The sequence below is a fragment of the Algoriphagus halophilus genome (assembly GCF_041729275.1).
GTDB classification, from domain to species: Bacteria; Bacteroidota; Bacteroidia; order Cytophagales; family Cyclobacteriaceae; genus Algoriphagus; species Algoriphagus halophilus_A.
In genome coordinates, this window is the sequence record NZ_CP146486.1 from 1,600,344 (window position 1) to 1,831,029 (window position 230,686).

Here is a 230,686-nt window from a genome sequence, read left to right on the forward strand (position 1 = left end):
CTGTCGCTGTCCAAAACAAAAAGCATCAGGAAGTTGCCATCGATCTCAAAGAGGATGTCCCGGAATATCGAGGCGAGGTAAAAACAAACACCCACGATGCCATTAGGACCGTAGACATCCCGAACCAGCCTCATCCATTCCTCAGCCTTCACGGGCTTTTTGGCAGGGATGAATCGGAATTTCTTCTCGTTTACATACTCCTCGTCATCGTCCCGGTAGATTTTAGAATCAAATGGCAGGAAATAGTTCTTGTCTCCGCAGCTTACGATTCCGTATTCATCCGCAGGGATCCAAGATGATCCTGAGTAGATGCCGTTGGCAAAGCTGTAAAAGTTACCCCGCTTGAAGTACCCAAGTGAGTAGATCTCGATGGATTCTTTCTCCTCTCGGAATAGCTTTTTCTTTAATCGGGTGAGGTCTGTGTCATTCCCTTCGAATACATAGGGTCCCACAGATTCCACCGCTTTCTTAAACGTCCCCAAACTGGAGAAGCTGTCCGTCGGCATATCTAGAATTTCGGTATAGCCACCTTTTCCTTTGAGCTCTACGATCCGCTTGGGATTGGATTTCGATTTGATCAGGTAGAGCACGTGGATGGTAAACTCAGCCACACAGCGCGGTCCATCCTTACCTATGGAATAGTAGGCTCCATCCTTTTCATAAAACCCGTATCGATAATAGTCTTCCCCATCTACTCCTTCAGGTAGTTCCACTTTGGCCTTGACCTCGTTCTTCTTGATGGCTGCTGCCGTGATCTCGTAAAACTTGCACATCGAGAAGAATGCGCTCGGGCTTTTGGCAGGTTTCCCTCCTTCTCTAAATCATCCCAAAGTTTGGATGGATTGAATTTCGACTGGGAAGTACTCAGATCACAAATCCTGAGGAAGAGCTGCTTTCCTTTCTCCCCGAACTTCAAAAATGAAGTGATGATATCCTCTCTATCTTTTTGGGTTTTGGTGAGATCTAGTTTTCTGGATTCTATCTCGATGACAAAAGACTCACACTTGCTGAACTGATCCTGATCCCGTGTAGACCAAGAACTATCTGGCTGAACCGGTTCGATGATTTCACCCGATTCCAGGTCCAGTGTTTGATCTAGTATCGAGGTTTGTTTTCGGGTGAGTTTCATGGAGCTTTTTTAAAATTACGGTGTTGGGTTGTTTGATCAATTCCAGTCGCTGGGTGTCGCTCAGCTGCTGGTAGAGGATGGCGTTTTCTAGTCGTAGCCGGATGAGTTCATTTCGATAGAGCGTGATGATCTCATCGGCAGTGTTCACGATATCCAAGAGCTTATCTACTCTGGAGGATTTCTCTTGGATAAAGTCCGGGCTTACCTTCTTAGTCTGTAGTCGCTCGAGCTCTGCCTCCATGGTCTGGACTAGGTTGGCCATCTTTGCCTGTTTCCGAGACCAGGCAGTGGTGAGCTGCTTTTGTATTTCAGGAGTCATACGGATGAGGGGTTAGTATTATTTGAATCCCGCAAAGCCGCAGAGTCGCAAAGGAGCTTATCAATCACTAATCCTTGTTCAAAGTATTCCTCTCCAAAAGGCCAGAAGTGCCATTCGATTAAAGAAGAAAAAATTATAAAAGGCCAATTTTCGATTGGATCAATCATCACTAAGTTTGCCCAAATCGATGCACTTAAATCATCATCAAAAGATTCAGGATTTTGGTTAAACAATATTTCACCTAACCTTTCTCTTGGAACTAACCCCAATTCAGGGATGAGTTTATCAAGGTCTGATAGTCGGTAGCAGTGAGGTTTTACATTTCCTATTCGGCAGTAGTACCCCTTTGATTGATCAGAATTTTTATGGAAATAAACTGCATAGTCTTTGTCTTCAATTTCCTCTATTCCAATTATAGAGCATAAATCATCTTTAGGTGTTTCAAATTTCAATCCAGTTCCTAAATAGTTCTTTAATTGATCAATCGTGATTTTAGGTTCTTGCTTACTGATCACTGATTTCTGATTACTGTTCACTCCCCACCTCCTTCACTTCTACTATAACCTCATGGAATTCATCTGCGAGGGTGAGCGTTTCGTCCTCTCCTGGTCCTTCTTCATCGATCTCGAGAAGTTTGTAAAACAGGTTTTCTTCGAACACTACCCTGATCTTATTGAGCAGGTTGGTTTTCCCGGATCCCTGCGGACCCGAGATTGTCAGTTTGATGGTAGGCTTACTCATTTTCTGCCTCCCTTCTGCTATTGTACTGCCAGTTGACCCAAGCCCATCGAGCCAGCATCAAGACAGACAGTACCCAAATCGAAAGAATGATAATTCCTAGACTAGACATGATTCACCTCCTTTGATAATTCTAAAAGTTTTGAAGTGATCAGGCAATGAGCTGTCCCTAGTTCGGATTTAATCTGCCCTCCTATCCCTAAATCAAAATTTATCTTTGGGGGCAAGTTGAAGTGATTGCATAAAATATGGTAGGCAGAACCATAGCTCGCGATCCTAGATCTTCCTGCCACTTTTCTTAACCTTGGAAACTTCTTATCCTCAGTAATAATCAAATAAAAATCATTTGGCTTCTCCTCATCCTGAACGATGATAATGTGTGCGTTTTCTGGAAGTTTCAGCTTATGTACTCCAGCTCCATTGATTGAAACGAAACCTTGATGGGTGAATCTCAATTTTGGGTTTCCTATTAATTTCCTTACGGAATTTTGTTCTATCACTTTAAATTTCATTACTCACCTCCTCTCCTTCTTTCACCTGCTCGGATTTTCTGAGTTCGTTGATCTTTGCCTCTTTTTGCTTAAGTGCCTCGGTGAGTTGCTGCATACTGACAGCATCTAAGTGACTACCGTTGATGATTCTATTGAGGAGATCTCTTCTTTCTTCCTTCAATTGATAAATGCTTTTCTTTTCTGGTTTGTAGCTCATGGCGTTTGGGATAAAAGTGAATGATATTTTTTCTCGAGGTTTTCGAGCTGCTCGGTAAGGGATTTCCTCTCCGATGGTTTCAAGGTGTGGATGCAGGTCAGTTTGTTGTAGGTCATCTGTATCTGATCCTTGAGGGTCATCGGATGAACTTTCTCCTCCTGATTTTCTGAGTCGTTCGATTTCTGCTGCAAGGGCTCTATGGAGTTGATTGTATGCTTTTGTGATTTCATAGTGTCTTTTTTCTAGGATTCGGATTCTTCTACCTTGGCGGGTATGGTTTGACCGATATGCCTCTCTTAACTGAATTACCGCCGTTCCCAATCCCTGTATTTTTCGTTGAATTGGATTTGCTTATTCATTGGTATCCTTTCCTTTTCGAGATGCTTTATATTCCTTGATCGAATACCAGGTAAAAGTCCCCAACCCACAAAGAATCGCCATTCCAGTAAGGGCTTGCATGATACAATGGATTGCGTATAGAAAATTGGTCATGTTGATGTCGTATTAAAACGTCTCGATCGGTCAGGTTTGCGAGAATCAAAACAGGTCGGAAAGCCATTGACCAGGTTAGAATTCCCTGCCGGTACGAGACGCTTTAGGTTAGTTTTTCTTTTTGCGGGCTTTCTTGGCACGTTTCATCGCAGCATCGTAGTTGTAATACTTCTGCTCTTTCTGGATGTACTGCTTGCCAGTGAGTTTATGACTGGACTTGCAGGAGGTCGGCGCAATAACCAATACCGCTCCGATAGCGAGGTACGTGATCAGTTTTCTCATTCTTGTGGGTTTTCGTCGTCTTCAATAAATAATTCTCCGAATCTTCTACCGGCTCGCCGGGCTCTAACCCGTACTTGTCTGTACAGGTATTTGGCAGGAATCCACCCAAGGCTCTGAGCGATGGGGTTGCCTCCGAGTAACAATCCCCAAAAGAGGGCATTGACCAAAAGGACTTTTTTGTGTTTTCTGAGGGTTAGCATGATTTCTCAGCCATGATGCGGGTGATGCATACTTTATTGACATAGTCAATCCCGTTCATAAATCCTGTGAACAGGTACCTCGACCCCACCTCGATCTCTACCGGATCGCTGTCCTTATTGCAGAACTGGGTAAGGTTGAATTTTTGAGGTCGCTTGGTCTGAGCGAGTACTCCTATTTCTCTGATCTGGTCACCTTTGGCGGTAGGTATCCATGGGCCGACTGTCTGTACAGTGCCCTCGATGTTGACTTTGGTCTGTGTCATGATGTGGGGGTTCTAAGTAGTTCGTGAAAAGTGATTTCTAAATGAATGGGGAAATGCGTATCTGCGAGTTCTTCAATCTCCCGTCGGTAGCTTCTCACCTCTCGCATGGCTTTGAGGTGATCGTAGTAGTTTTTGTTTCTGTAAAAAAGTGACAAGGTCATATCCTTGCTTCGCTCCAGCTTGACTGCGGCCAGTTTGGTAAACTCGCGCTCCGCATTCATTAATTGATTCAGGTAGCTCATAGATGTGTATTTAAAAGTGAAAGGATTTTTCTCGGTGTTTTTTGAACCGTCCGTAAGGGGAGGGAAGGATCTCTCTGATCTGTTGCTCAGCCTGTCGAAGGGCTTCGACTTCGTTTCTGCCCTTCCAGTAGTTGGCTTTCTGCTGTATCACGGTGACCGCCTTGGCACGTGCTCCGTTGAGTGTGCCTGTAAAACTGAAGGCTTTCTCTCGCTGCTTGGCAAAGGATATCAGCGTGTCGCAGATCATATCTGATTGAGGACTTCTTGGTGTGACTTGGCTATAGATTCCAATACTTTCCATCCGTCGTGATCGGTGCGGCATCCTTTGAGGATGTTGTAGGCGTGCTGTCTGGAGTAGGTCTTATCAAATACCTCCTCAAACTTTTTAATGAAAAGCTCCACCCAGTTTTTAGGCAGCTTCTCGGTCATGTCTTGGACTAGTTTCTCCTGGGCGGGAGTGAGCTCCATGGCTTTGGCTCTGGCTGTTTGCATAACTTTTTTACGATTATTGACGTTTCTTTACTTGAATGTAAACAAATGTAAAATAACGTAAAATAATAAACAACAATTTTAGTAAAATAATGTAAACTATTTTTTAGACGATTTTACCAATTTTTGCTTATATGAAAAGAAACCAGGTTCATCGTGGGGAGATCGTCAATAAGATCCTCCGGCAGAAAGGGGTAAATCTTACAAATCTTGCCAAGTCAATAGGAGTCAGTAAACCCACCTTGTATATCCAGTTGGATCGATCGGATATGTTCACCTCTTATATTCTGAAAATTGGCGAGGAGCTAGACATTGACTTCACCCAGTACATCCCGGATCTCAATGAGGATTTAGCGGATAATATTGTCTCCGAACCTGTAGAAAAAATCGAGTTTAAGAAATCTCCAGAGCCTTTGGAAATGATGGTGAAACTGGACGGAACGGAGGGAACCCTTCACCGGGTAATTGATCGATTAATGCGCATCAATGAAGCCATAGCCGGCTAAAAAATAGAAAAATGTTTTCCAATAATTTATAACAAACTGATAGTCAGTAGTCATGTATTGGGCTAGTAGACCAACAAAAAAAGCCTTATGCATTTTGCATAAGGCTTTTTTTTGTTGGAATTATCTTGATTTAGGGCACCTGTATTTTCAGAGTTAAGGCTGCTTAGAAATGCCAATTTCTGCTATTGAAGCAAATTTTTTATTCCCTGCAATCCTGGTAGCTTTCAATTTAATATATCGTGCCTTCACTGGAGCGGGGAACTGAAACTTCCTTAGAGTAGGATCATTAATCAAATTCCCGAATTGAAATGAACTTACAAGTTCCCAGTCCTTTCCATTTTTACTTACAAATATCTCACCTTCTTCAATCATTCCCTCTGAATCCTTAAGGGGAGGCGTATAGGTAAATCCAACAATCTCTTGCTCTTGAGCCAAATCAAATGAGATAAATTGTCCTACCCCAAGTCCTGAAGACTTCCAATAGGTTTTATTATTCGAATCAAAAGCCATCTCCGCTTCATTCCCCTCCATTTGACTACTTACTTCAAGTAACTTCCATTCCTTTTTTATAACACCAAACTCTTTAACTAGAACAGGCCCTTTTTCACCTTTAGTGAATGCTGCTGCTTTTACTACACCAAATTGGAGAGGAAATGGTTTTTCATAAACTGTAGACGTCTCTATTGGATCGCTACCATCCAGAGTATAGCGAAAAATTAAATCTTTGTTGAGGTCTCCAGCAATATCTTGTTCATAAGTCTTCCAACCAAAATCTTCAAGTTTAGCCCCTATTTTCACATCACCTGATAGATTTCTTTCAATTTCCAATTGAGGAGGATGATTTTCCGAATAATATGCCCCAACTTTTGCCAAAGCCACTGGAAACAAACGAGCTTCAGTAATTCGTATTTTAATTTTACTAGTAATAACTTCTCCAAACCGCAAAATCCGCTTATACCCAATATTTGGACCTTTTGAAACCAATTGCCATCCCTTATTATTCCAAAAAGAAACCTCTATTCCTGAAGCCCGTTCTCCATGGGTACGAATTGCTTCTTGTAGCATAATTCGATTAATTTTCACAGGCTCATCCCATTCAAAAATCAACTCGTCTTCTCCTTTTTCCATCAATACATAGTTGGAGTCATTCTGATCTAGTACTTCAATAGGACCACGGCTATTTTCCAAAAAGTTTTCCCCATAAGTTGAGGCGATTCGCTCACCAACCTCTTTCAAGGCCTGGACATCTCGATCACCAAATACACCTTCCCTCGTAGGAGGAATATTTAACAGGAAAATGGAATTCCCGCCCACAGACCTTTCATATATATCAAATACATCATCTGCACTTCTTACGCCTTGTTCATCATCATTTCTATAAAACCAGCCCTCCCTGATGGAAGTATTCGTTTCTGCTGGTTGATAATGAAGGTAATTTGCTTGATATATTTTCTCCAAACTCGCAACTTCCTCTCCAGTAATATCTGAAAACCTATTCATCTTATTTGGATCTTCTTCATATGGGATCACATTCCACTCGACTTTTCTGGTTCGACCTGATTCATTCCCACACCAACGAATATCTTGTCTTCCAAAAATGACCGCTTTGGGCGCAAGGGTTCTAATCAACTCTTTCCATGCCAAATAATCATAAGTCTGCCCTCCTTTTGTTTTTGGATGTGCTCCATCGAACCAAACCTCATGAATTGGCCCATACTCCGTAAGTAGTTCAAAAAGTTGGTTTAAGAAATACTCGTTGTAATCATCCACTTTAAAATTAAAAGTCCTCTTGTTTTCAAAAGGCCTATTTTTCACTTCCCTAGGGATAGTTCTTTCTGTCCTTTCACTTAAATTTCCATACAAACCCTCTGGATTTTCAATCTGATATAAATCTGCCGGAGAAAGGTATACTCCCAATTTCAACCCAAATTTTCTACAAGATTCAGAAAGATCTTTAAGGATATCACCTTTTCCCTCTTGGAAGCCTGTAGACATAATCCCATGGTTGGTATACCTAGATTGCCACAAAACAAACCCATCATGATGTTTGACGGTTAGAATTACTTTTTTCATGCCGGCAGACTTCATTGCTTCACACCATTGATCGGTATCCAAATTTTTCAATTCAAAAATTGAAGGATCCTCCATCCCTGTCCCCCATTCTTTTTGAGTAAATGTATTAGGACCGAAATGGACAAATGCAATAAACTCATCTTTTAAGGCACGGTATTGATTCTCTGTCGGACCAACATGCGAAGCTTTTATTCGGACACTATCTTTTGTATCGTCATTATCTATGGCAATAGTAGAGGAAAGGATATTGGGCTCTAGTTCTATTTCTTGGGCAAAAGAAAAACAACCAATCACCCAAAGAAAGAAGGCAATTCTATATTTCATTTCAAATGTTTAAAATTTAATCTTTCAAATATATTTTCCTTTTAAGAAAATATAACCCCCAACCAAAATTAATTTTGTTAACATAACATTCAAAAAATAGATAATTACTCAAAAATTATTAAAATATTTTTTCCTAATAAGAAAATCTCATTTATCATTAAGAAGTATTCTTAATCTAAATGCATTCATCGCATTCTTTCCGAGCAACTCCGTCATCTTATAATTAGCAATTGCTCCAACGCCTGCTCCCACCAATGGGATTAACTGAGCCAACTTTGCCAAGTCTATATAATCCCGATAATCCAATTGAAAGGTTTTCCAGTCAAACTCATTTAAATCCTTTGGTAGAGTGTTCTTGTAATTATCCCAGTCCTCAATCAACCCTATCAAATCATTCCTTCTTTGTTGGGAAGAAAAGCTCAATTGGAACACATATAGCAAAAAAAGTCGTTCTTGATAATCCTTGGTATCAAACCCATAAATAGAAGCTATATCGAAGAGCATTTTCATTTTGATAGTAAGAAATGCCGGGAAATCCGCAAATCCGAGTAAAATTCCTCCAGCTCCTGTGATTGCACCCTCCACTGAGGCCGTATTTCTATACCATTTTATTCTACTCCTGACCTTAGACTCCCTTTCTTTCAAGCTTATTTCATTTTTGATTTTTGGCCGAATTAAAGAAGAACCAGAAATAACGAGCTTTACCATATTTTCAATCGCTGTGGTAATCACTCGATGAACTTTATCAGGAATCCAGTTATTTACTTTTTTGCACCCCATGTGTGATTTTACCAAACAAACCCGACTTCTTTTTCATTTTAAAAAGCCAAAGCCCTAATTCGGCATTCACATATTCCATGTAAATATCCATTCAGTTGTATTTTTTTATACTAAAAGGAAGACTCAGGATCATCTGTCAACTCCTCCTACTCCCTTTACTAAAAATCGCTCCGCTAAGTTTAATAAAAAAAGCTGCCCCAAAAGGACAGCTTTTAAAACTTAACGCCTGATTATATTGCTATTTATATAATCCATTAAATAAAAGTTTGAAGGTTCCATGAGATTGAGCTCTAAAGGTAATCTCAGGACCAAAAGCAAACAGTTTCCCTTTACCTATCTGTGCCTCAAATGCAGTTACGCCATTTTTCAGATAGGATTGTCCCCAAGCCCATCCACTTCTCAATGGCTCCTCTTCTCCAAACCAAGCTATAGGCTTCACTCCCATTTTTGCAGCATTTGGAGCCAATTTGAACACGGGACTTCTATTGAACATAATATAAGCGGTTTCTCCCATTCCATAATTCGCTGGAGAATTTGTGTCTATATTCATCTCCAATACAGAACCAGGAATGTAATATTTCTCACCACTCAGAGAAATAGCTTTTCCATTTGGCCCAATTTCCGTTAACGCATCCTCCACAGGAAGGTCTAAGTGATAAGCCAAATCCGTCGCGCTGCCTACCGTAATTACTTTTCCTCCATTGGAAATAAACTCCTTTAGCTGAGGAATAGACTTGCTAGTAGAAATCCCCCTAGCATATGACGATACTCCTCAGGAACATCTTCTGCATCAGGTTGTCTTCTATTGTACCCTCTGGAATTCTGACTAGGGATTCCTGGACCTATGAATAATAGAACGTCATATTTATCATTTAAATTGCCTTCATCAATTTCTTGAGGGAAAACTAATTCAAATGGGAAATGAAATTGTTCCATCATCCATCTTACCCAACCGGAAGGCATAGAGCCTCCGTAATAATCAAAAAGACCAATTCTTGCGGGCTTGATCTCAGTTGCTCCTGACGGTTGTTTCGCGGCAATAGGATACACACCATATTCACTTGCGGCTTTTTCAAGGACTTTTTTACCAGCTCCCCCTACGTAAAATGAGCCCGCAGGCAGCCCATTTACTGGAGAAGTGGTTCTGTATACTTTGACTTTCGCTTGAAGCAAGTCATTTACAGCCATAAAGCTATTATTTCCTCTTGCATCGAGCAGGTATCCTGAGCCATTGACCAAATCTTTTGATTCTGGAGTCAATAATTCACCATATGGCATTCGCTCAAAAGGCCCATCAAAATCATCCATGATTCGATCTACCTCAGAACCCATTTGGTAAGCTAAAGTCCAACCTGCAGCATCATAAGGCCTAATAGGAGGTCCTCCTGGGTACAAGAAATCATTCGGATGGTCCTGAGGCTCGAACATGTCAATTACATGAGGTCTAAAAGCCTGATCCGTCTTTACGATGTAGGATCCCGCTGGATAAGACTTCCCGTTTACTGTGAAATCTGCCGTCGCTTTATGAACTAAAATCCCTGACTTTATCAATGCATTCAAGAATTTAATCGCAGTCGGGAAATCTGGCTGATCTGCAGACAAAATATAACCTCTTGGGTCTCTTCTGGCTGGGTCTTGGTAAACGGAGTCATAAAACTGTTTTGGGATTCCAGACCTAAAGCCAAAATAAACAGCATCCTCATCTTCCTCAGATTTTTCTTTTGGGAAGCCTCAAATGCATCCTGTACGGCTTTGGCATATTTTGGATACATGGTCCAGTTGTCCTTGCTCCCCTTTTCAATTGAATTCCTACCCATCAAATAGATATTGTAAAGCAATTCGTCTCCATGTCTAACTGCATGGTTTAGAATGGCATAATTGAGAGATACAGAATAGTCGATGGATCTTCTAAAGTGCCAATCTTGTGGAGCCACTGGGTATGGAGTACCATTGTTAGGAATTAATCTATCCGGAACCAATGGAACGGTAGAAGGGGTAGGACTACCAATAATTTCAGTCAAAATCCCGATAATGTTATGGTAGTAAGGAGTAGTTCTTAGTCCTCCATTCCACCAAGTAGAAAAAACTGAACCATCTAATCTGGTATAACCTGGTTTATCTTCTTGATGTAATCTATTGATCATGGCAGCCCCTACACCATCTAGGCTAGTAATAATTAGAGGATCGAAAACATGGTTGAAGGGATCTCTATAAGGAGGTCCTGCCACTACTGTCCCTGCTGGCCCAGATTGGTGGTGATTGTAAATGATCTGAGGGATCCATTCTACATATTGCTGAAGTGACATATTTGCCGCCTCACTCATATTATTCATGTAAAAATCCCTGTTGTTATCATGCCCAACGTATTTCTGATAAAGAATTGGGATATTCTGATTTCTTTTTCAGGATCTTCCTCACTCATATACCAATCAGAAACAATCTCCATCCCGTCAGGATTGGCATGAACCAAAAGGATAATTACATTATCCAAAATCTTCATGGTCTCCTCATCAGTTCTGGAAGCCAATTGATACAACGTTTCGATTAATTGATGGGGACCTACCACTTCCGTAGAATGAAGACCTCCATCAATCCAAACTACTGGTTTTCCTTCAATCACCAGGCTCTCTGCCTCTTCTTTGGTGATTTCAGCCCTAGCAAGGGTTTGGGAAATTTCCTTATATCGGTCTAATTTATCGAAATTGGCAGGAGCAGTTATGATCATCATAGGATGAGATCTTCCATACTCCGTTTTTCCTATCTCAACCAATTTTACTCGGTCACTGGCATCAGCAACTTTTTTAAAATATTCTTCTGATTGAGAGAAGGTAGCTAGCTTATAATCATCACCAATATCAAACCCAAAATGGGATTTAGGTGTTGGGATGGATTGAGCAAAAAGTCCAAATGACCAAATGCTCAATAGTAATGTAAAGAGCGTAAAACGTTTTTTCATGTGATAATTTTTGGTTGATGGTAGATTAAACCATTTCTAAAATACTATGAAAAAAAGGTTTGCATTCCACTTACATACTTTCTGTCTTTTTTTACAGGATCGGAACTATACGTCAATGAAGTTTAATTGAAATAGAAAAAATTGAAATTTTTAAAATAAATCATCGATTTTCAGATCGAAACTAGACCAAAAATTAAGTTTTATTTGGAATGATCACCATTGGTAAATGGAAGCTTTTACTAGAGTCCCTTCAGAAATTAGGTTCTTAAAGTCTATTTCAACTTGATAAAAGAATGAAAATTTCAATCAAATAAATTCTTTGCAAACATATATTTTGAATGAATTCCATTTGATTTAGCCTTACCATCAATTTTTACTATTTTTGCCTCAGAAACCTTTCTTTCTTCTCCGAATAAACCACCGAATATGTCCGAAGTCAAAATCTTCTCAGGCGGAAACAGCCTTGTTTTAGCAGAAAAAATCGCAAAAAACTACGGTAAAAAACTTGGCGACCTAACCATGTCAAAATTCAGCGATGGGGAAATGTCTCCAAGCTTTGACGAGTCAATTCGTGGATGCACTGTGTTCTTAATCCAGAGCACGAATCCACCGAGTGACAATATATTGGAACTTTGCTTGATGATAGATGCTGCAAAGCGTGCGAGTGCTTATAAGGTATGTGCTGTCATTCCATACTTTGGATATGCCAGACAAGATAGAAAAGACCGTCCAAGGGTTTCCATTGCAGCGAAAGCAATTGCTAATATGATTACCTCAGCAGGAGCAGATAGAATCATGACTTGTGACCTACATGCTGGACAAATTCAAGGTTTTTTTGACCTACCTTTGGATCACTTAAATGGATCAGCTATCTTTGTGCCCTATTTGAGCGGGCTCAGCTTAAACAACATGATTTTCGCGGCACCAGATGTCGGGGGAGTTGCAAGAGCAAGAGCCTATGCAAAGCACTTTGAAGTGGAAATGGTAGTCTGTGATAAGCACAGAAAAAGAGCCAATGAGATTGCTTCGATGCAGGTAATCGGAGATGTTGAAGGGAAAGACGTGATCTTAGTGGATGATTTGGTGGATACTGCCGGAACCTTATGCAAAGCAGCTCAAATCATCATGGAAAAAGGAGCTACTTCCGTAAGAGCCATAGTAACTCATGGCGTTCTTTCAGGAAAAGCTTATGAAAATATTGAAAATTCAGTTTTGGAAGAGTTGGTGATCACAGACACCATTCCTTTAAAACAAAAATCTTCAAAAATTAAAGTATTGACAGTTGCAGACTTATTCGCCAAAGCTATCCATGCGGTAACAGGTCACACTTCTATCAGTTCTTTATTTATTTAAGAACCAATTTTATTAAATATATATCTTATGAAAACACTTGAGATTATAGGGTTTAAAAGAGCAAATCTCGACAGTGCCTCTCTAAATGAAATCAGAGAAAGCGGCAATGTTCCCTGCGTAGTTTATGGACCAGGTATTCCTGAGCAAATCCACTTCTCTTCTCCAATCATTTTGTTTAGAGATTTGATTTACACTCCAGAAGTACATTTAGTAGAATTGAACATTGAAGGAACAATCGTAAAGGCTGTTTTGAAAGATGCGCAATTCCACCCAGTTAGTGAAACTTTGCTTCATGCAGATTTCATGGCTTATACTGAAGACAAGCCAATCAAATTTGAAATTCCTGTAAAAGTTGTTGGTAACTCTCCAGGTATCGCAAAAGGTGGTAAGCTTGAATTCAAAACAAGAAAGCTTAAAGTTAAAGGATTGGCATCTCAACTTCCTGATTTTATCGAAGCAGATATTTCAAACCTTGATTTGGGTAAATCTTTTAAAGTAGCTGAATTATCAGCTGATGGATTCGAAATCTTAACTAGCCCTAATGTTTCTCTTGTTACTATCGGTATTCCAAGAGCACTTAGAGGAAAGAAAACTGAAGAAGCTTAATCTTCATAGCATCAACACAGAAATCCTGCCCTTTAAAACGGGCAGGATTTTTTATTTTTACGCATTGATCAACTCCTCTTATGAAATACCTCATTGTAGGCTTGGGAAATATCGGGCCTGAATACGAATTGACTCGACATAATATTGGTTTTCTTACTGTAGATCGGCTTGCAGACAAAGAATCCATTTCTTGGGAAAGTAGTCGACTTGCTTTTAAATCAGAATTTAAATACAAAGGAAGGTCCATCCACTTGATCAAGCCTACTACCTATATGAACCTCAGTGGGAAAGCCATGAACTACTGGATGAAGGAATTGAATATCCCCAAAGAAAATGTCTTGGTTCTGGTTGATGATGTAGCCATTCCTTTTGGAAGTCTTCGAATGAAACCAAAGGGTAGTGCTGCCGGGCATAATGGCCTGAAAAATATTGAAGCACTGACTGGGGGACAAAACTACCCTCGATTGAGAATGGGTATTGGGGATGATTATCCAAAAGGAAGGCAGGTCGATTATGTGTTAGGCAAGTTTACGCAAGATGAATTTATAGAACTTCCTCTCATCATGGATAAAGCCATCGAGATGATATTGTCATTTTGTACGATAGGAATAGAACGAACGATGAATCAATACAATAATTAAATCAATAGATTTGGAAATACCCGAAACACGGGTTTACTTTGTAACACTTCAGGCAACTGATTTATAAAGAAGAGGCGAGAGAATAGGCTCATTGACCCTCTGGCAACCATCCCCTTCGGCGGAAAGGTGCCAAGTCCTACCCTTAGCGGGAACTATAAATTGGCTTTAATAATCAAAAACCCCCTTTTTAGTTCGATTTGACCGCTTTTGGTTTGACTTTCTCAAACTAACTAGAGCCTATCTATGTCATACCAATAAATAAGGCATTCAGTGATGAGCAAGCATTTTGAAACTAATTCCATCCGAATCACCCCGTCGAAATCGAATCAAAAGGAGCATTCAGCTCCAATTTACCTTACTTCAAGCTTCACATTTGAATCTGCCGAAGAAGCAAGAGCTACCTTTTCTGAAGAGATTCAGGGCAATATTTATTCAAGATATGCCAACCCCAATTCCAGCGATCTAATTGAGAAAATCTGCGCTGCAGAAGGTACCGAAATGGGTATTGCTACAGCATCTGGAATGGCAGCCATGTTTGGAAGTATTGCTTCTTTATTACAACAGGGAGATCATGTCCTAGCATCAAGATCTTTGTTCGGGTCTACGCACCAATTGTTAACTCGAGTATTTCCTAAATGGGGCATCACCTCAACTTATGGGGATATTTCTGATATTGACAACTGGGAAAAGTTAGTGCAGCCTAACACCAAAATGCTTTTTATTGAGACTCCGTCCAACCCTGGACTGGAAATTATTGATTTGGAATGGGCGGGCAACTTCGCGAAGGCACATAATCTGATATTAGTAGTGGACAATTGTTTTGCTACTCCTTATTTACAACAACCCGCTAAATGGGGCGCACATATTGTCACCCATAGTGCCACGAAATATATTGATGGTCAGGGAAGAGTGCTTGGAGGCTTGATTCTTGGAACCGCAGAATTAATGAAGGAAGTGCAGTTTTTCACCAGACATACTGGGCCTGCTATTTCCCCATTTAATGCTTGGATCCTTTCCAAAAGTATGGAAACCCTGGGTGTGAGAATGGACAGACATTGCGAAAATGCATTAAAAACCGCCCAGTATTTTGAAGGGAATTCAGAATTAGAAAACGTCAAATATCCTTTCTTAAAATCACATCCCCAACATCATTTGGCCCTTAAACAAATGAAACATGGTGGAGGCATTATTACTTTGACCGTAAAAGGTGGAGAAGAGCGTGCAAGGAAATTTATTGATCATCTTCAAATGATTTCAATTACTGCCAATCTAGGGGATAGTAGAAGTATTATTACCCACCCGGCTTCTACTACCCATAGCAAATTATCGGTAGAAGAACGGGCAAGAGTCGGGATTTCTGATGGACTCGTAAGACTATCCGTAGGACTAGAACATGTGGATGATATTATTGAAGATGTAGAGAGAGCCTTGCACTTATCCAAATAAAAAATCAAAATGAAAACGCCCCCATAAGTATTATATGGGGGCGTTTTCTATTTCTACCAGGTTGTTTGTTTGAGTTTAGGAAAAGCCCTTATGACATCACTTAAACTTATTTGACCAATTAACACTCCATCTTTCAATACTGGAAATCTCCTGATTTTTAGTTCTAAAAACTTTTGTGCAGCATCAAAAAGCGATAATTCCTGACCTAAGGTAATCACATCAGTACTCATATGCTCTTTCACTTTTCCAGGGAATTTTGGAGTATTGGTGTACTTTCCTTTTATTATTTCTTTTAAACAATCCACCTCTGAAATTATACCAATCAAAGCACCTGATTCGTCCACAACAGGGGCACCAGAGATTTTTCTTTTAGTCAAAACATCCAATACTTTGTCAATAGTATCATCCGGATGAAAAGTGACCAAATTGGTACTCATATGATCTTTTACTAAAATTTGGGTTGCAGGAGATTTTTGGGCTCCACCATTCTTACTCCTTGGAAACTCTTTACCATAGATGAAATAATTTTAAGGTGAAAAATAATTTACTGAAAAATTAGCATTTATCAAAACAGAAATCACTGATTCTCATATATTCAATAAATTGAGAACATATTTACACTTAATACAAAATATTATTTCTTTTGATTTTTAAAAACCACAATAGGAGACCATGCCTCATTAGGCTGTTTATATAAATCATCAAATTCAAAAGCTCCTACCACCAAATCAAGGTCTCCATCGGCATCTAAATCTCCTTTAGTCATTGTAAGCCAATGTGAACCCTCTTCAATTACAGGTGAATAAGCTTGAAAATCCATCTTCCCATTCTGTTCAAAATAAAGTAGGTTTTGTTTAGGGCTTTGATTTTGATCTGGAAAAAATGAAAGCACAAAAATATCTTGATCCCCATCTTGATCAAAATCATCTACTTCAAGTCCACTAGCCCCATGCATGGGATAAAACCAAGAAGGTTCAAAATCTAAATCACCTTGGTTTAAAAAGATTCTCACGCCATGAAAGCTTTTTAAAACTTGAGATAAATCTGCGTTATCCCCATTGACCAAGATAAGATCCTTTTGGCCGTCTAGGTTAACATCCAGAAATTGAAAATCACTTGATCCGAATGCTGGATGAAATCTTAACAAGATCTTTTCTCTAAATTCTCCTTTCCCTTGATTTAAAAACGCAAAAAAACCTTCATTTGCCTGTGTCATTAAAGCAAGAATATCCAAGTCTCCATCACCATCCAAATCCTCAATGACTACCCTTCTAGCTCCTGGAAAATTTTTCAATACCTGTTTCTCCCAATGATCGCCTTTCGACAGATATAAACTTAGTTCCCCAACATGGTTTCCAAATTCGCTGACTATTTTATCCAATACCCCATCTCCATTAAAATCTGCATATTCCAGATTGACTGGTCTTTTGAGATTTTCCAAAACTGGCCTACTTTTCCAATCTTGTCCTGATTTATAAAATTCATTTACAACCCCAGAGGAATCATTAGAGGGATCCATTACCCCCATTGTCAACAATTCAAATGAATTGGAACGCTTATCCCAATGAATATCTATTGGAGCTGTATCTGTTCCTATAGAGTCCAAAATTTGAAAATTACGACTCGGATCTAGCACAAAAATCGATTTGAATCGATGTCCCAACCAAAGATTACCAGAACTAGGTTCTACCCTAAGAAGTGTAACCAAATCAGGATAAAAACCAGTGAATTTAGGTCGGACTATTTCGAAACCTGGAACTCCTAATTTGATTGAAGCCTTATCTGCTTGTGGGGATGGAGTATCTGGTGCATTGTCTAGATAATAAGTCTTGAGTTTTTTCCAATTATCCTTATTTATAAAAGGAATATCAGAATAAATCCCATCTGGCACATCCATATCAATGGGCATGATAGTACCAAAATCCTCTTCTAAATAAAGTCCCATCCTTTTCCTCATATCTGGCAGAACTTTTTCTTTCCAAGTAGATTTATCTAAAATCTGAGGTTCTGGCTTTAGATGACAAGTTGCACAATACGCATTAGCTAATTGCTCTCCATTCAAATTTAAATCTTCGGAAGCTAGCTGCTCAAGCGTAGGTGGAGGTTGTTTCCGCTCAGAAATCGGCTTGCAGAAAACCGCTCCTAGTAGAATAAGTGTATAAATGGCTATTAAACGGAAAGAATTCATAAAGATTCGATCGCATCTAAAAATTGGGATACAGTTTCTTGATCTACCCTTAAATCTTTTAGGAAAGCTGCTGGGTCATCAGAAAAAGAAACATCTGGATTGACATAGTTGTTTGGACTTTTTTCCAGATTTTACATGAAGCATGGATATCTGTTAAATGGCCTGTTTTAGATAAAACAGAGACATGTTCAGGCTTTGTTCCTCCTCCAGGCATGATGGAAATTTCTCCGTTTGCCTTATTAATTAACTCAAGAATCACATCCAACCCCTCAGTTACTGAGTTTTTACCACCTGAAGTAAGTATTCTTTGAAACCCCAAGCTCTTAATTACTTCAAGTGCTTCAAATTGATCTGACAATGCATCAAATGCCCTGTGGAAAGTACAAGGCTTACCTGAGGCAGTCCGGATTAAGGTTTCACAAGCAGCAACATTCACTCTCCCTTCATTGGTTAGAACCCCAAACACAAACCCATCAGCTCCCAACTCCCCAAGCAATTCAATATCCCTTTTCATAACCATTAGCTCCTTTTGAGTATAGGCAAAATTGCCTCCACTAGGCCTTATCATCACAAATACCGGGATATCCACTTCAGATTTTAGAAACTTAAGCATGCCCGCACTTGGTGTTTCTCCACCTTCTGGAAAATTAGAACATAATTCAAGCCTATTTACTCCATAAGTTGCTGCCTCCAAAGCTGCTTCTACACTAAATACGGGAGCTTCAAGTGTTATTTTCGCCATCTTAAAAATAGCTTTTTGAATCTATCAATGCATTGGAGCTTAAAGTACCTTGAGCGAAATTAAATCCTGGGTGAATTGCATAAGCTCCTACTTGTCCTTCTTTATTGATCGCTAAGAATCCGGCCTGAACATCTTTGATGTTTTTGCTTTTAGAAACAAGTCTTCTGACAGCCTCCTCACAAGCTTCTTGTGGAGTTCTACCTTGTCTCATCAACTCAACGATTAAGAAACTACCACATACTCTGATAATAGTTTCTCCAAGTCCGGTAGCCGTGGCAGCTCCAACCTCATTATCCACGTATAATCCGGCTCCGATAATTGGGCTATCACCCACTCTTCCGTGCATTTTATAGGCAAGACCACTTGTGGTACAGCTTCCAGCCATTTGACCATTTTTATCAATTCCAATCATCCCAATAGTATCATGGTTTTCAATATTGATCACCGGCTTGTATTTACTGGTTACCTTCCATTTTTCGTAGGCCTCTTTCGCTTTTGGACTAAGCTCCTCTTTTTCTATTGGAAATCCTTCTGAAATTGCTAGCTGTCTAGCCCCTTCACCTACGATCATGACATGTGGAGTCTTCTCCATAACCACCCTGGCTAATGAAATCGGGTGTTTCACCTGACGGACAAATGCCACTGACCCACAAGAACCATCTCCAGTCATGATAGAGGCATCCAAGGTAGTAATACCCTCTCTATCTGGTAATCCTTGCAGACCGACAGAAAGGTTATCCATATCTAATTCGGTATCCATTACCCCGGCTTCCACTGCATCTAGGATACTTCCTGTTTCTTTTAATTTTGAAATAGCAGCAGCATTGGCAGGTAAGCCATGATTCCAAGTTGATAATATCAATGGTTTTTCACCTATTAATTCCTTTTTGGAGGAATTGGCAAACGCACCAGAAATCCCTGGAACTAAAATAGCAGAACCCAAAATGGACTTCTTAATAAACTTTCTTCTTTCAGACATAAAACTTAATTTCGAATGAGGCTTCAAATTATCAAAATTGCCTTTAAAAATGTGAACCTTCTGTCAATTCATTGCTAAACCCCCTCAAAATGAGACCATATATTTTAAAAGAAGCAAGTTGGAAAAATTTAAAATCCGAACGATTTGAACTAGCTGTACTTCCATGGGGAGCTACCGAAGCTCATAATTATCACTTGCCTTATGGTACAGACATTTACGAGGCCGATGGAGTCGCTGAGGAAAGCGGAAGAAAAGCATGGGAAAAAGGAGCCAAGGTAATGGTTTTACCTACCATCCCTTTCGGAGTGAATACTGGTCAGTCTGACATCTATTTAGACATGAATCTTAATCCCAGTACTCAACTTGCCATTTTAAGAGATTTGATCACGGTTCTAGACAGGCAGGGAGTGAAAAAGCTCTTGATCGTAAATAGTCATGGGGGCAATGATTTTAAAACAATGCTTAGAGAATTAGGACTTAGTTTTCCCGAAATGCTATTATTCACTTGCAATTGGTTTCAAGCATTGGATAAAACCAAATATTTTGAAGAAAAGGGAGATCACGCTGATGAAATGGAAACTTCCTTGATCATGCACCTTCAACCTCATTTAGTTTCTCCTCTAAATGAGGCAGGTAATGGAGCGGAAAAAAATCAGTAATTTCCGGATTGAGAGAAAAATGGGCTTGGGCCGAACGGAAATGGTCTGAAGTTACAGAGGATACTGGAATTGGAAATCCAAAAAAAGCCTCCCCAGAAAAAGGAAGGCTTTATTTCGAGGATGTCACCAATAAAGTAGCTGAATTAATCGTGGAAATCTGCGAGGTTGAACCTGGTAAACTTTACAAATAATCTTTAATTCAGGGAGTTAAGATCAATTATTTCCATTTCCCCTTTGTAATCAATCGTCTTAATTCCCTTTGTTCCATTTGGAATTGCTATTTCACGAGTAGATTGAGAAAGAAAACCGGAACCAAAAGTCGTTTCTATTCTTTGAGTCTTTCCATTTTCTAGTTCTAATAATACTGCCATGACCCCTAATCCAGGACTAAAACTTTTCCCTTTTGGACTTTGGGTTTGAAATACTTTTAAATCACTTCTATTCTGTGAAGCAACAAGTAGAGGCAAACCTTGGGCGGAAGATATTTTCACTAAAGCTTTTCCATCTCCAGGTACCAAAAACCCGCTTTCCAATACTTTCATTGGCTCAAAATCACCCTGTCCATTTCCCTTAAGAATTAAGCCTATATGGGCATCAAGTTTTCCGATAAAAATTTCATTTCCATAATCACTACCAATTAATGCAACATCCAAATTTCCATCTTGATCAAAGTCTTCAGAAACAACTCCGTTTATAGGGCCTACCTGAGCAATCCTAGGCAATGCTTTTAACTTAAACTGTCCGTTTCCTAAGTTTTCAACATAGGCCGAGTTATCATAATTACCAGTTAAGATCAACGCTCCTTCTTTCTCTTCGGGAGTAAATAGATCTTCTTCTGTACTTAAAGCATAGGTTTTGTAACGCTCGTATTTCTTTCTAAACAGGGTGCTTTGACCATATAAATCTCCCCAGAAATGACTTGGATAAGATTTATAATTGCCTTCTCTATCTTTATAGTAAGCAAAAGTTACGGGGTCAACACTTCCATTTTTATCAAAGTCTTTTGCATAGACTTTAACAGGCATCTCTGCACTCGGGTGATGAGGGTTATTTGCACCCAAATTGCCCACAATAAAATCTGTATCTCCATCTTGATCAAAATCTCCGGTAGATATGGAGTTCCACCAACCTAAATAGTTCTCTAATCCCGAACTTTCCAATTTGGTAAACCCTCCATTAGTATTTTTAAATATGGTGATCGCCATTAATTCTCCAACTACCACCAAGTCTACTTGACCATCTGAATCAATATCGGACCAAACTGCATCCGTCACCATACCGATTTCTTTTAGACCAGGCGCTAAATTTTCGGTCACATCTTCCAAGCTTCCATTGATATTTTTTAGAAGAAAACTCTTTTCCGGCATGGGATATTGGGAAACTGGAGCTCTTCCACCTACAAACAAATCCAAGAATCCATCTCCATCGAAATCAGCAGCCCTGACAGTGGATCCACTGGCTTTTACAGAAGAAAAATTCTTATCAAGAGTAAATCTACCACGCCCATCATTTAGATATAATCGATCCGTATATTCCGCGGATTCAGGCAAAAACTCATTACTTCCACTTACTAAATACAAATCCAAATCTGAATCGTTGTCGATGTCAACCAGCAACATTCCCATTTCTTCAAAGACTGGATTTTCTCCCTTCAAAATATCCACTTCTTCAAACTCACCACTTTGATTTTGGAAATAAGCCTTTGGAAAATAACCGCTTGAAGATCCAACCAACAAATCTTCCATTCCATCTCCATTGATATCTCCCACTGCCAAGCTAGGACCATATTGTGTCAGTTTATGAGGAATGGTCCGCTGAATATAAAAATCTACTTTATCCTCCTCTTGGTGCCTATAGTTTATCCCTAATGACGCTGAAACCTCAGAAAATAAAGTTGGTCCAGCATGATAGTCCAGAATTGCCCTATTTGCTTTCCCATTGGAAGCATTCTTATAATCCAACGTCATAACCTGATTTCCGGATACATTGGAATGAGATTCAACTTTACCGTCAGGCCAAATGATAGTTAACTTTTCTACCTCAGGATTAGCCCCAAGACCAAAATGCAAAATTGGATCAATGGAGGACATATATCCTCTTACAACTTGTTGTTCTTGGTATAAGGTAGTCCCGTCTTTCAGTTTTAGCGTTAATTTAGCCCCTAATCCTTGAGGATTCGCAACAGCTCCATTTAATTGAATCCGTAGGTAATTCCCTTTTTCCTTTTCTTCTGAAAGTCTATTTTCAAAAACAAAGGCTGGATCATTGATATTATTAACCACATAATCCAGATCCCCGTCCAAATCAAAATCAACTAAGGCAGCACCGTTTGAAAATGAAGGTTTACTCAAACCCCATTCAGCTCCTGTGTCTTCAAATTCCAAATCGCCCACATTTCTAAAAGCATAATTGGGAATTTTGACAATGGGAATGGAATCCAATAATTGCCTCGTTGTAGCAATACTTCCTACATCTGCACGATAATTTGCAAAATCCTTATCAGTAATATCTCTTGGAAATCCATTGGTGACGAGCAGATCTCTCATCCCATCGTTATCCACATCACCGAACAAAGGCGCCCAACTCCAGTCTGTCTGATATACTCCAGCCATCATTCCAATTTCACTAAAAGGCATGTCGGGTCCATTATTCATATGTAACATATTTCTTACATACTGGTATTCGTAACCCCATTGCTCGTTGTTGATGTAAGTCTGATATACATTATTTCCGATGGTAGTTTTCTTTCTATAATTCCCCTCCCCCAACATGTCTAAAGTGAAAATATCAGGCAATCCATCATTATTAAAATCAGCGATATCTGAACCCATGGAGAATTGACTTTGATGTCTTAAAGCCTGGCTGATTTTATTTGAAAATGTACCATCTTGGTTATTGATATAGAGAATGTCATTAGTGACGTAGTCATTACTAACATGTATATCGGGCCATCCATCATTGTTGATATCAGCAATCAACAACCCTAAACCAAAGCCTTCAATAGTGATCCCTACTTCTAGCGTTACATTGGTAAACGTCCCATCGCCATTATTCCTATAGAATGCATCATTATTAATAGCACTTCCATCTACAATTTTCTCTTTATAATTACTTGGGGTAACTCTGCTTTGCTCATTGTTGAGAACATACAAATCCAAATCACCATCTAGATCATAATCAATAAAAGCTGCCCCCATTCCATTACCACTATCAGCAATCCCATATTGGGAAGCCATTTCCTTGAAGACTACATTTCCGTTCGCATCAACTCCTTGATTTACATAAAGTAAATTATTGCGTTCTCCTTCACCTTTCATCATGGCAGCGGCCACATAAAGATCCATTAAGCCATCTTGATTGATATCTACAGCAGTAGTACCGGTACACCACCTGTTAGCAGCTTCAATGCCTGCCTCAGAAGAAACGTCTTTAAATTTAAACCCTCCTTGATTTAAAAAAAGCTTATTAGTCACTTGATTTCCAGTAAAAAAAACATCTGGATATCCATTATTATCAAAATCTGCAATGGCTAATCCTCCACCATTAAATATGTATTCATCGGTAAGAATGTTAAAGGAGTCTGTTTCTACAATATTGTTTGCAAAGTCTATTCCAGTAGATTCCGGAGACTTTAATTCAAATAAACTTGACTCTTTTTGACAGGAGCTTACCAAGATTAGTAAGGCTCCCAAAAAGAGAAAATACTGGGATTTCATAATGGATAAAATTGGGTGTGATTGGCCTCAAATTAGCATTTTTGGTAGATATGAGAAAAAATAAAAGTGATTATGTAGTTAAAAAAACAAAAAGAGAAGGCCAAAGACCTTCTCTTTTTAATTATTTCCAAATCTAGGTTTAGAAACCTGGATTTTGTATCAAAATATCAGATCCAACCAAATCTATTTGATCTTGTGGAATTGGAACATACTTGAATTTTTCAGAATAGGATGCACCACCCAAAGCAGCAGCTAATAGCTTCCCATCCAAAGCGAAGTAGAAATCAAGTTCTTCTTTCGCAATATTCCATCTTACAAGATCATAGAATCTATGACCTTCCATTCCAAGTTCAAGCATTCTTTCCATTCTAACCGCTCTTCTAGCTAGATCAGCATCAGACCATGGAGAATCATAAGTGCTAATCTGATAGTTAGCTGCCATATCTCCATTTTCTCTCATAAGCTTAGAATTAATTGCTCTAGTTCTTACTCTATTTACATATTCACGAGCTTTCTCTAATCCACCAGTTTCTATCTCAGCTTCAGCAGCCATCAATAGAACATCAGCAAATCGAATGATCATGAAGTTGATACCAGTATAACCTGGAGTCCAAGAACTATTATCTTGATAAGATCCTTCTTCAGCTTTTTGGTAAACATACTTCTTAGGAGAATATGGTCCACCGTTTGGTTGATTTCTGATCCAAGCAGCACCTGGATGATCTTGCCAATCAAGATAAGGAATACCTCTTCTACCTACTGTATGATCCAATCTTGGATCAAGAGGACCTGCATCTGGAGTGAATGGGTCAGCTGATACCAATCCCATATCGTTTTTAACCTGATTAGCAGGATCATTGTATGTTTTATTTAGCAAAGGCAAACCATTGCTTGTTCTAAATGCATTTACGAAAGTAAAGCTTGGCTGGAAGAATCCACAACAGTTACCTGGACCAGAAGGACCAGTATTGTAAGGGAAGTTCAAGTCAAACTCAGGGTTTGCATTCAATACAGAACCAGTACCAGCAGCTGCTTGATAAGCCCAAACAGACTCTTGGTGGTTATCATTTGCACCTCTGAACATATCGTCATAATAATCTACTAGACCATACTTCAAACCATTACTTGTAACACCATTCGCGATAACATCATCAAACATAGTCTTAGCAGCACCGAACTTACCTTGGTAAAGAAGAATCTTACCCATGTATGCTTTTGCTGCCCAAGAGTTTACTCTACCTACTTGAGATTGAGTTGCAGGAAGGTTATCTATTGCATACTGCATATCAGCTTCAATAAATGGCCATAAATCCTGATTATTACTAATTTCTTCAAGACCACTACCATAATCTACTGTCTCGTCAACATAAGGAGTATTGTTATAATCCCTTTTCAACTCAAAGTAAAAATGTGCTCTTAAGAAACGAGCCTGAGAAGATATTCTAATTTTATCTGCATCAGTCACATCTTCTTGCGCACTTTCAAGAAGTCTCAAAACGTTATTTGCTCGGGCAATACCCTCGTAACAAACGTTCCATTTAGAACCCATATCACCACCAGCAGCATTATTTTCGAATCGCTGGATAGGGTTGATTGTGGTAAAGTCACCAGGGTCAGTACCCTTATTAGCTTCACCACCTCTAATACTTCCCCAAACCCAATTGGATGGAGAACCTAATCTATTACCCCGACCATTGACTTGAGAATAAGCAGCTATCAAAGAGGCATCAATACCTCCAAGTGATGTCAACTGCGCTTCTGCAAGTAAACCTGTCGGCGGCACATCTAGAAAATCATCGCTACAGCTAACTGCCACCATCATGACTGCTGAGGACAAAAGTGCTCCGATTTTTAATTTATAATTCTTCATTTTTTTTAATCAATTATATTGTCTATAACTCGATTCTGATTCTTTTGTTCTCTTAGAAGCTAAGATTGATACCAAAAGTATAACCACGTGTAACTGGGTAGTTACCAACGTCAATACCGAAGCTCAAATCCGCATCTCCACCTACAGCTGGATCAATCCTGAATATCCAGAGATAGTAAATAAGTTGTTTGCAGATGCAAAAACTCTAACTCTTTCCATTCTCCATCTTTCCAATAAAGAAGCTGGAAGCGTATAACCTAAGCTTACGTTTTGTAATCTCAAGTAAGAACCGTCTTCCACATAGAATGAATTCTCAACATTCGATGTAGAGAAGTTTGAAGTCTTTTCTACAACAGGAATTTCAGCATCCAAATTCTCAGGAGTCCAAGCATCTTTCAAACGCTCAGAAATTGCAGCTCCTCAAATGTTTGGAAGAAATCTGTAAACCACTTAGACTGGTTCCAAATCTCATTACCAATAGAAGTATAGAAATATGCAGAAAGGTCAAGCCCTTTATAACCTACAGTGAAGTTTAAACCGCCTGTAAAATCAGGCACAGGATTACCTAATACAACACGATCCTCAGGAGTAATTGTACCATCTCCATTTGCATCTCTAAACTTGAATCGACCTGGTGCAGCTCCATCTTGAGTAGCATGATTTGCTACATCTTCTGCATTTCTAAATAAACCTTCCACATCATATCCAAAGAATGTAGACAATGGCTCACCCACCTGGTTTCGAATAGGACGAATACCTCTATAGGCTGGGTTTACGGAAGTAATGATTTCCAATCCTGGAGCTAGAGAAACAATCTCGTTTTTCAACGTACTTCCTGTTACTGTCAACTCATATGTAAACTCACTAGAGAGGTTACCTCTGGTAGACACAAATAAATCCAAACCTCTGTTCAACATCTGACCGATGTTTACAGCTGGAGGAGCAGCATTAGATCCTGCAGTCAATGGGATAGGAACAGTAAAGAGCAAGTCTTTGGTATCCTTTTTCCACCAATCAAAAATCACGTCTAAACGACCATTGAAGAATGTACCGTCAAAACCAATGTTTTGAGTTACAGCAGTCTCCCACTGTGCATTAGGGTTACCAATTCTAGTTCTTCTAAAGCCAATCAGAGCAGAACTGTTAGAACCTGTGATATCATATGAAGATGCACCAACAGTACCTCCGAATAGAGAGTATTGGTTATTAGGGTCTACGTTATTGGAGTTACCCATTTGACCCCAACCACCTCTGATCTTCAAGTCATCAATCCAAGTAGCACTCTGAAGGAATGGTTCGGAAGATAATCTCCATGCAGCAGAGAATGCTGGGAACACACCATATCTTGAGTTAGAACCAAATCTTGAAGAACCATCTCGTCTAACTACCGCACTTACTAAGTACTTGTCATTGAAGGTATAATTCACTCTACCGAAGTAAGAGTTAAAGTTTACACCTTTAAATAAATTCGAGTTAACCTGTCTTGAAGAAACTGGAAGGTTTGAAATATTAATGAAGTCAGGATCTCTTGAGAAAGGATTCTGTCCACTTGCACTCATGTTTCTACCAGCACCGGTATTTAACGCTTCTTGACCAGCAATCACATCAAATGCATGCTTTCCAAATGTATGTTTCCAAGATAGCGTGTTTGTGAAAGTCCATCCGAATACGAAACCTGCACCTTCATTGTATCCAAAAGCAGAGTTGTTTTCAGAGTTTTCATATTGTAGTCTTGAATAACCCCAGAAATAATAGTTGTTATACTGACCACCCATAGATGTTCTGAAAGTCAAATCATCAAGAATATCATATTCTGCATAAACGTTACCGAAGATATTGGCATTGAAGTTTCTATTGTCTTTCTGACCATCTCTGTTAGCTACAGGGTTTCTTGGGTTATTAAAACCTCTTGCTGCAGTACCACCATATCCACCAAATTCATCATAAACTGGGATAATGGAAGGCATTCTGAAGGCCTGAAGAATATCATTTTCATCATCAGAAACACCTCTACCGCCTGTTCCACCTTGCTGGCCTAACACCTGACGATAAGTAGCCTGGAAGTTCTCACCAATTCTGAATTTTTTGGTCACATCAAATTCAGAGTTAGCTCTTAGGGAATATCTCTTGAAACTATTACCGATCATGATACCAGCTTGATCTTGGTAACCGAAACCGATGTAGAATCTTGAAGTCTCAGAACCACCATTCAAACCAATGGAATGCCTGTTCAATGGAGCATTTCTAGTCAAAGCATCATACCAATCAGTACCCTCACCAGTAGCAGCTCTCACCACTTGGTAAACTGGGCCTTTAGTAGGATCAATGTTATACTTCGCTCTTTCTTCTTCTAATTGAGCATCAGTAAAAGGTCCAGGAACACCTGAAGCTCCTCCTACATTAATATAGTATGGCAATACTGGAGAAGTACCAGATCCAAATTGAGGATGCCCATAAGCTGGATCTCTTCCATCAATGATTGCTTGGTTCGTTTCAGCCAACCAAGTGTATTCTGCGAAATCTTGAGGATTCATCATATCCAATCCTTTGCCTGGTGTAGTAACACCGAACATACCGTTGTAATCAACTCGGATTTTCTGATTTCCTCTTCTTCCTCTTTTAGTAGTATAAATAATTACACCGTTTGCAGCACGCGCACCATAAATGGAAGCAGCAGCAGCATCTTTCAATACAGTAGTTGAAGCAATGTCATCTGGATTCAAGAAGTCGGTAGAACCTACAGGAACTCCATCCACTACATAAAGTGGCTCATTACCACCAAATGCTCCAAAACCTCTAACACGAATAATGGAAGAAGTACCTGGCTGACCATTTGTAATTACTGTAACACCAGAAACACGACCCTGAAGAGTCTGTTCTACGTTACCTGTTGGAATTATTGTCAAATCTTTAGGATCCACTGTGGCAATCGCACCAGTGGTTTCTCTTCTGCTGTCAATTGTATAACCAGTTACTACAAGTTCAGAAAGTGTAGTTTCATCTGGATTTAATTTGACATCAATAATACTTCTATTGCCTACTACCTGCTCTACTGAAGCGTAACCAATAAAAGAAAAGACCAATACAGCTTGATCATTAGGGACATTGAGGGAGAATTTCCCGTCAATATCAGTGGCAGTACCTGTAGTGGTTCCCTTCACAAGAACTGAAACTCCTGGAAGTCCTACATCATACTCGTCCAACACTGTTCCAGTCACGGTTTTTTGTGCAAATGTTGCCGCACTGGAAAGAACTAAGAGCAAAAATAAGGCGCTTAGACTTTTGTAAACATTTTTCATAAACATAGATAGATTGGGTAACAAGATTAATTGTAAATACTTGTTTTCAATTGTTAATGCAATCGATTGCGAAAGCTCGCAAATTAACAGCAACTGGCACTGAATTAAGTCAGCATTTTTAAATGGTTGCTATACCGTGGTAAGAATACCTGCAAAAGGGTTTTACCCTATTAGGTTTGAGGGCATCGGTTGATGCTGGGATGAGATACTAGTTGTAGGAAAGATATATCATTGGCAATTGTTTTGGGTTTTACTGTTTCACTTGATCGTCAATGTTAAAGATTCTAAAACAAAATTCAAATCCAAAAGCGAAAAATAAAATTTGGCTTAGACATTATTAATCAAAAAAAAGAGTCGAAAATGATGATAAAATTAATATTATCTCAAAAATTTAGATATAACTATTTTTTCTAATTGAAAAATTAGCGATTTTTCAAAAATCCTATCTTCCATTAGGAAAATGTAATTTCAATTAATTTTAAAAACGCTACTTAAATATTTCAAAAAAGGCCTGAGTTTGTCTTAATTCTTCGAATTCTGGATCTATTAAAGCTTTTTGATAAAGCACCTCACTTTTGTCTATAGCTTGCTTTAAATGGATTAAAGCTACTTCATCCTGCCCACTGACCACTGCTAATAATGCAAGCCCATAATACCCATATCCAAATGACCGTCCTGCTGTGACCGACTCCTCAAAAGATATACTAGCATTTGCATAATCCCCACTCAAGAAAAAGCCAATCCTTTATTAAAAAAATCCTGCGGAGAGGAATATTGATATTGAAAACGCAAAGTAGCCAACTTATAATCCCCTCGGATAATATCTATGGATCCCCTAAGACTTTCATTTAATCTAATAAAGTCTTCGTTTTTGGTAAGCACTGACGCATCTGACAGTTTTTTATAGGCTTCTTCCACCCTACCTTGAAGAACCAAAATCTGACCTTGATTATGTAAAACGTAAGGATTATTTTCAATTCGGATAGCTTGATCGAGGAGACGGTTAGCCTCTTCCCATAAATAGCTCTTTTTCTTTGGATCCAAGGTACGCTGTGCCTGCCTCATTTTTACCACTGCCAAATTGTTATAAGGCAAAGCAGAGCGAAACAATTCCGTCATTTTACTATAAATCTCTTCCTTATCTTCCAACCTAGGAGAAGACTCTCCTGCTATGGCCCAATCTGCTGGACTTAATCCTGAATTTAACCCTGAGCTTTCCAATGCAGCTCTCAGTTGTGCAGCCTGCTGTTGATCAAGCCCGGCAAGCGGTTTGGCCTGGATTTCCACTTTAGTAGCTCGAAGCTTTGGAAAAAGATCGTTAGAAACTTCTCTAAACCCATTAATTTTTCTCAAATCACTAGCTTGAGTTTGATAATCTTGCCCATTCAAAAGAACCGAATAAAACTGATCCTTACGTTGAGTGGACAATTTCTCATAATCACGCAGCAATAGCCTAAAATCAAACCAGTCATTCCACCGAGAACTGATATCTAGTAGGCTATCCGATATTCGAATATTAGATTTTTTTAAATAATCCAAGGTAGCTTCTGCACGATCCATCCCCAGTTTACTGCTTTTCCCTTCGCTATTTTCGGGACATTGAGTACCCGTAATCTTTATCCCTGAAATAGATGGGTATAGTAATATGAAATTCTTGAGACTATCTAAAGTAGCCTTGTTTTGATTCGTTTCTATTACTTTGGAAGATCCTGCAGAAAAATAAAAAGAAAAATCTGAGTACCGTGATAAGTCTTTATCCAAACTTCCTGTAGGGATATACAATCCAACTTGTGGAATCGGTTCATCAGGTCTTACTTCCCCAACTTTTACTAAAAGAGGAGTTGTAATCACTCCTTTTGCCAAAATTTTCTTTTCGCTGGGACTAGTTAGATCTTTCCCTTGATAAAATAAAGCCTCCAACACCGCACCTTCCATCCAAGGTTGGTATTGAATGGTGAAATTGTGTTCATAGGTATATTTCCCTAATTCCTTTTGAAGCTCAAGCTCACCCAAATTAATTCGTTGATTGATCCCCTAAACTCAATTTCAACTCTCGGATTCTTTGGACTTAAGGCTGAAATGATAGGAATTTCACCTTTAATATTGAAGTTTAGAGAATCTCTTTGATAGATTAATTTAGAAGGAGTAATTTCAGAATTCTCTAAAAAATTACTTTCAGGCACTATTCTTGACCCACACGCTGCAAGTAAAAAAGTTGTGATAAATAAAGTTATTGTTTTCAAAAACAATCGATTAAACATTTTGCTTTATAGTTTGGATCAACATTTTTCATAAATTTAAATTACTAAACCGCTACAAGACCATGGAAAAGATAAAATTATTCTTTGAAGAAAGGGCTTTTGGAGTTTGTTCCAGATTAGGTGAGAAGTTAAACTTCCCTATCGACAGCATTCGTTTATTTTTTATTTATACCTCCTTCATCACGATGGGGTCACCAGTCATCATTTATGTCAGTATGGCAATGATGATGAAAATCCGGAAATACTTCAGAAAAAGTAATAACCCAATTTTGTTTGACTAAAGAGACTGGAAAGTCTTTTTCTTCAAAATCCCGGTACTCAATATCAAGAATCTAACTGGCCCTTTTCCAGGAACTGATTTCTCTTTATTTACTTTCACAATTTGATCCTCAGAAATGTTTCTATGAATTAGAAACTCTTTATACCCTTTCCAAATCGCTCGAGCATTTGCCTTTTCACCCTTTAAGAAAAATGAAATCGCAGCCATCATCTCCAGACAAAATTTTGTCAGAAAAATCAAGCCAAAATTCAACCATCCTTCATTCTTAAAAATCATAGAAAGACTATTTCTGATATTAAGAAATAATTTTTGGGATTAGTTCTTGCCAATGTGGCACCTCCTACATGATATACTTTGGTTTTTCCATCATATCCGATTTTCCAACCTTGATTCCTCATTCTCCAGCAAAGGTCAATTTCTTCCATGTGAGCAAAGAAATGCGCATCAAAACCGTTCATCTGATGAAATGCCTCCGCATTAACAAGCATGCAGGCACCTGATGCCCAATCAACATCTATAAAATCATCGTATTGTCCTTCATCCATTTCAATGTGTTCCCAAATCCTTCCTCTGCAATATGGGTAAGCTAGAGCATCAATGAACCCTCCTCCTGCACCGGCATAATCAAAATAATCACGGTTTTGAAAAGAAAGAATTTTAGGTTGTATGGCAGCATATCCAGATTTTGAGTCAGCAGATGATACCAAGTCCAAATCCCATTCCGGTGTCACTTCCACATCTGAATTGAGCAGAATATAGTATTTGTATTTCCCTCTTAATTCTTCTAAACCCCAATTATATCCCCCTGCATATCCAAAGTTTGCTTTCAATGGAATTAAATTGACTTGAGGAAAATCTCTAAATAAAAGGGTGGTTGACTGGTCAGTACTCGAATTATCAATTACCCAAACATCCGATTGGCTGTATTCTACTACAGAAGGAAGAAATTTTTGAAGCATTTCCTCCCCATTGTAATTGAGAATGACTACTGCACAGGATTTCATTTTGAGTTAATTATAATTTCACCATGTCAAATGGAATCTCGCAAGATTTGACTTTTAGAACTTTTTTGAATTTCTACTTGCTTGATTTTATCCAAACATACCGCCTAGGTCCATTCCCGGAATATTGGGGATTACACCATCCGTGGCAGATTTCATAGCGGCTTTAATCTTTACCTCAATGGCATCCATAGCGATATTGGTTGCTGCTACCACTAAGTCACTCAGCATTTCTTTATCGTTTGGTGTCAATAAAGATTCATCAATATCGATTTTCAGGACTTTACGATTTCCATTGACCGTAACCTTTACCAATCCAGCACCAGATTCTCCTTCTGCTGTCAGGTGAACTAATTTTTCCTGCGCATCTTTAATTTTCGACTGGGCTTCCTTGATCTTGCCCATCATCCCCATGATATCAAACATATTTTTTTCTTTATTTCTACTATAAGTTTTATTTCAATTGAAATTTCAGTATTCCTGGATTTATCAGATATCAACGATTTAAATCAATTATAAAACGATAATAACCATTTGTAAATTAAAGTTTCTTCCTTTTTAAAAAACATGTAACTTTTATAAAGGTTTTTTAGTCTATATACTATCTAATCTTAACCTGCATGAAACCAATAGAATCCATTGAAAAAGAGCACATTGCACACCTCTTTTTCAGCAAAAAAGAAGTTCTTCCTGATCCTGATTTACAGAAGTTGAGACTATCTAAACTATTCAGATCTCAGACGCTAGGAAACCTGCTTCAAACAAAAGTATATCTTACGTTTGAAGCAGCTGACGGAAACATTTATCAAACCCACACCACCGTTTGGGCCGTTGGAAATGATTACATTTCTTTAAAAGGTGGGCTAACGATTCCGGTCTCTTCTATTTTGGAAGTAGATTAATTCTTTTTAAGAAAAGAAATCACTTCTTCTACTTTTAAATTTTCCTGATTCCCTGTTTCCAAGTTCTTCAGAGCAAGGGTTTCAGTAGCTATCTCATTATCCCCACAAATCCCTACAAAAGGGATTCCTTTTTTATTTGCAAAATCAAACTGCTTCTTAGCTTTTACTAGATCTGGATAAATCTCTGCTTTGATACCAGCATTTCGGAATTGAGTCAATACATTCAAGGCATAACGAAATCCTTTTTGGTCAAAGTGGGTCAACAACAGAGTGGTTCCTTTTAAGCTTTCCTCTGGAAACAAATCCAACTCTTCCAACACATCATAAAGTCTATCCACACCAAATGAGAATCCCACTCCAGATACACCGGAAAGGCCAAATACTCCTGTCAAATTATCGTATCGACCACCGCCACTTACGGAGCCTATTGAAACTCCATTCACTTTTACTTCAAAAATAGCTCCCGTATAATAGGACAAACCTCTAGCTAGCATGATATCAAAATCCACATGCTCTAAATTCGCCCCCATCTGATCAAGAATATCAAGCATTTCCTCTAATTCAGATACACCCTTCAACCCCACTTCACTAGACGCCAAGAAATCCTTTAAAAAGGCAATTTTCCCTTTTAGGTCCGTTTCCAACTGAACTAGAGGCTCCAATTTATCTACAGATTGGGAAGCAAACCCTCGTTCACCTAGTTCCTCTTTTACTTTTTGCCAACCTATTTTATCTAATTTATCAATCGCCACACATAGAGACCCTTCTTTGCCTGACTCCCCGATGGCTTCGGAAATCCCTGTCAAAATTTTCCGATTATTGACTTTAATATCATAATTGGAAAGTCCAAGCTTAGCAAAGACATTACGAATCATTAAAATAATCTCAGCTTCACAAACTAAGCTATCCGTACCCACCACATCTGCATCACATTGGTAAAACTCTCTATACCTCCCCTTTTGTGGTCGGTCAGCTCTCCAAACCGGCTGGATCTGAAATCTTTTAAAAGGAAAAGTCAGTTCATTTCTGTTCATCACCACGAATCGCGCAAAAGGAACCGTTAAATCATATCGTAGTCCCTTTTCTGCCACCTTTGGTAAAGTGGCAGCTGCTCCTGAAGCAATGTCCTCTGTATGTACTTTTTTAAGAAAATCACCGCTATTTAAAATCTTGAAAAGCAACTGATCTCCTTCGTCCCCATATTTCCCTGTCAGGGTACTCAGATTCTCCATGGCTGGAGTCTCGATCTGTTGGTATCCAAATAGCTGAAAAGTGTCTTTGATCGTATTTAGAATAAAATTTCTCCGAGCCATTTGGATTGGCCCAAAATCTCTTGTTCCTTTTGGAAGACTAGGTTTTTGCATGCTTAATCTGGTGATTTAGACTTCAAATTTATTTAAAAAATGGGAAACAGCCCCCTTAATTGAAATCAATTAGAATTTATTTCAGGAATATACTAGGCTAAAAAGATTTGTTTTCTTAATTTTGCGCTTCGTTTCGGAATAAAAACATATAAAAATATACGACCATGGCAGTTACTACATTAAAGAGAAAGTTGAAAAGAAAAAGATTGTCTCAAAATACTCGCGTAATTAAAATCAAGCAACTGAGCGCTAAGCCAGTAATCAAGAACGTGGACGTTGAAGAATTGAAAAAGTCTTTTGAAAAATAATTGACCTTTACCATAAGGCGAAAAGGCGATCTGACGATCGCCTTTTTTATTTTCCTCTTTTTCCTAATTCCACCACTTTTAGATCTTTCACTTTCCCTTGCTCCAGTTCAAAGAGCAGCATGGTACGCATATGATGAAACCCTTGTTGACCGATTGCCCCAGGGTTCATATACAGACAGTTTACAGTAGGATCAAACTCCACCTTACAAATATGAGAATGCCCACAAATAAAAATCTGGGGATGGTATTCCTTAATTCTTGATTTTACTCCTTTCGCATATCGAGGAGGTTTCCCCCAATGTGAGTCATCAGAACAGGTACTCCCTCGGTCTCCCAGAATTGCCATTCTGGATAGCTTTGTTGAATTTCCATAGCATCAATATTCCCAAAAACGGCCCTAATAAGCTTTCCTTTAGGAAGGGACTCCATTACTTTAGGATCTCCAATATCCCCAGCATGCCAAATCTCATCTACTTCTTGTAAATAGGTAAGGGTTTTGTGATCAATAAAGCTGTGTGAATCAGAAATGAGTGCAATCTTAGTGGACATTTATAAATAAAGGACTTAAATTCCTTTCAATTTGGCCCGCAAAAAGTTCACTTCAAACAATTCACCCATGAAAACTTATCTAAAAACTTTCTTTGTTTTCCTCTTAATGTCGATCCTCGTTGCCTGTTCAACTGAATCCACAGACGAACCGATCAAGGACATTTCTGTCAATGAATTTGAAGAGCTGTTATCCCAAAATTCGCAACCGGTTATTTTAGATGTCAGAACGCCAGAGGAGTATGCTGAAGGCCATATAGATGGAGCCATGCTTACCAACTTTTGGGAGATGATTTTCAAAAACAAATAGAAAATCTAGACAAAAATAAATCTTATGTTGTCTATTGTAAATCGGGTATCCGGCAAGCAAAGGCCGCAACATACATGAAAGAATCTGGTTTTAAGCATGTCTATTTATTGGAAGGTGGAATCGACAACTGGATGAAAGAAGGCAAACCAACAAAAAAATGAGTGAAATTAAATCGGTTAATCCATACACTGGAGAATTATTAAAAAGCTACCCCTCTTTAAATGAACCTGAAATTCGGGAAAAATTAGAATTGTCTGATCAAACCTACAATAATTGGAAAAACACATCTTTTTCTGAACGTGCTGAACTTATGGCAAATGCAGGGAAACAGCTACTAAAGGAAAAACAGAAATATGCCAACATCATTTCTTTGGAAATGGGTAAAGTAATCAAAGAATCCGTAGCCGAAGTGGAAAAATGCGCTTGGGTCTGTGAGTATTATTCCAAAAACGCATCTGAATTCCTTCAAGATGAACCCATCGATTTACCAGATGGAAAGAAAGCAAAACTTAGTCATGAACCCATAGGGGCTGTATTAGCAATAATGCCTTGGAATTTCCCTTTTTGGCAGGTTTTTCGTTTTGCTGCCCCCACTTTGATGGCAGGAAATACCGGACTCTTAAAGCATGCATCCAATGTTCCGCAATGTTCTTTGGCAATTGAGGAGGTATTCGAACGAGCAGGATTCCCAAATGGTGTTTTCCAAAGTTTATTGATTGACTCAAAAGCCACAACTCAAGTAATTTCCAATCCAATCATCAAAGCGGTCACACTTACAGGAAGCGAAAAAGCAGGTGCTAGTGTAGCATCTGAAGCAGCTAAAAAAATCAAGAAAGCCGTTTTGGAACTTGGAGGAAGCGACCCTTTCATTGTATTAAAAGACGCGGACATTTCCTTAGCTGCTGAAACTGCCGTCAAAGCCAGAATGATCAATAATGGCCAAAGTTGTATTGCTGCCAAACGGTTTATTATAGCGCAAGATGTCTATTCCAAATTCGTAGAACTTTTCTCCGCCAAATTAAAAGAACTGGTTCCAGGCGATCCTTTGGATGAAAAATCAGATTATGCATGTATGGCTAGAGCCGATTTAGCATCAGAGTTGTATGATCAAGTGAAAACGAGTGTAGAAAAAGGAGCGAAAGTGCTAGTGGGGGAATAAAACCCGAAGAAGGGAAAGCATTATTCACACCAACCATTTTAACGGATATTCCTTCAAATTCTCCAGCCTACTCGGAAGAGCTTTTTGGCCCAGTAGCCACCCTTTTTTCTGTAAAAAATGAGGAAGAAGCCATCAAGTTGGCCAATGATTCTGAATTTGGACTAGGCAGTTCAATTTGGACTAAAGACCTCAAGAAAGGAGAGTTACTGGCGAGTAAAATTGAAAGTGGAGCTGTGTTTATCAATTCCATGGTTGCTTCTAATCCTCACCTCCCTTTTGGTGGAATCAAAAAATCAGGATTTGGCCGAGAGTTGGGCAGATATGGCATTTTAGAATTTGTGAACACCAAAACTGTCTATTTGGGTTAAATAAGAATATTAATCACGCGGTGTATTTTTGCAATTGCCCAATTCCTTTCTATTTTTACGAACCAAATTTTGTCTTACACTAATGAGAGAATTACAGTTTCGTGAAGCCCTGAGAGAGGCCATGTCTGAAGAAATGAGACGTGATAAGAGCGTTTTTTTAATGGGCGAAGAAGTTGCTGAATATAACGGTGCATATAAAGTGTCACAGGGGATGCTTGATGAGTTCGGCCCCGAAAGAGTTTATGACACTCCGATTGCAGAACTTGGTTTTGCAGGATTAGGGGTAGGTGCAGCCATGAATGGCCTAAAACCTATCATCGAGTTCATGACATTCAACTTTTCTTTGGTTGCCATTGATCAAATCATCAATTCAGCTGCAAAGATGCTCGCAATGACTGGCGGTGCCTATAGTGTGCCTATCGTATTTAGAGGCCCTACTGGAAACGCAGGTCAACTAGGAGCTACACATTCATCCAATTTTGAAAACTGGTTTGCAAATACACCTGGCTTGAAGGTAATTGTCCCTTCTAATCCATACGATGCCAAAGGTTTATTAAAAGCAGCTATCCGTGATCCAGATCCAGTAATTTTCATGGAATCAGAAGTCATGTATAGTGATAAAGGTGAGGTGCCTGATGGAGAATATTTATTACCTATCGGAGTAGCTGACATCAAAAGAAAAGGAAATGATGTGACTGTTATTTCTTTTGGTAAAATGATGAAAGTAGCGCTTCAAGCGGCAGAAGAAATGGCAAAAGAAGGTATCGACTGTGAGGTTATTGACCTTAGAACAGTGAGGCCTATCGATTATGCTACTTGCGTTGAATCCCTTAAGAAAACGAATAGAGCAGTAATCGTAGAGGAAGCAAATCCATTGGCGGCTATTTCATCTGAATTAACCTATCATTTTCAGAGATATGCATTTGATTATTTGGATGCACCGATCGTTAGAGTAAACTCTATGGATATTCCATTGAGCTACTCTCCTACTTATATTGATGTGACTATTCCAAACGTACAGAGAACGGTAGATGCGATAAAAAAGTAAGCTATAAATAAGAATTCCAAAACATAAAAAAAGCCAACCTCAAAAAGGTTGGCTTTTTTGTTTATACCCAATCTATCTATAAAAGTCTTTTTGATATTTGTTAAAAGCTGGACTTGAGCAAGCTCAAATCCAGCATGTTAATTCAATTATTTATTATTTGAAACCCCAGTAGCACCACCACCTTGGTTCATATCGTTTCCATCTCCTCCACTTTTCAAGTCATCATTGTTGATGGATTTCTTCCTTCTTGACCTTTGATCCATACTCAACTTTCCAATTCTGTAGCTAAAGTTGATTTTGAAGTTCATATTACGCATCACGTTCGTACTGTTTTGAACAATCGTAGGTGTTATGATTTCATTTCTAACTTTAAACTCTTTAGACAGGAAGTTATCTGCTCCAAATCCAATACTTCCTCTCTTCTCGTTAAATTGCTTGTTGATACCTAAACCATAAGCTGCAAATCCACCAGAAGTACCTTGAAGCTGAACTCTACTACCTCTAGCAAACGTAAATAATTGAACCTGCCAGTCTTTTGGTAAGGAATAGTTACCAAACATACGCCCTGAAACTACAAACCCTTGGTTGGATGCAGCATAAAGAGGATCAGTCAAACCATTATCAAGCATCGAGTAATATGTTTCAATACTACCATTCAAAGAGAACTTGCTACTGATATTGATATTTGTAAAGATGTTCACACCAATTGCTTGCTCCTCACCAATGTTTTCATAAGTAGTGAAAATCACACCATCATCCTGAATTGTTCTAACTGCTTGAATTGAACCAGTGGTATTTCTGAAGTAACCTGTGAAATTTAACATCGTCTCTTTGAAATAGGTACTATATCCAATTTCGTAATTGTCGGTAAATTCTGGATCCAATGTTGGATTACCTTGAGACCACTGCGTTGGGTTAGAAACATCCAAGTTAGGGTTCAAGTATCTCATGGAAGGTCTAGAAATACGTCTGTTATATGCTGCTTTGATCAGGTTGCCATTCTTCATTTTTCTACTCAAGTTGACACTTGGCACAAAGGTTCCATAAGAAGGAATATCTGCAGCTGCTTCTGTTTCAAAATCAGCATTAACAGTAGTGTATTCGTATCTTAATCCTGGTTTGATGGTATAATTTTTAAATAAGGTAGCAGTATAAGATACATACCCTGCAGTTACATTTTGATCATAATTAAATGCATTGGAAATGTTAGGATCTGGATTGATCACAAATTCTCCATCTGCACCTTCTGCTTGGTAATAGGTGAAATCAGAAACTGATTTTCTTAAAATTTTTTTGCTCCATACTCTAAGATGGATTTACCATCTTTTCCTAAAGGCTCAACAAAATCCAATTGAACTGTGTATTCTTCATTCTTGCTAGGGTTGTCATTCTTCAACCTGGAATCAATGGTCTGGAAATCTTCATTAAATAAGGTGTTAATAAAAGAGCTCTCACGGTTATCTCTGCTATACAAGGTCAATAAACTGATTTCCTTTCCTTTCTTCTCAAAAGTCCTGGTATAGTTTACACTCAAGTCGATAGAGTTAGAATTGTCTTTGGAGTTAGTTTCTCTTAAGGCATTTCTCACCAAATCTCCATTCAAATAGTTCTCAGTCAAAAAATTGTCTTGGCTATTTTTAGAATTTCTAATGCCAAAATTCACAGCACCTGTTAAGAAATTGTATTTATCAATTTCATAATCCACTCCAAAATTGTATCTACCAAACATATAGGTTCTTTCCGTATCAGCAGATTGAGAAATGGTAGAGATAGAATTATCTGGGTTGGTCAGTACTTGATTGTTTTCGAAACTACCCAAAACATTATACCCTGCTCGACCAAAACCTCCAAGAGTAAATCCGAACTTTCCTTTTCTAGCACTTGCGTTCAAACCTAAATCAGAGCCTCTTAAGCCAGTCCCTGTACGAACATTCAATGACATACCTTGAAGGTTATTTTTCTTAGTCACAATGTTGATTACCCCAGATGTTCCTTCTGCATCAAACCTAGCGGAAGGCGAAGTAATTACTTCTACAGCTTTAATTTCATCGGCAGGAATCTGCTTCAATGCATCTGTTATACTACTTGCCGCAATTGCAGAAGGTCTGTTATCAATTAAAACCGTGATATTACTACTTCCTCTCATGGATACGTTTCCATCCAAATCAACTGAAAGCATTGGAACTCTTCTAAGTACATCTGTACCATCTCCTCCAGCCGTAGTTTTATCATTTTCTGCTTTATAGATCGTTCTATCTACTCGCTCTTCAATTAATTCTCGTTGACCTTGAACAGTAACTTCTTCCAAAGCTACCCCTTCATCCGCCATTAAAATATCTCCTAAATTCACATCTCCGTTTGGAGAAGTAACTTGGATATTATCAACTGTTTGAGTTTCGAATCCCAAAAAGCTTACTTTAAGAGTATAGGATCCTGGCTTCATTCCTGTGATAAAGAACTTCCCTTCATCATCAGCCACACCACCGGCAATGTTCTCTTCTGTACCAGCTTTATAAAGAGCGGCAGTCGCATAAGGAACGGCCTCTCCGGTATTTTGATCTTTAGCTACTCCAATAATCCTTGCAGGAGTTTTTTTATCCCCATCAGTACTTTGGGCAAAAATCCCCACCGAAGTAATGGTGCTAAAAATTAAGGTTAAGTAAAATAATTTCTTCATGATAGTTGTTGCTGAGTTGCTTTACACAGTTATGTACAGCAAAACAACACCGATTGTTTTACACTCTAATGGTGTAATAGACCATTCCTTTAGTTTTATCGACTAACCAGGGAAACCGCCGGATTAAACCCAAAAATCAGCCGATAAACGGGTTTATCTATTCAAATGGATGTTCTAGAGATGTAATTCTTAGATTGGTAGATTTTATTTTAGGTGTTTAGGGACTTTTCCTTAGTTTCAGATCGAAATACAACCAAATGCCTCCATTTAGCTCAAAAAGAACCTTTCATTTATCGTCCATATACTTGGTTGGTTGATGCTCTGCATCATTCTAATCTTGCTATCTCCGCTATCTTGGAGAATGGGAGATAATGAATTACCAGATGCATTTTGGTATAAACAGGTTTTTCTCATCATATTCCTCATTGGTGTTTTCTACTCCAATGTATCCATCACCGTCCCGAGGATTCTCCTTAAAGGAAAAAACTATCAATACATCTTACTGGTAGTGGGAGGGGCTATCCTTTTTTACTTTTCCATTATTTATTTTGAGCAATTCATTAAGTATCCCCAAAAGATGCATGAATTCTTCAATCCAAATAAGCCCTATTCACCAAGAGGAAGATGGTTACCTGGAGATGTCTTCCAGATCCTATTATATATGGTATCTATAGGATTAAGTACTTCTTTGGCACTGGTACAAAAATGGCAGCGAGATGAGGTGGAACGTCAAGATCTTGAAAAACAGAAAATCAATACAGAACTATCCTATTTAAAAGCACAAATCAATCCTCATTTCTTTTTTAACACCTTAAATAACATCTACTCACTCACCAATCTAGATGTAAAAAAAGCACAGGAAGCTTTATTAAAACTTTCAAGAATGATGCGGTATGTACTGTATGAAAACCAAAAGGATGTCACGCTACTAAAAAAGAAGTCAACTTTATTCAAGACTATATTGAGTTAATGAAGATGAGGCTTTCGAATAATGTCAAATTAAATCTGAAAATAGAAGAGCCTAAAGATGATCATATCATTGCTCCTATGTTATTGCTTCCTTTTTTAGAAAACTCTTTTAAGCATGGAATCAGTAGTCAGAAGGAATGTGAAATAACCATCCGTCTGGAAGTAATGGGTGAAACCTTATTTTTTGAAACTCGAAATCAAATATTTCCTGTCCACTCAGATAGCCCTGAAGCTAAAGAAAATGGGATTGGGATGGTCAATACTCAGAGAAGGCTTGCTTTATTATATCCTGAAAAACATCGGCTTAAATTTGGTAAAGATGAATCCAATAATGAGTATTGGGTAAATCTTACAATTAATCTTGCATGAAACTCAAATGTGTAGCGATAGATGACGAGCCTTTAGCACTAGACTTGATCTGCAAGTTTATTGAGCAAACCTCTTTCCTACAACTAGAAGGCCGGTTCAGTAATGGCATCGAAGCTTTAGGCTTTATCAACCAAAATGAAGTCCAGTTAATATTTATGGACATCCAAATGCCTGATCTCTCTGGGATGGAACTTGCAAGGGTATTGGATGGGAAAAAAATTCGGATAAGACAAGAATCATTTTTGCCACTGCTTACCATCAATTCGCCATAGAGGGTTATAAAGTGGAAGCTTTGGATTATTTGTTAAAGCCATATAGCTACGAAGAATTTCTAATGCGGCCACGAAGGCTTTTAGCTATTTTGAAAAATTAAACTCCGCATCACCTATTAGCAGTAGTCCAGCTGAACCTAATGCTGTTCCGGAATACATTTTTTAAAGTGGAATATCAATTGGTGAAAGTGATTTTGAAAGATATTGCCTACGTAGAAGCTTACAAGGACTATGTCAAAGTTCATTTGATTTCCAAGCCCAACCCTTTACTCTCATTGACAAGTTTGAAGAGTATGGAAGAGTTACTCCCTTCCTCCCACTTTATGAGAGTACACCGATCTTATATTGTTTCATTAGATCATATAGATTCGGTTTCAAAAAATGTCATTCAGATTGGAAAACACCACATAGCTGTGGGAGATAATTACAAAGAAGCTTTCCTTGAGTTTCTAAGCAAGTGGATGAATTAAAGAATTAAAAAAGGGAGCTAGAAGCTCCCTTTTTACTTTTATCTTTTTCCTCCCGGCATCAATCGGCTCATGGCTGCTTTAGCTCCGCCCATTTTATTCATCTGCTTCATCATCTTACGCATGTCACTAAACTGCTTCATCAGATTATTGACTTCAGTAATGGTCCTTCCTGAACCATTTGCAATACGCTTTCTTCTACTTCCATCGATCACATCAGGCTGTTGCCTTTCCAAAGGGGTCATACTTTTAATAATGGCTTCAATAGGTTTGAAAGAATCGTCATCAATATCCAAGCCCTTCATTGCTTTCCCCATCCCCGGGATCATTCCCATCAAATCTTTGATATTACCCATTTTCTTCACCTGTTCAAGTTGAGAAAGGAAATCATCAAAGTTGAAACTGTTGGTTCGGATTTTTGAATTGATCCTTTTGGCCTCTTCCTCATCAAAGGATTGCTGAGCACTCCCACCAAGGAGATCACATCTCCCATACCCAAAATACGTTGGGCCATTCTATCTGGGTGGAATACGTCAATATTCTCCATCTTTTCACCTGTAGAGATGAATTTGATTGGTTTATTGACTACGTGACGAATAGAAATAGCTGCACCACCACGGGTATCACCATCTAGTTTCGTCAATACCACTCCATTGAAATCTAAACGCTCGTCAAAAGTTTTTGCGGTATTTACAGCATCTTGACCAGTCATAGAGTCAACTACAAACAAGGTCTCTGAAGGATTGAGTGCTTTTTTCAACTCCTCAATTTCCTGCATCATTTGCTCATCCACAGCCAAACGACCCGCTGTATCGACAATCACGGTTTTCTTTCCTGATTTCTTAGCATATGCGATCGCATTGTTTGCTATTTCTAATGCATTTTTATTGTCTGGCTCCGCATACACCTCAACCCCTACTTGTTCACCTAGTACTTTCAACTGGTCAATCGCAGCTGGTCTATAAATATCACAAGCTACTAAAAGAACTTGTCTACCTTGCTTTTTAAGTAAGCTTGCTAATTTTCCTGAAAAAGTAGTCTTACCAGAACCTTGAAGACCAGAAATCAATACTACAGAAGGGTCTCCAGATAAATTGATTTCCACTTTGGTGCCACCCATGAGTTTGGTCAGCTCTTCTTGTGTGATTTTAACCAATAACTGACCTGGAGAAACTGAAATCAATACATCGCGACCAAGTGCCTCTTTTTTGATCGTATCAGTTACTTCCTTCGCTACTTTATAGTTAACGTCAGCATCAATTAAGGCTCTTCTTATCTCCTTAACCGTGGTGGCTACGTTTATTTCTGTGATCGTACCAGTACCTTTCAGCGTTTTGAAAGCCCGGTCTAATTTTAAACTTAAATTATCAAACATTCCTATTGCGGCTATTTGTGGCAAAAGTAATGATTTTCATCAGGGATAGAAAGCATCATTTCATCTAATACTGCCACCAAGCAAATAATGTGATTAGGACTCTTTGCCTTTAAATTCCTAATTTGCGGCTGCATCTAAAAAATCCTCGAAATTTCTTTTTCATGACCATAGATTTTAAGAAAGACATTCTCCCTCACGCAGTGGGAATTGCCCTATTTTACGCCATTGTTGGGATCTATTTTTCCCCAGTGGTTTTTGAAAACCAGGTTATATTTCAAGGTGACATCTTGAAATGGGAAGGATCTGCAAAAGAAACAATGGATTTCAGAGAAGCGACCGGTGAGGAAGCTCTTTGGACCAACAGCATGTTTGGTGGCATGCCTGCCTATTTTATAAGCATGGATTTCCCCGGAGACATCACCAATGCTTTAGTCTCCATCCTTTCTTTGGGATTACCTCACCCTGTCAATGGATTGTTTTTTGGAATGGTGGGAATGTACATTCTATTGTTAAGCTTCAGGGTCAGGCCAATATTCGCCATTTTAGGCAGTGTTGCTTTTGCCTTTAACACCTACAATTTACTCAGTTTAGCGGCAGGACATAACGCTAAAATTTGGGCAGAATGTTTAATCCCTCTCATTATCCTAGGCATTCATTTGGCCTTTGAAAAAAGAGAATCCTAGGTGCATCCATTTTGGCTTTAGGCCTTCTCCTACAATTCAAATTCAATCACGTTCAAATCACTTATTACACGTTCCTGATAGCAGGAATATACGTTTTGGTAAGAGTTATTTTTGAATGGAAGAAAGAGGGTCTAGTTCCAATGTCCAAAACAGTAGGAATCTTAGCCATCGGAACCATATTAGCCATTGGAGGAAATATTGGTAGACTGGCTACTGCGCTAGAATATTCCACCTATTCCACAAGAGGCGAGATAACTATTGAAACAAAAGAGGCAGGACTTGATAAAGAATATGCTTTTGGATGGTCCAACGGAATTATGGAATCCTTCACCTTTTTGATTCCTGATTTTTATGGAGGGGGATCTACTACTCCTTTACCCAAAAATTCAGCTTCAGAAAAAGTACTGAGACAACAAGGATTAGACCCAGCACAAATCAATGGTTTTGTTCAAGGAGCCCCTACATATTGGGGTGACCAACCCTTTACTGGGGGACCTATTTATGGAGGAGTAATCCTAATCTTTTTAGCAGTTTTAGGGATCTGGGCAGCACCTAAGCAAACACTTATCACCTTTGGTACCATTATCGTCTTTTCTTTGATGCTTTCATGGGGCAAAAACTTGTCATGGTTCAATTACTTGCTTTTTGACTACTTGCCTGGATACAACAAGTTTCGAGCAGTTTCCATGGCTTTGGGCATGACCTTGTTTGCTATTCCTGTTTTAGGAATGGTCTCTTTAGAAAAACTTATCAAAGAGAATAAATTGAAGTCACTGTATATGGCAGGAGCTGTAACTGGTGGCCTTATTTTACTTTTTGTTTTAGGTGCTGGTATGTTTCGATTTGAAGGAGCGGCAGATCAAGGTCTCCCTGATTGGTTGCTAGGGGCTTTGAGAGAAGACCGAAAAACCATGCTACAATCCAGTGCATTGAAGAGCTTAGGATTTTTAGCAGCTTCCTTTGCCTTGATTTATTTTACGGTCAAAGGAAAAGTGAGCGATCTTGTTCTTGGTGCAGGGCTTTTTATTTTAGTTCTTTTTGACCTTTGGACCATCAATCGTCCTTATTTAAATTCGGACTCCTTTGAAAAAAGTCCCACTAATACCTATTTCGCTGAAACTCCGGCTGAAACTGAAATCCTAAAAGATGAATCTTATTTCCGAGTTTTAGATTTAACAGAAGGGATACAATCAGCAGGAAAAGCGAGTTATAGATTCCACGCCATTGGAGGATATCATGGCGCCAAATTGAGACGTTTCCAAGACCTGATCGATTACAGGCTTTCCAATGAGCTCAATAATTTTGTCACCAAAGCTCAGGAAGGAGATTTTGATTTTGCAGGCATCCAAACATTTAATATGCTCAACACCAAATACATCATTGCTGGAAAAGCAGCCAATGCAGTATTTGAAAACCCTGAAGCAAATGGGCCTGCATGGATCCCATCTAGTGTACGCAGTGTGAATTCAAACTTGGATGAGATTACAGTTCTGGGAGAAATCAACACTAAAACAGAAGCAACGATTAATACAGATGAATTTGGTCAAGTTGCTGCAGGAGCTGGAACTATTGAATTAACGTCCTATGCACCAAACCATCTTTCATATACCGCCAATATGAGCCAGGGAGGATTGGCAATATTTTCAGAAATCTACTACCCTGTGGGATGGACAGCCACAATTGATGGGCAAGAATCCGAGATTTTAAGAACTGATTATTTATTAAGAGGGTTAACTATTCCTGCCGGTCAGCATGAAATTGAATTTCATTTTGCCCCAAGCAGCTATACCAAAACCAAAACACCTATGATCATCTTCCAATACCTGATCATTTTAGGATTAATTGGCGGTGTATACTTCACTATAAAAGAAGAAAATGGAAGAGCCTAAAGACAAAATCATCAGCTACTACGACCAGTTTTCCGAAAAACAGGAAAAGACTGGAATCAACTCCAGGCATCTTAGTATTCTGGACAAGGTAATGGCTGCCGGTCTGAAAGAACATCATCGCGTACTTGAAGTAGGCTGTGGCATTGGCACAGTTAGTAGCCTAATTGCAGGTCAGGTTAAAAAAGGCGAAGTATTGGCTGTAGATATCAGTCCAGAAAGTATAGATAAAGCCAAAGTGATTTGGAAAGGATTTGACAACTTGAAATTCGAAGTTTCTGACATGTCTGACTTCCATAAAACCAATCAGACATTTGACTTCTTTGTCTTCCCGGATGTATTGGAACACATTCCTGTGGATCAGCATCCACGTTTATTTCAAACTATTCAGGAGCATTCACATCAGGATTCCGTTATTTTTATTCACATCCCTGCTCCTAGGTATTTGCAATGGATGATTCAAAATGAGCCTGAAAAACTACAGGTAATCGATCAGCCCCTAGACTCGGGAGACTTAATCAAAAGCATTACCTCAAGTGGTTTTTACCTTGAAAAAATGGAAACCTATTCCGTCTTTTTTGAAGAAAAGGATTACCAATATTTTGTCTTTAGATCTCAGAAACCTTTGGAACATTCCACTCCAAGAAACAAATGGAAAATTCTAAAGGAAAGACTAAGTATCCGATTAAGGCATGGAATTAAATAAAGAAGATATGAAAATTGAAAATAATACAGTAGTTGGGCTTACTTACGAATTAAAGGTAAGTAAAACAGAAGATGAGATTGAATCAGCCCCTTTCTCAGTAGAAGTTAGGGACACCGAAGATCCTTTCTATTTTCTTTTTGGCCAAAGTGGGCTTCCCGGTAAATTTGAAGAATTGTTGGGTGGTCAATCAGAAGGTGAGGAATTTTCATTTACCCTTTCTGTAGCGGAGGCATATGGCGAAGCTGATGATGAATTAATCATCAACCTTCCTAAATCCCAGTTTTCTGGGGAACAAGGGTTCAAAAAGGAAATGCTTGAAGAAGGAAACTTTCTTCCTCTCATGGATGAAAATGGGTACCCTATGCAGGCAAAAATCTTAAAAGATTTAGGAGAGGATTTGCTTTTGGACTTTAACCATCCTTTAGTCGGATTTGACTTACACTTTGATGGAAAAGTAATAGAAGTCCGTGAAGCCAGCCCTGAAGAAATCGAACATGGACATGTCCATGGAGAGCATGGAGCTCATGATTAACAATCAAAAAGGAAGGTAATTAACCTTCCTTTTATTTTTTAGAACCATTACATCGTCTTCATCAAATTGAAGATAAACTCGATCCCCTATTTTATATTTTCTAAGTGGATCATCTACTTCCCAAACCTCACCCCCATTTTTCAACCGGACTTGTAAGCTGTTAAAATGCACCAAAAATCGAGTATCCACTACATGGCCAAGAAGTTGTCCTTTAGTTCTTAGCTTGACATTGGAAGGTCTGATATAAGAGTTAAATCGATCTGGAATCAGGTTGATAGGACTAAACAACTGAGCCACGTATCTTGACTTAGGCTTTTCGCATAACTCTTGGGAAGATCCGCTTTGGACCGTTTTCCCTTTTTGTAAAATCAAAAGGTTATCGGTAAGTCTGAGCGCATCATCCAAGTCATGAGTCACAAAAACCACAGTAGTCCCCAATTCCTGAAACAATTCCTTTAACTCAAATATCAATTGGTGAGTTTGAATAGTATCTAAAGAGCTAAAAGGCTCATCCAGCAATAATAATTCAGGCTCCACACTCAATGCTTTTGCTATTGCCACTTTCTGCTGCTGTCCACCTGAAAGCTGTCTTGGATATCGATCTCTAAACGATTTTAACCCCAATAAATTCAAAAGATTTTCCACTCTGGATTTTGCATATTCCTTTTCATAATGAAGCAGCGGACGAGCAATATTTTCTTCCACTGAGGAATTTGGAAACAAATGGTAATCTTGATGGATCAATTTGATTTCATCATAGCCTGAAACCAATTTATGTTTTGGATTTAATATCAGCTCTCCATCTAGGTGGACCTCTCCTTCATCTTGGATCTCTAGACCTGCCATAATCCTTAGCAATGTACTTTTCCCGGACCCACTCGCTCCCACGATGGAAAGAAAATCTCCTTTATTTAGTTCTAGTGAAAAATTAACTAAGGCTGGGTTCTGGTCATAGGATTTTGACACATGACGAACGGAAAAGTAACTCATAGGCGTATATCTGCCTGGATTTTCTTTGGCAGGCTAGCAAAGATAAGTTCGTATGAGTGATCTGCCAATTCAAGGATCAAAGGATCTGGAACATTCCCAGTGGTACTGACAGAATTCCATTGTTTTTTGTTCATATGATATCCAGGAGTTATCCCTTCGTACTGCTCACGTAACTCTATTGACTTCTCAGGATCACATTTAAGATTGATGTACTGAAATTGACTGATAGATGTAATGGAGAATATTTTTCCTCCTACCCGAAAACAAAGTGCATCCTCATCAAATGGAGTATCTTCGGTGGTACCGGGTTTTGACAAACAATAATCTCGATAGTAGGTTAATGTCATTGAGCTTCAATAATTCATTGAAAATAAAGAATTCGATCTGAATCTTTACCTCAATTTAGATTTATCAAAAGACAATTTCATTTTCAGCAATATTTTTGTGAGCGAAGTCACGTAAGGGTTAGGATAAAATAAACATCTTTGTTGCATGGAAAAATACATCAAAGCAATTTCTGACGGCTATTATGGCTATTGGAATTATTTGGTAAATGAAATATTAAATCCTTCTTGGCATAATTACTTTTATTGGCTCATTGGAGCCTCTTTTGTGATTTGGCTGTTGGAAGTATTTTTCCCTTGGAGAAAAAACCAACCCATTATCCGAGAACATTTTTGGCTGGACATTTTCTACCTTTTCTGGAATTATTTCCTTTTTTCTCTTGTGGCTTACAATGCACTTTCAATGGTCGCAGTAGAAGCCTTCAATGATTTTCTAGGACTATTTGGAATTACCAATACTGTTGCGATCAAAATCGATCAACTCCCTGGCTGGGTTCAATTATTTATCATCTTCATCGTCCGAGACTTTATGCAATGGGCGATTCATATGATGTACCATCATGTTGGTTGGATGTGGGAATTTCATAAAGTCCATCACAGCACCCGAGAAATGGGTTTTGCAGCATTACTGAGATACCATTGGATGGAAAACATCTTGTATAGGACACTGGAATATATACCATTAGCTATGATAGGTATTGGGATTACAGACTTTTTCATTGTCCATATTTTCACACTAGTAGTAGGACAGCTGGGGCATTCCAACTTATATATTCCATTAGGCCCTTTCCGTTATATTATCAATGGGCCCCAGATGCACCTTTGGCACCACGCTAAAGAACTTCCTGAATCCCATCCAAATGGGTTTAACTACGGAATTTCCTTAAGTCTTTGGGATTTTTTATTTAAGACTAATTATTGGCCTTCTGATGACGAAAATCTTCCAGTAGGACTTCCCGATGAAGAACACTATCCTGAAGATTTCATCGGTCAAAACCTTGCTCCTTTTCAACGAATTTTTGGAAAGAAAAAGGATAAAAATCACGAATTCTGATTTTGTCAAAGTAGGGCAAAGCTTTTTATATTATTGGCAGAGCCATATTTATCTATTTTGGTTAGTTTAGGGTAAAACCCAACCTAAAACCAAATGGATTCAACTTTAATCAAGTCTGGAAGGCTTGTTTCACTGGACACCTTTAGAGGGCTGACCATGTTTCTGTTGGTAGCAGAAGCTGCCTCAGTTTATCAAAGTTTATTAGAAGCTTTTCCGGACCCTGGATTTTTAAATTCCTTTTTTACGCAGTTTACTCACCACCCATGGAACGGGCTTCGATTTTGGGATTTGATCCAACCCTTTTTCATGTTTATAGTGGGTGTCGCCATGCCCTTTTCTTTGAATAAACGGTTGGCAAATCATGAAGACCGATCCAAAGTAACTGGACATATCCTTAAAAGATGTCTATTGTTATTTCTATTTGGTACTGGACTCCATTGCATCTATGCGGGGAAATTGGTATTTGAACTTTGGAATGTATTGACCCAACTTTCCTTCACAATTTTAGTAACCTTCTTCCTCCTTAAGAAATCCTGGAAAATTCAATTAGGAGTTTCTATAGCCTTATTAGCCCTTACAGAAGTTCTTTATAGATGGTATAACCCAGAAGTTCCATATGAACATGGAACGAATTTCGGTAACTATATCGACATGATTTTGATGGGTAAGATCAACAATGGGGGCTGGGTAGCAATCAACTGCATTCCTACAGCAGCCCATACCATTTGGGGAGCTATTTGTGGAAATATTCTTTTATCCAAAAGTTTTTCAAAAGATAAAATTCGGACATTTGTTATTGGTGGAATTATTGGCTTAACCTTAGGATATGGCCTAGATATCGTTGGAATAACTCCTATTATCAAAAGAATCAGCACCAGCTCCTTCGCATTGGCTTCTGGTGGATGGGCTCTTTTGGCTTTAGCTTTTTCCTACTGGCTGATTGACGTAAAAAAATACCAATCCAAAGCTTTTCCTTTCATTATAGTAGGAATGAATTCCATCTTCATTTACCTGTTTGCTGAAATACTCGGACATCGTTGGCTTAATCGTACCATCGGGATTTTCACCACCGGTTTTCTTGAGCCAATTGGTTTTGGAGAACATTCATTAGAAATCATCACCGCATTCTGTACCTTGGCTGCCATGTGGGGTCTTTGCTATTTTCTTTACCGAAAAAAGATCTTCTTTAAAATTTAGTCCAAAAAAAGGTCATCTGGAAATTCAGATGACCTTTTACTTGGATACTCGATTAATCTTATATAAATCTTTTAAGGGTCCAAACGATCAAAGCCAAAATAAAAACAATGATGGAAATTTTATTAATACCATGCATCATTCTCAAATTCAAGTTGGATTTTTGGCTTGGGTCAGGTTTTTGAAAAACTCGAACAAAGTAATTGCCGACTTCGCCTAACTTAAAGAACTCTTTAACTTTATTATTTTCTGACATAGTTTCTGACTTTGTATGTTCAACAGGAAAATGGATTAATAAGTTTATTTAAATCGAATCGGATTCACTCCACATTCCATCTTCTTTTATAATCTCTATCAGTTCATCCACTGCACGTTCTGAAGGAACTGATCTTTTCATCACTTCTTTTCCTTTGTAAAGGGTTATTTTTCCCTTCCCTGAACCTACATATCCATAATCTGCATCTGCCATTTCTCCAGGTCCATTCACGATACATCCCATAATCCCAATTTTCACACCCTTCAAATGATCTGTTCTTTTTCGGATCATAGCAGTAGTTTCCTGAAGGTCAAACAAGGTTCTACCACAAGAAGGACAAGATATGTACTCAGTCTTGGACATTCTTGTTCTAGCTGCCTGAAGTACCCCAAAGCCTACAGAATTATGCAATTTTATTTGATCCAAAATCTCTTGTCGATCCGTCTGGTTTTCTTTTTCCAAAGAAATAAATATTCCATCCCCTAAGCCATCTATTAGCAAGCCTCCTACATCGGTGGCAGCATATAACATAGTCAAATCATGATCTTGATCTGGATAGGCAATTTTTACCACCACTGGTACTTCAGTATTTGATTCCATAAGGCTGACAAAAGCCCTCCTTATAGCAGGCATCGCATGCTTATTTGAAGTTTTCAAAATCAACACGGTATCTTTTCTATGGGCTACAAGAGGAATGGCTTCCTCTATTTCGGAATCAAAAATTTCCAGGAAGTTCAGTTCTAAGTGAAAAACCGAAGAACTAGCGTATTCAGCCAATGAAAACAAAGGAAACTTGTTGATTTGATCTGATTGCTGTTTCCAAATGGCTGCATATTGAATTTCCTTCATCCCATTTGGTAACATAAACGGAATGGGATTGGAGCCTGAAAAAACAAAATCACAACCCTGATCATTCATTTTCCATTTGTCCAATTCTGGCAAATAGAAATGTCCGGTTTGCTTTATTTCCTTTTCCGTAATTTTCTCAATTTTTGATATATCTGTAATGACCCTAGGGACATGATGTCCTCCAAAATTGAAAACCTCGTAGGTATGTCGTTTCTCATGGTCAAAAGGATGAATAGGGTATTCCTCTATTTTCTTTATTTCTGCATGAGGAGTCCGATTTGAATACCGATCAATCAATGCTTTGGCTACAGGCGCTTCAAATTCTGGATCCTCTGTCAAGGAAACCCGAACTGTATCGCCCAGCCCATCTTCCAGCAAGGTCCCAATTCCTACTGCGGACTTAATTCTTCCATCTTCCGCTTCTCCTGCTTCAGTTACTCCTAAATGTAGAGGGTAAGGTTTGAAGCCCCCTTCGTCTAATTTTTGAACCAACAAACGATAAGCCTGCACCATAACCTGCGTATTGGAGGACTTCATAGAAATGACGATATCATGATAGTTTTCGTCCTCACATATTCTTAAAAACTCCAGGGCAGATTCCACCATTCCCAAAGGAGTATCTCCATAGCGGCTCATAATTCTATCCGAAAGGGAACCATGGTTGGTACCGATTCTCATGGCAGTACCATGCTCTTTACAAATTTTTACCAATGGTAAGAATCGCTCGCGGATTCTATTCAATTCCTCCTGGTAAGATTCATCCGTATATTCTATGACTTCAAATTTCTTTTTATCCGCATAGTTACCCGGATTGATTCGAACCTTCTCCACTATTTTTGCAGCAACTTCTGCCGCATTGGGAGTAAAATGAATGTCAGCAACTAAAGGGGTACCATAGCCTCTTTTACGTAGCTCATCTTTGATATTTTTTAAATTCTCAGCCTCTTTAATGCTTGGAGCTGTAATACGTATCAATTGACAACCTGATTCAATCATTCGAATACATTGCTCGACGGACCCTTGGGTATCCATGGTATCCACGGTCGTCATGGATTGCACGACAATGGGATTATCCCCACCGATCAACACCCCTCCTACATTGACAGGAATGGTTTTCCTTCTCGAATAGGAAGTAAGGCTATTGCAATACAATTGATCCTGTGATTTTATAATTGGCTCCATAATTAAATATCTCCTAATTGGGGTCTGATCACTAGTTCTTCAACAACAGTTTGGGGTGAAAGGTTATAAGCAGACCAAACAGATTCTGCCACATCTTCCGCTTTCATAAATCTTTCTTCGGGCAAGTCGACTCCTTCCCAACTAGCTGTATATGTGGCTCCAGGAAGAATGGAAGTGACTTTTATATGATCATCTTTTAATTCCTCTCTAAGGCATTTGGTCATTCCTAACATCGCCCATTTAGAAATGGCATAACTCCCTCCGTTAGCATAGGCTGTCAGTCCTGCAATGGAGCCCATACTAAAAATATGACCACTTTTTCTGGCTACCATACCAGCTATTAACGCACGAGTTAAATAGTAGGCTGAGTACAAATTGGTATTCATCATCAGCTCAAAATTACCTTCTGGTTCATCCAAAATTGCTCCTGGAAGAAAAACCCCTGTATTGTTCACTAACACATCTGGAACTCCAAAAGCTTTTACTTTTTCGGCAAACTCCGACACTTCTTCTTTTTGGAAAGGTCAGCTTTCACGGCCAAAACATGGATCAGAGCATGATTTTCCTCTAAAGAAGCTCTCAGGGATGCTAACTCCTCTTCATTTCTAGCACAGGTAATCACATCAAACCCTTCATTTGCAAAACGCTCGATAATGGCCCTTCCTATGCCCTTTGTGCCTCCTGTGACCAAGATACTTTTACTCATTTATTTCGTGTTTTAATAGTTAGTATGACAACTATCTACCTTGCACAAAGTTACATTTTTTTATCAAAATAGAGCTGAAACTTGCATTCTTCCCACGTGAACCAGCCGGTCAAGACCCTGAGAATTTCTACCTTCATACACTAAATTCAATTGCAGGCCTTCCCCTATTTTCTGCAACCAATTCAACGTCCAAGTTACATTGGTCCCTGGAGTCAATGCCTGTAACATTTCATACCCTACAGGAGAGTTGGACACTCCATTATAGTCTATTTGAATCAACTTTAAATTCCCGGATAAAGTGGTTTTAATTGCTTTTGCATACCGTAAGTCTAAAGCTACCTGGTGCAATGCTGCCTTCTCTTCAAACTCCATGTTCTCTACATTCTCTTTATCTGTAAAAGAATATGAAATAGTACTTCGGAAGAAAGGTGATGGCTGCCATGCAAATTCAGGTCCGATGGTTTGTTGATCAATGGTGTAATTTCTATTCTCCAGAAAATCAGAACCAGACTGCCTGTTTCCTGTACTCGCTTGAACCCTCAAAGAAGCACTTGGAGTAAAGTTATATCTCGTATTCAGTTTCCAGTCCTTTTGAATTAAATCTTCAAATCCCCCAGATAGTAATTGCTTCAATTGTGAATCAAACAGAGAGAGATCAAACCCATAATTGGCCGAGGCCCTATTAAAGAAAAAGAAGTCCTGACTACTTGTCGAAGTGAAAGGATATCTTCTCTATCCAAGTGCCCGATAAATGGATTAATTCGATCTCCAAAATCATCAGTAGTCACTTTCTTTTCTATACTTAAACTGGTCGTATTGGAAAACCTTTGCAAAATGGATTTTAATCCACCTGCCTCTTTCCAAGATTGGGGGAAATTGGCTTGAACTCTATAATTCAAAATACTGGTATATGCTTGCACATAGGTATCAGTAGGTACAAAAATTTTAATGTACTGTTTTTCCTCAGGGTTGATCGCTAAATAAAATTCATTCAATTGCTGCACACCATCCCCATTATCATCCCTCCAGGTATGCGTCCCGTCTCCATTAGGTGCAGGCAGAAAAACGAATTCACGTTGAAGCTCCCTCCCATTCCCAATTGCATAACTTACCTCATTTCGAATGACATTTTCACCAAGACTTCCTTCATAAAATAGTCTCCCCATAACATTTAATTCTGAAGGCAATTCTCTTTGTAAATATTCCAGCTCTCTGTAAGTAAAAGTGCTGCTCAAACTATGTTTGGACCATTGCTTTTTAAAGGTGAAATTGGATGTAAATGCTTTCGTGTCGTTTTCCAGCTTTCCAAAATAAGGAGCTCTATCTTCTCTCCAAGCAGCATCCATCAAAAAAGAAGTGGAAAGTGAGTCGTTACTCTTTAAATAGATTAAATGTTGTTGAAAATTCATGGCTGTGCCAAGGATTGAATCACGTCTGGAGTCTCGGAGGGTGTTTCTATCCACAGAAAATTGATATCCGGGGGCCAATAATTTACTCTTGAATGAAACATCCCCTAAGTATCTTATCCAATCCGTTTTCAGACTATCTTTCTGACTATTCAGTTTAAAAACTCCTGTCGCAAATCAATTCTCTTCCCAAGTTGCAAATTCCAATTCGCTGTATGCTGGCTTCCATTGAGCACATTCTTCCTATTTCGAAGGTAAACCCTATAATCAAATCGATTGGATTGGTCTTTTGTTAATGAGACCTGGGTCCAAAAAAATTGTTCCTGTGCTGCGAGTTGCAGGTCCTCTTGGGTCAATCCCCAATCCCTGTCAAATTCAATGTATCTGAATCGATCAATGAACTTAAAGTTGGTGGAATTATATTCCAGTTCTGTCTGACCTGAAAATTGATACCCATCTAGCCATTTCAGTTTTCTGTTTTCCGATTCCAACCCTATTTTCCAACCTAACCCTTGATTATCTGCATCGTCCAGGTCTGAAAACAAATTTTTATCTAAGGAAGAAAGTGCCAACTCCGTATATACTTTTTCATGGGATCCTAATTTCACTCGGGTCCCTGCAGTCACCATTCTTTTACTATCAGGTGATGCCAATTGGCTTAAAATGGAATAATCCCCCTGGGGCTGGCCATTGACAGGAGTTACATATTCGTATACTGTACCATTCGCTAATTGACTTTTCCGACGGTAATCCCCATTGCCCAGCCCAACTTGGGAAAATGAAAGGGCAAAATGAGCTAATTCTGGATCTGTGGAATATTCATAATAAATGAATGGCTCTCCTTGACTATCAAAGCCTTGTATTTTTTGATATAGAATTCGATTCTGATCAAATGCTACGCTATCAATTCTAGGGATGAATGCATTTTCTGTTTGATCTCCCACAGAGGCCAATAACCGAAGCTCTTCTTGGCTAAATTCTGTAAATAAGGGTCTATTTCTATTATCTTTTTCCTGGTAATAATTCATATAAACATCCACAGAACCATTACTCTGGGTGTGGTTTGCTCCTAAAATTGAGCGGCTATAGTTCCGTTCAGCATATTCAAAATCAACCCTTACTCTAGAATATTGAGTGATCAGCACATTGGGTGTAAAGGTGATTTCAGCCTGATTATAATCAATTACATAATCCGCATTAAACCCTCTTTGTAATTGCTTTCCATCTAAAAACACGCGCTCCGAGTTTGCCATGATAATTACGAACCGCTCATTTTGGGGACCTTGAATCCGGTAAGGCCCCAAGACTCCTTCTAAAATAGGGAGCTGAATGGAAGCAAATTTTCCTTTCGCGATAGAAGCAAATCCTTGTGAACTTGCTTTCCAATTTCCCTTCATCTTGTAATTAGAGGTAAACTGAAGTCCTTGGACATTTTTGTAATACCTCAAAAACTGTGACTCCCGTTGCTGGAGGACAACATCTCCTGCCGCCAAACTAAAATCATCATTATATAGCTCAATCAAAACATTATCAAAATCCTGGATTTGTTGAGTATTTCCCTCAGGTTGAAAAGGGACATTTTGGTCTGTTATACTGGCTCTGATTTTCAAGTTATCCGAAATACTTCCTTCCAACTGTAAGTTCAAAGCCGAATTGACAAATACATTTTGGGTATTCCCAAAAGAAATCCCACGGGTCAGACTTCCTGATTTATAGAGATCCGTACTTGGAAAAGTTCTTCTCTAAAATCAAAAGTTGGAGACTCTAATAATCGAGTATCCCGAAATTGGGCCATCGAATCATAGTCCGCAAGTAACGTTCTTCTGGCCACAGCTTGATCTAGGCGAATAGAGAATGTCTGATAACAAATATTGACAGAATCCGGCAAGGATGCACCCCGGAAAATCACTTGAAATTCATTGGTATTGAGATCGTATTGAAAGGCATAGGTTTCTCCATTACTCCCTTTCACGCGAATACTTTCTTCTAAAATCGAAAGTGAATCAAGTATGGCTGGCTGGACATAATCCGAACTTTTCACCCATAGACACTTTTCCTGAGCTTTTGCAGATGCAAAGAAGCCAACTAAAAGTACACAGGAAACAATCCATCTATGCATGTTCAAATTAAAGCCCTTTTCCCTTCAAGGTAATAAAAAGGAGAATTTATTCGAGTAATGGAAAAGTAAGATAAAAAGTAGTCCCGACATTCATTTCCGTTTCAAACCATATCTTACCTCCCGCAGTTTCGACTCCGCTCTTTGCTATTGCCAATCCAAGTCCTGAACCCTGGCTCTTAGTACTGAAATTAGGAATAAAGATTTTATCCCTTAATTCCGGAGGAATGCCATTTCCATTATCAGTAATTTCAAGAAATACTGCTTGGTCACTCATCCATAGCCAAATTCTAATCTCTGGCTTTTTACCTGATTCCACCGCTTGAACTCCATTGATAATCAGGTTGGCAATGACTCTTCCAAATAATTTATCATCTCCAATAATAGGAATATTATCGGTGTATGAATCATCTTTAAATGTCAAATCCAATCGTTCATCATTTTTAAACAATTCAATCACCTGATTCAATACTTCCTTAAAATTCATCAAGTCATTCTTTGGAAGTGGCATTTTGGCAAAAGTGGAAAATGAGGAAGCGATTCCACTTAATGCATCAACCTGATGGATCAACGTCTCCAAAGATTTCTTCAGACGCTCATGATCATCTAACTGGCCGGCACTTTGCAACCTCAATAAATGCTGCAAAGTCAACTTCATAGGAGTAAGAGGATTCTTAATTTCATGTGCTACTTGCTTGGCCATTTCTCTCCAGGCAGATTCCTTTTCTGTGGATGCCAAGACTTTTTTACTGGATTCCAGCTTGAACAACATGTTATTGTATTCATTTACCAATAGTCCAATTTCATCCTTGGACCCCCAATACATGGGTTCATTATTTTCCAGGTTTGTCGTTTTTAGTTTTTGGGTTAACAACTTAAATGGAAAAGTCAGGTTCTTGGAAACAAAATAAGAAACGATCAAGAAAAGGATAAAAATCACTACAAATGCATTAAATATATTACTCAACACGTCCGAAATCAGTGAATTCAATTCCGCTTCAGATTCAAAGAAAGGAACAGCCAAGATTCCTAAATTGCTTTGACTGTTTGTAGAAGGTATGGACAAATAAACTGACTTATAAATCAGCTTCCCTATTTTTTCCTCCGCCAAAAAGCGAGACTGATTTTTCTCTTCAATTTCTGAAATAGCGACAGGGTTTATCCAATTAGAAAGAATCTTTTTATCGAAAATATTAGGTCTGTTGGAAGCTTGTAATTTCCCTTCCCCGGTGTAAATATGTAAGTCACTTGCGATGGTATTCGCTAAGTTATTTACCTCTTCATTCAAGACCTCTCGATCTACATCTTCCGCCCTTTGATTATCAAAAAACTGGTCAAATTACCCCGAATTAAATTCGCTTTCTGAATATACTGCCTATCCAAATCCTCCCGATAACTGTTAGCCAATAAACCAATGGTAATGATGCTGATTATGATGATAGGAAAAAAGAATGCAAAATTCAGGTAGAGCTGAAGCTTGGTAGAGTAATTAAATTCAAATTTCTTGTAGCCTTTCAAAAAGGTATTGATCAATATCGTGAGGAAGGTCAGAAACACGAAGGCAACAAAATACAAGGAAATGTTTCCGAAAAAATGGGATAATGTCCTGTTTGGAGATGAAATGATAATTAAATCCTCTCCATTTCGAATTCCAAAGTGATGATATCGTCCAACATGAATTCCCTGCTCAAACAGCTTTTCTTCCCCAAATCTTGAGGTTAATGCTTGGGACAAGTAATTAAAGCTTCCTGTGTTTCTAAGAAGCTCTTCTCCTCTAAATACTGCATAATCATACCGGATGGGGTCTAATCTTTCAGAATATTTTTTATCTAAAAGCAACTTAGGATAAACACTAGTCGGTTGAACTCTCAATTGGTTCAACTCAAGAAATATTGTACCCAATGAAGCATTGTCCTTTGATAAAGGGATAAAGGCAATGAATTGATTTCCATTATTCCCATCACTACCTCTTATGAAATAGAGATCTTTGACAGAGGTAGCAAAATCACTATTTATATATTTAAGCCTTAAATCATTGAGACTTCCCAAATCTAACCCTCCCTGCATTTGCTGTCCAGAGGAGGAATAAATCCCTACTTTCACCTCAAACTGATCGAAATAATTATCTAAATATATTTTTCTGATTTTGGTTTCGATGGGATCTTTGGAAAGCAGGGGATCTCCCATCCTATTTTGAATAAATAAATCTGACTTAATCCTGGTAAATATTTCGCTGAGGAAAAATTCCGTCATGACATCATTTTCAATCAAGTTTTGATTGGCAAATCTGATTTTTGACTGGATCAATTGATTTCGCTCTGTTTGAAATGTACTGATCCCACAAATCCCCGCAGTAATTAAACAAGCAAAAAAGAAGGTCAAGAATGTATCAAATCCGAGCTTAAAAACATTCCTAAACAATTCAAAACGAATAACTAAGGCAATCAGTAGTAAATGAATTAACCAAACTACTGCTCCCCAAATACTAAAAATCAATAAAACACCTGCGACTGGTAAGCCCAAAATGAGTAATCCTTTGTATAATTCGGCTTTCTTCTTGGCAACTTCCAAAATAAGACTAATGAAAGTCAGGGAAATCAACACATATATTGCTCCCCATAGAAAAAGGATTAAAAAGCTCAATCCTTTAAACCAATCAAAAGAAGGTATTGAACTAATATCCAATGCCCATTGGGAGTTAGATATAATATCTCTTGGAAGTACCCAGACCATCCACAAGGCCATGGAGCTAATGGCCAAAATTATAATTCCAAATACTCTTATTTCAGTAGCTTCTTTCAGGGACTGAACCTTATACCTCATTTCTTGAGAAGCCAAGTGATAAATGATCATCCCAAAAACAATCACCGAACAAACAGTATTGAGCAATAAATCGCCAAGACTTGGGTTCAACCATGAGGAAGCATAATTAGCTGGGTCAAAAAGTGAGATATTTAAATAGCTCCCAGGAAAATCCAATAGAAGCATGATTAACCTAAAAGCAATCAATACAATAATAGCATATCCGATAGCCTGCCACCGATGTTTTTTATTCCATTTGCCTCTTACAAAATCAGAACTTAAAAGGAAATAGAGTAAAAATACTGAAGTAAAAAAATGAGGATAGCTGGGTTCGCTAATCGATCGGCTGGCTGATAGCCAAATAAGAAATCTATCCCAAATATAGGAATACCACCTGGATTTTTGACTTGATATCTACCTTCCTCGGCATTGGTAAAAAGCGTAAACCTATTATTACCAAAAATCTCAGGGTTGGCTCCAGTTACCAGGTAATCATTTTCTATATTCCCCGGATAAATAAGTCGTAAGGCCTGCACCATTAATACCGGGTCTCCATTCCTACTAATTTGCCGGACTTTGATCAATATTGATCCAAAAGGGTCTTCAATTAACTGATATTCTTTATCCTGATCAATTTGTTCAAAGTCAAAGGAAAAGGTAAAATCCGACCAATAGATTAAATCTCTATTAGAATTCAATAAAAAGTAAGGATGGATATTGCCAGACGATTCCATTCTTTCAAAAGAAATAGAATCAGTAGACCGGACATTCATTAGAATTTGAATAAAATCCTCATCGAATTCACGATCTACTTTTTGGATTTTTTCCTGTAGAGTTTCCAAAAAACGTTCCTCATTGCTTTTTTGAAAAAAAGAAATTCAGAATTAAGACGGCAAGTAGAGAGAACACGCTGACCAAAATGACCAAACGTCGGGATTCATAGCTCATTTATGCTAAAAATATAAAAAGCAAAGCCTGTATCAAACTTTGCTCCCTGTTAGGCATTAATGAAATGATAATTTCGCCTTTTTCTTTTTGGCAGCTCTATACCAAAAAATCCAATGACCATTGCCATTAAATAAGGCATTACAAATAAGTATAGAATTCCGGCATTCAAACCGGCACCAATACTCGTCTCCCCATTCGCAACATTATTTTCAACAGAAGCCCTACACATCGCGCACTGCGCAAATGTATTTACCTGTATCAATAAGAAGATGGTAAGAAGGAAGAATATCTTTACTAATCGATTCATCATACCAATTTACGATTTTTAGCCTATTCGGTTTAGTGTAAATAATAGGGACTGATCATAAAGTAAACAATCACACCTGTAATCGTCACATATAACCAGATAGGATAGGCAAATTTAACCAGTTTTCTGTGTTTTTCACGCTGGTCTGTCAACCCATAATAATAGGCAAACAAAATCGGGAACAAAGCGATTGCCGCAAAAGCAATATGAGTCAACAATAAGGTGTAATAAACCGGTCGAATCCAACCCTCTCCTCCAAAACTTGTACTCTCCGCTGCACCATGATAGACGACATATGAAACCAAGAATATTGCACCCAAAATAAAGGCAATACTCATGGATGCTTTATGATAAGCAATATTTTTTTGCTTGATAAAGATTAACCCACAAATTAATGCGATAGATGCTGTCGAATTAATTACAGCATTTAAGTGAGGGAGAAAATAGACCCATTCACTTCCTACATCTACTTTCGCAGGCATGAATAATAATACCGCTACAGCTAAAGGAATTATAATAGAGATCGTAATGATCCAGTTTTTTACCTTTTTCTCATCTTGCAATAAGTTCGGTCTACTTGTTTCCATGTAATAAAATCTTTGTTTCAAGCATTAACAAATCAACATCCTCTCTTGAGGTTCCACTATAATAACCTCTAATTCTGCCCTGTTCATCTACTAGAGTAAACTTATCACTGTGAATAAAGTTATCAGGAATTCCGTTCCCATCGATTGTCGGAATAATAAATCCACACCTTGCCAATTTATAGGTTTCAAGTTTGTCTCCGGTTAAGAAATCCCATTTCCCAGCTTGGACATGGTGATCGTCAGCATATTCCTTTAGGATTTCAGGAGTATCAAATTCAGGGTCTATACTAATTGAAAAAATCTGAACATTTGGTTCATCTCGAAACATATCATAAACCCGCTCCATTTCTTGGGACATCACTGGACAGATACTTGGGCAAGAAGTAAAGAAGAAATCAACTATGGTAATCTTCCCTTCCATTTGGGCTTTTCCTACAGGCTGTCCTTCTTGATTGGTAAAGGTGAACTCAGGAATATAATGCTGAGTGGTGTCTCCTTGAACACACTCGCTAAATGGACTGTCAGTCCCTTTTTGATAGAGTATTGGAATTTCATAGGTATTAGTTCCAAAACCCTTAAGAAACATGAATATCAAAACAGGTATCAATAGTATGCACACCAATACCATCCCCTGCAAAATCCTTATTCCTCTCATAATATTGTATTTACAAAAAGAAGGTTGAAGTGTTTCTCTTCAACCTGTACTTTTTTTCTATTTATTTTATGATTACCAGCGCATCATGAAAATCTCAGAGCCTTCTTTAGCAAGCGCGATAAGTAACCAAATCAAAAACACCAAAGGAACCATAATAGAGTAAAATAGTGGTTTCACTTCATCTCCTAGGTGCATAAATTCAAGCATGATATATCTGGCTTTCCAAATTGTCAAAACAATAAATAGAAAGTACAATAACAAACCTCTTGGCATTGTAAATGCCATGATAAATTCAGCTACCGTGATTGCCAAAAGGATACCAGCAGTTTTCCAGATTTTTTAATTTTCTCGTCGTTACGTGGTTGAACTTCCAGCGTAGATTTATTTTGTTGAATTTCCATATCTCGAAAATTTTAATGCTTAGATAAGATAGAATAAGGTAAATACGAATACCCACACCAAGTCTACAAAGTGCCAGTAAAGACCAATTTTCTCTACCATTTCGTAATGACCTCTTTGATCATAAATACCTACTGCCGCTTGATAGAAGCATAAGAATAAAAGGAATACCCCGATTGTTACGTGGAAACCATGGAATCCAGTAATGAAGAAGAACAACTGGGCAAAAGACCCAGGTCCATATTCGTTCACGGATAAATTAGCCCCATGTACTACTTCTGTAACCAATTGATTAATGGAATTGATGAAGGTCATGGTGCTTCCTCCATCAGTACCATGAATGAAGTGATTCCATTCCCAAGCCTGACAGCCAAGGAAAGTTGCTCCTCCAAGAATGGTCCAAAGTAACCATTTCACTACATCGTTTCTATCATTTCTGTGTCCAGCTTCTACTGCCAATACCATGGTTACAGAAGATGAAATCAAAATGAATGTCATAATCCCAACGAATACCAAAGGCGCATGAACACCATGTACAAATGGAATGGCATCAAATACCAATTCTGGAACTGGCCAATATTCATTGGATCCAACGAATTCCCCAGCAGGACCAGCATAAGCAGGATAACTTACCCTTATAGAAAGATAAGTAATCAGGAATGCAGCAAAAGTGAAAATGTCGGAGAGTAGGAAAAACCACATCATAAGTTTTCCATAGCTGGCTTTAAGAGGTTCATTACCACCTCCCCAAACGCCTCTTTTTGAGCTTACTCCAATAGCAGTAGAATGCGCAGACATAAATTATCGGTTTGTACTATAGTTATTTTAATGATTCAAAAGCAAAAACATAAACAGGTAAAGCCAAAGCCCACCTAGAAAATGCCAATATGTTGTAGCCATTTCCATTCTGACCATGGCCTTTGAATGAATTTGGTATCTAAAACTCGAAATTAATACAATAATCAGAAATATCACACCGCTGATCAAGTGAAGAGCATGAAGTCCTGTAAATACATAAAGAAAGGATCCAGAAGGATTCCCTACAAAGAAAACCTCTTCGTCAACCAAGGCTACCCAAGAATACCATTGCCCAACAAGGAAAGCAATCCCAAGAATTACAGCGCTGGCCAATCCTATTTTCAAACCCAACATATTATCCTTCTTGGCAGAATAATATCCATACTGAAGAAAGACACTACTCAATATTACTATTCCAGAAGTTAACCAAAATATCTGAGGTAAATCATATTCAAGCCAATTCCCTTCCGACTGCCTTACAATATAGGCAGATGTCATCGCCGCAAAAATCATGACCACAGTCACCATGAACAACCAAAGAGCGAACTTCTTGGCATGCATGGAAATAGGCTGCTCTACTAAATCAATATACTTCAACTCATGTTCCATCTCAAGGTAATTTATCTAGTAAATAAGCAATTTGAACGATTGGCAAATACAAGAACGAGCCAAACATAATTTTTAAGGCGGATTTTCTTGAACAATCCCTCATCAAAGAAAATGTTTGAGCTAAAAACAACACCCCACAAACGGTTGCAACTATTCCTGAATTCAGTCCCGTTAAACCAAAATAACTTGGCAATAGTCCCAAAGGCAATAAAAATAAGGTATAGATCATAATTTGAATAGCAGTATTCAAATCCTGTCCTCCTCCACTAGGTAATAACTTAAACCCAGCTTTTTTATAATCCTCATCACTTACCCAAGCAATTGCCCAGAAATGAGGGAACTGCCAGATAAATTGAATTCCAAAGATGATTAATGCCTCATAGGAAATAGCCCCTGTAGCAGCAGTCCAACCTAACAAAGGTGGCATTGCTCCTGGTATTGCACCAACGAAGACAGCAATAGGGCCAACTCTTTTCAATGGAGTGTAAACAAAAACGTACAACACCATGCTTAGCACCCCCAACCAAGTAGTCAAGGGATTAGTATACATCCAAAGCAAAGCAAGACCAATAAAGGCAATGCCAAAGGTAAACCAGTAAGCCTCAGTAAGGGAAATAATCTGTAAAGGAAGAGGACGGTTTTTGGTACGCTTCATCAATTTATCCAAATCCCGTTCCATGATTTCATTTGCGGCACCAGAAGCACCACTAATTAGAAAACCTCCTAATGCTAATCCAAGAAAACTGGACCATCCAAAGGAACTTCCTGAATCACCTAAGATGAAACCAAATACAGCAGAAAATGTAACTAAAGCAGACAATCTGAATTTTAACAATTCATAATAAGCCTTTGCTCTAGTGATAACCAAGTGGTAAATACTCTGGTCAGTTACTCCAACTGTCCTCATTATCAATTTGAATTTAATCGATACTGTTTATGCTCTCGCAGTTGTAGGATCAAGAAATATTGAATTCCTACTATAATTGTCCCAATCACTAAGTGAATGGGTTGAAGAAATGCTGGAATCGCAAAATATGCCATTCCCATTCCCGTGGCAATTTCAATAATCACCAAAATCATCAATAATTGAGACCATAAACTGATGTTGGAACCTCTCAGGACATATTTATAAGCCCAAAAGAAATACAACATATGTACTCCCAATAAGATGAGTGAGAAAGATCTATGAATGATAAATGGTAAACCCAATTGTTCAATCCATGTTCCTCTCAACATATTCCCTAGAGCAAAAGAAATTTGATCGATCTCTTCCCTCACCTGCGTACCCAAAACAACTTGAATGATCATCAGGATGAGAGCAGCGATTAAAACCCATTCAATCTTTGCGGGAACATCCATTACTACACCTTTCCCCTCTTTTAATTTACCTGAACGATGATATAAATAGATCAACATCAAAACCAGCAAAATTGCAAGCATCATGTGAAAGGTAATCATCCAAGGAAGTAGGTTTGTAGAGACTACCAAAGATCCTATCCAACCCTGAAACAAAACAAGAATCAAAGAAGCTATTGCAATAATCGGGATCCATTTATCTAATTTCCAGATAGGAAAAGATTTCCATACTGTTAAAATGATAAAGAACCCAATCAGTACACCCACCAATCGATTGATGTATTCAATCCACGTTTTCAGCGGATTGAATTCCTGTTCTATCAGAATAGATTTGTCATTTGCTATGGCTTCTGCCGTTTCTACAAATCCAAGTTTTTCAAGGGTAGCCACAAACCTTTCGTTTTTGGCTATTCTTTTTGAAGGTATATTTCTTGGTAGTTGTCTGGAAGTTGGTTCACATTTGTAGGAGGAACAACACTTCCAAAACATTTCGGCCAATCAGGACAGCCCATACCAGAACCGGTAGTTCTGACTATCCCACCAACTAAGATTAGGAAATAAACAGCTATCACGGTCAGAAAACTGACTTTGCGAAAGCTGTTTATTTTTTTGTTAGTGCTTTGATTCATTAGCTACCAAACCCTCTTCCTCATCTTTCATAATCTCCATCTCTAATTTCACTTGCTCTTGTTCATGTGGCAAGTTAGACTCAGGGGTAGCTGAAAGAGGTACTGTTTGAGGGATGAAATCTTCCTCTGCACCTGGCTTAGAATAATCGTAAGGCCATCTGTAAACAGTAGGAATTTCACCAGGCCAGTTTCCGTGACCAGGATGCAATGGAGTAGTCCATTCCAAAGTAGTAGATCTCCATGGGTTCAAAGAAGCTTTGCGTCCTCTGAACATGCTATAGAAGAAGTTGAACAAGAAGATAAACTGTGCAGCAAATGTGATGATTGCAGCAGCAGAAACAAACATGTTCAAATCAGTATACATATTTGCGAAATCGAAGTTGGTCCAAGAATAGTATCTTCTTGGGAATCCGGCGATTCCGATGTAGTGCATTGGGAAGAACACCATGTAAACTCCTACAAAGGTCAACCAGAAGTGGATGTACCCTAACTTTTCGTCCATCATTCTACCAAACATCTTAGGGAACCAGTGATACACACCCGCCAAAAGACCGAAGAATGATGCAGAACCCATTACCAAGTGGAAGTGAGCTACAACGAAATAAGTATCGTGCAATTGAATATCAATCGCCGAGTTTCCAAGGAAAATACCTGTTAGACCTCCAGAAATAAAGAAGGATACCAGACCTATGGAGAACAACATCGCAGGCGTAAAGATCAAATTACCTCTCCAAAGCGTAGTCAGGTAATTAAAAACCTTTACCGCTGATGGAACCGCAATAATCAATGTCAAGAACATAAAGATCGAACCTAAGAAAGGATTCATTCCTGATACGAACATGTGGTGAGCCCACACGATGAAGGAAAGGATCGTGATTCCCAACATGGAAATGATCATCGCCTTGTAACCAAAGATTGGTTTTCTTGAGTTGGTGGCAATTACTTCAGAAGTAATACCCAAAGCAGGCAATAATACTATGTAAACTTCAGGGTGTCCTAGGAACCAGAATAAGTGCTGGTAAAGAACCGGACTACCTCCTGTATTTGGAAGAGCTTCCCCATTGATATAAATATCAGATAAATAGAAAGAGGTACCGAAGCTTCTGTCGAAGATCAACAACAATGCTGCAGCTACCAATACTGGGAAGGATAACAAACCAATTACTGCTGTCAAGAAGAATGCCCAGATAGTAAGTGGAAGTCTTGAGAAAGACATACCTTTCGTTCTTAGGTTAATAACTGTAGTGATATAGTTAATACCACCTAACAACTGAGACGCAATAAACAAGGTCATTGAGGTTAACCATAAGGTCATCCCTAATCCAGGACCAGGAATTGCTTGTTCCAAGGCAGATAAAGGAGGGTACACAACCCAACCACCCGCTGCAGGACCAGTAGGAATGAATAAGGAAATAAACATAAGCACTCCGGCCATAAAGAAGAACCAGAATGAAAGCATGTTCATAAATCCAGATGCCATGTCACGTGCACCAATTTGAAGTGGAATAAGGTAATTAGAGAAAGTACCACTCAAACCAGCCGTCAATACAAAGAATACCATGATGGTACCGTGCATTGTTACCAAGGCCAGGTAAAATGTTGGGTCCAAATGACCTGCATCATCCAACCAACCACCTAAAATTGGTCGAAGGAATTCAAGGCTCATTTCAGGAAAACCTAGTTGTAATCTGAATAGAATGGATAAGAGTCCACCTATCAAAGCCCAGAAGATACCTGAAATCAAGAACTGTTTACCGATCATTTTATGATCAGTACTAAATAAATATGTTGTTACAAAATTACCATGATGCTCATGATCGTGATGATCGTGCGCTGTGGTATCATGATTTGCGACAGATGCTGTAGACATAATCTATAATTTTGTTAATTACCTTCGCTTAATTATTTTCTGCAAGTTCCTTTGTCTCAGCTTGAGTACCTTCTGCCAAGGCAGGGTTCATCTGAATAAAAGACTTTTGTTCTGCATACCATTTCTGGTATTCACCTGGCTCCACCACTTCAATAATCTTTCTCATAGAGAAGTGACCACGGCCACAAATCTCAGTACAAGCGATTTCATATTGGAAGTCAGGATTTCCAGTTTCCTCACGCATTTCGGCTGTAGTCTTTGTTGGCACAAACCAGAAACGAGTTGGCATTCCAGGAACTGCATCCATTTTCAATCTCATATGAGGAGAGAAAACTGAATGAAGTACATCTCTAGCTCTAATTTTGAAAAGCACAGGCTCTCCTTTAGGAATTACTACTACAGGAGATGGAAAATCATCCATTGAGTTCTTATCTGTAAAGTCTATTCCATGCGCATTAGTAGCAGAAGTTAATCTGTAATCATAATCTCCTAACACATTGTCTTTACCTGGATATCTTACATCCCACTGGAACTGAGATCCCATAATTTCAACTACATGGGCATTTTCAGGCGCTGGAGCAGTTATATCGGACCAAGCCATCCAACCGGAAATAACCAATAGGGCTAATACCACACCAGGAACAGCGGTCCAAATAATTTCCAGTTTGTTATTATCAGGGTAAAAGAAGCCTTTCTATCTTCCTTGTATTGGTACTTGTAAGGGAAGATAAACAATAGCACATGCGTAATCAGGAATACAATTCCAGTTACTGCCATTGTAATCCAAAACAAACGATCCGTCACAACTCCATGCTCAGAAGCAATGGGTAATTGATAGGTATCAAATTCCTTGATGGAATACCAGAACATTAAGAAACCGGTACCCAGCATAAATAGAATAAATAAAATAGCATTTACCTTATTGCTACCTGTAGCGATCTTTTTATCAGATCCTTTTACTACAGATACCAAGGTTTGAATTCTGTACACCATCCAAATAATGGATAGTAATAAAAGAACTCCTACTCCGATCAGAAATCCGTACATAGCTTAATTTTTTCGGCTAATAATTAAATGTGATGATGATAGCTTTCTTCAAGCATTGGATGATTCTTAGGAATCAAGTTTCCTTTAGATAACCCTGTAAGTACTACAAATGTTACAGCGGAACCATAAACTAAGAACATACCAATTTCCATAAATCCAATTCCTCCATTATGACCTAAAGTACCTGGCTGAACCATTAAGAAGAAATCTACCCAATGGCCTGCAATGATCAAGGTACATACTACTTTAAGGAAAATTCCATGTCTCTTAGCATCTCTTGTCATCAAAATCAAGAAAGGCAAGAAGAAATTCATAATCAGATTCACGAAGATATATGGACCATAGATATCACTTGAAAGTCTCTCTATGAAATACACAGATTCTTCTGGAATGTTTGCGTAATAGATCAAAAGAAACTGAGAAAACCATAAGTAAGTCCAGAAAATGGTGAATCCGAAGACGAATTTACCCAAGTCATGGACGTGATTTTCATTGACCATTTCCAAGTATCCTTTGCTCTTTAAGAAAATTACCAATAAAGTTATTGCAGAAAGACCAGAAACAAACCAAGAAGAAAACACATACCATCCAAATAAGGTAGAGAACCAGTGAGTGTCAATTGACATCACCCAATCCCATGCACTTACGGAAGAGGATACTGCAAAGAAAATAATGAAGTAAGCAGACCAACTTCTCATTTTAAACCAATGAGTAGTTCCGCCTAATTGATCTTCTTGAGCTGATATTTTTTAAACTTCGTAAAGAAGAACACCCAGAACCCAAAGAATAAAACCATTCTCAAAATATAGAATGCCGGGAAAGTTCCTTTAGCCATTGGCCAATAGAAAAAGATCCCTTTCCATCGATGATTTTATCATATTCTGGAGAGTTGGTGTCAAATAAATAAGCATGCGTCCAGTGGAACAAATCATGATTTGCTACGAAGAAAGTAACAATCATCAAAATCCCTGCATATGGAAGCCAGTTTCCAAATGATAACATCACTCTAGAAATTGGAGCAGACCAACCAGCTTGCGCAGCATACTGCACAGCAAAGAAGAATACTCCGATAATAGCTATTCCTGTAAAGTAGACATTGTTGATCCAAAGGTTAGCATATAAACGCTCATACCAATGAAATGCATGTCCTCCAGCTTCAGCAGCTTCTTCGTGGTGTCCACCAAACATTGCCATCACAATACCAATGACCAACAATGCTGCACCAATGATCAATACCGTGAAAACCGACTTCTTAGTCGCAGCGGTAAAATCAAATTTTTGATCCAAATTATAATGCTGTACGTCGTGAGCCATGATTATTGCTTCTGAATTACTTGTTTAACATAGTGAACAATCTTCCATCTTCTTTCAGGAGAAATCTGAGAACCGTGAGCTCCCATTCTTCCTTTTCCTTTAGTGATAACATGGAAAATATGTCCTTCCGGCAGGTTAATGTATGCTCCACCTGTAAGGTTAGCCACACCACCGATAATTTCTCCTACTTTACCATCTCCTTGTCCACCTTTTCCATGGCAAGCAGAACAATATTGTAAAAACAACCTCTCTCCATCTTCCAATACTTCATCTGTCAATTCAACAGGATTAGTCAAATTTGCAGCTGCAGCTTCCACTTCGAAAGCCTTGTATCTATATGGAAGATATCCACCTTTATTTCTAGGAACAGTTCCTTCAACTGGCTCTCTCATGTTCATTCCATGAGGATTATACACGTTACTGTTGAAAAACTCACCCTTCTCATCTTCTCTGGTAGACAACCAATCTCCCTGAGACTCATCTTTAATTTGAGTTAATGGCTCGTATGCTACAGAGTGATACATCTGTGGAGCATATTCCAGTCCCTGGTTATCACCATCAGCTTTACAGCCAGCTAGCGTGATTCCAGCAACGGCAAACCCCAATAAACTTAGTGCTTTAGCAATCTTCATTTTTCCAGAATTACTATTCAAAACTTTTATTATTCACCTCTGTAGCACCGGAAGACTTAAGAATCTCCTGAATTTTTGCTACCTCCATACTCGAGTTATTTGCAATATCAATTGCCATGATGTGCTTATCATCAGTACTTCTCAAATCAAAGATTCGAGGCTGAGCCCATGGCTTCAAGTCAGAACTGATCATAAATACACCCACCATTCCAAATGCCGCAAGCAATACAGTCAATTCAAACGTAACTGGTATAAAGTCAGGAATCGCAGCGTAATCCTTACCTCCAATAATCATTGGCCAGTCAAATCTCATCATATACAACTGCATGGTCAAAGCCAAGGTGGTTCCTAACAATCCAAATAGGAATGCAGCAATCGGTAATCGGCTTCTTTTATAACCAAGTACATCTTCCAAACCGTGAACTGGATACGGAGTATATACTTCATGAATCTTGACACCGCTAGTTCTTACTTCAGAAACAGCATGGAGCAATACGTCCTCATCGTCGTAAACTCCCAAAATAAAATTCTTATCTCTTTCCATGATTATTTACGAACTTTTTCAGATGTAGACTTCAATACTGATTTTACTTCAGCCATGTTGATTACCGGGAAGAACTTGGCAAACAAGAAGAATAAAGTAAAAAACAATCCAAAGGTGAATAAGTAAACTCCAATATCTGTAATAGATGGGTAGAACATTGCCCAAGAAGATGGCAAGTAATCTCTGTGAAGAGAAGTAACGATAATTACGAAACGTTCAAACCACATACCGATGTTTACAACAATAGACAAAGCAAATGTCGCAATGATAGAAGTCCTAATTTTCTTGAACCAGAACAACTGAGGAGAGATCACATTACAAGTCATCATTGACCAGTAAGCCCACCAATAAGGTCCAGTAGCACGGTTGATAAACGCATATTGTTCTGCTTCTACGCCAGAGTACCAAGCGATGAAGAATTCAGTGATGTATGCTATACCTACAATTGAACCAGTGATGATAATAACGATATTCATCAATTCAATGTGGGTCATGGTAATGTAATCTTCCAATTTGAACACCTTTCTGGTAATGATCATCAGCGTCAATACCATAGCGAATCCAGAGAAAATCGCGCCAGCCACAAAGTATGGAGGGAAGATCGTAGTATGCCAACCTGGAATAACCGAAGTTGCAAAGTCAAAGGATACAATCGTGTGAACCGAAAGTACCAATGGAGTTGCCAAACCAGCCAAAATCAAGGAAACTGATTCATATCTCATCCAAGTTTTAGCAGCTCCGTCCCATCCAAAGGAAAGCGCTCCATAAATCACTTTTCTTAATCCTGTAGCTCTATCTCTAATGGTAGCAAAATCAGGGATCAAACCTATATACCAGAATACCAATGAAACTGAGAAATAAGTAGAGATCGCGAATACGTCCCAAAGAAGAGGAGAGTTAAAGTTTACCCAAAGCGAACCAAAAGTATTTGGAAGCGGAAGCGCCCAATAAGCTCCTAACCATGGTCTACCCATGTGAAGAACCGGGAACATTGCCGCACAAATAACCGCGAAAATTGTCATTGCTTCAGCTGCTCTGTTGATAGAAGTTCTCCACTTCTGTCTGAAAAGTAGCAATACTGCTGAAATCAAAGTACCTGCGTGACCAATACCAACCCACCAAACGAAGTTGGTGATATCCCAAGCCCAACCTACTGTCTTGTTCAATCCCCACATCCCGATGCCTTCCCAAACGGTGGCTGTCACTGCAATTAATCCTATAGCCAAAGTACCAGCGGCTGTTAAGAAGGCAAGAAACCAAAGTAAAGTTGGTTTTCCTTCTACCTGACGGGACACATCATGTGTCACATCATGGTAGGTTTTACCTCCGGTAACTAACGGCTCACGTACGGATGAAGTAACCTGCATAGTTTATAAAATTATGATTACGCTTCGTTTTTGTCTTTATTTCTGATTTTGGTAAAGTACCAAACGTTTGGACTCACGTTGATCTCTTCCAATACGTGGTATGCTCTTTCCTCATTTACTTCTTTCAAAGCAGAAGTGGTGTTCTCTTTGATTTTCAATAACTGAGAAACTTTAGAGTTTGAATCATTCATATCACCAAACACAAGAGCATCTGTAGGACAAGCTACCGCACAAGCCACGTTGATTTCACCATCCTGAACTTTACGCTTCTCACGTTTAGCAGCTAGCTTACCAGCTTGAATTCTCTGCACACACATGGAACATTTTTCCATTACACCACGTGCTCTTACAGTAACATCTGGATTCAAGACCATTTTACCCAAATCATCGTTTTGTGCAATGTTTACACCTGCGAAGTCTTTGTTGTCATGGTATTTGAACCAGTTGAATCGACGTACTTTATAAGGACAGTTGTTTGCACAATATCTTGTACCAATACATCTGTTGTAAGTCATTTGGTTTAGACCCTCTGAAGAGTGGGTGGTTGCAGCAACCGGACAAACTGTCTCACAAGGAGCGTTGTTACACTGCTGACACATCATAGGTTGGAATGTTACTTCTGGATTCTCAGATGCTACTTCCATACCTCTCAAATCATCTGCAGGAGCATCAGAAGAATAATAGCGGTCAATTCTGATCCAAGCCATTTCTCTTCTGTTCAATACTTCTTGCTTTCCAACTACTGCCACGTTGTTTTCAACTTGACAAGCAACAGAACATGCTGAACATCCAATACAGGAGTTCATATCGATAGCAAGACCCCAGTGATGCTGTGAATATTGGTGACCTGACCAAAGAGAGATTTTGCTTGGTTTTACAAACTCTCCGTCTTTGTAGATTTCAGGATGGTATCTACCAGCACTTGCATCGGTTTTATATTCAGCAAGAGTCGCTTCTTGGATCACATTCTCACGCCCCATGAAGGTCTGGTGAGTTTGTGTTCTTGCAATTCTATATGCTTCACCTGTCGCAGCTACTTCAACTCCAGCTGTGATGTCAAAGTTTACAAATCCTTTGGATGTATCTGCCAATTCATAAGCATTCACACCCACACCGTTTGCTACTCGACCAGCTTTTGTTCTACCATAACCTACAGCAAGTCCAAAAGTACCTTCTGCTTGACCTGGTTGAACCAAAATAGGAACTACTAAAGATTTTCCATTCACTGTAATAGAAGCTTTCGAAGTCTCCCCTTCAATCATGGTCACTCCATTTTCAGAAGCCCATTTTTGAGAAACTGTCAAATAGTTATCCCAAGTAGCTTTAGTGATTGGATCAGACATTTCCTGAAGCCAAGGCACATTTGCAAATGCACCACTACCAATACCTACTTTGGTATACAATACCAATTCAGCACCAGCATTAGAAGCAGAATATGTTTTTGCAACAGCTGCAGCAGCAGCACTTACATCTCCTACAGGAGCTAAAGCTTCAGAAGCTGCAGGTGTAATGGCAAAAACACCATTATATAAAGAACGATCCCAGAATTCTTGGAAATCAGTTCCTGTTTCAACTTGAGTGAAAATCTCAGATTCCCAGTTTAGTTGAAGGAATTCATAATAATTAGAAGTAGATCCCGACCAAGTTAAGAATGAATCCTGTGCTTGTCTGGTATCAAAAAGAGGAGAAATGGTTGGCTGACCTAAAGAATAATGACCTTTTTTTGGTTCGAAATCATTCCAAGACTCTAAGAAATGGTGATCTGGAGCAACCATTTGTACCAAAGAAGCTGTCTCATCCATTGTTCCGTTAGTAGAGATACTAACTTTGGCTTTTGCGATACCTTCAGCAATTTCAGCACCTCTAGCGAAATCATATACAGGGTTACAGTTGTAGAAAATTACCGCTCCAACTTGTCCACCTTTCAACTCATTCACAAATTGATTCATCCGAGCGTCATCACCTTTACGGAAATGCACTGGCGCATTGAAATCAACGGTGGTTCCATTAGCTCCTAATAGCTCATTGATCGCATTTACGACTACCTGAACGTTTGGATCATTAGAACCAGCAACTACCAAACCTGAAGACTTTGCTGCCCACAGGTCATTTGCTGCTTTATCTAAATGTGCTACTTCAACAGCTGGGGCTGAAACAGTAGTCGCACCAGCTTTCTTTGCAATGGCATTATATAAAGCCAAAACCGCCAATCCACTTTGAGAAGCTTTGATTGGAGTTCTATAATCTGCATTGGCACCTGTTAAAGAAAGATTAGATTCAAACTGATAATGTCTGGACATTTCAGGCTTTTCCTTTGAAATCTTTCTTGTTTTAGCATATTGGCCTGCAAACTCAATTGGAGAAATCCAAGTTCCTAAGAAGTCAGCTCCGAAAGAAACAATGGTTTTTGCTTTATCAAATGAATAAGAAGGAACAACTGCAGTACCATAATAGGTCTCCGCAGCTTTTGAAATTCCATAATTGGAAATAGGATCGTATTGAATCACTTCAGCACCACCAAATACTTCAGAGAATTGCTGAAGGGCTTTATTGGTAGTTGGAGAAAGAATGGTATTTGAAACAATCTTTACAGAACCAGCAGAAGCAAGTTTAGACTTCACTTGAGCATCAAGAGTTGCCCAGTCAGTTTTCTCACCCGAAATGTGGGGCCCAGTTAGTCTTTGCTTGTCATAAAGAGAAAGAACAGATCCTTCTACGATCGCATTGACTTTACCTTTATTAATAGGAGAAAGCTCGTTTCCATCGATTTTGATAGGACGACCTTCTCTTGTCTTTACAACAATTGACGCATAATCACCTCCTGAAGAGAAGGTAGATGCGTAATAATTAGGGATAGACGGATTGACATCAACCGGCTTGTTAACATAAGGGATAGCCTTTCTTACCGGAGCCTCGCAAGCTGCCAAAGATGCAGCCGCTAAGCTAAATCCCATCAACTTGAGAAAATCTCTTCTGGAGGCACTGCCGTCTTCATTCAAAGAAGATGGAAGTTCTGCGAACTCCTTATCGGCATGCTTTACAAACTCCGGATCGTTGCTAAGTTGCTCTAGCCCTTTCCAGTAGGTTTTTTTATTTTCCTTCATTTTATGATCTAGGAATGAATTTGCAAAAAGGATAATGAATTAATAGTGGCACTTAGCACATTCAAGCCCACCGATGTCTTTCACCTTTAGGGCATCTTTTGAATCCACATGAATCTGTACCAACTTATCATAATAGGCATTGCCTTCAGTAGCAATTTCGGTTTGTCTGTGACAATCAATACACCAGCCCATAGTCAAAGCACTATGCTGACCTACCACTTCCATTTCTTGAATAGGGCCGTGGCAAGTTTGACACTCAATTCCACCCACTTTCACGTGTTGAGAATGGTTGAAGTAAGCTAAATCCGGAAGGTTGTGAACACGCACCCATTCAATTGGAGTATTGTTGTCCACAGCATCATAGATTTTCTGAATTTCTGGAGAAATACCTTCTTTACCTTGTACATTCTGTACGTGAGTATGACAATTCATACAGATGTTAGGTGAAGGAATATTCGCTGATCTACCAATCTCAACCCCAGTATGGCAATACTGACATTCGATTTCTAAAGTACCAGCGTGTAATTTATGAGAATAAGCAATCGGCTGCGTAGGGGCGTAACCTTGCTGAACACCAACTGAATAAAGTCCATCAATCGCAGTTTTAGCAACCACCGCCACTACCAAGGCAGTAACAATGATGATGAAACCATCGCTTTTAAATACTTTTCCTAAGTTGAATTTCTGAGTAACGAATTCTTTGTCATCCTCATCAAGTTCCTGCTTATTTAAATACTTGGTTAAAACAGAGATAATCAATCCCAAAACAACCAAGATCAATAGCAATACAACTACCAGAACAGCTAGGATTACTGTCAGATATTCATTTGGTATTCCTCCCCCTGCAACGGAAGCACCTTCGGCACCACCTTCTACAGCAGCTGCTGCAGCTGGATCTACCTTGTCACCAAATTCGATGTAGGAAAGTAAATTATTTAAATCATCATCTGATAAAAATTCATGCGCTGGCATCGCTGTATTGTTGAACTCTTTGTAGAGATCATTGGCTGTTTTATCACCAGAGGCGATTAATGCCTGTGAATTTTTAATGAAAGATTTGATCCAAGGAATTTCTCTTCTATCAGAAACACCTCTTAATGCTGGACCAACTAATTTTTGATCTAATTTGTGGCATGTTTTACAATTTGCATTGAATACAGCCTTACCTGCTGCTACTGCTTCATCGCTACTATCAACTGCAGGATCCGCGGCAAAAGCCTGAATTCCTATCAGCATGAAAAACAGCACTGCCAGTGTGTGGAAATTCCATCGAACCCCTACTAACGAGCGTTTGGATAACATATTATAGCTAATTAAATAGTTTATGCGGTTTTCAATAACCCTTGCAAAGGTACTACCCGGGCTCAATTTTTCAAACAAGATTTCAATTCAAATAACCGGAGGAACTAAGGGCTAAAAGCCAGTTTACCTAGCTGATTTTCAATATTTTAGAGTACTTTTTATGGAAGTTATTTTATTTAGAATCGTTATAAATAAGTTAGAAATAAATTCTGGATAGAACTTCAAAAATAATTCGTCGTTACTGGATTTTTTTAAGGTGTAAATCAATACTTTGAGTAATAGCTCACCTTAAATCCAGAAAATAAATGAAGTCTCTATTGCATCGAGAAAGATAATCTCTAAATTTGCATTCCATTTCATAAATGGTCGCGTGGCCGAGCGGCTAGGCAGAGGTCTGCAAAACCTTGTACAGCGGTTCGAATCCGCTCGCGACCTCCACGAAAAAGCATCCTTAAGAGGGTGCTTTTTTCATTTTAACCCAATTCTTTTTCATAAAAACCTTGTACAGCGGTTCGAACCTTCCTTGGAAGCTTTGCTTGCCTGCTGAAGCCAGGTCCGCCATCGCGACCTCCACAAAAAAGCATCCTGGACCTAGGATGCTTTTTTATTTTGAATAGTTTTCAACAATAGCACCTAAAAGTAAAAACCTTTGAAATCTTTAAATCTCAAAGGTGGTAGAAAGGCTAAGGACTTTCTTAAAACCGATAAGCTATCCCAAACTGAAGACCGAATTCCTCCAGCAAATATTTATTTTCCGTTTTTTCAAAAGGAATAACATTGTGTCTCTTATAATGAGGAAAAACTGAAAAAACCATCTTATTGGTTGTATACTTAGCCCCAGCTCCTAACATGTACCCAATTCCGCTTTGATCTGTGAAATTATGGGTATGAGAGGTCTGGAAATCAACTACAGGTCCCACTGCTCCATATAGGTATTTCAAAAATGTATATTCGAGATATACTGGTATTGTAACCATTTCAAAATCAGGATTATGCACATAGGATGACCTATTCTCCATCCCGCAGTTTGGGCATGGAGCTGGTCTGTAATAAACCTGGGCCGTTGTATAATTCACACCTGCGTTAAGCCTAAATTTTTTGGCTATTCCTTTGGAAAGAATCAATCCAAATTCAGATAAGCTTTCCATGTTTACCGAACTCGATCCTGTAAGCTGTATCTTCCTCGCTAACCGATTCCCAGAAATCCCATAATACCCTTTGAGCTCAATTCCGATTGAGCCCTTGCAGAAGTAATACAAAAGAAAATGAAGAAAATAAACAGTAGATGTTTTCTCATTAGGTAGGAATTTAATTGAAAGATATATCAATCGATACGTTGGTTGAATTCAATCCGCAACTTGGGATGGATACACTAAAAATATAAAAGGACATAAAAAAACGCCGACTTTTCAGCCGGCGTTTTTTATATGAATAAGTTAAGAAATCAAATTCTTACTTTTTTCCACCTTCCATTTGCTCTTTCAATTGAGTCAAAGCATCTAAGTCTCCTAGGGTAGACTTCTCTGCTGGAGCTGAAGAAGATGTAGAAGTTTCAGATTTTTCTTCGCTTCTTTCTTAGCTGGCTTTGCCTCTTCTTTGAATGTAGCAGTGTGAGAAAGAACGATTCTCTTATCATCTTTAGAGAATTCAGTCACTTTGAAATCTTCAGAGTCACCTGCTTCTACAGAAGAACCATCTGCTTTCTCCAAGTTTTTGATGGTTGCGAAACCTTCTAAACCGTAAGGAAGCTCAAGAACAGCACCTTTATCATTCTTAGAAACTACAGTACACTTATGAACAGATCCTACTGGGAATACATTCTCAAAAGTATCCCATGGATTCTCTTCCAACTGCTTATGACCTAGGGCCAATCTTCTGTTATCAACATCAAGTTCAAGAACAGCTACCTCTAGCTCATCTCCTACTTTTACGAATTCAGATGGATGCTTGATTTTCTTAGTCCAAGAAAGATCAGAAACGTGAACCAAGCCATCGATACCTTCTTCCATTTCAAGGAATAGACCGAAGTTAGTCAAGTTTCTAACTACACCAGTGTGCTTAGTACCCACGGCATACTTAGTACCCATATCATTCTTAGTCCAAGGATCTTCAGTCAATTGCTTGATACCCAAAGACATTTTTCTTTCGTCCTTATCCAAAGTCAATACTACTGCATCGATTTCGTCACCAACTTTTACAAAGTCAGCAGGGTTTCTCAAGTGCTGAGACCAGCTCATTTCAGAAACGTGGATCAATCCTTCCACACCTGGAGCAAGCTCCAAGAACGCACCGTAGTCGGCTACGTTTACAATCTTACCTCTTACTTTAGAACCAACTTCAAGGTTAGAAGCCAAAGAATCCCAAGGATGAGCAGTCAATTGCTTCATACCCAAAGAAATTCTCTTCTTATCATCATCAAAGTCAAGAACCACAATCTGAACTTTCTGATCAAGCTGCAATACTTCTTCTGGATGATTGATACGTCCCCAAGAAATATCTGTAATGTGAAGTAGACCGTCTACACCACCCAAATCGATGAATACACCGAAGTTGGTCATGTTCTTGATCACACCTTCCAATACTTGACCTTTTTCTAGGTTGTTTAGGATTTCCGCTTTTTGCTTCTCTAGATCTTTTTCGATCAATACTTTGTGAGAAACTACAACGTTATCGTTAGCGTGGTTGATTTTCACCACTTTCACTTCCATCTTCTTACCTACATAGATATCGAAATCTCTGATAGGCTTCACGTCGATTTGAGAACCTGGCAAGAAAGCTTCTACACCGTAGATATCTACGATCAAACCACCTTTGGTTCTTCTTTTCACCAAACCTTCGATCACATTGTCATGCTCAAGAGCATCTTCGATGTCCTGCCATGCACGTACGATCTTGGCTTTCTTACGGGAAAGGATCAATTGACCCAAAGCATTTTCCTGCTCCTCAATGAATACCTCTACCTCATCACCTGGCTTAATACCATCTAGATCACGGAATTCACTCAAAGGAACCAAACCGTCAGATTTGAAGCCAATGTTGATGATCACATCTTTATCATTCACTCCTACTACTACACCTTTGATCACTTCTTTCTCAGTGATTTCATTTAGTGTACCAGCATACATTGCCTCCATCTGAGCTTTTTGCTCTTTGGAATAGCCTTCTCCAAAACCTTTGGTTTCGAAGTTGTCCCAGTTAAAATCTTCTTTATTAGACATAATAGTATTGACTCTGAAATCCCATCAGTCCTCGAGTCAAGAGACTGCGGGTTTTTAGTTGTAAATCAATGCCTTAGATAGTTCTAAAACACCCCGTTCACCCGAACGGACTGCAAAGGTACGTATTTTCTTTTATTTCGTAAATGCTTGATCAAAAAATGAATTATTTACCTGAGCCTTTATTCATAAGGAATTAGAAAAATAAATTCAGCTAGCTTAAATTGAAATAAAAAGCCCCAGAGCGCTCCGGGGCTTATGCAAGCAAAGAGTTAAGATTAAATTTAAACCCAAAATTACCAATATTCAGATAGCATGAAAATCTTCCAAGCAATTTTTACCATTTACTCACTAGTAATTTTTGCTGCTTTAATGCTTGTTTTTGCCTTATTCATTATTGTTCCTGTTTTAATCAATGACCGAGCTGGGAACTTATCTTTTTTCTTTATCAGGCTTTGGGCAAGGATTTGGTCCGGACTATCAGGATTTAGGTTTGAAATACAAGGGAAGGAGTATATCAACCCCAAACAGCCTTATATCTACATTTTTAATCACCGTTCTTTTTCGATGCTCCTATCATACCCATAGCAATCCCACAACAAGTAAGAGCACTTGGGAAAAAGGAGCTATCTAAAATCCCGGTTTTTGGATGGGTCGTAGCCAAATTTGCCATTTGGGTAGAACGGGATAATCCAGAATCTCGAAAAGAGAGCATCCCGAAGCTCATCAAGTTTCTCCAAAAGGGTATCTCTATTGTGGTGGCTCCAGAAGGCACTAGGAATGATAGTGAAAATGTATTATTACCATTTCGAAAAGGGGCTTTTAGGCTATCTATTGAAACTGGAATCCCTATTTTACCTTTCGCGATCATCGATGCAGACAAAATTCATAAAAGAGGTTCTTTATTATTAAGCCCCGGAAAAGTAAAAGTCTATTTCTCCAAACCGATTTATCCTTCAGATCAACATTCAATAGATGAATTATCTGAAAAATGCAGAAATAGATTAGAGGCTATTATCCTAAGTCATGAATAACAAGAAGCACTTCCTAATATCAACCTAGTGAACGCTTAGAAAAACTAGATATCACAAAGCCTCATGTTCATTCCTTCCCTTGCAGTCTAAATTATAAAAGGATCTACCTACTCCTTGTTCATCAATAACCCCTCTCCTTCTTCATCAGCTGCATCAATCGTCAATTCCTCAAAAAGGACATATATGGAAAGGTAGGTCAATGGAATTGTCACCAATAAGCCTACAATCAAACATAGAAAACCACCAATATTGATTAGTAAAAGCAACAGGAGAAATGCAAAGAATTTCCACCAATTGGTGTGAACTAATTTCCGACTGTACTCCATGGCTGGCCAGAAATCAAATCCCCCAAAAAGGACAAATAATAAACTGAACACATATCCCACCCCCAGGTAAATCCCCGGCAAAATAAACACCACAAGACCCGCTACGATAAAAATCGCAGTGATGAGATTTACGATGATCAGCGGCAGAATATAGTTAAATCCATCAAAGTAATTCTGGAAATCCACATACTCGTTTTGACTCATTCGGTTGGCCACCAAATAAAATCCAGCTACCAATGGAGGGGAAAGAAAAATGGAATAAATAAATGCAAAGTCCTCTAAGTACAGTGTAAAAAATAACTGTATAGTGGAAATCAGAAATGCAAAGCCTATATGAAACATGGCCCGGGCTTTGAACATTTCCCAGGCCTTATCTATGATATTCGAAATATTAAAATCTACTCCAGAATCAATGATTCTTTGAAGTTTAAGTTGATCCATTCTAGGTTATTAATTTGTAAACGCCTCCAAAATATCATGTTTGGTAATGATGTGAATCTGATTGTTCTCATCCCTCACCAAAACTGCTTTCTCCTTTTCTACCATGGAAGAAAGTACGTCCAGCGTACTATCCAATGCGACGAAATGCATGGATTCTTCCATTACATCGGAGACTTTCGCATCTTTCAATTCTGGGTTCTCAATAATTTTTGCCAGTAATTTGTTGTCAGTAAGACAACCCACTACCTCTTCATTTTCCATCACAGGAATTTGGGAGACACTGGTTTTATTCATCAAACCAATCGCATTTCTCACTGAATCCGTTTTGAGGGTAGACACCAATTGGTAGGTACCTTTTCTTCCGGAAATAATATCCCTAGCTGTTGCAAATGTCTTATCTTCCAAGAACCCATGATTTCTCATCCATTCGTCATTATAGACTTTCCCTAAGTATCGAGTCCCATGATCTGGAAGGATGATCACCATTTGATCTCCTTTTTTAGGTTCTCTTTGGCCCATTCCAATGCTCCGTGAACAGCGGATCCGCAAGACCAACCTACAAATAGTCCCTCTTCCCTCGCCAACCTTCTAGTCATTACTGCTGCATCCTTGTCTGTAACTTTAACAAAGTGGTCTATCACATCAAAATTGACATTCTTTGGGAGAATATCTTCACCAATTCCTTCTGTCAGGTAGGGGTAAACTTCTTTTTCATCAAAAATCCCTGTTTCCTTATATTTTTTAAATACTGAACCATAGGTATCAATCCCGACGGTAACAATTTCCGGATTCTGTTCCTTAAGATATGTAGCCGTACCACACATTGACCCGCCTGTCCCTACACCTGCTGCATAATGGGTTATTTTGCCCTCTGTATCACTCCATATTTCAGGACCAGTTGTTTCATAATGTGCTGCTGTATTGGAAAGGTTATCGTATTGGTTCGGATAAAAGAATTTGGAATATCCTGATTCAATTTCTTTGCGACGGAATAATAGGATCTTGGATCTTCCGGGAAACATTAGTTGGACAAACGATCACCTCTGCACCTACCGCCTTGAGGATATCTATCTTTTCTTTTGACTGCTTATCAGCCATGGTAAAAATACATTTATAGCCTTTCGCCACAGCAGCTAAAGCCAAGCCCATCCCAGTATTTCCACTAGTCCCTTCTATAATAGTTCCTCCTGGTTTTAAAAGCCCTGACTTTTCGGCATCCTCCACCATCTTCACGGCCATTCTATCTTTCATAGAATTGCCAGGATTAAAATATTCAACCTTTACTAAAACATCGCCTTTGATTCCTTTGGCGAGTTTATTCAATCGGATCATCGGGGTATTCCCAATGGTTTCAATGATGGAATTATAGATCATAGTCAGTTATATTTGGTATCCAAAAATACAGGATTTTTCTTGCCCTCCTGTCCGCTTTACCTAAAAACAAAATAAAATTCTGAGTTAAAAAGTTCTTTTTCTAGACTTCTTTAAATTCTACCTTTTTAATCACATCCAAGGTTACATGAAGTAAAATAGCGGTAACAAAGGCTACTCCTAATACTAAAGTCAATAAACCAAACACAAACTTTTTAGTCAGAACAAAAATTAAAATACTGGCGACTCCTGATGGAATGATTCCAAAAATAAATATTCCACCAATTAGCAAGGGCTTGATTAAAATCCGATCCCAACTTTCTTCCAAAGCGATTTGAGGGATTAGATTTATGGAAAAGCCGATTAAATAAAACCCAAGCATTCCCAATAAAAACAATGGGATGATCGCCCAGTTCAATTCTGCAATAAATACTGATGGGATAATCATTAGACCAGAAAACAGTAAAATCTGAAAAAGATCCAGTTTGATCATATTCCAGAATTTTGCTGACCAGCTAGCAGGGATTAATATAAAAAATGGTTTTTTTAAGTCTCCAACTGAAGCCCTACCTATTCCAGCCATAAAATAGAAAACAAATAGCACGACCAGATATCCGTAAAACATCTTATGCGAAAACCAATCAAACCTGGAAAGGGTGGCAAATAGAATCCCCAAACCAGTCATGGTCAATGAATAAATCCCAAATAGAGGATGAAAATCCTGTCTGGAACTATGCACGTAATTTCTCCAATAAAATGCTTTTGCCCCCACCCCAAAGTCGGGTAAGGCCAATTGTTTCTTGGCATTCATACTAAAGGAGGCTTCAGAAGCTTGTTTTTTTCCTCTTACTTTTTCAATTTTTTCTTCATTGGACTTGGTAGCTTCCAATACATCTTCATAGTAATACCCAGAAAACTGTATCACCAATTTTACGACGGTGTAATAAGCCAATCCATAAAGCATCAAAAAGCAGGATGATAAAATAACGTTCTGCTCCCAGACATAGCTCATGATCCCCCTACTCCAACCCACAATTGGAAAAAAGTTAAACCAAGGAGAACTCACCCAGGAAAACATCCCTTGCCAGAATTTCTCCGCCATAAGGCCAGGAATTAAAATCATCAAACCTAAAGCAACACCCATTATAGATACTCCAGTTTTGATGTAATTCATGATCCCATACTTGGTATGAAGGGTATAAATCAAAAATCTCAGTGGGAAAATCATAAAGAAGAAAAGTGCAAATCCCAAAACCAAGAAAATGATATTTCCTGCCGTAAGTTCAAATTGATCTGCAAGTTGGCTAGCTCCATAAAATAAAAACAACATGCTACCTCCCAAAGCAGGAAGTATTGATCTTGCCATGTAGTAAATCAAAATATTTTCTGGCTTCACCGGTGCTGTAAACAATAAATTGACATCCGCCATCTTAAAGAAACTGATGTTCTTTTTCGTCGCACGATAAAGCTGGAAAACGAAAAACGACAAGGCCAGAATTGTTATTCCTCCGATCACATTTTGCCAGGCAAAATTCACTTCCGGAATACCTTCCAAATCTGGAGTTTGAATTCCAGATTCCTCCGGCCTACTCTTCATTCGCATGGTATAGATAAAAAAGAAATAGGCCAACAATCCTCCATATGGCAACAGCCTAAGTGGATTTTTTAGGATTAGTTTGATATTGTTGAGTAGGATTAAAATATCCTTTCTAAGGAGTATCCGGAATTCAAACATCTTTGGTAAGTTCTAGAAACAAATCCTCTAAGGAAGTCCCTTCCTCTTGAACAAACTGTTGTTTAAGATTGGCTATGGTATCATTCCCTACAATCTTCCCCTCTTTCAGGATCATAATTCTATCGGCAATAGACTCCACACTATCAATCAAATGGGTACTCACTAAAATGGTTTTTCCTGCCTCTTTCAGATTCCTAAAAATTTGTCTGGTGTTTTTAATGGCTTTTGGGTCCAGTCCAATCATTGGTTCATCAAAAAACAAAACTTGAGGATCAGGAATCAAAGCACAAACAATAGACACTTTTTGCCTCATCCCTTTGGAAAGATCCCTCCCTAATTTATCCTGTTTATCTTCAAGCTCAAATAGCTGAACCAACTCATCTGTTTTTCTTTCCAATTGGGCACTCCATAAGCTTGACCGATGAATTGAAAATGTTCTTTGACCGTCAATAAATCATACACATATGGGGTCTCAGGAATATAGCTAAATAGTCTCTTAGCCTCCACGGATAAATGATCATACCCTCCAATGGTAATATCTCCAGAAGTTTTTCTCAAAAGCCCCACGATGCATTTCATGGTGGTGCTTTTCCCAGCCCCATTTGGACCCAACAAGCCGACTACTTCTCCACCCTTCAATTCAAAAGACAAGTCGTCCACCGCATTCTGTTTGCCGTACTTTTTTACCAGATTATTGACTATTAACATAAAAGTGAATTTGATCTTAAAACTAATGCGAACAAGTCTAGGTTTCTAAAATTTGGAATCTTTTTTGTTATTCTTTGAAATCACGTTCAAATAAACCACAGACAATGAAAAAACTTTTTGTAATCGCACTACTTCTAACGCTCTGCCAATATACCATGGCTCAGCATGCCGGAAGATTTAGAATGGGGATGGACTTAGGCGCTGCTATTCCCAAAGGTGGTGGCATAGGAGCCTTGGTAAACTTAGAGCCCAAAGTCAACTTAAAAGACAACATGAATGTTGGAATACGATTTGGAATAGCTGGACTCGCAAAAGATGTGACCTACTATAATTTTACAGAAGATTATGAGGGGGAAATTTCTGCTAACATTTCTATTTCAGGCACCTTTGATTATTATTTCAATCAAGGGGGTACCCAATTGGCTCCCTACATAGGTGCTGGTTTTGGATATTACACTTTAAGCAGTGTTCAGATTAATAATGGGGATTTTGATGTGCCTGATATTTTCGGTGATCTAGAAGCTGATTTTAAATGGGCTCCTATGGTCAGAGCCGGAGTGGAATTAGGTAAGTTCAGAATGGGTGCAGAATACAACTTCGTCCCAAAAAGCAACTTACAAAATGCCTCAGGAGAGGTCATTGGCGAGGCAATCAACCAATATTTTGGATTTACTCTGGGATTCTATGTTGGTGGCGGAAGATGGAGAGGAATGTAAGGGTTAAAACCTAAAGTTTGAAAGAAAAAAAACGGCTGTTACTTAATTGGTAACAGCCGTTTTTGTTTGAAGTATCACGATTAATTCCTAGCTCCAGCGAGTAAATAGAGTACAGCCATTCTGACTGCCACCCCATTCTGAACCTGTTCCAGAATAATAGCATGCTCTGAATCAGCAACATCTGAACTCAATTCCACACCTCTATTGATGGGACCTGGATGCATGATTACAATCTCTTTATCCAACTCTTCCAACATTTTTCGGTTAATCCCATAGTAGAGTGAATATTCTCTTAAGCTTGGAAAGTATTTGATTTGTTGCCGTTCCAGCTGAATCCTCAAGACATTCGCCACATCACACCATTGAAGTGCTTTTCTCACATCCAGCTCCACCTTTACCCCTAAGCTTTCTACATATTTTGGCAACAACGTGATTGGACCGCAAACCATGACTTCTGCCCCAAGTTTTTGAAGGCAGAAAATATTGGAGAGTGCAACTCTGGAATGAAGTATATCTCCAATTATGGCCACTTTCTTTCCAGCAACGTCTCCAAGTTTCTCTTTAATAGAGAAAGAATCCAACAATGCCTGGGTTGGGTGTTCGTGGGTACCATCTCCGGCATTTACAATATTTGCCTTCACATTTCTACTTAAGAAATGAGGAGCACCTGGACTGGAATGCCTCATTACTACCATGTCCACTTTCATAGACAAGATATTATTCACGGTATCTACCAGGGTTTCCCTTTTTTTACGGAAGAATTACTGGAAGAGAAATTCACTACATCAGCAGACAATCTCTTTTCTGCTAATTCAAAGGAAAGTTTGGTTCTGGTCGAATTTTCAAAAAACACATTGGCGATGGTAATGTCACGCAATGAAGGCACCTTTTTAATGGGCCTGTTGATCACTTCTTTGAAATTTGCCGCTGTTTCTAATATCAATTGAACATCACTTTCTGTGATGTTTTTAATTCCTAACAGGTGTTTGGTGCTGAGTTGAGACATGATTAATTTTTATCTTTCTCTGTGATCCAAATTGCGTCTTTTTCGTGCCCTTGCTCCTTCCATTCTACAATTACATATTGGCTTTCAAGGGTATTGATCCGAATACCGTAGTAGTCTGGCCTAATAGGGTAATCCCGGGTAAGTTTTCTATCGACAAGCACCATGAGCTCTACTTTTTGAGGCCTACCAAAAGCAATCATGGCATCCATGGCAGCTCTCACTGATCGACCTTTGTAAAGCACATCATCTACCACAATCACCTTTTTGCCCTCCACCAAAAAATCAATTTTGGTTTCGTTGGCCTTTAGCGGTAAATCTCTTCTACGGAAATCGTCTCGATGGAATGTAGCATCCAAATAACCTGATGGTACTTTGACTCCTGAAATTTCTTCAAGCAGGGAAACAATCTTATCAACCAGCAATGTTCCTCTGGGTTGTAATCCTAAAAGTACTGTATTTTCGAAATCGTCGTGATTTTCGATGAGTTGATGACAGAATCTCCTCAGGGTGATGGCAATCTGTCCTTCGTCTAAGACTAGCCTTTTTTGCATGGGTAAGATTTGGGGGTAAATATAGGAAGAATTTCTAGTCTAGAGACTCTTCTGGCTGGTACAAATCACCATCTACCAAAATTTTGGTGGCAAAGAAAACATCTCGAACCTGTTCTTTCCCACTTTCATCTTGATATCTAATTCTCTGATTTCCACTTAGTAAAAAATACCGATCATACCAGTGGACAAATTTCAAACTTTCCGGGTCTGTATCTTTGATACGCTCATTTTCCTTAATAAGCTCTAATTCAAAGTGCTGATTTTCAAGTATTTTTTCTCCATTTCTAAAAAACTCAACACCACATCCAAATTTTCTACATAAACATGGTAGACATCATCTCCCACCACCGCCATTTCTCCAAATGGCTCGGAATAAGTGGTAGTAAAATCATCGTAGGTATTTGAATTATCCCATAATACATTCCCTTCCTTCGCAACTTTCGCAAAATGAGCTGACACATACCTAAATTCAGTTGACACTTGAAAATTACTATTGTAGGGATAGGTATTTTGATAAAAAGGGTCCGCAAAATAAGGGGTATAGCCCATCCTGTTTATACGATCATAGCGATAAGCACTAGATGCTGAATACACCCCAGGCCGAGTATTTCCTCTCGAATTAACCATTGTGTAATGATCAAAATAAACCACATAGGAATCATCTGTAGTGTATACGTCTCGGATAGAATAGATATTTCGAATCGTTGGGACTTTCTCCTTTTCAAGATTTTTAATCACCTCTGCATCCCTCCTTTCTTTATCCTTTTCATCGAGGTAATTAAAAAAGTTAGGAAAATCTTCTAACGTATATTTTTTGAATTGATACTCTCCAAATTCGTTGATATCCATGATATACATCCCCAAGTACACATCTCTTTTATCATACCCATAAGCGCCGATCATGGCCTGTTGGTATTCTGACATTGGCAACAACAAGCCATCTAGGATATCCTCATCTGAATTCCCAAAATTATCAACTTTGATTTCCCTCATTAGATTTCCTTGAAGATCATAGGTGTTCAGCAAAATCTCTTTTCTTCTATTTTTTACCTCCCTACTGATCACAATTTCAATTTCCTTCAACTCTGGAATTTTCCGAAGTTGTAATACTTGGGTATTAGGATTATATATCCCCTGTACGGTCTGAACGGAATTTAAATTGAGATCAAAAATTTGGAGCACTGGGTTTCTTTCTGAAATCCCTAAAAATAAAGCCTTGTCTTCCAGCACTAAAAACTCCACCAATTCCATATCCAATAAATTATTGGCATCTATCTCCAATCCTTTATTGGTTTCCAAATTGATTTTAAAAATATATTTATCCGAATTTATTGAAGACCCTTTTTGCAATAAAAGGAACAAGAATTCTTTATCTACATCAAATCCGACGATATCAAAGCCTTCTTTTACCGGGAATTCAATGACTCCAGTACTATTCAGGTCAAAGTCACTTTTGAAATACTGTAACTTCCTCCTGAAATTCAGACCTTTTTCGGGAACGGTGCGAAATGCTACCAGCCCATCTTCAAGTCTGGTCATTTCAAAATTTGGCTCATACATTTCCGAAGGCACTTCAAGTCGCTCAATGAACTTTACCTGTGCCCATACCGAACCAAAGAAGAATAAAAAAAACTTGTTAAGGATAATTTCATGAACTCATCTTAAGGATAATATCAAATTCGTCTTTTTGAAGAGACATTACAGAAAGCCTTGTTTGTCGCAACATCAACATTTCCGATAAGGCATCTTTTGATTTGATTTCTTTTAATGAAACGGGATTATTCAAGTCCCTGTTCACTTTCAATCTTACGGCTAACCAATCCTTATTTGTCGGATCTGGAAAACTTACCTCCGAAACTTCTGCTATCCCCACTACAGCTTTTTCTTTCCCACTATGATAAAACATCACCAAATCCCCTAACTTCATATCACGTAAAAAGTTACGAGCTTGGTAATTCCTCACTCCATCCCAAACATCTTCTTTCTTTTTTTGAAATCTTCCCAGGAATATGCCCCAGGCTCCGATTTTACCATCCAATAATTCATTTCTTAAGAATTAAATTTCAATTTTAAGTTAAGGTTTCGACCTTTAATTTGAAACAATAATTGAAGACATTTGTCTCATTCCAACATATAAAGAAAAGATTTTGAACCACAAGACTATCCTGAAAAAATTAAAATTATGTATTCAACTCATGGAGCTTCATGAGGAGAACTCGTTTAAAATAAGAAGTTATCAAAGTGCGCTCAATTCCCTAGAACGTGGAGACCAAGATTTGATGGACCTAAGCGAAGAGGAATTACAAAAAATACCCGGTGTCGGAAAAAGTATTTTGGAAGCGATTCTTTCTTTAAAGGAAACAGAAGCATTCCCTGCCTTGGAAGAACTCCTGGAAAAAACTCCTTCAGGCGTATTGGAAATCCTTCAAATAAAAGGACTTGGCCCTAAAAAAGTTAAAGTACTATGGCAGGAAATTGGAATTACCAGCACCCATGAACTGATGGAAGCCTGTCAATCCGGTAAAGTTGCCAAAACCAAAGGGTTCGGAGAAAAACCCAACAGACCATCATTGAAAATCTTGAATTTAAAGCCTCAAACGAAGGAAAGTGGTTGTATGCAGATGTAGAAGAAACCATTATAGCGTTATCGAAAGAATTAGAAGAACTTTATCAGGGATCAGAAATTGGGCTCGTTGGAGATTTTGCAAGAAAAATGGAAATCATTTCCTCTGCAGAATGGCTGATTGGGATGGAATCTTTGTTTGGGGGCAAGGAAAAGCTTAAAAATTGGGGCTCAATTACTTGGGACATGTCCGCTTCAGGACCATTTGCTTGGAGAGGAAAAGTCAATGACCTGGACCTTTTGGTAAAAGTTCACTTTTGCAGCAAAAAAGAATTCGTCTGGAAAAAATGCTTCTCAGTTCCTCCCCTACTTTTTTGAGTGAACCGGTCACTGAAAAAGAAAATGTGGGTGATCTCCTCAATAAAAAAGACTATTCCAATGAAGAAGAGTTTTTCCAAAATAACAAGTTGGAATTTATCCCTGTCGAAATGCGGGAAGGTTTGGGAGAAGTTTCCTTGGCCAAAGAACATAAGATCGGAAAATTATTGGAGGACTCAGATTTAAAAGGAATTCTTCACAATCATTCAACCTATAGCGATGGAAAGCATGGCTTAAAACAAATGGCAGAATATTGCCGAGATTTGGGCTATGAATACCTTGGGATTTCAGATCATAGCCGCACTGCTTTTTATGCAGGAGGACTGGAAGTGGAGCGTATCATCAAACAACACCAAGAAATCGATGAGCTAAACAGGGAATTGGCACCTTTCAAAATTTTCAAAGGAATAGAAAGTGACATATTACCAGACGGAAGTCTGGATTATCCTGATGATGTCTTAGAAAGCTTTGACTTCATCGTTTCTTCTATTCATTCTATCTTGAACATGGATATCAAAAAGGCTACAAACAGATTGTTGACAGCCATAGAAAACCCATACACCACCATTTTGGGACATCCCACTGGTCGATTATTATTGAGAAGAGCCGGGTATCCTATTGATCATAAGAGCATCATTGATGCATGTGCAAAAAACAAGGTGGTCATAGAAATCAATGCCAACCCTTGGAGATTGGACCTTGATTGGAGATGGGTCCGATACGCCATGGACCAAGGAGTCATGCTTTCAATCAATCCAGATGCCCATGAAATGGATGGATATTCGGACATGAAATATGGAGTATTGACCGGTAGAAAAGGTGGCCTCACAAAAGACATGACTTTAAATGCGTTTTCGCGAGAAGAAATTGACTCTTACTTTTCCGAAAGAAAGGCCTCGATTAAATCTAAAAGCAAATAATCTCAGTCTTCGCATTCTTTACCTATCTTCGCCTTTCAGTTAAGAAATCAATTATGAAGTGGACAAATCAGCCAGACACTGTATTATTGGAAAGGTCATTCCTTTTTGGAATAGTCGGCATAGTTCTGGGAACTCTATCAATATTAAATAGTAAGTTTTATTTGGTTGACGCTCCTATGGGTCCATTAAATGGGGTGAGCTTTTCCTTGCAACTGGTAGCGATCAGCTTAGCTATTTTGGTATTAAGAAAAAGGAAAGTCGACCCAAACATAAAAGAGAAAGCTCAAAAAATGATCGTGGTTTTAGCGGTCGCTTTTTTGTTTTTTATTCTTTCTATGTAATCTCAATTCCAACGAAACTAAAAAACCCCGAATCATTACTGACTCGGGGTTTTATTTTATGCTTAAGACAAAATTAATCTGCCTTTTCTTTCTTTTTATTTACTGAAATCGTCAATTCAGAACCTTCACCAGGGTAATCAGCTGTGATGACATCCCCTTCTGACAAATCACCTTTTAGGATTTCTTCTGCTATGGCATCTTCCAGGTATTTCTGAATGGCTCGATTCAATGGACGTGCACCATATTGTTGGTCATATCCTTTTTCTGCCAAGAATGCTTTCGCCTTATCTGTCAGCTCAATTTGATATCCAAGATCAGTAATTCTGGAGAACAGCTTATTCAAACTGATATCGATGATTTTGAACAAATGCTCCTGGGTCAATGAATTGAACACCACAACATCATCCAAACGGTTCAAGAACTCTGGACTGAAAGCCTTTTTCAAAGCGGACTGAATAGTAGACTTAACCACATCATCCATGTTATCCTGTTTTGCTTTGTTAGCAAAACCGATTCCTGCTCCAAAATCTTTCAGATCACGAACCCCAATATTAGAAGTCATGATAATAATGGTATTTCTGAAATCTACTCTTCTACCTAATCCATCTGTCAATATTCCATCATCCAATACTTGTAAAAGGATATTGAATACATCTGGGTGCGCTTTTTCGATTTCATCAAGTAAGACTACGGAATAAGGCTTTCTTCTTACTTTTTCAGTAAGCTGACCACCTTCTTCATATCCAACATACCCAGGAGGTGCTCCTACTAATCTGGATACGGAGAATTTCTCCATGTATTCAGACATATCTATTCGTATTAAAGAATCATCTTTATCGAATAGGTAGGTGGCCAACATTTTAGCCAACTCAGTTTTACCAACACCTGTTGGTCCTAAGAAAATAAAGGAACCAATTGGCTTTTTAGGATCTTTAAGTCCAACTCTAGTTCGCTGAATTGCCTTCGTTAATTTTTTGATGGCTTCATCTTGACCTATTACTTTTCCAGCCAATTCCTCATTCATGTTGAGCAGTTTTGCTCCTTCATTTTGAGCGATTCGCTTCGCTGGAATACCAGTCATCATTGCGATCACCTCTGCAACATGCTCTTCATCGACTGTAAATCTTTTGGACTTACTTTCTTCTTCCCACTTGATCTTAGCTGCATCAAGTTGCTCTAACAACTTCTTCTCTTTATCTCTCAACTGTGCCGCTTCCTCATATTTCTGAGATTTAACAACACGATTCTTTTCTGTCTTGATGTCTTCTACTTCGGCTTCCAGTTTCAAAATATCTTCTGGAACATGAATATTGTTGATATGCACTCTTGCCCCCGCTTCATCTAAAATGTCAATTGCCTTATCTGGCAAGAAACGATCAGAGATATAACGATCAGACAATTTCACACAAGCATCAATGGCTGCATCAGTATAATTCACATTGTGGTGATCCTCGTACTTATCCTTGATGTTATTCAGGATTTGGATCGTCTCTTCAGGTGAAGTAGCATCTACCATCACCATTTGGAAACGACGAGCCAAGGCTCCATCCTTTTCGATGTATTGTCTATACTCGTCCAATGTAGTTGCTCCGATACATTGGATTTCTCCTCTGGCCAAAGCCGGTTTGAACATATTGGATGCATCTAATGATCCAGATGCTCCTCCAGCTCCCACAATAGTATGGAGCTCATCGATAAACAAGATCACATTTGGAGATTTTTCCAGCTCGTTCATCACTGCTTTCATCCTCTCCTCAAACTGACCTCTATACTTCGTACCTGCAACCAAAGAAGCAAGATCCAAAGTCACTACTCGCTTGTTGAATAAGACTCTTGAAACTTTCTTTTGAACAATTCTAAGTGCTAGACCTTCCGCAATGGCAGTCTTACCAACTCCTGGCTCACCGATAAGAATTGGGTTGTTTTTCTTTCTTCTGGAAAGAATCTGAGCCACTCTCTCAATCTCTTTTTCCCTACCGATGATTGGGTCTAATTTATCATCCTCCGCCATCTTGGTGAGATCACGGCCAAAATTATCCAATACCGGAGTTCGGGATTTTTCAGCACCTGCTTTTGAACTGCCAGAACCACTTCCTGTAGAACCAAATAATTTGGATCCATCCTCATCACCATCCTCTGCTTCTGCTCTTGCTCTAGGTGAGGCACCTCCATCGGATTGCATCTCCAACATTTCTTTTACAGAGTCATAATTGACATCAAATTTATTTAATATCTGAGTGGCAATGTTATCCTCATCTCTAAGAATGGAAAGCAATAGATGTTCTGTACCAATAAGTTGGCTTTTAAATATTTTGGCTTCCAAATAGGTAATCTTCAACACCTTTTCTGACTGTCTGGTCAGCGGTATGTTGGCCATATTTTTCACATTGTGATTTGCGGTACCTTTTACAGCTCTTTCGATCGCTCCTCTCAATTCATCCAAAGGCACTCCTAGTTTTTTTAGAATGGAAACAGCTACACCTTCTCCCTCTCGTATCATCCCCAGTAAGAGGTGTTCCGTACCAATATAATCATGTCCCAGGCGAAGCGCTTCTTCACGGCTGAGAGAGATCACCTCTTTAACTCTGTTTGAAAATTTAGCTTCCATTTAATTCCTTTCTGATTGTTTAATATTCCTGTACGTATGTTACCGAATTTGTTTTAAAAACACAATCCTTTTACGGATTGTTCATTAATTTTTTACAGAACTTAACAAAAGCTTTTTAGCTTCTGTTCCCATGCAAAACAACAGATCCAGAACACTTAAATTTGGCTCAAAGTCTGAGCCAAAAAGTTGTGTATAGGGTACAGGCGAATAAAGTTCCCGCTCCAAAAACGAGCTTGAGGGCCTAATTTGCCCTCTTATGTCCAAATCCACCTGTTCTTCATCCAGGTTTTGACATACAGTCAGCTTGCCAGAACACCTCAAAAGCTTGAGACATATTGTCAGTATTTCATAGTTTAAATCCCATAAACTGGCATGTTTTTTACCATAAACAGGCTCGAGATATGGAAAAAAATTCAAAAAAGGTGCTTTCCCATAGGCCGACTGGATTCCTCTCACATGAATTTTCTGCCAATTCTGAGAATAATCTATCGAAACTTTGTTTAAAGGAAGTCTAGGCCTCCTGCCTTGAATGGGTACACTTAGGGTTTCAACTTTATTTGCCAAGCGAATTCTAGTCCTATTTAGGTATGATTGCCGTTGGTATAATTCATTAGGTGAAATGAGGATGTCATCTGCATCAACGACAGCCGTAAAAAACTCAAGGCATGGGATAAAATGTAAGTCAACTGCGACTCTCTTCATAAATCTGGATGTACTTTTTCTAATTTTAAGGGGGAAACCTCCAATAGGATTTAGATGATATCATCCACATTTCCCAACCCCTGTCTTACTATATCCACTTCATCTCCCAAGCAATCAAGTATAGTGGAACCCACATTTTGACCATATCCACCATCGATTACTATATCTACCAAATGTTCATACTTTTCGAAGATCAACTCTGGATCTGTGCTATATTCGATTACCTCATCTTCATCTCTAATGGAAGTAGATAACAAGGGTTGTCCTAACTCCTCCACGATCATTCTCGGCACTGAATGATTTGGAACACGGATTCCTACGGTTTTTTTATTGCTATGCAAAATCTTGGGGACTTGGGTATTCGCTTCCAAAATAAAGGTAAAAGGACCAGGAAAAGCCTTTTTCATCATTTTGAAAACTGGCTTTGAAATCACTTTCGTGTATTGGGCGATGTTACTGAGATCTGCACAGATAAATGAGAAGTTATGCTTTTTGGGGTTGATTCCTTTGATTCGGCAGATTTTTTCTACCGCTCGTACATTGGTGATATCGCAACCCAAACCATAAACAGTATCTGTCGGGTAGATAATCACTCCCCCATCCCTTAAGATATTTACGATTTGACTTATCCTTCTGGGATCAGGATTTTCTTCATACAAACGAATAAATTCAGCAGCCATCAGTTAATTTTTAGCCTAATTGGTATTCTTACTTCGAAAAGCCTGCCAGTTTTCTAAAAGTTCATTATAAACTGGAATATCAGCAGGTGCCCAATTTAACACACTTAACTCTTCTATTTCCAGCCAATCGACTCTCTCATGCTCTAAAACACGGATTTCTCCTGATTTCCAAGTACATATAAATGGAATCAATTCAATTATTTTTTCTTCAGAATAGGCATATTTAGAAACTGTCAATTGGAAATCTATAGTAATCTCCATCCCCAACTCCTCCTTGATTTCCCGAATTAAGCTTTCTTCTGGACGTTCACCTTGCTCAAGCTTTCCACCTGGGAATTCCCAGAATCCGGGTTGGCTCATGGAAGAAGAACGTTTGGCCACAAGTACTTTATTTAAGTGAATTATGATCGCACAAGAAACTGATATGGTTTTCATGGAGTTAAATATAAAGGAAGGAAAAAGATTCAAAGTAGGAATTAACAGGTAATTCCTAGGAAAGGATTTTTCCCTATTTTTGAAGCGAAATGCAAACAGATAAAAAGAATAAACTATTCCTGGTATTGATCATCTCCTTTTCGGTGTTGGCCATATCTATGTCCTTTTACTTTTACCAGGTCTTCTTCAGCCCAAATGCTTTATTGGAAACCGAACAAAGCTATACGCTGAAAATACCAAGTAATGCCACTTTCAAAAAAGTGAGCAATCAGCTGTATGATGACAAAGTGATCAATGATGTGGTAAGCTTTTCATTTGTTTCTAAGGTAATGGGATATCAAGAAGCGGTGAAGCCGGGATTATATATCATCAGTCCAAAGATGACCAATATAGAATTGGTGCGACATCTTCGCTCAGGTAATCAAGCACCAGTTAGAATCACATTTAATAACATCCGAACCAAAGAAGATCTTGCGGAAAGGATTACCAAAAACCTGGAAATTGATGAAGATCAGTTTTTGAGCCTGATAGAAGACTCTGTTTATATTCGAAAGTTTGATTTCGATGAAGAGACCATCATGAGCATGTTTATCCCAAACACCTATGAAGTTTGGTGGAACACCAGCCCTGAGTCTTTATTTGATCGAATGTATAAGGAGTATCAAGCGTTTTGGACTGCAGAAAGGAAATCCAAAGCTGAAACCATTGGACTCAGTCCAAAGGAGGTTAGCACATTGGCTTCGATTGTCCAGTCGGAAAGTCAAAAATCCGACGAACGACCTAAGATTGCTGGAGTCTATTTAAATAGGCTTCGCTTGAATATGCCCCTACAGGCAGACCCCACTCTGGTTTTTGCTTTAGGAGATTTCACAATCAAACGAGTGCTGAATGTGCATAAGGAAATTGAAAGCCCTTACAATACCTACAAATATCCAGGGCTTCCTCCTGGGCCAATCAATTTGCCAGATATTAACTCTTTGGAAGCTGTATTAAATGCTGAAGATCACAAGTATCTTTATTTCTGTGCAAAAGAAGATTTCTCTGGTTATCATGCCTTCGCGACGAATTTAGCACAACATAATGCCAATGCGAGAAGATACCAAGCTGCACTGAACGCTGCCAAAATTTATTAGAATGTATACTTCAGAAACACAAGTTCGAGTAAGATACGCCGAAACTGACCAAATGAGTTATGTGTATTATGGGAATTATGCCATGTATTTTGAAGTAGGCCGTGTAGAAGCCATGAGAAATATCGGGTTTAGCTATAAGGAAATGGAAGAAAATGGAGTAATGATGCCGGTACTTGAAAGTCATTACACCTACCTTAAACCCGGAAAATACGATGAACTTCTAACCATTCGTACCACCATCCCGACAATGCCTGGGGTAAAAATTAAATTTGAGTACGAAGTATTTAATGAACAAAATGAACTGATTACCAAAGGCTGGACTTCTTTGGCCTTTTTAAAAAAAGACAGCCATCAGCCTACAAGACCTCCACAGAATTTATTAGCTTTATTAAATCCATATTTTTAGAAAAAGCAACTTGTGGTCAAAGAAAAGATTCGACTATTTCAGAATCGCCTGGAAGAAAAGGCTAAGTATTTTCAAAAGGTCCATTTTGGAGATCCAGATAAAAACCTATATGACGTAGGACGGATTTTCATACAACAGCTTCAAAAGGATGACATAGTAGAAAGAGCGGGCTCTGTAGCATTTAGCTTTACCTTGGCGCTATTTCCCTTAATTCTCTTTCTTTTAAACATTGTCCCTTATTTACAGGACATCTTCCCCATCGTTACTACTCAAAATATCCTGAATTTTGTTCAGGAAATATTACCTGGTGAACTGTATTCACAAGCAGAAACCACGATTATGGATATTGTATCCAGACCCAGGCAAAGCTTGATTTCTTTAGGTTTTTTCTTTGCTCTATTCTCTTCCACCCAAGGGGTGGTATCTATGATGAATTCTTTCAATTCCGTTTATCAAACCAAGGAAAATAGAGGATTTTTTCAATCCAGGATCATTGCTGCAAGTATCGTTTTTCTATTGGTTTTGACCATTGTAGCAGCAAGCACGGTGATGATTTTGGGTAGTGTGATCATTCAAAGAGTTGATGAACTCCAGGTATTTAATTCTGGATTTATGATTTTCCTTTTTACTACCTTAAAGTTTCTAGTGCTATTGTTTATGTTTTACATAGCGACAGCATTTATTTTTAGGTTTGCTCCCGCTGTACATGATAAATGGAAATTCTCGTCTACAGGAGCAATATTGGGTGGTTTGTTGATTACGTTAGGGTTTTATGGTTTTACTTTTTACCTCAACAATTTCGCCAGTTACAATAAACTATATGGCTCCATTGGAACTTTGATCGCCTTGATGCTTTGGTTATTGATCACTTCATTGATTGTATTGGTTTGTTTTGAAGTCAATGTTAGTCTGGACTTAGTGGAAGAAGAGAAGAAACTCAGGGAATTTGAGGAGGAAGAGGCCTACGAGCCTATCATTACAAAAAATAAAGATTAGTAATTCTTAGACTTTTTATTTAGGTAATTGAGATGAAATTCAAAGGGGAATAGGCCATGGTTTTTGCATGTACTCTACACCATTGAATCAAAAATCGAATGGTGCAGCCCTTAGGATTTAACGCTAGAAAAATTTTCTCTCAAAGAATCAGTACCTTATAATAAAAAGAAACAAACTGTTTTGTAATAAATCTGAATTCTTCTACTTTTGCAATCCTAATCAGGGGATAAAACCTGATAATGACCTAGAGGAGTGGCAGAGTGGTCGTCCCGATAGCTATCGTGGATCGGCGGTCTGAAAACTTCAAAGTCAATTAAAGTCCACATAGAGGAGTGGCAGAGTGGTCGAATGCGGCGGTCTTGAAAACCGTTGTACCGCGAGGTACCGGGGGTTCGAATCCCTCCTCCTCTGCAGCAAGCCTGATACTGAAAAGTGTCAGGTTTTTTTTTGTACTAACCGATCTAATCTCCAATCCATATTAACTTATAGTTAGGAGATTGCTATTTCTTTTGGAGAAAGCCTCTTTCCCTAAAAGAAACTTTTATCTTGGAAAACAATTATTTAAAAGCTTTTCTGTATGAATCATTCCCCATTTAAACCGTTATTCTGTTCATTTCTTTTCTGTTTTTTAGTTTCCGAATCCTTTGCTCAAGAACCTGCTCCTTACACAGCTCCAATATTTGATATGGATTGGAGCAAACCCAGTGTATACCCTGATCGAATCATCATTAATTTCGGAGCAAATCCAGCCAGCGAAATTAGTGTTACTTGGAGAACCAATGAAGAAATCGATACTGCTTATGTTGAAATTGCTAAAGCCACAGGTGATCCCAAATTTTGGGAAAACAAAGAGACTCTATTAGCCAACACGGAGGTTTTAGATGCCGACACCATCGAAACTGCAGAAGTATTGGCCCACTACCATTCCTTGGAAATAAAAGACCTAGAACCTAAGACTATCTATGGATATCGTGTTGGGGATGGAGAGCGATGGAGTGAATGGTTCCAGTTTGAAACTGCCTCCGACCAATTGGATGATAAATTCTCCTTTTTATATGTTGGCGATGCCCAAAATTACATTTTGGAACTCTGGTCAAGGCTTATTCGGGAAGGATTCAAAACTGCTCCTGACGCTAAATTTTTCATACATGCTGGAGACTTGGTCAATACTGCCCATAAAGAGCAGGATTGGCACGAATGGTTTACTGCAGGAGGTTTCATCCATAGTATGATCCCTGCTGTTCCTACCCCAGGAAATCATGAATACAGGGCGAAAGATTCTTTAGAAAATGCTGCCAAAGAAAGAAGTTTATCCATTCAATGGAATCCACAGTTTACTCTCCCTCAAAACGGACCAGAAGGGCTGGAAGAAACGGTCTATTACATGGATTACCAAGATGCAAGAATCATTTCTTTAAATAGTAACCGTGAATTGGAGGTCCAAGCTGAATGGTTAGAAAACTTACTGCAGAAAACTACTCAAAAATGGATCATCGTCACCTATCATCACCCCATGTATTCTGCTTCTTCAGGAAGAGATAACCCCACCCTAAGAGAAATCTGGAAACCAATTTTTGACAAATACCATGTGGACCTTGCCTTGCAGGGACATGACCATAGCTATGCTAGAGGAAGGGTCTCACCTGGAGAAAATGTATTAGAAGGGGTAAATCTTAGAGATCAAACAGGAACTGTTTACGTGGTCTCCGTCAGCGGAGGAAAAATGTATGACGTAGGCGGAGACTGGACAGACCTTGGCGCGACCAAAGATCGAAGTGGAGAAAACACCCAATTATTTCAGGTCATCACAGTAGAGGGAGATCATCTTCTTTTTGAAAGCTTCACCGCAGTAGGCGAATTGTATGATTCATTTGAATTGATCAAGACCGAAGATGGTCCAAATAAATTTATTGAGCTACGGGCAAAAGCTATTAATGAAAGGATAGAACCAGAAAATTAAATCAGCCCCTATTTTAAGAATAGGATTGAAAGCATGCATTCTATTTCCTAAATATCCAATATCCATTCAACCACTCATCCATTGAAGGAATAGGTTCAACAAGGAATCAAAGCATCTTAAGGTTTAAAGCATTTGAATCTTTTATATTTGAGGGCTCAAAAAATCAGCATTTAATAATAAAGTAACCTATTACCATTTTAGCATGACTAAAATCAGAGTTCCAATTTTAAGCACCTTATTGCTTTCTTTACTTTTGGTTGTTCCAAATACAAACCTGCCACCACGTTAGATAATGATGAACTGAAGGCCTACTTCAGCCCTTCCAATGTCGACCCTAGCAATATCCCGGCAGACAGCACTCTACTTGACATGACCAACATTGCAGGCCCAGATATCGTGCCGAGTCCTGCTTGTTTGGCTGTGAGCCCCACTGGTGAAATTTTCGTGGGAGTTGATATGATGGGTTCTTTGGGTAAAGAGCCTGGAAAAGGAAGTATTGTCAAGTTGATAGACCGTGACAACGATGGGGATTATGAAACTCATATTGAGTTTGCAAAAGCAGACAACCCACGTGGTATCATGCCTGTAGGAGATCAAGTCTTTGTTCTGCATACGGTGTTCAACGAAACTACCGGGGAAGCGGAAAGAATGGATTTAGTGGAGTTTGTTGATAAAGATCATGACGGTGTTGCTGACGGTCCTGCAAATCCTTTGATCAAAAATATTTGTTCTCCAGAATCATTAAGAAGCAGAGGAACGGACCACGCTACCAATGGTATCAGAATGGGTATCGATGGATGGATCTATGTAGCGGTTGGTGACTTTGGCTTCCATGAAGCAGAAGATAGAAGTGGCAAAAAGATGACCATGCTTGGTGGTGGAATCGTAAGAGTTCGACCTGATGGTACAGAAATGGAAGTGTATGCACACGGTACTAGAAATATTTATGATGTGGCCATTGATCCATTTATGAATATCTATACCCGAGGAAACACCAATGATGGAGGTGGGTGGAACATTCGCTTTATCCATTATGTCCAAAGTGGAGAGTATGGCTATCCTAGCTTATTTAAAAACTTTACAGACGAAATCATTCCTGCATTAGCTGACCTAGGTGGTGGTTCGGGAACAGGTTCATACTTCATGGATGATGACCGTTGGCCAGCGGAATTCAATCACGTACCGATGATGGCTGATTGGGGCAGAAGCCAACTATTCATTCACAGAGTAACTATGGATGGACCTGGTTTCACCCAGCAAGATGAACGGTTCATCAAACTTTCACAGATCACCGATGTGGATGTGGATGGATCAGGAAGAATGTTCTTGGCTGCATGGGATGGTGCAGGTTATAAAGGAAGCCCTGAAAAAGGATATGTAGTAAAAGTGGTTCCAAAAGATTGGACTTACGAAGCATTTCCTGATTTGAAAGCTGCCTCAGTCGCTGAACTTGGAGAATTGTTGAAAGCAGGTAATTCAGTGACTCGTTTCCATGCGCAGCAAGAGCTTTTAAAAAGACCCTGGACGAAGCAGCTATGGAGTCTTTGAAAATTGCACAAGACAAAACTTTACCGCTTCAAAATCGAGTAGCTGGTATTTTCACTTATGCCCAAGCGGCATGTTCAAACGGGGTCGAAGAATTATTGAAGCTTAGCGAAGAGGATAAAATCCGTGAATTCGCGTTAAGAGCCCTTACTGATCGAAAATCTTGTTTGAGCAATGTTCCTAAGGAGCCTTTTTTAGCTGCCGTGCATGATGCCAACCCAAGAGTACAAGTAGCAGCTATTGTTGGGCTAGGCAGATTGGGCAAAAAAGATGCAGCGAAAACATTGCTTGAAATTGCTGTTCCTGCTTCTGCAAAAATTCCTCAACCAGGGATAGAAGGTCCTCATGCCACTCCAAATTCAGACATTATCTTACCACATTTGGCGGTGAAGTCTTTGGTGGAACTAGATGCTATAGACGCGACGGTTGACGCCATCAAGACAAATCCCAAATTGGCACTTTGGACCTTAAGGTACATGCATGACCCGAAGGCAGTTGAAGGCCTGATGAATGCCTATGATGGATCAAGCGACCAAGAATTAAAAGATGAAATCCTAAGCACATTAGCTAGACTTTATATGGAAGAAGCTCCATACGATGGCAGTTGGTGGTGGAGTACCAGACCTGACACGCATGGTCCTTACTATAAAGGTATCACTTGGGAATCTTCTGATAAAATCAAATCATTCCTAGTTCAGGAATTTGAAAAGTCTAATCCTTCCAAAAGAATTTCTTTGCTGGATTAAATGATCGCAATAGAATGGAAATCTCTGAATTGGGAACCGTTTCTGAGGAAGTAATTATCGAAGAAAACCTACAGGTAGACTTTGAAGCTATCAAAAATAAAAAAGGTCAGGTAGGAGAATCTTCTATTGAAGATGTGATCTTGGCAGTCGCAGCTATCAAAGGTGATCCTGTTAAAGGAAAAGCATTATTCACTAGCCAAGGCTGTATTGCATGCCATAGCATCGAAAAGGGTGAAGTCATGAAAGGTCCATTTATGGGTCAAATTGGCTCGATCATGAATCGTGATCAGATCACGGAATCCATCATGAAACCAAATGCCTCTATTTCACAAGGGTTTGCTTCTTTTATGATCGACACCAAAGATGGGGATACTTATATGGGCTTTATCACTGCTGAATCTGCGGATGAATTAACTCTTCGTGATATCACAGGAAAAGCAACGACCATCCAAAAGAATAACATCAGAAGTAGAAAAGAGATGGAAAATTCCATCATGCCTGCCGGATTGGCCAATTCACTTTCATTTGAGGAATTAGCTTCATTGGTAACTTATCTCCAGCAACAAAAATAAACTTCAGGTTATTTTAACTTGAAAGGTCTCAATGGCAAATGCTAATTGAGACCTTTTTTTGTCTTGATCTATTCTCATCCTTAAAAACATGATATAAATCACATCTAACGCTGATTAAAGGCACCCCCTATTAGGCCCTTGCAGGAGATTTCCTTGGTAATTTTGGAGCTAAATTTTATTGGAAATAATATGAATCAAGCTACCTCTCCTCATTCTTTTCATATTCCTGTGATGGGATTGGGATTTACTGTGGACAGTCCAATCAAAGTTGCCAAGTATGGTATCTCCAGTGTGATTTCCATCATGGATGATCATCTCCTGGAAGATATGAGAAGAATCTATTCTGAAAAATTTGATCTTCCTTATTCTCCTATTTCCGAAAAAGAAGAAGATTTCAAAGCCAAAAGAACAACTGCATTTCTAGACCTGACCAAATTGCTGGTGGACAAACAAATCCAGGAAATCAAAAATGCTATCCCCGAGAAAGGTCAATTATTCCAAAACTACATCGAACTACTTGCTGAAGCTCACCCTATGAAGCAATTTGTTCAGGGATTAATGCATCAAGACTTTTCCCCTCAACAGGTGGAAACCATAAAATCTATGATTCTGCCCGGGGCAATTGATGTCAACATCATGACCAAGGTGGACAAGATGAATTATGATCAAAAAGGTGATTTACTTCCAAGAGAATACTCAGATGCATTGGCAGCTCTTAGAGGTTTTGCCAATAGTAAATTATCCAGCTCTGTCATCTTTTCTGCAGGACTAAACCCTGCACTCTATAGTTATGCAGAACAATTTGATTGCTTTTTCCCTAGGCCTGAACATCCAAATTCCAAAAGTATTATTCTAAAAGTTTCTGATTACAGATCCGCCTTGATACAAGGTAAATTTCTGGCTAAAAAAGGGCTATGGGTTTCAGAATTTAGAATTGAATCAGGATTGAATTGCGGAGGCCATGCATTTGCCACAGATGGTTTGTTGGTCGGCCCTATTTTAGAAGAATTCAAAACCAACAAAAAAAGACTTCAATCTTCATTGATGGAGGTCTACGAGAAAGCCTTAGAAGCAAAAGGAATAAGTTTGCCACAAACTCCTGGGATAAAAATCACTTACCAAGGTGGAATTGGAACTTCCAAAGAAGATAGCTTTTTAAGAAATTATTACCAATTAGACGGGACAGGTTGGGGAAGTCCGTTTTTATTAGTTCCTGAGGCAACTTCAGTCGATGAAGACACCCTTCAGCGAATCTTGAAAGCAAAAAAATCAGACTTTTACCTGAGCAATGCTTCTCCACTTGGAGTCCCTTTCAACAATCTAAAAACCAGCAGTGGAGAGGATCAACGCAAACAAAGGTTAGAGCGAAACAGACCTGGAAGTCCTTGCTATAAAAAGTTCTTGTCGTTTAGTACAGAGTTTACTGATAAACCTATTTGTACAGCATCCAGACAATATCAAAATCTGAAAAGTAAGCAATTTCAAAATGGTGAAATATCAGAAAAAGAGTGGAAAGAAGTGGCTGAAAAAGACTGCTTGTGTGAAGGGTTAAGCGCTCCAGCTATTTTATCCAATGGTTCCACTTCAAGGAGAAACCTAAATGCAGTGACCATTTGTCCTGGTCCTAACTTAGCTTATTTCAAAGGCACCTTTTCATTAAAGGATATGGTGTCTCATATATATGGAAAATTGAATCTCAATCTGGATTCAGAAAGGCCTCATGTATTTGTCAAAGAAGCCCAATTGTATGTCAACCATTTGAAGAAGGAATTTCAAAACCTTATCGCTAGTCCTTCTAGCAAGCAAGAAAATTACTTGGACAAGTTTCAAAAAATCTAGACCAGGGAATTGAGTATTACCAACAATTAATTCAAACTGTACAGCTAGATTCTGAAGAGATGCTTGAAAAAATGAAAGTTCAATTAAAAACTCTTCAACAGGAACTCAGTGTATTAAAACCCACATTAGCCTAATTGAATATCATATCCCTGTTTATCTTAAGCAGGGATATTTTTTTACAATATTTTTTTCATAACCTTCTAAAATCCTGCATGTAGATTGGCTAACCTACCTAAAAATTCTACTTTAGAAGTTAGATTAGATTTAATCCTATCAGATGCCCATATACCTATTCAAAATGAAAAGACCTATTTATTCTATTTTACTAGCAGCAAGTGTTATTTTTCTTGTTCAAAATCACAAAAATCTGAACTTTCGGATGCCCAATATGCTCAGTTATCGGAAGAGGAAAAGAGAACTTCCAAACACGCTCTTGATGGTATTGTAGTGGAAGATGATCGGCTTGAATTGACGCTTTTTGCTTCCGAACCCATGATGATCAATCCTACCAACATGGATGTAGATGATCGTGGAAGAGTTTGGATTACAGAAGCTTATAATTATAGATCTCACTTAAACCCGAGAAATCCAACAAAAGAAGAAGGAGACCGAATCTTAATCCTGACAGACACCAATGGAGATGGTGTGGCAGACGAATCAAAAGTATTCTACCAAGGAAATGACATCAATGCCGCATTAGGGATTGCGGTATTGGGAGAAAAGGTTTACGTTTCTGTTAGCCCCTATGTTTATGTTTTCACGGATGCGGATGGAGATGATGTGCCTGAGAAAAAGAAATTCTGTTTGAAGGAGTTGGTGGAGTTCAACATGATCATGGAATGCATGCTTTCACCTTTGGACCTGATGGCAAACTTTATTTCAACTACGGGAATGAAGGTAAAGGTATCCATTATGCAGATGGCTCCCCCATTCTGGATCCTTTAGGAAGGCCAGTGAACAGTGAAACACATCCCTACCGTGAAGGAATGGTTTTCCGAATGGATCCTGATGGCACGGATGTGGAAGTACTAGCCTGGAATTTCCGGAATAATTATGAGGTAGCAGTGGATAGCTATGGCAGAATGTGGCAATCTGATAACGATGATGATGGAAACAGAGGCACCAGAATAAATTACGTGATGGATTACGGGAATTATGGGTTCAAAGATGAAATGACTGGAGCTGATTGGAGAACCAGAAGAATCAACATGGAAGATTCTATCCCATTGCAACATTGGCATTTGAATGATCCAGGAGTAGTACCCAATATGTTACAAACTTATGCGGGTTCCCCGACTGGAATTCTGGTCTATGAGGGAGATTTATTACCTGATGAATATCATAACCAACTCATTCATTCTGATGCAGGCCCAAATATCGTAAGAGCATATATCACAAAACCTGATGGAGCTGGATTTTCAGCGAGCATCAAAAACTTATTGAATGGAAATGGTAGAGACAACTGGTTCAGACCATCGGATGTGACAGTAGCGCCTGATGGCTCCCTATTCGTTTCAGATTGGTACGATCCAGGAGTCGGAGGCCATGCCATGGGAGACCAGGAAAGAGGGCGAGTTTATCGACTGGCACCAAAGGGGGTTGATTACGATTTGCCAAAACACAATTATAACAACATTGAATCCTTGATTTTTTTGCTTCAAAACCCGAATAGAGCTACTCATTTTAAAGCATTTATGGCCTTGGTAGAAAAAGGAGAAGAAGCGAAAGAGGCCCTAGAGAAATTATATACTGATGGGGACTCCAGAATGAGAGCAAGAGCTTTCTGGGTATTGACAAAATTACCGGAGGGAAACAATTTCATTCAATTAGCTTCTTCTGATCCTGATCCAAATATTCGAGTGGCAGCTGTTAGAGCCTCAAGAATCAATCAGCTAAACGATCCTGATTTCCTTTTACGAATGGCGGAGGATGAAAACATTCAAGTAAGACGAGAAGTGGCTTTGGCCATCAGGTATCAAAAAAATGAGGATGTTTGGCTGAAATTAGCCGCTTCCTACCAAAGTGGGGATCGTTGGTTCCTGGAAGCACTAGGGATAGCTGCAGATGGATTCTGGGATGAGTATCTAAGCGCTTATTTAGCAAATAAGCAGGATTCTTGGATGCAAATTCCTGAAGCAACAGATATTGTATGGAGGTCAAGAAGCAGCCAAACTTCAGAATTATTAGGAAAAATCATCCTCTCTCAGCCTGGTAGAAATAACCTGCGCTACTATAGAGCCTTGGACTTTCAAGAACCAAATAGTAAAACTAAAATCTTGAAATCTCTATTGGCATCTGCTCCTGAAGAAGATCAGCTAATCATTTTGAGACAAATCAATTTTGATCCTTCTTCCCCAGACAGGGAGTTGCTTGCTTTAGCAAAGAAAACAGCAGGAGACATCGTTGATGATCGCGACTTTCTGGATATCGTCAGCAAATACGGTATTTCGGATCAAAAAGAACGGTTAATGTCACTTGTATATCAATCTGAAAATAATCGTCATTCTCAAATGGCGGCAAATATTTTCGCATCGCTTTATGGTTTGGATGATATCAAAAATGAGTTTGACACAGGAGATCAAGTGAAAATCGTCACTGCCCTCGAGAAGTTTGGGACCATAGACAATGAAAATATGGCCAAACTTTTGGCTCAATATTATACCGATGAATCCAAGCCAGTAGAAATTAGAACGGCAGCAATGGAAGCCGCCAAGGGATATAATTCCGAACCTTACTTAATGGAATTGGCCAAAGCTGGAAAAATACCTGCGGATGTACTTCCGATTGCCCAGAAAATCCTCCTTTCCTCATGGAATGGGAATCTCCGTGCGGAAGCCAATGAATTGTTTGGAGACGCAGCTGGAAAAGAATATGACATGACAAAATTAGTGGCCGCAAATGGGTCAGTAGAAAATGGAAAAACCATCGCTTCCAATTATTGTCTTGCTTGTCATAAAATAGGAAATGAAGGGATTGATTTTGGGCCAGGTTTATCTGAAATCGGAGACAAGCTTTCTAAAGAGGGGCTTTTCAATGCCATCATCAACCCTTCTGAAGGAATGGGATTTGGCTATGAAACCCAATTAATAAAAATGAAAGATGGAACGGAGTTTACTTGTATTGTCAATTCCAAAACGGAAAATGACCTGATTGTGAAATTGGTGGGTAGTAGTGAACAAAAAATCTATAAACTGGCTGATGTAGAAAGTGTGACGCAATTGGATGAATCATTAATGCCAAAATTCCCACTATCGGAAACAGAATTAGTAGATCTGGTAAGTTATCTGGAAACATTACGAAAATAAGTTTCCAAAAAATCGGTTTTCAAATCCCAGTTTATGAAAATAGGCTGGGATTTTGTTTTGGAATAATTCAATCAGTTCAAATCTTTATTCCTCTTCCACCACCATGAAAACACTACTTTTTGGCCTCTTCTTTCTTTTCCTTTTTAAAAACAGCACCGCACTAAGCCAGGATAAAAATGTTATTTATGAATCTGAGACGCTTCAGATTGAACAGATTGCGCCACATACATTCGTCCATATTAGTTACCTCAATACTGATGATTTTGGAAAAGTAGCCTGTAATGGGATGATCGTGATTAACCAAAATGAAGCCTTGGTTTTTGACACACCAGCCAACGGTGAAGCAAGCCATGAATTAATTAGCTGGTTAGAGACTGAGCAAAAAGTAAAAGTAAAAGCGGTAGTTGCTACTCATTTTCATTGGGATTGTCTGGGAGGACTAAATGAGTTTCATAATAAAGGAATTCCTTCTTTTGCATCCGAAAAAACCATAGAATTGGCAAAAGCAGCTGCTTATCCAATTCCCGAAAATAGCTTTAAGAATAAATTAAAACTTCAGGCAGGAAATCAGAAAGTAATCAATCAATTTCTGGGAGAAGGTCATACAAAGGACAACTTTGTTTCCTACGTCCCTTCGGATCATGTCATTTTTGGAGGTTGCATGATCAAAACTCTAGGAGCTGGAAATGGAAATTTGGAAGACGCCAATGTTGCTGCCTGGCCTGAAACAGTAAAGAAAGTTAAAAGCACCTTCCCGAAAACTCAGGTTGTCATTCCAGGTCATGGCAAAATCGGAGGAGTTGAATTGTTGGATTACACCATCGAGCTGTTTTCAAAATAACTAAGTAAAGATTTTCCTGTCATCAGAATACTTGATGATTTCTTATGGTTGTTTAACTCGAATCCTTTAATGCAACAATGTTGCATTAAAGGATTTTCCTTGTACCTTTGGAATTCAATCAAGCAAGAAATGAGACAGAATAGTTTTGAAGTTATCATTATTGGCGGGAGCTATGCAGGATTAGCGGCTGCCATGGCATTAGGCAGGTCTTTGCGTCAAGTATTAGTCATCGATGCGGGTGAACCCTGCAATAAGCAAACTCCACATTCACATAATTTTTTAACACAAGACGGGAAATCGCCTAGAGAAATTTCTTCCATAGCCCGGGAACAAGTGGAAGCATATCCAACAGTCCAATTTACCTCAGACTTAGCGGTAGAAGGAAATAAGATGGAAGAAGGGTTCGAAATTAAAACGAAGAAAGGAAGCATCTACAAATCTAAAAATTGATTTTGGCAACGGGAATTAAGGACTTATTACCTGCTATTCCTGGATTGAAGGCTTGCTGGGGCATTTCTGTTATACATTGCCCCTATTGTCATGGTTATGAAGTAAGAAACCAAGCCACAGGGCTTCTGGCCAATGGAGATTTTGGATTTGAGTTTGGTAAAATGATTACTAATTGGACCAAAGACCTAACATTATTTACCAACGGGAAATCTACACAAACTGAGGAACAAACCTCCCTATTACTTAGTAAAAACATCAACATGATTGAGACCCCAGTAAAAGAGCTATCCCATCAAAATGGAGCGCTGAAATCCGTCAAATTGGTTAATGGAAATGCTGTTCACTTAAAAGCGTTATATACCAAACCAGATTTTGAGCAAAGTTTAGGGATCATAAGTTCCCTAGGTTGTGAGTTGAAGCAAAATGGTTTCATTGAAGTGGATCAATTCCAAAAAACAACGGTTGCTGGAGTTTATGCATGTGGAGACAATACGAATATGTTTAGGTCAGTTGCCTTTGCTGTTTCTTCAGGCAACATGGCTGGAGCAGCTTGCAATAAAGAATTGATTGACGAATCCTATTCATTATAAAAAAATCAGCCGTCCGGAGTTGATTTTAAATCCGAACGGCTGAAAACTTTTGGATTAAGAGGGTTAAGAATTAATGTTCGACCGCTTTTTTGATCCCATTGTAAACATCCTCTTTTAATTTCATATCTCTATCAAATGGCAAGGGGTAATTGGTTCTACCTCTCACAGGGAAATTATTTAACCAGGATTTACCATCATACAATCCCCAAAAAGTAACCCGGCTGATTTTATCTTTATGCTTTTCAAATAATTTGAAAATTTCTTCATATCGTTTCGCAAGTTGCACCTTTCCTTCCGGTGTGATTCCTTCTTTGTAAGGATTGAATTCAGGAGAATTAGCATAATTGATAGTTAAATCTGCCCCTTCTGAATTTCTTGGCCTTGGCAACACGTCCACATCTAATTCAGTGATCGCCACTTGAAACCCAGCCTCAGAAATCTCTAAAATTCCTTTTTCAATTTCTTCAATGGTTGGTCCATTGACTGTATAATGTCCTTGCATTCCTATTGCATCGATGTGAATTCCCTCTGCCTTCATTTCCTTGGCAAAATCGAGAATTCCTTTTCGCTTGGAAGCTCTCCAGACATTGTAATCATTGTAATAAAGTTCGGCTTCCGGATCTACTTCATGTGCCTTCTTAAAAGCAGCTTTGATAAAATCTTTTCCTGCAATTTCAAACCATTTGGATTGCCTAAAAGAACCATCTTCATTAAATGCCTCATTGACCACATCCCACCCTTTTATCTTTCCTTTGTATCGACCCATCACTGTTTCGATATGAGCTTCCATTCGATTAATCAGGGCCTCTTTATCAAGTTTTTCTCCAGTCTCGCTTTCAAAAACCCAATTCGGTACCTGCTGATGCCAAACCAAGCAATGCCCAATAGTAAAAGCTCCAAGTTTTTCTCCTAATGCCACATATTCATCTCCAAATTGAAAGTTATAAGTTTCGAGTTGGGGATGAACCAAAGCCCACTTCAATCCATTTTCCGGACTCAAGCTATTAAAATGGGAACTAATCAAGGCATACTCTTGAGTAGCCTCGGGAGCAACCTGCCGTGAATTCAAAGCCACCCCTATGTAAAAGCTATCTTCAAAAATATCTTTCAAACCTTGCTCATTGGGTTTTTGAGCCGTCAAAAGCATGGCCATTGCTATCAAAAGAAACGTATTTTTAATCATAGGTTCATAGGTTTTAAGTGTTATAAAGTCTGATATCACAAATCCTACTTTTTAAGAACCACTTCCTTTAAATTGGTCTTCTTTGTAGGCAAAGAGTACATTGAAAGTCGTCAAAGAGCCATAGCAACGAGTAATGTATTGCTGTAAGTGTACCCGATCTTCATCATCCAATTTAGGATGATTGTTGATGTTTTGTTCTAATACCCGTAGTTTCTCCCTCACCATCACGATTTTGTGAAAGAATGTGGCCATTGGAATCTCCTTGGGCTGTAGGTTTTTATCATTGGGTTCAAAAACTACATTTCCACCCATCCACTTTCCACCTAGAGGAACAATTGGAGCTCGCTCAGAAGTCTGCATTATAGCCTCTCGAATGGCTTTTTCGACGTCCTTCATCGTCAACATGGGGAAGTCAGGAACTTTTGCTTCTTCTACGGTAAATCCCTCATAATCCCTCGCCAAAGTCTTCACTTCTTCGGTGTTGTAAAAATAGATTTTGTAATAAGTATCATCGACAGATAGAATCATCCCTGTTCCGAATTTAGGATGGTTAAGTTTACTTCCTGGAGCTAATTCACTTGCTGTTGCCATATTTTTAAAAGATTTAATGAGTCAAAATAGTGATTTTGGAAGATTTAGTCAGATGAAAAAATTCAAACGGCGAAGAAATAAAAATCTTCGCCGCATTCAAGGTTCATCTACGAAAAGGTAGATTATAACCAGCTTAAACATTCACCAATTCTTTCCTGATTTTCATAATTCCTTTCTTGCTCTTTTTCTTCCTACCCCACCAAATCAAAAAACCTGTCACCGGCAAAGATGCTATGATTGCACTCAAACAAAATGCTAACACCTTTCCTGGTAATCCCGCAATAGCACCTACATGCACATCATAATTAAGACGCATGACTTTTTGCGCGAAAGTGGCTTCTTCCAACCGATTGTAGAAGTGATCTACTGGAAGCTCTTCCAACGTATTTTGATCAAAATACCGATAATCTGATTTCCAATAAGTAGAAGCATCAGGATTGGCATTGGCAGCAATGGCGGCCCCTTCATATTCGGGGGATGAACTTCTATCCATTCTGCATCTGGATAATAGACGTTCATTTTCATCCATACTGCATCCAATACTGGAATATCATTGGACCAAACCTTAGTAGAATCAGAAGGGGGAGTGTAATATTCCACAAATTCCTCGCCCCCTGACAGGGCTGAGTATAAACCGCTTCTAAACCAGCTAAAACCCCAAACCAATCCAGTTACTGCAAAAACAAAGGCAAAAATCATTACATAAAATCCAAGCACCTGGTGCAAGTCATAGTTCTTCCTTCTCCATCTTCCAGACCATTTGATTTTCAGGCTTTGCTTGAGGTTACTTCTCTTTTTAGGCCACCAAAGAATCAATCCAGAAATTACCATAAACAAAAAAATCAAGGTAAAGGAAGCTACCACCGGCTGGCCGATTTCTGGAGGAAGCCATAGGTAAAAATGACCATCTAATACCACTCTAAAAAATCTGCGTATTCATTCTTGAGTTTTAGAACCTCTCCAGAGTAGGGGTTAATGTAGGCGATTTTATAATGATCATTCCCCTCCCCATAGCTAAAGAAAATTGCCTGAGCAGACCGTTCCTTGGTAGGATAAAGTACAGCATGGAGGTGCCCTTCCGGAAAAGCTTGATATGCTATTTCACTGATTTTACTGGGCGGCAATACTTCTTTCTTCTCCGGTTCTACAAATAGAAAAGAATAAGTCAAATCCTTGATTTCTGCCTGGAAGGCATAAATACATCCAGTAATAGCGACTATAAACACCACCAGCCCGGACGTAAGTCCGAGCCAAAGGTGCAACTTATTGATGATCTTTTTGAAATTCATTAAAATCTGTAATTAAGGCTGAGCGCAACATTTCTTAGATTTTGTGGAGTCACAGTGGACCAGCCAGAATAGTATTTCTGGTTAGTAAGATTATTTAGTTTTAGGGTTAAGAAATACTGTGAACCTGTATAGGAAATCGATGCATTAAACACTTGATACGCTGGCAAGGCAAAGGAACCGATATTATCTCTGTTTAGGGTTAAAAATTCACTTGCAGCGTTTCCACCAAAACCTAATCCGAATCCTTGCAAGGCTCCAGCAGAGAAGTTATAGCTTGCCCAAAAATTGACAAGGCTTTCAGGACCAGCAGACTCAGGCCGCATGCCCAAATATCCACTTTCGGGATAATCTTCGGTTACTTCAGCATTATTGTGACTAAAACCAGCAACCAAATTCAACCCCTGAATAGGACTAGCAATCACACTCAGTTCTACACCCTTGCTCATTACTTCTCCCCCTGAATGGAATTGTTTACGTTGCTGGGATCAATCATGACTCGGTTACTGACCCTGATATTGTAATAACTCGCTGTTGCTGCGATTTTATCTCCTAGCAAATTAGTTTTTAATCCAAATTCATATTGATTGGCTTTTTCAGGATCAAAGACTTTAAACCTTGGATTGGAGCCATCAAGATCAGAAACAGTGGTTGGAGCTATGTTTTGAAACCCATTCATATAATTACCAAAGATGGAAACCTTGCTAGGGATCAGTTGAAACACTGCTCCGAATTTCGGAGAAACAGCTGTTTGTGTATTTTGATCACTGTCAGTTCCCCAAGCTTCATTTTTAAAATGATCCACTCTTACACTGGCCATCACTGAGAGCTGAGAGGTCAATTCAATCACGTCTGACACATAAGCACTCACTACTTGAGTGGTTCCAGTGGTATTGCCCTCAAAGGTATCTTTCAACAATTCATCCACTCCAGCTTGAGTCAACACCCCTGTGTCATTCCCATCTGAAAGTGTGACAACTCCATTTCCTACCCAACCTGTGCTACTGTTTTTGATGTCTTGATCGTAGTAATCCAACCCTAGGATCATTTTGTTTTTCAAAGAACCGATTTGAAAATTTCCTATAAAATTCTGTTGAATATCTGTGGTTAAAGTCTGCCCATTTCTATCGGAGATATATCTGTAAAAAGAATCTCCATCACTCCCATCAAACAGGTAATGGTAATAACCATCTGTTTTGGTAGAGCTTCTAGAAAGCACAGTTTGTGAGGTCCAGTTATTGGACAATTGATAGAAGGCCTGGGCTTGAAGTGCATATGAATTATTATTGATACTTAGCTCATCACTCGTAAAGGATCGCTCATAATTTCTTTCAAACAAGTCAATTGAATCAAAAGTCAAAGGATTTGATCTGTTCAAAAAGATCATTGGTGCGTTTACCGAATTGGAGTTCAAAAACTCTGTATTAACCAGGAAAGTCAATCTTTCACTAGCCTTAAACTTGAAGGAAGGGGCAACAAAAAAAGAGGTTTTTCCTCCAGCATCTTGGAAAGTGTTATTTTGCTGGTAAGCAGTATTTACCCGCATGGATGCATGCTCGTTTAATGGCACATTCACATCTCCAGTGATCCTGTTGAGACCGTAATTCCCTGTAATAAACCCTACTTCTCCCTTGAAATTGTCCGTAGGTCTTTTGGTGGTAATGTTTATTAATCCCCCATAAGAGATCACAGAACTTCCAAATAGGGTACCTGAAGGACCTTTGATTACATCTACAGTTTCAATATTCGCAGGATCCAAGCCTCCATTATTTAGGCTAGGCATACCGTTTACCATAGTTGGTTGCACAGAAAACCCTCTCATAGAATAATATTCGGCTCCATCTCCTCCACGCCCTGTAGATTCCCATAAACGAGTTACTCCAGTGGCATTTTTTAAAGCATCATTCATGTTTGTGGCTACCTGCTCCTTCAAAAGTTTTGAGGTTACAGAATTGTACACTTGAGGATTCTCTAAATCTGTCAACGGTAATTTTGCAACCGTAAAGTTACTATCGGAATAAAACCGATTAGAGCTCATATCCGTGACAATGACTTCATTTAGGTCTGTAGAGCTTTCCGATAAAATGAAATTTAATGTCAGTTTTTCTCCTTCTCCTAGAATTACCTGCTTTTCTTGTTTTTCAACCCCTACAAATGAGGCGAATATGGTATAGTTTCCAGCGGGAAGGTTTTTGATTTCATAAAACCCTTTCCTATCAGTAGAATTTCCCTTAGCAAGTCCTTTGACACCTACATTTACAAATTCTAATGCCTGATTATCGGAGGTAGACACAAGTCCGCTGATACTCCCGTTTTGTCCAAAAGCATGGAAAGTATTCAGCAAAAAGCTGGTGAACAATAGTATAAATAGTCGATTCATATGGATTAAGTTTTCAATGATGCGACAAAACTATTATTAAGATTAATTCTAAACAAGTGTTATTTAGAATTAATCTAAAAAAATTAAGAGTTGATTTAAGCGGCTAACTAAACTTCCTTTCAATCAATCTTTTATCCATTTAAAGCAGTCCTCAGGAACAAACACTATATTTATTAGTAGGATCACAACGACTTCCATGAAAAAAATACCCTACTATCTTATTCAAGTGATTTCCATTTTTCTTGGTTTTACTTTCTGGGGAGCTGGTATGGCAAAACTTTATTACGAACACCAGTTTTTTGGATGGATTGGCCCTGTATGGTTAATTGATGAGTTAGCAAAATATGGTCTAGGTTTATATGGTGTCTTTATAGCTTACTGCCAAATAATCATAGGGTATCTTCTAGTAACCACACGTTATAAGCTTTTGGGTAGCATCATGATGATCCCTATGATTGGTAATATATTAATGGTTACCATATCGATGAATTGGAAAGGAACACCATTCGTTTTGGCTTTTTTACTATTGTTGGATTTAATTTTATTGATCCAATACAAAGATTTTTTCGCCCATTAATTGATGAAGGCAATGCCCGCTATGATGTAAAAAAGGAGAGCAAAGAACTCGAGTTGGACATTTAGTTTGGCTGGCAGGATTAGCTTTGCAAATTATCTCCATTCAGATTTCTTATTTCAATTGGGTCTTGGCTTGTACAGTCGTGATTATAGGGCTGGTATTATCATATTTAAGTTTTAAAACAGACAAAAACACAAGTAAAATCACGAAATTGTAATGCATTCATTTTTAATTACTAAACCAAAATATCATGAAAATTCATCCTTATTTAAATTTTGACGGTCAAGCTGAAGAAGCAATGAATTTTTACAAGAAGACATTGGGTGGTGAATTCGATGGAGGAATCAATTACTTCAGTGAAATCCCTGGCATGGAAATCAGAGAGGAAGATAAGCATCGCGTTATGCATATTACACTTAAACTTTCAGAGGAAGTAAAAATTATGGCTAGTGATAACATGCCGAGTATGGGACATCAGTTAAATGTGGGCAATCATAATTATATTTCTTTGATGCCTGACTCCAAAGAACAAGGAAAGAAATTCTTTGATGGCTTATCAGAAGGAGGAAAAATAGAAATGTCATATGAAAAAGCATTTTGGGGAGCGTATTACGGAAGCTTTACCGATAAATACGGAAATGGTTGGATGGTCAATTATACGCTGAAAGAAGGAGAAGAATAAAAGAATCCCTTATAATGCCTGAAATTATCTTTCAGGCATTTTTTTATAATCAAATTCGAAATATTTCTTATAAACCATTTGGAAGCCATGAAAGTCCTCTTGGCATTAAGTAAATTGTAAATTATTTATTTTTAGATAGTTATAACATTTTTTTATTATTTAATAATTAGTTTTTCAGGTCGATAATTCCTAGATTAAATTATTCTTTTTCAAATTTTTACTTTGTAAACATCAACTTTCATGTCTTATTTAAATTCGCCTAGACTGACTTTTTCGGGGCAGTTTCAAGCTGATCCATCCACCGTTAACAACGACCCCACTCATTTTAATAACCAAACGTTTGAGCCTGATTTTCAAAAATGGGGACCTGGCGCATCGAATGGTTGGTGGAATCCTGAAGGTACCGGCAGTTGGAGGTTTTTAAGTTGCATTGTGCAAAGCGTCACTTACCTAGATGGAACCTCTACATCAGACCCCAAAGAAGATCCGGTCATCGGAATGACTATCATGGATTCCAACCAAAAGGTGGCGGGAAAAATTGTCGATTTAGACTCCCAACAACAAATGGTATCTGCCCTTTGGGGATTAGTAGTCCGTTTAGTAGCTGGGGATCAAGAGATTTTAAGGTCAGATTATGAAGTAGCTTCTTTTACCAATATTTGGATGAACCGTGCACCCGAATTAGGAGGAGATACGAGAGCTGCAGCCATCTTCCAATCTACTTTAACCAATATCAACTGGAATATTGAATCTTGTAATTCAAGGTATTTAAAGGAATTATTTGAAGTCAGCAAAAATCAACTTTCTATCCAATTTACAACCGACCTGTATGATATGGATCATACCTCTCCTGCATTCACCATTGGAAGAATCGTAGGATCCATTGGACCTTACTTTGAAGGGGAACCAAAATATTTCACGCAAGGCCGCCCTCTGTTTCCTCAGACCAGTACTATCAATTATGCCAATGCCATTATTGACAAAAACTTAAATCAAGTGGTCATCGATTTGGCCAATTCCTTCCCCATCTTTCCAAATGGCACCATTAAGAACACTTTGCCTTTAACTTTAGGAGTAAATACCGGAAAAGTGGGTTTTGATGACATCACAATAATCGGAGAAATACATCTTGCAGATTCCAATTGGTACAAAGGCCAATCAGGAATTAATACGATTCCTCTAGGGCCCAACACCTCCTTAGTAGAAGAAAACCCTTTGGTTATTTTAAACTCCGAGGGGGAGGTGATTTTTAGAGAAAGTGTGGAATATGTCTGCGCTGATAAATTTGTTTTTTATTTAAATCCAGAGGAAGAATGCCAAGTTAATTTTTATGCGAGTAAACTGGGAAAACCATTACCTGACAAAGAAATAGAATTCCAATTGATCAATAGCCCATTCGGCCCCACTCCACCGGTAGTAGGAGTTCCCAAATCTGCAATGGTTTTCCCAAAAACAATAAAAACCGATACCCTAGGCAAAGCAAGCCTAACTGTAAAAGCCAATGATCCAGGCAATCCAAGGGGATACATTGATGGACAGGTTTATGGAATCTCCTATAATTTCAGCGATGGCTATTTCTCAGAATGTAATCAAAATAATTTCCTGAGCTTCTTGGTATTTGATTCGGTGGATCCAGAAAAAGTAGCTAATCCCACTTGGGAGGACATCCAACCTATCATGCAGCAATACGCCAATTTATATCCCTTGATGTCAAAAGGAATTTTTAACCTCGCAGATCAATCAATTGTAGACAAGAATGCAGAGATTCTACAATTTGTTTTTAGTAAAGACAAAGAAGACCCCAATTACATGCCGGCAACCCGGGATCTTTCCAGAGATAAGTCTGCGATGATTATCAATTATTTAAACGCTGTTATCTCAAAAGCAGGAACAAAAGATTCCATCACTTTTAAAAAATTATAAACCAAGCACCATGATTTTTCTCAAAGCAATAAAAATAGACACCCTTGATGAACTTCGTTCGGCTATTCAAACTGCAATCGAATTAGAACATTCCACCATACCCCCGTACCTCACTGCAAATTTCACCCTTGCCAATACAGGAAATGATGAGATTTCGAATCTGATTGGGTCGGTCGTGGGAGAAGAAATGCTTCATCTCTCCATCGCATGTAATCTTCTGAATGCAATAGGTGGATCACCCGTGTTAAATCGACCAGGTTTTATACCGACTTACCCTGGCCCACTTCCTGGAGGCGTAGATTCTGGACTCACTGTTCCTTTGGAAAAATTTTCCCTTTCATTGATTAAAAATGTCTTCATGTCGATCGAAGAACCAGAAAAGCCAATTCCTATTAAATCCATGGAATTGCAGGAAGATACTATGACAATTGGGCAGTTTTATCAAAAAATCAAGGAAAAGATCTCCCTTTTGGAAGGGGAAGCTAAAAAATCGGGGAAAACCATATTTACCGGAGACCCTACCTATCAGCTTACCTATGAGAAATTCTTTCCAAAGAATTTATTATTCCCAATTATTGATGAAGCAACGGCATTTCAAGGGATAGATCTTATCGTTGACCAAGGAGAAGGAACCAGTACTGACCCGTTTGTAGATGGAGAGGATTCTGACAAAAAGAACCTGCGCATTATTACCGTTTTGAAGAAATCTACAAAGGTAAAACTCTAGTCAAAGACCCAAGTGCCCCTTCTGGTTATTCCTATTCCGGAACCCCAATCGTTTTTAATGAAAAGGAGGTTCCTAACATGAAACCAAATCCAAAAATGGCCGAATTGCCTGAAAACACGCTAGCTTTTCAGTACAGTAAGTTATTTAACTACACCTACACCTGCTTATTAAATAGTTTGCATCTGACCTTCAACGGTCAAACTGATCAAATCAATCAAGCCATGGGCTTAATGTTTTCTTTAAGGCTCTATGCTGGAAAACTCCTATCTACTCCCTATCCAAATCAACCTGGATTTGTCTCTGGACCTAGTTTTGAATACGTCTCAAACGAAGATTTATCAAGCGCTGAAATCACCTTATTAAATCAAATAACATCATGATTTTTTCAAGTTCGCTTCTGATTACTAAAATTTCATCGAGTAATCTCAATCGGTCAAAGGAGTTTTACGAACGTGTACTGGGCTTTAAATTAGACCCAAAGTATTCGATTACTCATCCTACTGGAACCGACCTTCCCTACCTTCAAATGAATCTTACTGGCCCCCATGGAAGCAAAATAGTATTTGGGCTGTATCAAGACATTCCGAGTCCTTTTTCCCCAAAACCATCTAATGGAACTGTTCCAAGTTTTTTGGTAGATGATATAGAGTCCACACTCGCCTTTTTTCAGGAAAATCAAGTGAGCATAGATAAAGCAGGCGACAGTTACATCCTTACAAACAAATCCGATGAAGGGTATATTGATCAGTTTTTCTTTTTTAGGGATCCCGACAATAACTCTTTAGTAATTCGACAAAACATCAATTAAAAGCTATACCTACCAATGTTAAATCCTCACTAATTTGCGTGAGGATTTTTATTTTCATCTTCTTACATCTTGAATAGATAAAGAAAAAACTTTTACACATGGATGAAGAACTTGTTCATCCTCAATTAATTTCCTGGATATTACATGGTTATTCCTATGATTATTTTAAATTTTACTAGAGATAATAAATTTCAAATTGTTATTTCTGTAACATTCTGGCCTACTTCTTGGTCTTTAATCTAGGATGTTCAAATTTCGTCTTTGACCAATTCTTTAACAGGTAATTATTAAACGAATTCTAATAAAATTTTTAAAGGTCATTGGGTTTTCATTAGCAGGTCTAATGATTCTTTTACTGGCAGTGATCCTATTTATTCGGAGCCCTTGGGGTCAGGGGATTCTTGTGGATAAAGCAATCTCTTATCTCGAGGGTAAAACTGGGGCCCAAGTAGGTATTGACCGATTATTTGTCACATTTTCAGGAAATATCTTTTTAGAAAACTTATATATCTCAGATGTCAATGGTGACACTTTAATCTATTCCAAAGACCTTGAAGCAGGAGTCGCTTTTGTCCCTTTGATTCGAACTGGGGCTATCCATGTCAGTAAATTTGAATGGGAAGGACTAAAAGCTAGAATTAAAAGACCTGAGGATACAAGAGCTTTCAACTTTGATTACATCCTCACTTCCTTTGCTTCTACCGAACCTGATAGTAGCACAGTAGCGGGTTCCGAACCAGACTCCACTTCACTCAACATTAGTTTATCCCCAGTTAGTCTCCGGGATTTTGACATTAGTTATCAAGATGAAGTTCTTGGTATTGAAACTTCCTTGGCACTTGGAGATTTTGAACTAAACATACCTGAATTAGATCTAAATGCATTTTCATTTGGAATAAAAGACATACAGCTTTCTAATACTCAAATCAAATATAGACAAACCAAAGCCTTTCCTCCCTCAGAAGCTAGTTCAGAAGAATCAACCTTGCCCAAAATAAAAATTGATAACCTAGGCCTACATGAGATTTCACTTATTTATGACAATCAAGTGGACCAACAATTTGCAGAGTTAGAAGTCATTAATTTGGGTATTTCAGCTCCCTCCTTAGACTTGGTAAACCAGGATATCCTGATCGAATCCATACAATTATCTGATTCAAAAGTTCTCTTCCATGATTTTTCACCAAGCACTACATCTTCAGATGAGCCAGAAGATGCTCCCCCTTTTTCCTGGCCAGACTGGAAAGTGAAATTGAGCTCATTGGTTTTGGAGAATAATACCATCGATTATAAAACTTCAGATAGTAAAATCACTGAAGGAGTCTTCAACCCTGAAGTGCTTTTACTTCAAGACTTAGGTTTAGAAATCTCGGATGTTTTGTTGGAAAATGAGAAAGCAAGCTTGAATTTGAAATCGCTCTCATTTCGGGAAGGAAGTGGGTTCCAACTTAGGGATTTGATTCTCAATGGCTCCGTTGAAAATACGAAAGCCGTGGTCAAGCAACTCTTTGTTTCTACAAATTACAGTCAACTCAATTCCACAGGTAATTTCTCTTATCCTTCCATTCAAACACTAATCGATTCTCCTGAAGAAACACTTATCAACCTTTCTGTTGATCAATTCTCTTTGGATGTTAGGGACAGTTACTTTTTTGCCCCAGAGCTTACTTCTGACACGTTAATTCAGGAATTGGCGACTGCACCTTTTGAAGGAAATTTAGCTATCAACGGAGGTCTTTCTAAGTTAGAAATCCCCACATTCCAATTGAATTGGAGGGAAACTGATTTTTATACGAAGGGATCTGTGCACTCACCCCTAAACCTAGACTCACTCTATGTAGATTTCCCGCAAATTGAATTAAATACCAACAAGAAATCACTGCAACTTTTTGCCAGTGAGTCTGACTTCGGTATCACTTTCCCAGATTCGATTGGCATTACAGCTCAAGCAAAAGGATCCATGAATGATCTCATCGCATCATTGGATTTACAAACTGACTTAGGACAAGTACTATTGGATGCTGGATATAAGGATCAGGGGTTATTGGAGTTTGATGTAAATCTCCAAGTTCAACAACTTCAATTAGGAACCTTACTTCAAAACCCTGATTTAGACACTTTATCCATGGAAATTAATGCCAAGGGTCAGGGAAATTCCATATATGATCTTACTGCTCAACTTGAATCCCATTTTGACAAATTAAATCTATATGGTTCTGATTATTCAGGTCTCCAACTCAGTGGACAGTTAGCCAATGGAGATGGAGACGTCAGCCTAATCTTGGATTCTGAATACCTTGATTTTGATTTAACCAGCTCCATCCAACTTGATTCGGTAAACTCAAAAGTGGGTTTTAATTTAAATTTAAAAGGTGCTGACTTTAATAAGTTAGGTTTCTCCCCCAAAGAATTCCGTGCACGTTTACAAATGGAAGGGAATTTTGAAGGAAATCCCGATAATTTTAAAGCATCTATCGGGTTAAGTGATGGCCTGGTTCTTTACGATAAAAAAACCTATCCTACCGGAAACTTAAATATAGAAAGCTTGGTAAAACCTGACTCCACCAGTCTAATTATTGAAAGTGATGTCGTCAAAGGATTTGTTCATACCAATACCAACCCTGCCTCATTAGGAATTGCTTTAGAAAATCATTTCTTAAATTATTTAGCTGTCAAAGACAGTTCGAATACAGAACTGGATAGTGGAATAGTCATGAATATGGACCTTTCCATTTTCGAATCCCCACTATTGAACGAAGTGCTACTTCAAGGATTAGAACAGCTAGATTCTGGACGGGTGCAATTAGCCTATTATCAAGATCTAGACTCTTTGGAAGCAGTGGTAAGCTTTCCTTACATAAATTTCTCTGGAACTGAAATCGACAGTTTGGAATTCAATGTCCATTCCAATTTATCCAACTTGAATATGGAATTAGGCTTCCTCAACTTAGTTGCTGGACCATTAAATATGGATGAGACGTCACTTACTGGAGTGATGGAAGATTCAAGAATTTACTTTGATTTCTCTTCATATAACGAAACTGAAGAAGTATTCCATATTTCCTCAGACCTGGGTCTATTAGGTGATACTATTAGTTTTCATATTAACCCTGAGAACTTATTATTGAAAAAAACCAATGGGTGATTCCGGAAAATAATCAGATTCTATATTCTAGTAATAACCTTGATTTTCAAAATTTCAGCTTTACGCAAAATGGACAGGAGCTTAGCTTCAAAAAGAACATTGAAGGTTTTACAGATGAAAATATCGCAGTGTTATTCCAAAATTTCAGATTATCTACATTTACCAGTTTGTTGAATCCAGATGAACTTTTGGTCGGCGGAAAAATGAATGGGCAGCTTGTAGTTGAAAATCCATTTGGAGCAATAGGGTTGATGGGTAATTTAAAAATTGACAGCCTAAAAGCAGTGGGTGTTTCTTTAGGAAACTTATCCTTAGATGCTACCGCAGAAAGTTTAGGGAATTACAACTTAGCCTTAACATTAAGAGATGACGGCATAGACATGGATGTCAACGGTCAGTTTAAGGCGAATGAATCCGGAGGGAATTTGATTTAAAATTGGACTTGATTAAAGCTGATATGAAGAAAATTGCAGCGCTTTCACAAGACCAGATTTTGGATGCATCAGGTTATTTGCAAGGCACTATCAGTGCCAATGGCACAACAAATTCCCTAACTATCAAGGAGAATTTCAATTTTTCGAAACCTCCTTTGTACCTGCCCAACTCAGCACCAAATACCTACTTTCCAACGAAAAAATCCAAGCGGATAATGATGGAATATACTTTAATCAATTTACCGTCAAAGACACAGACAACAATACCTTTACGGTAGATGGTACGGTGACTACTACCGATCTAAACAACCCCGGATTTGACCTAAGTCTAGTGGCCAAAAACTTCATGGTGGTCAATTCCACAGATCAAGAAAATGAACTACTCTATGGAAGAGGGACGATCGATGCTGAAGTGACCATCGAAGGAGATCTAAATTTGCCTATCGTCCGAGCTAATTTAAACGTCAAGGAAAATACCAATTTAACCATGCTGATCCCAGAGTCTCAACTGGACCTTGTGGAGCGTGACGGAGTGGTTTTATTTGTAAACAAAGAAAATCCAGACGATATTCTTACTTCTCAAACCGAGCAATCCACCACTGCATTTTTAGGATATGATATACAAGCTTCCCTTAAAACAGACCCAAAAGCAAAATTTACAGTAATCATAGATCCTAAAACCGGGGATAATTTGTTGATATCGGGAAGTGCTAATTTGCGAATGGACATTACTCCAAATGGAAGAATCACACTCTCTGGAGATTATGAAATATCTGATGGACATTATGAAATGTCCTTATATAACCTGATTAGCAAAAAATTCCTTATCAACCCTGGAAGTAGAATTAGTTGGAATGGAGACCCAATGGACGCTAATATGGACATTCGGGCCATTTATGAAGTGGATGCTTCCGCCTCCGCACTGATGTCTTCCCAGTTGACAGGCAGTAGCCAAAGTACCAAATCCCAGTACCAAAGACGATTACCATTTTTGGTTTATTTAAATGTGGATGGGGAGTTATTGAGGCCTGAAATTTCATTTGCATTGGATATGCCTGAAAACGAACGGGGAGCATTTGGAGGAAATGTATACTCCCAAGTACTTCAAATCAATGATCAGGAAGACGAATTAAACAAACAAGTTTTTCCCTCTTGGTATTGAATAGATTCTTCCCTTCCAGAGGAAGTGATGGCTCCAATGGAGGTGCAGAAACAATTGCTAGAAGTAGCGCAAGCCAAATACTATCCGATCAGATGAATGCATTATCCAGCAAGCTTTTTGGGGATAGTGGCTTTCAATTAGGTTTTGATGTCGACACTTATGAGGATTACCAATCCGGTAGTAGTCAAAATCGAACGGATCTTAACATCAATGCCCAACAAACCCTCTTCAATGACCGACTAATCGTAGAAGTAGGTAGTCAAGTTGGACTGGAAGGGAGTTCTCAGGAGCCTGAACAATCTAATGCTATTTTAGCAAATGTAAGTTTTGAATACATCCTTACCGAAGATGGTCGATGGAGAGTTCGAGTTTTTAGAAAAAATCAATATGAAAGTATCATTGATGGGCAACTAGTGGTAACTGGTGGCGGATTAATTTTCAATCGGGAATTCAATGAGTTTTATGAACTATGGCATAAGTCCAAGCAAGCTCTAGAAGAATCTAATTCTATAGATTCAACCAATAAAGGAAAGGAGGAAAATGAAAACTAATAAAATCATTTTCTTCTTTTTAGTCTTCTTGATTTCCTTCACTGGGTGTCAAATAAAAAAACATATTCCCGAAGGGGAACTACTTTATACGGGAGCCACTTTGGATCTTGAGGCTCCAGAAGTTCAAGACTTAAAGAAAATTGAATCTGAATTAAATGACTTGCTCAGACCAGAGCCTAATTCGAAGTTTCTCGGTATGTATTTTGGACTCTGGACCCATTACAAAGGAGAAAAAGAAAAGCCTGGATTCATCAATCGCTTTCTCAATAAAAAATTTGGTCAAGAACCCGTTTATTTTAGCCAGGTCAATCCGGAGCGCACGGAAGAGTTGATTTTGAATAGGTTAGAAAACCGAGGTTTTTTTTATGGACAAGCTAGCTCTGAAAGTATTAGAGGTGAAAAGTTTGCTGAAGTGAACTACACTGCAAAAGTGGGCCAACCTTATGTTCTGAAAGAATTCCAACTGGAAAGAGATTCACTAGAGATTGAGCATGAAATTCAAAGTCTATTAGCAGAAACCCTACTTCAACCAGGCAACCGATTTGATTTAAACACTTTGAACTCCGAAAGGGAAAGGCTTGACCAAGGCCTAAAGCAAAAAGGATATTACAATTTCAATAATGACTTCCTAATCTTTGAAGCTGATACCAATATTACAGACAGTGCCCGGCAGTTTAACCTTTACCTCAGACTGAAAAATAATGTCCCAAAAAACAGCCTGGTAAAATATCAAATTGACCAAATTCAGGTATTCCCCAATTATTCCTTGGATGAAAACACTGATCAAGCAGACACCGTCCAACTTGACGGAAAAGAGTTTATTCAAAACGGTGTGGTTTTCAAACCAGAATTGTTAAACCAATACATTTTAATTGAGAATGGAGAATATTATAACCCCAATAAATCCAGACTTTCAAGCAACCGTCTAAGCTCAATTGGTAATTACCAATATGTCAATTTACGATACGATGAACTGATCAATGAAGATAGTTTAGGACATCTTGCTGCCAGTTTTTTACTCTCTCCCATGACTAAAAGATCGGTAAGGGCAGAATTATTAGGAGTATCCAAATCCAACAATTTTGCAGGCCCTGCACTCAATCTGGTTTATAGAAACAGGAACTTGTTTAAGGGAGGTGAAAATTTCAATATTTCCGCAAAAATCGGCTATGAATTTCAGATCGCAGGAGGGGATTTAACAGGATTGCATTCTCTTGAATTAGGGTTGAGAGGAGATTTAATATTCCCAAGAGTGATTTTCTTTGTGCCAATTGAAGAAAAATTCAGTTATTCAGTGCCTAAGACCAAAGTTAGTTTGGGTACAGATTATTTGAGCAGAGGTGGCTTATATACCTTAAATTCCTTTTACACGAGTTATGGATACTTCTGGAATGCCAACAGGTTTGCCTACCATGAGATTAACCCAATCAATATCAACATTACCAACCTCGCTAAATCATCTCCGGAGTTTGAAGAAATTCTGGATAAAAACCCATTTTTAAGACGAAGTTTTGACCAAAACTTTATTATTGGAATCAATTATATTTTTAATTACAATAAAATTAACGACCCTGTACGGAAGCATGGATACTTCTTCGGTTTGGGTTTAGACTTCGCAGGAAACCTAGTCTATGGAATTGACAAATGGCTGGGAGAAGGTAATGGAAAGATCTTTGGTTTAGAATATGCCCAATATGGTAAAGCTGATCTTGATTTTAGGTATCATTTCAATATAAGTAATAACCAAACCATCGCTTCAAGGCTTTTTGCTGGAGTGGGTGTACCCTTCAGAAATTCAACGTCCTTGCCTTATGTAAAACAGTATTTCTCTGGTGGTCCAAACAGTATAAGAGCATTTAGAATTCGATCTATAGGCCCAGGGAGTTATGCACCAGAGGAAACGAATTTAAACTCCTACTTTGACCAATCAGGTGACATTCGATTAGAGGGAAATATAGAATACCGATTCCCTATGGTTTCTCTCCTAAAAGGTGCTCTCTTTCTGGACGCAGGAAATATTTGGTTAATGAATGAAAATGAAGCCTTGCCTGGAGGTAAATTCAGCTCTAGTTGGTGGAATGAAATTGCGGTAGGAACCGGTATAGGTTTTAGAATTGATATCCAGTTCTTTGTGATACGATTTGATTTTGCTACGCCTTTAAGAAAACCATTTTTACCAGAAGGACAGAGATGGGGAAACACCTTTGATATCAGCAGTAAAACTTGGAGAAGGGAAAACCTAATTTTCAATTTTGCCATTGGATATCCTTTCTAAGCAATAAGACTTTCCCATAGAAAGGATTATCAGTAACTTACTTTTAAATCTTCCTCAACATGAAATTCCCATCACTACATCAATTAAGTGAGGATGCAATCCGAAGTGCTAAGAGATTCCCGTTAAGCTTAGTCTCGGCTTTTTAGCTTCTACTTTACTGATCTATTTAATTGAAATAGACCGGTTTGATCAAGAAATTCAGCTTGTCAATCTCCTTTTGGTATTGATTCTGGGAATCCCCTATTCTTCTGTGTAGACATTTATAGTGAAAAGCATCAATTCTCTCCTATAAAAAGAAAGATCACTTGGACTGTCGTAGTGATTTTGTTAGGTCTTGTCTTTTATTCATTTCCTTCTGAAAACACATTTACCAATACAAGAATCCCCTATATAAGATACCTGGTATATAATCTTACTGCCCATTTATTGGTGGCATTTCTATCGTATTGGAATGAAAAAAGCGATCAGGCTTTTTGGAAATTCAATGAAAATATTTTCCTCCGAGTAATTACTGGTGTCTTTTATTCCTTAGTTATTCAAATAGGTATCTCCCTAGCTCTAGGGGCTGTATCCCTTCTTTTTTCCATCGAAATCGATCCCAAAAATTACTTTTACATTTTTATTGTATCCATTGGGCTTTTTAATACTTGGTACTTTTTAGCAGGAGCACCTACTGATTTTGAAGAAGCAGTTTCCCTGAGCAACTATCCAAAAGGATTAAAGATCTTCACCCAGTTTATACTGATTCCTTTGTTGCTAGTATATATGACCATTCTCTACATCTATGGAGGAAAAATCATCTTCACCTGGGATTGGCCAAAAGGAATCGTCAGTTATATGATCATTGCGATTTCTGTATTGGGGATATTTACCAATCTTCTATTATTCCCTATACAAGACCAGAAAGAAAGCAGCTGGATCAGAACATTCTACAAAGCATTTTATTTTTTGATCATCCCTTTAATCATCATCTTATTCCTTGCCATCGGAATACGAGTGAAGGAATATGGATTGACGGTGAATCGATACATTGTCCTACTGATGGGATTTTGGCTTGTTTTTATTGCCGGGTATTTCATCTTTGGGCCAGGCAAAATCAAAACCATCCCTATTTCTCTGGCAGCCTTTATGATCTTTGGCTCTTTCGGTCCTTGGGGGATGTTTAGTTTGAGTGAGTCCAACCAAATCAAAAGATTAGAGCATATTTTGACCGAATCAGGAATCCTTCAAAATGGAAAAATCCAAAATGAAGTTTTTGGGAAATTTCTGAGAAAGGAACGCTACGACCTATAGTCCAAAAAAACACAAATAGAATGCCTCCACAGGATCAAAATGATGTTAATTCCATCATTCAATACTTGGAAGACTATCATGGATTAAACGCTATTCTACCTTGGTTTGAGCAAGATTTAGCTGCAATTTTTCAAGAAGCTGATGACCCTGAAAAAAGAAATATCTCCTTAAACTATAGCAAATTCATAGTAGAATCCATGGGATTAACTTATGTCAATGAACTCCAAATTCAATTGAACGATAAATTACCTATTCATTTTAGGTGGGAAATTCAATTTCAAGAGGTCAGACCTATTTCTGGATATGATTATCAACTGGCTTTTGATTTGAATTTGGAAACCGATCAGGATAAGACTTGGCTGATCCCCGAGATTGGGAAAGCCAAAATAGGAGTAGACGAAGACCTTTCAACCTTTCATGTAGAAATTGGGAATGTAAAGGGTCAAGTGGATCTAGTCGAATTGAAAAACGAAATTGAAAATTTATATGGGCAAGGTTATGTCCAAAATATAAGTCCGGCAGACATGAGTTTTGAAATCCCAAATGACTCGATGAAGGTTCAAATAGTATTTCAAAGTGTATCAAAGAACTCGGAAACGGAGAAAGCGGTAGACCAGCTTCACGGCATCATACTTTTAGGTAAAAAATAGTTTTTATGAAACTTGAGCACTTGGCAATTTGGGTTGAAGAACTGGAAATGATGAAAGATTTCTATTGTAAATACTTTGGCATGACTGCAGGAGAAAAATACCATAATCCTTCTAAAAACTTCACGTCCTACTTTTTATCCTTTGAATCGGGGGCAAGAATTGAACTGATGCACAAACCAGAAGTAGGTACTCCAGAACAGCGAAATCATTCTTTTGGGTATACCCATATTGCCCTTTCAACAGGAAGTAAACAAAAGGTCCTCAGTTTAACAGAAAAGTTGAGAAATGATGGTTTTGAAATCTTCGGCGAACCCAGAACCACCGGTGATGGCTATTTCGAAAGTATCATTTTAGATCCGGAAGGAAATCATATTGAACTCACTATCTAACACTTAATTATAACAGCTATGAAACGAATACAAATTTTTACTCTCTCATTTTTCATTGCCCTCTTTTTCAGTGGTGTTTCCAATGCTCAAGTGATCGAACCTCCAAAAGGATATTCCCATGACATCGGGAATATGGTCGCCATGTTAGACGACATCAAAGGGAGAATTTATAGGCTCACAAGTTCCATGAATCAGGAGCAGGTAGATTTCCTTTTGGATGATAAAGCCAATAGAATCGGAGCCATGATTTTGCACTTGGCAGCAACCGAAGCGTTCTATCAGGTTTACACATTTGAAAATAGGGAGTTTAATGAATCCGAAGAGGCCAGATGGATGAAAGGCTTAATGCTTGGAGAGGATGCCCGGGAAGAGTATAAAGGAAAACCAATTTCTTATTATTTCGAAATTTGGGATGAAGTTCGGGAACAAACGAAAGCTTTGCTGAAGGAAAAAGATGATAAATGGTTTGCTTCAAAGGCTGCAGGAACTGAAATGAATAATTACTGGGCTTGGTTCCACGTAATGGAGCATCAATCAAACCATATGGGGCAAATTGCCTTGTTAAGGTCTAGACTACCTCAATAAAAAAATTGGGTTTTTCAACACATTTAAAAAGCAGGAGCTCCCAAAGGCCAATCGGGAGCTCTTGCTATTTTTTACTCCTGAGAGCAGTTTTATTTAGGTTGTTTAGGCAAATAGTACTTTTTAACCGTTAACGTTCTTTTACTTATTTTATATAGGATTCCCGAATTGCCCGGAACTCGGAATTTGGCTTCCACTTTGGCCAATAATCTGAGTTGGCCAGATTTCTTCCTACCTCATAAAGTACCTGAACATCATCCACCGCTCCATCTAGATTCCATCTGCTGGGATCGTATTCATCAGAAGGTTTGTGGTAATAATTTTGAACGTACAAATCTTCCAATTCCTTCCCGTATTCCTTTCCTTTTTCTACATGGTCAATACCATTACTGAAATAAAGCGCGGGAACACCGATTTTAGCAAAATTGAAATGATCTGATCTGAAATAATATCCTGCAGATGGAGTGGGATCTGGAGCGGAATACCTTCCAACTTTCTCGAGCTCCACATTCAATAAATCTTCCATCTCGGATTGTCCTATGCCAATCAGAGAAACGTCTTTCATTTTACCATATGGATTGATCCCATCCATATTGATGTTGGCGACTGTATGCTCTTTCGGGAAAATCGGATTTTGGGCATAATATGCAGAGCCCCATAGCCCCTGTTCTTCCGCAGTTACTGCCAGAAACACGACCGTACGATCAGGTTGAGGGTCCGTTTTAAAAGCCTTTGCCAATGCCAATAATGCCGCGGTTCCCGATGCATTATCCAATGCGCCATTGTAAATACTATCACCTGTTTCATCAGGAGCTCCATATCCGAAGTGATCCCAATGGGCAGTATAAATAATCACGTCCTCTGGCCTAGTGGCACCAGTAACTTTAGCTACAACATTTTTAGACACATCATATTTAGCAATTACCTGCATAGAAGTACTTGCTGTTAGATTCATTGGTATTGCCTGAAAATCTGGTTTTCTCGCATCAGCTAAAAGCTTCCTTCCGTCTAATCCTGCCATTTCAAAAAGTTTATTTGCTGTGGTCAAGGTCAACCATCCTTCAAAAGCAGTTTTGTAGGCATCATTTCCCCTTTCGTCCAAATATAACAAGGAAGCATCCCACTTATTTTGGATAACATTAAAGCCGTACCCTGCTGGGATAGTATTGTGAACAATCAAGCAACCTAAAGCTCCCTGCCGGATTGCTTCTTCATATTTGTAGGTCCAGCGACCATAATAGGTCATGGTATTCCCTTTAAAAAAGCTTTCATCCTCAGTCCCAAATCCAGGGTCATTCACAAGGACAACCACAATTTTATCTTTGACATCAATGTTTTTATAATCATCCCAACCATACTCAGGAGCGATGATTCCAAAACCCGCAAATACCATTTCGGCATCTTGAAAACTAACTTCAGGATCCGTCCTCTGCGACCAGAGAACATAATCTTTTAGCCCTTCTAACTGGATGGTCTGGCTAGATGAACTAACCGTCATTTGGTCTGCAGGGAGGGTTTGTATGGAAACCAAAGGAACCTCTTGAAAATAGGAATCTCCATTTCCTGGCTCTAGGCCCATTTCTTTAAATTCTTTTTCCAAATAATTGACAGTAATTCTCTCTCCCTCTGTAAAGGGCATTCTACCCATAAATTCATCGGAAGCAAGCTTGGCTAACTGGGGTTCCAGATCAGAAACTTGAAACTTATAAGTTTCTTGCTCCCTCGTTTGACAACTCCATATGATTCCAAGAAAAAGGAGTAATATAAGTGGCTTTGAATACATGTTCTTTAGGGTTGGATGATTCTAAATTTACCGAATTAGTAAATAAGAAATACCCTTTAGATTGAGATAGTTTTTTACAATTGAATATTCTGATAAATTCGCCCAGAAACCATTTTTATCCATGAACACCCCTATTTCGAGTCAATTAAATCCTTTCTAGAAGAAATTGGCATTCCTTTGAAACAAAAACAATTAGAGGGTGATTGTTTCTTACCTGGGTTAAAAATTGACAAAGGAACTCTTTATTATGATCCGGAAAAATTAAAACATACTGGTGATATCTTACATGAAGCAGGACATATTGCACTGATGACCAAGGAAGAAAAAACTATAATTGTGGGGAGTGTAAGTGAATTTCGAGACCCTGGAAAAGAGGATGAAATAGGAGTTTTATGTTGGACTTTTGCAGCCCTGACTCACTTGGGAATCCCACCCGAAATTGTGTTCCATGCAGATGGATACAAAGGAGATTCCGAAACGTTAATCATGGGGTTCCAAAATGGTCAGTACATTGGATTACCCTTGTTGGTTTGGATGGGACTATGTGATTATGAAGGTTTTCCAACTATGAAAAAATGGCTTCGAGAATGAGGATTATTGGATCAGCAAACGATTCAACCAATCATTAATTTTTAAGTCCAATACCAAGTGAATTCGATCCGATTCCCCTTGGTTTTTGACTTGATGTGGATCAGATAGTCTCAAATACCAGCACTCTCCTTCCTTCATCTTCACGGCAATGTCGTTTACCAAAAACTTAACTTTTTCATTGGTAAATATTGGAATATGAACTCGGATTTCCTGATCATCCAAATCATAATCCTGATGCTTTTTTATCTCAGATCCAGCAGCCAATTTCATCAGTCGAATAGAGCATTTTTCACATTCAAAACCATCTAAAATGGATGCGATATAAGGACAGTGATCCAGATAAGGAGTGGGGATAAATTTAAATTCTCCCGGAACAGCTGATGCCATAAGAATTGGATGAGTTCGCCCTTCTTGAGCAGTCAAAGGGATTACCGACCAGTCACCTTCGTAATTAGAAGTTACAAAATGTCCAATCCATTCTATATGGTTTAGCGCCTTTACCTCTTGTTGTAATTTTTGCACATCAAATTGGAAGGGCAACTTGATTCTATCTTTTTGAAACATTCTTGATTTAGGTTCTTCTATAAAAAATCACTTGTAAATAACATTAGATATGGTCAATTTCCAATTGAATAAACTCTTGATCTCATGATTCGCTATTTATTTTTCTTGATGGTCCTTATCCAAACCTTTCCATCTTTTTCTCAAAACAAATTAAAAATTGGAGTTGCAGGGTTGACGCATGGACATGTAGGTTGGATTTTAGATGCCAACAAAAGAGCTGACATTGAAATTGTGGGAATTGCAGAGCCGAACCAGGAATTGGCGGAGAGACTGACTTCACAATATGGAATTTCCATAGATTTGGTATTTGATGATTTGGAAGAGATGTTGATTACTACCCAACCGGAAGCAGTTACCGCCTTTGGAAATATTTTTGACCATTTATCTGTGGTTGAGGCTTCGGCTCCCAAAGGGATTCACGTGATGGTGGAGAAACCTTTGGCGGTGAATTTAGATCATGCAAAAAGAATGGCTGAATTAGCCCAAAAGCATGGAATCCATCTCCTTACCAATTATGAAACCACCTGGTATCCTTCCGTAGAAAAAGCACAGCAGCTATTGCAAAATGGGAAAGTTGGTGAAATGAGAAAACTAATTGTTAGAGACGGCCATAGAGGACCTAAGAAAATTGGTGTTAACCCAGAATTTTTGGAATGGTTGACCGACCCCAAATTAAATGGAGGAGGAGCGATCATTGACTTTGGTTGTTATGGAGCAAATCTTTCCACTTGGCTTCAAGAGGGGAAAAAGCCAATTTCAGTTACCGCTGTAACTCAGCAATTACAATCTGAAAATAATCCCAAAGTGGATGACGATGCCACCATCATCTTAACCTATGAAGATTCCCAAACCATACTGGAACCCTCTTGGAATTGGCCAATCGGAAGAAAAGACATGGAGATCTACGGACTCACAGGAGCTATTTTTGCAGACAATGGCCGCACATTAAGAATTCGAATGGCAGAAGGCTACGATGGTTTTGATGAAGAAACACTGACTTTTGAATCAAGAAAAGCTCCCTTCGATGATCCTTTTTCTTACCTAATAGCTGTAATTAGAAATGAAATCAAAGTTAAGCCTTATGATTTAAGCTCTTTGGAAAATAATTTGATAGTAGTTGAAATACTGGATGCAGCAAAAAGTTCAAAAACCCACCAAACTATTTTCATTAAATAAATCAGCTGCCTTCAATTTCTTCTCCTGGTTGATACACAGTTTTCTCAATTTTATTTGCAACAGGTTTTATGGATTTTAAATAACGATAGATAGCACGAATATCCACTTCATCCATTCTGGCAAAACTTCCCCATGGCATCGGAGATGTTTCATACACCCTGCACTGCCGAAATCTAGCTACAAAAGTATCTTCGTCCCAATTAGTAATCATCCCTGTTTGTTTTTCAGGAGTTAGATTAGGAGTTACATACCGGGTATTATTTACATTATTTCCACCAAATCTTACTCCTCAGGAAAGGGGACCAAATCTATACTTCTTTTCCCTATATTCAACGGTTGCCATAGAGTGGCATCCCACACAATTCGCGACATTATTCACTAAATAATTTCCATAATCTATTGTTGCTTCTCGTTTGATAGAAGGCAGGGTAGTCCCATGGATAATTCTGGGACGAATTTTTCCAGTACTTATTTTCCATTTACCGCTCCAATTGTAAACAGGTTTTGGTATTGGGTTTTTTACAGGGTTTTGAGATCTTAAAAAAGAAATTACTGCAATAACATCTTCATCGGTCATCAATTTGAAAGGCATAAAATTTGGTAAAATCCTACCATCATGTCCTACAGCCTCTCGCATGGCCCTAGCAATCTCGCCATCCGTAAAACCTCCTATACCCGTTTCCACATCCGGTGTAAGGTTATATGAGACCACCATTCCATAGTTCAAATTAAATACTTCCCCTCCACGTAAAGGAACCAATTCCCCTGCTTCCATCGATTCATAATCATCTATGTTGATGTGGCAAGAAGCACAATGCGCTGGCCCATAAACCAAATATTTACCACGTTCAATTACTGATAAATCCAAACTATGGGTTATTTCAGGATAGGGAAAATCATACGTTCTTTCCCATCTTGATTCTACAAAAACAAACAGTGAAACTATTCCAAGTATCACAATTCCTGATAATGTAATGATCCATTTTTTCATGAGGCTTTGGGTTTAAAAGGTTATTGAAATCATTGTGGCAAGACTTCTCCTTTCACCTCATTTCCTTAAGGATCTAAAAAGAAAAATTTAACTGGTCAATTAAAAAAAGGTTGGTCTACTTTGTAAAAATCAGCTTCGGAGTTATTTATTAGAACCTGCAGCTTGAAGCATGTACTCCGTCTTTTCAATTTTATTGGATACAGGATCTAAGGACATTAAATACCGATACAGGGCTCTTAAATCCACCTCATCCATTCTAGAAAAACTTCCCCAAGGCATTGGAGAATGTTCGTATATTCTTCCTGTTTTGAACCTTTGCACAAAAGTATCCTCGGTCCAATTAGCAATGTATCCTGTTTCGGGGTCAGGCGTAAGATTTGGTGTGATGAAGCTCTCTCCTGGAGCCTCTTCAAACAAAAGTCCTCCACTGAATTTAGGACCAATAAATTCCCCACTCATCAAGTCCCTAGGAGAATGACAGCCCACACAGTTGGCAACTGAATTCGCCAAATACTTCCCATATACTTCAGATGCTTCTACTTTCACTCTTTTTGGAGGAGTACCATCAGGACCTTCAGGCTTAATTAAACCTAAGGCTAAAATAGCTTTACCCATAAAATTATATTCAGTAGGCGGGATAGGGTTTTTGACGGGTTGCTGAGATCTTAAATAAGAAATCACGGCATTTACATCCTCATCTGACATATTTTGAAACGGCATTAATGGAAAAATTGGCCTACCATCATGCCCAATGGAATACCTCATCACCCTCGCCACCTCTTGATCTGTCAAATTTCCTATTCCGGTTGCTTTATCGGGAGTCAAGTTCCTAGATCTCAATATCCCTGGTCCAAATACAAACTCTGCTCCTCCTATGAGCTCTAAGTCCATACCCATTTCCACTTGAGCAGATCTTTCTGTTGTGTTATGGCAACCCGCACAATGGGCAGGCCCAAAAACCAAATATTTTCCTCTAGCAATCATGGCAGAATCAGCGCTTGCCAAGACTTCGGGATAGGGAGCTTCATATTTTTTATCCCAGGTCAGATACACAAAACTTACAAAAGCTAAAATTACCAGACCCAAAATCCCGATCACCCATCCTAAAAACTTAACTAATTTTTTCATAGGAGTATTAAATTGATGGTTATTACTTTTTATTACACTTTGCTCTGAAAAGGCCGAAAACCTAAAAACCCTTGCTGCCTAATCGAGAAAAAAAATCCTAAATTGAAAAACATTTTTGATTATTTGAAATTCATTTTTCAACCTTTTATAAGGTAAATATAATTTTTAGATAAAACATTGTACTATTTTTAGTTATTCGAAAAAAAAATTCTAGGTCAAGAAAAAAGCGGCCCCATTTATGGAAACCGCTTATAAATTTTACTTGGAAAAAAATTCTAAATAGAGACCGGCATTCCCGTATCTGCGGATTTTAGAATAGCTTGAACTATCCTAATATCCCTAAGTCCCTCTTCTCCAGGTACTAATACAGGTGTATCATCCATAATGGATTGAGCATCATGATCCATTTGTAAAACTTGTTGATTTGGAACTCTATATGGAAAATCTATTTCTCCTAATGGACTTTTCCCCTTGTTTCCACTATAACCTGAAAAAGGCTCCATTTCTATTGACCCATTTTCACATTGAATTGTTAAAAAATTGGTCTGCTCATAAAATGAGGTTTTTATTCGTGCTTTTACTTGGTTAGGAAACTCCAATTCTGCTTCCACAATTTCGCCTAAACCGTTTTTATAAATCTCAGGTCTTTCGGTCCAAACTTTTGCTGACGTGACTGCTATAGGCTCCATCCCAGTTCCCAAGCGGGCACCTTGAATTGAATACACACCCATATCATAAATCACGCCGCCTCCCATTTCCCGTTTTTGTTTCCAATGGTTGGTTCTATCTTCTCTATAACCTGCGGCACAGTTCACACTCATTACTTTCCCAAGCTGCTTCTCTTCTACAATCTTTTGAAAAGCCATAGTATTTGGCTCATGCTGACATCGATATCCAATAGAAAGTTTGACCTTGTTTTCATTGCAAGCATCAATCATCGCTTGACATTCATCTGCAGTAACCGCCATCGGTTTTTCACACCAAACATGCTTACCCGCTTTGGCAGCTCGAATCACATATTCTTTATGCATAGAAGGGGTAAAACCACATATACCACATCGATATCAGGATTATCAGCTATGGAATCAAAATTCTCATAGTTATAAACATTGGATGTAGGAATATTATATTTTCCTCTCCAAACGGGAATTTTGGAGGGAGTACCTGTGACGATTCCCGCCAAGCGGCAATTCTTTGTCTTTTGTAATGCAGGAGCCAATAAATCTGTACTATAATATCCAAGACCAACAAGTGCTACTCCAAGCGGTCCTGCTTTTGAGCTTCCCGCGAATAATGATTTTGGAGAAACTAAACTAGCTCCAGTAACAATTGACAAACCTTTGATTGCATCTCTTCTCGAAATTATGTTCATAAAAATAGATTGGGTTGGAGGTAAAATTTTGTTTTTCATTAAGTTAAGAGAAAAACTTACTCCACAAAAATTTCGAGAATTGAATTATTCAAAGAAAAGAGATTGGAAATCAATCCAATCTCAACTTTTTAAATATCCCATTTAACTGTAATGAGACCATATCTTGGTTGAACTAAATAGGAATAGGTACTGATTAAGTTATCCGTAAAGCTATCTCTTCGAATCGATCTGGTATCCAAAATATTCCAAACCGTCAATCTAATTTCCAATGGGCTGGTTTTACCTTGATAGCTGAGGAAAGCATTCCAAAAATCGAATTCACTTTTCGTTCCAGCTCCTTTATTGGTATACGTATTCAGGGCATAATCAGTGTTCAATTTCAAACCTTTCCATATATCCCAATCCAATTCAATTTTCGGAGTATGGGTATTAAATGTGTTTTGGGTACTTTGTCCTTTGTATTGATTAGTAGAGAAGGTATAACTTAAATCCACTTCTACTTTTTGAAGAATGTCGTGGTAGCTTTTGCTTCATAGGTTTGGGAAAACTGTTTATTTTGATTGACCACATCGTTGATTAAATTATTTGTTGTAAATGCATTCCATCTTCCCCCTCCGCTAATTTTGAAGGTATTGAATTTCTTATCCAGATTAATATTCCCATTCATGGTTTCATTTACTGGCTCAATATTTAATACGGTAAGGAACCTATTAATTCCTCTAAAATCAGTGGTCGTTACCATATCATTCCTTTTTCTCTGCCAGTTTAAAGATCCATAAACAGTCATTGAAGAGAAAAAATCATAATGGCTATAATTCAAGGTATGATTGGAATAAAATCCATTTTCAAGCAATCTATTTCCTGTAAAAATTGAATTGTAGTCCTGAATGATATATCCTTCCGCCAATTGTTGCACATCCATAAAATTGGCTGTTGCCTGATACCTATAGGTCAAAGATTTATTGGACTTGATTGCCCATTTTGCATACATTCCAGGTAAGAATAATATCTTATCTTTCTCCATCAGGTCCTCAAACTGTTTGTCTTGCCAAGCATATCGATGAGTAAACAAAGATGGACTAAGAATAAAATCCTTCCATTTGGTTTTATAGGTTAAGCCTAAGTAAAGATCCTGAATCCCAAATCGATTATCATTTTCAAATTCTGGGTAATTATCACTAGAAGCGACTTGACTTAAGCTGGAAATCATATCCTGTCTGGTATCTGAATACCCCAGGCTCAAATTCACATGATTTGTAGCATTTAAAATTTGGTAATAATTAAATGCCCCTTCCAACGTCCTGGAATGTACTTCTTGCTGTTGCAAAAAGCGATATTGTTCCTGATCCATGATTGGAAGTAGGTTTACAAATGGTTTTTGATTGGTAGTCAAATCATATAAAGGATCTTGGTATTTCTTTTCCCAGTTTACCTCCATAGAAAAGACACGTTTTTCGGAAGGAGCATGGTACCACTCACCTTTCTGTTGGATACTGTAAGGTTTTCGGGTTTGGATATTGTCAAGTTGTTGCCTGAAGGTCCCAAAATCCGAATCCATGATATTTCTATTTTGGATATCTGAGGTTTTCCCAAAAACCGAATATTTCACATAGGTTTCTTCTCGAGGAGTATAGGTTGCGGAATACTTCATTAATCCGGAGGAATTTTCCACAGTACTTGCAGACGTCAAAATCTCCTGATTATTTTCATCGTCGCGTAAATAGGTTCTCTGAGAGTTGCTACCCAATTTATTTTCCGAGCTTGAACCTATGATAAATCCGGAATGTCTCCATTTAGAGCTAGGGTGAAAGTTGAAATTAAATGCTCCTAATGCTGTCTCTAAAGAGGCTGCATTATTTCGTTGGGCCATAGGAATCCCCATATCTTCTCCGCTCAAGGAAATTGAAGACCCTGTTCTTCTTCCAAGACCTTCCAGTCCACCGCTAAATCGAAAATAATCCTGAAGGGTAAATGGTAACTCTCCTACATTATTGGCATCTGCGATTAAATTCAAGTTTAATTTCGGTGAGTAATAAAAAGCGTTGGCATGTCCCAAGTACCTTTCTTTTGGACCTCCTCCTGCTGTCAAATCTCCAAACACCATCCGTTTCTTTCCATCTTTCAACTGGATATTTAAAGCAAGCGATTCGTCTGTGTCCAAGCCTCTCACAGGAGCCACTTCATTAAAATTCTTCAAGACCTGAACACGATCTACAGCATTGGCGGGAAGGTTTTTGGTGGCCAATTTTGTATCCCCATCAAAAAAATTTTCCCATCTACCATGACTTTATCTACTTTCTTTCCTTGAACTTTCACCCCTCCATCCTCATCAATCTCAAAACCGGGAAGCTTTTCCAATACATCTTTTAATTTTCGTTCAGTCCCAGTGGTAAAGGCGTCTGTCTTATAAGTCAATGTATCTCCCTGCATGGTTACAGGGAGTTCAGTTACGACTTCCACTTGATCCAGCATAGTTTCATCAGTCGATAAAATCACTTGGATAGGCTCGTCTGGAGACCAATCTGAAATGGTACGCTCAAACTTTTTATACCCTACAAATGAAATTCTGAGTAAGTACTCAGCACCTGGAGTTAAAGCCAGTTTAAATCGTCCATCCCCGTTGGTGATAGCAAATGCCCCGATCTTTTGAGTAGTCTGATTGACAGCTACCACATTTGCATAGCTAATCGGCTGATTTAATGTATCCAGCACCTGCCCAATGAGATTTTTGTTTGGGAGTAAGAAGGAAAAGAAAGGAAAGTCAAAAGGAGAAATCCTGCAAAAACCCTAAAAATCAATTTCATGTTGGTTTAGTTTTCTTGAAATAAATGGTTTTTAATTACCGATTTTTATGGTCATTTGATGTTCTCCTCCTGGCTTTCCTTGGTATTTTTTCATCATATCTTGCATCTTCTCATCTGCAAGGGCTCTATATTCATCAGCTGTCATTTCTTTTCCTTTTTTAGGAACAATGAGCTCAAACTTCTCTTCCGGGTTTAACACAATCTTCTCACAGATCATAGTAGAACCATTGTTTTGTAACTCGAGGATTAGGCCAGGAAGTCCCCAAAATTCAGAAGGTCCATGACTGACAGGAATTTGATCGGTATACCATGCAACGACTTGGACAGTATCCTTGAATTCTTCCATTTCTTCCATGCCAGTGGAGAATCTTTTGCTGTCCACAATTTTTGTATAGGTCGCTTTTTGACAGGTATAATTACCAATGGTCTTGGTTTCTCCTGTAAGTTCCCATTCAAAAACTTTCAGGTCATCTTTGACCAAAAATTCTTTACCCATCAAATCCTTCTCTTCCAGGTATTTCTGTTCAGCCAGGTTTTTATACAAGACTAAATCACTTCCACCGGTGTTAATCACGATTGTAGCACCTCCTGAGGAAGCAGTAGCAGGCCCGGCACCTAAGCTTTCTGCTTGTTTCCAATTAGATTCTCCTTGGTTGAACGTAAGCACATATTCCTTTTCGAGTTGTTTTTTCAACTGTCTTTGAATATCTGCCATAGCCTCAGGAGCCATTTTAGTGCTATCCATTGAAAATTTGATAGTTGAAGAGGATTTGTAGTGGGCAATCCCAGTCAATCCTTGAGCCTTAGTAGTGCTTACTAGGCCCATAAAAACAATAAATCCGAGGAGTAAAATTTTGGTTTTCATATGTATTTTCTTTGATGCAAACCAATAAAAACAGCCCAAATAACTAAGTTAAGCAGTGTTAACGTGTGTTAACATTCGGTTTTTCAATTGATTAGCTCCTAATTTAGCATTGTGAAAAAGCTACAATTCAAGCGGATAGGTATTTTAATAGGATTCACTTTGTTGGTCTCCATCGGAGTACAGATCTATAGAAATATCTCTCAATTCAAACAAATAGAAACTCAACTGACCAAGGATATCCAGGTGAGTTTAGACAATGCATTAGAAGCATATTTTGCGGATTTGGCAAAAACAGATGTAGTTACATTTACCGATGGAAAACCACTTCAGCTCGATTTTACAGTTTCTGATTCCGTAAAAGCAGATAGTCTAAACGATAGTTTTTTCATCGTGTAGGAAAAAGTAAAATGTTTTTCAAATCCTTGGAAACGTTAGAAGCTATTGATTCCAATGCGGCTACCTGGTCATTTTCTGATTCCTCTGAACCCCTCCAATTATATAATAATTTAACGTTTGACTCGGCTACCAATATGGCAGTAGATGAGCAACATCAGATCAATATTTTTCGAGGATTAGAATCTGCAGATAGTATTCATAGGCTTAAGGCATTGACTAATACCATCATCATTTCTATTACCAGAGATTCTCTGGATTTCGGAAAAATCAACGAGCTATTCCAAGCTGATTTAGATAGAAAGGGAATCAGCATCAATTATGGCTTGCTTCAATTTGCCAAGGACACCATTTCCGGTTCCTATAATTATCCAGCCCTGCTGGACATGCCTTTCAAAACCGTTACCAAGTCCACCTTTTTGCCAAGGGGCCAATACTTGGAATTGTATTTCGAGAATACAGCTCTCAATATTCTAAAACGAGGAGTATTCGAACTTCTTACCTCTCTCTTGTGTTTTTAGGAATTATTTCTTACGCTTTTTATTACCTCTACCATACTATCAAAACCAAAAGAAGTGGCAGAAATCAAACAGGACTTGATTTCGAATATTACCCATGAATTCAAAACCCCAATCGCCACTACTTTATCTGCCATTGAAGGAATAGAACAATTTAATCCTACCAACGACCCAGAAAAGAACAAACGCTATCTGGGTATTTCAAAGATGCAATTACACAAATTGAACATGATGGTAGAAAAATTATTAGAAACAGCTACTCTGGATTCTGAGCAATTGATTTTGAGAATGGAGGAAATAGATCCCGAACCCATTCTTCGTTCTCTGCTTCAGAAATACCAAACCTTGGCCCCTGAGAAGGAGGTAGAACTCCAGCTACCAGCACAAATCAAACCTATTTTAGTGGACACCTTTCATTTTGAGAATGTCTTATCTAATCTTCTGGACAATGCGATCAAATACGGAGGAGATCATATTAAAATTAGTTTGGAACAAAGCAACCAAACGAAAATTAAAATCTGGGACAGCGGCGGAAAAATAGCCCCAGGTCAAGAAGAAAGGATTTTTGAGCAATTTTATCGAATTCCTCAAGGCAATGTGCATGATGTAAAGGGCTTTGGAATTGGTCTCTATTATGTCAAAAAGATCATCGAAAAACATGGAGGAGTCATCGAACTGGACACCGCCCCAAAAAGCACATCATTTACAACCATTTGGCCATGAACACCAAGACAAAAGTACTATTAGCTGAAGACGAAATCTCTCTAGGCATGATCATTCAGGAAAGTCTGGAAAGCAGAGACTTTGAAGTGGTTCTTTGTTCCAATGGAGAAATTGCATGGGAAAAGTACAAAACCACCAAACCTGAAATTCTGGTTCTGGATGTGATGATGCCCAAGAAGGATGGTTTTACACTTGCTGAGGAAATTCGAAAAATTGATCCATTCACACCCATCATTTTTCTGACCTCTAAAGGTCAAACAGAAGATGTGGTCAAAGGATTTGGACAAGGAGGTAATGACTACATCCGAAAGCCCTTCAGCATGGAGGAATTGATCGTAAGAATCAAGGCTCAATTGAGTCGAAAAAAATTAAAAACCCAACAAAGTGACTGGTTGGAATTAGGAAAATTTGAATTCCACCCTACCAGACAATTATTGAAATTAGGAACCACAGAATCTCCGCTTACCGCTAGGGAATCCCAACTACTCCAAATCCTGCTGGAAAACTGCAATGACATTACAGATAGGAGTTTAATTTTGAATCAAATTTGGGGAGCTGATGACTTTTTCAATGCTAGAAGCATGGATGTTTTTATCACAAAGCTTCGCAAAAAACTTCAAGATGATCCCGAAATTCAAATTCTAAATATCCGAGGGTATGGCTATAAGTTAGTTTGCTAAGTGCGCTAAACTCTATTTTTCCACTGGCAATCTAGCTCCAGTTTCTACTAACCAGTGTTCTAGCTTGTTTTGCAATTCCTCTGCAATGGCTTTGCGGGTAGAGATAACATTTACTTTTTCCTCCATGTCATAGTTCAAATTATAAAGCTCTCCTTCGCTTCCATCAAAATAATGGATCAATTTATAATCCCCAGATCTAACGATGGCATAAGGAACTATATCATTCAATCGATAATGCGGAAAATGCCAAAACAAATCACGCTCTAGTTTTGTCTGAGGGTTGGTCAAAGTTTCTTTTAGGGAAATCCCTTCTAAACCTTCCTGATTCGGATTATCACCTATAAAATCCAATATAGTAGGAATCCAATCCATGGTAATAATTGGATTTTCATTAATAACCCCCTCTGGCAAGGTACCGGGCCAACTTACAATGGTAGGAATTCTTATTCCACCTTCGTAAGGATAACCTTTCTGCGATTTTAATGGGAAATTATTGGTAATGGGGTTCTCATAATTTCCGATCAATCCACCATTATCAGAGGTGAAAATCACTAAAGTCTGCTCCCTTAAACCTAATCTTTCTAGCTCCTGAATTACTTTTCCTACATTCTGATCGACACTTTCTACTAGCGCAGCATAGGTAGGATTTCGCTGGTTGCCCGGATCTTTTTGCTTGTATTTTTCTACCAATTCCGGTTTACCCATAATTGGGGTATGAACCGCATAAGGGGCCCAGTGAATGAAGAATTTTTCATCTTTCTTCGCATTCATAAATGAAACCACCTCATCCCCTTCTCTATCAGTCAAAAACTCACCTTTTTTCCTAGGTCTCAACGTAGTGATTTCGTAAAACTCCCTTGGTTTTTCTGGTAGATAAGGATCGAAATAACTAGGGGGTTGTCCCAAATCATTCCCTCCTACATTGACATCAAAACCTTGGTCCTCTGGATAAAACCCTTCTTCTCCCAAATGCCATTTGCCAACATGCATCGTAGCATATCCCTTTGACTTCATTCTTTCAGCAATGGTCACTTCTTCCAAAGGCAAAAACCTTGAATTTTAGGGGTTTTCAAAGGTCGGTCTTCAAAGACTTCATAATCGCCAGGTTTACCTGATGTGGTTACTCCTTGAAATTTAGCTCGAATCCAATCCGTGATTCCTAATCTGGCTGGGTATTTACCAGTGAGCATAGCAGCTCTTGTCGGTGAACAAATTGCTGCTGCAGCATAAGAATTTGTGAATAATATACCTTCAGAAGCAAGAGTACTGATATGGGGGGTTTCATAAAAATCACTGCCCAGGGGCTCAATATCCGCCCAACCCAAATCATCCACATGAATGATCAAAACATTGAAATCTTTTTCATCTTGTGCTAAAGAAGAAAAGGCATGAAAAATTAAAAGAGTGGCAATCAGTACTATTTTATTCATCAGGATAGATTTTACCTAAAAGTAAAAATTCCGGAAGAAAACCCGGAATTCATGATTATTCTTTTCAAAGTAAACTTCAAAATATTTGACAATCCTCGTTAGTACTTCAAACTTTTTAAATAGGCTATACTTTTTGGAAGATTCTCAAGCTCATGATCACTTTCGTCTTCTATAAACATGTGTTTGATTCCAATCTTATTGGATTCTCTCAAAATCCCCGGAATATCCAATTCACCTGTCCCTAGTGGAACATCATTTTCCGGACCTGTCAACCCAGTCATATCTTTTGGAGCACCTTTTCGGAAATCCTTCAGGTGTAAGGATACCCATCTGTCTCCATACTTCTTCAATAAAGCCACAGGATCTCCACCTCCAAAGTGCGTCCACATAACATCCATTTGAAGAGAAACATATTCCGGGTCCGTATTTTCAATTATGTAATCCAATAACGTCCCATTTCCATAGGGTTGGAATTCATACCCGTGAACATGGTATTTGAAAATGATTCCATTTTCTTTTAAGACTTTTCCTCCTTCATTAAAGGCCTTAATAGCCCGATCAGCATTGGCTTTTGTGAAATCTCCTTTATGAGGGATCCAGGCACACATGACATAGTTGGCGCCTAAAGCTTTCACCCGGTCTGCTACCGCCTGAGGGTCTTCCTCTAATTGTTCAAAACCAGTACCTGTGGAAGGAATACTTATCCCCCTTTCTGCGCATAGTTTTTTGAATTCCTCTGGGGTAAGCCCAGCCGTACCTCCTTCGTATTCTGTAAATCCCATTTCTTGAATAATATCCAAAGTATGCTCTACTCCTTTCGGGAATTCATTTCTAAAGGTATATGCCGCAATACCCAAAGGAGCTTTATACAAAGGATCTCCTTTTTCTGGGCAAAGGAATCCAAAGAAATCGCCATGCCAAGGAAGACAAGGATCAGTAGGACAGGTTTATATTTCATAAATCAATCTAAGTTCTTTCCAATTAAAGGTTTTGTTTATTCAATTCTTCTACTGCATGGTTGGCAGCTCTCGCAGTTAATGCCATAAAAGTTAAAGTAGGGTTTTGGGTACTGGTACTGGTCATACAAGCGCCATCAGTTACAAATACATTCTTACAATGATGCAGCTGATTCCACTCATTGAGTAATGATCCTTTGGGATCTTTACCCATTCTTACTCCTCCCATTTCATGAATATCCGAACCAGGATCTGAATGAGAATCTTCTACTTTGATATTTTTGAACCCAGCCCGCTCGTACATTTCAGTTTGTTGGGCGACAAAATCCGCGGTCATTTTATCGTCATTCTCCTTCCATTCTACTGAAAGAATAATCTGTGGAATGCCGTATTTATCTACTTTATCAGGGCTTAATCTCATATGATTATCCTCAACCGGGACTGTTTCTCCTTGCATCCAAGCTGCCATCCCCCATACATCATTGTATTTTTGGTTGAGTAGATTATCTCTTAACTGATCTCCAATCATTCCTGTATCTGCACTCATTCCTCTTCCTCCAGACATGCCAATGGAATACCCTCTCAGGAAATCCGTGTCCTGCTTAAAGACATTTCGAAACCTTGGAACATAGGCATGACCAGGGTTTCTTCCCAAATTAGCCTTATCCAGAAAACCTTCAAATGTTGCATACCCTTTTCCTCTGTAATTATGGCAAGCCAAATACTTACCTAGTAGGCCATTTTCATTTCCTATGCCATGAGAGAAAGTAGATGATTTTGAATTCAATAGAATTGCATTGGAGGCAATAGTAGAGGCATTTACAAAAATGATTTTTGCATAATACTCTATTGCTTCTTTAGTGTGCCTATCGATGATTCTTACCCCTGAAGCTTTTCCTTTCGCATCATCATATATAATTGACTCGACTACAGCATCAGGCCTCACGGTCAGATTCCCGGTTTTTCTGCCCAGGGTAAAGTAGAGGCATTGGCCGAAAAATATCCTCCATATACACATCCTCTATTACACATAGCTTGATGCTGGCATTTATTTCTTCCCTGCTGCTTATGAATTTCCTGGGGATCTGTTAGGTGGGCGCATCTCCCTTGGATCAGATGTCTATCCCCATAGTTTGCCTGAAGTTGTTCTTTGTAATACTTCTCAATACAACTCAATTCAAACCCCGGCATCACTACTGAATCAGGTAGCTCGGGCAATCCATCTCTACTACCGGCTATTCCAGCAAATTTTTCCACATAATCATACCATGGATTCAAGTCTTTGGCTCTAATAGGCCAATCAATGGCAAAACCATCTCTTGCGGGTCCCTCAAAATCATAATCAGACCATCTTTGGGTAGCCCTTGCCCACAGCAACGATTTTCCACCCACATGGTATCCCCGAAACCACCGAAATGGTTTTTCTTGAATGATGGGTTGCTCATCATCCGCTAATGCCCAATGGGCAGTCTCCTCCCTCAACCATCTTCCTCCACCAATTCCCGATCTTTTTTCCAAAGGTAGCTCCCCGAAATTCAAATTCCCAAGGAGCTTTTGAAGCAGTGGGATAATCTTCTATATGTTTCACCATCCTACCTCTCTCGAGCACCAAGGTCTTCAAGCCTTTCTCAGTCAATTCTTTCGCTGCCCAACCTCCACTGGCCCCCGAGCCAATCACAATGGCATCATATGTTCTTTTTTCTTTTGAATCTTGTAGCATACGTTTTAGGGATTAAGCTTTTGATTTTACTTCAGCACAGCCATTGTAGAAGCCTGGAGCAACTTGATATCCTTGGTAATCAACCATGACTTCTTTTACAGTGGTGAAACCTGTAATTGTCTGGCTCTTCATGAGCTTAAAAAATTCTTTTTGCTTTTCATCTTCAGAATTGGCCATTTGCATCAATGAAGCTTCCCGCTCTGTTTTTGGAAGATTATAAAAATCATCACCAAACTCTAGGTTAGCTTGTTGATTCAATTGATCAAGTCCATTTTTTATATCCGCTTGATCATCCTGATCATAGCAATGTTCAAATAGCTTTTTTAAATACGAATCAGTACCAGTACTTAAAGCACCAATAGGTTTTGCATCAGGATTAGGAAGTTGAGGAGGAAGTCCTTCAGGAATAATCGTATCAGCGATACTACTGATTAGTTTTTCTTCTTGGTAAGAAAAGAAGCCTTGATGGGTTAATTGATCTGTAATTTGCCATTTCCAATTGACTAAAGCCAAACCAGCAATTCCAACAACAGAGCCACCAAGGATTTTGAGTGATTTTCTGCGATCCATACAATAAGGGTAGATTGGGTTTTGAATTTTGAATATACCGAATTCATTGATATTCAGAAGAGAAATCCTTTTTATGGTTTAAGCTTTAGATCAATGGTCTTCCTAAAGGTTTCCCATCCCCACTTCTCTTATTTAATCCAGGAATACTTGAAAAATCTTTTTTTCAATTTATCTTAAATCCTTGGTTTTCAAACAAACCTAATTATGAATAACCTATTTCGATTTTATTCAGCAATAATCCTTGTAATCAATTTTGCCTCTTGCAATAAATCCACCAATACTACAGGTTCTTCGGAGGAGCCCCAAGCAGAAGCCAAATCTTCCAAATACCTTTCCCAACCCTTGATCACTGATCATTTCACCGCTGATCCATCGGGACACGTTTTTGAAGGGAAAATTTACATCTATCCTTCTCATGACATTGAATCAGATGTACCTCAAGATGATTTAGGCTCCCATTTTAACATGATGGATTATCATGTTTATTCCATGGACTCTCCCACATCCTCTGTGGTAGACGAAGGAAAGGTATTGGGTGTAGAAGATATTCCTTGGGCAAAAAGACAACTTTGGGCACCAGATGCTGCTGAAAAGGACGGGAAGTATTATTTATATTTCCCGGCAAAAGATGAGCAGGATATCTTCAAAATCGGAGTAGCAGTAGCCAACTCTCCAACTGGTCCATTCACTGCTCAGCCCGAACCAATCAAAGGGAGTTACAGTATAGATCCATCCGTTTTTGAGGACACTGATGGTGCCTACTACATGTATTTTGGAGGAATTTGGGGTGGCCAATTGCAAAAATACAGAGATAACAAATTTGATGACAAGGGTCCAGCTCCCACGGACGGAATCCCCGCTGCTGAAGAACCTGCTCTGGGACCAATCATTGCTAAAATGAGCGAGGATTTATTGGAATTTGCTGAGACTCCCAAAGAAATTCAGATTTTGGATCAAGACGGGGAACCGATTTTGAGTAGTGATCATGAAAAGAGGTTCTTTGAAGCCGCTTGGGTTCACAAATACAATGGCAAGTATTATTTATCCTATTCTACAGGTGATACCCACTTCATCGCTTATGCCACATCAGACAATCCTTATGGGCCTTTTACGTATCAAGGCATCGTGCTAAACCCTGTGGAAGGATGGACCAATCATCATTCTATCGTAGAAGTTAATGGGGAATGGTATCTGTTCTATCACGACACCCAATTGTCTGGGGAAACCCACTTGAGAAATATCAAAATGACTCCTTTGACACATTTGCCTGATGGGTCTATCCAGACTATCGATCCGAATAATTAAAGGAGTACCCCAAAGAAATGTAAGACCTAAGCTGTTTATCTTGAGTATTGCTTGATAAACCTACCGTTATCGGACCAATAAAGGATTGGTAAGTCAAATCAACCCCATACCCAAAATATTGGTCATCATTAAAAATATTATTAACATATTCTTTTTCCTTGTAAGAATAGGAGGAGCTAAACCCTAATACATTCACGCCTGTTCTAAGATAGATCTTTTTAAAAGGGACTACTTGAAAATCCATGCCCGCTTTTAAAAAATTAGGACTTTGTACTTCAGCATAATTTAACCCCCAAAACTTAATATCATTGAATCGAATCGTTTGATATCCACCAACAAAAAAGTCTTGGTGAATTTTTCCAGATGAACTGGTTAATACAACTCCAGAAGCTATTTCGGGTCTAAACTGAAATTTCGGACCTATAGGCAGAAACTTTGAGTATTTAAAGAATAAAGAAAGATATGGGTCTGGATTGAAAATATCAGTCAATAGGTTCAGTTGATCTTTGGAGATTGGAACCTGTCCATTTTCAGTATCAATAAATAGCGTATCTACTCCAGGCCTCAAATTAAAACTCAATCGATTATTAAAATGAAATTTACTTTCTACAATACTTTCTGCTCCCCTTGTGGGGTAATTTCTGTTATTTTGTGAGTTTCGGAAATATCGAAATCTAACCGCCAAAGAGCTTTGCTTGGCATTTTTTAATCCATCAGAAACCCCGACATTAAAACGAAATCTCGACTTGGTCTCCTCATATATTCCTCCAATAGCAAATGATTGTTTCAGCGAACCGGTAGTCATTACTTGGGCCACCAATTTATTATTCCTTGCGATGATTACATCCAGTTCATTTCCCTCTTCATAATCAGGTAATTGTTGCCTAAGGAGGTTCAAACGGACATTAAAAGCCAAGTTATTTTCTCTTGAAAAATATTTATAATAATCTACCCTAGCTTTCGGGTTTTCAGATACATCCAGCAAAAACACTGTTCTGTTATAAAGACCTATTAAATCCCTTGCGGTATAATTAAAGAGAATTCCTGCCGAAAACTGATTATCATAATGAACAGCAGTACTAATCAAGGAAGATGGCTTCTCTTTTAATCTAACTTTCAGATTGTAACTATTCTCACTTACTTGAATCAAGGTATAATCAACCTTGTAAAAGCCATTGATACCATATACTCGTTCTATGGCATCTTCTATTTCATCCCTGTTTACTTTCGAGCCTTTTCTGATGTTTAACTTTAATTGAAGGAGGTTATCAGAAAACAAATTATTTCCCACAAACTCGATGTCGTTGACCAAAATCGGAGCAGGTTCAAAGCCCAGACTAGACATCACATCCTTTCTTCCCAAGCTATCAGCCAATTGCTTGAAATCATCAAAATAAAGTTGTCCCGCCTGATCTCCCAATTCTAAAATCTCTTTATAATTACCGAAGCTACCTGTGGAATATTCTCCTAAATCAGGTTTGATATAAATATCACATTCTTCAATCGCTCCCTTTGTTTTTGCAAGTGATCTTGCCATCGCTACCTGCATCAAAATACCCCCAAAGCCTCCAAGCTCATCTGCTTTTAAAAAATCTTCATCAGATACGTTTACTCCTATGATGATATCTGCCCCCATATCCTGAGCAATATCCACAGGAAAATTATTGACTACTCCTCCATCGACCACTTGTGTTGAATCTAAGGAAAATGAGGTAAAGGCAGTAGGAATAGCAATACTGGATCTAAGTGCATCGTGAAGATATCCTTTGTCAAAAATAATAGGCTCTCCAGTGGAGATGTCGGTAGCTATACATCTAAATGGAATAGGGAATTCGTCAAAATTTTTGTATTCATTGGCGGGCCAGGTGTAATAATGGAGAACTTCTGATAATTTTTGTCCCTCAATCAATCCAGAAGGAATAGATATTTTTCCTTCTTTTAAAGGAAGCTCCAACAGGTATCGATTGTAATACTCCTTTTCCTCAAAAGAGATAGAGTTGAATTCTACTCTATTGGAAATCAACAAATCCCAGTCGATGCTGAGAATAATTTTTTCTAACTCATCTGCACTATACCCTAAAGCATACAAGCCGCCTATGACAGACCCCATACTTGTTCCAACCACATAATCGGGCCGTATCCCCGCTTTTTCTAAATATCGAATGACTCCAACATGAGCCATTCCTTTGGCTCCTCCACCACTCAAAACCAGACCAATTTTAGGTCTGGTTTCGTCAGTGGGAATTTGTTGAAAGGCAAAAGATTTAAATACAGAGACATGAATAAAAAGGATCGAAAAAAACAGTAGACCAATTCTTTGCTTATTCATATCTATATCTATAATTATTTCCTATAATCTAAAGGTGCGCTTCGTTCTCCTGTTAAAGCTTCATATTTAAAGTCAGCTCCTCTTCTTTTATCCAACTCTACCTTTGCTTTTTCGGCGATAGAAGGATCCTTGAAAATATCAATCGCTGTCAAGGTAAGGGTTTTTGCTGCTACCATCATTCCCTTTTTACCAATACTAGTACCCCCTGCTGCTACCGCCTGCCAAGTATGGGCTGAAGTACCAGGAACCCAAGTTGCCGTGCCTAATCCTGCAGTGGGAACTAGCCAACTCACATCGCCAACATCTGTTGAACCACCTGAACCTTTTTCATTCACTTCGAATGGAGCAATCTTCTCAGCATCTTCAGGAGAAACTATCACGCCTGCTGGATAAGTCTTAATGATATCTTCCGCAAACTTGGTTTCTTCTGCATTGTATTCAACACCTCCTATTGCTTCTAGGTTTTTATGCATCACAGAGGCCAGTGTTTCGTTAGGAAGTAAATTATATACCCCGTTAATGATTTCGTACTCCATTTTGGTTTGAGTTCCTAAAGCTGCACCTTCTGCTGCATCAATCATTTTAGCAAAAATTTCCTTCACTTTCATGGCATCAGGATGTCTTACATAATGGTATGACTCTGCAAATGCAGGCACCACATTAGGTGCTTCTCCACCTCGAGTAATAACATAATGCATTCTGGTTTCCATAGGCACGTGTTCACGCATTAAGTTCACCATAAAATTCATGGCCTCTACCGCATCTAAAGCAGATTTCCCGCGATCAGGAGCTGCAGCAGCATGAGAAGCTTCCCCGTAGAATCTAAATTTGGTGGAAATATTAGCCAAAGAGGAGTTAGCACCTGCGTTATTGGCAGAAGATGGGTGCCAGTGAAGCATGGCATCCACATCATCCATGATTCCGGATTTTGCCATATATACTTTTCCTCCACCACCTTCTTCAGCTGGAGTACCATAAACTCTAATTGTACCTTGAATATTATTCTCTATCATCCATTCTTTCGCAGCAATTCCTGCTGCCACTGAAGCAGTACCAAATAGATGGTGACCACAAGCGTGTCCAGCTCCACCCTCTACAACTGGCTCACGAAAAGGAACTGCTTTTTGAGATACACCTGGCAAAGCATCAAATTCTGCCATGATTCCTATTACTGGTTTCCCTGATCCATATTCTGCCACAAAAGCTGTTGGAATTTCAGCTACACCAGCTGTAACTTTAAACCCAGCATCAGATAGCGTTTTTTGTAATAAAGCAGAACTCTTAGTTTCTAAATATCCCAATTCTGCATAATCCCAAATCTGCTGGGATACTTCAGAATAAAAAGATGCCTTTTCATCCAGTTTTTTCAAAACTTCTTCCTGGGCTTTTGCAATAAAAGCCAGGAATAAAAAACACAGGGTAATTAAATTTTTCATTTCTTAAGAGTTGTGGTTGATTTAGTTTCGAAAATACGGATTGAATAGTAGAATAGTATGAAGGATCTATAAAAAGTGAAATTTCATTTCACTTTACGCAAGTAATTTTCGACCATTTATGCACTGATTAAAGCTATTTTTAAATATTTCAAACCTATAAAAACGTTTTTCATGTCAATATTTTTGTAAAAACTATTTTTTACATAATTTACTGATTACCAACCTTATCCACTTTTCATGAAAAAACTAATTAAAATTATTGGATACCTCTTTGGAGCCATTATCATTTTTGTAATCGGGGCTCTTGCCTACCTTCAAATAGCATTTCCAAGCGTAGCTGAACCTGCAGAATTAAATGTAGAACATAGTCAGGCTCGAATCGAACGTGGAGCCTACCTAGCAAACCATGTCACCGTTTGCATGGATTGTCACTCTACCAGGGATTTCTCACTATTCTCCGGACCTCCTGTTGATGGTACGCTAGGAAAAGGGGGAGACAAATTTGATCATAGCATGGGGTTCCCAGGCGTATTCTATGCTAAAAACATCACCCCAACGGGTATTTCTGATTATACTGACGGAGAATTATACAGAGTGATCACCACTGGGGTAACCAATGACGGAAGACCTATGTTTCCATTGATGCCATATCTCTATTATGGGAAAATGGATCCAGAAGATATTTACTCTATTATAGCGTACATCAGATCTTTAGATCCAATAGATTATGAAGTACCGGATTCTGAGGCAGACTTTCCTGTCAATCTAATCATGAGAACCATCCCAACAGAAGCTAGTCCTGAAAAAACCCCTGATCCAAGTGATCAAGTAGCCTATGGAGCATACCTGACCAATGCTGCTGGATGTATAGAATGTCATACTCCAGTAACACCACAAGGTCAGATCATTCCTGAAATGGCATTTTCAGGAGGAAGAGAATTTGGCAATCCAGATGGGTCAGTCTTAAGATCTTCCAATATTACTCCCGATCCTTCAGGCTTGGCGTCTTGGGATGAAACAAGATTTGTAAGGCAATTTAAACAATACCAAGATTCGGGATATGTGATCCCTAAAGTCCAACCTGGAGAATTTAACTCTCTAATGCCTTGGACCATGTATTCAGGAATGAAAGATGAAGATTTGAAAGCAATCTACGCTTATTTGAAAACAGTGAAACCTATCTCCAATCAAGTAGTGAAATTCACTCCAGCTGAGGCTTCGGAATAGATGTTATAGACAATTTATTTAAGCTTCTGAAGAAATCTTCAGAAGCTTTTTTTATACTAAAGTCAAATTAAATGGCCGAAAGGCATCTAAAAGTTGGTCCGAAGGATCAACTCGGTCACCAAGGTATGAACAGCAGACATATCGCAGGTTTTGTATTTTTGGACTGAATGCAACTTATCTGAAACAGAAAGAATGACCGTCTTCTTGGCCGCACGTATCATGGCTTGTTTTACTTGAATTACCTCCCAATCAAATTCTGTCAATCCATATTCTGCATCCAAATAACCCGTACCTAAAATACATAAGTCCACTCTAAGTTGAGACAAGGAATTTACCACTGTACCTCCCACTGCAAATTTCGCATCATGCAATAATTTTCCTCCTAAAAATATCACTTCCACTTCCGGGTGCTCCAATAATTCCATGGCTACATGGAGACTGGGAGTAAAAACAGTAAGGGAAAGTTTCTTGGGAATCATTTTCGCCACCTCCATATTCGTGGTGCCCCCACTCATTAAGATTACCTGCCCTTCGGACAACAGGGAGACTGTTTTCTCTGCAATTGCTATTTTTTTGGATTGTAAGTATACATTTCCCTCTTCCTTCCGGAAATTCATAAACCCAAAAGAAGTAGCTCCTCCATGGACTTTCTTTAATTTCCGATCCTTGGCCAGTTCTTTCACATCCCTTCTTACAGTATCTATGGAAACATTTAAACTTTCTGATAAATCTACCAACAATACCCGGTGATGAAGATGCACCTGATCTAAGATGAACTTTTGCCTTTCTTCTTTTAGCATATTCTTTTTGATTGAGGTCTTAAACTAGCAAAAGCTGCAAGACCATGCAAGATTTACCAAGAATCTGAAAAATACAGCAAATAATTGCGTCCCAATACCCTGATTACTCTAATTTCCTACTAGTTTAGCTTACCTATTTCGGCGATCAGCATTCATTCTTAAATTCATGTCAAAAATCCCGGTTCTTTAAGCAATACTAAATCCCAATTTCAAGTTTGACTATTATGAGACTTTTGAAGCATTTAACAATTTGTATACTCCTTATCGCCTCAATTTCCTGTAGTTCTAAATCAACTTTTCGGATTTTCGAAAAACCAATTACTTGGAATCAGGAACGTGAAGAACTTTCACTCAAGTATTTGAAAGAAAGACATGGTTTGGATAAAACAGAAGCTACCATAGCCCCTACCATGGTAGTGGTCCATTGGACTGCTGTCAATTCCATAGAATCTACCTTTGACGTGTTTGATTCTCCCACTTTAGGAGGAAGAGCAGATCTTACCGGAGCAAGCAACCTGAATGTTTCCAGTCAATTTTTGATCGATCGCGATGGAACTATATTTAGGCTTTTACCGGAAACCACCTTTGCAAGACATACAATCGGTCTGAATTATACCGCCATTGGAATAGAAAATATTGGAGGCCCCAATGCTCCCTTAACAAAGGAACAACTCAAAGCTAATGAAATGCTCATTCGGCATTTAAGGAAGAAGTATGAAATCGAATATGTAATAGGTCATTATGAATATCAAAATTTTCAAGAGACTGACCTATGGAAAGAATATGATCCTGATTATAGAACTGTGAAAACAGACCCTGGAGTTGACTTTATGGAGAGGCTTCGAAAAAACCTATCTGACTTGAACTTAAAACCAATACCTTCGCTTTGATTACCTCGCGATTATTTATGCGGAATTCCCATTTTTACCTTTGCATTGCCTTGATTTCCATGTTTGCTTTTGCTAGTTGTAAATCAAAAAAAATAGGAACAAATACCTCTAAAGAAGAATTACCACGAAATTCAACTACAGGCCCAAAAGACCAATTCCCTGAAAAGGAAACCTCTCCGGTAGCAGTACATCTGCAACCTTTGAATTATCAATTACCTGAGATCCCTAGGGAATTTAGAGGAGTGTGGATCGCTACTGTGGCAAACATTGATTGGCCTACCTCGCCAACAGATCCCTTTGAAAAGCAAAAAATTGATTTCCTTAAATTATTAGACTATTACAAGTCCTTAAATTTTAATGCAGTCATTGTCCAAGTTAGGGCTGCAGGAGACGCTTTCTACCCCAGTAATCTCGCTCCTTGGTCTAAATACCTAACTGGAAAAGAAGGAAAAGCTCCAGAAACTTCGGAAAATCCATTGACTTGGATGATCAAAGAAGCACATGCCCGAGGTATGGAATTTCATGCTTGGCTGAATCCATACCGTGCCACCTTTGATTTGAAAACAGAATTATTGAGCCCCTCGCATGATTTCAATCTCCATCGGGATTGGATGCTGAAATACGGAACCAAATACTATTATAACCCTGGGATTCCCGAGGTCAAATCTCATTTAACTTCTGTCATTAAAGAATTGGTAGCCAATTATGATTTAGATGCCGTTCACTTTGATGATTATTTCTACCCTTACAAAGTGGAGAATCAATCTTTCCCTGATATCACCACTTATAATCAATTTAAATCTCCAGGTCAGACCTTAGAAGATTGGAGGAGACAAAATGTCAATGATTTAATTTTTGCTGTTCACAAGGCTATAGAAGCCACTAAACCTTGGGTGCAATTTGGAATTTCTCCTTTTGGGGTTTGGAGAAATCAAGACAAAGATCCAAAGGGCTCCCCTACCCGAGCAGGACAGACCAATTATGATGATCTTTTTGCCGATCCAATTACTTGGATGAAAAATGGGTGGATAGATTACTTGATCCCCCAAATCTATTGGAGCATGGATTATGAGTTGGCAAGCTATAGAAAATTGAATGATTGGTGGTCAAACAATAGCAACCAAACAAATATCTATATCGGAAACGGCCCTTATAAAATCCGAGACAATGCAGATAAGGCTTGGGATAATCCAAGTGAAATTCCTGATCAAATTTCTTACACTCGAACTATCCCAAATGTACAGGGTAATGCCTTTTTCTCCGCCAAATCTTTGCTGATCAAAAATCAGGATGTGGCGCAAACCATAAAAAATGAGCTGTATCAGGAAACCACATTGCCTCCTGCTTTCCAACCCAAGACACCAGCCATTATTGACATACCTGTGGTCTTGGATATCACCGCAGATCAAACACTGACCAAAATCCATCTCGAGAAGCCTTTGGACCCGGCAATTCGTTATGCCTTGGTACAAGGAGCAAGTGAGTTGGGCCAACTTGCTGATTCAGTAATTCACCCTGTTTGGGTAGGAGGAATGAGAGCTAGGGCGTTAGAAGTATCCAGTTTAAATAAAAAGTATCTTGCCATAAGATGGATAGATCATTATGGTAGAATTGTTCAAACCCAAGTCTACCAGGTACCTTAAAATATTCTGAAATGAAAGACATGCTTGTCAGATTGATTGGATTACCGGATTGTTCCGATTTAGAAAAACAACTTGCCAAAAAGGAAAACATTGTCTTTCGTAGAGCCATTGCTCCGGAAAAGCATTTTATTACTTCTTGGGTACTAGAGCATTTTGGTGCTTATTGGAAATCGGAAGTAGAGGTTTCTTTTTCCAGGCAACCTGTAAGCTGTTACATAGCCCAAAGAGAAAATGAAATCCTGGGTTTTGCTTGTTATGAGTCTACAGCAAAAAACTTTTTGGCCCAACAGGCACCAAAGAATCCGAAAGAGGAAAAGGAATAGGAAAGATACTATTGATTAAATCCTTAGAATCTCTTCGGGAAATGGGATACATCTATGGAATTATAGGAGGAGTAGGACCAGAGGATTTTTACCAAAAAACAGTGGGAGCTAAAGTAATTGATGGCTCGGAAATCAGTGTATATGAAAATTTGATTCGCAATAATGACACAAAATAAACCTAAAAACCCTTGGCTTTGGATACCCTCCTTATACATGACCGAAGGGATACCCTACATTGTGATCATCGTAGTTTCAGTGATTATGTATAAAAAGCTCGGAGTCTCCAATAGCGACATCGGATTATACACCAGTTTATTGTATTTACCGTGGGTAATTAAGCCCATTTGGAGTCCTATCATTGATTTAGTAGGTACCAAAAGAAAATGGTTTTTATACATGCAATTGGTATTAGCCTTGGTATTCATTGGGGTAGGATTCAATACCTCAGGCTCTTCGTTTTTCTTTATCTCACTCGCTTTTTCTGGATGGGGGCCTTCGCCTCCGCTACCAATGATATCGCTTCGGACGGCATGTATTTGATTGCCTTGAAACCAGACCAACAAAGCTTTTTTGTAGGACTGAGAGGCACATTCTATAGAATAGGTATGATCACTGGTCAAGGCTTGATCGTCATTATTGCAGGGTATCTAGAAACCAGTTTAGGAGATAACAGCAAAGCCTGGTCTTATACCATGATTATAGTAGGGGCATTAATGTTGCTACTTACTGCTATTAATTTTTTAACCACTCCGAAAGTAGAAGAGGAATCCAAAGTCACAAATAAAAAAGAAGCTAGTTTTGCTATGGTTTTCAGCACGTTCTTTACAAAAAGAATATTGGAATCTCCTTGGCCTTTGTCTTGCTTTATAGATTGGGGAATCTCAGTTGGTAAAAATGGCTTCTCCATTTTTATTAGAAGATCGCCAAACTGGTGGATTGGGCTTAAGCACTTCTGAAGTTGGTTTTCTTTATGGAACCATCGGAGTGATTGCATTATTATTGGGTGGAATCTTGGGAGGTATTGCCATTTCAAAAAATGGATTGGGAAAATGGATGATCCCCATGGCATTATCCCTAAACCTTCCCAATTTACTTTACATCGCTTTGGCCCATTTTCAACCAGAAAGCATCGTATTTGCCGGAACAGTCGTTGTCATTGAGCAATTTGGATATGGATTTGGCTTCGCAGCCTATATGATCTTTTTGATTTATTTAGCGGAAGGGCTTTTTAAAACTTCCCATTACGCATTAGCCACTGGATTTATGGCGATGGGGATGATGTTTCCAGGAATGGTTTCAGGGTATATTCAGGAATGGTTAGGATACACAGGGTTCTTTATTTGGGTAGGAATTGCCATGATCCCGGCCATAATCATGGCAAAATCCGTAAAATACCCTAAAGAGTTTGGCAAGAAAACTGAATAAAACTTTCTCCTAAACTTTCATTTAAAACCGGTAGCTTTGAACTAGGCGGCTTTTAAGTAAAAAAGCACATAAACCTGAAATTAACGAATGAACCCCACGCTAACCAATAGGCAAAAAATAGCCCAGATTTTCTTCCCTGCGGCATTTATTCATGATTCGGAAGAAAATCACCAAGCCTTGGAAAACCTGATCCGAGAGGAAGAAATAGGTGGATTGACCTTTTTTCATAGTCGTATTTCGGCTGCTGCCAACTTTGAAAAAAGACAGGAGGTTTTAGATGTATCAGGGACTTTAGAAAAATTAGTAGCGCTCATCAACCGGTATCAAGAGGCTTCTACCATCCCTTTACTCATATCTATTGATGGGGAATTTGGTCTGGCAATGCGTATTGAGCAGACTCCCGCCTATCCTTTTGCTATTTCTTTGGGTGGAATTAGCCAAGAAGGGGAAAAGCAAGTAGAAGAGGTCAATTACAAAATGGGTCTTGATCTAAAAAGTGCAGGAATTCATCTTAATCTAGCTCCTTGCGCAGATGTCAACACCAATCCTTCAAACCCAGTCATAGGCTATAGGTCTTTTGGGTCTGACACAAATGCCGTCGCCCGGCTTGCCTTAGCTGCTTATAAGGGATTGAAGAAAGCAGGAATTGGAGCTTGCCTAAAACACTTCCCAGGCCATGGAGACACCCATGTGGATTCTCATTTAGGTTTGCCTGTGGTAAATAAAACAAAACAGGAGTTAGTAGCCGAAGAACTATATCCCTTTCAATATGGAATCGATCATGATGTAGAAATGATTATGGTCGGACATTTGGCTGTTCCAGCACTTAGTGGAAATATTGAAATTTCCTCCAGTATCAGTCGGGACATCATCACTGACCTGTTAAAGAATGAAATGGGCTTTAAGGGATTGGTCATCTCGGATGCTTTAAACATGAAAGCTGTAGCTAATCTCTTCCCCAATCCTGGTCAATTGGAATGGGAAGCATTTCAGGCCGGGAATGATATTTTGTGCTTTTCTGAACATGTAAAAGAAGGAATTCAATTTATTTTAGAAAGAGGCAAAAAAGAGGACATAGAACTAGCATTTCAAAAATCCTGGACTTAAAACAAAAACTTGGAGTTCTAGAGCGAAAAACCATTGAGATCCCCCATTTCAACTGGGAAAATCATGATAAGTTCTTGGAGAAGCTTTCAAAAGAATTCCTTTGTCAACTGGAAGGAGAAATCAATCCCATTAGAATCAGAGATTTGGGAGAATCAGGTAATTTGGGATTACGGTCTTTTCCATCCGGTCCAACCAGAACTTTTGAAAGTCTACTACAAGAAGCCTTTGGTAGAAATCTTGCAGAAATCTCCGATAAAAAATCTGAGCTCTTAATAATCCCTGTTTTTGTCCCTTCTGCTAAACCGATGAATCATTTTGGATTGGATAAATCTGATTTGGAGGAAATTCAGCAATTGGCTCATGAAAAACCTTGTATTTTATATCTATTTGGAAATCCATTAGCCTTACGACATTTTGGAGATCTATCTATCTACTCCAGTGTCATCGTAGCCTACCAATCTTTTGAGGCCACTCAAAGAGTTGCAGTAAAGCATTTGATGGGAGAATGGAAAGCAATTGGAAAACTCAGCGTAAAGCTTTCATAAACTGATTACCTCAGTTATAAAAAAGGTGTCCGGAAATTCTCTAGGCACCATTTTTATATTTATTAAGAAGGTTAATTACAACACTCTTCCAGTACAATTTAACCTATTAAAAAAATCAAAATAGAATACTTATTATCACTTTACTTCTCGACTTCAAACTGGTATACAATTTCGTGAACATACTTTTCACCCGGTGCTAATGAAGCGGTTGGAAAACTGGGTTTATTAGGACTATCAGGCCAAGCTTGTGGTTCAAGGCAAAAAGCCCAAAAAGGTTGATAAACTTTTCCGTCAGCCCCCTTAAAATCCCGCATCCCATTGGCTGTATAAAATTGTACACCCGGTGCCGTGCTAAAAACTTCCATGACACGACCGGTATCTGGATGTTTTACTTTTGCGATAGCAATCAATTCAGAAGAGTTTTCTTTTTGGTCACAAAATTATGATCATATCCACCCCCATTCAATTCCATTTGCTGTCCTAGATTTTTTGGAGTTTGAAAATCCAAAGGAGTCCCTTCTACATCCAATAGATTTCCTGTTGGAATCAATCGATCGTCTGTTTCTGTATAAGAATCTGCCAAAATCTGTACTTCATGATCCTTCACATCTCCAGTAATTCCGCCTAGATTGAAATAACTATGATTGGTCAAATTCACGACCGTTTTTTGATCGGTAGTAGATTCAAATCTGACTTTTATTTTATTATCAGTGGTTAATTCCATGTACAGCCATGTATCCAGATTTCCAGGAAAACCCTCTTCTCCATTTTTGCTGAGGTAATGCATTTTGACACCAATCGATTGATCAGTATCAAATGGTTCAGCATCCCATACTTGTACCCCAAAACCTTTTCTTCCTCCATGCAAATGATTCTCTCCAAGATTTTTGGTGATTTCATATGTCGTTCCATCCAGATCGAATGATGCTCCTCCGATTCTATTGGCATACCGACCAACAGCGGCGCCTAAATAAGGTCCATTTCCTGTAAAATATTGTGGTATGCTATCCAATGCCAAGACCACATTTTCTAAATTCCCATCCTTATCAGGAACAAGTATCCTGGAGATGATCCCTCCAAAATTGGTCATTTGGACCTGCATGAAACCATTATCTAAATCGTACTTGTACACATCATTGCCTTCCCATTCTCCCACTTTCTCTACTTTCATTTCAAAGTTTATTTCTTTTGAATCATCCATTTCAGTTCGTTCTGAGGGTTTATTCTGACAGGCAAAAATCATCATGGATACTAGAAGCCAGTAGAATAATTTATTTGTCTGGTACATAGGTGGTTTTGGAATTGGGTGAATGGAAACTCTTTGAAATTATCGTTGATGGTTTGACTCAATTTTTGCTAACTCTAGATCCAGTCTATTCCGATCATAATACGCTCCTTTCATCATCACTCCGATCGGTGTCTTCAAAGTCTCTAAATCTTTCAATGGGTTTTCCTTAACCAAAACAAAATCTGCTGAAGCTCCTTTTTGATTACTCCCCATTCGCCCTCCTCTTCAAAATATAGGGCAGGATTAACCGAACCGGACTTTAGGATTTCATAATTGGACATTCCAGCATCTGACATTAATTCGATTTCGTGATGAATAGAAAATCCTGGGACATTAAAAACCTGAGGAGAGTCCGATGTCATCAAAACAGGAACTCCTGCTTGATGCAAAGTCATCAATAATTTATTTCGAAAATCCAGGTAAGGCTGAACATTTTCTTTGGTCAAAATTCCAGCTTCCTCATAGGGAGTTTTGGCATTGATCCAGTTCTGCACCTGGGCCGCTGACATGTATTTCATTTCAGGAATGTTTCTATATTCTTCCGCTGGTTTTGACCCAAAATATCGATCAAATAAGGTCAAGGTAGGCGCTATCCAAACCTTATGATCTAAACTCATTTGAACAAGTTCAGGCAGTTTATCCATATCAACTTCTCCCACCAATAGCATGGTAAAAGGACCTGCCACATCTGAATCAAAAACTCTTGAATAGTCAGGCAATAAGGCTTCCACATATCCATCCATATGCTCAATGGATTTATACCCATTTTCCAAACTGACTTTAAGCCCCACATCTAAGGAAACATGCCCACCAAATGGAATATCCAATTCCTTTGCAGTTTTTGCAATGGCCAAAAATTCATCCATTTCTAACCCTGGATGAAGTTTTAGATGATCATAACCAGCAGCTTTTTCATCTCTTACCATCTGTGCTGCTTGTTCCGGAGAGGAAACAGAACCTCCGCTGAATGAGGGACCTGAAAGAAATAATCGGGGGCCTGGCAAGGTTCCAGCTTCAATTCTTGCTTTTAAAGGTAAATGTGAAGCATGCCCAATCATTCCTCTCACTCTTAGCACTCCATTTGCTAAATAGAGCCACATGGCTTCTTCTTGTAATTGAGTGTTTCCATTTTGAGCCACTGGAATATGAGAGTGAAACTCTGCTAGCCCTGGAAAAACGTAAGCTCCATTGCCTTCAATTATAGTTTCATTGGGACGATTGGACACTTTTGTCATCGGAATAACCTCCACAATTTTTCCATTTTCTACCCGAATAGCCTGGTTTTCCAAGATGGAATCATCTTCCAAACTGAGCACGTGGACATTTTGAATTACCTGAACTTGAGCTTGGAGGTAAGAAAAGGATAAAAGACAGGTTACGAGAAATAAAACAAGGTGCTTCATAGCGGATTGGAAGATTGGATCTATGATTAAGTTCGTTTATTCAAAAGTTGTATGCAACTCTTTTATTTCATTGAGGCTTACAATTTCTCTATTTATGAATGTATGAAATGGCTTCTTCAATCATTTTTTCTGGAGAATTGGCAATAGATAATTTGAGCCCAAAATCAGGCTCTTCCCAGGTTGCAATCTGAGAATCTAACATACTGGCTTTCATGTAGTGGTTCTTTCGGGCCAACATCCTTTCCCAAATCAATTCCCTATCTCCTTCCAGGTGTATCCATTTTACCTGATCATTTACCTGTAAAATATCCCGGTAAGATTGTTTCAAAGCAGAGCAAGCCAAAACAGCTCCGCCAGATTTCTCAGATTCCATTAATTGATTTGCCAATGCTTGAAGCCAGGGTAACCTATCCTTATCATTCAAGGGAAAGCCATTGCTCATTTTTTCTATATTCTCTGGAGGATGGAAGTTATCTGCATCAAAAAATGGTAACTTGAAATGATTTGATAGGCCTTTTCCAATAGTAGTTTTGCCTGTCCCTGAAACTCCTGTAACGATAATTAGCATGAAGCCAAGTTAGGAAAATTAATTATTTTCAACTCTTCAAAATTTTTGCAAAATGGATTTTTCCACACCCGTTGTCACTGACCATTTTTACTCCAAAAAAGTAAGTGATCTTCACTTTCGAAACTTAAGATTGGCCCTTCCAGAAACCCCTGTTTTTGAATGTGCAGCAAAAATGTCCCAAGAAAAAGTGAGTTGCTTATTTATAGGAGTACCCCCAGAACAGATCATTGGTTATATTACAGATATTACCTTAAGAGATCAACTACTCGCAAAACAACTATCCGCAACCATTCAGGTATCTGAAATCATGGAATCTGATATGGTCACGATCAGCCCCCAAGCATATTTGGTAGAAGCCTTGATGCTGATGTTTAGGACCAGGTCTCGCTATTTATTAGTGGAAGAGAATGGCAAATATGTCGGCTGGATCAGTAGAACAAAAATACTGACAGAACAGTCCCAAGGTCCCTTCATGTTTATCCAATCTGTAAAAGAGGCCAGACAAATCCCTGAGCTTACAGAAAAGTGGAATCGAATGCCTGAAATCATTCACTTGCTTTTGTCTAGAGGAATGAAAGCAGGGATCGTCAATCAGATCATCACCACAGTAGTTGATACGATAGCGCAAAGAGTCATAGAGCGAGTATTTAAGGAAATTGGTCCTGCTCCGGCAAAATTCGTGTTTTTTGTTTTGGGCAGTGAGGGTCGTGGAGAATTGACTTTGAAAACCGATCAGGATAATGCGATTATATATGAGGACAAAGCCAACGAGCACCGAGAAGAAGTAAGAGCCTATTTTTTGGATTTTGCAACCCGTGTTTCCACAGCCTTAAATGAAATCGGAATTGTCTTTTGTGAAGGAGAACTGATGGCCATGAATCCAAGATGGACGCATTCTCTCTCCCATTGGAAAAAAACTATGAAAGTTGGATACAGGATGCTTCCCAAGAAACAGCGATGAATTACGCTACTTTTTTTGACTGCAGAGCGATTTATGGAGAGTATTCTTTATTGGAAAACCTGAAAGAATATATGGACATCCAATTGCAAAAAGCTCCTGAGAAGTTTTACATCAACTTAGGATACAATGCACTCCAGTACGAACCCCCTATTACTTTTTTCAGGAAAATTAAAACTGAGACCATTGATGGCGAAAGGCAAGTAAATTTAAAACAGATCATGCGCCCTATTGTAGACTTGGCCAGAGTCTATGCCTTAAAATATCGGGTATTTGAAACAAACACTAACCGAAGGATTGAATTACTTAGAGATAAAGGAGTATTCTCCGATAAAGAGGCTCAGGAATTAATTCATGCTTTTGATTATTTGATGGCACTTCGCCTAGAAAACCAATCGCAATTGATTCTAGAAAAGAAAGAAAAACCTAAAAACTTTTTAATTATCAATCAAATCACAAAAGTTCAGTCCGTCACTCTTTTGGAAATTTTTAAGGTAATCGAAGAATTCCAAGCAAGAATTAAATTGGCTTTTACCAGGACTTTGTAAGGAAAGAGGAATACTTTTATAAAATTTTTATTAAAGTGCTTTTTATTCAAAAACTTTTTTAAATTTGTTTAGTGGAAGATTGATTAATCCAATCACTTTTACACCAAATATTATTTTTAAATAATAAGTCAAATCGAAGTTATAACGATTTACACTTACGTTTAACTGAATATTATTTGGATTCAAATGAATATAATTTTATTATTCCCAACTATACCTAACCTGTTCTAATAGCATGCTAAGTAAGTACCCTCTTTCAGAAGTAGAAAAAAGTTTTCTTAAGGAATCCGGGATTGAGAAAATAAGCACTCTTATTCCCTATTTAACCGTTGATAATTTCCCGAAACTTGGTTTGCTCACTGCATGCCGTTTTCTAGAATGGGTTTCGGAAAACCCAAATGGAGTTATCAGCTTACCAACTGGAAAATCTCCAGAATTCTTTATTAAATGGACTCAATTCCTTTTGGACAATTGGGACAACAAAAAAGGTAAAGAAGTCAGAGAGAGGTATGGGTTAGGAAACTGCAAAAAGCCAGTTTTAAAAGATTTGACCTTTGTCCAGATTGATGAATTTTATCCAATCTCTTCTGAGCAACAAAACAGTTTCTATCACTACGTAAATAAATTTTACATTGAGGGATTCGGTTTAGCAAAGGAAAACGCCATCTTAATCAACTCTGATGAGATTCCTTTGGCGAATGGATTGACCTATAAAGAGGTATTCCCGGACCTAAAAGTAGATTTATCTCTTAGATTCAGAGATCCGGAAAATGATCTTGAAAAACTTCAACAAGAATCCATTTACTTAATCGATAAATGGTGCGGAGACTATGAGCAGAAAATCAGAGATAAAGGTGGTATAGGTTTCTTCTTAGGAGGAATCGGACCTGATGGCCATATTGCCTTTAATACAAGGGGTTCCCATATTTTCTCCGTCACAAGATTGACAGAAACCAACTTTGAAACCCAAGCAGTAGCTGCCGGTGATTTGGGAGGTATTGAAGTATCTGCAAACAGACTGGTTATCACCATAGGTTTAGATACCATCGTTTATAACCCAGAAGCAGTTGCAATTATCATTGCTGCTGGTGAGGCAAAAGCAGGAATAGTAAAAGATTCATTAGAAACCCCATTAGATAACGTTTTCCCTGGAACAGTACTTCAGAAACTTAAAAACGGAAGGTTCTACCTTACTAAAGGGGCAGCGGTAAAATTAACTGACTCCATTGATGCTTATTATGAAAAAGGAGAATGGACTTGGGAGAAAACTGAAAGAGCAGTAATTGATCTTTGCAAGAAAATTGGAAAATACGGCCACCGTGTGAAGCTTTCTGATCTGAAAGCAGATAAATATACTCGAATGATCCCGGAACTTTCTGAGGACACTGTAAATCAGGTCATGAAAAGTACTGAGGCAAAATTAGCCAAAGGATTGGAACAGGAGACAGATGAGGTATTACTTCATACCGGTCCTCACCATGACGATATCTCCCTGGGGATTTTACCGCATATCACGAATCAGCTTCATGAGCCGACGAATGAAGCACATTTCTCAGTATTGACGTCAGGCTTTACAGCAGTGACCAACACTTTTGTAATAGACACCTTACAGCAAACCAAAAAATTACTGGATGAGAATAGAATCCAGATGGTTAATTTCGAAGACTTCTTTGAAATTGGCTATAGTCTAAAGACAGACAAAGATGTTTATCACTTCTTGACCAATGTGGCTTCAGAAAGAGCTGACGAAAGAGTTAGAGGTCTATGCCACAGAGTAGTAAGAGCTTTGGTAATTGTTTTTGGAGTAAAAAACACCACGCAGTTAAGAGAAACCATCAATGAGGTAATCAGCATTTTGAAAAATAGCTATGATGGAGAGAAAAACCCATCAAAGATTCAAAAGCTGAAAGGAATGATCCGTGAGTTTGAAGAGGAATTAGTATGGGCTCACTTCGGAGTTCAAGTCAAAAATGTACATCACTTAAGACTTGGGTTCTATACAGGAGATATTTTCACAGAACAGCCAGATAAAAAACGAGACGTAGAACCGATCGTGGAAATGTTCCGAAAAATCAATCCAACAAAGATTAGTTTAACGCTCGATCCTGAAGGTTCTGGTCCTGACACCCACTACAAAGTTTTACAAGCGACTGCAGAAGCTGTTCGACAGTGGGGTGAAGAAAAAGATATCAGTAACTTGAGAATTATTGGTTACAGAAACGTTTGGTTTAAATTTGAACCTCATGAGGCTAATGTAATCGTACCAGTTTCTCTTGGTGACATGTCAGTCATGGAAGATTCCTTTGCAAACTGTTACTTAAGTCAAGTGAACGCTTCTTTCCCAAGTTATTCTCATAACGGAAAATTCAGTACCGTTGCCAAAAGAATTTGGGTTAACCAACTGAATGACATACAGTTGCTATTAGGTAAAAATTACTTCTACCAGCATGAAAGAGCTAAAGTTAGATCTAGCCATGGCTTGATTTTCTTTAGAGATATGAACGTAGAAGAATTCCTTGCAACTGCAAGAGAACTTGAAAAATCAATCGAAGGCATGCTTTAATCAGCCCTTAATTTAAACTTAAAGCCATAAGCAATGTTAGTGATTCATCATTAACATTGCTTTTATCAAACCTTAAACCATAACAACAGTAAACCAAATCGAATGGAAAAGGCCATTTTGGGATTGGACATCGGAGGCACAGGCATAAAAGGTGGTGTTTTGATCAAAGGACATCTAGAAGATATTCGATCAATACCAACCCCTGCTGATCAAGATCAAGATCATATATTAGAAACCATTGCCATGTTTATCGAGTCCTATTTACATCATGATATTGAAGGTATTGGTATAGGAATCCCTGGTTTGGTAAATGTAGATGAAGGAATAGTACTCGGTCTTGCAAACATACCGGCATTTCAGCATGTTGAATTGAGAAAATTTGTTTTCCAGAAATTCGGAAAACCTGTATTCATAAACAACGACGCTAATTGCTTTGCATTAGGCGTTCATAAGTATGGTGTCGGAAAGAAGTTTAAAAATCTGGTAGGCATTACACTTGGTACCGGTGTGGGAGGAGGTATCGTAATCAACGGACAACTTTATAGTGGCGTCACTTCTGCTGCTGGGGAATGGTGCAGTGCACCTTATTTGGATAATAATTATGAATTTTATTGCAGCGGCAAATTCTTTCATAATTTCTATCATCAGAGACCCAAAGCACTTGCTAAATTAGCCATGGCTGGAGACAAAAATGCCATCAAAGCCTTTGAAGAATATGGACATCATTTGGGGAACTCATCAAGCATATTTTATATGCCTTAGCTCCTGAGGCCATCGTTCTTGGCGGATCAATCAGGAAATCATATCCTTTGTTTAAGGATTCTTTGTATAAAACATTATCCACATTCATGTACCCTACCGTACTTGAAAATTTACAGATTCTCCTTTCAGAACTAGACGAAACAGCCATTCATGGAGCTGTTGCGCTAGTAGATGTGGAGCCTGAAGTGGTAAATAGTTAGTTAATAAGTTGGTTTAGATAGATAAAAATGCGGCCCAAAAATGGGTCGCTTTTTTTGTTTTGGACATTTTTCAATGCATTTCAATTCATATTCTATTATTTTCATGCAAAAGCTTTCGTATGAAAAACATGTTAACTGTAGCATTGGCTCAAATTGCCCCTGTATGGCTGGATAAACATAAAACTTTAGAAAAAGTCAAAACAGCTATCCTTGAAGCTGCAGAAAAAAACTGTGAATTAATCATCTTCGGAGAAGGGCTTGTTCCAGGATATCCATTTTGGTTGTCCATTACCAATGGATCAGCTTGGGATAACCAAACCCAAAAAGAAATACATGCACACTACTTGCGAAATGCTGTTCAGATAGAATCAGGAGATCTTACTGAAATCCAAGAACTGGCTAAATCGCATGAAATGGCTATCTATCTGGGAATTATCGAAAAACCAAAGGATCGAGGAGGACACAGCATCTATTGTAGTTTGGTTTATATCAATCAAATCGGTGAAATCAAATCGGTGCACCGAAAGCTCCAACCTACCTATGAAGAACGATTAACTTGGTCTCCTGGGGATGGCAATGGACTTCAGGTTCACCCCTTGAAGGAGTTTACAGTTGGAGGACTTAATTGCTGGGAAAACTGGATGCCCTTAGCTAGGACAGCCCTTTACGGATTAGGAGAGAGCCTCCACATTGCCGTTTGGCCAGGAGCTGTAAGAAACACAGAAAATATCACCAGAATGATCGCACAGGAAAGTAGATCTTATGTCATTTCAGTTTCCAGCTTAATGAGGACAACAGATTTTCCGAAAGACACTCCACATTTGAAAACCATAATAGAAAATTCACCCGAAGTTTTGGCAGATGGAGGTTCTTGCATTGCTGGACCAGATGGAAAATGGATACTTGAACCAGTTCCCCTTCAAGAAGGTCTCTTGATTGAAACGTTAGACTTTAACCGAGTATTAGAAGAAAGACAAAACTTTGATCCAGTGGGACATTATTCCAGACCAGATGTATTGCAATTACATGTTAATAGAGAAAGACAAAGCGCAGTCACTTATACAAAGAATTAGCTTTCTTCTCCATAAACCCTGTCTTTAAACAAAGAATGAGCTTAAAAGCCTCAATAATAGAAACTTAACTGATAATAAATCAGAAATTTAAAAACCTTGAAAATTACGGAACCGTTTTTTTAGTATTCCCCTAGTAAATAGTAAGTTAATGAAATGAATTAAGCTATTTTTGGAGTATGGATGCAATAAGCATGGACCGGACCATTTCATTCGGAGGTTTATTTCGAATAAGCAGGCCTATCAACTTGCTCATGGTTGCATTTGCCCAAATTATGACAGCCTATTTTTTGGTAACCACTACCAATTCAGGTCTTCCTGTGCTTAAGGATTACCACCTTTATTTAATGGTGTTTTCTACGATTATTATTGCAGCGGCAGGGTATATGATCAATGATTACTATGATGTGAAAATTGACTATGTCAACCGCCCGAATGAAGTAGTCGTGGGTAAAGGAATTAAAAGAAGGGTAGTGATATTCCTACATACCATTCTTAACTTCACAGGAATAGGTTTAGGGTTTATGGTATCTCCTTACATCGGGTTGGTGAATTTCTTTGCAGCATTTCTACTTTGGCTTTATAGTAACAGACTGAAAAGAGAACCATTTATTGGGAATCTATCCGTTGCTTTCTTGACTGGGGCTACGATTTACATGATTGCCATCTATTACCAGAAGTCGGAATTGCTCATTTTAACTTATGCGATTTTTGCTTTCTTTTTGAACTTGATTAGAGAAATCCTAAAGGATATTGAAGATCGACCTGGAGATCGTAAACATGGCTGCAGAACCTTACCCATAGTGATTGGCTTTCACAATACAAAAAAGGTGATTTTTGCCATTGCTTTGTCTTTTGTCATCTCCATTTTAATCGTAGCCATTAAAATCAATTCCCCCAACTTATTCTATTATTTTGGAGTGATGGGAATTTTCTTTGGCTTGTTTATGTACCGGATTTATTATGCGGACAGAAAATCTCAATTTACCCAGCTCAGTGCATTTGCAAAAATTTTGATGCTAGTGGGAACCTTAAGTATGGGATTGCTTTAGGCCTTAGAAGTTCTTCAGGTATTTTTTTTTGTGAATCGACCAAACTCAACCGTTTTATAGGGTTTTTAATCTAAACACTTCCTTCTAATACTACATTTAAAAAATCTCCATTCATTAATTTTTAGCAATTCCCTTTCAACTTCCCTATTTTCGGGCAAATTTTTAGATTATGCTGAACAGCAAACTTCTGGTGATCAAAATAGGCTCCAACGTATTGACACAGGAAAACGGACTTCCTGATTTGATACGGATGGAGGAATTGGTGAATCAAATTCAACGTCTGATTAAATCTGGAAAAAAGGTAGTATTGGTGAGTTCCGGTGCAGTAGCTTTTGGCAGACAAGCCATCCCCTTTCCAAAAAATTAAACCCGGTTTTCAAAAACAAATTTGGTCATCCACTGGGCAGGTGAGGCTGATCAATCAATACCAGAATCTATTCGAAAAACATGGGCAAGAAGTGGCACAGATCCTTGTAACAAAAGAGGATTTCCGGGACAGAAAGCATTTCCTAAACATGAAAAATTGTATTCAGGCATTGCTTTCACAAGGTATTCTTCCCATTATCAACGAAAATGACACCGTGACCATTACAGAATTGATGTTTACGGATAATGATGAGTTAGCAAGCTTAACAGCCGCCATGATTAATGCAGACTCTTTATTACTTCTAACCAATGTAGATGGCATATTTACGGGAAATCCAGCGGATCCTTCCTCCACATTGATTGAAAAAGTCTCTTCCTCTTTACCGGAAGTGAGCAAGTATATTTCCGCAACCAAATCCTCTTTTGGAAGAGGGGTATGCTCACCAAATATGCTATGGCAAAAAAATCTGCCAATTTGGGAATTCAGGTAATCATCGCGAATGGTAAAAAAGACGGGGTATTAGACGAATTTGCTTCCCAGAAACTACGATGCACTTGGTTTGAACCAAAGAAAGCTAAACAAGGAGTCAAAAAATGGTTGGCCCATGGAACTGAATATTATAAGGGAGAACTTATAGTAAACGAAGGAGCCAAAAACTCACTCCATTCGGAAGTAATTCGAAGCCTTTTGCCCATTGGGATCACCCATGTAATTGGTGAATTTTCCAAAGGGGACATCTTGGTCATCAAAGATGAAAAAGGAGAAAAATTAGGTCTAGGAAGAGCCGAATACTCTAGTAAATTGGCCTTGGAAAGAATAGGTCAAAAAAACCAAAAAGCATTGATTCATTACGATTACCTCTATATTTTCGATTATGACTGAGTACCAACATATTTTTGAAGAAGTAAAAAAGGGCGCAAGAAAACTGACTGGCATCACGAATGATCAGGTCAATTTTGTGCTTCATAATTTAGCCGTATTTGCTGTCGAAAATGCTCCTTTTCTTCTCGAGGAAAACGAGAAAGATCTTCAAAGAATGGACCCCGAAAACCCCATGTATGATCGTTTGTTGTTGACAGAAGAACGTATCGCGGGGATTGCAGGTGAACTGGTACAAGTCAGTGCATTACCTGGTCCATTGCATCAGGTATTGGAAAGCAAAACCCTTGAAAATGGTTTGGGGTTACAGAAAATTACAGTGCCACTTGGTGTAATAGGAATCATCTATGAAGCCAGGCCCAATGTAACCTTTGATGTTTTTTCATTGGCACTTAAATCTGGAAATGGCTTGGTATTAAAAGGAGGTTCTGATGCGAATCATTCCAACAGAGCAATTATGAGCCTTATTCATCAAGTACTGGAAAATCATGGGTTGCCTACTTCCGCCTTTCAGCTTTTACCTCCGGAACGTACCTCCACCAAAGCCTTATTGGAAGCAGTGGATTTTGTGGATGTCATTATCCCTAGAGGATCTCAGGGTCTGATCAATTTTGTCAGAGAAAATGCAAAAGTCCCTGTTATTGAAACAGGAGCTGGAATTGTTCATACTTATGTGGATGAATCTGCAGATTTAGAAAAAGCTGCAGCGATTATTCTCAATAGTAAAACCAGAAGACCAAGTGTTTGTAATTCGTTGGACTGCCTGATTGTCCATGAGTCTATTCTTCCAAATCTCAATGAATTGATAGCTCCTCTCCTCCAAAAAGAGGTACAGGTATTTGCAGACCAAAAATCCTGGGAGGTCCTTCATAAACACGAACTCATTTCTTTAGCAGACGAGTCCCATTTTGGAACAGAGTTTCTCAGTTTAAAAATGGCAATAAAAACCGTATCGAATTTAGATGAGGCCTTGGACCATATTGCTACGTATTCTTCCAAACATTCGGAAGCCATTGTATCGAATACTCAAGGACACATCGATCGTTTCCTTTTGGAAGTAGATGCCGCCGCTGTATATGAAAACACCTCCACTGCTTTTACGGATGGAGCTCAATTTGGCTTAGGTGCGGAAATTGGCATCAGCACCCAAAAGCTACATGCTCGAGGACCAATGGCTTTGAAAGAGCTGTGTAGCTACAAATGGGTGATTCGAGGCAATGGACAAGTGAGGGATTAATTATAGAGATCAGGGAACAACTTCCAAACTATCACTTATCGACTTTTGTTTTTGGGAAAAATCAAGCCCTATAAAGCAAGGGAATTCTGAATTTAAACTAAATACATAAATCATCTATATATCCTTAATTACCATCTGAAAATCTTTCCTATTCAACCAATTTCGTTAAAAAACACCCAGCCCCTTGACTCCTTTCCGAGAGAATCCCTTAATTTCGCAGTATCCGAATAAAACTAAAATCCCTTGAAACGTCTTGCCATATTAGCATCCGGAAGTGGTAGCAATGCCGAAAAAATCATGGAGCATTTTCAAAACTCTGATAAAGGAAAAGTAGTTTTGGTTGCATCCAACAAGCCTGGTGCATATGTGCTAGAACGAGCAAAGAATTTCCAGGTCCCTACCTTCACCTTTACAAGGAAAGAAATGGAAGAAGGTATTTTGCTGAAAAAATTGGAAGAAGAACAAATTGACTGGGTGATTTTGGCAGGGTTTCTTCTAAAAATTCCAGATGCTCTTACCCGAGCGTTTCCAGATCACATGGTTAACATTCATCCAGCATTACTTCCCAAATATGGAGGAAAAGGCATGTACGGTGCTCATGTTCATGAGGCTGTAAAAGCAGCAGGAGAAAAAGAAACCGGCATTACCATCCATTTGGTCAATGAAAATTATGACGAAGGGAAAATCATTTTTCAGGCCCACACGCCTATTGATGAATTGGACACTCCTGACAGTATTGCTGCCAAAGTTCATGAATTGGAACATAAATATTTCCCAAAAGTGATTGAAGGGTTACTTTGAACCTAGAGTTCGAATAAAGACTAACCTTTAATTCTATTTCCAACAACTACACGCCTATCCTTTACTTAAGGTATGCCTAAGCTTATTTCATTTTTATCCATCGTTTTTTTCTAATTGTCATAGGCTGTGGCACCAAAAAAATCCACCTCCAAACATCGTCATCATCTATGCAGATGATATGGGCTATGGGGACTTGAACGTTCAAAACCCTACTTCTAAAATCCCTACTCCATTCCTAGATCAACTAGCTGCAGAAGGCATGCGTTTTACAGATGCACATAGCTCCTCAGGAATATGTTCTCCAAGCAGATTTGCCCTCCTTACAGGCATGTATCATTGGCGAAGACAACATGAAATTGTCGGGGCTTTTGGCAAATCATTCTTTAAAGACTCAGATATCACACTACCTCAACTTTTAAAAACAAAAGGTTATACCACTGCAGCTATCGGGAAATGGCATCTTGGTTGGAATTGGGTATCAAAAAATGATTCAACTGGTCAAATTAACAACCCAAACCAAGTACTTCCTGAGGATATTGATTGGACTAAGCCCATCGCTGGGGGACCAACTGATCGAGGATTTGACTATTATTTTGGAGATGGGACCATCAACTTCCCTCCCTATGCCTGGATAGAAAACAATCGTTTCCTGGAAGCCCCAACTGAACTGATGGAATTTAATCAAGTGGGATTTGAAACAAAGGAAGGTAATTGGGAATTCCGGGTTGGTCCAAAAGTAAAAGATTGGAATCCCTATGAGGTTTTACCTACTTTGACCCAAAAGACTCTGGAATGGATTGGCAATCAGAGTCAAGACCAACCCTTTTTCTTATATTTTGCATTGCCTTCGCCACATGCTCCTATCATACCAAATGAAGAATTTGATGGAACATCTCAGGCTGGAGGATATGGAGATTTTGTGGTACAGACAGACTGGGTAGCTGGACAAGTTTTAAAGGCTCTTAAAGAAAATGGATTGGAAGAAAATACCATTGTGATATTTAGTTCAGATAATGGGCCTGAACATTATGCATGGGCACGAGGCCTAGAATATAACCATTTTAGTATGGGGGATTTTAGGGGTTTAAAAAGAGACGTTTGGGAAGGAGGCCATCACGTTCCCATGATTGTGAAATGGCCAAACAAAATCAAAGCTGGAACTGTATCAACTGAAGTAATTTCCCAAATTGACCTCATGGCTACTTTGGCAAATGCTGCTGAAATTACACTTCCCGAAGACGCTGCTCCTGATAGCTATAATTTTTTACCTGTTTGGAAAGGAGAATCTTATCAATCCCCATTGAGGGAAGCTACTATTCATAATACTTATGCTTCTATTTGGGGAATCCGAAAAAGGGATTGGTTATTTATCAATGACTCTACAGGAGGACATAGAAACATACCTGAAGATTTTGCAGAATTGAGAGGGTATTCAGACTTCAATACTCCCGGATTATTATTTAATATGAACGAAGACCCAGAACAAAAGAATAATCTGTATAGAGATTTTCCTGAAAAAGTAGAGGAACTGAATTTACAGTTAGAGAAATATAAAAGCGGAGAAAAGACTGTTTACCGAAAAGATTAAACCTATTTTTGGAATTCAAATACGATCAATGAGACATGATCAAAATGAGTTTATTAAAAATGAGCAATCACTCACATCAATATCCCATCTTCATCAGGTTTTAATTTCTCAGGAATTGAATCGGCATTAATAGCTTCTAGCAAGTCAATTTCAATCGTATTACAAATGGCATCTAGCGGAACGTCCCATCTGAAATTTTCAAAAGGATTTGCCATTAACAGCCCCATTTTATGAATTCCAAAAAAGACCCAAGAAATCAAAATGGTCAATGGAAAAACTAGCCATAGCTCACCCATTTGATTAAAAATTGGCAATAAAGAAAAAGGAAGAAAAAAGATGAATAAACCCAATAAGATTCTATTGAAAATTTCGTAGGCTTTCGGCAAAGGAGTATGTTTAATCCTCTCAGACTTACCTTGATGGTCAGTTAAACGAGTTAGAGTATTCTCCAGATTTATGTAAATAATCTCATTTATAAAGCCATTTTTAAGACACTCATCTAACTTCATACCCTGTTGTATGAGTAACTGTGTTGCTTTATTAGATTTATCTCGAATTTCTTTAAGAGTTTCCTCTTTCAAAGCTCGGTACACTTTTTCATTCCATTCAATTTCATCAGAATTTCCTCTAAGTTGAAGCCGGAGTGCATGAATGAAGCTAAGATGTGTAAATATCAAATCCTTTTGAACGGCACTCAAACTTCCGTTATTATTACTTTTTCAAGATTTGGGTGAACCATGGAAAGTATTTGCCGCAAATAAGTTCTACTGTCATTAACCAGTCCACCCCAAATTTTGCGGGCCTCCCACCACCGGTCGTATGCTGATCCATTTCGAAACCCGAGAATAATCGCCAAAGCAGTACCTAAAGTTGCAATGATTGTAATAGGTATTTGCCAAGAATTCACCCCAATAATGAAATGTAAAAGGAAAGCAAGAGAAGTAACACCGATGCTAAAAAGTATATTCTTCAGGCTAAATTTTAATACTAGTTGCCAATCAAACTTATTATGTACTATCATTCTAAATCTGAGGTTTTAATTAATATGTAAATCAGCAATGACCCCAGCATCCAAATAAGGTCATGTAGACAACTGGTGAGAATTGCTTTATTAAAGGATTAACCCATTGTAAAATAGGTCAAAATAATTAGTTCTTAAGAATTTTACATTTATAATATTGAAGGTATACTTTTTCATATGGATGAAACTTCTGGAAATTTATACTTTGATTCCTAGAATCGATTCATTGAAAAAACGGTTAGTATGAACTTATACTATCACCCATTTACCAACTACAAAATAATGCCCCAAATTGTTTAGCAATATCCAGACTGGAAAAGTCAACTGATCATTTTATTTAATCAAATTTTCAATAGTAAATACTAAATAGAACTACGACAAGTAGTTTGAAAATATCAAATCCATCCAATGATTTAAGTATGTAATTAATTTTTTAATTACAATTCATTATTTGAATAATTACATTTTTTACTTATTTTAAATGATTAAATTTTTATTGATTAAGCAATCTTTTTGCAGTACCGAGAACTATCCAACTTTCTAATAACTGCTTAATCAATTAGGAACTTGAACATTACAAAGTGCCTTTGCATGACCCTTCCTGAAAGAAGTATGGAGTTCATGTTTCAATTCCTTTTTAGTTTCATCACCAAAATATTTTGTGAGAATGGAAAAGTATAAAAGTTTGTATAAGTGGATGATTGTTCCTTTAGTGTTAATGCAATTAGGGATTTTTAGGGACTATTGGGGTGATTTTACTGATAACGCTTGGTCTGTGCATATCCATTACATCACTGGTACTATTTGGTACATCTACCTCATCATCCAACCTTACTATGCCACACATGGAATGCTGGAAAAACACCGTACCAATGGTATCATTGGAATGTTTCTAGCAGGTGGTGTAGGGATCACAGCTTTTAGCATGTTGTATAGAGACATTAGAACTACTCAATTATCCATGGCAGAACCTGAGCGGTTTGGCCCCTTTGAACCTTGGTTTTTCTTTGGAGTTGCTTCTGTTGAAATCATCATGATCATGGCATTTATTTATGCTGTCATAAAAAGTATACTCACCAGAAAATCCTTGGAAGATCATGCCTGGTGGTTAACTTCTACCGTCTTCTTGATCATGATGCCAGCGCTAGGGCGAGGAATTCAGAATGTTCATTTTGGAATCATGATTGATGATTGGCCAAACATTCCATTAATGCCATCCTTATATCTAACACAAGCAATCATCATCGGTATATTGTTACTTGCAGCTTGGAAATTCAACAAACTAAAGCATCCTGCTACCTATCTGGCAGTTGCTATCAACCTAATTGTTTGTCTTTTGGAACCCTTAGGAAGGTCAGAAGCAATACAATCATTTTTGACTACTATCATTAAAGGATAATCAAAACAAACAGTCCATTTAATAAGCAGTCCATCCTCCATCAGCTGTTAAGACTTCTCCGTTGACAAAGGAGGAGTCTTCACTTGCTAGAAATAAGGCAATTTTTGCAATCTCATCAGGTTCTCCCATTCTGGGCATGGAAGCTGCCCCTGAACTGCAAAGCTTGGCCCCTTCTTCATCGGGCGAAGCATTTTGCATGATATTCGTATTGACTCCTCCGGGTGCAATGACGTTGCTCCTTATCCCTTTTTTCGCATACATGAATCCTATATTTCTACTCATTCCTATCAGAGCATGCTTCGAGGTTGTATAAGCTAGGCCAGCTCTTGCTCCATGTGTTCCCCCTATTGATGAAATATGAATCATCACACCTTTTCCCTGCTTCAACATAGGAACAATTGCCTCCCTTGATATATAAAAAGGACCATTAATATTGACTCCCATGACTTTCTCCCAACGTTCATTTGTCACTTTATCCAATGGGGTAAAATCATCCATAATTCCTGCATTATTAACAAGAATATCAATGGAACCAAATTCTAATTGAGCCGCATGGATCATTTTTTTGACCTGACTTTCATTGGACACATCACATTTTAACCCAATGGCATGGCCGCCCTCCATCCGGATCATTTCTGCAGTATCCATTGCATCATCTGGGTTTAAGTCCACCACTACCACTTTTGCTCCATTTAAGGCAAACAATCTAGCAATTGCTTTTCCCATACCAGAAGCCGCACCGGTGACAATCGCCGTTTTATTTTCTAGCTTTTTCATTTTTGTGTATTTTATTTTGGGTTTCTGCTTGAATCATATTCTCAATACCTTTTAGTAATGCATCGGGATTAAAAGAAATACTATCTATTCCTTGAGCTATTAAAAATTGAGCAAAAGCAGGGTTATCGCTGGGAGCCTGACCACATAATCCAATTTTCTTTCCCTCTTTTCTGGCCACACGAATCACTTCTGATATCATCCATTTGACGGCTGAATTTTGCTCTTCAAATAGTTCACTCAACACTTCTGAATCCCTATCCACTCCCAAAGTCAATTGGGTTAAATCATTGGATCCAATAGAAAACCCATCAAAAATTTCCGAAAATTCTTTTGCCAAGATCACATTGGAAGGAATCTCTGCCATAACATAAATCTCCAATCCATTTTCTCCCTGCTTGATTCCTTCCTCTTGAAGAATTTTGACTACCCTTCGCCCTTCTTCAGGTGTTCGGCAAAAAGGAATCATCACCTTTAAATTTTCCAACCCCATTTCATCTCTCACCCTTTTAACCGCAGCGCATTCTAAGGCAAATCCATCCCGGTAACGCTCATGATAATATCTTGAGGCACCCCGAAATCCAATCATGGGGTTTTCCTCTTCATGTTCAAATTGATGCCCACCGATTAAATTGGCATATTCATTTGACTTGAAGTCACTCATTCTTAAAATCACATCTTTTGGATGGAATGCAGCGGATATAGTTCCAATTGCCTGTGATAGTTTATCTATGAAATATTCTTTTTTATCAATATATCCTTCGCACAATTCCTCAATCAAAGCTTGCTCTTTTTTATCCTTCAACTGATCAAAATTCACCAAGGCCATTGGATGGATTCGGATACTATTATTTACTACAAATTCCATCCGCATTAGGCCTACTCCTTGGTTCGGGAAAAAAGAAAAAGATTAAAAGCTTTATCCGGATCAGCCAAAATAAACATAGGTTTAGTTTTTGGGAGAGTCAATCCATGAAAGTCATGTTCTGTGGTCTTCCATTTCAGCTTTCCTTGATACACTTTCCCAATTTTTCCCGATGAATTATCCAAGGTTACCAAATCCCCATTGCTAAGCATTTCAAAGGCTCCTTCGGCACCTACGATTGCCAAAGCCCCCACTTCTCTGGCCACAATTGCAGCATGACTGGTTCGTCCTCCTTTCGAGGTAATGATTGCACCTGCTTTTTCATCACAGGATCCCAATCTGGGTTAGTATTCTCAGTGACCAAAATGTCACCTTCTTCCAATTGATCTGCTTCAGAAGGTGAAAGAATGATTTTTACTTTGCCAGAGGTAATTCCACCTCCAATAGCATATCCCGAACAAAGCAATTCCCCTTTTTCTGCAAGAGCATATTCCTTCAGCAGGTAAGGGTCTTTATCTGCATGCACTGTTTCCGGTCTAGCCTGCACAATAAATAAGTCACCTGAAAGACCATCTTTTGCCCATTCAATGTCCATAGGCATACCGTAATGGTTCTCAATCTTGATCGCCCATTGACCCAGAATTTCAATTTCCTCATCATTCAAGACAAAAGCTTTTTGCTTCTCCTTACTGGTATCCAGATTGACTACTCCCCCATCCTTGGAATAAATCATGGTTTTGGTCTTTGATCCTACTTTTTTGGAAAGAATGGCTCTTTTACCTTTTTTAATACTTGGCTTAAATACCAAAAACTCATCAGGAATGACCGCTCCTTGCACGATATTTTCCCCTAATCCCCAACAACCTGTTATCAAAACCGATTGAGAAAAACCTGACTCAGGATCTATGGAAAAACATACACCACTACTGGCCTTGTCAGCTCGCACCATCAATTGAACTCCCACTGAAAGGGCTATTTCCAAATGATCAAATCCTTTGTCATGACGGTACTTGATAGCCCTTCCATTATATAAAGAGGCAAAACAGGAACGGACCGCTTTCAATAATTCCTGCTCCCCCTTGATATTTAAAAATGATTCGTGTAATCCTGCAAAACTAGCTCCGGGCAGGTCTTCCGCAGTCGCGCTACTTCTCACTGCCACATCAGGATTGATTCGATTCAACCCTCCCAGGCTTTGGTAGGAATGAACAATTTCTTTAGCTAAATCATCTGGTACCTTGCCATGCAAAATCAAGGACTTGATTTCCCCTGAAACTTCCCGGAGATTGGAAAAATTATCTAAATCCAATTCGGAAAGCTTTTCCTGAATGGATTGATTGAGCTTATTTTCTTTTAAAAATAGTCCGTAGCCTGCTGCTGTCACTGCGAAACCATTGGGAATGCGAATTCCTAAGGGAGTCAGCTTTTGGTACATCTCCCCAAGGGAAGCATTTTTCCCTCCAACTTTAGGAACATCTCCAATGCCAATTGTTTCAAAAGAAATCACTAGATCATTCATAATCCCTGTTGTCTAAACCAAAATGAATGATTCAATTTACCCATTTTGTGATGAGCTGTTCATGATGCAAAAGGGGTGAAATCATGATATTAATCAGCTATTTATTATGAATTCTATAGATTGCTTCTCAAGATTTTTTAACTCTCAGGTGGGTCTATCTTTATTTATTTGATAGAGAAAAAGGTCGTTTCAAACCCTCTCATTATAAAGCATCTAGACTCAGCCAATACTCTGAAACAATAAATTATACCCTTTAACAATATCTTTTTCCCTCTTCATTATTAAAAAAGAATTTAATTTAAGTAATTGCTACTTAATAAAAATTATTAATTAAGTATAAAACCTGACCACATTGAAAACCTCTTACCTCTCTTTTATTTTTCTCTTGACACTCATTGCGAGTTGCTCGGCTCCAATCGAAAATGAGCAGGAAACATCACAAAACACAGGGATACTTACTTCTGATCCTGTAATTATGGCTTATTATGTTGCCGAACGTGATTATCAACCTGAAAAATTCCTGTTGAAAAGCTGACCCATATCATCTATTCATTTACCAATGTCATCGATGGGGAAATGAAATTTAGAAATGAAGAAGCAGCAGGGCCTAAACTGGAAGCATTGGTCAAACAAAAAGAGCGTAATCCTGATTTGAAAGTCATGATTGCCTGCGGAGGTTGGGGAGCTGATGGATTCTCTGACATGGCTTTGACCGAAGAAAGCCGAGCTAAATTCATCAAGAGTGCTTCAGAATTTATTGCAAAATACAATCTTGATGGGATGGACATGGACTGGGAATACCCAGGAATATCTGGTGCAGGAACCATGGCTAGACCAGAAGACACCAAGAATTTCACCGAGTTGATGAAAGGCTTGAGAGAGATGCTGGATGAATTCGAAACTCCGAAAATTTTAACTTTTGCATCTGCGGGTTGGAAACGCTATTATGATTTCATTGAAGTAAATGAAGTCATGAAATATGCGGACTATACCAACGTCATGACTTACGATCAAGTTTCTGGTGTTTCAATTTATACTGGACACCATACGCCCCTAGGTGATGTAAAAAAAGGAGATATTGAAGGAACCCCATTTCAAGCACACCTAGACAGCTTATACCAAAGTGGTGGAAACCTAGACCCTGACCCTAGATCAGCTGAAAAAATTGTGGACTTCCTGATCCAAGAAGGAGTGGATCCCAAACAAATAGTCATCGGCAGTGCATTTTATGGAAGAGTTTGGAAAGGTGTTCCCCCAGTAAACAACGGACTTTATCAATTGAGCGGTGGCTTACATATAGGCTGGATGGCTTATCATCAAATTCGTGATAAATATGAACCTGATGGCAAATTCAAACGCTATTGGGATGAAAAAGCCAAATCACCGTACATGTACAATGCCGAGGACAGCTTATTTGTTTCCTATGATGACACTGTTTCTGTCGCCTTAAAAACCGAATACACCATGGAAAAAGGATTAGGAGGTATTATGTTCTGGGAACTTGGAAATGACACCAAAGAAGCTGGAAGCTTACTTGATGCAATTTATAAAGCTGCCAACAATTAAATTTGTCCAGAATAAAAATCGAAAGGTGTAGTTTCCAACACATTGGTAGCTGCACCTTTTTTCTTTTAAACTTCCAATTAAAAACTTAATAATTATTTCACCTTAGCAAAAAACCTTTATTAGGATGTTTATTTCAATTGGAAAAACTAAGAAAAAGATGGCCAGCGTCTGAAGTCACGTAATGCATAAGGGCGAAAACCTTTTACACGCTAATCCAATTCGAGATTAATGGTATTTTCAATAGAAAAACTCCATCCTTTTTCCTTTTTCTAGTTTGCTCCAAATTATATTTTATTTACTCCTCCTTTAGGTCTTTTTTCCTACCTTTGCATTCCGCTTTGGCGGACAAGGTTATCCTTTAGAAATCAAACAAATCCATTCCCAAATGGCAACAAAGAAAATTCAATCTGCCCTCATCTCTGTCTTCTATAAAGACAATCTCGAACCTATCATTGCCCTATTAAAAAACACGGTGTAACCATCTATTCAACGGGTGGTACCCAAAAGTTTATTGAAGAGCAAGGCGCAGCAGTTGTTCCTGTTGAAGAATTGACCAGCTATCCATCTATCTTTGGTGGAAGAGTAAAAACCCTTCACCCAAAAATCTTTGGTGGCATTCTTTATAGAAGAGCTAATGATGGAGATCTTTCTCAGGCTGCAGAGTACGATATTCCTGCCATAGATTTGGTGATAGTAGATTTGTATCCTTTCGAAGAAACGGTAGCCTCTGGTGCCTCCGAAGCTGACATCATCGAAAAAATCGACATTGGCGGTATTTCCTTGATCAGAGCAGCTGCCAAAAACTTTAAAGATGTAACCATTATTGCTTCTAAAGATCAATACACTGAGCTAGAGCAAAGATTAACAGACCAAGACGGAGCAACTACGATGGAAGACCGTCGTTATTTTGCTGCACAAGCATTCCAAGTTTCTTCCAATTACGATACACATATTTTTAATTACTTCAACAGAGCTGAAAATATTCCAGCGTTGAAAGTATCTGAAAACAAAGCAAAAGCACTTCGATATGGTGAAAACCCCCATCAAGCGGCCCATTTCTATGGGGACATGGATGCTCTATTTGACCAATTGAATGGAAAAGAACTTTCCTACAACAATTTGGTGGACGTAGATGCAGCGGTGAACTTGATCGCTGAATTCAAAGGAGAAACTGCCTTTGCGATTCTAAAGCATACCAATGCCTGTGGTGTAGCTTTAGCACCAACGGTGAAAGAAGCCTACCAAAAAGCTTTCCAAGCAGATACCATTTCAGCTTTTGGAGGTGTTTTGGTCACCAATCAAACTGTTGACAAAGAAGCAGCTGAAGAAATGCATTCGTTATTCTTCGAAGTATTGATTGCTCCAGAATTTACTGAGGAAGCTTTGGAGGTATTGACTTCTAAGAAAAATAGAATTTTACTTCGTCAAAAAATCGACCTTCCAGGTACCAAAATGATGAAAACACTTCTGAATGGAGTGATTGAACAGGACAAAGATCTTGCTACTGAAACAAAGGCTGATTTCAAAGTAGTCACTAAGGAAACTCCTACCGAAAAAGAAATGGATGCAATGGTTTTTGCTGCTAAAATCTGTAAGCACACCAAATCCAACACCATTATCTTGAGCAACGACAATCAAATGTTTTCTTCAGGAGTAGGACAAACCTCTCGTGTGGATGCATTAAAGCAAGCTATCACGAAAGCACATGAGTTTGGTTTTGATTTGAAAGGAGCGGTAATGGCCTCTGATGCCTTCTTCCCATTCCCCGACTGTGTGGAGATCGCTGGAAAAGCAGGAATCACTGCTGTTGTTCAACCTGGTGGATCCATCAAAGACCAATTGAGCATCGACTACTGTAACGATCACGGCATGTCAATGGTGATGACAGGAGTGAGACACTTTAAACACTAAAAAGTATCAAGTAATTAGATATAAGTAGCGAGACCTCCTGATTTGAACTAATCAGGAGGTCTTTTTATTCTTATCTGATTCTTTAACCCAAATTAAACATTTCAAAGACTTTGGGTAAACCAAGGACTTATCTATTTTAAATAATACTTTATTTCCGGTACTAATATTCTATTTTGCAGCCCGATTCCGAACCGTATCACACGGATCACGTTACCCAATAATTATCGGACTCAAATTCGTACTTTTGAAGACTTATGAAATCGCATCAATTAAAGCTATACAACACTCTTTCCCGCAAGAAAGAGAACTTCCAAGCAATTAACCCTCCATTTGTAGGTCTCTATGTTTGCGGACCAACCGTTTACGGAGATGCACATTTAGGTCATGCACGTCCAGCGATCACCTTTGATACGGTCAATCGCTATTTAACTCATTTAGGGTATCGGGTAAGATATGTCCGAAACATCACGGACGTAGGGCATTTGCAAGGGGATGCAGACGAAGGAGAAGATAAAATCGCAAAAAAGCCAAACTGGAGCAACTCGAACCCATGGAAATTGCTCAACAATACACGGATTCCTATCACCGGGACATGGCTTTATTGAATACATGGAAACCTAATATTGAACCAAGAGCTACCGGTCATATTCCAGAGCAAATTGCCCTAGTAGAAGCAATTTTGAAGGAAGGATTAGCTTATGAAGTCAATGGGTCGGTATATTTCGATACCTTGAAATACAATGAAAAAACCCCTTATGGACGACTTTCAGGGAGAGTAATCGAGGAATTGATGAGTGGGAGCCGAGAACTAGATGGGCAAAGTGAAAAAAGGAATCCTGTAGATTTTGCCTTGTGGAAAAATGCAGCTCCAGAACACCTGATGAAATGGGATTCTCCTTGGGGAGTAGGGTTTCCAGGCTGGCATTTGGAGTGTACAGCCATGAGTTCAAAATACCTGGGAACAACTTTCGATATCCATGGGGGAGGAATGGACTTGATGTTCCCTCACCATGAATGTGAGATTGCTCAGGGAAACGCCTGCAATCATAAGGATCCGGTAAACTACTGGATGCATAACAATATGATTACCATCAATGGTCAAAAGATGGGGAAGTCCTTAGGAAACTTCATCACGCTTCAGGAATTATTCAATGGAGACCATAACTTATTGGAGCAAGCTTATAGCCCAATGACTATTCGCTATTTTATTCTGACTGCTCATTACAGATCCACTTTGGACTTTTCTAACGATGCCTTAAAGGCTGCGCAAAAGGGGTATAAAAGCTGATTAATGGCTTGAGAATAGCAAAAATGCTAAAATACCAACCCGCAGAGGCTATTTCCATTGATGAAAAGCAATTGGAACAAATTAAAAGCAGCATCAGTAATGCTTACAGAGCGATGGATGATGATTTTAACACTGCACAAGCCATTGGTCATCTTTTCAATTTATTGAAGAAGATTAATTCCATGTATACTGGCCAGTTGCAACCAGCTGCTTTGGGTGAGGAGGTATTCAATCAACTGATCCAAACATTCATCACCTTCGTGGAAGATATTTTAGGACTACTTGAAGAAAAATCCGATACCCAACAACAGATGATTTCCTTGCTTCTCAACTTATATACAGAAGCTAAAACTGCTCGTGATTATGAAAAAGTAGATGAAATCAGAGCTGGTTTGAAAGAAATAGGTTTTGTCGTAAAAGACATGAAAAATAAAATTGACTGGGCATATGAAGAATAAATTGTGGCTCATTGCCCTTTTGATTTTAGCTTGGGCTTGTAGCTCTCCAGAAAAGAAAACCGAAACCGTAGCTGAGGTTCCTGTTAAACCCTACCCAAGCTTCTCATCGGATTCTGCCTATACATTTATTCAGAAACAAGTGGATTTTGGTCCTAGGGTTCCAATGACCCCTGGCCATCAGGAAACCAAAGAATGGATCATTTCAAAATTCGAAAGTTATGGAATGAGCGTTCAAACTCAAGATTTTGAGGCAAAGACTTACGATAACCTGACATGGAATCTTAGTAATATCATCGCCTCTTATAATCCCGAAGCAACCAAAAGAATTATGCTTTCTGCACATTGGGATAGTAGAAGGATTGCTGATAAAGATTCTCAAGATATGGATCAACCTATTGATGGAGCAAATGATGGAGCTAGTGGAGTTGGCGTGTTACTGGAAATCGCCAGAACTATCCATTCTCAAGATTTGAAACCGGATGTGGGTATTGACTTTATCCTGTTTGATGGTGAAGATGATGGAGAGCCGGATCAAACTACTTACCGAAATACTTCCCAAGATTTTTGGTGGTGCTTGGGTTCTCAGTATTGGTCTGGAAATAAGCATATCCCGAATTATACCGCTTATTATGGCATTTTATTGGATATGGTAGGTGCCAAAGGAGCACATTTTTATAGAGAAGGCTATAGCAGAAAATTTGCAGCTGGAATCCTTAGGAAAGTCTGGGATAATGCTGCCAAAATTGGACACGGAGATTTCTTTGTGAATAGAGATGCTGCCGAAATCTTGGATGATCACGTCTTTGTCAATACCAAAGCAGGGATTCCAATGATCGATATTTTGGACTTTTCTCCTGATTATGGGTTTGGACATTATCACCATACCCATAGCGATAATATGGAATTGATTGACCGCAGAACCTTGCAAGCGGTGGGAGAAACTGTTTTATTTACGGTTTACCAGGAGTAAAATGGTATCTTTCGAATTAATCTTTGTCTGAAATGCATCTTGTTGCATTCATGCTAACCTACATACAATCATGAAAAAAGGGCATCAGGTCACCATGAAGGAAATTGCCAAGAAATTGGGAGTTTCTGTTTCCACCATTTCCCGTGCACTAAAAGACTCTCCAGAATTACATCCGGAGACTAAGAGAAAGATTGTGGAAATGGCGAAAGAGATGAATTACCAACCCAATCTTTTGGCCCAAAGTTTAAGGATTAGCAGAACCAAGACCCTTGGTGTAATAGTGCCTGAAATTACTTCCCATTTCTTTGCCTCCTGTATTAGTGGTATTCAAGATCAAGCAAATGTCCGTGGATACAATGTAATGATTTGTCAGTCCAATGAACATCTTGAGTTGGAAATTGCCAATATCAAAACCTTAGTAGCTAGCCAAGTTGATGCGTTATTAATCTCATTGAGCCGCGAAACCAACCATTACGAACACCTTTTTGAACTCTATAATCGAGAGATTCCATTTGTACTTTTTGACAGGGTGCAAGAAGACATTCCTGTCTCAAAAGTTACATTTAATGATGTCGGTGGAGCATATCAAGTAACCAAACATCTCTTGGAAATGGGATGTAAGCGGGTAATGTATATATCAGGTCCTGAAGATTTATATATTAGTAAAAAAAGAAAAGAAGGGTATTTGAAGGCCTTGGCGGAATTTGGGGTGGCTGAAGACCCAAGTTTGATCAAAGTGACTGATTTGACCTCTGAAGGCAATATAGCTGTAGCGGAAGAAATCCTGCAAATGAAGGAAAGACCGGATGGCGTGTTTTGCATGATTGACCCTGTAGCTGTCGAAGTATTAATCCATTGGAAAAGCCAAGGAATTAAAATCCCTCAAGACATTGCGTTAGCAGGTTTTACAAATAACCCAACTTCAGCAGTGATTGAACCCCCATTGACCACCGTTTCTCAACCAGGTTACGAAATGGGTAAACTTGCAGTAAGTCATCTGTTGGACCAATTGGATGGGATCGCTTCGGATGATCCTATTTCCATCGTATTGGAAACAACCCTTATTCCAAGACAATCCACGCAAATCAGTAAATAAATGCGCGAACGTATAGCCAAGTCTTTTTTGAGATTTTTTCTCAAGAGCCTCTTCTTGCCTTTGCACCTGGTAGAATTAACCTAATCGGTGAACATACAGATTATCAAGAAGGCTTTGTTTTCCCCGCTGCTGTTTCTCAAGGAATTTGGGTAGCTGTCCAAGAAAATGATTCCATTTCGGCAAAATCCATTCATTTGATTTTAAGGAGGATTTTGTATTTGATGTCACCTCATTCTCACCGAAAAAAGGGCATTGGGCAAATTACATCATGGGAATGGTTGCCCAATTGAAACAAGCAGGATATCCCGTTAGAGGCTTTAATATGGTTTTTGGAGGTAATATCCCTGTTGGATCTGGACTTTCCTCTTCCGCTGCCCTATCGGTAGGCATAGGAACTGCATTGGCTGGATTATTTTCATTCAAAATCCCAAAACGATCCATTGCTATATATGCCCAAAAATCAGAGCACCTTTTTGAAGGGCTAAACTGTGGAATCATGGATCCCTATGCTTCAGCCTTTGGGAAAGAAAATCATGCTTTATTATTAGACTGTAGGAGCAACACCCATGAAGAAATCCCAATTGAATTAAAGGACTATAGTTTGCTTTTGGTCAATACTAAAGTAAAACATAAACTCGCGGATTCAGCCTACAACAAAAGAAGAGCAGCCTGCGAAGAAAGTGTAAGAATTCTTTCAAGTCATTTCCCTGGAATCAAAACTTTAAGAGATATTTCTACTGATCAACTGCCTGAAGTAGAAAAATTGCTCCCTTCAGAACTTCTCCCTAAAGCCAAACATGTGATTATGGAAGATGCCCGGGTCCGTGAAGCAGGATCATTCCTTAAGGATGGAGATTTAATCAATTTTGGAAAATTAATGAAAGCTTCACATGAAAGCTTAAGCAAAGATTACGAGGTGAGTTGCGCCGAACTTGACTTTTGGCGGAAGAATCCTGGAAAATGGATTTTGTTTTGGGATCAAGAATGATGGGAGGTGGTTTTGGCGGTTGTACCATTAACTTACTGAAAACTAACTCCATAGAAAAGTTTCAAAATTATTTAGAAAAAGCGTATTTCAACAAATTTGGTATCCATCCCGAATTTATCCATGTCACTCCATCTGAAGGAGCAGGAATTTTATGATAACCCCTTAGAATTCATAAGAATTCCCTCTATTGTATCAAAAAGAAATAATTGTCAAATCACACTGAAAATTCGACTAAATTCAGTTAATTACGTCGATTTTGGCTAATATTAGCTATTTTCCCAAAAATTTGACATTTATGAAATTCCCGAAAAACCTACGTAGCCTGCTGCTTTTGGCGCTAGTAATAAGTCTTGGGACCTGGAGTTGTAAAAATAAACGATCCGGTTCTCCCAAAGTACTTGTATTTAGCAAAACAGCAGGGTATTATCACGAATCTATTCCCAATGGAATTGCAGCCATACAAAAGCTCGGTTCCGAAAATGGCTTTGAAGTGGACACCACTACTCAGTCAGAAAAATTCAACGAAGAAAATTTAGCTCAATATTCCGCTGTCATATTTTTGAGCACTACTGGTGATGTATTAAATAATTATCAAGAAGCTGACTTTGAAAGATATATTCAGGCAGGCGGAGGGTATGTGGGTATACACGCTGCAGCTGACACCGAATATGGTTGGGGCTGGTACGGCCGCTTGGTAGGTGGTTATTTTACAGATCACCCAGGAATAAATGATCCAAACCCTAACGTTCAACCTGGAGAAATCACCGTTGTAGATGCGAATAATCCAGCTACTTCATTTTTACCAAGCCCTTGGGCAAGAACAGACGAATGGTATAGCTATAAAAACATGAACCCCGAGGTGAATGTCCTGTTGGAATTGGATGAAAACTCCTACAAAGGAGGATTTGACATGGGAGACCATCCCATCGCTTGGTATCATGATTATGATGGGGGCAGAGCTTTCTATACAGGAGGTGGACACACCAATGAGTCTTATTCTGAAGATTTATACTTAAAACACCTTTTAGAGGGAATCAAGTATGCGATTGGAGATAACCTTGAATTGGATTATTCGAAAGCATCAAGCAAGCGAGTACCTGAAGAAAACAGATTTACTAAAACTCCTTTGGCATATGGCGTATTTACAGAGCCAACAGAGATGACCATTCTTCCAAATTTGGATATTCTTGTGGCGCAAAGAAGGGGCGAAATCCTATTCTTCGACAATGAAACTGAGGAATTGAAAGAGGTAGCCAAATTGGATGTTTATTGGAAAACTGAGGTTAGAGGAGTAAACGCGGAAGAAGGATTGATGGGAATCCAGAAAGATCCGAATTATGCTGAAAATGGATATGTATTTGTTTACTATGCCCCTTCAGGTGATGAAGAGATCAACAGACTATCCAGATTTACTTTCAAAAATGACACCTGGGACATGAGTTCCGAAGTGGTTATTTTGGATATTCATTCCGATAGAGATATTTGCTGCCATACGGGAGGTTCCATTGCATTTGACAAAGACGGAAACTTATTCCTATCATTGGGTGATAATTCTACTCCATTCAACCAGGCTGATTCAAAATATAGAAACAATGGTTTCGCTCCATTGGACCAAAGACCTGGATATGAACAATATGACGCCAGAAGGTCTTCTGGAAATGCCAATGATTTAAGAGGGAAAATCCTTAGAATCAAAGTAAATGAAGACGGGTCTTATGACATTCCTGAAGGGAACTTATATCCAGTAGGAACTGAGGGCACTAGACCTGAAATCTATGTACAAGGAAATAGAAATCCTTATAGAATTTCAGTAGATCAGAAAAATGGCTTCTTGTACTGGGGCGAAGTGGGTCCAGATGCCAATGCTGACAGTATGGCAACTCGAGGACCTAGAGGATATGATGAAGTCAATCAAGCCAGAAAAGCCGGGAATTTCGGATGGCCATTTGCAGTAGGAAACAATTATCCTTACCGTGAATATAATTATGAGACCGGCGAGTCAGGACCAGCATTTGATCCTAATGGGCCGGAAAATACCTCTGTAAATAATACTGGCATTACTCAGCTTCCTGAACTTGCCCCAGCATTCATTTGGTATCCATATGGTGAATCCAAAGAATTCCCACAAGTGGGTTCTGGAGGAAGAAATGCAATGGCAGGACCTGTGTATTATTCTGATATGTTCACAGCAGACACCAAATTCCCTGATTATTTTGATGGAAAAGTCTTTATCTATGATTGGATTAGAGGTTGGATCAAAGTGGTAACCATGAAGGAAAACGGCGATTTCGATAAGATGGAACCGTTTATGCCAAGCACTAAATTCAATGCTTTGATCGACATGGAAATGGGGCCTGATGGCAGAATTTATATTTTGGAATATGGAAATGGATGGTTCTCCAAGAACCCAGATTCAGGACTTTCTAGAATAGATTTCAATGGAGGCAATAGAGCCCCAGTAGTGACTTCTATTTCTGCAGATAAAACTTCTGGCACCAATCCTTTGACTGTAACATTCACTGCTATATCCTCTGATCCTGAAAATGATCCTTTGTCTTATACTTGGGATCTAGGAAACGGGGAAACCAAAACAACGGATGTTCCTACCCTTACGCATACCTTCAATGCGATTGGAGAATATGAAGTGAGAGTTACCGCTAAGGATCCAGATGGGTTAACTGGAATCAGTGGAATTGAAAGTGTTTATTCTGGAAATATTGCTCCTATTGTGACCATTTCAATTGATGGAAATCAGTCTTTCTATTTCCCAGGCAAGAAGGTAGCATACAGCGTTTCTGTGGAAGATCCAGATAACCCTGAATCAGCCACAGATATGAGTACCTTGTACGTTTCTGCGGATTACATCGAAGGTCTTGATCAGGCAGAGTCTGACATGGGACACAAGGTAATGACGGAAGCCATGATGGGAAAATCTTTATTTACCACTTTGACCTGTAAAACATGCCACAAAGAGGCTGAAGCTTCGGTTGGGCCTTCTTATGTGGATGTAGCTAAGAAATACAATCAGAGAGATATAGATTACCTAAAAAACAAAATTAAAAATGGTGGCGGAGGAGTCTGGGGAGAAACAGCAATGCCTGCGAATCCGGATTTAAAGGACTCTGACCTGAATGCTTTGGTAGCTTATATCCTTTCTTTGGATCAAGTAACCACTCCATCTTTACCTGCATCTGGAAGTGTAGATGCAACGACAGGAAAGACTCCTAGCCCTAATGGGGTTTTAATGCTAAATGCATCCTATACAGATCAAGGAGGGGAAAATGTGAAACCTTTGACAGGCTCTACCACAAGATTGCTGAAGAGCAATACGGTGGATATGGGGAATACAGGAGATTATACTGGCGGATATAGCAGTATGAGCTATGATGGAAATAACCTTCTGATGGTACCAAAAAATGAGGCTTCTTTTTCCGTTGATGGAATTGATCTGACAGGTGTTGGATCCGTAACTGCAATCGCTGTTACCATGGGAAGCCTTGGAGATGAGTTTGATTTCGAACTTAGGTTAGATTCTCCGACTGGGGAATTGGTTGGGTCTAATACATTTGTTCAAAAACCTTCCAGCGGGCCTGAAGGAGCTCCAAACTTTGGTCCATTTACTATTCCAATTACAGGAAATGTAGATGGACAGCTTCATAAGCTATTTGTAGTCACCAAACCTAAAAATGATGGAGGTTCAGGTACTTTTGTCATATCAGGAATGACCTTCAATGCAAAATAAACCAACCTTATAACCAATCAAAAAGCCATCTCCAAATTGGGGATGGCTTTTTCATTTCCTTTAAAATTTTATTTATAAAATTGGAGGCGTGAAGCACCTTGAGCTATTTACCCAAAAATCTTTTTCAAAATCAAGCCCTGAACATCTACAGGAGCGATATTATTTTTCTGGATCAAGGAGTTATCAGAAGTGAAAAACACCGGGTGATCTAGATTATCCTCAGGAATTCTACCATGTGCACCCTTTACCAAGGTAGCGTCCAATGGAATCACATCCATCAAATAACGGAAACCCAATTTCTTCTTTAGCACTTTTAAACCCACTTTGACCATGGGCAAGCTAAATTCTGGGTTCATAAATAATTCCACAGGGTCATATCCTGGTTTTTGATGGATTGCTACACATCGGGCATAATCAGGTGCTTTTGAGTCATCCAACCAGAAATAATAGGTAAACCAAGAGTCCTTATCCGCAACGACCACCAAATCCCCAGAACGCTCATGATCTAAGTGATACTTCTTTTTCCCCTCCTCATCCAAAATGAGTTCCACTCCGGAGTCTCCTCCAGTGACTTTTTAACGAGAGGTAAATCAGCTTTATCTTTGACATGAATATGCGCCAATTGGTGGTCCACCACAGCAAAGGCACGGCTTGTCCCGGCATCTAAGGTTTCCAAACCTAGCTCATTTTTGACCTGAATGAGTCCCGCTTTTCTAAAAACCCGGTTGAGGTGAACAGGATTCGAAACCGAAGTGATCCCATATTCAGAAAGTAAAATCACTTCCGCTCCTTGCTTTTCATAGTAGGTAATCAAGTCTTCACAAACCGCATCTATTTCTCTCAAATCTTTAGAAATATTGGGAAAATCTATCCCATATTTCTGAAGTCCATAATCCAAGTGTGGAAGGTAGATTAAAGTGAGCGTAGGATTCTTCCATTCATCTACTTTCTTAGAAGCATTTGCAATCCATTGAGTAGATTCTATATTGGCGTTAGGTCCCCAGAAAGAAAATAAGGGGAATTGTCCCAACTCTTCTTGAAGCCTATCTCTTAAATCCATAGGATGAGAATGGCAGTCAGGTATTTTCCTACCATCAGAAGGGTACAACGGCCTAGGAGTTACCTGGTAATCAGCGGTAGAATACATATTATACCACCAGAACATATTGGAAACGGTGAAATTAGGATCTTTCTCCTTGGCAATATCCCATATGTTTTTTGCTTGAATCAGCTTATTGGATTGTCTCCAAAATTTGATCTCACACTCGTCTTGAAAATACCATCCGTTCCCAACGATCCCATGATCTGTAGGCCACTTCCCAGTTAAGTAGGTAGTTTGAGCAGAGGTGGTAACAGCCGGAAGAACCGGATCAATAGTAGCTTGAAGTTTTTCTGAAGTCCACTTTTTTAAGAATGGGGTGTATTCGCCTATTAATCTTTTGGACAAGGCCACCACATCTATGACAACCGTTTTTTTCATTTCTTCTTCATATTTTCTGTCACCCAGGAAAGTTCTCGAATGATAGAACGTTGAATATCTATATTCATACCTTCAGGTAATACATCCCAGGTATAGGTTTCCACCTCAAGATGCTTTGACACATCTTTTTCCTGAACCAATTCTAGCACTTCCGAAATATCTGACTGAGTAGATGAAACCTTTCCATAATCCGATAAAAACACAGGAACATGGAAGTGAATCCTCCATTCATTTTGTGAGGTTTCAGAAAGCAAATCCAAGGCTTGATCTAAATCTCTATAGGATTCTATATGGCCATTTTGATCTCTTCCAATTACCTGATGTAAATACGTGGATTCAGCAAATGGCGAAAGGGTTTCTTTAATCAATGATCTTCCAGATCCTGAATCTGGAATATTGATTTTCAATGCTGCTGAAATTTGAATCTTTCCAATCTTAATTCCCGCTCCTTCCATTGCCTTGAATACTTCAGCGGGCTTTTCATAAACCAGCGCAAAATGACAAACATCATAGCATAATCTTATATGCTCTCTAATTGCAGATTCCGCATCTTGTTTACTCATTTGAAGAGAATCCATCAAGTCTCTGGTCCCCATTGGAATCAACCAATCCTGAAAATAGGCAAGCATTTCTGCGGTATTTTCTAAAATTCCATCCGGCTCTGGCTCAATATCCAGATGCAAAACTTTTCCGGACTTCTGCCTAATCTCAATCAATTTGGTAACCACCTGAACCAAATGGGTAGTAGACTTGGTAATCGCACGATCTAAATCATGCTGGGTATTAAACCAAAATCGATAGGATAATGGAGAAGTAGAAATCCCTCCCTCCATTTGATTAGGAAGTAATTCTGCGAGTATTTCAAAAAGTCGAATAGTATAGTCTTTTCTATCTTTGGTGGTCCAATCTGGATCATGGACCTTGTCTTTTACCACCTGACCATGAAAGCCCCCATAGGGAAACCCATTCATGGTAAAGACATAGCAGTCGTTTTCTTCCAACCAAGATTTAAACATTTGTAGCTCTTCTTGTTTTTGTAAAACTAAACTAGCTTCGTTGGAGAGCCTTAACCCTATCCCAAATGGCTGAGCAGAAGAAAGTTCTTCTTTAATTTTAGGGATATATTTTTTAAGATTATCGAAGGTTTCTTTCCAGCTTTCCCCAGGATGAATATTGGTACAATAAGTCAGGTGAGTTCCTTCTTTTACAATCATTATTTTTAAGAATTTTCTGGAATAAAAGGCAAAATCAATTAGTAATCAACCGATCTGCTTGGAAGGCTTTCAATTTTTCCACAGCCGCAACAATAAGGGTTTGATCCATTTCATGAACCTCTTTTCCCAATCCCAGCTTGGACAATAACATGATGGTCAATTCTCCGCCTAAATGTTCTCTAAACTCTTCCAATCCCTTCAACAACATATCTCCTGAAAGTACTTCATTGTAAAGATGGAATCCTAACCTTGAAATTACTGAGACAATCCTTTGAAGTTCTTCTTCTGTAATCATCCCTTTTAAGAAGGAATAGGTAGAATCCAAGGCAATCCCCATGGCTACAGCCTCACCATGTCTGATTTCATAACCCGAAAGGTGTTCCATTTTATGAGCAGCCCAGTGGCCAAAATCCAAAGGCCTTGAAGATCCCATTTCAAATGGATCTTTTCCTGCAATATGATCCAAATGCATTTGTGCACATCTTACAATCAATTCTTGCATGGGTTCCATTTCTCTATTTGCAAGAGAATTCGCATGATCTTCAATCCATTCAAAAAATCCATATCCTTTATCAAAGCTACTTTAATTGCTTCAGAAATCCCGGATCTCCAATCTCTTTCATCCAATGTCAGTAGGAAATTGAAATCATTCAATACTGCAAAAGGTGGCGCAAAAGTGCCTAAGTAATTCTTTTTACCAAATGAGTTAATCCCATTTTTAACCCCTACTGCAGAGTCATTTTGGGAAAGAACAGTGGTAGGAATTCTGATTAACCGAATACCTCTATGAGAGATGGCTGCAGCAAAACCAACCATGTCCAAAACAGCCCCTCCTCCTATCGCAACAATATAAGAATGTCTGTCAATACCATAAAGATGGGTTGCCTCCACAATTTTCTCATAGTACTGCGGGTCATTTTTGGAAGCCTCGCCCCTGGGACAATCAGTGGTTCAGCACATAACTTAAACTGAGCACCATGTGCATCGGCATATACCTTAATTTGCTCCAATAAGCTAGGATGAGCTTCCGCTACTCCACTATCAATCACAAAATAGGCTTTCCCTCCTTTGCCATTGTCTAGCAAACCAGCCAAAGTATCATCTCCCTCATCAAATATGTTTTGAGAGAAAATCACCGGATAGGTATAAGGTACCGCAAATGATTGTTCTATTATTCTTTTCATCAATTACTCAATCTAAAACAGGGGCAAAAGGTTCTTTCGGCCTGCAATTTATTGTTTTAAGCATATTTTTTAGCTTAGGTCACTGCAAATTTTCTGGCCAGCCAAAGAGAAATTGGCAATAAGATTAATACCATTAAACCATATAACCATCCTGCAAATGCAGCCGACAGTGAAGCATTTACTATTATCAACGAAATCACTGCAGCTTTGACTGCTTTCCCTATCAATTTTGGATCCTGTTTTTGAATGGCTTTCACCAAGGGTGGAAACACCATGTACACAAATAGCACCACAAATGGAATCACTTCTATTAGCTTTCCTCCAAAGCTATAAGCCAAAAGAAGTATACCTGCTACTATCGTGATATACATCAACAAACCACCAAATAATGCTTTTCTATTTTTCCCATGAACTTCTCCCCTACTGATCATGGTGATAGCCGCCACAAATACCAACGGAATCAAACCTATAAAGCCGTATTCAGACACTAACTCTGGAACCACACTGACGCCTAATAATAGGTTTCCGGTACGGCAAAGCCCCATATTGATTGGGCCAAAAAATTGCTGATGCTTCCCCCAATAATCATACAATACGGCACAGAAGGCAACTGCAAATGCAATGATTGCAGAAGTCATACTGACCATTGAAGCAGCTAGTACCCCTACTACAAGAAGCAAAAATGCCATGGTAGCAGCACTTCTTATAGAGGCTCTTCCACTAGGGATGGGTCGCTCTGGTCTTTCTACTGCATCTAGATCGGCATCAAATACATCGTTGAAAGCTACCCCACCCGCATAAAGCCCAATGGTAGACAACACCAACCAGGCCAAATCTATTAAATGGCCACTTTCATTGGAAAAAGAAGTTAAATAAACACCCATTCCAGCTATAGCAAAGCCCGCCATAATATCTGCTATGGCGGTGACCACATTGGCTGGCCTGGTTAGCTGCAAATGCGCAAATACCTTCGATGTATTCATGAATTAATTTTCCACACGATCGGCCGGTCCATCTACACGGGGAACCTGGCCTCCTCTCAACACTGAATTTCCTGACATTTTTTTGGTCTGGTCAATCGGTTCTGCATTCAACCAATCCAATTCATCCATTTGACCACTTTGAGAATAGGCAGTCAAGGCATTTTGATAGCACGTTAATCGAATGTGTTCTTCAGGCACTCCCATTTTACGCATCAACGCAGCAGTTTTTGGAACTGCCAATGGATCTGATATTCCCCAGTCAGCTGCAGAATCTACAATAATCCGTTCTGGTCCATATTGTTTTACAATGTCCACCATACGCTCGCTTCCCATCTTGGTATGAGGATAAATCGTAAAAGCAGCCCAATAGCCGCGATCCAATACTTCTTTGACAGTCTCCTCATTATTATGATCCACGATCACCATGTTAGGAGCCAAACCATGCTCCTCACTGACATCCATGCTTTTGGTGGTTCCTTTTTTCTTATCTCTGTGTGGCGTATGAATCATCACTGGAAGATCCATTTCTTTGGCAAGTTCTAATTGCAGTCTATAAAACTTGTCTTCTGCAGCGGTTTGGTCATCATATCCTATCTCTCCAATTGCCACAACCCCTTGCTTGCCCGCATAAAGTGGAAGTAACTCCATCACTTGCTCCGCTAAAGGCTCATTATTGGCCTCTTTGGAATTTAATCCGATCGTACAGTAATGTACAATTCCAAATTGCTTGGCCCGAAGCGTTCCCATCCTACCAAACTGCTGAAATAATCTTTAAAGCTAGCTGCCTCAGTTCGGGGTTGGCCTAACCAAAAGGCCGGTTCGATGATCGCTACGATGCCTGCTTTACGCATTGCTTCATAGTCATCAGTTGTCCTGGATGTTACGTGTATATGGGGATCAATAAACATTTCCATGTATGGTAAATTTGGGGTTCTCTACTTAATTTTTATGCTTCTCGATGGGAATTAGGCTATAGCCAAAGCTTCCTCGCCTATCCAATCCCAGTTCAGTTTTCCTGATTCAATTTCTTTTGCAATTTCGCTATTCTTTTCCAAAAGGGTCTTGGCTTCCGGAAAATCAGACATACTGCATGCAAGTAAGGCTGCCTTTTTTCTAATTCATTGCCTTCTTCTACAACTTTTTTAGGTCCTCTATGTTTTTTGAACTAATAAAGGGGCCTACAAACCTCCACAATTCAGGGATTACATTTCTACCTGCAGACCATCTTTCATGAGCAAAATCAATGATTATATCCGCCAGCTCTTGATTAGCTCTGGCTTCTGCATGCTGGATTTTGAAAAGAGGACGTTGCATAAAAATGGCTTTCACGACCATCTGATTCCAGGCACTTTCATCGAAGTAGGTAGATGGATAAGGGTTATTTAATGCCACTGCATCAAACACGGAAGTGATATTGGTCCTCAAACCTTCCCTGGCCCTACCTACCATTTCATCTGCAAAAGGCATAATCGGCAAGGCTGAATACAAGGCCTCAACTTCAAGCATATCTCCCGTTTCAAATAGTTTTTGAAGGGTGCTTTTCCAAGAAGCCGAATCAGCTGCTGGGTATTGAAGCAATAAATAAACTCTTGCTGCCTGTAACTGGCTCCATAAATCCATCCTGAGACCCGCGCACAATGCTTGGGACTCATGAAATTGATCTACGCTAAGTTTTAAAGGAATACTTTTAAAATATCTAGAAGCTTGGCTAAAAGCCATAAAGAAATCCATTTCCTTTTCGGATAATAGAATCTTCTCTCTTTTTTGAGCTAACCATACAATCGATTTCTCAGCAACCTGTTCGCTTAGAGCCGATAAGATGATGGTTGTAATTGGGTTTACTTGATTTGGGATAGACATATCGAATGGAATATTTCGAACGGTTAATCGAGGTCAATAAAGGTAAGGCAATATTCTAATTTTTTGAGGAAGGAATAACACCAGCGGTCAAAAAAGGGCTATTTTTCAGTGGAAAATGAGAAAAATCATATTTCTTGAAGCCGCAATTTCAAATGCATCACCTCCTCCTCCATTTACCTTTAAATGATATGAAAACTACATCCTTTACAAATTAATTCAACCTTATTCAGAAGACTCCTTCTCACTTCTGTAAAAAGAAAATCTCGGATTTTGGATATGGGAAGAACTCATCAAGCTTTCTAACTCTTGCGCTTTTTCAGGAAAATCATTTGCAATATTGTTAGTTTCTCCAGGATCCTTACTTAGGTCATATAATTCCAATACCGGCTCTTCGCTTTTAAATACATCCAGTTTCACAGCTTTCCAATTGCCTTGCCTAACAGCTTGTTTGCCTCCCTGCTCATGAAACTCCCAATATAAATACTCATGCTCTTGTTGTTCTCCTTCTCCCACCAAAGTAGGATAGAACGAAATCCCATCGATTGCAGTAGATATTTTCTGTCCTGCTACCTCAGCAAAAGTGGGGAGCAAATCCCAGAATGCCGCAACATGATGAGTAGTTGTTCCTGCTTTGATCTTATTGGGCCACCAAGCAATCATTGGAGCACGTACTCCTCCTTCATATAAATCTCTCTTAAAACCTCTGAATTGTCCATTACTATCAAAAAACTCGGGGTCTGCTCCCCTTCTTGATGTGCTCCATTATCCGAACTGAAAATTATTAGCGTATTTTCTGAAAGTCCATTCTCTTCCAACTTATCCAAGACCTCACCCACATACCGGTCAATCCTCTCTACCATTGCTGCAAAAGTAGCATGTGGATATGGTTGAGATTGGTACCCTGGAATACGCATATCTGGACCATAATCAGCTCCTTTTCCTCCTACATAAGGTTCTTCATTCGGAAACATCTTTTTGTATTTCGCCATTAATTCATCATCAGGAGCAGCGAGTTCTGCATGAGGAGTTACGATAGGCATAAATAGAAAAAGGGGTTCTCAGCATTTTGATCTATAAACTCAAGGGTCTTCTCCTGAATGATATCAGGTGCATAATCCCCAGTAGTTGTCCAATCATTTCCCGGCAAATCAACCTTTTGATCATTATGCCATAAATATGCAGGATAATAACGATGCGCATACCGTTGACAGTTATACCCGAAAAACTCCTCAAACCCTTGATTAACAGGCTCTCCAGTCGAACCTATAAATCCTAGCCCCCATTTCCCAAATGCCCCAGTAACATACCCTGCTTGTTGCATGGCCTTACCCACGGTCATTACAGAATCCGGCATTGGAAACTGACCTTCAGGCTGCACCTCTGAATTACCTCTAATCGGTGTATGCCCCGTATGTAAGCCGGTCAAAAAAGATGATCTCGAAGGAGCACAAACTGTGGAACCTGAATAAAAATCAGAAAAGAACATACCTTCTTTTGCCAGTCTGTCAATATTTGGAGTTTCAATGTATTGCTGACCCAAAAAACCCAAATCTCCATATCCTAAATCATCTGCAAGGATAAAAATGATATTGGTCTTTTTTTCAGTTACAGTTTCTTCCTCATTCGTTGAAGACTCACATCCGTAAAAAAGAAGGGAAGCAATCGGCAAAAGAAAAGTCAACTTGATGGTAAAAGAGAGTTTCTTGATCATGTGTGGGTTATTTTATTTTCTATAAAAAAGCTCAACCAAGTTCAACTTGATTGAGCTAATAGATTTTAATCGAATTTAAGAAAATTATTTTTCAGTCCATTCAACACCTGTGTCTTTCCATGATCTCTCATTCGCAGAATTTATCACTGCCTCACATACTTTTTGAGTTTCAAAAGCATCTTTAAAAGTAGGATGACATGCTGTGCCCTCATCTAAGCTTTTAAAGAAATCCGCTACTTGATGAATAAAGGAATGTTCGTATCCAATGGAAGTTCCTGGGATCCACCATCTATCCATGTAAGGATGATCCCCATCAGTTACGTGAATAGATCTCCAACCCCTAACTTTTCCTTCATCATCATGATCAAAATATTCCAATCTGGTCAAATCATGAAGATCCCACCGGATTGAGGCATGCTCTCCGTTAATTTCGAATGTATAAAGCGCTTTATGCCCTCTTGCATATCGAGTGGCTTCAAACAGTCCTAAAGAACCATTATCAAAATGGCAATGGAAAATACAAGCATCATCAATGGTTACTTTTTTCTTCTCACCAGTACCTTGATGTACTCGCTCTTTGATAAATGTTTCCGTCATTGCAGAAACATCTTTAATTCCTCCATTGATCCACATAGCCGTATCTACACAGTGTGCCAATAAGTCACCTGTCACACCCGAACCAGCAGCTTCTGCATCTAATCTCCATAACGCATCCCCTCCCTGAGGTAAATCAGGGTTAATGGTCCAATCCTGAAGGAAATTTGCTCTGTAATGGAAAATTTTCCCAAGCTTGCCAGAAGCTACTATCTGCTTTGCAAGGGTGACAGCTGGAATTCTTCTGTAATTGTACCAAACCGTGTTTTGTACTCCAGCTTCCTCAATGGCATCAACCATTTTTTAGCTTCTTCCACTGTTCTTGCCAAGGGCTTTTCGCAAAGGATCATTTTCCCCGCTTTAGCAGCGGCTATGGCAATCTCGGCATGCATATCATTGGGAGTACAAATATCTACTGCATCGATATCGTCTCTTTCCAGTAATTTTCTCCAATCAGTCTCTACAGACTTATATCCCCATTGCTCTGCAAATGCTTCCACTTTTTCCTTTCTTCTGGAACAAGCAGCCTGTAACACTGGTCTATGCTCATACTCTGGGAAAAAGTCTGCCAATCGTTTATAGCCATTTGTATGGATTCGCCCCATCAAACCTGTTCCGATTAATCCTATTCGTATATATTTTTTTTCGCTCATTGTTTTTAAATCTAAAATTGAAAATTGAAAATTGAAAACGAGGGTGAACTACACCTCCTGATTATTGGCCTCTAATTTATTCTGACCATCCGTGAGCCTCTCTCACTTTGATCATTGCTGCCAAAATATCATTCCATGTCTGTTGATTTTCCATCACTGAATTCGGGAACATACACCCATCCCAGCAGATATGCTTGAAGGCCTTTGTCAGATTTCCATTTTCATCTCTCAACCAGTACCCGGCATCATGGGCAATATCCAACAGTCCATTTGGATCGGTGGCTTGACAGTGTCGTCCTGTCTTATCATGTGATCCGGAACCGAAAACACTTCCATCGTTTTGAGCCACATGGAAATCAATGGTCCAGGGTCTTAACGCATCGGTCACTGTTTTCAAAGCAGCCTCAATGGCACCTCTATCTTTCAAGTCTACATCCTTTGGTAAAATGCGATGTTCTGGAGCATTGTATCCTAAGGTGTATAGGAAAGTATGAGACATATCGGCCTGGAAACCTATATTAGGTCGATCCACCATCTCCATCAATTCCACCATGTATTTCCAGCTGTGCATGGCTCCCCAGCAAATCTCCCCTTCTGCAGCAAGCTTCTCACCAAACCCAGCAGCAATATCACATGCTTCTCTAAAGGTATCGGCAATTTGCTTGGTGTTCCCTTTAGGGTCCTTGGACCAAGCCTCCACAGAAGAAGCTGAATCAATACGGATCACTCCATATTTTCTGACACCTAAATCATTGAGTTCTTTTCCAAATTCGCAGGATTTGCGAACCATTTCCAAAAATGTTTTACGCTGTTCTTCAGTACCCATTGCAGCCCCAGCCCAAATCGGAGCCACCATCGAACCGATATTCAAATTATATTTTGAGACTTTATCTGCAACTTTTTTTGCCTCATCTGGGGCATCTAAGTTGATATGTGGTTCTAGTAAACCAATATCCACTCCATCAAATTTCACCCCATTGACTTCAGCTGCAGCTGTCATCTCCAATAGCGAATCAAAAGGAATTACAGGTTCGGAGTCTGGGCCTTTTCCTACTAATCCAGGCCACGTTGCATTATGTAATTTCGGGAAATTATTCATAGTTAAAAGTGGGTTTTATGTGATTGCACTTGTTTATTAGATCGACCTTTTAATGGGATTATTCCACTACTTTAAGGTCAGGATTATCTGGTCCAAAATGTTTAAGCATGACGATCGGATCAGTCTTGGAATGGTTGGTGATTTTCACCCCTTCCTGAGCTGCCTTCTCTGAAACAAAATACTCATCATGGGTTAACTGCCCAAATCGAATCAATGCAGGAGTCTCAATATCCCAATTATTCATCTTTCCATATCCTTGCATCATGATCATTCCATACGCTGCTGAATCTTTAATGGTCACGGTTTGTCCAGGGAAGATGGTCAATTCTTTAGCTGAATAATCATGGGAGCGGTAACAAATCCATTTATCATCATAGCCTTCAGCATTCATGGTAGCACGGTCCTTTACAGGTATTGGCTCCATGTAATGGTTATCCATCAAATTAGGATTGACATTCAAATCCCAATCGATCATCTCTACTAGCAGATCATAATCACCCCATCTGTCTTTTGGAGTAGCATTCCATAACAACTCATCAGGTATAATTGCTTCATTGACTAGAGATTGGTACATCGCAAAAATATCTGAGGCTTTTTGAGGTTCGTAAGTACACAAACTTCCAGGCGCATGAAGCATTCCTGGAGGAACATTCCATCCTGTTCCCGGCTCTAACTTAAATGCCTGAGAGTAATTTGTGATTTTATTATCTCCTTTATTGAAATTTTTTAAACATTCCAAAATGGTCTCTTTGGAAGTTCCCGGAGCAATCCCAAAGAATGTGTAAGGGAAATCACCCCCGTGATTATTGACTTGGGGAGGGAAATAATAAGCCTCCGGTTTTCCGTTTTGCCCGGTTAATTTCCCAAATTCATCACTTGGGTGAATATGGTGCGGCAATGGCCCCATATTATCAAAAAACTTGGAATACATTGGCCAAGATTTGTACTTATCCCACAGTCTATCCCCGATGATTTGTCCTCCTAATTCATTGATTGCGTCTTTTAACAGAAATAATTCTGTTTTTCCATTTTCTTCAAAAGCAATGTGACTCAACCCTTCATTTTTGCTTGTCAAAGGTCCATTCTCTGCTGGAGTGGTAGACGAAAACCAACGCTCGTCAATCCCTCCTCTTGCACCACCTAGGGCATAGTAATCATCTGGGTGCAATTTGATTCTTCTACCAGGCACACAAAATGACCGAGGAACCCAAGTGGGAGTCAATCTTAATATTCCTTCTCCTTGTTCGAGCGCTTTTTTTGCTAAACTCATTTTTATAATTGGTTAACGGGTTATTGAGTAATTATATGTTAAAAATAGGGTACTACCCCCCATTTTAATCTCTTATTTAAAATCGTTTACATCCTTTCCTGTAATTGCCTCCAAGGTCAACTCATAAGACTTATATTCTCCAGGCTGCAACATGATCAATGTTTGATTTTTCCTTGCTTCAGCTTGCCCAATTGGCGGATTGGTTGCTGGTTCCAAAGCTGTTACATATTCATTTTCGCCCCAATGTTGCCAATGGATTAACCATGGCAGTTGTTTCTTTGAAAATGATATTTTCAAACCTAGTTGGAGCTCATCGTTTGCATAACCACAAAGCACTTGGTCTGCATCTACGCTAGAAGGTTTAATAAATGCCACATCTTCTCCAAAGCCATCATGCTCCTTTAAAGGCGGAGCACATTTGGTAAATTGATGCTTTTTATTAAAATCAGTATTATTTATATCGTTTGCTTTTGGAATTATATCTCCTTGCCAAACGATCCTTGTTCCATCATCTATCAAGGGCCAACCGCAATTTATATGGTATAATACCATATGAGGCGCCGGAGTATTTCCTCTATTTTGCACCGTATCACTGATTCGAATCGCGGAAGAACCCAATTCTCCCGAGATAGTTCTGGTCAATTCCAAACTAGGACCAAAAGTGCTGGTTTCTGTGATTTTCCCTACTATCTCAAAGGAAAGGTCATTCCTATATAAATCAGGCTGTTTGATAGATATTAACTCCGCAGGGATATTACTAAAGTTTCCATGTAATCCTCTTTCACCGCTTTCATCCGAATTGGGAGGTCCAGCATTGGACAGACCACAAGTTGTTAATAATCCTCCTCCAAAAGTCCGAAGCCAATCAATTCCCTTATTGGAAAAGGGTTGCGCTGAAACATGCCCCAAATGACTAATCCAAGCCAGACTACTCTCATTAAAAAAGCAGTCCAGAATATCCATTCCCCGGTCCAAGATTACTTTATATCGAAGTCCGGAACCTGTATTAATCCATGCGATTCTCACTCCTCTTCCAGAGCCATTGTCCAATACAGAAGTTTCAATTCCTCCAAGTTGCTGAGAATTAGAAATTTTCCGCTTCCAGTTATCTATTTGAGCTATTTCGGGTGAGTTCATAGGATTATTTGACACCTTAATTTCTATTTCAAAGGCCTGTTTTCCATCCTGTAGTGTCAGGTTTTAAAAGTTAATCCTATCTATCTGGTATACCAAGAAGGGATTGATCAATGGTCAAATACTTAGTTAAAAAAAGGCACCGACCGGATGCTGTAATTCCAATCGGTGCATTTAACATTTACAATTAATCTATTCCCAACCCAATTAATTCATTTTTATCATCAAATCTTTGTACTGGACTTTCATAGGTGGCCCGACATGAACCTGTACTCCCAAGTATCCTTTCGCAGAAAAATTGGCAGGATCCTCATCATGTACTTCACTCATTAGCACACCATTGACATAGTGTTTCAAAACATTGCCTTGAGCAACAATATGAATGTCATTCCAGTCATTCGCTTTGATTTTGGTCTTTAACTCATCTCTATCTCCAATTTCCTCAATCACATTCAACCCTTTCCAAGCATTCCTTTCTACATAATCCCTCAGATTTCCAGTTGGATTTTCTTGTGGAGTAATCTTGGTCTTTTGTCCACGATATGCCAAAGTGGTTCTTTTTCTCTCTTCATAATTCTGACCTGTGTAATTGATCCTTCCATCGATATCGGCTTGGTAACCTTTCAATGCAAAAGGAACATCAGGAACCATATCACTTCTATAGTTAATTCCTGAATTACCTGTTTCAGAAATTTTAAATTTAGCTTTCAACTCAAAATCTCCAGGCTGACCATCTTTCCAAATCAAAAATGTATTGGCCTTCAGTAAGGTTTCAGGAGTAATCACCCCCGTAATGGCCCCGTCTTCCACCTTCCAGTAAGTTGGGTCGCCTTCCCATCCAGTTAAGGTTTTTCCATCAAAAATTGATTTAAACTCACTTTGGGACTCAGAAGAGATTGGCTCTGTTTTATCTGCAGGAATCATACTCAACAGTAACCCTAAGGTCACTACTGATAATATTCCGATCATTAGATAATGTATCTTTTTCATGATTAATCAGTATTTGATGCGGTTTCAGATCCTTTAAAGACTTCGTGATCAGGATTACCTCCAGAGATCAAATAAGCCATCAGATCCTTCAATTCCTCCTCATTTAATCTATTGATCATACCAGGAAGCATAATAGATACTTCAGAAAGTTTAGTCTCTACCACACTGGATTTAGGTACAGTTCGAATGGTTTCAGGAGCAAATGGATTTTGAGAAACATAGTAATTGCTCTCGTCTTCATTTGTCACCCTTCCTACTACAGAGTTCCCATCATTCAATACTAACACAGTGGCTGCATATTGATCGGAAATCACATCACTTGGATTAATGGTGGAGTTCAAAATATCCTTAGGAGAGAATCGTGTACCTAGCTGGGTAAGGTCTGGACCAATAATACCTCCTTCTCCCTGCATGGTATGACAAGATTGACATAGGGTAGCAGCGTACATTGCTTTCCCTCTGACATAATCTCTTCCGGACAGATTCTCCACCAAAGGTTCTGCTTCCTCCAATGTCCATCTTCTACCCGGTCCTTCTGGTTGAACATCAGACTGAACAATGTCATTTCCATTTCCAGTCAATAAAGCAGCACCAGACATTTCATCATATTTCGCTTTTTCGGAAGATGCAACATGAGTAAGTGCCATTTTTCTAGCTCGATCTATGAAACCAACATAGCTTCTACCACCTTTGTAGTTAAAGGCATTTCTGATCCATGTAAAATATTTATCCCGTAATTCCGGAGTCCAGCCTTTTTCAGCACCTCCTAGTACAACTGCCAAATACGTTTGCTGAGCAGGAGGCACATTGGCAAGCATATTGGCGATGTCCATACCGTATTGAGGATTTCTCATGATCAAATCAGAAGAAGAAGTTAATGTCTTCTGGAAATTTTCATCATCCTTTGCGGTTTCTAAAATCGCCAAGGTTTTACTTACAGCATCCTCAGCACCGGTATAGGTCAAAAGTTTTGCAAGTTCCCGATCCAAATTATTATTTCCTGATGGATAGTGAGGATCTAAATAAGCAATCACTTTAGGGAAAGATGCTTTTGCAGAATTTTCAAATCTGAAAAGTGTCAGTTCAATCGCTCTTAACAAATTCTGCTTTCCAGTTTCCGATAAATCAGAATAATTAATACTGGTAAGTTTATCCAATAAAGGCGTAGCTACACTTGGACTACCATGTCTCGCCAAAGCGATGGCAGCTTGAATAGCGATATTTGGATTTTCCTCAGCAAATACCATGGATTGCCATTCTGAAACTGGTTGATGTTCCACTGCGATTCTAGCTGCATATTGAATGAAGCGATCTTCATGTGCCAAATAAGGCCAAGCCTCATCAACAGCTCCAGCTTTTGGACCACCAGCATGATAAGTTTCTAATTTTCTTCGGATTTCGTGCTCTTCAGTTAAGGTCTGCTTGGTGGAAGTACCAGGTGCTTCGTCTCCATCATAATACACTCTATATAAATCAGACTCTAATCTTCTACCTCCTGTCAAAAAGTACATTGCACCATCTGGGCCAAATTCTCCATCCGTAAGAGGAAGAGGAGATCCAGAAATAAATTCCTCACCACTTGCAGCATAGGAAGCTCCTTCAGGGGTAAGCGTTGTGGCATAAATAATTCCAAAACTCCAATCAAAAGTATATAATGCTTTTTTGTATTTATCAGGAAAATTGGAATTGGTACCAAACATGACGTTGGTTGGAGATCCTTGTCCAATATTCAAAGCAGCAGGTAAATTATCCGGATAGTTTGGAGACCATTTTTGGTTTCCAGTTCTCCATCCAAACTCTGCTCCACTAGGAACATAACAAATTCTGGTAGGTCTATACCAAGGCATCCCAAAATCCCATTCCATATCAGAATCATAAGTAAACAAATCCCCATTTTCGTTAAAAGCAATGTCAAACTCATTTCTGAATCCGGCTGCAATCAACTCCCAAGTTTTACCTTCTGGATCTGTTTTAGCGATCCATCCTCCTGGAGCCATTCTATCATTGGCATGACCTCTTGGATCTTTGATTTCTGGAAATAAATTATCTCTATCCCAAGCTTTCGGCAAGCGGTATGAGTCCATTTCAGGGACATCCACATGGTTACCTGCTGAGATGTAAATAGACTGTCCATCAGGAGACAAAATCATACTATGAGGACCATGCTCTCCGGGTGATCCTTCCATTAGTTTAATTAAAGTAACTGTTTCATAGCGGTCATCTCCATCTAGGTCTTGAATTCTATACATACCTGTAGTTCTTTCGAATTCATCATTACCTCTGTGATTTACCATCACATAGACAGAGTTAAAGGCGTATAGCAAACCTTGAGCATACCCCATTCCCAGTTTTTGATCCGTTTGATCTCCGACTACCAATTTTTCAATTTTAGGAGCAAGAGAGTCTGAACCCACAGCTGGGATTTCTAACCGGTATAGCGCTCCATATTGATCCGCAGTAATCATTCTACCTTTGTCATCAAAGGTCATTGCTACCCAAGAACCTTGATCATTTTCTCCGGGGCTATAAATATGTTCCGCTACAAACCCTGCTGGTAACTTTAATTTTGCAACCTTTGGGTGAACGGGCTTTTTTCTTCTTTTTTCGCACAGGATATTGCCCCAAAAACAATCAGGGAAAAGATCAAAATGCGAACGACATGTTTTTTGTGATTCATAGGATATTAGGGAATATTATTGTCTTTCATTTATCGTATTTAAGTAACAATGAACACAATTCCAGAATAATTTGCACGAATTAATACAAGAGCGGTTTTATTTTGGATTTCACCCTGTGCAACGCAGAAAATTCTACTTTACACAGGGTGATTTCCTATAAATATTTCTTAGAAATAAGGACTCAAGTCGGATTCTGCAGCTGGATAAGCATAGAACTTACTCAAATTAGTAAATGCATTTGATCTTGGTACAGCTCCTTCAATTGGTGGATAGTAATAGTCTAGAGGATTTGCTATGATCCTTTGTCCATAAGGTCTAATAATCTCTTCTATTCTATCTGTACGCTGGATATCAAACCATCTTTTGTTTTCAAAAGCTAATTCCACTCTTCTTTCTTTAAAGATAGCTTCTCGCATTTCAGCTTGACCGGAAGCAGTACTTGGATCTAATCCAGCTCTATCTCTGACTTGATCAAGGTAAACTTTTGCTTCTCCTGGCTTGCCTTGTTCATTGAGAATTTCAGCCATAAACAAAAGGACCTCGGCATAGCGATACACTACCCAGTTGGTACCCGTATTATTATGCTGTGAATGCTGCTTCGCGTGCTTTTTGATATAAGGATAGGTTTTATCATCTCTAAAACTTCCAGATAAAAACACATAACCAATAGATGCATCTTCTCTCAAGTCTCCCTCTTCGTAGGCAGCAATGATATCCGGAGTAGGAATATTGTTTCCCTCACCGTCGATATTCTGAGGATTGCTGGTTCCCATGATCGGTTGCAATTCTGCCGCACTAATTGGCCGTGGCATAAACTGGTAAATAAAGTTACCATTCAATCCAGCAGCACCTTCTAAGAACTGAACCTCAAAAACGGATTCAGCATTGTTTTTATTAGATGCATTTCCAGGGAATGCCATTGCATAATCTGCCATCAGGGTGTATTCACCACTTGTAACGACAGGGGTCAACACTTGCTCTGCTTCAGACCATTTCTTTTGGTTGATATACACATTGGCCAATAAAGTTCTAGCAGCTCCTTCTGTCGCTCTTCCTGGCTCTTGCGCAGATTTCTTAGGCAACAATGTAACCGCCGTCTGTAAGTCCTGCTCAATCTGAGCATAAATTGCTGATTCAGGAGATAAGTCCAAAGCAGCTTCCTCTCTGGTAGCTACTGGAGTGAGGTGTAACGGAACACTTCCAAAATACCTGGCCAATTCAAAGTAGGCATATGCTCTTAAAAACAGCGCTTGTCCTTTCACATTGTCTTTAGCAGCTTGGTCAAATTCGACTTCATCTATTACAGCAAGAATTTGGTTGGTTCTGGCAATAATTAGATAATCCTGTCTCCATTGGTTCAAAACATGGGTATTTGCAGAAGTCCCATTGGATTCAGGGATAGAGAAATCCGCAATATCTTCTTGGTTATCTGTTGCTCCGAACAACACATTTCTAGCGTAGTAGGTGTTATCAGAGTGCATTTCTCCTAACAACCAAGCTCTATCATTAATGATTGTTCTCAGGGGAACATATGCAGCATTTACAGCTTGCTCAAAATCACTTTGGTTTTTGAAAAAGGTAGCCGAACTCAATTGAGTTTCAGGCACTACCGTTAGAAAATCTTCACAGCCAGTCAATAAAATACATGCTACTGCAAAGCCTATTATATGTTTTTTCATTTTTTCTACAGTTTGATTTTTACTAATGAGATGAGGTCAATCAAAAGGTGATGTTTACACCAAATGTGATTGTACGTGGAACCGGATAACCCGCCAAATCAACTCCTGGACTTAGGTTTCCTCCATCTCCTTGACCATTGTTCTGCATACTAACCTCTGGGTTAGACCCTCCCCAATACTTGGTAAAAACCCACATATTTTGTCCGGAAGCATACAAACGTGCCGCCTTAATTGACTTAGGTAGATTTGTGAAGTTATACCCTACTGTGATGTTTCTAATAGTAAAGTAAGAAGCATCCCACACGAAATTACTGTTTGGCCAGTCTCTCTCAATTCCGGTTACGTTACCACCACCCACGGTAGTTCCAAAGATTCCTTCACCTGGATTTTCTGGAGATCTGAAACGATCAGCCACTTTCGCAACCATGTTGAACACCCCATCCAAATTGGCTGTAGAATAAAGGTGTCTCATATACAACTGATTACCTTGAGAACCAGAAGCTACAATGCTAGCATCCCAATTTTTCCATTTGAAATTGTTGGTGAAACCATACACAAAATCAGGAAAAGGATTACCGATGATAGTTCGATCATCGTTATCACCTCCAAACGTAATTACACCATCTCCATTGATATCTTCCAGTTTAATACTTCCTACTGTAGATCTTCCTGGAATCACTGGGGAATTTGCCAAATCTTCAGCATTTGCATAATTACCTAGTTTATTTAATCCATAAAACTGGCCAAAAGGCTGTCCAACTTGGGTAATGTGTGCAAACCCATATACTCGGTCAATTCCATCTGCTAACTCCAATACTTCATTTCTATTAATGGATAAGTTCGCATTGACAGACCATCTGAACGTTCCAGGAGCAATAACTGCGTTGACAGTAAACTCATGACCCCAGAACTTGATCTCACCAATATTATCGTTGAAGTTTGTAAATCCAGATTCTTGAGGCACCTGAACCGCATACAATAAATTAGTAGTGTTCTTGGTGTAATAATCATAACCAAAGGTCACTCGATCATCCCATAAACCAAGGTCAAATCCTAAGTCGAACTGTGAGGTAGTTTCCCACCCTAAGTTGGTATTGCTAAGCGAAGTAACCGCAGCACCAGGCACCACATTACCGTCAAATGTCGCATTAATAGTATTATTCACTAATGCATATTGGGTGTAGTTACCGATATTATTGTTTCCAGTCACACCATAACTTGCTCTCAATTTCAAGAAAGAGACAGATGAACTAGTGTTTAAAAACTCTTCGTCAGAAATCACCCAACCTACCGAAGTAGATGGGAATACACCCCAACGGTTATCGGCACCGAATCTTGAAGAACCATCACCTCTTACTGCTGCAGTAAACAGGTACTTTCCTTTAAAATTATAGGTCAATCTTGAGAAAATGGAAGTCAGGGTCCATTCATTCACATCGGAAATTGTTCCACCTCTGTTGATATTGATCGCACCTTGGATCGTTGGTAGTCGATCATCAGCATAGGTATCAGCTTGTACTCTGGTTCGATCTCTTCTAAACTGTTGGTTAGAAAAACCTGCCAAAACCTCAAAATTATGATCTCCGATATTATTGGTATAGGTCGCAATATTTTCATTCAACCATGAAAAATCACGGAAATTATCTCTGATAGAGACTGCCACCGTCGGAATAGCAACGTTAATTCTATTCGTCGCAGTGGAAGGATTAAAGAAGAAATAATTTGAATTTCTGATTTCAGTATTAAAGGTTGACTTTAAGGAAAGTCCTTTAATCGGTCTCCATTCTGCATAGGTATTAGCCAAGATATTTACCCTCTTGGTTTGGTTGGTAATTTCATCTGCTGATCTTAACCAGTTAGGATAAGCAAAGATATTACCTGTCTCTGCTGGGAATCTATTAAAGAAGGTAAGATCTCCATTCTCATCATAAATGTCCATCACTGGCCAAGTATGCAAAGCGTTAAACAAAATACCAGTACCTCTGGAACCATCTGTTTGAGGAGTATTATCAACAATATAGCTTGGAGCCACATTCAACCCGATAGATACCTTATCTGAAACCGTGTAATCAGTATTCATTCTGATAGAATATCTTTCATAATCGGTATTTCTAACCACTCCTTTTTGATCAAACACACCCGCAACAATCGCCGTATTTACCTTCTCTTTATTAGAGGTGATGGTTAAATTGTAATTAGTAATTGGGGCAGTTTCCAACATGGCTCCATACCAATCATTAGTTTTACCTCTGAAATCAGATGGGTTTTGGAAAATAGCCGGAACAGGCTGTCCTGCATCTTCGTAATATTCTTTTTTGAACTGGGCAAATTCCTCAGCATTTAACATTTCTAATCTTCCTTGCTCAGGAACTTTCTGGAAACCAGTATAGACATTTAGGTTTACATTGGTTTGCCCTACTTTTCCTCTTTTAGTGGTAATCAAAACCACACCATTGGCTGCTCTAGACCCATATAAAGAGGTAGAAGCCGCATCTTTCAATATGGTAATATCTTGGATTTCATCCGGGTTCAGGGTGTTAATATCACCTGTAATAGGAAATCCATCCACTACGTATAATGGATCACTACCTCCTGACACGGAAAGCTGACCACGAATTCTTACGTTCATCCCTTGGCCAGGCTTACCAGTAGTCTGGTTGATCTGAACCCCTGCTAGTTTACCTTGTAATTTCTGTGCCGTAGTAGTAACAGGCATATCTTTCAATTCATCTTCACTGATAGATTGAATAGCTCCTGTCACTTCCTTTTTAATTTGGCTACCATACCCCACTACAACTACTTCGGATAAATCCGACATAGAAGTGTTAATCGTAACGTCGTAATTTGTCTGTCCCGATTGGACTGCCACCTCGGTAGGCGTATATCCAATAAAACTAATCACCAAAATACTTCCTGGGGCTGCTTGAATAGAAAAAACACCGTCAATATCAGTTACGGTACCTGTCTGGGTACCTTTGATCATTACGGTGGCTCCCGGTACAACTTCTCCTGTTTCATCTTTCACAGTACCGGTCACATTCGTAGCCTGAGAAAAGGCCGAAATGCTGGTTGAAAGAATAATAAAAAGAAGCAGTAAAAATCGCTTCTTTATTAATAAATAATTGTTCTTCATAGATCTTGGGGTTTATGTTAACAAGCGGTAATTTCTACTAATTAACTTCTATTAACACCCAAACCTATCCTGTCGCATCCTGATTAAAATAAATTTTTATAATAAAAAATAAGCAGGATAGTACAGGATAGAAATATGATAAAAACAATTTTATTTTTATTTATATGGTAAGATTAAATATTCATTAATAAAGTAAACTTATCAATGAAAAAATTATAATAGACAATAAATAAAAAGATCTAAAAATTTTGCAACCTTTTGTTTTTCAGCACTTAAGTTTTATTTTTTTAAATTTTAATCCACTTAATAAATTAAATCCAAACAAATTATCCCACTTCTAAACCTAACAAAGACTGGTTTGAACCTTTTATAAAATAAAAATACCTTATATAACATTTTTTAAAATCTTTCAATACAGTATAGAACAGGATAGCATACCATATATACCATATTAAATTGTTTTGCATGTTACAATATTGACAAAACCCAAAATACATGGCAACAACAAATAAATCATTTAACATGTCAGCTTTTTATGGGATGATAAAAGGCTGCCCGCTTTGGAAAACGAAGTTGACCTATTAATCTATAGATCCAATATCGGTGCCGATCTCCGCATCACCAACTACGGTGGCGGCAATACCAGTTGCAAAACTTTTGAAAAGATCCCTGACCAAGGAGTCCGTGGAAATCATGTGGGTCAAAGGATCCGGAGGATATCGGAACCCTCACCAAGGCCGGACTGGCGGGTCTATATGTTGACAAACTCCGGGCACTGCAGGAATCTACAGAGGTATCGAGTTTAGCGAGGTGAGCCTTTTCAACCACTGTATCTACGACCTGGACTCTAAAGCTCCTTCCATCGACACTCCTTTGCATGCTTTTACCTTTCAAACATTGACCACCTTCATCCTGATGCAGCCATTAGCATTGCCGCTTCAAGGAAGGCGAGAAGATCACGCAGGAACTCTGGAACGGACAGATCGCCTGGGTACCTTGGCAGAAGCCGGGATTCGATCTGGGACTCCAGTTGCAACGAACTTTGGCGGACAATCCCGGGATTCGAGGAATCATGCTCGGTGGACATGGGCTCTTCACCTGGGGAGATACGTCTTTTGAATGTTATATCAACAGTCTGGAAGTCATCGAAACCGCTTCAGCTTACCTGGAGGCCAATTACGGTAAAAACAGACGGTATTCGGTGGACAGAAAGTCACATCGCTTCCTGCCGAGCAGCGCGCCTCTTCACAGGCTGCTTATATTGGCTCCCGTGCTGCGGGGGCTGGCTTCCTCCGAAAAAAGAAAATGGTCGGTACCTTCTCGAACACCGAGGTGGTATTGCGGTTCATCAATTCCAACGACCTGAACAAACTTGCACCCATGGGCACCTCCTGTCCGGATCACTTCCTTCGTACCAAAGATATCCCCTTTGGTGCTGGACATCCCAGCAGAGGTGGATCTTTCCGATCCCGCTTCACTGAAGGCTGAACTGGAAGTGGAATTCCAGAAGTACCCGGGAGATGTATGCCGATTACTATGAAAAACACAAGCACCCCAATTCCCTGCCATGCGTGACCCCAATCCGGTCATCATCCTGTGGCCGGGTGTAGGTCTTTTCTCCTTTGCCAAGGACAAGCAGACTTCCAGGGTAGCTTCGAATTCTATATCAACGCCATCAACGTAATGAGAGGGGCAGAGGCCGTATCCTCTTATGTTTCCCTTCCCCTTCAGGAAGCTTTCAATATTGAATACTGGCTGCTTGAAGAGGCCAAGCTTCAGCGCATGCCAAAGGAAAAACCGCTTTCCAGAAGGATCGCACTGATCACAGGGAGTGCAGGGGGAATCGGCAAAGGCATTGCCGAACGATATTTACAGGAAGGTGCCTGTGTGGTGGTCACCGACATCAATGCGGAAAGACTTGCACAGACCGAAACGGAAATGCAGAAAAAATACGGAAAGGATGTTTTCCTGGGCGTTACCCTGGATGTCACCGATACCGAAAGCCTCAAAAAAGCCATGCAGGAAATTTGCCTGAAGTTCGGCGGACTGGACATCATCGTCAACAATGCGGGGATCTCCATCTCCCGCTGGTAGAACATACCGAAAACCGACTGGAACAAACTGCTGGACATCCTGGTCAGGGACAGTTTGAAGTGTCCCAGCAGGGGAGTCAAGATCCTCAAGCAACAGGGACTCGGTGGGGACATCGTCAATATCGTCAGCAAGAATGCTTTGGTGGCTGGGCCTAAAAACGTGGCTTATGGCACCGCAAAGGCAGCACAGCTGCACATGTCAGATTGATGGCTGCCGAACTCGGAGAGGACAAGATCCGCGTCAATGTGGTCAACCCGGATGCAGTCATCGAAAACTCCAACATCTGGGAAGGTGGATGGGCCGAAAACCGGGCGAAGGCCTATGGAATTGAAGTGAAGGACCTTCCTGCTTATTATGCCAACAGAACCTTACTCAAAGAAGCCGTGAAAACTTCTGACATCGCTGATGCGGCTTTCGCATTCGTTTTCCGGAGATGCTCAATAAATCAACCCGAGCTTATGATCAACGTGGACGGTGGACTGGCTCCGGCTTTCCCTAGATAAATTAAATAGACCCCACTATGAACATCAAAAAAGAGGCTGTCTCAAAAGTAGATTATTTGCCAGCCTGAGCGGAGTCGAAGGCTTAATTGAGGAAATAAAAGCACATTTCGACTTCGCTCAATGTGACAAAAAGTATTTATGAGACAGCCTCTATTTTATTGCTCTATTAAATCTTGATCTTTTATTTCATAGAAGAAAATGGTAGTGTGGTAAAGAAGGTAGCATCTACTTTCTCTACGATTTTTCCATTTGCTTCAGAAGCATCTCTAGCAGCAACCCAATCTGGGTCTTTTAGAAAATTCTGAAATGCAGCTTCAAATTTAGCTTTATCTTCATGACCTAATAAATATACTAGTTTGGGCTGGCCTCCTCTTTTTCGGAAGTAATCCAATATGGATAATTCTTTAAGCCTTGACGTGCAAAAAGGTCTTGGGTATGGTCTTTAAATCGTGCGATAAGGTTATCAATTTTCCCATCTAAACAGGTATAAACCCTTAATTGGAACACACCACTTTTACTTGGCATAGGCATTTCATTTAAGCCTGGTGCTAAAGTCATAAAGGTTTGATCTATTTTGGAAACCAAAGCCCCATCCACAATAGACTCTTGGTAAGCCTTTTTCCATTCTGGGTCATTCAAAAACTGATTCCACATTCTATCTCTCGCTTCCTCATCCGGATAACCCAAGATATAAGTCAATGAATTATCATTATTTTCTACTGGCACAAAATACGCCACATTTTCCATCCCACTCTTTTCAAATAAAGCTACTGTATGATCCTGAAATCTTTTGATCAATTCAGGCAACTTCCCAGGATTAGCGTAGTATTTCCTGATTTCAAAATAATTAGACTTCAAATTTGCTGCTTGCTGGCTAAAAGCACTCAAACTGAAAAGCACTCCTAAAAGTGTCAATAATGATATTTTTTTCATGGGTTCATTGGTAAGAAAGTAAAAGATAAGGGATTATTTTTTCCAGGCTTTAATCAAACCAGGGATCATCACCAAAGTAATAATCATAAGACCAAATGATTCTCTGGATTCTTCCATGAAATCATTTTTCATACTGAGATTGTGCTGCTCTACCTCTTGAGAAACCCAATCTCCTACATGGCCTTGCCAATAATACGCTGCACCGATCAGACAGGCAGCTACTACCACTGTCAAAGGTATTTTAGGGAATATCCCCTAAAACCCAATAAACAGAAAATAATGGCTACCCCATAAATACTTACCCAAATTTCAGGGTCTGGGTCATTGAATTGCCAAAAGGCAAATAAGGCGAAAAGGACTACCCAAAGTCCATAATACACTTTATTAAAAGTCATGATTAAATGGTTTTTGATCAAATCTACTGAAAACGATGAATTTTATTTAATTTAATCCTGTGAACGGTTTAGAAATAAGTAAACAAGCATATACCTCCCATAAATACTTATTTATGAAATTGATTTTTAAGAGACTTTCTATACTTCTATTACTATTAATAAACTCAGGATTGATTCTCGCTCAAGATCAAGACTCAACTTCGATTAACTATCCTGATACCATCCAAAAACCAGTGTTATTTTTTAATGACACCATATTCTTCATTGCCAATAAAATAGGTCCGTTCTCTCCTTCTGAACGAGCCCAAAATTTTAGCAACAAACTAGATCTTCTTCTAGAAACAGAGGCGTTTGACACTACTCTTTTGAGTACCACTCAAGATGATATTGCCATCGAAATTTGGCATGGCGAAATGATTTTAGGAAGTGTCACAAAAGAAGATGCTTCCTATTTTGAAAAAGACCAACGTGTGCTGGCTCAGGAATATCTGGAGGCGATCAAAGAATCTTACAGGAGAAATCATGAGGATCGTTCCTTGATACAGATTATCACCAGAACAGGAATGCTTATCGGGGTGATTTTAGTGGTAGTCTTATTGGTGTATTTAATCAATAAAGGCATAAACAGAACCATTGATTTTATTCTTTCCAAATGGCATAAATATTTCAAAGGAATCAAAATCAAAGACTTTGAATTACTCTCTGCAGAGCGTGAAGAAAGCCTACTGAAATCATTGATGAGGATCTTCAAAATTATCCTCATCATCATTTTGCTGTACCTTACTCTCCCTATTATATTCAGTATTTTCCCTTCTACTAAAAATCTTGCGGGAATCTTATTGGGTTACATCACCAACCCTTTAAAATCCATCATTAACTCTTTCTTACAATATATTCCCTACATGTTTATGATCATCGTGGTGGTGGTCATTACTTATTACATAGGGCAATTTGTGAATTTTATATCAGGGGAAATTGGGAGAGGTAACCTAAGCATTCCTGGTTTTTATCCAGAATGGGCAAAGCCTACTTTTAATTTGGTTAAAACCATTATTTATGCCTTCGCATTCATTGTGATTTTCCCTTATTTACCTGGTTCAGATTCTCCTGCCTTCCAAGGAGTCAGTGTGTTTTTAGGCTTATTAATCTCCCTAGGTTCTTCTTCCGCCATCAGTAATATTATTGCTGGCCTGGTTATCATTTACATGAGGGCATTTAAAATTGGAGATCGTGTAAAAATCGGAGATACAACTGGGGATGTCATAGAAAAAACAATGCTGGTTACCCGTCTTCGAACCATAAAAAATGAAGAAGTCACCATCCCAAATTCTGCTATTTTAAATGGAAATACTATCAATTATACGGTAGAAGAAAATAGTTCTGGATTAATTTTACATAGTACCGTAACTATTGGATATGATGTGCCCTGGCGCAAAGTTCATGAGCTCTTGATCGGTGCCGCATTAAAAGTGGATACAATTATCAAAGAGCCTAAACCTTTTGTTTTGCAAACAAGTTTGGATGATTTTTATGTGAGTTATCAGATCAATGCTTACACGATTGAAACCAAAAAAGCAGCCAAAAGTTACTCTGATTTACATGCCAGTATTCAGGATGCCTTCACAGAAGCAGGCGTAGAAATCATGTCTCCACATTACCGGGCAAACAGAGAAGGAAATGACTTGACAATTCCTCCAAAATATATTCCTGAGGAAACTCCGCCAGCAGCACCTACTACTCCTGCCCCTTCTAACCCTGAGAACATGGAAATCAAACCCTCAGATGCGGGCGAAGAACCAGAAGACTCAACCTATCGCTAATTCCTTTTTATGGTAAACGTTTGCCAAGCTAAAACTGAAGCTGATCTCCAAGGGATTTTAGACCTTCAAGAAGAAAACCTAATCCAAAATATCTCAGAATCAGAGAAGAATGAACAGGGCTTTGTAAGGGTACAACACAATTTAGAATTGTTGGGATTATTAAATTCTATCGAACCTCATATCATCGCAAAAGATGGAGATCATGTGGCTGCCTATTTTCTTGCGATGACCAAAATATCCAGGAATGATGTCCCTATGTTAGTGCCCATGTTTGAGCAATTTGATGAACTTTATTACCTAGGTAAAAAAGTAAGTGAGTACAATTATATGGCTGTAGGACAGGTTTGTGTTGGTAAGAAATACCGAGGACAGGGATTGTTCTTTAATGGTTATGAAGCCTATCGAAAAGCCTTTGAAAAAGAATATGATTTTGCGATCACAGAAATTTCTATTTCAAATGCAAGATCTTTAAAAGCACATCAAAAAGTGGGGTTTGAAGTGATTCACACCTTCAAAGACGAGTATGAAACATGGGCCATTGTAGTTTGGGATTGGAGTAAAAATTAACGCTATATTAATCTCACTCTCAACAACTCTCCATCAGCCGTGATGTATAGGTAATCTTCATTGGTATCAAAAGTACAGTTAGAGGTGGCTCTTCCTGTTTTAATCGTCCCCAAGTGTTCTCCATTGGGACTGATGATCAAAATTCCCCCAGGTCCGCTTGCAAACAAGTTCCCACTACTATGCACAGCCATTCCATCTGGAAGCCCAGGATTGGCCTCTCCAACCAGATCACTCACATCCAAAATCATTTCCCCTGAACTTACATTTTGATTCTCATCCAAATTAAAAGCATAATATCTTGCTTTAAGGGGGTCTGATTGGGCCACGTATAAGTTTTTTATCAGGACTTAATCCGATACCATTTGGACGGGAAAGTGAGTCTATCTGTAGGGTTAAATTCCCCATAAAATCAAGCTGATAAACACCCTGAAATTCCAGCTCCTTGGTATCCCATTCATCCAATCCATAAGGTGGGTCAGTGAAAAACAAATTTCCGTTTTCACTCTTCACCAAATCATTGGGGCTATTAAACTTCTTTCCCTGGTAGGTATCTGCCAACACCTCAAAAACTGGGCTGGGCTCTGATATATCACTCACCATTTTGGCAACCTGTCTGGCCCCATGTTGGCATAGCATCAACTTCCCGTCTTCATCCAAAATCAGCCCATTGGCTCCTGGTTCTCTTTTATTTGTCTCACTTCCAAAATATCCAGATGGCTCCAAATATACCTGTAAGCTATCTGATTCTGACCATTTCCAAATCTTGTTTTCTGGAACATCTGTAAATATCAATGCCTGCTGATCCTCTAGCCATAAAGGTCCTTCAGACCAATCAAAACCCGATGCAATTACCTCAATCTTAGAATCAAGAGGGATTAACATATCCATACTCCCACTTAATCTTTCAATGGAACCCGTTGTTTCAAAATTTGAAACCTTAGCATCCCCTGCCTCGGAGTCCGCCTTCTTTTCTGGCGAATTGCAAGACAACACAAGTAAGGAGAGAAAAATAATAGGCAGAGGCTTATTCATGGCTCGATTGATAAAGTTCTAATCTCCAATTTATTAAATCCTTTTGAATTGTCATTACAAGAGTTTCCAAGGAAGTAATATGAAAATCAACTACAAACCAGTCGATCTGGACTCTGCGCCTCTTTCCTGAATCAATTTTTTTCGAACATCCATTTTGCGATAAAGCCCAATAGGGTCTGCGGCACCTCCTAATTGAATTCTAGCCTCTTTTACCAAAGGACGAACATCTCTTTGAAATGCTTCTTGGAGACACTCCTGCGCACCTACTACATCGCCTTCCATCTGGAAAGCAGTCAATTTCTTTCTATTGACCAATAAAGCTTTGGTAAAACTAATGCTAATCATTTCAAGGGCCTGCATCAAATCTTCCAAGGGATCCTTGGTATTATGGCTTGCATCAATCATCCAAGAAATACTTTCCCATGCTTGGGCTCCATCTTCAGAACCCGTAATCAGTTCGCAAAAAATCAGGAACAACTGATATGGCTTAATACTACCAGTAGTTAGGTCATCATCTCCATACTTACTATCGTTGAAATGGAAACCTGCTAACATATCCTGGTACATCAATGTAGCCACAATTTGTTCAATATTGGTATTGGGTAAATGGTGTCCTAAATCCACCAATACTTTTGCCCGATCTCCCACAGATTTACATAGCAAAGAGGAGGTACCCCAATCAGGAATAATAGTATGATAAAAGTTAGGCTCATACGGTTTGTATTCCACTAACAACTTCCAATCTTCTGGCATATTCTGGTAGATTTCAGACAAGGATTCTTGCGTCCATTGCAATGATTTTCTCAAGCTTGCCTGCCCAGGAAAATTACTTCCATCTGCCAACCAAACAGTCAACCCTTTACTACCTAACTTCTTACCAATTTCAATCACTTCCACATTATGCGCAACAGCTTGGTCTCTCACTGATTTTTTGGCATTCCCGAGTGACCCTAGCTTGTAACTCTCTGCCTGCCCATAATCTTGAAAAGTGTTACTATTCATGGCATCAAAGCTGATCCCTAATGATTCTGCTTTCGATTGAATAGCCGAATAGTCCCTTGGGATATCCCAAGGGATATGCAAAGAAACACTATCTGTTTTTTTTGTCAGAGCCTTCAACAAACCAATATCCTCGAGTTTTTCTTCCAAATCTCTAGGCTCTCCTCCTATTCCAAAGCGCCCAAACCGGGTTCCTCCAGCTCCTAAAGCCCAACTAGGGACAGCAATTTGAAAAGCTTTGATTCTTTCAACCAACCCATTGACATCATTCCCCTCTTTTGATAAGTGATTGGCCAAAAACCTAAACTCTTCCTGATGGCTGGAAAGTACTGATAGATTATATTCTTGTAATTGTTCTAAACTTAATTTCATAACTCTTTAGGTTGATCCTCCTTCTTTTTATTGATCCAAAAAGGTGCTGTTCCAAACCAAAGGAACATCCCAATGGTCATGTAAAGATGGCTGGAATCAAGGGAGATCATTGATTTAAAGTACATCAAAGGCGGCACTATGGTCAGCAAAAGGGCTAGGTAGGATGCTATTTTAAGTAAGGTTTTCATGCAAATTTCGTTCGAAGTGCTGGAAACTGGATTTTGGAAAATGTTACAAATAAGGTTACGGCTATAAACCATCCAGGAAGCCCCAAAAGAAAATTTCCAGTCCATAGAAGTAATTCAAAAGCCAGCAAATAATGAGTGTGATAAGCCAAGCAGCTAAGGCTGGCCATGTAAATGCCTTTTTGTTATGCAGTGCTTGTTCTGGCTGAAAACCCATTTTTTCAGCGAAGTAAAAATCTGCAAAGATGACGGCTCCCATAGGCATCAACACCAAACCATACAAAGCCACAAAATCCAACAATTTCATCACCAAAGCAGGGAAGCAAGCTGCCAGACTGGTGTACTACCCCTACAATCGCGGTGATTTTCCATGTTTTGGTTTTTGGAAAAATCCCTTGCAAAGCCAATCCCGCTCTATAAATAGTTGGATTTGCTGTTGTCCATCCTGCTACCACCACACAAACAGCCCCAGCTACGCCTGCTGCTTGAAAAGCAATGGGTCCTGGAGCAAATTCCTGTGAGTTAGCATTGGTTTGAAGAAAGACTGCATACAATATTCCAGAGGCTATCCAGGCAACAAAGTGACCGATGTACATTCCTGCAAAAGATAAAAATCCATATTTCCAGGACTTAGCATAACGCAAAATCGTCAAATCTGACATCCCGATGTGCATGGCCATATTACAGAACCAACAGAAAAATATGACATGCCAGACAGTAAATTTTGAAATTCCGGGTAATGGAACTCCAGTCCATATTACTTCTTTCGCTGCCACAACAAACTCATCCAAGGAATGGACTCCTAACTGTGGTAAGGCTGCAAATGCCGCAGAAATAAAAATCAAGATCATCCAAGGTGCCATGACATTGGCAAACTTGGCTACCTGATTATACCCTCTGATCGCAATCAATGTAATCACCGCTCCCATAATCATTACCGCGACTATCCAGCCTGGGGTTTTTGGATACCAGTCGGTCAAGGTAGGCATTTCCAATCCAAAAGGAATTCCCACTGCAGTGGCTGACACTGCGATCATCGATCCCGCCAAAAAGCAAAACATCAATGCGTTGATAAAATTATACAGAGAAACAACCGATTTACCGGTAATCCTTTCTAGTTGGTAATAAAGTGTAAGCCTTTTCGAGGTAGCAATTGGACCAGTCATTAATCCCCAACTCAGGACTGCCAGAAGATTCCCTACAAACAAACCTAAAATAAGATCTGTTGCAGCGACCCCATGTGCAACAAATAATGGCCCGATAACAAATTCAGTACCTGCTGTATGCTCACCGGCATACATACCAAGAAAGCTCTTTCCTGATTTAAGCTCACTTGTAGGCACAGGTGTTCGCTCGTATTCGTTAGTTTGACTAACTATCTTTTTAAATAATTTTTGATCACTCATATCGGCGGGTAAAAAATCCAAAATTAACCTGTCAACTATCCTGTTGCATCCTTGAAATTTGATAAAAGATAGAATAAAAGCCAAAAGCTGTTTCCCTTCCATCCTCATTTCATTAAATTGACCTTCGAAAAATTAACAATAGAATAATGGGCTAAAATTGGCTTGAAGTAACAAAAATGACCCATTTCAAGACAGCACAGGACACCAAAAAGCCTGGGTTGTCCCATATTCAACCTATTAAAATTGAAATTGTAAATGACTACGAATACAAAAGAATTCAAGCATGTCAACCGCATGGGATGATAAAAAGGCTGCCGCTTTGGAAGGAAACGAAGTTGACCTATTAATCTATAGATCCAATATCCTGGGTGCCGATCTCCGCATCACCAACTACGGCGGGGGCAATACCAGTTGCCAAAACTTTGAAAAAGATCCCCTGACCAAGGAGTCCGTGGAAATTATGTGGGTCAAAGGATCCGGAGGGGATATCGGAACCCTCACCAAGGCCGGACTGGCCGGTCTATATGTTGACAAACTCCGGGCATTGCGGGGAATCTACAGGGTATCAGTTTGAAGACGAAATGGTGGGCCTTTTCAACCACTGTATCTACGACCTGGACTCCAAAGCTCCTTCCATCGACACCCCCTTTACATACTTTTTTACCTTTCAAACACATTGACCATCTCCATCCTGATGCAGCCATTGCCATAGCCGCTTCCAAGGAAGGCGAGAAGATCACGCAGGAACTCTGGAACGGACAGATCGCCTGGGTACCTTGGCAGAAGCCGGGGATTCGATCTGGGACTCCAGTTGCAGCAGACTTTGGCGGACAATCCCAGGATTCGAATCATGCTCATTGGACATGGGCTCTTCACCTGGGGAGGCCGTCTTTGAATGTTATATCAACAGTCTGGAAGTCATCGAAACCGCTTCAGCTTACC

At 38.9% G+C, this 230,686-nt stretch carries 203 protein-coding genes, 2 tRNA genes, 30 pseudogenes and 1 riboswitch (2 of these 236 only partly in view); of the genes and pseudogenes, 98 read left to right on the forward strand and 137 right to left on the reverse strand.

Annotated features, from left to right (window positions below):
- The 13 genes from V8V91_RS08625 to V8V91_RS08685 all read right to left on the reverse strand — a co-directional run.
- Positions 1-773 carry the 5' portion of a hypothetical protein gene (locus V8V91_RS08625; RefSeq protein WP_373399712.1) on the reverse strand. Its footprint begins 22 nt before the window's first position, so 773 of the gene's 795 nt are visible here — the first part of the coding sequence; the start codon lies at positions 771-773; its stop codon lies beyond the left edge, outside the window.
- Positions 692-1,129, reverse strand: coding sequence for a hypothetical protein (locus V8V91_RS08630; RefSeq protein WP_373399713.1), 438 nt, complete (start codon positions 1,127-1,129; stop codon positions 692-694). Before V8V91_RS08630 ends, V8V91_RS08625 begins: the two co-directional genes overlap by 82 nt.
- Positions 1,068-1,448, reverse strand: coding sequence for a hypothetical protein (locus V8V91_RS08635; RefSeq protein WP_373399714.1), 381 nt, complete (start codon positions 1,446-1,448; stop codon positions 1,068-1,070). The genes V8V91_RS08630 and V8V91_RS08635 overlap by 62 nt, the downstream gene beginning before the upstream one ends.
- Complete coding sequence (locus V8V91_RS08640; RefSeq protein ID WP_373399715.1) at positions 1,445-1,900, reverse strand: hypothetical protein; 456 nt, start codon at positions 1,898-1,900, stop codon at positions 1,445-1,447. Before V8V91_RS08640 ends, V8V91_RS08635 begins: the two co-directional genes overlap by 4 nt.
- A 73-nt stretch (positions 1,901-1,973) precedes the next feature.
- On the reverse strand, positions 1,974-2,189 hold the full coding sequence (locus tag V8V91_RS08645; protein WP_373399716.1) for a hypothetical protein: 216 nt from the start codon (positions 2,187-2,189) through the stop codon (positions 1,974-1,976).
- Positions 2,190-2,290: 101 nt separating this feature from the next.
- Positions 2,291-2,698: a hypothetical protein gene (locus tag V8V91_RS08650; RefSeq protein WP_373399717.1), complete on the reverse strand. Its 408-nt coding sequence runs from the start codon at positions 2,696-2,698 to the stop codon at positions 2,291-2,293.
- Positions 2,688-3,215: a hypothetical protein gene (locus V8V91_RS08655; protein ID WP_373399718.1), complete on the reverse strand. Its 528-nt coding sequence runs from the start codon at positions 3,213-3,215 to the stop codon at positions 2,688-2,690. Before V8V91_RS08655 ends, V8V91_RS08650 begins: the two co-directional genes overlap by 11 nt.
- 279 nt (positions 3,216-3,494) lie before the next feature.
- Positions 3,495-3,668: a hypothetical protein gene (locus V8V91_RS08660; protein WP_373399719.1), complete on the reverse strand. Its 174-nt coding sequence runs from the start codon at positions 3,666-3,668 to the stop codon at positions 3,495-3,497.
- On the reverse strand, positions 3,665-3,868 hold the full coding sequence (locus V8V91_RS08665; RefSeq protein ID WP_373399720.1) for a hypothetical protein: 204 nt from the start codon (positions 3,866-3,868) through the stop codon (positions 3,665-3,667). Before V8V91_RS08665 ends, V8V91_RS08660 begins: the two co-directional genes overlap by 4 nt.
- The gene (locus V8V91_RS08670; RefSeq protein ID WP_373399721.1) at positions 3,862-4,131 is read right to left on the reverse strand and encodes a hypothetical protein; all 270 of its coding nucleotides are present in this window, start codon (positions 4,129-4,131) and stop codon (positions 3,862-3,864) included. Before V8V91_RS08670 ends, V8V91_RS08665 begins: the two co-directional genes overlap by 7 nt.
- Positions 4,128-4,373, reverse strand: coding sequence for a hypothetical protein (locus V8V91_RS08675; RefSeq protein ID WP_373399722.1), 246 nt, complete (start codon positions 4,371-4,373; stop codon positions 4,128-4,130). Before V8V91_RS08675 ends, V8V91_RS08670 begins: the two co-directional genes overlap by 4 nt.
- A gap of 10 nt (positions 4,374-4,383) precedes the next feature.
- A complete protein-coding gene (locus V8V91_RS08680; protein WP_373399723.1) occupies positions 4,384-4,620 on the reverse strand; it encodes a hypothetical protein in 237 nt (78 codons plus the stop codon).
- Positions 4,617-4,865 (reverse strand): hypothetical protein, encoded by a 249-nt coding sequence (locus V8V91_RS08685; RefSeq protein WP_373399724.1) that lies wholly within the window; start codon positions 4,863-4,865, stop codon positions 4,617-4,619. Before V8V91_RS08685 ends, V8V91_RS08680 begins: the two co-directional genes overlap by 4 nt.
- A 131-nt stretch (positions 4,866-4,996) precedes the next feature.
- On the opposite strand from V8V91_RS08685, the gene V8V91_RS08690 reads away from it, so the two are divergent.
- Complete coding sequence (locus tag V8V91_RS08690; RefSeq protein WP_373399725.1) at positions 4,997-5,368, forward strand: hypothetical protein; 372 nt, start codon at positions 4,997-4,999, stop codon at positions 5,366-5,368.
- Positions 5,369-5,521: 153 nt separating this feature from the next.
- Here the strand turns inward: V8V91_RS08690 and V8V91_RS08695 are convergent, their stop codons facing one another.
- The 3 genes and pseudogenes from V8V91_RS08695 to V8V91_RS08705 form a co-directional block, all read right to left on the reverse strand.
- Positions 5,522-7,765, reverse strand: coding sequence for an alpha-L-fucosidase (locus V8V91_RS08695; protein ID WP_373399726.1), 2,244 nt, complete (start codon positions 7,763-7,765; stop codon positions 5,522-5,524).
- A gap of 147 nt (positions 7,766-7,912) precedes the next feature.
- The gene (locus V8V91_RS08700; RefSeq protein ID WP_373399727.1) at positions 7,913-8,545 is read right to left on the reverse strand and encodes an EcsC family protein; all 633 of its coding nucleotides are present in this window, start codon (positions 8,543-8,545) and stop codon (positions 7,913-7,915) included.
- Between the two features lie 238 nt (positions 8,546-8,783).
- Positions 8,784-11,501, reverse strand: a pseudogene (locus V8V91_RS08705) (M14 metallopeptidase family protein).
- A gap of 426 nt (positions 11,502-11,927) precedes the next feature.
- Between V8V91_RS08705 and V8V91_RS08710 the strand changes: the two are divergent.
- The 4 genes from V8V91_RS08710 to V8V91_RS08725 all read left to right on the forward strand — a co-directional run bounded on the left by V8V91_RS08710 (position 11,928) and on the right by V8V91_RS08725 (position 15,547).
- Positions 11,928-12,854, forward strand: coding sequence for a ribose-phosphate pyrophosphokinase (locus V8V91_RS08710; protein WP_373399728.1), 927 nt, complete (start codon positions 11,928-11,930; stop codon positions 12,852-12,854).
- Between the two features lie 27 nt (positions 12,855-12,881).
- Positions 12,882-13,460 carry a 50S ribosomal protein L25/general stress protein Ctc gene (locus tag V8V91_RS08715; protein WP_074226507.1) on the forward strand — a complete coding sequence of 193 codons (579 nt, stop codon included), beginning with the start codon at positions 12,882-12,884 and terminating at the stop codon, positions 13,458-13,460.
- A gap of 80 nt (positions 13,461-13,540) precedes the next feature.
- Positions 13,541-14,101, forward strand: a complete 561-nt coding sequence (gene pth / locus V8V91_RS08720) for an aminoacyl-tRNA hydrolase (RefSeq protein ID WP_373399729.1) — start codon at positions 13,541-13,543, stop codon at positions 14,099-14,101.
- A 58-nt stretch (positions 14,102-14,159) separates the two neighbouring features.
- A riboswitch (SAM riboswitch) is annotated at positions 14,160-14,262 on the forward strand.
- A gap of 112 nt (positions 14,263-14,374) precedes the next feature.
- Positions 14,375-15,547 carry an O-succinylhomoserine sulfhydrylase gene (locus V8V91_RS08725; protein ID WP_373399730.1) on the forward strand — a complete coding sequence of 391 codons (1,173 nt, stop codon included), beginning with the start codon at positions 14,375-14,377 and terminating at the stop codon, positions 15,545-15,547.
- Between the two features lie 53 nt (positions 15,548-15,600).
- Here the strand turns inward: V8V91_RS08725 and V8V91_RS08730 are convergent.
- The 4 genes and pseudogenes from V8V91_RS08730 to V8V91_RS08745 form a co-directional block, all read right to left on the reverse strand.
- Positions 15,601-16,061 (reverse strand): annotated as a pseudogene (locus tag V8V91_RS08730) (CBS domain-containing protein).
- A gap of 120 nt (positions 16,062-16,181) precedes the next feature.
- Positions 16,182-17,735: an FG-GAP-like repeat-containing protein gene (locus tag V8V91_RS08735; protein ID WP_373399731.1), complete on the reverse strand. Its 1,554-nt coding sequence runs from the start codon at positions 17,733-17,735 to the stop codon at positions 16,182-16,184.
- Positions 17,736-17,793: 58 nt separating this feature from the next.
- A complete protein-coding gene (locus V8V91_RS08740; protein ID WP_373399732.1) occupies positions 17,794-18,477 on the reverse strand; it encodes a copper homeostasis protein CutC in 684 nt (227 codons plus the stop codon).
- Between the two features lies 1 nt (position 18,478).
- Positions 18,479-19,456 (reverse strand): N(4)-(beta-N-acetylglucosaminyl)-L-asparaginase, encoded by a 978-nt coding sequence (locus V8V91_RS08745; protein ID WP_074226502.1) that lies wholly within the window; start codon positions 19,454-19,456, stop codon positions 18,479-18,481.
- Between the two features lie 89 nt (positions 19,457-19,545).
- Between V8V91_RS08745 and V8V91_RS08750 the strand changes: the two are divergent.
- A pseudogene (locus V8V91_RS08750) lies at positions 19,546-20,306 on the forward strand (creatininase family protein).
- A gap of 3 nt (positions 20,307-20,309) precedes the next feature.
- Here the strand turns inward: V8V91_RS08750 and V8V91_RS08755 are convergent.
- The 5 genes and pseudogenes from V8V91_RS08755 to V8V91_RS08775 form a co-directional block, all read right to left on the reverse strand.
- Positions 20,310-23,831, reverse strand: coding sequence for a VCBS repeat-containing protein (locus V8V91_RS08755; protein ID WP_373399733.1), 3,522 nt, complete (start codon positions 23,829-23,831; stop codon positions 20,310-20,312).
- 139 nt (positions 23,832-23,970) lie between these two features.
- Positions 23,971-25,701 (reverse strand): RagB/SusD family nutrient uptake outer membrane protein, encoded by a 1,731-nt coding sequence (locus V8V91_RS08760; RefSeq protein WP_373399734.1) that lies wholly within the window; start codon positions 25,699-25,701, stop codon positions 23,971-23,973.
- Between the two features lie 52 nt (positions 25,702-25,753).
- Positions 25,754-29,006 (reverse strand): annotated as a pseudogene (locus tag V8V91_RS08765) (SusC/RagA family TonB-linked outer membrane protein).
- 481 nt (positions 29,007-29,487) lie between these two features.
- Positions 29,488-29,730: a hypothetical protein gene (locus V8V91_RS08770; RefSeq protein ID WP_373399735.1), complete on the reverse strand. Its 243-nt coding sequence runs from the start codon at positions 29,728-29,730 to the stop codon at positions 29,488-29,490.
- Positions 29,727-31,013 carry a hypothetical protein gene (locus V8V91_RS08775; RefSeq protein WP_373399736.1) on the reverse strand — a complete coding sequence of 429 codons (1,287 nt, stop codon included), beginning with the start codon at positions 31,011-31,013 and terminating at the stop codon, positions 29,727-29,729. The genes V8V91_RS08770 and V8V91_RS08775 overlap by 4 nt, the downstream gene beginning before the upstream one ends.
- A gap of 310 nt (positions 31,014-31,323) precedes the next feature.
- On the opposite strand from V8V91_RS08775, the gene V8V91_RS08780 reads away from it, so the two are divergent.
- Positions 31,324-31,542 (forward strand): PspC domain-containing protein, encoded by a 219-nt coding sequence (locus V8V91_RS08780; RefSeq protein WP_074226496.1) that lies wholly within the window; start codon positions 31,324-31,326, stop codon positions 31,540-31,542.
- On the opposite strand, the gene V8V91_RS08785 is transcribed toward V8V91_RS08780, so the two are convergent.
- The 3 genes from V8V91_RS08785 to V8V91_RS08795 all read right to left on the reverse strand — a co-directional run bounded on the left by V8V91_RS08785 (position 31,539) and on the right by V8V91_RS08795 (position 32,968).
- Positions 31,539-31,817: a hypothetical protein gene (locus tag V8V91_RS08785; protein WP_373399737.1), complete on the reverse strand. Its 279-nt coding sequence runs from the start codon at positions 31,815-31,817 to the stop codon at positions 31,539-31,541. The two genes, V8V91_RS08780 and V8V91_RS08785, sit on opposite strands and share 4 nt — an antisense overlap.
- Complete coding sequence (locus V8V91_RS08790) at positions 31,814-32,545, reverse strand: glycosyltransferase family 2 protein (RefSeq protein WP_373399738.1); 732 nt, start codon at positions 32,543-32,545, stop codon at positions 31,814-31,816. Before V8V91_RS08790 ends, V8V91_RS08785 begins: the two co-directional genes overlap by 4 nt.
- An 87-nt stretch (positions 32,546-32,632) precedes the next feature.
- Entirely contained in the window at positions 32,633-32,968 is a 336-nt protein-coding gene (locus tag V8V91_RS08795; RefSeq protein ID WP_373399739.1) for a YbaB/EbfC family nucleoid-associated protein, read from the reverse strand.
- Between the two features lie 194 nt (positions 32,969-33,162).
- On the opposite strand from V8V91_RS08795, the gene V8V91_RS08800 reads away from it, so the two are divergent.
- Complete coding sequence (locus V8V91_RS08800) at positions 33,163-33,444, forward strand: hypothetical protein (protein WP_074226493.1); 282 nt, start codon at positions 33,163-33,165, stop codon at positions 33,442-33,444.
- Here V8V91_RS08800 and hisS read toward each other — a convergent pair.
- On the reverse strand, positions 33,441-34,808 hold the full coding sequence (gene hisS / locus V8V91_RS08805) for a histidine--tRNA ligase (protein WP_373399740.1): 1,368 nt from the start codon (positions 34,806-34,808) through the stop codon (positions 33,441-33,443). The genes V8V91_RS08800 and hisS overlap by 4 nt on opposite strands.
- Before the next feature lie 164 nt (positions 34,809-34,972).
- Here hisS and V8V91_RS08810 point away from each other — a divergent pair, with 164 nt between their 5' ends.
- Positions 34,973-35,116, forward strand: a complete 144-nt coding sequence (locus V8V91_RS08810; RefSeq protein WP_373399741.1) for a hypothetical protein — start codon at positions 34,973-34,975, stop codon at positions 35,114-35,116.
- Between the two features lie 46 nt (positions 35,117-35,162).
- Here V8V91_RS08810 and V8V91_RS08815 read toward each other — a convergent pair whose 3' ends face one another.
- Positions 35,163-35,462: a metallophosphoesterase gene (locus tag V8V91_RS08815; protein WP_373399742.1), complete on the reverse strand. Its 300-nt coding sequence runs from the start codon at positions 35,460-35,462 to the stop codon at positions 35,163-35,165.
- Entirely contained in the window at positions 35,381-35,665 is a 285-nt protein-coding gene (locus V8V91_RS08820; protein ID WP_373399743.1) for a metallophosphoesterase family protein, read from the reverse strand. Before V8V91_RS08820 ends, V8V91_RS08815 begins: the two co-directional genes overlap by 82 nt.
- A gap of 67 nt (positions 35,666-35,732) precedes the next feature.
- On the opposite strand from V8V91_RS08820, the gene V8V91_RS08825 reads away from it, so the two are divergent.
- The 4 genes and pseudogenes from V8V91_RS08825 to V8V91_RS08840 all read left to right on the forward strand — a co-directional run bounded on the left by V8V91_RS08825 (position 35,733) and on the right by V8V91_RS08840 (position 38,547).
- A complete protein-coding gene (locus V8V91_RS08825) occupies positions 35,733-35,972 on the forward strand; it encodes a rhodanese-like domain-containing protein (RefSeq protein ID WP_373399744.1) in 240 nt (79 codons plus the stop codon).
- Complete coding sequence (locus tag V8V91_RS08830; protein ID WP_373399745.1) at positions 35,945-36,133, forward strand: rhodanese-like domain-containing protein; 189 nt, start codon at positions 35,945-35,947, stop codon at positions 36,131-36,133. The genes V8V91_RS08825 and V8V91_RS08830 overlap by 28 nt, the downstream gene beginning before the upstream one ends.
- Positions 36,130-37,499, forward strand: a pseudogene (locus V8V91_RS08835) (NAD-dependent succinate-semialdehyde dehydrogenase). The gene V8V91_RS08830 and the pseudogene V8V91_RS08835 overlap by 4 nt, the downstream one beginning before the upstream one ends.
- Before the next feature lie 82 nt (positions 37,500-37,581).
- Positions 37,582-38,547 (forward strand): pyruvate dehydrogenase complex E1 component subunit beta, encoded by a 966-nt coding sequence (locus V8V91_RS08840; protein WP_373399746.1) that lies wholly within the window; start codon positions 37,582-37,584, stop codon positions 38,545-38,547.
- Positions 38,548-38,693: 146 nt separating this feature from the next.
- Here V8V91_RS08840 and V8V91_RS08845 read toward each other — a convergent pair.
- Positions 38,694-41,224 (reverse strand): annotated as a pseudogene (locus tag V8V91_RS08845) (TonB-dependent receptor domain-containing protein).
- Between the two features lie 337 nt (positions 41,225-41,561).
- Here V8V91_RS08845 and V8V91_RS08850 point away from each other — a divergent pair.
- From V8V91_RS08850 to V8V91_RS08860, 3 genes and pseudogenes are all read left to right on the forward strand, one after another.
- Complete coding sequence (locus V8V91_RS08850; protein ID WP_373399747.1) at positions 41,562-42,194, forward strand: sensor histidine kinase; 633 nt, start codon at positions 41,562-41,564, stop codon at positions 42,192-42,194.
- The gene (locus V8V91_RS08855; RefSeq protein ID WP_373399748.1) at positions 42,194-42,562 is read left to right on the forward strand and encodes a hypothetical protein; all 369 of its coding nucleotides are present in this window, start codon (positions 42,194-42,196) and stop codon (positions 42,560-42,562) included. The genes V8V91_RS08850 and V8V91_RS08855 overlap by 1 nt, the downstream gene beginning before the upstream one ends.
- Positions 42,559-43,304 (forward strand): annotated as a pseudogene (locus tag V8V91_RS08860) (LytR/AlgR family response regulator transcription factor). Before V8V91_RS08855 ends, V8V91_RS08860 begins: the two are co-directional and overlap by 4 nt.
- 38 nt (positions 43,305-43,342) lie before the next feature.
- On the opposite strand, the pseudogene ffh reads toward V8V91_RS08860, so the two are convergent.
- Positions 43,343-44,676, reverse strand: a pseudogene (gene ffh / locus V8V91_RS08865) (signal recognition particle protein).
- A 161-nt stretch (positions 44,677-44,837) separates the two neighbouring features.
- Between ffh and V8V91_RS08870 the strand changes: the two are divergent.
- The 4 genes from V8V91_RS08870 to V8V91_RS08885 are packed head-to-tail and all read left to right on the forward strand — an operon-like array spanning position 44,838 to position 48,483.
- A complete protein-coding gene (locus V8V91_RS08870; RefSeq protein ID WP_373399749.1) occupies positions 44,838-45,359 on the forward strand; it encodes a hypothetical protein in 522 nt (173 codons plus the stop codon).
- A gap of 11 nt (positions 45,360-45,370) precedes the next feature.
- A complete protein-coding gene (locus tag V8V91_RS08875) occupies positions 45,371-47,248 on the forward strand; it encodes a YfhO family protein (protein ID WP_373399750.1) in 1,878 nt (625 codons plus the stop codon).
- Entirely contained in the window at positions 47,235-47,951 is a 717-nt protein-coding gene (locus tag V8V91_RS08880) for a trans-aconitate 2-methyltransferase (RefSeq protein WP_373399751.1), read from the forward strand. Before V8V91_RS08875 ends, V8V91_RS08880 begins: the two co-directional genes overlap by 14 nt.
- Before the next feature lie 7 nt (positions 47,952-47,958).
- Positions 47,959-48,483, forward strand: coding sequence for a peptidylprolyl isomerase (locus V8V91_RS08885; RefSeq protein ID WP_373399752.1), 525 nt, complete (start codon positions 47,959-47,961; stop codon positions 48,481-48,483).
- A gap of 3 nt (positions 48,484-48,486) precedes the next feature.
- On the opposite strand, the gene V8V91_RS08890 is transcribed toward V8V91_RS08885, so the two are convergent.
- Positions 48,487-49,473 (reverse strand): ABC transporter ATP-binding protein, encoded by a 987-nt coding sequence (locus V8V91_RS08890; RefSeq protein ID WP_373399753.1) that lies wholly within the window; start codon positions 49,471-49,473, stop codon positions 48,487-48,489.
- A complete protein-coding gene (locus V8V91_RS08895; RefSeq protein ID WP_373399754.1) occupies positions 49,470-49,820 on the reverse strand; it encodes an MmcQ/YjbR family DNA-binding protein in 351 nt (116 codons plus the stop codon). The genes V8V91_RS08890 and V8V91_RS08895 overlap by 4 nt, the downstream gene beginning before the upstream one ends.
- A gap of 145 nt (positions 49,821-49,965) precedes the next feature.
- On the opposite strand from V8V91_RS08895, the gene V8V91_RS08900 reads away from it, so the two are divergent.
- Both V8V91_RS08900 and V8V91_RS08905 read left to right on the forward strand, forming a co-directional pair.
- Positions 49,966-50,871, forward strand: coding sequence for a sterol desaturase family protein (locus V8V91_RS08900; protein WP_373399755.1), 906 nt, complete (start codon positions 49,966-49,968; stop codon positions 50,869-50,871).
- 93 nt (positions 50,872-50,964) lie between these two features.
- Complete coding sequence (locus tag V8V91_RS08905; protein WP_373399756.1) at positions 50,965-52,068, forward strand: acyltransferase family protein; 1,104 nt, start codon at positions 50,965-50,967, stop codon at positions 52,066-52,068.
- 58 nt (positions 52,069-52,126) lie between these two features.
- Here V8V91_RS08905 and V8V91_RS08910 read toward each other — a convergent pair whose 3' ends face one another.
- The 27 genes and pseudogenes from V8V91_RS08910 to V8V91_RS09040 form a co-directional block, all read right to left on the reverse strand.
- Complete coding sequence (locus V8V91_RS08910) at positions 52,127-52,321, reverse strand: DUF6728 family protein (RefSeq protein WP_074226477.1); 195 nt, start codon at positions 52,319-52,321, stop codon at positions 52,127-52,129.
- Between the two features lie 48 nt (positions 52,322-52,369).
- The gene (gene ispG / locus V8V91_RS08915) at positions 52,370-54,352 is read right to left on the reverse strand and encodes a (E)-4-hydroxy-3-methylbut-2-enyl-diphosphate synthase (RefSeq protein ID WP_373399757.1); all 1,983 of its coding nucleotides are present in this window, start codon (positions 54,350-54,352) and stop codon (positions 52,370-52,372) included.
- 2 nt (positions 54,353-54,354) lie between these two features.
- Positions 54,355-55,058 (reverse strand): annotated as a pseudogene (locus tag V8V91_RS08920) (SDR family oxidoreductase).
- A 63-nt stretch (positions 55,059-55,121) separates the two neighbouring features.
- The gene (locus tag V8V91_RS08925) at positions 55,122-55,691 is read right to left on the reverse strand and encodes a hypothetical protein (protein WP_373399758.1); all 570 of its coding nucleotides are present in this window, start codon (positions 55,689-55,691) and stop codon (positions 55,122-55,124) included.
- On the reverse strand, positions 55,688-56,467 hold the full coding sequence (locus tag V8V91_RS08930; RefSeq protein ID WP_373399759.1) for a hypothetical protein: 780 nt from the start codon (positions 56,465-56,467) through the stop codon (positions 55,688-55,690). Before V8V91_RS08930 ends, V8V91_RS08925 begins: the two co-directional genes overlap by 4 nt.
- A 149-nt stretch (positions 56,468-56,616) precedes the next feature.
- On the reverse strand, positions 56,617-58,110 hold the full coding sequence (locus tag V8V91_RS08935; RefSeq protein ID WP_373399760.1) for a hypothetical protein: 1,494 nt from the start codon (positions 58,108-58,110) through the stop codon (positions 56,617-56,619).
- Positions 58,111-58,160: 50 nt separating this feature from the next.
- On the reverse strand, positions 58,161-58,583 hold the full coding sequence (locus V8V91_RS08940; protein ID WP_373399761.1) for a hypothetical protein: 423 nt from the start codon (positions 58,581-58,583) through the stop codon (positions 58,161-58,163).
- A 46-nt stretch (positions 58,584-58,629) separates the two neighbouring features.
- Complete coding sequence (locus V8V91_RS08945; protein WP_373399762.1) at positions 58,630-59,868, reverse strand: PAS domain-containing sensor histidine kinase; 1,239 nt, start codon at positions 59,866-59,868, stop codon at positions 58,630-58,632.
- A gap of 11 nt (positions 59,869-59,879) precedes the next feature.
- The gene (locus V8V91_RS08950; RefSeq protein ID WP_373399763.1) at positions 59,880-61,568 is read right to left on the reverse strand and encodes a hypothetical protein; all 1,689 of its coding nucleotides are present in this window, start codon (positions 61,566-61,568) and stop codon (positions 59,880-59,882) included.
- Positions 61,569-61,660: 92 nt separating this feature from the next.
- Positions 61,661-62,224, reverse strand: coding sequence for a hypothetical protein (locus V8V91_RS08955; protein WP_373399764.1), 564 nt, complete (start codon positions 62,222-62,224; stop codon positions 61,661-61,663).
- A 155-nt stretch (positions 62,225-62,379) separates the two neighbouring features.
- Positions 62,380-62,640: a hypothetical protein gene (locus tag V8V91_RS08960; RefSeq protein WP_373399765.1), complete on the reverse strand. Its 261-nt coding sequence runs from the start codon at positions 62,638-62,640 to the stop codon at positions 62,380-62,382.
- 29 nt (positions 62,641-62,669) lie between these two features.
- The gene (locus V8V91_RS08965; RefSeq protein WP_373399766.1) at positions 62,670-63,224 is read right to left on the reverse strand and encodes a DUF420 domain-containing protein; all 555 of its coding nucleotides are present in this window, start codon (positions 63,222-63,224) and stop codon (positions 62,670-62,672) included.
- Positions 63,211-63,879, reverse strand: coding sequence for an SCO family protein (locus V8V91_RS08970; RefSeq protein ID WP_373399767.1), 669 nt, complete (start codon positions 63,877-63,879; stop codon positions 63,211-63,213). Before V8V91_RS08970 ends, V8V91_RS08965 begins: the two co-directional genes overlap by 14 nt.
- A 72-nt stretch (positions 63,880-63,951) precedes the next feature.
- A pseudogene (locus tag V8V91_RS08975) lies at positions 63,952-64,280 on the reverse strand (cytochrome C oxidase subunit IV family protein).
- A gap of 19 nt (positions 64,281-64,299) precedes the next feature.
- Positions 64,300-65,076, reverse strand: a complete 777-nt coding sequence (locus V8V91_RS08980) for a cytochrome c oxidase subunit 3 (protein WP_373399768.1) — start codon at positions 65,074-65,076, stop codon at positions 64,300-64,302.
- 27 nt (positions 65,077-65,103) lie between these two features.
- Complete coding sequence (locus tag V8V91_RS08985; RefSeq protein WP_373399769.1) at positions 65,104-65,685, reverse strand: heme-copper oxidase subunit III; 582 nt, start codon at positions 65,683-65,685, stop codon at positions 65,104-65,106.
- Position 65,686: 1 nt separating this feature from the next.
- Positions 65,687-66,592, reverse strand: a complete 906-nt coding sequence (gene cyoE / locus V8V91_RS08990; RefSeq protein ID WP_074226467.1) for a heme o synthase — start codon at positions 66,590-66,592, stop codon at positions 65,687-65,689.
- A 2-nt stretch (positions 66,593-66,594) separates the two neighbouring features.
- Positions 66,595-67,431, reverse strand: coding sequence for a heme A synthase (locus V8V91_RS08995; RefSeq protein WP_373399770.1), 837 nt, complete (start codon positions 67,429-67,431; stop codon positions 66,595-66,597).
- A 17-nt stretch (positions 67,432-67,448) separates the two neighbouring features.
- Positions 67,449-67,670 carry a heme A synthase gene (locus V8V91_RS09000; protein WP_373399771.1) on the reverse strand — a complete coding sequence of 74 codons (222 nt, stop codon included), beginning with the start codon at positions 67,668-67,670 and terminating at the stop codon, positions 67,449-67,451.
- Positions 67,654-69,540: a cbb3-type cytochrome c oxidase subunit I gene (locus V8V91_RS09005; protein ID WP_373399772.1), complete on the reverse strand. Its 1,887-nt coding sequence runs from the start codon at positions 69,538-69,540 to the stop codon at positions 67,654-67,656. The genes V8V91_RS09000 and V8V91_RS09005 overlap by 17 nt, the downstream gene beginning before the upstream one ends.
- Positions 69,541-69,568: 28 nt before the next feature.
- A pseudogene (locus V8V91_RS09010) lies at positions 69,569-70,587 on the reverse strand (cytochrome c oxidase subunit II).
- Positions 70,588-70,610: 23 nt separating this feature from the next.
- A pseudogene (locus V8V91_RS09015) lies at positions 70,611-71,901 on the reverse strand (quinol:cytochrome C oxidoreductase).
- Between the two features lie 2 nt (positions 71,902-71,903).
- Positions 71,904-72,533, reverse strand: coding sequence for a cytochrome c (locus tag V8V91_RS09020; protein WP_373399773.1), 630 nt, complete (start codon positions 72,531-72,533; stop codon positions 71,904-71,906).
- Between the two features lie 13 nt (positions 72,534-72,546).
- Positions 72,547-73,077, reverse strand: a complete 531-nt coding sequence (locus tag V8V91_RS09025; RefSeq protein WP_373399774.1) for a DUF3341 domain-containing protein — start codon at positions 73,075-73,077, stop codon at positions 72,547-72,549.
- A 2-nt stretch (positions 73,078-73,079) separates the two neighbouring features.
- The gene (gene nrfD, locus V8V91_RS09030) at positions 73,080-74,444 is read right to left on the reverse strand and encodes an NrfD/PsrC family molybdoenzyme membrane anchor subunit (protein ID WP_074226460.1); all 1,365 of its coding nucleotides are present in this window, start codon (positions 74,442-74,444) and stop codon (positions 73,080-73,082) included.
- Between the two features lie 17 nt (positions 74,445-74,461).
- The gene (locus tag V8V91_RS09035) at positions 74,462-77,548 is read right to left on the reverse strand and encodes a TAT-variant-translocated molybdopterin oxidoreductase (RefSeq protein ID WP_373399775.1); all 3,087 of its coding nucleotides are present in this window, start codon (positions 77,546-77,548) and stop codon (positions 74,462-74,464) included.
- Positions 77,549-77,587: 39 nt separating this feature from the next.
- Positions 77,588-78,850 carry a c-type cytochrome gene (locus tag V8V91_RS09040; RefSeq protein WP_373399776.1) on the reverse strand — a complete coding sequence of 421 codons (1,263 nt, stop codon included), beginning with the start codon at positions 78,848-78,850 and terminating at the stop codon, positions 77,588-77,590.
- A gap of 364 nt (positions 78,851-79,214) precedes the next feature.
- Here V8V91_RS09040 and V8V91_RS09045 point away from each other — a divergent pair.
- Positions 79,215-79,288, forward strand: a tRNA-Cys gene (locus V8V91_RS09045).
- Between the two features lie 257 nt (positions 79,289-79,545).
- Here the strand turns inward: V8V91_RS09045 and V8V91_RS09050 are convergent.
- On the reverse strand, positions 79,546-79,998 hold the full coding sequence (locus tag V8V91_RS09050; RefSeq protein WP_373399777.1) for a hypothetical protein: 453 nt from the start codon (positions 79,996-79,998) through the stop codon (positions 79,546-79,548).
- Positions 79,999-80,302: 304 nt separating this feature from the next.
- Positions 80,303-82,068 (reverse strand): annotated as a pseudogene (gene rpsA, locus V8V91_RS09055) (30S ribosomal protein S1).
- 587 nt (positions 82,069-82,655) lie between these two features.
- On the opposite strand from rpsA, the gene V8V91_RS09060 reads away from it, so the two are divergent.
- Positions 82,656-83,099 carry a lysophospholipid acyltransferase family protein gene (locus tag V8V91_RS09060; RefSeq protein ID WP_373400646.1) on the forward strand — a complete coding sequence of 148 codons (444 nt, stop codon included), beginning with the start codon at positions 82,656-82,658 and terminating at the stop codon, positions 83,097-83,099.
- Between the two features lie 107 nt (positions 83,100-83,206).
- On the opposite strand, the gene V8V91_RS09065 is transcribed toward V8V91_RS09060, so the two are convergent.
- From V8V91_RS09065 to V8V91_RS09080, 4 genes and pseudogenes are all read right to left on the reverse strand, one after another.
- Positions 83,207-83,866 (reverse strand): hypothetical protein, encoded by a 660-nt coding sequence (locus V8V91_RS09065; RefSeq protein WP_373399778.1) that lies wholly within the window; start codon positions 83,864-83,866, stop codon positions 83,207-83,209.
- A 9-nt stretch (positions 83,867-83,875) separates the two neighbouring features.
- A pseudogene (locus V8V91_RS09070) lies at positions 83,876-85,240 on the reverse strand (pyridoxal-phosphate dependent enzyme).
- 100 nt (positions 85,241-85,340) lie between these two features.
- Entirely contained in the window at positions 85,341-86,972 is a 1,632-nt protein-coding gene (locus V8V91_RS09075) for a putative ABC exporter domain-containing protein (RefSeq protein ID WP_373399779.1), read from the reverse strand.
- A pseudogene (locus tag V8V91_RS09080) lies at positions 86,965-87,680 on the reverse strand (ABC transporter ATP-binding protein). Before V8V91_RS09080 ends, V8V91_RS09075 begins: the two are co-directional and overlap by 8 nt.
- 104 nt (positions 87,681-87,784) lie before the next feature.
- On the opposite strand from V8V91_RS09080, the gene V8V91_RS09085 reads away from it, so the two are divergent.
- Positions 87,785-88,396, forward strand: a complete 612-nt coding sequence (locus V8V91_RS09085) for a hypothetical protein (protein ID WP_373399780.1) — start codon at positions 87,785-87,787, stop codon at positions 88,394-88,396.
- Between the two features lie 80 nt (positions 88,397-88,476).
- On the opposite strand, the pseudogene V8V91_RS09090 reads toward V8V91_RS09085, so the two are convergent.
- The 5 genes and pseudogenes from V8V91_RS09090 to V8V91_RS09110 form a co-directional block, all read right to left on the reverse strand.
- Positions 88,477-89,402, reverse strand: a pseudogene (locus tag V8V91_RS09090) (aspartate carbamoyltransferase catalytic subunit).
- Positions 89,403-89,404: 2 nt separating this feature from the next.
- Entirely contained in the window at positions 89,405-89,953 is a 549-nt protein-coding gene (pyrR, locus tag V8V91_RS09095; RefSeq protein ID WP_074226448.1) for a bifunctional pyr operon transcriptional regulator/uracil phosphoribosyltransferase PyrR, read from the reverse strand.
- A 34-nt stretch (positions 89,954-89,987) separates the two neighbouring features.
- Positions 89,988-90,149 carry a hypothetical protein gene (locus V8V91_RS09100; RefSeq protein ID WP_373399781.1) on the reverse strand — a complete coding sequence of 54 codons (162 nt, stop codon included), beginning with the start codon at positions 90,147-90,149 and terminating at the stop codon, positions 89,988-89,990.
- A gap of 47 nt (positions 90,150-90,196) precedes the next feature.
- Entirely contained in the window at positions 90,197-91,492 is a 1,296-nt protein-coding gene (locus V8V91_RS09105) for a transcriptional regulator (RefSeq protein ID WP_373399782.1), read from the reverse strand.
- A 109-nt stretch (positions 91,493-91,601) separates the two neighbouring features.
- Positions 91,602-91,991: an EVE domain-containing protein gene (locus tag V8V91_RS09110; RefSeq protein ID WP_373399783.1), complete on the reverse strand. Its 390-nt coding sequence runs from the start codon at positions 91,989-91,991 to the stop codon at positions 91,602-91,604.
- A 157-nt stretch (positions 91,992-92,148) separates the two neighbouring features.
- On the opposite strand from V8V91_RS09110, the pseudogene V8V91_RS09115 reads away from it, so the two are divergent.
- Together V8V91_RS09115 and V8V91_RS09120 are read left to right on the forward strand one after the other, a co-directional pair.
- A pseudogene (locus V8V91_RS09115) lies at positions 92,149-93,814 on the forward strand (helix-hairpin-helix domain-containing protein).
- Positions 93,815-93,867: 53 nt separating this feature from the next.
- A complete protein-coding gene (locus V8V91_RS09120) occupies positions 93,868-94,155 on the forward strand; it encodes a hypothetical protein (RefSeq protein ID WP_373399784.1) in 288 nt (95 codons plus the stop codon).
- A 73-nt stretch (positions 94,156-94,228) separates the two neighbouring features.
- Here V8V91_RS09120 and V8V91_RS09125 read toward each other — a convergent pair whose 3' ends face one another.
- The 4 genes from V8V91_RS09125 to V8V91_RS09140 form a co-directional block, all read right to left on the reverse strand.
- Positions 94,229-96,763, reverse strand: a complete 2,535-nt coding sequence (locus V8V91_RS09125) for an ATP-dependent Clp protease ATP-binding subunit (protein ID WP_373399785.1) — start codon at positions 96,761-96,763, stop codon at positions 94,229-94,231.
- Between the two features lie 84 nt (positions 96,764-96,847).
- On the reverse strand, positions 96,848-97,465 hold the full coding sequence (locus V8V91_RS09130) for a WbqC family protein (protein WP_373399786.1): 618 nt from the start codon (positions 97,463-97,465) through the stop codon (positions 96,848-96,850).
- A 50-nt stretch (positions 97,466-97,515) separates the two neighbouring features.
- Positions 97,516-98,145 (reverse strand): L-threonylcarbamoyladenylate synthase, encoded by a 630-nt coding sequence (locus V8V91_RS09135; protein WP_373399787.1) that lies wholly within the window; start codon positions 98,143-98,145, stop codon positions 97,516-97,518.
- Between the two features lie 15 nt (positions 98,146-98,160).
- The gene (locus V8V91_RS09140; protein ID WP_373399788.1) at positions 98,161-98,580 is read right to left on the reverse strand and encodes a (deoxy)nucleoside triphosphate pyrophosphohydrolase; all 420 of its coding nucleotides are present in this window, start codon (positions 98,578-98,580) and stop codon (positions 98,161-98,163) included.
- 89 nt (positions 98,581-98,669) lie between these two features.
- Here V8V91_RS09140 and mltG point away from each other — a divergent pair, with 89 nt between their 5' ends.
- The 12 genes and pseudogenes from mltG to V8V91_RS09200 all read left to right on the forward strand — a co-directional run bounded on the left by mltG (position 98,670) and on the right by V8V91_RS09200 (position 112,963).
- Entirely contained in the window at positions 98,670-99,713 is a 1,044-nt protein-coding gene (gene mltG, locus V8V91_RS09145; RefSeq protein WP_373399789.1) for an endolytic transglycosylase MltG, read from the forward strand.
- Between the two features lies 1 nt (position 99,714).
- Positions 99,715-100,119 carry a thioesterase family protein gene (locus V8V91_RS09150; protein ID WP_074226439.1) on the forward strand — a complete coding sequence of 135 codons (405 nt, stop codon included), beginning with the start codon at positions 99,715-99,717 and terminating at the stop codon, positions 100,117-100,119.
- Between the two features lie 12 nt (positions 100,120-100,131).
- A complete protein-coding gene (locus V8V91_RS09155) occupies positions 100,132-101,115 on the forward strand; it encodes a YihY/virulence factor BrkB family protein (RefSeq protein WP_373399790.1) in 984 nt (327 codons plus the stop codon).
- A gap of 326 nt (positions 101,116-101,441) precedes the next feature.
- Positions 101,442-101,526: transfer RNA gene (locus tag V8V91_RS09160), tRNA-Ser, on the forward strand.
- A gap of 274 nt (positions 101,527-101,800) precedes the next feature.
- The gene (locus V8V91_RS09165; RefSeq protein ID WP_373399791.1) at positions 101,801-103,075 is read left to right on the forward strand and encodes a fibronectin type III domain-containing protein; all 1,275 of its coding nucleotides are present in this window, start codon (positions 101,801-101,803) and stop codon (positions 103,073-103,075) included.
- Positions 103,076-103,375: 300 nt separating this feature from the next.
- Positions 103,376-105,938, forward strand: a pseudogene (locus V8V91_RS09170) (c-type cytochrome).
- Positions 105,939-106,127: 189 nt separating this feature from the next.
- On the forward strand, positions 106,128-107,777 hold the full coding sequence (locus tag V8V91_RS09175; protein WP_373399792.1) for a hypothetical protein: 1,650 nt from the start codon (positions 106,128-106,130) through the stop codon (positions 107,775-107,777).
- A 219-nt stretch (positions 107,778-107,996) separates the two neighbouring features.
- Positions 107,997-108,722, forward strand: coding sequence for a hypothetical protein (locus tag V8V91_RS09180; RefSeq protein ID WP_373399793.1), 726 nt, complete (start codon positions 107,997-107,999; stop codon positions 108,720-108,722).
- Positions 108,617-111,082, forward strand: a complete 2,466-nt coding sequence (locus V8V91_RS09185) for a PVC-type heme-binding CxxCH protein (RefSeq protein WP_373399794.1) — start codon at positions 108,617-108,619, stop codon at positions 111,080-111,082. The genes V8V91_RS09180 and V8V91_RS09185 overlap by 106 nt, the downstream gene beginning before the upstream one ends.
- Before the next feature lie 103 nt (positions 111,083-111,185).
- Positions 111,186-111,923 (forward strand): subclass B1 metallo-beta-lactamase, encoded by a 738-nt coding sequence (gene bla, locus V8V91_RS09190; protein ID WP_373399795.1) that lies wholly within the window; start codon positions 111,186-111,188, stop codon positions 111,921-111,923.
- A 129-nt stretch (positions 111,924-112,052) separates the two neighbouring features.
- Positions 112,053-112,373, forward strand: coding sequence for an FAD-dependent oxidoreductase (locus V8V91_RS09195; RefSeq protein WP_373399796.1), 321 nt, complete (start codon positions 112,053-112,055; stop codon positions 112,371-112,373).
- 2 nt (positions 112,374-112,375) lie between these two features.
- On the forward strand, positions 112,376-112,963 hold the full coding sequence (locus V8V91_RS09200) for an NAD(P)/FAD-dependent oxidoreductase (protein WP_373399797.1): 588 nt from the start codon (positions 112,376-112,378) through the stop codon (positions 112,961-112,963).
- Between the two features lie 70 nt (positions 112,964-113,033).
- On the opposite strand, the gene V8V91_RS09205 is transcribed toward V8V91_RS09200, so the two are convergent.
- The 7 genes from V8V91_RS09205 to V8V91_RS09235 form a co-directional block, all read right to left on the reverse strand.
- On the reverse strand, positions 113,034-114,146 hold the full coding sequence (locus V8V91_RS09205; RefSeq protein ID WP_373399798.1) for an endo-1,4-beta-xylanase: 1,113 nt from the start codon (positions 114,144-114,146) through the stop codon (positions 113,034-113,036).
- Positions 114,147-114,197: 51 nt separating this feature from the next.
- The gene (locus V8V91_RS09210) at positions 114,198-114,737 is read right to left on the reverse strand and encodes a hypothetical protein (protein WP_373399799.1); all 540 of its coding nucleotides are present in this window, start codon (positions 114,735-114,737) and stop codon (positions 114,198-114,200) included.
- 133 nt (positions 114,738-114,870) lie between these two features.
- The gene (locus V8V91_RS09215) at positions 114,871-115,191 is read right to left on the reverse strand and encodes a PepSY domain-containing protein (RefSeq protein WP_373400647.1); all 321 of its coding nucleotides are present in this window, start codon (positions 115,189-115,191) and stop codon (positions 114,871-114,873) included.
- Positions 115,101-115,655 carry a PepSY-associated TM helix domain-containing protein gene (locus tag V8V91_RS09220; protein ID WP_373399800.1) on the reverse strand — a complete coding sequence of 185 codons (555 nt, stop codon included), beginning with the start codon at positions 115,653-115,655 and terminating at the stop codon, positions 115,101-115,103. The genes V8V91_RS09215 and V8V91_RS09220 overlap by 91 nt, the downstream gene beginning before the upstream one ends.
- Positions 115,646-116,026, reverse strand: a complete 381-nt coding sequence (locus V8V91_RS09225; protein ID WP_373399801.1) for a PepSY-associated TM helix domain-containing protein — start codon at positions 116,024-116,026, stop codon at positions 115,646-115,648. Before V8V91_RS09225 ends, V8V91_RS09220 begins: the two co-directional genes overlap by 10 nt.
- A complete protein-coding gene (locus V8V91_RS09230) occupies positions 116,026-116,472 on the reverse strand; it encodes a hypothetical protein (protein WP_373399802.1) in 447 nt (148 codons plus the stop codon). The genes V8V91_RS09225 and V8V91_RS09230 overlap by 1 nt, the downstream gene beginning before the upstream one ends.
- Positions 116,472-118,403: a TonB-dependent receptor domain-containing protein gene (locus V8V91_RS09235; RefSeq protein ID WP_373399803.1), complete on the reverse strand. Its 1,932-nt coding sequence runs from the start codon at positions 118,401-118,403 to the stop codon at positions 116,472-116,474. The genes V8V91_RS09230 and V8V91_RS09235 overlap by 1 nt, the downstream gene beginning before the upstream one ends.
- 226 nt (positions 118,404-118,629) lie before the next feature.
- On the opposite strand from V8V91_RS09235, the gene V8V91_RS09240 reads away from it, so the two are divergent.
- The 15 genes from V8V91_RS09240 to V8V91_RS09310 all read left to right on the forward strand — a co-directional run bounded on the left by V8V91_RS09240 (position 118,630) and on the right by V8V91_RS09310 (position 133,604).
- A complete protein-coding gene (locus V8V91_RS09240) occupies positions 118,630-118,980 on the forward strand; it encodes a hypothetical protein (RefSeq protein WP_373399804.1) in 351 nt (116 codons plus the stop codon).
- A gap of 250 nt (positions 118,981-119,230) precedes the next feature.
- Positions 119,231-119,662, forward strand: a complete 432-nt coding sequence (locus V8V91_RS09245) for a VOC family protein (RefSeq protein WP_373399805.1) — start codon at positions 119,231-119,233, stop codon at positions 119,660-119,662.
- Between the two features lie 240 nt (positions 119,663-119,902).
- Positions 119,903-121,585 carry a hypothetical protein gene (locus tag V8V91_RS09250; RefSeq protein ID WP_373399806.1) on the forward strand — a complete coding sequence of 561 codons (1,683 nt, stop codon included), beginning with the start codon at positions 119,903-119,905 and terminating at the stop codon, positions 121,583-121,585.
- 10 nt (positions 121,586-121,595) lie between these two features.
- On the forward strand, positions 121,596-122,312 hold the full coding sequence (locus tag V8V91_RS09255; RefSeq protein WP_373399807.1) for a ferritin-like protein: 717 nt from the start codon (positions 121,596-121,598) through the stop codon (positions 122,310-122,312).
- A 77-nt stretch (positions 122,313-122,389) separates the two neighbouring features.
- The gene (locus tag V8V91_RS09260) at positions 122,390-122,692 is read left to right on the forward strand and encodes a hypothetical protein (protein WP_373399808.1); all 303 of its coding nucleotides are present in this window, start codon (positions 122,390-122,392) and stop codon (positions 122,690-122,692) included.
- Positions 122,689-123,120: a VOC family protein gene (locus tag V8V91_RS09265; RefSeq protein WP_373399809.1), complete on the forward strand. Its 432-nt coding sequence runs from the start codon at positions 122,689-122,691 to the stop codon at positions 123,118-123,120. Before V8V91_RS09260 ends, V8V91_RS09265 begins: the two co-directional genes overlap by 4 nt.
- 343 nt (positions 123,121-123,463) lie before the next feature.
- The gene (locus tag V8V91_RS09270; protein WP_373399810.1) at positions 123,464-126,265 is read left to right on the forward strand and encodes a hypothetical protein; all 2,802 of its coding nucleotides are present in this window, start codon (positions 123,464-123,466) and stop codon (positions 126,263-126,265) included.
- Positions 126,262-126,699 (forward strand): hypothetical protein, encoded by a 438-nt coding sequence (locus V8V91_RS09275; RefSeq protein ID WP_373399811.1) that lies wholly within the window; start codon positions 126,262-126,264, stop codon positions 126,697-126,699. Before V8V91_RS09270 ends, V8V91_RS09275 begins: the two co-directional genes overlap by 4 nt.
- Before the next feature lie 286 nt (positions 126,700-126,985).
- Positions 126,986-127,861: a translocation/assembly module TamB domain-containing protein gene (locus tag V8V91_RS09280; protein ID WP_373399812.1), complete on the forward strand. Its 876-nt coding sequence runs from the start codon at positions 126,986-126,988 to the stop codon at positions 127,859-127,861.
- Complete coding sequence (locus V8V91_RS09285; RefSeq protein ID WP_373399813.1) at positions 127,858-128,412, forward strand: translocation/assembly module TamB domain-containing protein; 555 nt, start codon at positions 127,858-127,860, stop codon at positions 128,410-128,412. The genes V8V91_RS09280 and V8V91_RS09285 overlap by 4 nt, the downstream gene beginning before the upstream one ends.
- Positions 128,402-130,687 carry a BamA/TamA family outer membrane protein gene (locus V8V91_RS09290; protein WP_373399814.1) on the forward strand — a complete coding sequence of 762 codons (2,286 nt, stop codon included), beginning with the start codon at positions 128,402-128,404 and terminating at the stop codon, positions 130,685-130,687. The genes V8V91_RS09285 and V8V91_RS09290 overlap by 11 nt, the downstream gene beginning before the upstream one ends.
- Positions 130,688-131,005: 318 nt before the next feature.
- A complete protein-coding gene (locus tag V8V91_RS09295) occupies positions 131,006-131,980 on the forward strand; it encodes a DUF4153 domain-containing protein (RefSeq protein WP_373399815.1) in 975 nt (324 codons plus the stop codon).
- A gap of 20 nt (positions 131,981-132,000) precedes the next feature.
- Positions 132,001-132,630, forward strand: coding sequence for a hypothetical protein (locus V8V91_RS09300; RefSeq protein WP_373399816.1), 630 nt, complete (start codon positions 132,001-132,003; stop codon positions 132,628-132,630).
- A 5-nt stretch (positions 132,631-132,635) separates the two neighbouring features.
- Entirely contained in the window at positions 132,636-133,019 is a 384-nt protein-coding gene (locus V8V91_RS09305) for a VOC family protein (RefSeq protein ID WP_373399817.1), read from the forward strand.
- Positions 133,020-133,037: 18 nt separating this feature from the next.
- Complete coding sequence (locus V8V91_RS09310; RefSeq protein WP_373399818.1) at positions 133,038-133,604, forward strand: DinB family protein; 567 nt, start codon at positions 133,038-133,040, stop codon at positions 133,602-133,604.
- 142 nt (positions 133,605-133,746) lie between these two features.
- On the opposite strand, the gene V8V91_RS09315 is transcribed toward V8V91_RS09310, so the two are convergent.
- Positions 133,747-135,384 carry a M28 family metallopeptidase gene (locus V8V91_RS09315; protein WP_373399819.1) on the reverse strand — a complete coding sequence of 546 codons (1,638 nt, stop codon included), beginning with the start codon at positions 135,382-135,384 and terminating at the stop codon, positions 133,747-133,749.
- Between the two features lie 177 nt (positions 135,385-135,561).
- Here V8V91_RS09315 and V8V91_RS09320 point away from each other — a divergent pair, with 177 nt between their 5' ends.
- Entirely contained in the window at positions 135,562-135,975 is a 414-nt protein-coding gene (locus tag V8V91_RS09320) for a hypothetical protein (protein WP_373399820.1), read from the forward strand.
- A 3-nt stretch (positions 135,976-135,978) separates the two neighbouring features.
- On the opposite strand, the gene V8V91_RS09325 is transcribed toward V8V91_RS09320, so the two are convergent.
- Positions 135,979-136,539, reverse strand: coding sequence for an aspartyl/asparaginyl beta-hydroxylase domain-containing protein (locus tag V8V91_RS09325; RefSeq protein WP_373399821.1), 561 nt, complete (start codon positions 136,537-136,539; stop codon positions 135,979-135,981).
- 84 nt (positions 136,540-136,623) lie between these two features.
- Between V8V91_RS09325 and V8V91_RS09330 the strand changes: the two genes are divergently transcribed.
- The gene (locus V8V91_RS09330) at positions 136,624-137,715 is read left to right on the forward strand and encodes a Gfo/Idh/MocA family protein (RefSeq protein ID WP_373399822.1); all 1,092 of its coding nucleotides are present in this window, start codon (positions 136,624-136,626) and stop codon (positions 137,713-137,715) included.
- A gap of 1 nt (position 137,716) precedes the next feature.
- Here the strand turns inward: V8V91_RS09330 and V8V91_RS09335 are convergent, their stop codons facing one another.
- The 8 genes and pseudogenes from V8V91_RS09335 to V8V91_RS09370 all read right to left on the reverse strand — a co-directional run bounded on the left by V8V91_RS09335 (position 137,717) and on the right by V8V91_RS09370 (position 144,875).
- Positions 137,717-137,926 carry a hypothetical protein gene (locus V8V91_RS09335; RefSeq protein ID WP_373399823.1) on the reverse strand — a complete coding sequence of 70 codons (210 nt, stop codon included), beginning with the start codon at positions 137,924-137,926 and terminating at the stop codon, positions 137,717-137,719.
- Positions 137,927-138,004: 78 nt separating this feature from the next.
- Positions 138,005-138,706 carry a hypothetical protein gene (locus V8V91_RS09340; protein ID WP_373399824.1) on the reverse strand — a complete coding sequence of 234 codons (702 nt, stop codon included), beginning with the start codon at positions 138,704-138,706 and terminating at the stop codon, positions 138,005-138,007.
- A 141-nt stretch (positions 138,707-138,847) separates the two neighbouring features.
- Positions 138,848-139,834 (reverse strand): cytochrome c, encoded by a 987-nt coding sequence (locus V8V91_RS09345; protein ID WP_373399825.1) that lies wholly within the window; start codon positions 139,832-139,834, stop codon positions 138,848-138,850.
- Positions 139,835-140,109: 275 nt separating this feature from the next.
- Positions 140,110-141,206, reverse strand: a pseudogene (locus V8V91_RS09350) (Gfo/Idh/MocA family protein).
- Between the two features lie 128 nt (positions 141,207-141,334).
- Positions 141,335-141,700: a hypothetical protein gene (locus V8V91_RS09355; RefSeq protein WP_373399826.1), complete on the reverse strand. Its 366-nt coding sequence runs from the start codon at positions 141,698-141,700 to the stop codon at positions 141,335-141,337.
- Positions 141,701-141,702: 2 nt separating this feature from the next.
- The gene (locus V8V91_RS09360) at positions 141,703-143,451 is read right to left on the reverse strand and encodes a hypothetical protein (protein WP_373399827.1); all 1,749 of its coding nucleotides are present in this window, start codon (positions 143,449-143,451) and stop codon (positions 141,703-141,705) included.
- Complete coding sequence (locus tag V8V91_RS09365; RefSeq protein WP_373399828.1) at positions 143,418-143,918, reverse strand: carboxypeptidase-like regulatory domain-containing protein; 501 nt, start codon at positions 143,916-143,918, stop codon at positions 143,418-143,420. The genes V8V91_RS09360 and V8V91_RS09365 overlap by 34 nt, the downstream gene beginning before the upstream one ends.
- Positions 143,919-144,041: 123 nt before the next feature.
- Positions 144,042-144,875 (reverse strand): GLPGLI family protein, encoded by an 834-nt coding sequence (locus V8V91_RS09370; protein ID WP_373399829.1) that lies wholly within the window; start codon positions 144,873-144,875, stop codon positions 144,042-144,044.
- A gap of 111 nt (positions 144,876-144,986) precedes the next feature.
- Between V8V91_RS09370 and V8V91_RS09375 the strand changes: the two genes are divergently transcribed.
- Genes V8V91_RS09375 through V8V91_RS09390 form a run of 4 tightly spaced genes read left to right on the forward strand, consistent with a single transcriptional unit; the run spans position 144,987 to position 147,189 of the window.
- On the forward strand, positions 144,987-145,271 hold the full coding sequence (locus tag V8V91_RS09375) for a hypothetical protein (RefSeq protein ID WP_373399830.1): 285 nt from the start codon (positions 144,987-144,989) through the stop codon (positions 145,269-145,271).
- Between the two features lie 11 nt (positions 145,272-145,282).
- The gene (locus V8V91_RS09380) at positions 145,283-145,789 is read left to right on the forward strand and encodes a hypothetical protein (protein WP_373399831.1); all 507 of its coding nucleotides are present in this window, start codon (positions 145,283-145,285) and stop codon (positions 145,787-145,789) included.
- Positions 145,790-145,843: 54 nt separating this feature from the next.
- Complete coding sequence (locus tag V8V91_RS09385) at positions 145,844-146,509, forward strand: sensor histidine kinase (protein WP_373399832.1); 666 nt, start codon at positions 145,844-145,846, stop codon at positions 146,507-146,509.
- A complete protein-coding gene (locus V8V91_RS09390; protein WP_373399833.1) occupies positions 146,506-147,189 on the forward strand; it encodes a response regulator transcription factor in 684 nt (227 codons plus the stop codon). Before V8V91_RS09385 ends, V8V91_RS09390 begins: the two co-directional genes overlap by 4 nt.
- A gap of 12 nt (positions 147,190-147,201) precedes the next feature.
- Here the strand turns inward: V8V91_RS09390 and V8V91_RS09395 are convergent, their stop codons facing one another.
- From V8V91_RS09395 to V8V91_RS09415, 5 genes and pseudogenes are all read right to left on the reverse strand, one after another.
- On the reverse strand, positions 147,202-148,236 hold the full coding sequence (locus V8V91_RS09395) for a sulfatase (RefSeq protein ID WP_373399834.1): 1,035 nt from the start codon (positions 148,234-148,236) through the stop codon (positions 147,202-147,204).
- Complete coding sequence (locus V8V91_RS09400; RefSeq protein WP_373399835.1) at positions 148,218-148,619, reverse strand: sulfatase-like hydrolase/transferase; 402 nt, start codon at positions 148,617-148,619, stop codon at positions 148,218-148,220. The genes V8V91_RS09395 and V8V91_RS09400 overlap by 19 nt, the downstream gene beginning before the upstream one ends.
- 98 nt (positions 148,620-148,717) lie before the next feature.
- A complete protein-coding gene (locus tag V8V91_RS09405) occupies positions 148,718-149,491 on the reverse strand; it encodes a sugar phosphate isomerase/epimerase family protein (protein ID WP_373399836.1) in 774 nt (257 codons plus the stop codon).
- Positions 149,492-149,600: 109 nt separating this feature from the next.
- Positions 149,601-151,295: pseudogene (locus V8V91_RS09410) on the reverse strand (GMC oxidoreductase).
- Between the two features lie 12 nt (positions 151,296-151,307).
- Positions 151,308-151,865 (reverse strand): gluconate 2-dehydrogenase subunit 3 family protein, encoded by a 558-nt coding sequence (locus tag V8V91_RS09415; RefSeq protein ID WP_373399837.1) that lies wholly within the window; start codon positions 151,863-151,865, stop codon positions 151,308-151,310.
- A gap of 204 nt (positions 151,866-152,069) precedes the next feature.
- Between V8V91_RS09415 and V8V91_RS09420 the strand changes: the two genes are divergently transcribed.
- Positions 152,070-153,170 carry a glycoside hydrolase family 43 protein gene (locus tag V8V91_RS09420; protein ID WP_373399838.1) on the forward strand — a complete coding sequence of 367 codons (1,101 nt, stop codon included), beginning with the start codon at positions 152,070-152,072 and terminating at the stop codon, positions 153,168-153,170.
- On the opposite strand, the gene V8V91_RS09425 is transcribed toward V8V91_RS09420, so the two are convergent.
- A complete protein-coding gene (locus V8V91_RS09425) occupies positions 153,151-155,499 on the reverse strand; it encodes a patatin-like phospholipase family protein (protein WP_373399839.1) in 2,349 nt (782 codons plus the stop codon). The two genes, V8V91_RS09420 and V8V91_RS09425, sit on opposite strands and share 20 nt — an antisense overlap.
- 14 nt (positions 155,500-155,513) lie before the next feature.
- On the reverse strand, positions 155,514-156,935 hold the full coding sequence (locus V8V91_RS09430) for an amidohydrolase (protein WP_373399840.1): 1,422 nt from the start codon (positions 156,933-156,935) through the stop codon (positions 155,514-155,516).
- Between the two features lie 237 nt (positions 156,936-157,172).
- On the opposite strand from V8V91_RS09430, the gene V8V91_RS09435 reads away from it, so the two are divergent.
- Positions 157,173-158,162 carry a c-type cytochrome gene (locus V8V91_RS09435; protein WP_373399841.1) on the forward strand — a complete coding sequence of 330 codons (990 nt, stop codon included), beginning with the start codon at positions 157,173-157,175 and terminating at the stop codon, positions 158,160-158,162.
- An 86-nt stretch (positions 158,163-158,248) separates the two neighbouring features.
- Here the strand turns inward: V8V91_RS09435 and V8V91_RS09440 are convergent, their stop codons facing one another.
- Positions 158,249-158,962 (reverse strand): DeoR/GlpR family DNA-binding transcription regulator, encoded by a 714-nt coding sequence (locus V8V91_RS09440; RefSeq protein ID WP_373399842.1) that lies wholly within the window; start codon positions 158,960-158,962, stop codon positions 158,249-158,251.
- Between the two features lie 359 nt (positions 158,963-159,321).
- On the opposite strand from V8V91_RS09440, the gene V8V91_RS09445 reads away from it, so the two are divergent.
- The 9 genes from V8V91_RS09445 to V8V91_RS09485 all read left to right on the forward strand — a co-directional run bounded on the left by V8V91_RS09445 (position 159,322) and on the right by V8V91_RS09485 (position 164,895).
- Positions 159,322-159,852: an N-acetylmuramoyl-L-alanine amidase gene (locus tag V8V91_RS09445; RefSeq protein WP_373399843.1), complete on the forward strand. Its 531-nt coding sequence runs from the start codon at positions 159,322-159,324 to the stop codon at positions 159,850-159,852.
- Positions 159,853-159,869: 17 nt separating this feature from the next.
- Positions 159,870-161,495, forward strand: coding sequence for a glycoside hydrolase family 10 protein (locus tag V8V91_RS09450; RefSeq protein WP_373399844.1), 1,626 nt, complete (start codon positions 159,870-159,872; stop codon positions 161,493-161,495).
- An 11-nt stretch (positions 161,496-161,506) separates the two neighbouring features.
- Positions 161,507-161,818, forward strand: a complete 312-nt coding sequence (locus V8V91_RS09455) for a hypothetical protein (RefSeq protein ID WP_373399845.1) — start codon at positions 161,507-161,509, stop codon at positions 161,816-161,818.
- An 11-nt stretch (positions 161,819-161,829) separates the two neighbouring features.
- The gene (locus V8V91_RS09460) at positions 161,830-161,994 is read left to right on the forward strand and encodes a hypothetical protein (protein ID WP_373399846.1); all 165 of its coding nucleotides are present in this window, start codon (positions 161,830-161,832) and stop codon (positions 161,992-161,994) included.
- Positions 161,995-162,031: 37 nt separating this feature from the next.
- Positions 162,032-162,358: a hypothetical protein gene (locus tag V8V91_RS09465; protein ID WP_373399847.1), complete on the forward strand. Its 327-nt coding sequence runs from the start codon at positions 162,032-162,034 to the stop codon at positions 162,356-162,358.
- Positions 162,304-162,774 carry a hypothetical protein gene (locus V8V91_RS09470; RefSeq protein ID WP_373399848.1) on the forward strand — a complete coding sequence of 157 codons (471 nt, stop codon included), beginning with the start codon at positions 162,304-162,306 and terminating at the stop codon, positions 162,772-162,774. The genes V8V91_RS09465 and V8V91_RS09470 overlap by 55 nt, the downstream gene beginning before the upstream one ends.
- The gene (locus V8V91_RS09475) at positions 162,713-163,243 is read left to right on the forward strand and encodes a hypothetical protein (RefSeq protein ID WP_373399849.1); all 531 of its coding nucleotides are present in this window, start codon (positions 162,713-162,715) and stop codon (positions 163,241-163,243) included. The genes V8V91_RS09470 and V8V91_RS09475 overlap by 62 nt, the downstream gene beginning before the upstream one ends.
- Before the next feature lie 87 nt (positions 163,244-163,330).
- Positions 163,331-164,350: a glycoside hydrolase family 3 protein gene (locus V8V91_RS09480; RefSeq protein WP_373399850.1), complete on the forward strand. Its 1,020-nt coding sequence runs from the start codon at positions 163,331-163,333 to the stop codon at positions 164,348-164,350.
- Positions 164,351-164,424: 74 nt separating this feature from the next.
- Positions 164,425-164,895 (forward strand): hypothetical protein, encoded by a 471-nt coding sequence (locus V8V91_RS09485; protein ID WP_373399851.1) that lies wholly within the window; start codon positions 164,425-164,427, stop codon positions 164,893-164,895.
- Positions 164,896-165,035: 140 nt separating this feature from the next.
- On the opposite strand, the gene V8V91_RS09490 is transcribed toward V8V91_RS09485, so the two are convergent.
- From V8V91_RS09490 to V8V91_RS09505, 4 genes are all read right to left on the reverse strand, one after another.
- Positions 165,036-165,305, reverse strand: a complete 270-nt coding sequence (locus tag V8V91_RS09490) for a hypothetical protein (protein ID WP_373399852.1) — start codon at positions 165,303-165,305, stop codon at positions 165,036-165,038.
- Positions 165,302-166,183: an aldose epimerase family protein gene (locus V8V91_RS09495; RefSeq protein ID WP_373399853.1), complete on the reverse strand. Its 882-nt coding sequence runs from the start codon at positions 166,181-166,183 to the stop codon at positions 165,302-165,304. The genes V8V91_RS09490 and V8V91_RS09495 overlap by 4 nt, the downstream gene beginning before the upstream one ends.
- Before the next feature lie 152 nt (positions 166,184-166,335).
- Positions 166,336-167,586, reverse strand: coding sequence for an amidohydrolase (locus V8V91_RS09500; protein WP_373399854.1), 1,251 nt, complete (start codon positions 167,584-167,586; stop codon positions 166,336-166,338).
- 88 nt (positions 167,587-167,674) lie between these two features.
- Complete coding sequence (locus V8V91_RS09505) at positions 167,675-168,154, reverse strand: gluconokinase (RefSeq protein WP_373399855.1); 480 nt, start codon at positions 168,152-168,154, stop codon at positions 167,675-167,677.
- 52 nt (positions 168,155-168,206) lie between these two features.
- Between V8V91_RS09505 and V8V91_RS09510 the strand changes: the two genes are divergently transcribed.
- The 12 genes and pseudogenes from V8V91_RS09510 to V8V91_RS09565 all read left to right on the forward strand — a co-directional run bounded on the left by V8V91_RS09510 (position 168,207) and on the right by V8V91_RS09565 (position 180,179).
- Positions 168,207-169,115 (forward strand): DUF294 nucleotidyltransferase-like domain-containing protein, encoded by a 909-nt coding sequence (locus V8V91_RS09510; protein ID WP_373399856.1) that lies wholly within the window; start codon positions 168,207-168,209, stop codon positions 169,113-169,115.
- Positions 169,112-169,660 (forward strand): putative nucleotidyltransferase substrate binding domain-containing protein, encoded by a 549-nt coding sequence (locus tag V8V91_RS09515; RefSeq protein ID WP_373399857.1) that lies wholly within the window; start codon positions 169,112-169,114, stop codon positions 169,658-169,660. Before V8V91_RS09510 ends, V8V91_RS09515 begins: the two co-directional genes overlap by 4 nt.
- Before the next feature lie 235 nt (positions 169,661-169,895).
- Positions 169,896-172,223, forward strand: coding sequence for a glucosamine-6-phosphate isomerase (locus V8V91_RS09520; protein WP_373399858.1), 2,328 nt, complete (start codon positions 169,896-169,898; stop codon positions 172,221-172,223).
- Between the two features lie 102 nt (positions 172,224-172,325).
- Positions 172,326-173,185 (forward strand): annotated as a pseudogene (locus V8V91_RS09525) (ROK family protein).
- Positions 173,186-173,313: 128 nt separating this feature from the next.
- Positions 173,314-174,258 carry a carbon-nitrogen hydrolase family protein gene (locus V8V91_RS09530; protein WP_373399859.1) on the forward strand — a complete coding sequence of 315 codons (945 nt, stop codon included), beginning with the start codon at positions 173,314-173,316 and terminating at the stop codon, positions 174,256-174,258.
- A gap of 176 nt (positions 174,259-174,434) precedes the next feature.
- The gene (locus V8V91_RS09535; protein WP_373399860.1) at positions 174,435-175,307 is read left to right on the forward strand and encodes a geranylgeranylglycerol-phosphate geranylgeranyltransferase; all 873 of its coding nucleotides are present in this window, start codon (positions 174,435-174,437) and stop codon (positions 175,305-175,307) included.
- A gap of 169 nt (positions 175,308-175,476) precedes the next feature.
- Positions 175,477-175,674 carry a hypothetical protein gene (locus tag V8V91_RS09540; protein ID WP_373399861.1) on the forward strand — a complete coding sequence of 66 codons (198 nt, stop codon included), beginning with the start codon at positions 175,477-175,479 and terminating at the stop codon, positions 175,672-175,674.
- Between the two features lie 40 nt (positions 175,675-175,714).
- Positions 175,715-176,164: a hypothetical protein gene (locus V8V91_RS09545; protein ID WP_373399862.1), complete on the forward strand. Its 450-nt coding sequence runs from the start codon at positions 175,715-175,717 to the stop codon at positions 176,162-176,164.
- The gene (locus V8V91_RS09550) at positions 176,128-176,556 is read left to right on the forward strand and encodes a PUA domain-containing protein (RefSeq protein WP_373399863.1); all 429 of its coding nucleotides are present in this window, start codon (positions 176,128-176,130) and stop codon (positions 176,554-176,556) included. The genes V8V91_RS09545 and V8V91_RS09550 overlap by 37 nt, the downstream gene beginning before the upstream one ends.
- Positions 176,549-177,790 carry a glutamate-5-semialdehyde dehydrogenase gene (locus V8V91_RS09555; RefSeq protein ID WP_373399864.1) on the forward strand — a complete coding sequence of 414 codons (1,242 nt, stop codon included), beginning with the start codon at positions 176,549-176,551 and terminating at the stop codon, positions 177,788-177,790. The genes V8V91_RS09550 and V8V91_RS09555 overlap by 8 nt, the downstream gene beginning before the upstream one ends.
- Positions 177,791-178,033: 243 nt before the next feature.
- Positions 178,034-178,591, forward strand: coding sequence for a phosphoribosylglycinamide formyltransferase (gene purN / locus V8V91_RS09560; protein WP_373399865.1), 558 nt, complete (start codon positions 178,034-178,036; stop codon positions 178,589-178,591).
- A 160-nt stretch (positions 178,592-178,751) separates the two neighbouring features.
- Entirely contained in the window at positions 178,752-180,179 is a 1,428-nt protein-coding gene (locus V8V91_RS09565) for an arylsulfatase (protein WP_373400648.1), read from the forward strand.
- Positions 180,180-180,250: 71 nt separating this feature from the next.
- Here the strand turns inward: V8V91_RS09565 and V8V91_RS09570 are convergent, their stop codons facing one another.
- A complete protein-coding gene (locus V8V91_RS09570; protein WP_373399866.1) occupies positions 180,251-180,877 on the reverse strand; it encodes a bestrophin family ion channel in 627 nt (208 codons plus the stop codon).
- On the reverse strand, positions 180,874-181,200 hold the full coding sequence (locus tag V8V91_RS09575) for a bestrophin family ion channel (protein WP_373399867.1): 327 nt from the start codon (positions 181,198-181,200) through the stop codon (positions 180,874-180,876). Before V8V91_RS09575 ends, V8V91_RS09570 begins: the two co-directional genes overlap by 4 nt.
- 667 nt (positions 181,201-181,867) lie before the next feature.
- Here V8V91_RS09575 and V8V91_RS09580 point away from each other — a divergent pair.
- Positions 181,868-182,599, forward strand: a complete 732-nt coding sequence (locus tag V8V91_RS09580; RefSeq protein ID WP_373399868.1) for a hypothetical protein — start codon at positions 181,868-181,870, stop codon at positions 182,597-182,599.
- 18 nt (positions 182,600-182,617) lie between these two features.
- On the opposite strand, the gene V8V91_RS09585 is transcribed toward V8V91_RS09580, so the two are convergent.
- Genes V8V91_RS09585 through V8V91_RS09600 form a run of 4 tightly spaced genes read right to left on the reverse strand, consistent with a single transcriptional unit; the run spans position 182,618 to position 185,757 of the window.
- Entirely contained in the window at positions 182,618-183,376 is a 759-nt protein-coding gene (locus V8V91_RS09585) for a glucose 1-dehydrogenase (RefSeq protein WP_373399869.1), read from the reverse strand.
- Positions 183,357-184,241: a putative PEP-binding protein gene (locus V8V91_RS09590; protein ID WP_373399870.1), complete on the reverse strand. Its 885-nt coding sequence runs from the start codon at positions 184,239-184,241 to the stop codon at positions 183,357-183,359. Before V8V91_RS09590 ends, V8V91_RS09585 begins: the two co-directional genes overlap by 20 nt.
- Before the next feature lie 11 nt (positions 184,242-184,252).
- The gene (locus V8V91_RS09595) at positions 184,253-184,504 is read right to left on the reverse strand and encodes a hypothetical protein (protein WP_373399871.1); all 252 of its coding nucleotides are present in this window, start codon (positions 184,502-184,504) and stop codon (positions 184,253-184,255) included.
- Complete coding sequence (locus V8V91_RS09600) at positions 184,471-185,757, reverse strand: PEP/pyruvate-binding domain-containing protein (protein ID WP_373399872.1); 1,287 nt, start codon at positions 185,755-185,757, stop codon at positions 184,471-184,473. Before V8V91_RS09600 ends, V8V91_RS09595 begins: the two co-directional genes overlap by 34 nt.
- 352 nt (positions 185,758-186,109) lie before the next feature.
- Between V8V91_RS09600 and V8V91_RS09605 the strand changes: the two genes are divergently transcribed.
- The 10 genes and pseudogenes from V8V91_RS09605 to V8V91_RS09650 all read left to right on the forward strand — a co-directional run bounded on the left by V8V91_RS09605 (position 186,110) and on the right by V8V91_RS09650 (position 197,776).
- A complete protein-coding gene (locus tag V8V91_RS09605; RefSeq protein WP_373399873.1) occupies positions 186,110-186,292 on the forward strand; it encodes a hypothetical protein in 183 nt (60 codons plus the stop codon).
- A 41-nt stretch (positions 186,293-186,333) separates the two neighbouring features.
- Positions 186,334-187,323: a glycoside hydrolase family 18 protein gene (locus V8V91_RS09610; protein WP_373399874.1), complete on the forward strand. Its 990-nt coding sequence runs from the start codon at positions 186,334-186,336 to the stop codon at positions 187,321-187,323.
- A gap of 385 nt (positions 187,324-187,708) precedes the next feature.
- Positions 187,709-189,234 (forward strand): annotated as a pseudogene (purH, locus tag V8V91_RS09615) (bifunctional phosphoribosylaminoimidazolecarboxamide formyltransferase/IMP cyclohydrolase).
- A 254-nt stretch (positions 189,235-189,488) separates the two neighbouring features.
- Positions 189,489-190,980 (forward strand): annotated as a pseudogene (gene cysS, locus V8V91_RS09620) (cysteine--tRNA ligase).
- Complete coding sequence (locus V8V91_RS09625; RefSeq protein ID WP_373399875.1) at positions 190,970-191,950, forward strand: M28 family peptidase; 981 nt, start codon at positions 190,970-190,972, stop codon at positions 191,948-191,950. The pseudogene cysS and the gene V8V91_RS09625 overlap by 11 nt, the downstream one beginning before the upstream one ends.
- 70 nt (positions 191,951-192,020) lie before the next feature.
- Complete coding sequence (locus tag V8V91_RS09630; RefSeq protein WP_373399876.1) at positions 192,021-193,046, forward strand: LacI family DNA-binding transcriptional regulator; 1,026 nt, start codon at positions 192,021-192,023, stop codon at positions 193,044-193,046.
- A gap of 74 nt (positions 193,047-193,120) precedes the next feature.
- Positions 193,121-193,336 (forward strand): galactokinase family protein, encoded by a 216-nt coding sequence (locus V8V91_RS09635; protein ID WP_373400649.1) that lies wholly within the window; start codon positions 193,121-193,123, stop codon positions 193,334-193,336.
- Entirely contained in the window at positions 193,315-194,034 is a 720-nt protein-coding gene (locus tag V8V91_RS09640) for a galactokinase (protein ID WP_373399877.1), read from the forward strand. The genes V8V91_RS09635 and V8V91_RS09640 overlap by 22 nt, the downstream gene beginning before the upstream one ends.
- Positions 194,007-194,189, forward strand: coding sequence for a hypothetical protein (locus V8V91_RS09645; RefSeq protein WP_373399878.1), 183 nt, complete (start codon positions 194,007-194,009; stop codon positions 194,187-194,189). Before V8V91_RS09640 ends, V8V91_RS09645 begins: the two co-directional genes overlap by 28 nt.
- A gap of 140 nt (positions 194,190-194,329) precedes the next feature.
- The gene (locus tag V8V91_RS09650; protein WP_373399879.1) at positions 194,330-197,776 is read left to right on the forward strand and encodes a ThuA domain-containing protein; all 3,447 of its coding nucleotides are present in this window, start codon (positions 194,330-194,332) and stop codon (positions 197,774-197,776) included.
- A 107-nt stretch (positions 197,777-197,883) separates the two neighbouring features.
- On the opposite strand, the pseudogene V8V91_RS09655 reads toward V8V91_RS09650, so the two are convergent.
- The 17 genes and pseudogenes from V8V91_RS09655 to V8V91_RS09735 form a co-directional block, all read right to left on the reverse strand.
- Positions 197,884-199,256 (reverse strand): annotated as a pseudogene (locus V8V91_RS09655) (alkaline phosphatase family protein).
- Complete coding sequence (gene eboE / locus V8V91_RS09660; protein WP_373399880.1) at positions 199,253-200,470, reverse strand: metabolite traffic protein EboE; 1,218 nt, start codon at positions 200,468-200,470, stop codon at positions 199,253-199,255. Before eboE ends, V8V91_RS09655 begins: the two are co-directional and overlap by 4 nt.
- Before the next feature lie 34 nt (positions 200,471-200,504).
- Positions 200,505-201,654, reverse strand: a pseudogene (locus V8V91_RS09665) (3-dehydroquinate synthase).
- Positions 201,655-201,728: 74 nt separating this feature from the next.
- Positions 201,729-202,637 carry a UbiA-like protein EboC gene (gene eboC, locus V8V91_RS09670; RefSeq protein ID WP_373399881.1) on the reverse strand — a complete coding sequence of 303 codons (909 nt, stop codon included), beginning with the start codon at positions 202,635-202,637 and terminating at the stop codon, positions 201,729-201,731.
- A 3-nt stretch (positions 202,638-202,640) separates the two neighbouring features.
- A pseudogene (locus V8V91_RS09675) lies at positions 202,641-203,551 on the reverse strand (TatD family hydrolase).
- A 217-nt stretch (positions 203,552-203,768) separates the two neighbouring features.
- Positions 203,769-204,497, reverse strand: a complete 729-nt coding sequence (locus tag V8V91_RS09680; protein WP_373399882.1) for an EboA domain-containing protein — start codon at positions 204,495-204,497, stop codon at positions 203,769-203,771.
- A gap of 222 nt (positions 204,498-204,719) precedes the next feature.
- Positions 204,720-205,157, reverse strand: coding sequence for a sulfatase/phosphatase domain-containing protein (locus V8V91_RS09685; RefSeq protein ID WP_373399883.1), 438 nt, complete (start codon positions 205,155-205,157; stop codon positions 204,720-204,722).
- Complete coding sequence (locus V8V91_RS09690; protein ID WP_373399884.1) at positions 205,154-205,537, reverse strand: sulfatase-like hydrolase/transferase; 384 nt, start codon at positions 205,535-205,537, stop codon at positions 205,154-205,156. Before V8V91_RS09690 ends, V8V91_RS09685 begins: the two co-directional genes overlap by 4 nt.
- A complete protein-coding gene (locus tag V8V91_RS09695; protein ID WP_373399885.1) occupies positions 205,525-206,208 on the reverse strand; it encodes a sulfatase-like hydrolase/transferase in 684 nt (227 codons plus the stop codon). Before V8V91_RS09695 ends, V8V91_RS09690 begins: the two co-directional genes overlap by 13 nt.
- 84 nt (positions 206,209-206,292) lie before the next feature.
- Positions 206,293-207,455, reverse strand: a pseudogene (locus V8V91_RS09700) (Gfo/Idh/MocA family protein).
- Positions 207,456-207,531: 76 nt separating this feature from the next.
- A complete protein-coding gene (locus tag V8V91_RS09705) occupies positions 207,532-208,554 on the reverse strand; it encodes a sugar phosphate isomerase/epimerase family protein (protein ID WP_373399886.1) in 1,023 nt (340 codons plus the stop codon).
- A gap of 58 nt (positions 208,555-208,612) precedes the next feature.
- Entirely contained in the window at positions 208,613-209,824 is a 1,212-nt protein-coding gene (locus V8V91_RS09710) for a hypothetical protein (protein ID WP_373399887.1), read from the reverse strand.
- A 72-nt stretch (positions 209,825-209,896) separates the two neighbouring features.
- Complete coding sequence (locus V8V91_RS09715) at positions 209,897-210,961, reverse strand: aldose 1-epimerase family protein (protein ID WP_373399888.1); 1,065 nt, start codon at positions 210,959-210,961, stop codon at positions 209,897-209,899.
- A gap of 204 nt (positions 210,962-211,165) precedes the next feature.
- Positions 211,166-211,948 (reverse strand): DUF1080 domain-containing protein, encoded by a 783-nt coding sequence (locus V8V91_RS09720; protein ID WP_373399889.1) that lies wholly within the window; start codon positions 211,946-211,948, stop codon positions 211,166-211,168.
- A 2-nt stretch (positions 211,949-211,950) separates the two neighbouring features.
- Entirely contained in the window at positions 211,951-214,437 is a 2,487-nt protein-coding gene (locus V8V91_RS09725; protein WP_373399890.1) for a c-type cytochrome, read from the reverse strand.
- Between the two features lie 356 nt (positions 214,438-214,793).
- The gene (locus V8V91_RS09730; RefSeq protein ID WP_373399891.1) at positions 214,794-216,305 is read right to left on the reverse strand and encodes a RagB/SusD family nutrient uptake outer membrane protein; all 1,512 of its coding nucleotides are present in this window, start codon (positions 216,303-216,305) and stop codon (positions 214,794-214,796) included.
- 40 nt (positions 216,306-216,345) lie between these two features.
- Positions 216,346-219,438 carry a SusC/RagA family TonB-linked outer membrane protein gene (locus tag V8V91_RS09735; protein WP_373399892.1) on the reverse strand — a complete coding sequence of 1,031 codons (3,093 nt, stop codon included), beginning with the start codon at positions 219,436-219,438 and terminating at the stop codon, positions 216,346-216,348.
- Positions 219,439-219,933: 495 nt separating this feature from the next.
- Between V8V91_RS09735 and V8V91_RS09740 the strand changes: the two are divergent.
- Positions 219,934-222,035: pseudogene (locus V8V91_RS09740) on the forward strand (bifunctional rhamnulose-1-phosphate aldolase/short-chain dehydrogenase).
- Positions 222,036-222,216: 181 nt separating this feature from the next.
- On the opposite strand, the gene V8V91_RS09745 reads toward V8V91_RS09740, so the two are convergent.
- Genes V8V91_RS09745 through V8V91_RS09760 form a run of 4 tightly spaced genes read right to left on the reverse strand, consistent with a single transcriptional unit; the run spans position 222,217 to position 223,363 of the window.
- Complete coding sequence (locus V8V91_RS09745) at positions 222,217-222,426, reverse strand: NIPSNAP family protein (RefSeq protein WP_373399893.1); 210 nt, start codon at positions 222,424-222,426, stop codon at positions 222,217-222,219.
- Positions 222,387-222,968 carry an NIPSNAP family protein gene (locus tag V8V91_RS09750; protein WP_373399894.1) on the reverse strand — a complete coding sequence of 194 codons (582 nt, stop codon included), beginning with the start codon at positions 222,966-222,968 and terminating at the stop codon, positions 222,387-222,389. Before V8V91_RS09750 ends, V8V91_RS09745 begins: the two co-directional genes overlap by 40 nt.
- A 33-nt stretch (positions 222,969-223,001) precedes the next feature.
- On the reverse strand, positions 223,002-223,196 hold the full coding sequence (locus tag V8V91_RS09755; protein WP_373400651.1) for a transmembrane 220 family protein: 195 nt from the start codon (positions 223,194-223,196) through the stop codon (positions 223,002-223,004).
- Between the two features lie 2 nt (positions 223,197-223,198).
- Positions 223,199-223,363 (reverse strand): transmembrane 220 family protein, encoded by a 165-nt coding sequence (locus V8V91_RS09760; RefSeq protein ID WP_373399895.1) that lies wholly within the window; start codon positions 223,361-223,363, stop codon positions 223,199-223,201.
- A gap of 59 nt (positions 223,364-223,422) precedes the next feature.
- Between V8V91_RS09760 and V8V91_RS09765 the strand changes: the two genes are divergently transcribed.
- Complete coding sequence (locus tag V8V91_RS09765) at positions 223,423-225,183, forward strand: mechanosensitive ion channel family protein (protein WP_373399896.1); 1,761 nt, start codon at positions 223,423-223,425, stop codon at positions 225,181-225,183.
- Between the two features lie 9 nt (positions 225,184-225,192).
- Positions 225,193-225,750: an N-acetyltransferase family protein gene (locus V8V91_RS09770; RefSeq protein ID WP_373399897.1), complete on the forward strand. Its 558-nt coding sequence runs from the start codon at positions 225,193-225,195 to the stop codon at positions 225,748-225,750.
- A 2-nt stretch (positions 225,751-225,752) separates the two neighbouring features.
- Here V8V91_RS09770 and V8V91_RS09775 read toward each other — a convergent pair.
- The 4 genes and pseudogenes from V8V91_RS09775 to V8V91_RS09790 all read right to left on the reverse strand — a co-directional run bounded on the left by V8V91_RS09775 (position 225,753) and on the right by V8V91_RS09790 (position 229,744).
- Positions 225,753-226,782 (reverse strand): annotated as a pseudogene (locus V8V91_RS09775) (SMP-30/gluconolactonase/LRE family protein).
- Between the two features lie 90 nt (positions 226,783-226,872).
- Positions 226,873-228,153, reverse strand: coding sequence for a TIM barrel protein (locus tag V8V91_RS09780; RefSeq protein ID WP_373399898.1), 1,281 nt, complete (start codon positions 228,151-228,153; stop codon positions 226,873-226,875).
- Positions 228,150-228,341 carry a hypothetical protein gene (locus V8V91_RS09785; RefSeq protein WP_373399899.1) on the reverse strand — a complete coding sequence of 64 codons (192 nt, stop codon included), beginning with the start codon at positions 228,339-228,341 and terminating at the stop codon, positions 228,150-228,152. Before V8V91_RS09785 ends, V8V91_RS09780 begins: the two co-directional genes overlap by 4 nt.
- A gap of 218 nt (positions 228,342-228,559) precedes the next feature.
- Positions 228,560-229,744 carry a hypothetical protein gene (locus V8V91_RS09790; protein ID WP_373399900.1) on the reverse strand — a complete coding sequence of 395 codons (1,185 nt, stop codon included), beginning with the start codon at positions 229,742-229,744 and terminating at the stop codon, positions 228,560-228,562.
- Between the two features lie 255 nt (positions 229,745-229,999).
- Between V8V91_RS09790 and V8V91_RS09795 the strand changes: the two are divergent.
- Positions 230,000-230,686, forward strand: a pseudogene (locus V8V91_RS09795) (bifunctional rhamnulose-1-phosphate aldolase/short-chain dehydrogenase) (it continues 1,445 nt past the right edge of the window).

Bases quoted from the DNA above. Each gene is read 5' to 3' on its own strand.
- V8V91_RS08630 (WP_373399713.1), bottom strand. From the start codon at position 1,129: ATGAAACTCACCCGAAAACAAACCTCGATACTAGATCAAACACTGGAC.
- V8V91_RS08635 (WP_373399714.1), bottom strand. From the start codon at position 1,448: ATGACTCCTGAAATACAAAAGCAGCTCACCACTGCCTGGTCTCGGAAA.
- V8V91_RS08645 (WP_373399716.1), bottom strand. From the start codon at position 2,189: ATGAGTAAGCCTACCATCAAACTGACAATCTCGGGTCCGCAGGGATCC.
- V8V91_RS08650 (WP_373399717.1), bottom strand. From the start codon at position 2,698: ATGAAATTTAAAGTGATAGAACAAAATTCCGTAAGGAAATTAATAGGA.
- V8V91_RS08660 (WP_373399719.1), bottom strand. From the start codon at position 3,668: ATGAGAAAACTGATCACGTACCTCGCTATCGGAGCGGTATTGGTTATT.
- V8V91_RS08665 (WP_373399720.1), bottom strand. From the start codon at position 3,868: ATGCTAACCCTCAGAAAACACAAAAAAGTCCTTTTGGTCAATGCCCTC.
- V8V91_RS08670 (WP_373399721.1), bottom strand. From the start codon at position 4,131: ATGACACAGACCAAAGTCAACATCGAGGGCACTGTACAGACAGTCGGC.
- V8V91_RS08675 (WP_373399722.1), bottom strand. From the start codon at position 4,373: ATGAGCTACCTGAATCAATTAATGAATGCGGAGCGCGAGTTTACCAAA.
- V8V91_RS08680 (WP_373399723.1), bottom strand. From the start codon at position 4,620: ATGATCTGCGACACGCTGATATCCTTTGCCAAGCAGCGAGAGAAAGCC.
- V8V91_RS08685 (WP_373399724.1), bottom strand. From the start codon at position 4,865: ATGCAAACAGCCAGAGCCAAAGCCATGGAGCTCACTCCCGCCCAGGAG.
- V8V91_RS08690 (WP_373399725.1), top strand. From the start codon at position 4,997: ATGAAAAGAAACCAGGTTCATCGTGGGGAGATCGTCAATAAGATCCTC.
- V8V91_RS08695 (WP_373399726.1), bottom strand. From the start codon at position 7,765: ATGAAATATAGAATTGCCTTCTTTCTTTGGGTGATTGGTTGTTTTTCT.
- V8V91_RS08700 (WP_373399727.1), bottom strand. From the start codon at position 8,545: ATGGGGTGCAAAAAAGTAAATAACTGGATTCCTGATAAAGTTCATCGA.
- V8V91_RS08710 (WP_373399728.1), top strand. From the start codon at position 11,928: ATGTCCGAAGTCAAAATCTTCTCAGGCGGAAACAGCCTTGTTTTAGCA.
- V8V91_RS08715 (WP_074226507.1), top strand. From the start codon at position 12,882: ATGAAAACACTTGAGATTATAGGGTTTAAAAGAGCAAATCTCGACAGT.
- pth (WP_373399729.1), top strand. From the start codon at position 13,541: ATGAAATACCTCATTGTAGGCTTGGGAAATATCGGGCCTGAATACGAA.
- V8V91_RS08725 (WP_373399730.1), top strand. From the start codon at position 14,375: ATGAGCAAGCATTTTGAAACTAATTCCATCCGAATCACCCCGTCGAAA.
- V8V91_RS08735 (WP_373399731.1), bottom strand. From the start codon at position 17,735: ATGAATTCTTTCCGTTTAATAGCCATTTATACACTTATTCTACTAGGA.
- V8V91_RS08740 (WP_373399732.1), bottom strand. From the start codon at position 18,477: ATGGCGAAAATAACACTTGAAGCTCCCGTATTTAGTGTAGAAGCAGCT.
- V8V91_RS08745 (WP_074226502.1), bottom strand. From the start codon at position 19,456: ATGTCTGAAAGAAGAAAGTTTATTAAGAAGTCCATTTTGGGTTCTGCT.
- V8V91_RS08755 (WP_373399733.1), bottom strand. From the start codon at position 23,831: ATGAAATCCCAGTATTTTCTCTTTTTGGGAGCCTTACTAATCTTGGTA.
- V8V91_RS08760 (WP_373399734.1), bottom strand. From the start codon at position 25,701: ATGAAGAATTATAAATTAAAAATCGGAGCACTTTTGTCCTCAGCAGTC.
- V8V91_RS08780 (WP_074226496.1), top strand. From the start codon at position 31,324: ATGGAAAAGATAAAATTATTCTTTGAAGAAAGGGCTTTTGGAGTTTGT.
- V8V91_RS08785 (WP_373399737.1), bottom strand. From the start codon at position 31,817: ATGATTTTTAAGAATGAAGGATGGTTGAATTTTGGCTTGATTTTTCTG.
- V8V91_RS08790 (WP_373399738.1), bottom strand. From the start codon at position 32,545: ATGAAATCCTGTGCAGTAGTCATTCTCAATTACAATGGGGAGGAAATG.
- V8V91_RS08795 (WP_373399739.1), bottom strand. From the start codon at position 32,968: ATGTTTGATATCATGGGGATGATGGGCAAGATCAAGGAAGCCCAGTCG.
- V8V91_RS08800 (WP_074226493.1), top strand. From the start codon at position 33,163: ATGAAACCAATAGAATCCATTGAAAAAGAGCACATTGCACACCTCTTT.
- hisS (WP_373399740.1), bottom strand. From the start codon at position 34,808: ATGCAAAAACCTAGTCTTCCAAAAGGAACAAGAGATTTTGGGCCAATC.
- V8V91_RS08810 (WP_373399741.1), top strand. From the start codon at position 34,973: ATGGCAGTTACTACATTAAAGAGAAAGTTGAAAAGAAAAAGATTGTCT.
- V8V91_RS08815 (WP_373399742.1), bottom strand. From the start codon at position 35,462: ATGGCAATTCTGGGAGACCGAGGGAGTACCTGTTCTGATGACTCACAT.
- V8V91_RS08820 (WP_373399743.1), bottom strand. From the start codon at position 35,665: ATGTCCACTAAGATTGCACTCATTTCTGATTCACACAGCTTTATTGAT.
- V8V91_RS08825 (WP_373399744.1), top strand. From the start codon at position 35,733: ATGAAAACTTATCTAAAAACTTTCTTTGTTTTCCTCTTAATGTCGATC.
- V8V91_RS08840 (WP_373399746.1), top strand. From the start codon at position 37,582: ATGAGAGAATTACAGTTTCGTGAAGCCCTGAGAGAGGCCATGTCTGAA.
- V8V91_RS08855 (WP_373399748.1), top strand. From the start codon at position 42,194: ATGAAGATGAGGCTTTCGAATAATGTCAAATTAAATCTGAAAATAGAA.
- V8V91_RS08870 (WP_373399749.1), top strand. From the start codon at position 44,838: ATGACCATAGATTTTAAGAAAGACATTCTCCCTCACGCAGTGGGAATT.
- V8V91_RS08880 (WP_373399751.1), top strand. From the start codon at position 47,235: ATGGAAGAGCCTAAAGACAAAATCATCAGCTACTACGACCAGTTTTCC.
- V8V91_RS08885 (WP_373399752.1), top strand. From the start codon at position 47,959: ATGAAAATTGAAAATAATACAGTAGTTGGGCTTACTTACGAATTAAAG.
- V8V91_RS08890 (WP_373399753.1), bottom strand. From the start codon at position 49,473: ATGAGTTACTTTTCCGTTCGTCATGTGTCAAAATCCTATGACCAGAAC.
- V8V91_RS08895 (WP_373399754.1), bottom strand. From the start codon at position 49,820: ATGACATTAACCTACTATCGAGATTATTGTTTGTCAAAACCCGGTACC.
- V8V91_RS08900 (WP_373399755.1), top strand. From the start codon at position 49,966: ATGGAAAAATACATCAAAGCAATTTCTGACGGCTATTATGGCTATTGG.
- V8V91_RS08905 (WP_373399756.1), top strand. From the start codon at position 50,965: ATGGATTCAACTTTAATCAAGTCTGGAAGGCTTGTTTCACTGGACACC.
- V8V91_RS08910 (WP_074226477.1), bottom strand. From the start codon at position 52,321: ATGTCAGAAAATAATAAAGTTAAAGAGTTCTTTAAGTTAGGCGAAGTC.
- ispG (WP_373399757.1), bottom strand. From the start codon at position 54,352: ATGGAGCCAATTATAAAATCACAGGATCAATTGTATTGCAATAGCCTT.
- V8V91_RS08930 (WP_373399759.1), bottom strand. From the start codon at position 56,467: ATGAATTTTCAACAACATTTAATCTATTTAAAGAGTAACGACTCACTT.
- V8V91_RS08940 (WP_373399761.1), bottom strand. From the start codon at position 58,583: ATGCATAGATGGATTGTTTCCTGTGTACTTTTAGTTGGCTTCTTTGCA.
- V8V91_RS08950 (WP_373399763.1), bottom strand. From the start codon at position 61,568: ATGCTTCTATTGGATTTTCCTGGGAGCTATTTAAATATCTCACTTTTT.
- V8V91_RS08960 (WP_373399765.1), bottom strand. From the start codon at position 62,640: ATGATGAATCGATTAGTAAAGATATTCTTCCTTCTTACCATCTTCTTA.
- V8V91_RS08965 (WP_373399766.1), bottom strand. From the start codon at position 63,224: ATGGAAACAAGTAGACCGAACTTATTGCAAGATGAGAAAAAGGTAAAA.
- V8V91_RS08970 (WP_373399767.1), bottom strand. From the start codon at position 63,879: ATGAGAGGAATAAGGATTTTGCAGGGGATGGTATTGGTGTGCATACTA.
- V8V91_RS08980 (WP_373399768.1), bottom strand. From the start codon at position 65,076: ATGTCTGCGCATTCTACTGCTATTGGAGTAAGCTCAAAAAGAGGCGTT.
- V8V91_RS08985 (WP_373399769.1), bottom strand. From the start codon at position 65,685: ATGGAACATGAGTTGAAGTATATTGATTTAGTAGAGCAGCCTATTTCC.
- cyoE (WP_074226467.1), bottom strand. From the start codon at position 66,592: ATGAGGACAGTTGGAGTAACTGACCAGAGTATTTACCACTTGGTTATC.
- V8V91_RS09000 (WP_373399771.1), bottom strand. From the start codon at position 67,670: ATGAATCAAAGCACTAACAAAAAAATAAACAGCTTTCGCAAAGTCAGT.
- V8V91_RS09005 (WP_373399772.1), bottom strand. From the start codon at position 69,540: ATGTCTACAGCATCTGTCGCAAATCATGATACCACAGCGCACGATCAT.
- V8V91_RS09020 (WP_373399773.1), bottom strand. From the start codon at position 72,533: ATGAAGATTGCTAAAGCACTAAGTTTATTGGGGTTTGCCGTTGCTGGA.
- V8V91_RS09025 (WP_373399774.1), bottom strand. From the start codon at position 73,077: ATGGAAAGAGATAAGAATTTTATTTTGGGAGTTTACGACGATGAGGAC.
- nrfD (WP_074226460.1), bottom strand. From the start codon at position 74,444: ATGCAGGTTACTTCATCCGTACGTGAGCCGTTAGTTACCGGAGGTAAA.
- V8V91_RS09035 (WP_373399775.1), bottom strand. From the start codon at position 77,548: ATGAAGGAAAATAAAAAAACCTACTGGAAAGGGCTAGAGCAACTTAGC.
- V8V91_RS09040 (WP_373399776.1), bottom strand. From the start codon at position 78,850: ATGTTATCCAAACGCTCGTTAGTAGGGGTTCGATGGAATTTCCACACA.
- V8V91_RS09050 (WP_373399777.1), bottom strand. From the start codon at position 79,998: ATGGAAAGCTTATCTGAATTTGGATTGATTCTTTCCAAAGGAATAGCC.
- V8V91_RS09065 (WP_373399778.1), bottom strand. From the start codon at position 83,866: ATGGATCAACTTAAACTTCAAAGAATCATTGATTCTGGAGTAGATTTT.
- V8V91_RS09075 (WP_373399779.1), bottom strand. From the start codon at position 86,972: ATGTTTGAATTCCGGATACTCCTTAGAAAGGATATTTTAATCCTACTC.
- V8V91_RS09085 (WP_373399780.1), top strand. From the start codon at position 87,785: ATGAAAAAACTTTTTGTAATCGCACTACTTCTAACGCTCTGCCAATAT.
- pyrR (WP_074226448.1), bottom strand. From the start codon at position 89,953: ATGCAAAAAAGGCTAGTCTTAGACGAAGGACAGATTGCCATCACCCTG.
- V8V91_RS09105 (WP_373399782.1), bottom strand. From the start codon at position 91,492: ATGACCAGACTTGAAGATGGGCTGGTAGCATTTCGCACCGTTCCCGAA.
- V8V91_RS09120 (WP_373399784.1), top strand. From the start codon at position 93,868: ATGAAGTGGACAAATCAGCCAGACACTGTATTATTGGAAAGGTCATTC.
- V8V91_RS09125 (WP_373399785.1), bottom strand. From the start codon at position 96,763: ATGGAAGCTAAATTTTCAAACAGAGTTAAAGAGGTGATCTCTCTCAGC.
- V8V91_RS09130 (WP_373399786.1), bottom strand. From the start codon at position 97,465: ATGAAGAGAGTCGCAGTTGACTTACATTTTATCCCATGCCTTGAGTTT.
- V8V91_RS09135 (WP_373399787.1), bottom strand. From the start codon at position 98,145: ATGGCTGCTGAATTTATTCGTTTGTATGAAGAAAATCCTGATCCCAGA.
- V8V91_RS09140 (WP_373399788.1), bottom strand. From the start codon at position 98,580: ATGAAAACCATATCAGTTTCTTGTGCGATCATAATTCACTTAAATAAA.
- mltG (WP_373399789.1), top strand. From the start codon at position 98,670: ATGCAAACAGATAAAAAGAATAAACTATTCCTGGTATTGATCATCTCC.
- V8V91_RS09150 (WP_074226439.1), top strand. From the start codon at position 99,715: ATGTATACTTCAGAAACACAAGTTCGAGTAAGATACGCCGAAACTGAC.
- V8V91_RS09165 (WP_373399791.1), top strand. From the start codon at position 101,801: ATGGATTGGAGCAAACCCAGTGTATACCCTGATCGAATCATCATTAAT.
- V8V91_RS09175 (WP_373399792.1), top strand. From the start codon at position 106,128: ATGAATCAAGCTACCTCTCCTCATTCTTTTCATATTCCTGTGATGGGA.
- V8V91_RS09185 (WP_373399794.1), top strand. From the start codon at position 108,617: ATGCATGCTTTCACCTTTGGACCTGATGGCAAACTTTATTTCAACTAC.
- bla (WP_373399795.1), top strand. From the start codon at position 111,186: ATGAAAACACTACTTTTTGGCCTCTTCTTTCTTTTCCTTTTTAAAAAC.
- V8V91_RS09195 (WP_373399796.1), top strand. From the start codon at position 112,053: ATGAGACAGAATAGTTTTGAAGTTATCATTATTGGCGGGAGCTATGCA.
- V8V91_RS09205 (WP_373399798.1), bottom strand. From the start codon at position 114,146: ATGATTAAAAATACGTTTCTTTTGATAGCAATGGCCATGCTTTTGACG.
- V8V91_RS09210 (WP_373399799.1), bottom strand. From the start codon at position 114,737: ATGGCAACAGCAAGTGAATTAGCTCCAGGAAGTAAACTTAACCATCCT.
- V8V91_RS09225 (WP_373399801.1), bottom strand. From the start codon at position 116,026: ATGAATTTCAAAAAGATCATCAATAAGTTGCACCTTTGGCTCGGACTT.
- V8V91_RS09230 (WP_373399802.1), bottom strand. From the start codon at position 116,472: ATGAGCAAGGGTGTAGAACTGAGTGTGATTGCTAGTCCTATTCAGGGG.
- V8V91_RS09235 (WP_373399803.1), bottom strand. From the start codon at position 118,403: ATGAATCGACTATTTATACTATTGTTCACCAGCTTTTTGCTGAATACT.
- V8V91_RS09245 (WP_373399805.1), top strand. From the start codon at position 119,231: ATGAAAATTCATCCTTATTTAAATTTTGACGGTCAAGCTGAAGAAGCA.
- V8V91_RS09250 (WP_373399806.1), top strand. From the start codon at position 119,903: ATGTCTTATTTAAATTCGCCTAGACTGACTTTTTCGGGGCAGTTTCAA.
- V8V91_RS09255 (WP_373399807.1), top strand. From the start codon at position 121,596: ATGATTTTTCTCAAAGCAATAAAAATAGACACCCTTGATGAACTTCGT.
- V8V91_RS09260 (WP_373399808.1), top strand. From the start codon at position 122,390: ATGAAACCAAATCCAAAAATGGCCGAATTGCCTGAAAACACGCTAGCT.
- V8V91_RS09265 (WP_373399809.1), top strand. From the start codon at position 122,689: ATGATTTTTTCAAGTTCGCTTCTGATTACTAAAATTTCATCGAGTAAT.
- V8V91_RS09270 (WP_373399810.1), top strand. From the start codon at position 123,464: ATGATTCTTTTACTGGCAGTGATCCTATTTATTCGGAGCCCTTGGGGT.
- V8V91_RS09290 (WP_373399814.1), top strand. From the start codon at position 128,402: ATGAAAACTAATAAAATCATTTTCTTCTTTTTAGTCTTCTTGATTTCC.
- V8V91_RS09300 (WP_373399816.1), top strand. From the start codon at position 132,001: ATGCCTCCACAGGATCAAAATGATGTTAATTCCATCATTCAATACTTG.
- V8V91_RS09305 (WP_373399817.1), top strand. From the start codon at position 132,636: ATGAAACTTGAGCACTTGGCAATTTGGGTTGAAGAACTGGAAATGATG.
- V8V91_RS09310 (WP_373399818.1), top strand. From the start codon at position 133,038: ATGAAACGAATACAAATTTTTACTCTCTCATTTTTCATTGCCCTCTTT.
- V8V91_RS09315 (WP_373399819.1), bottom strand. From the start codon at position 135,384: ATGTATTCAAAGCCACTTATATTACTCCTTTTTCTTGGAATCATATGG.
- V8V91_RS09325 (WP_373399821.1), bottom strand. From the start codon at position 136,539: ATGTTTCAAAAAGATAGAATCAAGTTGCCCTTCCAATTTGATGTGCAA.
- V8V91_RS09330 (WP_373399822.1), top strand. From the start codon at position 136,624: ATGATTCGCTATTTATTTTTCTTGATGGTCCTTATCCAAACCTTTCCA.
- V8V91_RS09335 (WP_373399823.1), bottom strand. From the start codon at position 137,926: ATGATTACTAATTGGGACGAAGATACTTTTGTAGCTAGATTTCGGCAG.
- V8V91_RS09340 (WP_373399824.1), bottom strand. From the start codon at position 138,706: ATGAAAAAATGGATCATTACATTATCAGGAATTGTGATACTTGGAATA.
- V8V91_RS09345 (WP_373399825.1), bottom strand. From the start codon at position 139,834: ATGAAAAAATTAGTTAAGTTTTTAGGATGGGTGATCGGGATTTTGGGT.
- V8V91_RS09370 (WP_373399829.1), bottom strand. From the start codon at position 144,875: ATGAAAACCAAAATTTTACTCCTCGGATTTATTGTTTTTATGGGCCTA.
- V8V91_RS09380 (WP_373399831.1), top strand. From the start codon at position 145,283: ATGTTTTTCAAATCCTTGGAAACGTTAGAAGCTATTGATTCCAATGCG.
- V8V91_RS09390 (WP_373399833.1), top strand. From the start codon at position 146,506: ATGAACACCAAGACAAAAGTACTATTAGCTGAAGACGAAATCTCTCTA.
- V8V91_RS09400 (WP_373399835.1), bottom strand. From the start codon at position 148,619: ATGAATAAAATAGTACTGATTGCCACTCTTTTAATTTTTCATGCCTTT.
- V8V91_RS09415 (WP_373399837.1), bottom strand. From the start codon at position 151,865: ATGGATCGCAGAAAATCACTCAAAATCCTTGGTGGCTCTGTTGTTGGA.
- V8V91_RS09420 (WP_373399838.1), top strand. From the start codon at position 152,070: ATGAATAACCTATTTCGATTTTATTCAGCAATAATCCTTGTAATCAAT.
- V8V91_RS09425 (WP_373399839.1), bottom strand. From the start codon at position 155,499: ATGAATAAGCAAAGAATTGGTCTACTGTTTTTTTCGATCCTTTTTATT.
- V8V91_RS09430 (WP_373399840.1), bottom strand. From the start codon at position 156,935: ATGAAAAATTTAATTACCCTGTGTTTTTTATTCCTGGCTTTTATTGCA.
- V8V91_RS09435 (WP_373399841.1), top strand. From the start codon at position 157,173: ATGAAAAAACTAATTAAAATTATTGGATACCTCTTTGGAGCCATTATC.
- V8V91_RS09440 (WP_373399842.1), bottom strand. From the start codon at position 158,962: ATGCTAAAAGAAGAAAGGCAAAAGTTCATCTTAGATCAGGTGCATCTT.
- V8V91_RS09450 (WP_373399844.1), top strand. From the start codon at position 159,870: ATGCGGAATTCCCATTTTTACCTTTGCATTGCCTTGATTTCCATGTTT.
- V8V91_RS09455 (WP_373399845.1), top strand. From the start codon at position 161,507: ATGAAAGACATGCTTGTCAGATTGATTGGATTACCGGATTGTTCCGAT.
- V8V91_RS09465 (WP_373399847.1), top strand. From the start codon at position 162,032: ATGACCGAAGGGATACCCTACATTGTGATCATCGTAGTTTCAGTGATT.
- V8V91_RS09470 (WP_373399848.1), top strand. From the start codon at position 162,304: ATGGGGGCCTTCGCCTCCGCTACCAATGATATCGCTTCGGACGGCATG.
- V8V91_RS09475 (WP_373399849.1), top strand. From the start codon at position 162,713: ATGGCTTCTCCATTTTTATTAGAAGATCGCCAAACTGGTGGATTGGGC.
- V8V91_RS09480 (WP_373399850.1), top strand. From the start codon at position 163,331: ATGAACCCCACGCTAACCAATAGGCAAAAAATAGCCCAGATTTTCTTC.
- V8V91_RS09495 (WP_373399853.1), bottom strand. From the start codon at position 166,183: ATGTACCAGACAAATAAATTATTCTACTGGCTTCTAGTATCCATGATG.
- V8V91_RS09500 (WP_373399854.1), bottom strand. From the start codon at position 167,586: ATGAAGCACCTTGTTTTATTTCTCGTAACCTGTCTTTTATCCTTTTCT.
- V8V91_RS09505 (WP_373399855.1), bottom strand. From the start codon at position 168,154: ATGCTAATTATCGTTACAGGAGTTTCAGGGACAGGCAAAACTACTATT.
- V8V91_RS09510 (WP_373399856.1), top strand. From the start codon at position 168,207: ATGGATTTTTCCACACCCGTTGTCACTGACCATTTTTACTCCAAAAAA.
- V8V91_RS09515 (WP_373399857.1), top strand. From the start codon at position 169,112: ATGAATTACGCTACTTTTTTTGACTGCAGAGCGATTTATGGAGAGTAT.
- V8V91_RS09520 (WP_373399858.1), top strand. From the start codon at position 169,896: ATGCTAAGTAAGTACCCTCTTTCAGAAGTAGAAAAAAGTTTTCTTAAG.
- V8V91_RS09530 (WP_373399859.1), top strand. From the start codon at position 173,314: ATGTTAACTGTAGCATTGGCTCAAATTGCCCCTGTATGGCTGGATAAA.
- V8V91_RS09535 (WP_373399860.1), top strand. From the start codon at position 174,435: ATGGATGCAATAAGCATGGACCGGACCATTTCATTCGGAGGTTTATTT.
- V8V91_RS09540 (WP_373399861.1), top strand. From the start codon at position 175,477: ATGCTGAACAGCAAACTTCTGGTGATCAAAATAGGCTCCAACGTATTG.
- V8V91_RS09550 (WP_373399863.1), top strand. From the start codon at position 176,128: ATGGCAAAAAAATCTGCCAATTTGGGAATTCAGGTAATCATCGCGAAT.
- V8V91_RS09555 (WP_373399864.1), top strand. From the start codon at position 176,549: ATGACTGAGTACCAACATATTTTTGAAGAAGTAAAAAAGGGCGCAAGA.
- V8V91_RS09575 (WP_373399867.1), bottom strand. From the start codon at position 181,200: ATGATAGTACATAATAAGTTTGATTGGCAACTAGTATTAAAATTTAGC.
- V8V91_RS09580 (WP_373399868.1), top strand. From the start codon at position 181,868: ATGGAAAAGTATAAAAGTTTGTATAAGTGGATGATTGTTCCTTTAGTG.
- V8V91_RS09585 (WP_373399869.1), bottom strand. From the start codon at position 183,376: ATGAAAAAGCTAGAAAATAAAACGGCGATTGTCACCGGTGCGGCTTCT.
- V8V91_RS09590 (WP_373399870.1), bottom strand. From the start codon at position 184,241: ATGGAATTTGTAGTAAATAATAGTATCCGAATCCATCCAATGGCCTTG.
- V8V91_RS09600 (WP_373399872.1), bottom strand. From the start codon at position 185,757: ATGAATGATCTAGTGATTTCTTTTGAAACAATTGGCATTGGAGATGTT.
- V8V91_RS09610 (WP_373399874.1), top strand. From the start codon at position 186,334: ATGAAATTTAGAAATGAAGAAGCAGCAGGGCCTAAACTGGAAGCATTG.
- V8V91_RS09625 (WP_373399875.1), top strand. From the start codon at position 190,970: ATGAAGAATAAATTGTGGCTCATTGCCCTTTTGATTTTAGCTTGGGCT.
- V8V91_RS09630 (WP_373399876.1), top strand. From the start codon at position 192,021: ATGAAAAAAGGGCATCAGGTCACCATGAAGGAAATTGCCAAGAAATTG.
- V8V91_RS09640 (WP_373399877.1), top strand. From the start codon at position 193,315: ATGGGAATGGTTGCCCAATTGAAACAAGCAGGATATCCCGTTAGAGGC.
- V8V91_RS09645 (WP_373399878.1), top strand. From the start codon at position 194,007: ATGGATTTTGTTTTGGGATCAAGAATGATGGGAGGTGGTTTTGGCGGT.
- V8V91_RS09650 (WP_373399879.1), top strand. From the start codon at position 194,330: ATGAAATTCCCGAAAAACCTACGTAGCCTGCTGCTTTTGGCGCTAGTA.
- eboE (WP_373399880.1), bottom strand. From the start codon at position 200,470: ATGATTGTAAAAGAAGGAACTCACCTGACTTATTGTACCAATATTCAT.
- eboC (WP_373399881.1), bottom strand. From the start codon at position 202,637: ATGAATACATCGAAGGTATTTGCGCATTTGCAGCTAACCAGGCCAGCC.
- V8V91_RS09680 (WP_373399882.1), bottom strand. From the start codon at position 204,497: ATGTCTATCCCAAATCAAGTAAACCCAATTACAACCATCATCTTATCG.
- V8V91_RS09685 (WP_373399883.1), bottom strand. From the start codon at position 205,157: ATGATTGCTTGGTGGCCCAATAAGATCAAAGCAGGAACAACTACTCAT.
- V8V91_RS09690 (WP_373399884.1), bottom strand. From the start codon at position 205,537: ATGCCTATCGTAACTCCTCATGCAGAACTCGCTGCTCCTGATGATGAA.
- V8V91_RS09695 (WP_373399885.1), bottom strand. From the start codon at position 206,208: ATGATCAAGAAACTCTCTTTTACCATCAAGTTGACTTTTCTTTTGCCG.
- V8V91_RS09705 (WP_373399886.1), bottom strand. From the start codon at position 208,554: ATGAATAATTTCCCGAAATTACATAATGCAACGTGGCCTGGATTAGTA.
- V8V91_RS09710 (WP_373399887.1), bottom strand. From the start codon at position 209,824: ATGAGTTTAGCAAAAAAAGCGCTCGAACAAGGAGAAGGAATATTAAGA.
- V8V91_RS09715 (WP_373399888.1), bottom strand. From the start codon at position 210,961: ATGAACTCACCCGAAATAGCTCAAATAGATAACTGGAAGCGGAAAATT.
- V8V91_RS09720 (WP_373399889.1), bottom strand. From the start codon at position 211,948: ATGAAAAAGATACATTATCTAATGATCGGAATATTATCAGTAGTGACC.
- V8V91_RS09725 (WP_373399890.1), bottom strand. From the start codon at position 214,437: ATGACCTTTGATGACAAAGGTAGAATGATTACTGCGGATCAATATGGA.
- V8V91_RS09730 (WP_373399891.1), bottom strand. From the start codon at position 216,305: ATGAAAAAACATATAATAGGCTTTGCAGTAGCATGTATTTTATTGACT.
- V8V91_RS09735 (WP_373399892.1), bottom strand. From the start codon at position 219,438: ATGAAGAACAATTATTTATTAATAAAGAAGCGATTTTTACTGCTTCTT.
- V8V91_RS09750 (WP_373399894.1), bottom strand. From the start codon at position 222,968: ATGAAAAAAATATCATTATTGACACTTTTAGGAGTGCTTTTCAGTTTG.
- V8V91_RS09760 (WP_373399895.1), bottom strand. From the start codon at position 223,363: ATGACTTTTAATAAAGTGTATTATGGACTTTGGGTAGTCCTTTTCGCC.
- V8V91_RS09770 (WP_373399897.1), top strand. From the start codon at position 225,193: ATGGTAAACGTTTGCCAAGCTAAAACTGAAGCTGATCTCCAAGGGATT.
- V8V91_RS09780 (WP_373399898.1), bottom strand. From the start codon at position 228,153: ATGAAATTAAGTTTAGAACAATTACAAGAATATAATCTATCAGTACTT.
- V8V91_RS09785 (WP_373399899.1), bottom strand. From the start codon at position 228,341: ATGAAAACCTTACTTAAAATAGCATCCTACCTAGCCCTTTTGCTGACC.
- V8V91_RS09790 (WP_373399900.1), bottom strand. From the start codon at position 229,744: ATGAGTGATCAAAAATTATTTAAAAAGATAGTTAGTCAAACTAACGAA.